This is a genomic window from Roseovarius sp. 217 (genome assembly GCF_000152845.1).
GTDB lineage: Bacteria > Pseudomonadota > Alphaproteobacteria > Rhodobacterales > Rhodobacteraceae > Roseovarius.
In genome coordinates this window covers 608,620-836,087 of record NZ_CH902584.1, presented here as the reverse complement: position 1 = coordinate 836,087, position 227,468 = coordinate 608,620, and the positions used below count along the sequence as shown (strand labels likewise).

211 protein-coding genes, 1 tRNA gene, 1 rRNA gene, 9 pseudogenes and 2 other annotated features (1 of these 224 running past the window's edge) are annotated in these 227,468 nt (G+C 59.9%); of the genes and pseudogenes, 109 read left to right on the top strand and 113 right to left on the bottom strand.

The window, feature by feature from the left end:
- Together clpX and ROS217_RS03920 are read right to left on the bottom strand one after the other, a co-directional pair.
- Window positions 1–794, bottom strand: partial view of an ATP-dependent Clp protease ATP-binding subunit ClpX gene (clpX, locus tag ROS217_RS03925; RefSeq protein WP_009816369.1) — the 5' portion only. Its footprint begins 475 nt before the window's first position; 794 of the gene's 1,269 nt are visible here — the first part of the coding sequence; its start codon is at window positions 792–794; its stop codon lies off the left edge, out of view.
- 146 nt (window positions 795–940) lie between these two features.
- Window positions 941–1,573: an ATP-dependent Clp protease proteolytic subunit gene (locus tag ROS217_RS03920; protein WP_009816368.1), complete on the bottom strand. Its 633-nt coding sequence runs from the start codon at window positions 1,571–1,573 to the stop codon at window positions 941–943.
- A 263-nt stretch (window positions 1,574–1,836) separates the two neighbouring features.
- Here ROS217_RS03920 and ROS217_RS03915 point away from each other — a divergent pair, with 263 nt between their 5' ends.
- Entirely contained in the window at window positions 1,837–2,175 is a 339-nt protein-coding gene (locus tag ROS217_RS03915) for an ArsR/SmtB family transcription factor (RefSeq protein WP_009816367.1), read from the top strand.
- Between the two features lie 19 nt (window positions 2,176–2,194).
- Here the strand turns inward: ROS217_RS03915 and ROS217_RS03910 are convergent, their stop codons facing one another.
- The 8 genes from ROS217_RS03910 to ROS217_RS03875 all read right to left on the bottom strand — a co-directional run bounded on the left by ROS217_RS03910 (window position 2,195) and on the right by ROS217_RS03875 (window position 10,002).
- On the bottom strand, window positions 2,195–2,779 hold the full coding sequence (locus ROS217_RS03910) for a carboxymuconolactone decarboxylase family protein (RefSeq protein WP_040650337.1): 585 nt from the start codon (window positions 2,777–2,779) through the stop codon (window positions 2,195–2,197).
- Window positions 2,780–2,907: 128 nt separating this feature from the next.
- Window positions 2,908–4,143: an acyl-CoA dehydrogenase family protein gene (locus ROS217_RS03905; RefSeq protein ID WP_009816365.1), complete on the bottom strand. Its 1,236-nt coding sequence runs from the start codon at window positions 4,141–4,143 to the stop codon at window positions 2,908–2,910.
- Between the two features lie 71 nt (window positions 4,144–4,214).
- A complete protein-coding gene (locus ROS217_RS03900; protein ID WP_009816364.1) occupies window positions 4,215–5,243 on the bottom strand; it encodes a GlxA family transcriptional regulator in 1,029 nt (342 codons plus the stop codon).
- Window positions 5,224–6,330: an ABC transporter ATP-binding protein gene (locus tag ROS217_RS03895; protein ID WP_009816363.1), complete on the bottom strand. Its 1,107-nt coding sequence runs from the start codon at window positions 6,328–6,330 to the stop codon at window positions 5,224–5,226. The genes ROS217_RS03900 and ROS217_RS03895 overlap by 20 nt, the downstream gene beginning before the upstream one ends.
- Complete coding sequence (locus ROS217_RS03890) at window positions 6,327–7,127, bottom strand: ABC transporter permease (RefSeq protein ID WP_009816362.1); 801 nt, start codon at window positions 7,125–7,127, stop codon at window positions 6,327–6,329. Before ROS217_RS03890 ends, ROS217_RS03895 begins: the two co-directional genes overlap by 4 nt.
- A complete protein-coding gene (locus tag ROS217_RS03885) occupies window positions 7,124–7,966 on the bottom strand; it encodes an ABC transporter permease (protein WP_009816361.1) in 843 nt (280 codons plus the stop codon). Before ROS217_RS03885 ends, ROS217_RS03890 begins: the two co-directional genes overlap by 4 nt.
- 76 nt (window positions 7,967–8,042) lie before the next feature.
- The gene (locus ROS217_RS03880) at window positions 8,043–9,155 is read right to left on the bottom strand and encodes an extracellular solute-binding protein (RefSeq protein ID WP_441295876.1); all 1,113 of its coding nucleotides are present in this window, start codon (window positions 9,153–9,155) and stop codon (window positions 8,043–8,045) included.
- Between the two features lie 46 nt (window positions 9,156–9,201).
- On the bottom strand, window positions 9,202–10,002 hold the full coding sequence (locus ROS217_RS03875) for a creatininase (protein ID WP_040651071.1): 801 nt from the start codon (window positions 10,000–10,002) through the stop codon (window positions 9,202–9,204).
- A 94-nt stretch (window positions 10,003–10,096) separates the two neighbouring features.
- Here ROS217_RS03875 and ROS217_RS03870 point away from each other — a divergent pair, with 94 nt between their 5' ends.
- Both ROS217_RS03870 and ROS217_RS03865 read left to right on the top strand, forming a co-directional pair.
- Window positions 10,097–10,987: a LysR substrate-binding domain-containing protein gene (locus tag ROS217_RS03870; RefSeq protein WP_009816358.1), complete on the top strand. Its 891-nt coding sequence runs from the start codon at window positions 10,097–10,099 to the stop codon at window positions 10,985–10,987.
- Between the two features lie 102 nt (window positions 10,988–11,089).
- Window positions 11,090–12,307, top strand: a complete 1,218-nt coding sequence (locus tag ROS217_RS03865; RefSeq protein ID WP_009816357.1) for a M24 family metallopeptidase — start codon at window positions 11,090–11,092, stop codon at window positions 12,305–12,307.
- A gap of 228 nt (window positions 12,308–12,535) precedes the next feature.
- Here the strand turns inward: ROS217_RS03865 and ROS217_RS03860 are convergent, their stop codons facing one another.
- Window positions 12,536–13,444, bottom strand: a complete 909-nt coding sequence (locus tag ROS217_RS03860; RefSeq protein WP_009816355.1) for a serine/threonine dehydratase — start codon at window positions 13,442–13,444, stop codon at window positions 12,536–12,538.
- 80 nt (window positions 13,445–13,524) lie between these two features.
- Between ROS217_RS03860 and ROS217_RS03855 the strand changes: the two genes are divergently transcribed.
- On the top strand, window positions 13,525–14,340 hold the full coding sequence (locus tag ROS217_RS03855; protein ID WP_009816354.1) for a TIGR00730 family Rossman fold protein: 816 nt from the start codon (window positions 13,525–13,527) through the stop codon (window positions 14,338–14,340).
- A gap of 79 nt (window positions 14,341–14,419) precedes the next feature.
- On the opposite strand, the gene ROS217_RS03850 is transcribed toward ROS217_RS03855, so the two are convergent.
- On the bottom strand, window positions 14,420–15,454 hold the full coding sequence (locus tag ROS217_RS03850; RefSeq protein ID WP_009816353.1) for a succinylglutamate desuccinylase/aspartoacylase family protein: 1,035 nt from the start codon (window positions 15,452–15,454) through the stop codon (window positions 14,420–14,422).
- A 142-nt stretch (window positions 15,455–15,596) separates the two neighbouring features.
- Between ROS217_RS03850 and ROS217_RS03845 the strand changes: the two genes are divergently transcribed.
- A complete protein-coding gene (locus tag ROS217_RS03845) occupies window positions 15,597–16,199 on the top strand; it encodes a methyltransferase domain-containing protein (protein ID WP_009816352.1) in 603 nt (200 codons plus the stop codon).
- A 283-nt stretch (window positions 16,200–16,482) separates the two neighbouring features.
- On the opposite strand, the gene ROS217_RS03840 is transcribed toward ROS217_RS03845, so the two are convergent.
- Window positions 16,483–17,136 (bottom strand): peroxiredoxin, encoded by a 654-nt coding sequence (locus tag ROS217_RS03840; protein ID WP_009816351.1) that lies wholly within the window; start codon window positions 17,134–17,136, stop codon window positions 16,483–16,485.
- A 132-nt stretch (window positions 17,137–17,268) separates the two neighbouring features.
- Here ROS217_RS03840 and ROS217_RS03835 point away from each other — a divergent pair, with 132 nt between their 5' ends.
- Together ROS217_RS03835 and ROS217_RS03830 are read left to right on the top strand one after the other, a co-directional pair.
- Entirely contained in the window at window positions 17,269–18,711 is a 1,443-nt protein-coding gene (locus tag ROS217_RS03835) for an aldehyde dehydrogenase family protein (protein WP_009816350.1), read from the top strand.
- Between the two features lie 4 nt (window positions 18,712–18,715).
- Window positions 18,716–19,441: a glycosyltransferase family 25 protein gene (locus tag ROS217_RS03830; RefSeq protein ID WP_009816349.1), complete on the top strand. Its 726-nt coding sequence runs from the start codon at window positions 18,716–18,718 to the stop codon at window positions 19,439–19,441.
- A gap of 9 nt (window positions 19,442–19,450) precedes the next feature.
- Here ROS217_RS03830 and preA read toward each other — a convergent pair whose 3' ends face one another.
- The 3 genes from preA to ROS217_RS03815 all read right to left on the bottom strand — a co-directional run bounded on the left by preA (window position 19,451) and on the right by ROS217_RS03815 (window position 23,294).
- Window positions 19,451–20,755 carry an NAD-dependent dihydropyrimidine dehydrogenase subunit PreA gene (gene preA, locus ROS217_RS03825; protein ID WP_009816348.1) on the bottom strand — a complete coding sequence of 435 codons (1,305 nt, stop codon included), beginning with the start codon at window positions 20,753–20,755 and terminating at the stop codon, window positions 19,451–19,453.
- A gap of 3 nt (window positions 20,756–20,758) precedes the next feature.
- Complete coding sequence (locus tag ROS217_RS03820; protein WP_009816347.1) at window positions 20,759–22,087, bottom strand: NAD(P)-dependent oxidoreductase; 1,329 nt, start codon at window positions 22,085–22,087, stop codon at window positions 20,759–20,761.
- Between the two features lie 175 nt (window positions 22,088–22,262).
- Window positions 22,263–23,294 (bottom strand): quinoprotein relay system zinc metallohydrolase 2, encoded by a 1,032-nt coding sequence (locus ROS217_RS03815; RefSeq protein WP_009816346.1) that lies wholly within the window; start codon window positions 23,292–23,294, stop codon window positions 22,263–22,265.
- A 78-nt stretch (window positions 23,295–23,372) separates the two neighbouring features.
- Here ROS217_RS03815 and ROS217_RS03810 point away from each other — a divergent pair, with 78 nt between their 5' ends.
- Complete coding sequence (locus tag ROS217_RS03810) at window positions 23,373–24,206, top strand: quinoprotein dehydrogenase-associated SoxYZ-like carrier (protein ID WP_009816345.1); 834 nt, start codon at window positions 23,373–23,375, stop codon at window positions 24,204–24,206.
- Window positions 24,207–24,212: 6 nt separating this feature from the next.
- Here ROS217_RS03810 and ROS217_RS03805 read toward each other — a convergent pair whose 3' ends face one another.
- Complete coding sequence (locus tag ROS217_RS03805) at window positions 24,213–24,560, bottom strand: hypothetical protein (RefSeq protein ID WP_009816344.1); 348 nt, start codon at window positions 24,558–24,560, stop codon at window positions 24,213–24,215.
- Entirely contained in the window at window positions 24,557–25,285 is a 729-nt protein-coding gene (locus ROS217_RS03800; RefSeq protein ID WP_009816343.1) for a hypothetical protein, read from the bottom strand. Before ROS217_RS03800 ends, ROS217_RS03805 begins: the two co-directional genes overlap by 4 nt.
- Before the next feature lie 329 nt (window positions 25,286–25,614).
- Between ROS217_RS03800 and pqqA the strand changes: the two genes are divergently transcribed.
- The 5 genes from pqqA to pqqE are packed head-to-tail and all read left to right on the top strand — an operon-like array spanning window position 25,615 to window position 28,742.
- Window positions 25,615–25,710: a pyrroloquinoline quinone precursor peptide PqqA gene (gene pqqA, locus ROS217_RS03795; RefSeq protein ID WP_037246620.1), complete on the top strand. Its 96-nt coding sequence runs from the start codon at window positions 25,615–25,617 to the stop codon at window positions 25,708–25,710.
- A 30-nt stretch (window positions 25,711–25,740) separates the two neighbouring features.
- The gene (gene pqqB / locus ROS217_RS03790) at window positions 25,741–26,634 is read left to right on the top strand and encodes a pyrroloquinoline quinone biosynthesis protein PqqB (RefSeq protein WP_040650336.1); all 894 of its coding nucleotides are present in this window, start codon (window positions 25,741–25,743) and stop codon (window positions 26,632–26,634) included.
- Window positions 26,631–27,380 (top strand): pyrroloquinoline-quinone synthase PqqC, encoded by a 750-nt coding sequence (gene pqqC, locus ROS217_RS03785; RefSeq protein ID WP_009816340.1) that lies wholly within the window; start codon window positions 26,631–26,633, stop codon window positions 27,378–27,380. The genes pqqB and pqqC overlap by 4 nt, the downstream gene beginning before the upstream one ends.
- Entirely contained in the window at window positions 27,377–27,649 is a 273-nt protein-coding gene (gene pqqD, locus ROS217_RS03780; RefSeq protein ID WP_009816339.1) for a pyrroloquinoline quinone biosynthesis peptide chaperone PqqD, read from the top strand. The genes pqqC and pqqD overlap by 4 nt, the downstream gene beginning before the upstream one ends.
- Before the next feature lies 1 nt (window position 27,650).
- Window positions 27,651–28,742, top strand: coding sequence for a pyrroloquinoline quinone biosynthesis protein PqqE (gene pqqE, locus ROS217_RS03775; RefSeq protein WP_009816338.1), 1,092 nt, complete (start codon window positions 27,651–27,653; stop codon window positions 28,740–28,742).
- A gap of 250 nt (window positions 28,743–28,992) precedes the next feature.
- Here pqqE and ROS217_RS03770 read toward each other — a convergent pair whose 3' ends face one another.
- Together ROS217_RS03770 and mnmD are read right to left on the bottom strand one after the other, a co-directional pair.
- Entirely contained in the window at window positions 28,993–29,859 is an 867-nt protein-coding gene (locus tag ROS217_RS03770) for a DMT family transporter (protein ID WP_009816337.1), read from the bottom strand.
- A 24-nt stretch (window positions 29,860–29,883) separates the two neighbouring features.
- Window positions 29,884–30,561 (bottom strand): tRNA (5-methylaminomethyl-2-thiouridine)(34)-methyltransferase MnmD, encoded by a 678-nt coding sequence (mnmD, locus tag ROS217_RS03765; RefSeq protein WP_040651066.1) that lies wholly within the window; start codon window positions 30,559–30,561, stop codon window positions 29,884–29,886.
- A 64-nt stretch (window positions 30,562–30,625) separates the two neighbouring features.
- Here mnmD and ROS217_RS03760 point away from each other — a divergent pair, with 64 nt between their 5' ends.
- A complete protein-coding gene (locus ROS217_RS03760; RefSeq protein WP_009816335.1) occupies window positions 30,626–31,654 on the top strand; it encodes an NAD(P)/FAD-dependent oxidoreductase in 1,029 nt (342 codons plus the stop codon).
- The gene (locus ROS217_RS03755) at window positions 31,651–32,082 is read left to right on the top strand and encodes a VOC family protein (RefSeq protein ID WP_009816334.1); all 432 of its coding nucleotides are present in this window, start codon (window positions 31,651–31,653) and stop codon (window positions 32,080–32,082) included. The genes ROS217_RS03760 and ROS217_RS03755 overlap by 4 nt, the downstream gene beginning before the upstream one ends.
- On the opposite strand, the gene ROS217_RS24865 is transcribed toward ROS217_RS03755, so the two are convergent.
- From ROS217_RS24865 to lgt, 4 genes are all read right to left on the bottom strand, one after another.
- Window positions 32,069–32,200, bottom strand: a complete 132-nt coding sequence (locus ROS217_RS24865) for a hypothetical protein (protein WP_009816333.1) — start codon at window positions 32,198–32,200, stop codon at window positions 32,069–32,071. The two genes, ROS217_RS03755 and ROS217_RS24865, sit on opposite strands and share 14 nt — an antisense overlap.
- A gap of 243 nt (window positions 32,201–32,443) precedes the next feature.
- Window positions 32,444–33,199: a peptidoglycan editing factor PgeF gene (gene pgeF, locus ROS217_RS03750; protein WP_009816332.1), complete on the bottom strand. Its 756-nt coding sequence runs from the start codon at window positions 33,197–33,199 to the stop codon at window positions 32,444–32,446.
- Window positions 33,196–34,257, bottom strand: a complete 1,062-nt coding sequence (locus tag ROS217_RS03745) for a class I SAM-dependent methyltransferase (protein WP_009816331.1) — start codon at window positions 34,255–34,257, stop codon at window positions 33,196–33,198. Before ROS217_RS03745 ends, pgeF begins: the two co-directional genes overlap by 4 nt.
- Window positions 34,244–35,143: a prolipoprotein diacylglyceryl transferase gene (gene lgt, locus ROS217_RS03740; RefSeq protein WP_009816330.1), complete on the bottom strand. Its 900-nt coding sequence runs from the start codon at window positions 35,141–35,143 to the stop codon at window positions 34,244–34,246. The genes ROS217_RS03745 and lgt overlap by 14 nt, the downstream gene beginning before the upstream one ends.
- 95 nt (window positions 35,144–35,238) lie before the next feature.
- Here lgt and ROS217_RS03735 point away from each other — a divergent pair, with 95 nt between their 5' ends.
- From ROS217_RS03735 to ROS217_RS03705, 6 genes and pseudogenes are all read left to right on the top strand, one after another.
- Window positions 35,239–35,475 (top strand): accessory factor UbiK family protein, encoded by a 237-nt coding sequence (locus ROS217_RS03735; protein ID WP_009816329.1) that lies wholly within the window; start codon window positions 35,239–35,241, stop codon window positions 35,473–35,475.
- Between the two features lie 433 nt (window positions 35,476–35,908).
- Window positions 35,909–36,683 (top strand): annotated as a pseudogene (locus ROS217_RS23375) (IS5 family transposase).
- 255 nt (window positions 36,684–36,938) lie between these two features.
- Window positions 36,939–37,439, top strand: coding sequence for a YbjN domain-containing protein (locus ROS217_RS03720; RefSeq protein ID WP_009816328.1), 501 nt, complete (start codon window positions 36,939–36,941; stop codon window positions 37,437–37,439).
- Window positions 37,440–37,481: 42 nt separating this feature from the next.
- Window positions 37,482–38,297, top strand: coding sequence for a pyrroline-5-carboxylate reductase (gene proC, locus ROS217_RS03715; RefSeq protein ID WP_009816327.1), 816 nt, complete (start codon window positions 37,482–37,484; stop codon window positions 38,295–38,297).
- The gene (locus ROS217_RS03710) at window positions 38,290–38,628 is read left to right on the top strand and encodes a tRNA-binding protein (protein WP_009816326.1); all 339 of its coding nucleotides are present in this window, start codon (window positions 38,290–38,292) and stop codon (window positions 38,626–38,628) included. Before proC ends, ROS217_RS03710 begins: the two co-directional genes overlap by 8 nt.
- A complete protein-coding gene (locus ROS217_RS03705) occupies window positions 38,625–39,581 on the top strand; it encodes a 2-hydroxyacid dehydrogenase (RefSeq protein WP_009816325.1) in 957 nt (318 codons plus the stop codon). Before ROS217_RS03710 ends, ROS217_RS03705 begins: the two co-directional genes overlap by 4 nt.
- Before the next feature lie 42 nt (window positions 39,582–39,623).
- Here the strand turns inward: ROS217_RS03705 and ROS217_RS03700 are convergent, their stop codons facing one another.
- Window positions 39,624–40,004 (bottom strand): hypothetical protein, encoded by a 381-nt coding sequence (locus ROS217_RS03700; protein WP_009816324.1) that lies wholly within the window; start codon window positions 40,002–40,004, stop codon window positions 39,624–39,626.
- Window positions 40,005–40,199: 195 nt separating this feature from the next.
- Here ROS217_RS03700 and trhA point away from each other — a divergent pair, with 195 nt between their 5' ends.
- Window positions 40,200–40,841 (top strand): PAQR family membrane homeostasis protein TrhA, encoded by a 642-nt coding sequence (gene trhA / locus ROS217_RS03695; protein ID WP_254656370.1) that lies wholly within the window; start codon window positions 40,200–40,202, stop codon window positions 40,839–40,841.
- Between the two features lie 66 nt (window positions 40,842–40,907).
- On the opposite strand, the gene ROS217_RS03690 is transcribed toward trhA, so the two are convergent.
- From ROS217_RS03690 to ROS217_RS03680, 3 genes are all read right to left on the bottom strand, one after another.
- Window positions 40,908–41,171, bottom strand: coding sequence for a DUF6455 family protein (locus ROS217_RS03690; RefSeq protein WP_009816322.1), 264 nt, complete (start codon window positions 41,169–41,171; stop codon window positions 40,908–40,910).
- Between the two features lie 63 nt (window positions 41,172–41,234).
- Complete coding sequence (locus ROS217_RS03685; RefSeq protein WP_009816321.1) at window positions 41,235–41,591, bottom strand: YigZ family protein; 357 nt, start codon at window positions 41,589–41,591, stop codon at window positions 41,235–41,237.
- A complete protein-coding gene (locus ROS217_RS03680) occupies window positions 41,591–42,301 on the bottom strand; it encodes a M48 family metallopeptidase (RefSeq protein ID WP_009816320.1) in 711 nt (236 codons plus the stop codon). Before ROS217_RS03680 ends, ROS217_RS03685 begins: the two co-directional genes overlap by 1 nt.
- 123 nt (window positions 42,302–42,424) lie before the next feature.
- On the opposite strand from ROS217_RS03680, the gene ROS217_RS03675 reads away from it, so the two are divergent.
- A complete protein-coding gene (locus ROS217_RS03675) occupies window positions 42,425–42,664 on the top strand; it encodes a hypothetical protein (protein WP_040651064.1) in 240 nt (79 codons plus the stop codon).
- Between the two features lie 4 nt (window positions 42,665–42,668).
- On the opposite strand, the gene meaB is transcribed toward ROS217_RS03675, so the two are convergent.
- A complete protein-coding gene (gene meaB, locus ROS217_RS03670) occupies window positions 42,669–43,643 on the bottom strand; it encodes a methylmalonyl Co-A mutase-associated GTPase MeaB (protein WP_009816318.1) in 975 nt (324 codons plus the stop codon).
- A 96-nt stretch (window positions 43,644–43,739) separates the two neighbouring features.
- On the opposite strand from meaB, the gene hrpB reads away from it, so the two are divergent.
- Both hrpB and ROS217_RS03660 read left to right on the top strand, forming a co-directional pair.
- The gene (gene hrpB / locus ROS217_RS03665; protein ID WP_009816317.1) at window positions 43,740–46,214 is read left to right on the top strand and encodes an ATP-dependent helicase HrpB; all 2,475 of its coding nucleotides are present in this window, start codon (window positions 43,740–43,742) and stop codon (window positions 46,212–46,214) included.
- A gap of 69 nt (window positions 46,215–46,283) precedes the next feature.
- Window positions 46,284–46,745: an NUDIX hydrolase gene (locus ROS217_RS03660; protein ID WP_009816316.1), complete on the top strand. Its 462-nt coding sequence runs from the start codon at window positions 46,284–46,286 to the stop codon at window positions 46,743–46,745.
- A 7-nt stretch (window positions 46,746–46,752) separates the two neighbouring features.
- Here ROS217_RS03660 and ROS217_RS03655 read toward each other — a convergent pair whose 3' ends face one another.
- Genes ROS217_RS03655 through ROS217_RS03640 form a run of 4 tightly spaced genes read right to left on the bottom strand, consistent with a single transcriptional unit; the run spans window position 46,753 to window position 49,405 of the window.
- The gene (locus ROS217_RS03655; protein WP_009816315.1) at window positions 46,753–47,784 is read right to left on the bottom strand and encodes a MaoC family dehydratase; all 1,032 of its coding nucleotides are present in this window, start codon (window positions 47,782–47,784) and stop codon (window positions 46,753–46,755) included.
- A 2-nt stretch (window positions 47,785–47,786) separates the two neighbouring features.
- Complete coding sequence (locus ROS217_RS03650) at window positions 47,787–47,990, bottom strand: DUF1737 domain-containing protein (RefSeq protein WP_009816314.1); 204 nt, start codon at window positions 47,988–47,990, stop codon at window positions 47,787–47,789.
- A gap of 3 nt (window positions 47,991–47,993) precedes the next feature.
- Window positions 47,994–48,539, bottom strand: a complete 546-nt coding sequence (locus tag ROS217_RS03645; RefSeq protein WP_009816313.1) for an NnrU family protein — start codon at window positions 48,537–48,539, stop codon at window positions 47,994–47,996.
- A gap of 5 nt (window positions 48,540–48,544) precedes the next feature.
- Entirely contained in the window at window positions 48,545–49,405 is an 861-nt protein-coding gene (locus ROS217_RS03640; protein ID WP_009816312.1) for an HpcH/HpaI aldolase/citrate lyase family protein, read from the bottom strand.
- 210 nt (window positions 49,406–49,615) lie between these two features.
- On the opposite strand from ROS217_RS03640, the gene ROS217_RS03635 reads away from it, so the two are divergent.
- Window positions 49,616–49,921, top strand: a complete 306-nt coding sequence (locus ROS217_RS03635) for a hypothetical protein (RefSeq protein ID WP_009816311.1) — start codon at window positions 49,616–49,618, stop codon at window positions 49,919–49,921.
- Here the strand turns inward: ROS217_RS03635 and ROS217_RS03630 are convergent.
- Window positions 49,918–50,664 (bottom strand): sulfite exporter TauE/SafE family protein, encoded by a 747-nt coding sequence (locus ROS217_RS03630; protein WP_009816310.1) that lies wholly within the window; start codon window positions 50,662–50,664, stop codon window positions 49,918–49,920. The genes ROS217_RS03635 and ROS217_RS03630 overlap by 4 nt on opposite strands.
- Before the next feature lie 158 nt (window positions 50,665–50,822).
- On the opposite strand from ROS217_RS03630, the gene mdh reads away from it, so the two are divergent.
- The 9 genes from mdh to ROS217_RS03585 all read left to right on the top strand — a co-directional run bounded on the left by mdh (window position 50,823) and on the right by ROS217_RS03585 (window position 61,810).
- Window positions 50,823–51,785, top strand: coding sequence for a malate dehydrogenase (gene mdh / locus ROS217_RS03625; protein ID WP_009816309.1), 963 nt, complete (start codon window positions 50,823–50,825; stop codon window positions 51,783–51,785).
- 224 nt (window positions 51,786–52,009) lie between these two features.
- Window positions 52,010–53,203: an ADP-forming succinate--CoA ligase subunit beta gene (gene sucC, locus ROS217_RS03620; RefSeq protein ID WP_009816308.1), complete on the top strand. Its 1,194-nt coding sequence runs from the start codon at window positions 52,010–52,012 to the stop codon at window positions 53,201–53,203.
- 128 nt (window positions 53,204–53,331) lie between these two features.
- Window positions 53,332–54,213: a succinate--CoA ligase subunit alpha gene (sucD, locus tag ROS217_RS03615; protein ID WP_009816307.1), complete on the top strand. Its 882-nt coding sequence runs from the start codon at window positions 53,332–53,334 to the stop codon at window positions 54,211–54,213.
- Between the two features lie 3 nt (window positions 54,214–54,216).
- On the top strand, window positions 54,217–54,741 hold the full coding sequence (locus tag ROS217_RS03610) for a DUF805 domain-containing protein (protein WP_009816306.1): 525 nt from the start codon (window positions 54,217–54,219) through the stop codon (window positions 54,739–54,741).
- Complete coding sequence (locus ROS217_RS03605) at window positions 54,738–57,698, top strand: 2-oxoglutarate dehydrogenase E1 component (protein WP_009816305.1); 2,961 nt, start codon at window positions 54,738–54,740, stop codon at window positions 57,696–57,698. The genes ROS217_RS03610 and ROS217_RS03605 overlap by 4 nt, the downstream gene beginning before the upstream one ends.
- Window positions 57,699–57,701: 3 nt before the next feature.
- Complete coding sequence (gene odhB, locus ROS217_RS03600) at window positions 57,702–59,225, top strand: 2-oxoglutarate dehydrogenase complex dihydrolipoyllysine-residue succinyltransferase (protein ID WP_009816304.1); 1,524 nt, start codon at window positions 57,702–57,704, stop codon at window positions 59,223–59,225.
- A 77-nt stretch (window positions 59,226–59,302) separates the two neighbouring features.
- Window positions 59,303–59,698: an MAPEG family protein gene (locus ROS217_RS03595; protein WP_009816303.1), complete on the top strand. Its 396-nt coding sequence runs from the start codon at window positions 59,303–59,305 to the stop codon at window positions 59,696–59,698.
- A gap of 143 nt (window positions 59,699–59,841) precedes the next feature.
- Entirely contained in the window at window positions 59,842–61,230 is a 1,389-nt protein-coding gene (lpdA, locus tag ROS217_RS03590; RefSeq protein WP_009816302.1) for a dihydrolipoyl dehydrogenase, read from the top strand.
- Window positions 61,231–61,285: 55 nt separating this feature from the next.
- On the top strand, window positions 61,286–61,810 hold the full coding sequence (locus tag ROS217_RS03585; protein WP_009816301.1) for a hypothetical protein: 525 nt from the start codon (window positions 61,286–61,288) through the stop codon (window positions 61,808–61,810).
- Between the two features lie 175 nt (window positions 61,811–61,985).
- On the opposite strand, the gene ROS217_RS23115 is transcribed toward ROS217_RS03585, so the two are convergent.
- The 4 genes from ROS217_RS23115 to ROS217_RS03565 form a co-directional block, all read right to left on the bottom strand.
- Window positions 61,986–63,014, bottom strand: a complete 1,029-nt coding sequence (locus tag ROS217_RS23115; protein WP_009816300.1) for a sterol desaturase family protein — start codon at window positions 63,012–63,014, stop codon at window positions 61,986–61,988.
- A 97-nt stretch (window positions 63,015–63,111) separates the two neighbouring features.
- The gene (locus ROS217_RS03575; RefSeq protein WP_009816299.1) at window positions 63,112–63,849 is read right to left on the bottom strand and encodes a lysophospholipid acyltransferase family protein; all 738 of its coding nucleotides are present in this window, start codon (window positions 63,847–63,849) and stop codon (window positions 63,112–63,114) included.
- On the bottom strand, window positions 63,846–64,751 hold the full coding sequence (locus tag ROS217_RS03570) for a cell division protein FtsX (protein ID WP_009816298.1): 906 nt from the start codon (window positions 64,749–64,751) through the stop codon (window positions 63,846–63,848). Before ROS217_RS03570 ends, ROS217_RS03575 begins: the two co-directional genes overlap by 4 nt.
- Window positions 64,748–65,425, bottom strand: coding sequence for a cell division ATP-binding protein FtsE (locus tag ROS217_RS03565; RefSeq protein WP_040651058.1), 678 nt, complete (start codon window positions 65,423–65,425; stop codon window positions 64,748–64,750). The genes ROS217_RS03570 and ROS217_RS03565 overlap by 4 nt, the downstream gene beginning before the upstream one ends.
- A 162-nt stretch (window positions 65,426–65,587) precedes the next feature.
- On the opposite strand from ROS217_RS03565, the gene ROS217_RS03560 reads away from it, so the two are divergent.
- The 5 genes from ROS217_RS03560 (at window position 65,588) to ROS217_RS03540 (ending at window position 70,195) form a co-directional block, all read left to right on the top strand.
- A complete protein-coding gene (locus tag ROS217_RS03560; protein ID WP_040651056.1) occupies window positions 65,588–66,472 on the top strand; it encodes a zinc-ribbon domain-containing protein in 885 nt (294 codons plus the stop codon).
- 98 nt (window positions 66,473–66,570) lie between these two features.
- Window positions 66,571–67,272 carry a ribulose-phosphate 3-epimerase gene (gene rpe, locus ROS217_RS03555; RefSeq protein ID WP_009816295.1) on the top strand — a complete coding sequence of 234 codons (702 nt, stop codon included), beginning with the start codon at window positions 66,571–66,573 and terminating at the stop codon, window positions 67,270–67,272.
- Complete coding sequence (gene gph, locus ROS217_RS03550) at window positions 67,269–67,925, top strand: phosphoglycolate phosphatase (RefSeq protein WP_009816294.1); 657 nt, start codon at window positions 67,269–67,271, stop codon at window positions 67,923–67,925. The genes rpe and gph overlap by 4 nt, the downstream gene beginning before the upstream one ends.
- A 27-nt stretch (window positions 67,926–67,952) precedes the next feature.
- On the top strand, window positions 67,953–68,915 hold the full coding sequence (locus tag ROS217_RS03545; protein ID WP_009816293.1) for an NAD(P)H-dependent flavin oxidoreductase: 963 nt from the start codon (window positions 67,953–67,955) through the stop codon (window positions 68,913–68,915).
- Complete coding sequence (locus ROS217_RS03540; protein WP_009816292.1) at window positions 68,915–70,195, top strand: acetylornithine deacetylase/succinyl-diaminopimelate desuccinylase family protein; 1,281 nt, start codon at window positions 68,915–68,917, stop codon at window positions 70,193–70,195. Before ROS217_RS03545 ends, ROS217_RS03540 begins: the two co-directional genes overlap by 1 nt.
- Window positions 70,196–70,275: 80 nt before the next feature.
- Here ROS217_RS03540 and panC read toward each other — a convergent pair whose 3' ends face one another.
- Both panC and panB read right to left on the bottom strand, forming a co-directional pair.
- On the bottom strand, window positions 70,276–71,124 hold the full coding sequence (panC, locus tag ROS217_RS03535) for a pantoate--beta-alanine ligase (RefSeq protein WP_009816291.1): 849 nt from the start codon (window positions 71,122–71,124) through the stop codon (window positions 70,276–70,278).
- Entirely contained in the window at window positions 71,121–71,948 is an 828-nt protein-coding gene (gene panB, locus ROS217_RS03530) for a 3-methyl-2-oxobutanoate hydroxymethyltransferase (RefSeq protein WP_009816290.1), read from the bottom strand. Before panB ends, panC begins: the two co-directional genes overlap by 4 nt.
- A gap of 194 nt (window positions 71,949–72,142) precedes the next feature.
- Here panB and ROS217_RS03525 point away from each other — a divergent pair, with 194 nt between their 5' ends.
- Window positions 72,143–74,650 carry a GcvT family protein gene (locus ROS217_RS03525; RefSeq protein ID WP_009816288.1) on the top strand — a complete coding sequence of 836 codons (2,508 nt, stop codon included), beginning with the start codon at window positions 72,143–72,145 and terminating at the stop codon, window positions 74,648–74,650.
- Between the two features lie 30 nt (window positions 74,651–74,680).
- On the opposite strand, the gene ROS217_RS03520 is transcribed toward ROS217_RS03525, so the two are convergent.
- The 5 genes from ROS217_RS03520 to ROS217_RS03500 all read right to left on the bottom strand — a co-directional run bounded on the left by ROS217_RS03520 (window position 74,681) and on the right by ROS217_RS03500 (window position 78,224).
- Window positions 74,681–75,442, bottom strand: a complete 762-nt coding sequence (locus ROS217_RS03520; RefSeq protein ID WP_009816287.1) for a GH25 family lysozyme — start codon at window positions 75,440–75,442, stop codon at window positions 74,681–74,683.
- A 61-nt stretch (window positions 75,443–75,503) separates the two neighbouring features.
- Complete coding sequence (locus tag ROS217_RS03515) at window positions 75,504–76,121, bottom strand: DUF937 domain-containing protein (RefSeq protein ID WP_157046538.1); 618 nt, start codon at window positions 76,119–76,121, stop codon at window positions 75,504–75,506.
- Window positions 76,122–76,218: 97 nt separating this feature from the next.
- Window positions 76,219–76,557 carry a carboxymuconolactone decarboxylase family protein gene (locus tag ROS217_RS03510; RefSeq protein WP_040651054.1) on the bottom strand — a complete coding sequence of 113 codons (339 nt, stop codon included), beginning with the start codon at window positions 76,555–76,557 and terminating at the stop codon, window positions 76,219–76,221.
- A gap of 70 nt (window positions 76,558–76,627) precedes the next feature.
- Entirely contained in the window at window positions 76,628–77,284 is a 657-nt protein-coding gene (locus ROS217_RS03505) for a DUF938 domain-containing protein (protein ID WP_009816284.1), read from the bottom strand.
- A gap of 4 nt (window positions 77,285–77,288) precedes the next feature.
- Window positions 77,289–78,224, bottom strand: a complete 936-nt coding sequence (locus ROS217_RS03500; RefSeq protein WP_040651052.1) for an aldo/keto reductase — start codon at window positions 78,222–78,224, stop codon at window positions 77,289–77,291.
- Window positions 78,225–78,337: 113 nt separating this feature from the next.
- Here ROS217_RS03500 and ROS217_RS03495 point away from each other — a divergent pair, with 113 nt between their 5' ends.
- The 3 genes from ROS217_RS03495 to ROS217_RS03485 are packed head-to-tail and all read left to right on the top strand — an operon-like array spanning window position 78,338 to window position 80,393.
- Window positions 78,338–79,000, top strand: coding sequence for a phosphatidylserine decarboxylase (locus ROS217_RS03495; RefSeq protein ID WP_009816282.1), 663 nt, complete (start codon window positions 78,338–78,340; stop codon window positions 78,998–79,000).
- A complete protein-coding gene (locus ROS217_RS03490) occupies window positions 78,997–79,752 on the top strand; it encodes a CDP-alcohol phosphatidyltransferase family protein (protein WP_009816281.1) in 756 nt (251 codons plus the stop codon). The genes ROS217_RS03495 and ROS217_RS03490 overlap by 4 nt, the downstream gene beginning before the upstream one ends.
- A gap of 20 nt (window positions 79,753–79,772) precedes the next feature.
- Entirely contained in the window at window positions 79,773–80,393 is a 621-nt protein-coding gene (locus tag ROS217_RS03485; protein ID WP_040650332.1) for a class I SAM-dependent methyltransferase, read from the top strand.
- 67 nt (window positions 80,394–80,460) lie between these two features.
- Here ROS217_RS03485 and ROS217_RS03480 read toward each other — a convergent pair whose 3' ends face one another.
- The 6 genes and pseudogenes from ROS217_RS03480 to ROS217_RS24295 form a co-directional block, all read right to left on the bottom strand.
- A complete protein-coding gene (locus ROS217_RS03480) occupies window positions 80,461–81,534 on the bottom strand; it encodes a BMP family ABC transporter substrate-binding protein (protein WP_009816279.1) in 1,074 nt (357 codons plus the stop codon).
- A 48-nt stretch (window positions 81,535–81,582) separates the two neighbouring features.
- Window positions 81,583–82,503, bottom strand: a complete 921-nt coding sequence (locus ROS217_RS03475; RefSeq protein ID WP_040651049.1) for an ABC transporter permease — start codon at window positions 82,501–82,503, stop codon at window positions 81,583–81,585.
- Window positions 82,503–83,585, bottom strand: a complete 1,083-nt coding sequence (locus ROS217_RS03470) for an ABC transporter permease (RefSeq protein ID WP_009816277.1) — start codon at window positions 83,583–83,585, stop codon at window positions 82,503–82,505. The genes ROS217_RS03475 and ROS217_RS03470 overlap by 1 nt, the downstream gene beginning before the upstream one ends.
- Window positions 83,586–83,678: 93 nt before the next feature.
- Window positions 83,679–85,196: an ABC transporter ATP-binding protein gene (locus ROS217_RS03465; RefSeq protein WP_009816276.1), complete on the bottom strand. Its 1,518-nt coding sequence runs from the start codon at window positions 85,194–85,196 to the stop codon at window positions 83,679–83,681.
- Window positions 85,193–85,597: pseudogene (locus tag ROS217_RS24300) on the bottom strand (XdhC family protein); the annotation flags it as partial. The gene ROS217_RS03465 and the pseudogene ROS217_RS24300, both read right to left, overlap by 4 nt.
- A gap of 87 nt (window positions 85,598–85,684) precedes the next feature.
- Window positions 85,685–87,351: pseudogene (locus tag ROS217_RS24295) on the bottom strand (molybdopterin cofactor-binding domain-containing protein); the annotation flags it as partial.
- Between the two features lie 160 nt (window positions 87,352–87,511).
- Between ROS217_RS24295 and dnaE the strand changes: the two are divergent.
- On the top strand, window positions 87,512–91,012 hold the full coding sequence (gene dnaE / locus ROS217_RS03455) for a DNA polymerase III subunit alpha (protein ID WP_009816273.1): 3,501 nt from the start codon (window positions 87,512–87,514) through the stop codon (window positions 91,010–91,012).
- Here dnaE and ROS217_RS03450 read toward each other — a convergent pair.
- Window positions 91,009–91,203 (bottom strand): SlyX family protein, encoded by a 195-nt coding sequence (locus ROS217_RS03450; RefSeq protein ID WP_009816272.1) that lies wholly within the window; start codon window positions 91,201–91,203, stop codon window positions 91,009–91,011. The genes dnaE and ROS217_RS03450 overlap by 4 nt on opposite strands.
- 109 nt (window positions 91,204–91,312) lie before the next feature.
- On the opposite strand from ROS217_RS03450, the gene hisS reads away from it, so the two are divergent.
- From hisS to hisG, 3 genes are read left to right on the top strand one after another with little or no spacing between them, the layout of a single operon-like run.
- Entirely contained in the window at window positions 91,313–92,785 is a 1,473-nt protein-coding gene (gene hisS, locus ROS217_RS03445; protein WP_040651046.1) for a histidine--tRNA ligase, read from the top strand.
- Window positions 92,785–93,870, top strand: coding sequence for an ATP phosphoribosyltransferase regulatory subunit (locus ROS217_RS03440; protein ID WP_009816270.1), 1,086 nt, complete (start codon window positions 92,785–92,787; stop codon window positions 93,868–93,870). The genes hisS and ROS217_RS03440 overlap by 1 nt, the downstream gene beginning before the upstream one ends.
- Window positions 93,867–94,562 carry an ATP phosphoribosyltransferase gene (gene hisG / locus ROS217_RS03435; protein ID WP_009816269.1) on the top strand — a complete coding sequence of 232 codons (696 nt, stop codon included), beginning with the start codon at window positions 93,867–93,869 and terminating at the stop codon, window positions 94,560–94,562. Before ROS217_RS03440 ends, hisG begins: the two co-directional genes overlap by 4 nt.
- Before the next feature lie 103 nt (window positions 94,563–94,665).
- Here the strand turns inward: hisG and ROS217_RS03430 are convergent, their stop codons facing one another.
- From ROS217_RS03430 to ROS217_RS03410, 5 genes are all read right to left on the bottom strand, one after another.
- Window positions 94,666–95,259 carry an outer membrane protein gene (locus ROS217_RS03430; RefSeq protein ID WP_009816268.1) on the bottom strand — a complete coding sequence of 198 codons (594 nt, stop codon included), beginning with the start codon at window positions 95,257–95,259 and terminating at the stop codon, window positions 94,666–94,668.
- 313 nt (window positions 95,260–95,572) lie between these two features.
- Complete coding sequence (locus ROS217_RS03425) at window positions 95,573–96,202, bottom strand: outer membrane protein (RefSeq protein ID WP_009816267.1); 630 nt, start codon at window positions 96,200–96,202, stop codon at window positions 95,573–95,575.
- 228 nt (window positions 96,203–96,430) lie between these two features.
- Window positions 96,431–97,813, bottom strand: a complete 1,383-nt coding sequence (locus ROS217_RS03420; RefSeq protein ID WP_368072255.1) for an inorganic phosphate transporter — start codon at window positions 97,811–97,813, stop codon at window positions 96,431–96,433.
- A gap of 192 nt (window positions 97,814–98,005) precedes the next feature.
- Window positions 98,006–98,464 (bottom strand): NUDIX hydrolase, encoded by a 459-nt coding sequence (locus ROS217_RS03415; RefSeq protein WP_009816265.1) that lies wholly within the window; start codon window positions 98,462–98,464, stop codon window positions 98,006–98,008.
- A 142-nt stretch (window positions 98,465–98,606) separates the two neighbouring features.
- Window positions 98,607–102,002: an LAGLIDADG family homing endonuclease gene (locus ROS217_RS03410; protein WP_009816264.1), complete on the bottom strand. Its 3,396-nt coding sequence runs from the start codon at window positions 102,000–102,002 to the stop codon at window positions 98,607–98,609.
- A 91-nt stretch (window positions 102,003–102,093) separates the two neighbouring features.
- Between ROS217_RS03410 and ROS217_RS03405 the strand changes: the two genes are divergently transcribed.
- On the top strand, window positions 102,094–102,519 hold the full coding sequence (locus ROS217_RS03405) for a DUF1489 family protein (protein WP_009816263.1): 426 nt from the start codon (window positions 102,094–102,096) through the stop codon (window positions 102,517–102,519).
- A 40-nt stretch (window positions 102,520–102,559) separates the two neighbouring features.
- Here the strand turns inward: ROS217_RS03405 and ROS217_RS24965 are convergent.
- Window positions 102,560–102,709 (bottom strand): annotated as a pseudogene (locus tag ROS217_RS24965) (MFS transporter); the annotation flags it as partial.
- Here ROS217_RS24965 and ROS217_RS24290 point away from each other — a divergent pair.
- A complete protein-coding gene (locus tag ROS217_RS24290) occupies window positions 102,696–102,851 on the top strand; it encodes a hypothetical protein (protein ID WP_198134928.1) in 156 nt (51 codons plus the stop codon). The pseudogene ROS217_RS24965 and the gene ROS217_RS24290 sit on opposite strands and share 14 nt — an antisense overlap.
- A gap of 27 nt (window positions 102,852–102,878) precedes the next feature.
- Window positions 102,879–103,163, top strand: a complete 285-nt coding sequence (locus ROS217_RS03400; protein ID WP_009816262.1) for a hypothetical protein — start codon at window positions 102,879–102,881, stop codon at window positions 103,161–103,163.
- Window positions 103,164–103,204: 41 nt separating this feature from the next.
- On the opposite strand, the gene ROS217_RS03395 is transcribed toward ROS217_RS03400, so the two are convergent.
- From ROS217_RS03395 to ROS217_RS03370, 6 genes are all read right to left on the bottom strand, one after another.
- Complete coding sequence (locus ROS217_RS03395; RefSeq protein WP_009816261.1) at window positions 103,205–104,164, bottom strand: DUF808 domain-containing protein; 960 nt, start codon at window positions 104,162–104,164, stop codon at window positions 103,205–103,207.
- Window positions 104,165–104,307: 143 nt separating this feature from the next.
- On the bottom strand, window positions 104,308–105,825 hold the full coding sequence (locus ROS217_RS03390) for an AMP-binding protein (RefSeq protein WP_009816259.1): 1,518 nt from the start codon (window positions 105,823–105,825) through the stop codon (window positions 104,308–104,310).
- The gene (sauS, locus tag ROS217_RS03385; RefSeq protein WP_040651038.1) at window positions 105,822–107,231 is read right to left on the bottom strand and encodes an acylating sulfoacetaldehyde dehydrogenase; all 1,410 of its coding nucleotides are present in this window, start codon (window positions 107,229–107,231) and stop codon (window positions 105,822–105,824) included. Before sauS ends, ROS217_RS03390 begins: the two co-directional genes overlap by 4 nt.
- A gap of 67 nt (window positions 107,232–107,298) precedes the next feature.
- Window positions 107,299–108,258 (bottom strand): tripartite tricarboxylate transporter substrate binding protein, encoded by a 960-nt coding sequence (locus tag ROS217_RS03380; protein ID WP_040650331.1) that lies wholly within the window; start codon window positions 108,256–108,258, stop codon window positions 107,299–107,301.
- Window positions 108,259–108,306: 48 nt separating this feature from the next.
- A complete protein-coding gene (locus tag ROS217_RS03375; RefSeq protein ID WP_009816256.1) occupies window positions 108,307–108,762 on the bottom strand; it encodes a tripartite tricarboxylate transporter TctB family protein in 456 nt (151 codons plus the stop codon).
- A complete protein-coding gene (locus tag ROS217_RS03370) occupies window positions 108,759–110,279 on the bottom strand; it encodes a tripartite tricarboxylate transporter permease (protein WP_040650330.1) in 1,521 nt (506 codons plus the stop codon). The genes ROS217_RS03375 and ROS217_RS03370 overlap by 4 nt, the downstream gene beginning before the upstream one ends.
- A 111-nt stretch (window positions 110,280–110,390) precedes the next feature.
- On the opposite strand from ROS217_RS03370, the gene ROS217_RS03365 reads away from it, so the two are divergent.
- Window positions 110,391–111,413 carry a LacI family DNA-binding transcriptional regulator gene (locus tag ROS217_RS03365; RefSeq protein WP_040651036.1) on the top strand — a complete coding sequence of 341 codons (1,023 nt, stop codon included), beginning with the start codon at window positions 110,391–110,393 and terminating at the stop codon, window positions 111,411–111,413.
- Between the two features lie 187 nt (window positions 111,414–111,600).
- Complete coding sequence (locus ROS217_RS03360) at window positions 111,601–112,131, top strand: peroxiredoxin (protein WP_050766368.1); 531 nt, start codon at window positions 111,601–111,603, stop codon at window positions 112,129–112,131.
- Window positions 112,132–112,138: 7 nt separating this feature from the next.
- Here the strand turns inward: ROS217_RS03360 and ROS217_RS03355 are convergent, their stop codons facing one another.
- The gene (locus ROS217_RS03355) at window positions 112,139–113,428 is read right to left on the bottom strand and encodes an NAD(P)H-dependent oxidoreductase (protein ID WP_040651033.1); all 1,290 of its coding nucleotides are present in this window, start codon (window positions 113,426–113,428) and stop codon (window positions 112,139–112,141) included.
- Window positions 113,429–113,574: 146 nt separating this feature from the next.
- Window positions 113,575–115,530, bottom strand: coding sequence for a transketolase (gene tkt, locus ROS217_RS03350; RefSeq protein ID WP_009816250.1), 1,956 nt, complete (start codon window positions 115,528–115,530; stop codon window positions 113,575–113,577).
- Between the two features lie 153 nt (window positions 115,531–115,683).
- Here tkt and ROS217_RS03345 point away from each other — a divergent pair, with 153 nt between their 5' ends.
- The 6 genes from ROS217_RS03345 to ROS217_RS03320 are packed head-to-tail and all read left to right on the top strand — an operon-like array spanning window position 115,684 to window position 121,217.
- Window positions 115,684–116,538: a transketolase gene (locus tag ROS217_RS03345; RefSeq protein WP_040650329.1), complete on the top strand. Its 855-nt coding sequence runs from the start codon at window positions 115,684–115,686 to the stop codon at window positions 116,536–116,538.
- The gene (locus ROS217_RS03340) at window positions 116,535–117,566 is read left to right on the top strand and encodes a transketolase family protein (protein WP_009816248.1); all 1,032 of its coding nucleotides are present in this window, start codon (window positions 116,535–116,537) and stop codon (window positions 117,564–117,566) included. The genes ROS217_RS03345 and ROS217_RS03340 overlap by 4 nt, the downstream gene beginning before the upstream one ends.
- Window positions 117,567–117,600: 34 nt before the next feature.
- Entirely contained in the window at window positions 117,601–118,356 is a 756-nt protein-coding gene (locus ROS217_RS03335; protein WP_009816247.1) for an SDR family NAD(P)-dependent oxidoreductase, read from the top strand.
- A gap of 60 nt (window positions 118,357–118,416) precedes the next feature.
- On the top strand, window positions 118,417–119,376 hold the full coding sequence (locus ROS217_RS03330; RefSeq protein ID WP_009816246.1) for a TRAP transporter substrate-binding protein: 960 nt from the start codon (window positions 118,417–118,419) through the stop codon (window positions 119,374–119,376).
- Window positions 119,376–119,948 carry a TRAP transporter small permease gene (locus ROS217_RS03325; RefSeq protein WP_009816245.1) on the top strand — a complete coding sequence of 191 codons (573 nt, stop codon included), beginning with the start codon at window positions 119,376–119,378 and terminating at the stop codon, window positions 119,946–119,948. Before ROS217_RS03330 ends, ROS217_RS03325 begins: the two co-directional genes overlap by 1 nt.
- 12 nt (window positions 119,949–119,960) lie before the next feature.
- Window positions 119,961–121,217 (top strand): TRAP transporter large permease, encoded by a 1,257-nt coding sequence (locus ROS217_RS03320; RefSeq protein WP_040650328.1) that lies wholly within the window; start codon window positions 119,961–119,963, stop codon window positions 121,215–121,217.
- 5 nt (window positions 121,218–121,222) lie between these two features.
- Here ROS217_RS03320 and ROS217_RS03315 read toward each other — a convergent pair whose 3' ends face one another.
- The 9 genes from ROS217_RS03315 to ROS217_RS03275 form a co-directional block, all read right to left on the bottom strand.
- Complete coding sequence (locus tag ROS217_RS03315) at window positions 121,223–122,209, bottom strand: LysR substrate-binding domain-containing protein (RefSeq protein ID WP_009816243.1); 987 nt, start codon at window positions 122,207–122,209, stop codon at window positions 121,223–121,225.
- A gap of 109 nt (window positions 122,210–122,318) precedes the next feature.
- On the bottom strand, window positions 122,319–123,392 hold the full coding sequence (locus ROS217_RS03310; RefSeq protein ID WP_009816242.1) for a quaternary amine ABC transporter ATP-binding protein: 1,074 nt from the start codon (window positions 123,390–123,392) through the stop codon (window positions 122,319–122,321).
- Window positions 123,393–123,403: 11 nt separating this feature from the next.
- On the bottom strand, window positions 123,404–124,456 hold the full coding sequence (locus ROS217_RS03305) for an ABC transporter permease (protein ID WP_009816241.1): 1,053 nt from the start codon (window positions 124,454–124,456) through the stop codon (window positions 123,404–123,406).
- A 100-nt stretch (window positions 124,457–124,556) separates the two neighbouring features.
- Window positions 124,557–125,525 (bottom strand): ABC transporter substrate-binding protein, encoded by a 969-nt coding sequence (locus ROS217_RS03300; protein WP_009816240.1) that lies wholly within the window; start codon window positions 125,523–125,525, stop codon window positions 124,557–124,559.
- Window positions 125,526–125,576: 51 nt separating this feature from the next.
- A complete protein-coding gene (locus ROS217_RS23105; protein WP_009816239.1) occupies window positions 125,577–126,224 on the bottom strand; it encodes a DUF3726 domain-containing protein in 648 nt (215 codons plus the stop codon).
- Window positions 126,217–127,899 (bottom strand): hypothetical protein, encoded by a 1,683-nt coding sequence (locus ROS217_RS03290; RefSeq protein WP_050766367.1) that lies wholly within the window; start codon window positions 127,897–127,899, stop codon window positions 126,217–126,219. Before ROS217_RS03290 ends, ROS217_RS23105 begins: the two co-directional genes overlap by 8 nt.
- A complete protein-coding gene (locus tag ROS217_RS03285; RefSeq protein WP_009816237.1) occupies window positions 127,896–128,900 on the bottom strand; it encodes a membrane dipeptidase in 1,005 nt (334 codons plus the stop codon). The genes ROS217_RS03290 and ROS217_RS03285 overlap by 4 nt, the downstream gene beginning before the upstream one ends.
- Window positions 128,897–130,348 carry an aldehyde dehydrogenase family protein gene (locus ROS217_RS03280; RefSeq protein ID WP_009816236.1) on the bottom strand — a complete coding sequence of 484 codons (1,452 nt, stop codon included), beginning with the start codon at window positions 130,346–130,348 and terminating at the stop codon, window positions 128,897–128,899. The genes ROS217_RS03285 and ROS217_RS03280 overlap by 4 nt, the downstream gene beginning before the upstream one ends.
- Before the next feature lie 16 nt (window positions 130,349–130,364).
- Window positions 130,365–131,366, bottom strand: coding sequence for an Ldh family oxidoreductase (locus tag ROS217_RS03275; protein WP_009816235.1), 1,002 nt, complete (start codon window positions 131,364–131,366; stop codon window positions 130,365–130,367).
- Window positions 131,367–131,460: 94 nt separating this feature from the next.
- Here ROS217_RS03275 and ROS217_RS03270 point away from each other — a divergent pair, with 94 nt between their 5' ends.
- The 10 genes from ROS217_RS03270 (at window position 131,461) to ROS217_RS03225 (ending at window position 142,118) form a co-directional block, all read left to right on the top strand.
- Window positions 131,461–132,387, top strand: a complete 927-nt coding sequence (locus ROS217_RS03270) for a LysR family transcriptional regulator (RefSeq protein WP_009816234.1) — start codon at window positions 131,461–131,463, stop codon at window positions 132,385–132,387.
- 277 nt (window positions 132,388–132,664) lie between these two features.
- The gene (locus ROS217_RS03265; protein ID WP_009816233.1) at window positions 132,665–133,765 is read left to right on the top strand and encodes a mandelate racemase/muconate lactonizing enzyme family protein; all 1,101 of its coding nucleotides are present in this window, start codon (window positions 132,665–132,667) and stop codon (window positions 133,763–133,765) included.
- A 117-nt stretch (window positions 133,766–133,882) separates the two neighbouring features.
- Window positions 133,883–135,361 carry a MocR-like pyridoxine biosynthesis transcription factor PdxR gene (pdxR, locus tag ROS217_RS03260; RefSeq protein WP_009816232.1) on the top strand — a complete coding sequence of 493 codons (1,479 nt, stop codon included), beginning with the start codon at window positions 133,883–133,885 and terminating at the stop codon, window positions 135,359–135,361.
- Between the two features lie 179 nt (window positions 135,362–135,540).
- The gene (locus tag ROS217_RS03255) at window positions 135,541–136,806 is read left to right on the top strand and encodes an NAD(P)/FAD-dependent oxidoreductase (RefSeq protein WP_009816231.1); all 1,266 of its coding nucleotides are present in this window, start codon (window positions 135,541–135,543) and stop codon (window positions 136,804–136,806) included.
- 89 nt (window positions 136,807–136,895) lie between these two features.
- Window positions 136,896–137,936, top strand: coding sequence for a polyamine ABC transporter substrate-binding protein (locus ROS217_RS03250; RefSeq protein WP_040651027.1), 1,041 nt, complete (start codon window positions 136,896–136,898; stop codon window positions 137,934–137,936).
- 74 nt (window positions 137,937–138,010) lie between these two features.
- The gene (locus ROS217_RS03245; protein ID WP_040651026.1) at window positions 138,011–139,099 is read left to right on the top strand and encodes an ABC transporter ATP-binding protein; all 1,089 of its coding nucleotides are present in this window, start codon (window positions 138,011–138,013) and stop codon (window positions 139,097–139,099) included.
- Complete coding sequence (locus ROS217_RS03240) at window positions 139,096–139,986, top strand: ABC transporter permease (protein ID WP_009816228.1); 891 nt, start codon at window positions 139,096–139,098, stop codon at window positions 139,984–139,986. The genes ROS217_RS03245 and ROS217_RS03240 overlap by 4 nt, the downstream gene beginning before the upstream one ends.
- Window positions 139,986–140,813: an ABC transporter permease gene (locus ROS217_RS03235; protein WP_009816227.1), complete on the top strand. Its 828-nt coding sequence runs from the start codon at window positions 139,986–139,988 to the stop codon at window positions 140,811–140,813. The genes ROS217_RS03240 and ROS217_RS03235 overlap by 1 nt, the downstream gene beginning before the upstream one ends.
- A 59-nt stretch (window positions 140,814–140,872) precedes the next feature.
- A complete protein-coding gene (locus tag ROS217_RS03230) occupies window positions 140,873–141,238 on the top strand; it encodes a cupin domain-containing protein (RefSeq protein WP_009816226.1) in 366 nt (121 codons plus the stop codon).
- 514 nt (window positions 141,239–141,752) lie between these two features.
- The gene (locus ROS217_RS03225) at window positions 141,753–142,118 is read left to right on the top strand and encodes a hypothetical protein (protein ID WP_009816225.1); all 366 of its coding nucleotides are present in this window, start codon (window positions 141,753–141,755) and stop codon (window positions 142,116–142,118) included.
- 231 nt (window positions 142,119–142,349) lie between these two features.
- Here ROS217_RS03225 and ROS217_RS03220 read toward each other — a convergent pair whose 3' ends face one another.
- Entirely contained in the window at window positions 142,350–143,465 is a 1,116-nt protein-coding gene (locus ROS217_RS03220; protein WP_040651024.1) for a Do family serine endopeptidase, read from the bottom strand.
- Window positions 143,466–143,640: 175 nt separating this feature from the next.
- On the opposite strand from ROS217_RS03220, the gene ROS217_RS03215 reads away from it, so the two are divergent.
- The gene (locus ROS217_RS03215; RefSeq protein ID WP_009816223.1) at window positions 143,641–144,312 is read left to right on the top strand and encodes a response regulator; all 672 of its coding nucleotides are present in this window, start codon (window positions 143,641–143,643) and stop codon (window positions 144,310–144,312) included.
- Entirely contained in the window at window positions 144,309–145,661 is a 1,353-nt protein-coding gene (locus tag ROS217_RS03210; protein ID WP_009816222.1) for a sensor histidine kinase, read from the top strand. Before ROS217_RS03215 ends, ROS217_RS03210 begins: the two co-directional genes overlap by 4 nt.
- 14 nt (window positions 145,662–145,675) lie before the next feature.
- Here the strand turns inward: ROS217_RS03210 and ROS217_RS03205 are convergent, their stop codons facing one another.
- Together ROS217_RS03205 and ROS217_RS03200 are read right to left on the bottom strand one after the other, a co-directional pair.
- On the bottom strand, window positions 145,676–147,352 hold the full coding sequence (locus tag ROS217_RS03205) for an alpha/beta hydrolase (RefSeq protein ID WP_009816221.1): 1,677 nt from the start codon (window positions 147,350–147,352) through the stop codon (window positions 145,676–145,678).
- 266 nt (window positions 147,353–147,618) lie between these two features.
- Window positions 147,619–148,512, bottom strand: a complete 894-nt coding sequence (locus ROS217_RS03200; RefSeq protein ID WP_009816220.1) for a LysR family transcriptional regulator — start codon at window positions 148,510–148,512, stop codon at window positions 147,619–147,621.
- Window positions 148,513–148,620: 108 nt separating this feature from the next.
- Between ROS217_RS03200 and ROS217_RS03195 the strand changes: the two genes are divergently transcribed.
- Genes ROS217_RS03195 through ROS217_RS03175 form a run of 5 tightly spaced genes read left to right on the top strand, consistent with a single transcriptional unit; the run spans window position 148,621 to window position 152,790 of the window.
- Complete coding sequence (locus ROS217_RS03195; RefSeq protein WP_083781508.1) at window positions 148,621–149,721, top strand: D-cysteine desulfhydrase; 1,101 nt, start codon at window positions 148,621–148,623, stop codon at window positions 149,719–149,721.
- Between the two features lie 29 nt (window positions 149,722–149,750).
- On the top strand, window positions 149,751–150,626 hold the full coding sequence (locus tag ROS217_RS03190; RefSeq protein ID WP_009816218.1) for an amino acid ABC transporter substrate-binding protein: 876 nt from the start codon (window positions 149,751–149,753) through the stop codon (window positions 150,624–150,626).
- Window positions 150,627–150,684: 58 nt separating this feature from the next.
- Window positions 150,685–151,404 (top strand): amino acid ABC transporter permease, encoded by a 720-nt coding sequence (locus ROS217_RS03185; protein ID WP_009816217.1) that lies wholly within the window; start codon window positions 150,685–150,687, stop codon window positions 151,402–151,404.
- Between the two features lies 1 nt (window position 151,405).
- Window positions 151,406–152,062 (top strand): amino acid ABC transporter permease, encoded by a 657-nt coding sequence (locus ROS217_RS03180; RefSeq protein ID WP_009816216.1) that lies wholly within the window; start codon window positions 151,406–151,408, stop codon window positions 152,060–152,062.
- Window positions 152,059–152,790 (top strand): amino acid ABC transporter ATP-binding protein, encoded by a 732-nt coding sequence (locus ROS217_RS03175; protein ID WP_009816215.1) that lies wholly within the window; start codon window positions 152,059–152,061, stop codon window positions 152,788–152,790. The genes ROS217_RS03180 and ROS217_RS03175 overlap by 4 nt, the downstream gene beginning before the upstream one ends.
- 405 nt (window positions 152,791–153,195) lie before the next feature.
- Here the strand turns inward: ROS217_RS03175 and ROS217_RS03170 are convergent, their stop codons facing one another.
- From ROS217_RS03170 to ROS217_RS03160, 3 genes are all read right to left on the bottom strand, one after another.
- Window positions 153,196–155,166 carry a PHA/PHB synthase family protein gene (locus tag ROS217_RS03170; protein WP_009816214.1) on the bottom strand — a complete coding sequence of 657 codons (1,971 nt, stop codon included), beginning with the start codon at window positions 155,164–155,166 and terminating at the stop codon, window positions 153,196–153,198.
- Window positions 155,167–155,378: 212 nt separating this feature from the next.
- On the bottom strand, window positions 155,379–156,074 hold the full coding sequence (locus ROS217_RS03165) for an anti-sigma factor (protein ID WP_009816213.1): 696 nt from the start codon (window positions 156,072–156,074) through the stop codon (window positions 155,379–155,381).
- Complete coding sequence (locus tag ROS217_RS03160) at window positions 156,071–156,772, bottom strand: sigma-70 family RNA polymerase sigma factor (protein WP_157046534.1); 702 nt, start codon at window positions 156,770–156,772, stop codon at window positions 156,071–156,073. The genes ROS217_RS03165 and ROS217_RS03160 overlap by 4 nt, the downstream gene beginning before the upstream one ends.
- A gap of 232 nt (window positions 156,773–157,004) precedes the next feature.
- Here ROS217_RS03160 and ROS217_RS03155 point away from each other — a divergent pair, with 232 nt between their 5' ends.
- The 6 genes from ROS217_RS03155 (at window position 157,005) to ROS217_RS03130 (ending at window position 165,051) form a co-directional block, all read left to right on the top strand.
- Window positions 157,005–159,554 carry a calcium-binding protein gene (locus ROS217_RS03155; protein WP_254656369.1) on the top strand — a complete coding sequence of 850 codons (2,550 nt, stop codon included), beginning with the start codon at window positions 157,005–157,007 and terminating at the stop codon, window positions 159,552–159,554.
- A gap of 530 nt (window positions 159,555–160,084) precedes the next feature.
- Window positions 160,085–161,737 carry an ATP-binding protein gene (locus ROS217_RS03150; RefSeq protein WP_198134862.1) on the top strand — a complete coding sequence of 551 codons (1,653 nt, stop codon included), beginning with the start codon at window positions 160,085–160,087 and terminating at the stop codon, window positions 161,735–161,737.
- Window positions 161,685–162,326: a response regulator transcription factor gene (locus ROS217_RS03145; RefSeq protein WP_198134861.1), complete on the top strand. Its 642-nt coding sequence runs from the start codon at window positions 161,685–161,687 to the stop codon at window positions 162,324–162,326. The genes ROS217_RS03150 and ROS217_RS03145 overlap by 53 nt, the downstream gene beginning before the upstream one ends.
- Before the next feature lie 146 nt (window positions 162,327–162,472).
- On the top strand, window positions 162,473–162,859 hold the full coding sequence (locus ROS217_RS03140) for a response regulator transcription factor (RefSeq protein ID WP_009816208.1): 387 nt from the start codon (window positions 162,473–162,475) through the stop codon (window positions 162,857–162,859).
- An 89-nt stretch (window positions 162,860–162,948) separates the two neighbouring features.
- Window positions 162,949–164,001 carry an efflux RND transporter periplasmic adaptor subunit gene (locus ROS217_RS03135; RefSeq protein WP_254656368.1) on the top strand — a complete coding sequence of 351 codons (1,053 nt, stop codon included), beginning with the start codon at window positions 162,949–162,951 and terminating at the stop codon, window positions 163,999–164,001.
- Between the two features lie 108 nt (window positions 164,002–164,109).
- Window positions 164,110–165,051 (top strand): AraC family transcriptional regulator, encoded by a 942-nt coding sequence (locus ROS217_RS03130; RefSeq protein ID WP_009816206.1) that lies wholly within the window; start codon window positions 164,110–164,112, stop codon window positions 165,049–165,051.
- On the opposite strand, the pseudogene ROS217_RS24000 reads toward ROS217_RS03130, so the two are convergent.
- Window positions 165,038–165,328, bottom strand: a pseudogene (locus ROS217_RS24000) (IS3 family transposase); the annotation flags it as partial. The gene ROS217_RS03130 and the pseudogene ROS217_RS24000 overlap by 14 nt on opposite strands.
- Here ROS217_RS24000 and ROS217_RS25100 point away from each other — a divergent pair.
- On the top strand, window positions 165,275–165,415 hold the full coding sequence (locus ROS217_RS25100) for a hypothetical protein (protein WP_009816204.1): 141 nt from the start codon (window positions 165,275–165,277) through the stop codon (window positions 165,413–165,415). The pseudogene ROS217_RS24000 and the gene ROS217_RS25100 sit on opposite strands and share 54 nt — an antisense overlap.
- 55 nt (window positions 165,416–165,470) lie before the next feature.
- Here ROS217_RS25100 and ROS217_RS03120 read toward each other — a convergent pair whose 3' ends face one another.
- Entirely contained in the window at window positions 165,471–167,789 is a 2,319-nt protein-coding gene (locus tag ROS217_RS03120) for a right-handed parallel beta-helix repeat-containing protein (RefSeq protein ID WP_009816203.1), read from the bottom strand.
- 710 nt (window positions 167,790–168,499) lie between these two features.
- Between ROS217_RS03120 and ROS217_RS03110 the strand changes: the two genes are divergently transcribed.
- Window positions 168,500–168,760, top strand: a complete 261-nt coding sequence (locus ROS217_RS03110) for a hypothetical protein (RefSeq protein WP_009816201.1) — start codon at window positions 168,500–168,502, stop codon at window positions 168,758–168,760.
- A gap of 595 nt (window positions 168,761–169,355) precedes the next feature.
- On the opposite strand, the gene ROS217_RS03105 is transcribed toward ROS217_RS03110, so the two are convergent.
- Together ROS217_RS03105 and ROS217_RS24285 are read right to left on the bottom strand one after the other, a co-directional pair.
- Entirely contained in the window at window positions 169,356–169,991 is a 636-nt protein-coding gene (locus ROS217_RS03105) for a hypothetical protein (protein WP_009816200.1), read from the bottom strand.
- A 52-nt stretch (window positions 169,992–170,043) separates the two neighbouring features.
- Window positions 170,044–170,214: pseudogene (locus ROS217_RS24285) on the bottom strand (integrase core domain-containing protein); the annotation flags it as partial.
- Between ROS217_RS24285 and ROS217_RS23100 the strand changes: the two are divergent.
- Both ROS217_RS23100 and ROS217_RS23990 read left to right on the top strand, forming a co-directional pair.
- Window positions 170,194–170,721: a transposase gene (locus ROS217_RS23100; RefSeq protein WP_254656367.1), complete on the top strand. Its 528-nt coding sequence runs from the start codon at window positions 170,194–170,196 to the stop codon at window positions 170,719–170,721. The pseudogene ROS217_RS24285 and the gene ROS217_RS23100 overlap by 21 nt on opposite strands.
- Before the next feature lie 192 nt (window positions 170,722–170,913).
- Window positions 170,914–171,054 (top strand): hypothetical protein, encoded by a 141-nt coding sequence (locus ROS217_RS23990; RefSeq protein WP_009816197.1) that lies wholly within the window; start codon window positions 170,914–170,916, stop codon window positions 171,052–171,054.
- On the opposite strand, the gene ROS217_RS03090 is transcribed toward ROS217_RS23990, so the two are convergent.
- Both ROS217_RS03090 and ROS217_RS03085 read right to left on the bottom strand, forming a co-directional pair.
- Window positions 171,051–171,698, bottom strand: coding sequence for a VPLPA-CTERM sorting domain-containing protein (locus ROS217_RS03090; protein ID WP_009816196.1), 648 nt, complete (start codon window positions 171,696–171,698; stop codon window positions 171,051–171,053). The genes ROS217_RS23990 and ROS217_RS03090 overlap by 4 nt on opposite strands.
- Before the next feature lie 298 nt (window positions 171,699–171,996).
- Window positions 171,997–172,215: a hypothetical protein gene (locus ROS217_RS03085; RefSeq protein WP_009816195.1), complete on the bottom strand. Its 219-nt coding sequence runs from the start codon at window positions 172,213–172,215 to the stop codon at window positions 171,997–171,999.
- Between the two features lie 414 nt (window positions 172,216–172,629).
- Between ROS217_RS03085 and ROS217_RS03080 the strand changes: the two genes are divergently transcribed.
- The 5 genes and pseudogenes from ROS217_RS03080 to ROS217_RS03060 all read left to right on the top strand — a co-directional run bounded on the left by ROS217_RS03080 (window position 172,630) and on the right by ROS217_RS03060 (window position 176,922).
- Window positions 172,630–173,052, top strand: coding sequence for a recombinase family protein (locus tag ROS217_RS03080; RefSeq protein ID WP_009816194.1), 423 nt, complete (start codon window positions 172,630–172,632; stop codon window positions 173,050–173,052).
- Window positions 173,053–173,071: 19 nt separating this feature from the next.
- A pseudogene (locus ROS217_RS23360) lies at window positions 173,072–173,248 on the top strand (IS3 family transposase); the annotation flags it as partial.
- Window positions 173,249–173,273: 25 nt separating this feature from the next.
- Window positions 173,274–174,968, top strand: coding sequence for a hypothetical protein (locus ROS217_RS03070; RefSeq protein WP_198134860.1), 1,695 nt, complete (start codon window positions 173,274–173,276; stop codon window positions 174,966–174,968).
- Between the two features lie 333 nt (window positions 174,969–175,301).
- On the top strand, window positions 175,302–175,940 hold the full coding sequence (locus tag ROS217_RS03065) for a VPLPA-CTERM sorting domain-containing protein (RefSeq protein ID WP_009816191.1): 639 nt from the start codon (window positions 175,302–175,304) through the stop codon (window positions 175,938–175,940).
- Window positions 175,941–176,244: 304 nt separating this feature from the next.
- Complete coding sequence (locus ROS217_RS03060; RefSeq protein ID WP_040650325.1) at window positions 176,245–176,922, top strand: VPLPA-CTERM sorting domain-containing protein; 678 nt, start codon at window positions 176,245–176,247, stop codon at window positions 176,920–176,922.
- Window positions 176,923–176,980: 58 nt separating this feature from the next.
- Here ROS217_RS03060 and ROS217_RS03055 read toward each other — a convergent pair whose 3' ends face one another.
- The 5 genes from ROS217_RS03055 to ROS217_RS03035 are packed head-to-tail and all read right to left on the bottom strand — an operon-like array spanning window position 176,981 to window position 181,114.
- Window positions 176,981–177,868 carry a glycosyltransferase family 2 protein gene (locus tag ROS217_RS03055; RefSeq protein WP_009816189.1) on the bottom strand — a complete coding sequence of 296 codons (888 nt, stop codon included), beginning with the start codon at window positions 177,866–177,868 and terminating at the stop codon, window positions 176,981–176,983.
- On the bottom strand, window positions 177,868–178,680 hold the full coding sequence (locus ROS217_RS03050) for a CpsD/CapB family tyrosine-protein kinase (protein ID WP_009816188.1): 813 nt from the start codon (window positions 178,678–178,680) through the stop codon (window positions 177,868–177,870). Before ROS217_RS03050 ends, ROS217_RS03055 begins: the two co-directional genes overlap by 1 nt.
- A 30-nt stretch (window positions 178,681–178,710) precedes the next feature.
- Window positions 178,711–179,184 carry a hypothetical protein gene (locus ROS217_RS03045; protein WP_009816187.1) on the bottom strand — a complete coding sequence of 158 codons (474 nt, stop codon included), beginning with the start codon at window positions 179,182–179,184 and terminating at the stop codon, window positions 178,711–178,713.
- Between the two features lie 56 nt (window positions 179,185–179,240).
- Window positions 179,241–180,260, bottom strand: a complete 1,020-nt coding sequence (locus ROS217_RS03040; protein WP_009816186.1) for a GumC family protein — start codon at window positions 180,258–180,260, stop codon at window positions 179,241–179,243.
- Window positions 180,257–181,114, bottom strand: coding sequence for an ExeA family protein (locus ROS217_RS03035; RefSeq protein ID WP_157046530.1), 858 nt, complete (start codon window positions 181,112–181,114; stop codon window positions 180,257–180,259). The genes ROS217_RS03040 and ROS217_RS03035 overlap by 4 nt, the downstream gene beginning before the upstream one ends.
- 548 nt (window positions 181,115–181,662) lie before the next feature.
- On the opposite strand from ROS217_RS03035, the gene ROS217_RS03030 reads away from it, so the two are divergent.
- The 7 genes from ROS217_RS03030 (at window position 181,663) to ROS217_RS03000 (ending at window position 190,653) form a co-directional block, all read left to right on the top strand.
- A complete protein-coding gene (locus ROS217_RS03030; protein ID WP_040650324.1) occupies window positions 181,663–182,343 on the top strand; it encodes a sugar transferase in 681 nt (226 codons plus the stop codon).
- A gap of 128 nt (window positions 182,344–182,471) precedes the next feature.
- A complete protein-coding gene (locus ROS217_RS03025; RefSeq protein WP_009816183.1) occupies window positions 182,472–184,898 on the top strand; it encodes a tetratricopeptide repeat protein in 2,427 nt (808 codons plus the stop codon).
- A gap of 143 nt (window positions 184,899–185,041) precedes the next feature.
- Entirely contained in the window at window positions 185,042–185,650 is a 609-nt protein-coding gene (locus tag ROS217_RS03020) for a polysaccharide biosynthesis/export family protein (RefSeq protein WP_009816182.1), read from the top strand.
- 9 nt (window positions 185,651–185,659) lie between these two features.
- A complete protein-coding gene (locus tag ROS217_RS03015) occupies window positions 185,660–187,069 on the top strand; it encodes a hypothetical protein (RefSeq protein ID WP_009816181.1) in 1,410 nt (469 codons plus the stop codon).
- A 171-nt stretch (window positions 187,070–187,240) separates the two neighbouring features.
- On the top strand, window positions 187,241–188,836 hold the full coding sequence (gene xrtD, locus ROS217_RS03010) for a VPLPA-CTERM-specific exosortase XrtD (RefSeq protein WP_040650322.1): 1,596 nt from the start codon (window positions 187,241–187,243) through the stop codon (window positions 188,834–188,836).
- A gap of 42 nt (window positions 188,837–188,878) precedes the next feature.
- Window positions 188,879–189,943: an acyltransferase family protein gene (locus ROS217_RS03005; protein WP_009816179.1), complete on the top strand. Its 1,065-nt coding sequence runs from the start codon at window positions 188,879–188,881 to the stop codon at window positions 189,941–189,943.
- Window positions 189,944–189,993: 50 nt separating this feature from the next.
- Window positions 189,994–190,653: a rhomboid family intramembrane serine protease gene (locus tag ROS217_RS03000; RefSeq protein ID WP_009816178.1), complete on the top strand. Its 660-nt coding sequence runs from the start codon at window positions 189,994–189,996 to the stop codon at window positions 190,651–190,653.
- A 7-nt stretch (window positions 190,654–190,660) separates the two neighbouring features.
- On the opposite strand, the gene ROS217_RS02995 is transcribed toward ROS217_RS03000, so the two are convergent.
- Together ROS217_RS02995 and ROS217_RS02990 are read right to left on the bottom strand one after the other, a co-directional pair.
- The gene (locus ROS217_RS02995) at window positions 190,661–191,167 is read right to left on the bottom strand and encodes a glycosyltransferase (protein ID WP_009816177.1); all 507 of its coding nucleotides are present in this window, start codon (window positions 191,165–191,167) and stop codon (window positions 190,661–190,663) included.
- Window positions 191,164–191,646, bottom strand: a complete 483-nt coding sequence (locus tag ROS217_RS02990; RefSeq protein ID WP_040650321.1) for a glycosyl transferase — start codon at window positions 191,644–191,646, stop codon at window positions 191,164–191,166. Before ROS217_RS02990 ends, ROS217_RS02995 begins: the two co-directional genes overlap by 4 nt.
- Window positions 191,647–192,406: 760 nt before the next feature.
- On the opposite strand from ROS217_RS02990, the gene ROS217_RS02985 reads away from it, so the two are divergent.
- Window positions 192,407–193,456, top strand: coding sequence for a glycosyltransferase family 2 protein (locus ROS217_RS02985; RefSeq protein ID WP_009816175.1), 1,050 nt, complete (start codon window positions 192,407–192,409; stop codon window positions 193,454–193,456).
- A 268-nt stretch (window positions 193,457–193,724) separates the two neighbouring features.
- Here ROS217_RS02985 and ROS217_RS02980 read toward each other — a convergent pair whose 3' ends face one another.
- The 5 genes from ROS217_RS02980 to ROS217_RS02960 form a co-directional block, all read right to left on the bottom strand.
- Entirely contained in the window at window positions 193,725–194,759 is a 1,035-nt protein-coding gene (locus ROS217_RS02980) for a glycosyltransferase (protein WP_157046529.1), read from the bottom strand.
- A gap of 45 nt (window positions 194,760–194,804) precedes the next feature.
- Window positions 194,805–196,253, bottom strand: a complete 1,449-nt coding sequence (locus ROS217_RS23095; protein WP_009816173.1) for a lipopolysaccharide biosynthesis protein — start codon at window positions 196,251–196,253, stop codon at window positions 194,805–194,807.
- Window positions 196,254–196,286: 33 nt separating this feature from the next.
- The gene (locus ROS217_RS02970) at window positions 196,287–198,230 is read right to left on the bottom strand and encodes an FG-GAP repeat domain-containing protein (RefSeq protein WP_040650319.1); all 1,944 of its coding nucleotides are present in this window, start codon (window positions 198,228–198,230) and stop codon (window positions 196,287–196,289) included.
- Window positions 198,227–199,180 carry a sulfotransferase gene (locus ROS217_RS23355; RefSeq protein WP_083781504.1) on the bottom strand — a complete coding sequence of 318 codons (954 nt, stop codon included), beginning with the start codon at window positions 199,178–199,180 and terminating at the stop codon, window positions 198,227–198,229. The genes ROS217_RS02970 and ROS217_RS23355 overlap by 4 nt, the downstream gene beginning before the upstream one ends.
- 110 nt (window positions 199,181–199,290) lie before the next feature.
- Window positions 199,291–205,323 (bottom strand): Ig-like domain-containing protein, encoded by a 6,033-nt coding sequence (locus ROS217_RS02960; RefSeq protein ID WP_157046528.1) that lies wholly within the window; start codon window positions 205,321–205,323, stop codon window positions 199,291–199,293.
- Window positions 205,324–205,545: 222 nt separating this feature from the next.
- On the opposite strand from ROS217_RS02960, the gene ROS217_RS23985 reads away from it, so the two are divergent.
- The 4 genes from ROS217_RS23985 to ROS217_RS02945 all read left to right on the top strand — a co-directional run bounded on the left by ROS217_RS23985 (window position 205,546) and on the right by ROS217_RS02945 (window position 210,236).
- Window positions 205,546–205,872 (top strand): hypothetical protein, encoded by a 327-nt coding sequence (locus ROS217_RS23985; protein WP_157046527.1) that lies wholly within the window; start codon window positions 205,546–205,548, stop codon window positions 205,870–205,872.
- A gap of 281 nt (window positions 205,873–206,153) precedes the next feature.
- Window positions 206,154–207,515 carry an O-antigen ligase family protein gene (locus ROS217_RS02955; protein ID WP_157046526.1) on the top strand — a complete coding sequence of 454 codons (1,362 nt, stop codon included), beginning with the start codon at window positions 206,154–206,156 and terminating at the stop codon, window positions 207,513–207,515.
- Complete coding sequence (locus tag ROS217_RS02950; RefSeq protein ID WP_009816168.1) at window positions 207,512–208,414, top strand: glycosyltransferase family 2 protein; 903 nt, start codon at window positions 207,512–207,514, stop codon at window positions 208,412–208,414. The genes ROS217_RS02955 and ROS217_RS02950 overlap by 4 nt, the downstream gene beginning before the upstream one ends.
- A gap of 652 nt (window positions 208,415–209,066) precedes the next feature.
- Window positions 209,067–210,236: a glycosyltransferase family 4 protein gene (locus ROS217_RS02945; RefSeq protein ID WP_083781503.1), complete on the top strand. Its 1,170-nt coding sequence runs from the start codon at window positions 209,067–209,069 to the stop codon at window positions 210,234–210,236.
- 146 nt (window positions 210,237–210,382) lie between these two features.
- On the opposite strand, the gene ROS217_RS24280 is transcribed toward ROS217_RS02945, so the two are convergent.
- Window positions 210,383–210,616, bottom strand: coding sequence for a hypothetical protein (locus ROS217_RS24280; RefSeq protein WP_198134927.1), 234 nt, complete (start codon window positions 210,614–210,616; stop codon window positions 210,383–210,385).
- Window positions 210,617–210,684: 68 nt separating this feature from the next.
- A complete protein-coding gene (locus ROS217_RS02940) occupies window positions 210,685–211,635 on the bottom strand; it encodes a LysR family transcriptional regulator (RefSeq protein ID WP_040650318.1) in 951 nt (316 codons plus the stop codon).
- A gap of 199 nt (window positions 211,636–211,834) precedes the next feature.
- On the opposite strand from ROS217_RS02940, the gene ROS217_RS02935 reads away from it, so the two are divergent.
- From ROS217_RS02935 to ROS217_RS02915, 5 genes and pseudogenes are all read left to right on the top strand, one after another.
- The gene (locus ROS217_RS02935) at window positions 211,835–212,158 is read left to right on the top strand and encodes an EthD family reductase (protein ID WP_009816164.1); all 324 of its coding nucleotides are present in this window, start codon (window positions 211,835–211,837) and stop codon (window positions 212,156–212,158) included.
- A 286-nt stretch (window positions 212,159–212,444) separates the two neighbouring features.
- Window positions 212,445–213,575 (top strand): CaiB/BaiF CoA transferase family protein, encoded by a 1,131-nt coding sequence (locus ROS217_RS02930; RefSeq protein ID WP_009816163.1) that lies wholly within the window; start codon window positions 212,445–212,447, stop codon window positions 213,573–213,575.
- A 17-nt stretch (window positions 213,576–213,592) separates the two neighbouring features.
- Window positions 213,593–215,086 carry a citrate lyase subunit alpha gene (gene citF / locus ROS217_RS02925; RefSeq protein ID WP_009816162.1) on the top strand — a complete coding sequence of 498 codons (1,494 nt, stop codon included), beginning with the start codon at window positions 213,593–213,595 and terminating at the stop codon, window positions 215,084–215,086.
- A 53-nt stretch (window positions 215,087–215,139) separates the two neighbouring features.
- Window positions 215,140–216,000, top strand: a pseudogene (locus ROS217_RS02920) (PhzF family phenazine biosynthesis protein).
- A 12-nt stretch (window positions 216,001–216,012) separates the two neighbouring features.
- On the top strand, window positions 216,013–216,687 hold the full coding sequence (locus tag ROS217_RS02915; protein WP_009816159.1) for a tripartite tricarboxylate transporter permease: 675 nt from the start codon (window positions 216,013–216,015) through the stop codon (window positions 216,685–216,687).
- 31 nt (window positions 216,688–216,718) lie between these two features.
- On the opposite strand, the gene ROS217_RS02910 is transcribed toward ROS217_RS02915, so the two are convergent.
- The 9 genes from ROS217_RS02910 to ROS217_RS02875 form a co-directional block, all read right to left on the bottom strand.
- Window positions 216,719–217,918, bottom strand: coding sequence for an aminotransferase-like domain-containing protein (locus ROS217_RS02910; RefSeq protein ID WP_009816158.1), 1,200 nt, complete (start codon window positions 217,916–217,918; stop codon window positions 216,719–216,721).
- A 104-nt stretch (window positions 217,919–218,022) separates the two neighbouring features.
- The gene (locus tag ROS217_RS02905) at window positions 218,023–218,571 is read right to left on the bottom strand and encodes an aldolase/citrate lyase family protein (RefSeq protein ID WP_009816156.1); all 549 of its coding nucleotides are present in this window, start codon (window positions 218,569–218,571) and stop codon (window positions 218,023–218,025) included.
- Complete coding sequence (locus ROS217_RS02900) at window positions 218,568–219,032, bottom strand: RidA family protein (RefSeq protein WP_009816155.1); 465 nt, start codon at window positions 219,030–219,032, stop codon at window positions 218,568–218,570. The genes ROS217_RS02905 and ROS217_RS02900 overlap by 4 nt, the downstream gene beginning before the upstream one ends.
- 3 nt (window positions 219,033–219,035) lie before the next feature.
- Window positions 219,036–219,890 (bottom strand): PhzF family phenazine biosynthesis protein, encoded by an 855-nt coding sequence (locus ROS217_RS02895; RefSeq protein ID WP_009816154.1) that lies wholly within the window; start codon window positions 219,888–219,890, stop codon window positions 219,036–219,038.
- A 1-nt stretch (window position 219,891) separates the two neighbouring features.
- The gene (locus ROS217_RS02890) at window positions 219,892–220,812 is read right to left on the bottom strand and encodes a ketopantoate reductase family protein (RefSeq protein ID WP_040650317.1); all 921 of its coding nucleotides are present in this window, start codon (window positions 220,810–220,812) and stop codon (window positions 219,892–219,894) included.
- 43 nt (window positions 220,813–220,855) lie between these two features.
- Window positions 220,856–222,310 (bottom strand): aldehyde dehydrogenase family protein, encoded by a 1,455-nt coding sequence (locus ROS217_RS02885; protein WP_083781572.1) that lies wholly within the window; start codon window positions 222,308–222,310, stop codon window positions 220,856–220,858.
- An 88-nt stretch (window positions 222,311–222,398) separates the two neighbouring features.
- Complete coding sequence (locus tag ROS217_RS02880; RefSeq protein ID WP_009816151.1) at window positions 222,399–223,181, bottom strand: enoyl-CoA hydratase/isomerase family protein; 783 nt, start codon at window positions 223,179–223,181, stop codon at window positions 222,399–222,401.
- A gap of 179 nt (window positions 223,182–223,360) precedes the next feature.
- The gene (locus ROS217_RS24960) at window positions 223,361–223,534 is read right to left on the bottom strand and encodes a hypothetical protein (protein ID WP_367118655.1); all 174 of its coding nucleotides are present in this window, start codon (window positions 223,532–223,534) and stop codon (window positions 223,361–223,363) included.
- A gap of 94 nt (window positions 223,535–223,628) precedes the next feature.
- Window positions 223,629–224,507 (bottom strand): NAD(P)-dependent oxidoreductase, encoded by an 879-nt coding sequence (locus tag ROS217_RS02875; RefSeq protein WP_009816149.1) that lies wholly within the window; start codon window positions 224,505–224,507, stop codon window positions 223,629–223,631.
- Between the two features lie 684 nt (window positions 224,508–225,191).
- Between ROS217_RS02875 and ROS217_RS02865 the strand changes: the two are divergent.
- A pseudogene (locus ROS217_RS02865) lies at window positions 225,192–226,056 on the top strand (transposase).
- Window positions 226,057–226,089: 33 nt separating this feature from the next.
- Here ROS217_RS02865 and ROS217_RS23350 read toward each other — a convergent pair.
- The 3 genes from ROS217_RS23350 to rrf all read right to left on the bottom strand — a co-directional run bounded on the left by ROS217_RS23350 (window position 226,090) and on the right by rrf (window position 226,814).
- Window positions 226,090–226,419, bottom strand: a complete 330-nt coding sequence (locus ROS217_RS23350; protein ID WP_157046525.1) for a hypothetical protein — start codon at window positions 226,417–226,419, stop codon at window positions 226,090–226,092.
- A 43-nt stretch (window positions 226,420–226,462) separates the two neighbouring features.
- Window positions 226,463–226,539: transfer RNA gene (locus ROS217_RS02855), tRNA-Met, on the bottom strand.
- A 160-nt stretch (window positions 226,540–226,699) separates the two neighbouring features.
- A 5S ribosomal RNA gene (rrf, locus tag ROS217_RS02850) occupies window positions 226,700–226,814 on the bottom strand.
- A gap of 215 nt (window positions 226,815–227,029) precedes the next feature.
- Window positions 227,030–227,276: a sequence feature (23S ribosomal RNA rRNA prediction is too short), on the bottom strand.
- 20 nt (window positions 227,277–227,296) lie between these two features.
- Window positions 227,297–227,456: a sequence feature (23S ribosomal RNA rRNA prediction is too short), on the bottom strand.
- Window positions 227,457–227,468: the final 12 nt, after the last annotated feature.

The window sequence follows — 227,468 nt, the reverse complement described above, 5'->3', positions numbered from 1 at the left end:
ATGGCGCTCCCCTTGCCGCGCTGCGCGATGATCTTGTCGAGACCGGCAAAGGCCCCGCCGCAGATGAAGAGGATATTCGTGGTGTCCACTTGCAGGAATTCCTGCTGCGGATGCTTGCGCCCGCCCTGTGGCGGCACGGCGGCAACCGTGCCTTCCATCAGCTTGAGCAGCGCCTGCTGCACGCCCTCACCCGACACGTCGCGGGTGATCGAAGGATTCTCGGACTTGCGCGTGATCTTGTCGACCTCGTCGATATAGACGATGCCACGCTGCGCGCGCTCGACATTATATTCAGACGATTGCAGCAGCTTGAGGATGATATTCTCCACATCCTCGCCCACATAGCCCGCCTCGGTCAGCGTTGTGGCATCGGCCATGGTAAAGGGCACGTCGAGAATCCGCGCCAGCGTCTGCGCCAGCAATGTCTTGCCGCAGCCCGTTGGCCCGATCAGCAGAATATTCGATTTGCTGAGTTCAATGTCGCTCTTGCCGGAATTGTTCAGACGCTTGTAGTGGTTGTGCACCGCCACCGACAAAACCTTTTTGGCGCGCGCCTGACCGATGACATAATCGTCAAGAACCTTGCAGATGTCGCGCGGCGCAGGGATACCTTCGCTCGATTTGATACCGGCGGTCTTGGTCTCTTCGCGAATGATATCCATGCAGAGTTCGACGCATTCATCGCAGATGAACACGGTCGGACCGGCGATCAGTTTGCGCACCTCATGCTGGCTCTTGCCGCAAAAGCTGCAATAGAGCGTGTTCTTGCTGTCGCCGCTTGAGTTATTCGCCATTCCGTACCTTTCGGGCCCTGCGCCGTCTGCCGTCCGCGCGCCCCGCGCGGGGCCTCGTCTGTGATCTGTGCTACCCGTCAGCTTAAGTCAGGCCGTATGGCACCACAATCCGAAAATATCCGGCCCGCCCTCGGGCCGGATCACGTTTATTTCTTCGCCTCGTCGACTTTGTCACGGTTGGCCACGATCTCGTCGATCAATCCCCAGGCCTTGGCCTCGTCCGGCGACATGAAATTGTCCCGCTCAAGCGCCTCTTCGACCTTTTTCAGCGTCTGTCCGGTGTGCCGGACATAGATTTCGTTCAACCGATCCTTGAGCTTTTGCGTCTCACGCGCGTGGATCATGATATCGGTCGCCTGACCCTGATAGCCACCCGAAGGCTGGTGAACCATGACCCGGCTATTGGGCAGCGAGAACCGCATCCCCGGCTCGCCCGCCGTGAGCAAGAGACTGCCCATGCTCGCGGCCTGACCCACGACCAGCGTGCTGACCTTGGGCTTGATGTATTGCATCGTATCATAGATCGACAGACCCGAGGTCACGACCCCGCCGGGGCTGTTGATATACATACTGATTTCCTTGGACGGATTCTCCGCCTCAAGATGCAAGAGCTGTGCCACAATGAGGCTCGACATGCCGTCATGCACCGGACCGCTCAGAAAAATGATCCGCTCCTTGAGCAGACGCGAGAAAATATCATAGGCCCGCTCGCCCCGGCTGGTCTGTTCAACCACCATCGGAACGAGGGTGTTCATATAGATGTCCATAGGGTCTTTCATCACAGCCCGCCTGTCCTGCGCCCAACCGATGCTGTCGGGCTTATTAAATCATTCCAACCGTAACCGGCCAGTTCCTAAAGGAGTCTTAGTGTTGCGCCCAAGGGGCTGCAAGGGCATCGCTCGAATTTGTGGCAGCGCCTCGGGCGGGATGGCGCTTTGCGCGCCACATCTGGTCACTTTTTCACAGGATTGCCCCGCCAGCTTTTGCAAATCCGACAAAAACGCCCTAAGTAAACGAGGACCACGCTCAGGAATCTCGGAAAATGCCCCTTCCCATTCTCGATGACACACTTGATCCGGCAGAAATGGATCGCATGGTCGATAATGCGACCAATGCCGCAAACTTCCTCAAGGCCATCAGCCATGAGGGAAGGTTGATGATTCTCTGCCATCTGGTGTCGGGCGAGCGATCGGTGACAGAACTTGAAACCTTGCTCTCGGCGCGTCAGGCGGCGGTGTCGCAGCAATTGTCCCGCCTGCGGCTCGAAGGGCTGGTGACGGCGCGGCGCGACGGCAAGACGATATACTACAGCCTTGCGGATGATCGGCCCCGCAAGGTGCTCGAAGTGGTGTACGAGTTGTTCTGCGCCCCCAACACCTGAGGGCGCAGACATCCGGAACTCAGGCCGGTTCGACCGTCTTGTCGACGGTAAAGGGCGCAAAGACCTCATCCACATCCGTGTGATTGACGTGATTGGCATAGTTGCTGATCGTCTTGACCGCCAAGGCCAAAATGATCTCCAGCACATGCACATCGCCGTATCCTGCGGCCTTGAACGCCTCGGCGTCGGCCTTGGTCGGCAGACCGCGTGTCTCCCACATTTGATGGGTGAACTTGCGCAGCGCCTCCAGCTTGGCATCGCTCAGCGGCTTGCCGTCGCGCAGCGCCTGCGTATGCGCCTCGCCCAGCTTGGACATCTTGATCGCCAGCATCGAATGCGCGGCGGTGCAATAGTCACAGCCATTGGCCAGCGAGATGGTCAGAAACACAACCTCTTGCTCGGGCGGGGTGAAATTGCCCGACTCGCGATAGAGCGCGTAGCCATGCAGATAGGTGGACAAGAGGCCGGGATTGACGGCCATGCCGCGATACATATTGGGCACGAACCCCAGCTTGGCGCGCGCGCGCTCTAACAAGTCCTTGGCCTTACCAGCGGCCTGATCGTCACTCACGGGGGGTGTCTCCACTCGAAACTCAGCAGTCATGGACCTCTCCTTTGCGTGTGATGTGGTCACCGTGCAGCTAATCAGAGGCGCAAGTTTTTGAAACCGCTTGACCGTTCACCAAAGCGTGAGATGCGTTCCCTGCCGCAGAACCCCTTGTGCGAAAACGCTCAGACCTTTGCTTGTGTATATTGACGCAACTCGGCGCGCGCCACTTGCCTGCGATGCACCGCGTCCGGGCCATCTGCCAGACGCAGCGTGCGCACATGCGTCCACATCGCCGCCAGCGGCACATCCTGCGAAATGCCCTGCGCGCCGAACATCTGCACCGCCTCGTCGATCACCTTGAGCGCCACACGGGGCGCCACCACCTTGATCTGACTGATCCACGGGGCCGCCGCGCGCGCATCGCCCTGATCCATCATCCACGCGGCCTTGAGACACAGCAAACGCGCCTGTTCAATCTCCATGCGGCATTCCGCGATGATGTCGTAATTCGCCCCCAACTGCGCCAGCGGCTTGCCGAACGCCTCCCGCGCCAGCGCACGTTTGCACATCATCTCAAGCGCCGCCTCGGCCTGCCCTATGGCGCGCATACAATGGTGAATACGCCCCGGCCCAAGCCGCCCTTGGGCAATCTCGAACCCCCGCCCCTCACCCAAGAGCAGGTTCTCCGCTGGCACGCGCACAGTCTCGAACTTGAAATGCATATGCCCATGCGGCGCATCGTCATGGCCGTAGACCTGCATCGGGCGCAGTTTCTCGATACCGGGCGTATCAGCAGGCACAACAATCATCGAATGACGCTGATGCTTGGGCAGGTCATCGCCGCCGGTTTTCACCATCACGATATAGACCTTGCAGCGTGGATCACCCGCGCCCGTCGCCCACCATTTCTGGCCGTTCAGCACATAATGATCGCCATCCCGCACACAGGACATCGCGATATTGGTGGCGTCGGAACTGGCAACATCCGGTTCTGTCATCAGATAGGCGCTGCGAATATCCCCCTCCAAGAGCGGTGCCAGCCACTGCGCCTTCATCGCCTCGGTGCCATAGCGCTCGAACACCTCCATATTGCCGGTGTCGGGCGCGTTGCAGTTGAACACCTCGGCCCCCATCGGGGTCTTGCCCATGGCCTCGGCGAAATAGGCGTATTCCACCGTGCTCAGGCCAAAGCCCCGCGCGCTGTCGGTCAGCCAGAAATTCCACAGCCCCTCCGCCTTGGCACGCGCCTTGAGCCCCTCCAGAATCTCGGCCTGTCGCGGCGTGTATCCCCACCGCTCCCCCTTGCCGATTTCCGCGTAATACTCAGCCTCCAGCGGCATGATCTCGTCGCGCACCATTGCTGCCACCCGCGCCAAAAGCGCACGCATCTCGGGGCGCATTCCCAAATTCATGTCCATATCACCGGCCCTTTGCTGTCAGTTGCCCCCAATTGACAACATCACCTGCGCGGCGACAAGCGCTGTCGCACTCAGCCCGCCCGCCGATATTGCCCCGGCGAATGACCAAAGCGGCTGCGGAAGGTCTTGATGAACACCATGGGCGAGGCAAAGCCAGAGGCCATGGCAATCTCGGTCACACTCAAATCCGTTTCCCGCAAGAGGCTCCGGCCATGATCCAGCCGCAGATCGCGGAAAAAACGATAGGGCGTCTTGCGCAGGTATTTCACAAAGAGCCGCTCCATCTGACGACGCGAACAGCCTGCCGCATCGGCCAGATCATCCATGCTGATCGGCGTCTCGATATTGGTCTGCATCACCTTAATCGCCCGCACCAACAGCGGATTGCGGCTATCCAGTGCATTGCTGATCGAGGCGCGCTGCGGGCCGCGCTCGGCCCGTCGCTGGCTATAGAGGCACATATCGGCCACCACATCCGCGAAAGAGCGACCATAATCGGACTCGATCATTTCCAACATCATATCGGTGGCCCCGACCCCGCCGCCGCAGGTGAAAATCCCGCCATCCACCTCATAGGTGTTGCCCGTCACCTCGACCTCGGGGAATTTCTCACGAAAGGCGGGTTGGTTTTCCCAATGCAGCGTTGCACGCCGCCCCTCCAGCAGCCCCGCCTGCGCCAGTGAAATCGCCCCGGTGCAGATACCGCCCACGCGCCCACCAAAGCGCGCATGCTGGCGCAGCAGCGACAGCAAATTCTTGCTGCCCGCGCCGGTGCGCACTGTGCCGCCGCACACCACAAGATCGGTCTCACGCGGAAAGCTCCCGAGCCCTTGATCGACATTTACGGACATGGCGCAAGAGCTGACCGCCGGCTCCCCATCCTGAGAGGTGACCGTCCAGCGATAGAGCGGGCGCTGCGCCAGTTGATTGGCGATGCGCAGTGGATCAAGCGCCGCGCTGAATGCCAGCAGCGTGAAATCCGGCAAGAGGTGAAAGGCGAAATGCCGGGCGGGTTTGGTGGTCTCGATCGCAAAGAATGCCGCCCCCTGCGGCACAATCGCCTTGCGCGTCACATGAGCGTCATTCTCCGGGTAGGACATGACAGGCTTCTGGCTCCCAATGCAGATTCAGGGGGCTTCCTGAATGCAGATCAATAGAGGCCAGTTCACCATGACTTTTCTGCACCTTCAACTCCTCACCTGCGTCCGTCTCAAGAAAGACGATGGCCGAGGCACCGACAAACTCCTCGCCCACCACCCGCGCGCGAAGACCCGGAACGCCCGTATCTGCGGCGCTGATCTGCATCTTTTCGGCGCTGACGACAAAGGACACCGTATCGCCGACCGATTTCACCGGCGTCGGACCAGCCTTGACCGCAAAGCGGCCATGCGCCGTCTCGACCTGCCACAGATCGCCGGATTTCTCGACCAGCTTGCCGGTAAAGATATTGGCCGAGCCAAGGAACTCCGCCACGAACCGATTGCGCGGCGCATGATAGATTTCCTGCGGCGTGCCGATCTGTTCAATCTTGCCCCGGCTCATGATCACCACCCGGTCGGCCATCGAAAACGCCTCGGACATGGAATGGGTGACATAAACGAACGTGATGCCCAGATCCTTTTGCAGATTGGATAGAACCGCCTGCATCCGCACCTTGAGATGCGCATCGAGCGCCGAAAGCGGCTCATCCAGCAACAGGATTTTCGGCTCTGTCACCAGCGCGCGGGCCAGTGCCACACGCTGCCGCTGACCACCCGACAATTGCGAGACATTGCGATCCGCGAATTCGAGGATCTGCATTTTATCCAGCCATTTGCGCGCCCGCTCTATGCGTTCAGCCGTGCTGACGCCGCGCATCTTGAGGCTGAATTCAACGTTTTCCTGCACCGTGAGAAACGGAAACAGCGCCAAACTCTGCCAGACCATCGGCGTGTCACGGTCCCATGTCGCCTTGCCGTTCACCCGCGCCCCGTCGAGATAGATATTGCCTTCGCTCGGGTCCTCCAACCCCGCCAGCATGCGCAACGTCGTGGTCTTGCCACAGCCCGACGAGCCCATGATCGCCAGAAACTCGCCGCGCCCGATCTCGAAATCCGCGCGTTCCACGGCGGTGAACTCACCAAACCTCTTGACCACACCTTCCAGCCTGACAATGGCCTCGGATTTTACGGGGGTTTGCATGTTCATGACTTTTCCTTTGTCGAATTGCGCAAGAGCATCTGCGCAAGGATGATCAGCGTGATGGAACTCAGAAAGGCGAGCGAGCCGATGGCGTTGATCCGCGGGCTGACCTGCCCCTGAAGAAACCCGAGGATTTTCACCGGCAGCGTTTCATTCAGGCCCGAAACGAACCACGCCACTGCAAATTCGTCGAACGACACCGCCATGGTGATGAACAGCGCGGCGAATATCGCGGGCTTGGTAAAGGGGATGATGACATGGCGCAGCGTCGCCCATTCATTGCCCCCCAGATTCCACGATGCCGCCTCCAGGTCCGGGTCCATCTGCGACAGGCGCAGGCGGATGATCGCCATGGCAAAGGGGCTGCACATCACGCCATGCGCGATGATGATGGAAATCGCACTCCCCGACAGGTTCACCCGCGACAGAAACGCCAGCATCGCCAACCCCATGATCACCACCGGAATGGTGGGCGGCAAGAGCGCCAGCGCGAGATAGACGTTCTTGCCAAAAAAGTTGTAGCGAAAATCGGTATAGGCCCCGCCAAAGCCCAGCACCGTCGCAATCACCGCCACAATCAGCCCCACGAGCACGGTATTCAGGAACCCGGCCCAGACGAACGGGTCTTCCCAGATCAGCCGATACCACTCGGTCGAGAAATGCCCCAAGGGCAGCGACGGGAACCGGTCTGAATTGAGCGAAAAGACAAAACTTCCAAGGATCGGCGCAAAGATAAAGACTACGCAGACCGCGATATGCAGTTTCAGGGCGCCATTGATCAGGCGATTGTCATTGCCGGTCATTTGCCGCGCTCCTTATAGGCATAGGTGATGGCGGCAAAGGCCACGGTCAGCAGCGTGCCGATCATCATCAATGCGACCACAGCGGCGCGGGGCCATTGCTGGCCAGATTTGGTGATATCGGTGATCAGGATCGAGAGCGTCGGCGGATTGCCCCCGCCCAGATAAAGCGGGCTGACGAAATCACCGAACGACAGGATAAAGGCAAAGAGCGCCGCAATCACCAGACCCACCCGCGCCGAAGGCACGATCACCGAAAACACCGTGCGCAGCCGCCCGCAGCGCAGATTATGCGCCGCCTCGACCAGATCGCGATTGACGAAATTGAGACTGAACACCTGCAACAGTATCACCAGCGGCAGGCAGAGCGTGACCATGCCCACCAGTGTCCCAAACGTGGTGTTGAGCATCCCGAACGGCCCAATCCCCAGCATCCCCAGCGCTGCGTTGATGATCCCCCCATCCGACAGAAACACTTGCAGCGCATAGATACGCACAAGGTAGCTGGTGAAAAACGGGATAATCAGCACGAAAATCACCCATTGCTTGACCCGCTCCGACAGTTTGAACGAAATCGCATAGGCCGCCGGAAAGGCGATGACGCTGGTCAGAACAGTGCTCGCCGTGGCCAGGATGGCGCTGCGTGCATAGGCATCCCAAAAGGTGCCGCGCGTCAGAATACGTTCCCAGTTTCCGAAATTCAGGTCCGGCATCATCTGGAAATTGCGCACGGTCCAGAAACTGATGGCAATCAGGAAAAGCAGCGGTACGGCAAAAAACGCCAACTGCCAGATCAAGAGCGGCAGCGCCAAAGTGAGCGAGAATAGGCTGGGTCGGGTCATGGAATGCGGCTTTCTCAGAGGCAAGAGGACAGTGCCGGGGTCTGGGGAGAAAGAGACCCCGGCCAAGCGCCTTGCGTCAGGCGCCCTTGTAGTCGGACCAGAAGTCGTTCCAGTCCTCTAGGCTCTGTTGTACGGGCAATTGGCGATACTGGATACGCCCCTCGCGGATCATGTCCATCGCGTTATGCTGGCCCAGCAGCATATTCTGCCGCTTGGCCTCGGCGGGATTGGTGGCGTTGAGCACCTCCCATCCCTTCTTGTTGGGGATGAGCGCGGGATAGGCTGCCATATCAGCGGATTTTGCCTGACCTTCGGCCGAGGTGATCCACTGGATCCACTTGCGCGCCATGTCGTAGTTTTGCGTGCCCTTGCCAATCGAAAAGGACTCGGTCCACTGCAACCCGCCCTCGTCGGGGATGGTGGTGCGGACCTTGGCACCGTTCTTTTCCAGAACACCGGTGATCCAGTCGCCGATCCCGGCAAAGACCAGCATCTGCCCGTCATTGAGAGATGAGAACGTGCCGCCATAGTCAAAGAATCCGCCGACCTGACCGCGCAGCGCCATCGTGGCCTCTTGCACCTTGTCCCAGCCCGCCGCGTCGATGTCATAAGCAGACCCATTGCCCGCCGAGAGGCTCATTTGCCCAAGGTTCGGCAGATGCCAGTCGAAATGTCCCAGTTTGCCGGTGACACGGGCATCCGAGAACACCGAATAGCTGGCCGCGTCCTTCTCGCTCAGCACGTCGGTGTTATGCGCCACACCGAGGAAGCCAAAGCGCGTGATCACCGAATAGAGCGTATCGCCCTGCCAATGACCGGGGAATTTCTGGAACTCCGGGTAGAAATCGTCAAAGGCGTAATCGGCGGCATCGAGCGCCTCGATATAACCCGCCGCATTCAACTGCTGCACATATTCGGCATCCGACAGGATCACGTCATAGGTGCCCGCCGGAGATTGCGCGATCAGGCCAAGCATATTGTCACCGCCGGTATAGTATTTCGGCGTGAACTTGACGTTGTTCTCTTCTTCAAAGGCCCCAACGATATCGGGCTCCGCATGGCCGTACCAGGCCAGCATCGACAGATTGACGGTCTGTGCCGACGCCCGGATCGACAGAAACGGCGTGGCGAGTGCGGCCCCTGCGGTCATTTTCAAGAGATGTCGGCGGGTCGGGGTTCTCAGGGTCATTGTGTTCTCCTTGTTGGCATGCATTTATTCTTTGTTTTCAATCTCGTCACTCAGCCGCCACGCGGTCGCGCGTCGCAAACTCGGTGCGCAGCGCGGCCACGATGCCGCGCGTGCAGACATCAATCAGGATGTCGCCCTTTTCAGCGCTGGCATTTTTGGGTGAGGACAGCGTGCCGCTGGCGGGCGTCCATTCGGGATGCGGCGGATAGACATCATAGGGCGGAAAGCTGGCAGGCGCATGATCGACCGCCCGCTCCAGCGACACAAGGTCCGGATAGAGCCGCAGCATCAGCGAGGTTTCCAGCACACCGCCATGCTCGATATCCCAGCCCAGAAATCCCTCGGGATAGAGCTTTGCAATCGCCGCCTGATCGACAAAATCCCAGTAGGACAGCACCACGACCTTGGTGTCATGGATGCCCGACCAGCCCAATTCGCGCAGCGCAAGGTCGATCCCCTCGGCAATGAACCATGAATTCTCGAAATGGCCATTCACGATGCAGATCTGACGATTGCCGTGGCGCGCAAACTCGCGGATCACATCCTTGAGCGCATTCACAAGGCTGGCACCATCAAGGCTGGTCGTGCCCGGAAAGAAATTGCCACCACCGGATTTCTGCTGCGACTTGTACCCATAGGTAAAGGGCGGTGCGACAAGCCCGCCCACCTCAACCGCAGCGCGGCGCGCAAATTCGGTGGGCAAGAGCACATCGACATGCATCGGCATATGGTGACCATGCTGCTCCATAGAGCCCAGCGGGATGAGAATCGGCACAGCCCCCCGCGCCACCCGTCGCTGATACTCAGGCCAAGCTAATTCTGCTGCAAAAACGGTATCTTGGGCCATTTCGTTGCCTTTCTTTTCGGATTGGCTGATCCTAGAACAGCTTGCCTCATGCGCAAAATTCATAGTAGCAATGAGTGAATAAGGATTCTTAATCATGCGCCATTTCGTAAACCTGCAAACCGACCTGATCCGCACCTTTGTCACCGTGGTGGACCTTGGCAACTACACTGAAACCGGTCACGTTCTGGGTCGCACGCAACCTGCAATTTCCCTCCAGATCAAGCGGTTGGAGGATCTGGTCGGCGCCAAGCTCCTGCATCACAAGGGCAAGGTTCTGGATCTGACACCGCAGGGTCACGCCCTCATCGGCTATGCCCGCGAGATGCTGCGCCTGAATGATCGCGCCGTTGCCAACCTGCACGAGGCTCAATTCATGGGCACGCTGCGGGTGGGTTTGCCCACCGATTACGCGATTGGATATTTTCAGCGCATCATCGCCGATTTCGCCCGCACCAATCCTGACGTTACTTTTGACATCCGCTGCGACTGGAGCCGCAATATCCTGAGCCAATTGCATGTCGATGACTTGGACCTTGCCATCGCCATCACCGATACGATGCCCGCGCCCTATGTCTCGCTCTACTGGTCCGAACGCCCCTTTTGGGTCTGCGGGCGTGACTATCAATTCTCGCTCGACAAGCCGGTCCAAATCATCGCCCACCCCAAGGGCTGCTTTTACCGCAAGCGGATGATTGACGCCCTGAACACCGAGGGGCGCGAGTGGCGCATCTGCTTCGAGAGCCCCGGCATCACGGCGGTGCAAAATGCCGTTCTGGATGGGATGGGCGTGACGGCCCTCACCAAAAAGACGTTGCTGCCCGGCATGCGCGTCCTCTCGCCCAAAGAGGGATTTCCACCCCTCGCCAATCTGCACGTCGGGCTCTTTTACAAACATATCAAAGCCTCTGACGCGGCGCTGAAACTGATCGAACAGATCACCGAAGGGGTCAGCGCGTTCCGCAAACCAACGCATGCGCGCAGCTAGTCGGCATTTCGTTTTCTTATTCTCAGATCAAACCTATTAATTTTGTGTAGAGCATCTTTGCTGGTAGCGGAGAGATATCCAAGCCAGTGAGGAGTGACCCAAATGCTTGACGACATGCTGCACGTGACCGAATGGCACAACGGAGAAAAGGAATTTTCGCCCTTTTCCGACAATGAAATGGCCCGCCGCCAGAACGAATTGCGCGTCTGGATGGCCGACAACAATGTCGATGCGGCGCTCTTCACGTCCTATCACTGCATTAACTATTACTCGGGCTGGCTCTACTGCTATTTCGGTCGCAAATATGGCATGGTCATTGACCAAAAGAACGCCACGACGATTTCCGCAGGCATCGACGGCGGTCAGCCGTGGCGCCGGACCTTTGGCAGCAACGTCACCTATACCGACTGGCGGCGCGACAATTTCTATCGCGCGGTGCAGGGCCTGACCAAGGGCGCCCGCCGTGTGGGCATCGAGTTTGACCATGTCTCGCTCGACTACCGCCAACTCTTGCAGGATGCGCTACCGGGCGTCGAACTGGTGGACGTGAGCCAGCCCTCGATGTGGATGCGCACCATCAAATCCGCCGAGGAAATCAAGCTCATCACCGAAGGCGCGCGCATCTGCGACGTCGGCGGCTATGCCGTGGCCGGTGCCGTCAAGGCAGGCGTGCCCGAGCATGAGGTGGCCATCGCGGGCACCAACGCGATGATCCGCGAGATCGCCAAATCCTTCCCCTTTGTCGAACTGATGGATACCTGGACATGGTTCCAGTCGGGCATCAACACCGACGGCGCGCATAACCCCGTGACCAACCGCGTGGTGCAATCGGGCGACATCCTCAGCCTCAACACCTTTCCGATGATCTTTGGCTATTACACCGCGCTCGAACGCACGCTTTTTTGCGATCACGTCGATGACGCCAGCCTCGACATCTGGGAGAAAAACGTCGCCGTGCATCGCCGCGGGCTGGAACTGATGAAGCCCGGCGCGCGCTGCATGGATATCGCGATCGAACTCAATGAGATGTATCGCGACTGGGATCTGCTGAAATACCGCTCCTTTGGCTACGGCCACAGCTTTGGCGTGCTCAGCCACTACTATGGCCGCGAGGCAGGGGTGGAACTGCGCGAGGATATCGACACCGTGCTGAAACCCGGCATGGTCGTGTCGATGGAACCGATGGTGATGATCCCCGAGGGCCAGCCCGGTGCCGGTGGCTACCGCGAGCATGACATTCTGGTCATCGGTGAAGATGGGGCCGAGAATATCACCGGCTTTCCGTTCGGCCCCGAACATAACATCGTCGGCAAAGGCTAAACGCCCTTGCGCGGCATCTGCGAAATCGTGATTGCAGCGGCCAGCGTCCTGATGACGCTGGCCGCCGTGGCACTTGCTGACCGGCCCGCCATGGCGCTCCTGTCCGGCGCGCGTGGTGCTCGTGCCCCAAAGTGTTTCGGTTTTTCCCTGAAACACCGAAACACTTTAAATCGCTGATTGGGCGCAATTTCGAACCGAAAAAGTCTATCAACTTTTTCTGAAATTGCTTTATGCCAGCGGATCAGGCGCGATATTGCCACCACAGATCAGAACCGCCACCCGCTCCCCCGGCGCAGGCCGATAAGCCCCCGACAAGAGCGCCGCCAGCGCCGTCGCCCCCGCCGGTTCCACCAATTGCCGCAATTCCCGCCACAAGAGCGCCTGCGCCGCGAGAATGGCGGCATCAGAGACCACCACGCTCTGCACCCCCTGCGCCAAATCAAAGCAGATATCCCCGATCCGCCGCGCGCCCAGCGCATTGGCAGCCACCCCCGACACCTCGACATCGACGGGCTGACCCGCCGCCAATGCCGCATTGAGCGCGCAAGAGGTCTCGGGCTCGACCGCCACCACCTGCCGCCGCGCGCCCAGCCAACCCAACGCTCCGGCAATCAGCCCGCCGCCGCCCACGGCAATCAGCACCGTATCGGCCTCCAATCCCTGATCCTCCCATTCCGCCATCACCGTGCCCTGCCCCGCCACGGTCGTCTCGGCATCATAGGGATGCACCACCATCGCCCCCGTCGCCGCCTGCCATTCGGCGGCGCGCGCCGCAGCCTCGGCATAGGCCCCCGGCACCACCTGCAAATCGGCCCCTTGCGCGCGGATGAGCGCGATTTTGGCGGGGCCTGCAATCTCGGGCACGTAAATCCGCGCGCGGTGGCCAAGCCGCGCGGCCGCATAGGCCACCGCCGCGCCATGATTGCCCCCCGAGGCGGCAACGATCCCCGCCTCCGGCACCGCCGCCTGCAACAGCGTGTTGAACGCGCCGCGCGCCTTGAAACTGCCGGTGTGCTGCATCTGCTCCAGTTTGAGCGCGATAGAGAATCCCCCCAGCTCGACCTGCATCACCGGCGTGCGCCGCACATGCGCGGCAATGCGCCCCCCCGCCTCGGAAATCCACCTCTGCCATCCCATCGCTCACACCTCTTTGGCTTTTCTTGATCGGCCAAACCCTATACTCCTGAAATCCAAGACCCAAGCAAGGATCGCCCGCAATGAAAGACGACCGCCTCAGCCAGTTCCGCGATGCCGGTTCCGACCGGTCCACCGCCGAACAGGTGCCCGATACGCCCCAGACCCGCGCCCCGGCCTATCGTCTGGCCTTTGCCGATCCCGATTTCATGTGCCGCGACGAATTGCGCCCCGTGCGGCTGCAACTCGAACTCCTAAAGCCCGAAATGGCCCTGAACGAGCACGGCATCCAGAGCACAGTCGTGCTCTTTGGTGGCGCGCGCATTCCCGAACCGTCGCAAAAGCACACGGCGCGCACCAAGACGCTCGCTGATCTCTCGTCCTATTACGACGAGGCCCGCAAATTCGCGCGGCTGATGACGGAAAAATCCATGGCCACCGACGGGCGCGACTATGTCATTGCCACCGGCGGCGGACCGGGTGTGATGGAGGCGGGCAATCGCGGCGCGGCGGATGCGGGCGGCGCCTCGATCGGCCTCAATATCGTGCTGCCGCATGAACAGGCCCCGAATGAATATGTCACCCCCGGCCTTTGTTTCAACTTTCACTATTTCGCCATCCGCAAGATGCATTTCCTGATGCGTGCCCGCGCCATCTGCGTCTTTCCCGGCGGGTTCGGCACGCTCGATGAGATGTTCGAGGCGCTGACCCTCATTCAGACCGACCGGATGAAGCGCGTGCCCTTCCTGCTCTTCGGTGCCGCCTTCTGGCAAACCATCATCAATTGGGCGGCGCTCTCCGAGGCCGGCACGATCAGCGCCGAGGATCTCGAGCTCTTCCAATTCGTCGAAACGGCGGATGAGGCCATGCAGATCATCAACGATTGGCCCCAAGGCTGAGAGGCCAAACCCGCATGTGTGCTTTTTCTTGGCGCAAATACTCAAGTCGCGCCGCCGCCCCGCAGAGCGGCGGTGCCCCTCAGATGATCTCATCCTCGTCAAACAGCGCCGCCGCCTCAAGATGGGCGCTGATCCCCTCAGCCGCGGCCTCGGCGCGCGGCGTCTCCGCCACATGGCAGAGCGCATCGCCCTCATAGACCACCGGCAGGTTGGTGCGCCCGATGATGATGCCGGTCACATCGGCCACCACCTCGGTCTCGACATCGCCAAAGGCATTGGCCACCGCCCCCAGCACCGTGCCCGGCTGCACCGCCTCCCCCACCGCCAGATAGCCCCGGAACAGCCCGCCACGCGGCGCGCGATACCAGCGCGATCGCGCGGCGCGGATCGGCACACCGCGCGCACGCGGCACGCCCTTGGCGCCAATCATGCCCAGATGCTGCATCACCCGCAGGATACCGCTCACCCCCGCCCGCGCCGCGAATTCGTCAAACCGGAGCCCCTCGCCCCCCTCATAGAGCAGCACGTCAACACCCGCCTGCTCGGCAGCCATCCGAAGCGAGCCCTCGCGCAGCTTCGACTCCATCATCACCGGCGCACCAAAGGCACGACCCAACTCCTCCAGCCGCGCATTGCCCGGCGTCAGCCGGATTTGCGGCAGGTTGGTGCGGTGAATCGCCGCCGAATGCAGGTCGATCCCCACATCGGCCCGCCGCACCACCTGATCCATGAAAATATGCGCCAGTTGCGACGCCATCGAGCCTTCGCTGACCCCCGGAAACACCCGGTTGAGATCGCGCCGGTCGGGCAAATAACGCTTGTGATTGAGAAACCCAAAGGTGTTGACGATGGGCACAGCCAAGAGCGTGCCCGCCATCGAGCTGAGCGGTGCTGCCTTGAGCAGGCGGCGCATGATCTCGACCCCGATCACCTCATCGCCGTGAATCGCCGCCGACACAAACAGCACCGGCCCGCCGCGCCGCCCATGGATCACCTCAACCGAGAGATTGACCGGCGTATGATTGGAGAGCGTGCTCACAGGGATATCGACCCGCGCCCGTGTGCCCGACTCAACGGACACTCCACCGATCTCAAAGGGTTTTCGCCGCGCCATGGCATCCTCGTTTTCTCTGATGCCAAGGCTTAGGCAAATCACGTCAGCCTGTCCATGGTGCTTGCAGACCTGCGCGGCTCTGGTCTTTGCGCGGGATGCATGGCACATCGCTCCGCAACGTCGCCAAGCCGAGAGGCCCCCAATGACCACCGCCCTGCATGACGCACGCCTCCGGGCCGTCTGCGCCGCCGTGCGTGACACGGGCGCGCGCACGCTCCTTGATCTGGGCTGCGGCGCAGGCGATCTCATCCTGCGTCTGGCGCGCTTGCCGGACCTCTCCCGCCTGACCGGGATCGACATTGATCTGGCCTCGCTGCGCGCGGCACAGGCGCGGCTGGCGGACCTGCCCCCCGAGGCCCGCGCCAAGGTGCAACTGGCGCAGGCCTCGATGACCGCCGCGCATCCCAATCTGCGTGGCTATGACTGCGCCTGCCTCGTTGAAACCATCGAACACCTGCCGCTTGGCGATCTCAACCGGCTGGAACACGCGCTCTTTGCCGATATGCGCCCCGGCCATGTGATCGTGACCACGCCCAATGCGGAGTTCAACCCGGTGCTGGGCGTGCCCGCGCACCGCTTTCGCCATCCGGGGCATCATTTCGAATGGGACCGCGCGCGGTTCGCAGGTTGGGCCGAAGGCGTGGCGGCACGCCACGGCTACACAGTCACCCGCCATGACATCGGCGAGACCCACCCCGCCTTGGGCGGGGCAAGCCAGATGGCGGTGTTTGCGCGGCTGGGGTGAGGTCGATAAGAGCAAACGTCAGCCCCAATCACCCCCGCGCGGAACAAGGCGCGGCACGCGCCGCCGCGCGATCGCTGGGCCGCCCGTCGCACCGAAGGTGCGCCGCTTTAAATCGGCACGCCTTTGGCGTGACGGCCTAGCGATTTGGAGAGCGAGCGCATCGCTGAGGGGTTACACGGATTTTGCTGGCATAAAGTGGCATCCACTGCCGTTGCTTCGCTAGTCCCCGGCCCAGCAACCGCGCGGCTACCCACGCGGTGCCAAAGCCTCCCTCAGACCCAAACTACCCCTTCAAACTGGTCTTTCTCAGATACGGCAAGACCTTCTCAAAGCTGCCGAACTTGGCCTCCGCATCGGCATCGCTCAGGCTGGCCGGGATGATCACATCCTGCCCCACGGTCCAATCCGCCGGTGTCGCCACGCCATTGCGCGACGTGGTCTGGAGCGCATCGAGCGCGCGCAGCACTTCCGCGAAATTGCGCCCCACGGTCATCGGATAGGTCATGCTCAGCTTCAACTGCTTGTCCGGCCCGATGATAAAGACCGAGCGCACCGTGGCACTGTCATTGGGCGTGCGCCCATCGGGCAGATAGGCCTCGGCGGGCAGCATGTCGAAGGCCTTGGACACCTCCAGCCCCGCATCGGCGATGATCGGGAACCGCGCGGCACTGCCGCCCACCTTCTCGATGTCGCCCTTCCACTTGCGATGGTCCTCGACCCCGTCCACCGAGACGCCGATCACCTTGCAGCCGCGTTTCTCCCATTCTTCGGCCAAGCGCGCCACAGCGCCGAATTCGGTGGTGCAGACAGGGGTGAAATCCTTGGGGTGAGAAAACAGAATCGCCCAACTGTCGCCAATCCAGTCATGCAGTGATATCGTGCCCAAATCGGTCTCTACGGTCAAATCCGGGATCACATCATTGATACGAAGGCCCATAGCAGCATCCTTTCTCGTGTTGTTTCAGTCGTCGGCGGCAATTTGATCAAATTACGGCCTCCGCTAGTTTCCAACCTTGCAGGTCGGCATCACCCCTGACAGAGTGCCGCCAAATCACTGGAGGTCAATACCATGATCGAGAAACGTCAGTTCTACATCAATGGCGCTTGGGTCAATCCCCTCGCGGCAAAAGATCACAAGGTCATCAATCCCTCGACCGAAGAGCCCTGCGCGGTGATCTCTTTGGGCGGTCAGGCCGACACCGACGCCGCCGTCGCCGCCGCCAAGGCGGCCTTTCCGGCGTGGATGGCCAGACCACCCGCAGACCGCATTGCCTATGCGGAGAAAATTCTCGAGGCCTACAAGGCTCGCGCCGAGGATATGGCACAGGCCATCAGCCTCGAAATGGGCGCGCCCATCGACATGGCCCGCGAACAGCAGGTCGGCGCCGGAAGCTGGCACATCGCCAATTTCATCACCGCCGCCCGCGATTTCGCCTTTGACGAACCGCTTGGCGATCACGCGCCGAATGACCGCATCATTCACGAGGCGGTGGGCGTTGTCGGCATGATCACCCCGTGGAACTGGCCGATGAATCAGGTCACGCTCAAGGTGATCGCGGGTCTCGTGGCCGGTTGCACCATGATCTTGAAACCGTCTGAGGAATCACCGCTCAATGCCGTGATCTTTGCCGAGATCGTCGATGCGGCCGGCCTGCCCAAGGGCGTGTTCAACCTCGTCAACGGCGATGGCGTGGGCGTGGGCAGCCAACTGACCGCGCATCCCGATGTCGACATGATCAGCTTTACCGGCTCGTCGCGCGCCGGGCGCATCATCTCCAAATCCGCCGCCGACACGCTCAAACGTGTGAGCCTTGAATTGGGCGGCAAGGGGGCCAACCTGATCTTTGCCGATGCCGATGACAAGGCAGTCAAGCGCGGCGTGATCCGCTGCATGAACAACACCGGCCAATCCTGCAACGCGCCCACCCGGATGCTGGTGCAGCGCGAGATTTACGACTCTGCGGTCGAGATTGCCGCCGAGGCCGCAAACGCGATCACCGTCGGTTCCGCCCAAGAGGCCGGTCGCCACATCGGCCCGGTGGTCAATGAGGTGCAGTTCAACAAGATTCAGGACCTCATCCAACAGGGCATCGACGAAGGCGCGCGGCTGGTTGCAGGCGGCACCGGGCGTCCGGACGGGCTCAACCGGGGCTTCTATGTGAAACCCACGGTCTTTGCCGATGTCACCAATGAGATGACCATCGCACGCGAGGAAATCTTTGGCCCAGTCCTGTCGATCATCCCCTTTGATACCGAAGAGGACGGCATCCGCATCGCCAATGACACGCCTTACGGCCTCACCAACTATGTGCAGACCGGTGATCCGGCGCGGGCCAACCGGCTGGCGCGCGCCCTGCGCTCGGGCATGGTGGAAATGAACGGCCAATCGCGCGGCGCCGGCTCGCCCTTTGGCGGCATGAAACAATCGGGCCACGGGCGCGAGGGCGGCAAATGGGGCATCGAGGATTTCCTCGAGGTCAAATCCGTCTCGGGCTGGACCCCCGGCGCCTGACCGCGTGACCGGGCGCGCGTTCGTCTTGCACCTGCCGCGCGCCAGTGCGCGGCGCGAGGCGGCGCGCGCCCTTCTCGCCTCCTGCGGGCTGGAGGGCGAAATCTGGTCCGCCGTCGATGGATCGAGCCTGTCGTCCAACGAGCTTTCCGCGACGGTCGGAGCGGGCATTTTCGCGCCCCCTTATCCCTTCGCGCTCAAAACCAGCCAGCTCGGCTGCTTTCTCAGCCATCGCCAGATCTGGGCCGAGATTGTCCGGCGTGATCTCGACTATGGGCTGATCTTCGAGGATGACGCGACGATTGATCCCGTGGTTTTCGCGCGCGCTCTCGCTCTGGCGCGGGCGCAGATCGACGATCTGGGTTACATCCAGTTCCAGACGCAAGCCCTGCGCGGACCTGCGCGACTGATCGACACCAATGGCGGCTGCGCGCTCAGCCTGTCCCTGGTCAGCGGGCTGCGCAGCACGGCGCAGATGGTAGGTCGTGACGCCGCTGCCCATCTGCTCAGCCTGACCGAGACCTTCGACCGCCCGGTTGATTGCCTGATCCAGAGCCATTGGCACACGCGCCTGCGCCCCGCCGGGATTTACCCCTCGGGCGTATCCCGCAACGCCGAGACGGTCGAGCGAAAGCCCCCGCTCACACAGATCTGGGCGCGCTACCTCTACCGCCGCGCCATCCGCCGCGCCGCACGCCACAGCCCAGCGCCTATTACGGGCGGCCTGGTGTGATCTGCCTGCCTATTCCGCCGCACATCGCCCGGGATTGTTGGGGTGGGTTGTCCAGTTGGCATATTCCTCCCGCACCACCTCGCCGGTGCGCGGATCGACCATACCCGCCGCCATCCGCTCCATCGTGATGCAGCCCTCGATCGGGCAAACATTGACGCAAAGGTTGCACGCGACGCACTCGTCATCCTTGACGGTAAACACCCGATCCTCGGACATCGCAATCGCCTGATGACTGGTATCCTCGCAGGCGGCATAGCAGCGCCCGCAGTTGATGCAGTCGTCCTGATTGATCTTGGCCTTGGTCACGTAATTAAGGTTGAGATCCTTCCAGTTGACCACATTCGGCACGGCGCGCCCGACCAGTTGGTCAACGGATGTGAATCCCTTGTCATCCATATACTGCGACAGGCCGGAGATCATCTCCTGCACGATCTTGAAGCCATAGGTCATGGCCGCCGTGCAGACCTGCACATTGCCCGCCCCAAGTGCCATGAATTCCGCCGCATCGCGCCATGTGGTGACCCCACCGATACCGCTGATCGGCAGGCCCGCCGTGGCCGGGTCCCGCGCAATCTCGGCCACCATGTTGAGCGCGATGGGTTTCACCGCCGGGCCGCAATAGCCACCATGCGCGCCCTGCCCGTCAATCGTCGGCTCCGGCGCAAAGAGATCGAGATCAACGCTGGTGATCGAATTGATCGTGTTGATCAGGCTCACGGCATCGGCGCCGCCTTCCTTGGCGGCCTGCGCGGGCTTGCGGATATCGGTGATATTGGGGGTCAATTTCACGATCACCGGCAGGTTCGAGTGCTTCTTGCACCAATAGGCCACCTGCCCCACATATTCCGGCACCTGCCCCACGGCGCTGCCCATGCCGCGCTCGCTCATGCCATGCGGACAGCCAAAATTCAGCTCGACCCCATCGCATCCCGTATCCTCGACCCGCTGCAATATCTCGCGCCAGGCGTCCTCGTTCACCGGCACCATCAGGCTCGCAATCAGCGCACGATCCGGCCAATCGCGCTTGACCCGGCGCATCTCTTTCAGGTTCACCTCCAACGGGCGATCCGTGATCAACTCGATATTGTTGAGGCCCAGCAGACGCCGGTCAGCGCCATAAATCGCCCCATAGCGCGGCCCGTTCACATTGACCACCGGCGGTCCCGCCTCACCCAGCGTCTTCCAGACCACGCCGCCCCAGCCCGCCTCGAACGCGCGGCGCACGTTGTATTCCTTGTCCGTGGGCGGGGCCGAGGCCAGCCAGAACGGATTGGGCGAGGTGATGCCGATGAAGTTGGTTGTCAGGTCCGCCATGGCTCAGCCCTCCGCCATCAAGGTTGCGTGGATGTCTTCAGCAGCGTCACGGCCTTCGGCCACCGCCGTGACCGTCAGGTCATCGCCCCCCGCCGCACAATCGCCCCCGGCCCAGACGCCGGGCAAAGAGGTGCGCCCGCGGTCTGAAACGGCGATCTTGCGCCCGTCCAGCGCGGGCAAATCGGCCCCCTCAAGCGTCTGACCAATCGCCTTGAACACCTGATCGGCGGCAAGGCGAAACCGCTCGCCCGTCGGCCTCAGATCATCATCGCTATATTCAAACTCGACCTCGCGCACGGCCCCATTGCCATGCACGGCAATGGGCGTGGCATTGGTCACGATCCGCACGCCCTTTGAGGCTGCCAAATCCTGTTCATAGCGGCTGGCATTCATCCGGTCGCGTCCACGCCGGTACACCAGCGTGACATTGAGCGCGCCCAAGAGTTTGGCCTGCACGGCGGCATCCACCGCCGTCATGCCGCCGCCGATCACCACCACATCACGTCCCACCGGCAGGCGGCTCAGATCATCGGCCTGCCGCAACTCCGAAATGAAATCCACCGCGTCACGCATCCCCTCGCGATCCTCGCCTGCGAGGCCCAGCGCATTGACCCCGCCCAGCCCAATGCCAAGAAAGACCGCATCGTGGTCCTGTCGCAACTGATCCAAGACAATCTCGCGCCCCAGACGCTGCCCCGTGGCCAGAGTGATCCCGCCGATCTGCATCAGCCAGTCGACCTCACGCGCCGCGAAACTGTCGGTGCTCTTGTACGCCGCGATGCCGAATTCATTAAGACCACCGGGCTTGGCGCGCCCATCATAGAGCGTCACGTCATGGCCCTTCATCGCCAGACGGTGCGCACAGGCCAGACCCGCAGGCCCCGCCCCCACTACCGCGACACGCCGCCCTGTCGGCGCGGCACGGCGAAAGGGATGCACGCCCTTGTCCATCAGCCTATCCGTGGCATAGCGCTGCAACCGCCCGATCAGCACCGGCTGCCCCTCGGCTGCCTCACGCACACAGGCCTCTTCGCACAGCGTTTCCGTGGGGCAAACGCGCGCGCACATGCCGCCAAGGATGTTCTGGCTGAGGATCGTCTTGGCCGCCGCCTCGGGCGTGCCGGTGGCGATCTGCCGGATAAAGAGCGGGATGTCGATCGAGGTGGGGCAGGCGGTGATGCAGGGCGCATCATGGCAGAAATAACAGCGATCCGCCGCCACCAACGCCTCGTGATCATCAAGCGGGGGATGCAGATCGGTGAAATTGCCCTGCAAGGCGGCGGCATCAATCCGGCCTGCGACGATACCCGGGGCGAGTTGGCGATCTCTCATGGCGTTCTCCGGTCAAGGATGGCTGAGGATCAGTATTCCACGATTCTAAATTTTATCAATTGGTAAAATTTATGACCGGCTGAAAAACCTGCGCCGCCGCAAGATACGGTGCGAGCCGATTAAAATTTCGGCAGACGCGCTGCAAGCCACGCAGAACCGTTACCCCAACGCGGGCCTATTCCCACTCCAATTCCGTAAAGGCCGCCGTCACGTTGCGTTTGTGAAAGAGGTCAAAGAGCGCCCAGCGTCCCGCCTCGCCTTGACCGACCGTCTCAATCGCCTCACCCAACCGCAACCCCTGCGACACCGCCGCGCGCGTCTCGTCGCGCAAAACCTCCAGATAGCGCCGCAGATCAGCCGCCCCCTCGGGCCACTCCAGAACCGGCCCGCCATGCCCCGGCACGATGCGCGCGGGTTCCGGCATCCCCATCGCCTCCAGCACGCGCAACCACCCCAGCACCGAGCCATCCAAGGCCGGGCTATGCGCGTCAAACACCAGATCCCCAGTGAAAAGCGTCGCCGTTTTCCGGTCGAACACCGTCACATCGCTCTCGCTATGCGCTGTTTCCCACGCCACCAGATCCAGCACGCGGCCCCCCAGATCGACCTCGGCACGCTCACCGATCCCCTCGCCCACCTCCGGCACCCGGCTACCGATGAACCCCGCTCCCATGAGCCGCGCAAAGGCGGTCTCATAGGTCTCGGCCCGCGCCGCAAGCGCCTGCCCCAGCTTGCGATGCCCGACGATCTGCGCGCCCGCCTCAACCATGACCGCAGCCCCCATCACATGATCGGGGTGCATATGCGTCAGGATCATATGCGTGATCGGTTTGTCCGTGACCTGCCGCACCGCCAGATAGACCGCCTCGCCAACCGCGCGACTGCCTCCGGCGTCAATCACCGCGACGCTGTCATCCCCGATAATGAATCCGATATTGGCGACATCGCCCAGATTGTCCGGCGTCACATCTTCCACCTGCCCGCGATGCACATAGACGCCCGGCGCGGCCTCCTCGAACACACGCCCGCTCTCGGGCCGCGCCACGCAGTCAAACGCACTCGCCCGCAGCGCAGCGCCCCAGTCCGGCGCGATCTCCTCGGCCCGCGCCATGGCCTGCGCACAATCCGCAGCGCCCACCGGCAAAAGCCGCGTCTCGCACGTCTCGGGGTTGGCCACCAGACAGAGGCTCAGCACGATCTCGAACATCTCGGAGCCCTCGCAAAACTGCTACCAAAGGTTGATACAATTTGCGCGGGATCTGTGCTATTGTCCAATGGTGCGAGTATGCCCGATCCGGAGGTGCCGATGACCCGATTTCCCCTGACCGCCCTTTGCCTGAGCCTCACGCTCGGGACCGCCGCGCTGGCCGAAGAGCCGCGCAATCCGCTACAGGATGGCGAGACATGGGACTATCTGCGCGCCGACATTCTCGACGCAGGCAAGGCGCTCAGCTCCGGTGCGATCTTTGCGGTCGATGCGCCCTACCGCGCCCATGACGCGGCCACCGTGCCCGTGGTCGTCACCCAAACCGATCAGAGCGTGGGGCCGATCACCACGCTCAAACTCGTGGTCGATGAAAACCCGGCCCCGCTTGCCGCCGAAATCACCTTTGGCCCCGCCATGGCCCCGCTCAGCTTTGAGACACGCGTGCGGGTCAATGCCTATTCCAACCTGCGCGTCGTCGCCGAAACTGCCAGCGCCAGCTATATCGACGGGCGTTTCGTCAAGGCCGCCGGTGGCTGTGCTGCCCCCGCCACCCGCGATCCCGAGGTGGCGCTTGCCCATATGGGTGAAATGCGCCTGCGCCATTTCGATACCGCCCCGGTCCAGATCGGCAGCCGCCGCGACGCGCAACTGATGATCCGCCATCCCAATTACTCGGGCCTGCAACGCGACCAGATCACCCAGCTCTTTGTGCCTGCGCATTTCATTCAGGATCTGACCGTCTGGCAAGGGGACGAGATGCTCTTTTCCCTGACAGGCGGCATTTCGATTTCCGAGGATCCGGTGTTCCGCTTCAGCTATACCGACAACGGCACGCCGGATCTGCGCATCCGGGCCGAGGATACCGAGGGCAATGTGTTTGAAGACCTGCTGCCCAAGGCCGGTGCGTCCTGATCCGCGTCACTTGAAACAGACGATCTCGGCCTCCGCCTGCGCCCGGCGCAGGTCGGCGACAATGCCCTCGCTCACTGGCCCCGCCTTGAACATCGACATCCGCTCGCCACTGCCCTGACGCAGAGCCAGAACCGTCTCAGCCGACACATAATCCTTATACGGCAGGATCGCCGCAATCTCGTCGATGGAACAGGCGCAGCGACGCAACATCTCGCGCGTATTGCCATTCGCCGCCATGCAGCCAAAGACATAATCCGCCCGCGCCTCAGTGGGATAATCGTTGAGTTGCTCCGCCACGCTCTGCGCCAGACCCATGCCGGGCAAGAGACACAGCAGGACCGCCAGAGACCTCATTCCACAGCCTCCCTCAACGTCAGCGTCGAGGTGAAATAGCGCCCGCCAGTGTCACGCTCTGGCGTCTCGGCGCGCATCGAATGATACCAGCCTGGCACGACTTCTGAGACATCGAACACCACGCGCAATTCGGAAAACGGCCCCAGCCGCGCGGCATTCTCATCGCCGACAAAGGGCGCCAGCACCACCTCCTGCGCGGCATGGCTCTTCCCGGCCCAACTCACCTCTACCGGAGCAATCCCCACCGGTGCCAAAAGCGACTCCTTGATCCGGTTGCGGATATAGAATGTGCTGCCCCCTGTCGCCTGCGCCAGATCGCGCACCAGCCGTTCGAGAAAGAACATCGCCATCGGATTGCCCACGCTCGCGTCAAACCCCGCCACCGGCTGTTGCCCCGCGTCCAGAACATGCATCAGCTGCGCGGTGCCGCCCTCTTCGATCCGCAGGTCATAGGCCTGCGCCCCCTGCGTCTCGGGTGGCGTGGCCTCATTCACCGTCTCGCTCTGATAGTGCAGCGCATCGCCCGGCGCAAAGGCCGCCAGCGTGCCGGTGCGAAAGATAAGGTCATACCCCTCATGCGCCGTGCCCGCCACGACCGGTGCCGCCGCCAGCATGAGGCTCAGAAAAATCCCTGTCACGCCCCGCATCAGGCCCGCAACCGTGCCCCGCCCAGCGGCTGGCAGGACCAGCGCGCAATGCGCCATCTTGGATGTGTCGACGCCCATCTGCTCAACTCCGGAATTGCCTCAGCCATGCATCTTTGCGCGCTTCGGTCAGTATATTGGAACGCCCGCTCCTCACAGACCTCTGGTTGACGCGCCAGACAGGCCACAAACAACAGCTCGATCATGGTCATTCTCCCGCATTCTGACGAGGGCCCCCGCCATATGCTCAGATATGATCTCAGTGTCACTCAGGTCCAGCCCCGGACACAACCCTTTCATCCTTGGATTGCACTAAAGTCGTAGGGCTCTACGACCATGCCAAAGTTGACATGTGCGGGATCGGAATATCTAATCACCCTATCTGCACTGATCTAAGAGGAGGATAGACTATGGCATGGAGCAAGCCGGTTCTGCGTGAACTGAACTGCGGAATGGAAATCAACATGTACGGCCCCGCCGAAGAAGGCGACGGCGTCCTGTTCTAAACGACCCGTTCGGCTGCAGCGAGGTAACAGGTGTTTAAGGCTCTGATACTGGGTGCTGCGGCCGGCGGCGGTCTGCCACAGTGGAACTGTGGCTGCGAGAACTGCAATCTCGCCCGTTCGGGGCATATCCCTGCCTCGACCCAATCCTCGCTGGCCGTCACCATGGACGGCGCATCTTGGGTGATTCTCAACGCCTCCCCCGACATTCTCGCCCAGATTGCCGCCAATCCGGCGCTGCATCCGCGCAGCCTGCGCGATACACCCATCGCGGGCGTGCTCTTGACCAATGGCGATATCGACCATGTCGCGGGGCTGCTCAGCCTGCGCGAGCAACAGCCGTTCACCCTCTACGCCACCGGCGAAATTCACAGCGTCCTCGCCGCCAACCCCTTGATGCAGGCGGTCGATTCGACCCGCGTGCCGCGAACCCCCATCGCGCTCGATCAGCCTGTGACCCTGTTGCCCGGCCTCACCGCCACGCTCTTTGCCGTCCCCGGCAAGGTGCCGCTCTATATGGAGGGCGAAACCGTGCAAACCGATCTTGAGGGCGAACAGACCACCGGCGTGCATCTTCAGGCCGAGGGGCGCAACATCTTCTACATTCCGGGCTGCGCCACTGTCACCGACCGGCTCGCCACCCGCCTGCGCGGTGCTGATATGGTATTCTTCGACGGCACGCTCTGGCGCGATGACGAGATGATCACCATGGGCCTCAGCCAGAAAACCGGGCGGCGCATGGGCCATATCTCGATGAGCGGTGCCGACGGCTCCATTGCCGCCTTGCGCGATCTCGGAATCGGGCGCAAAATCTACATCCATATGAACAACTCGAACCCTGTCCTGCGCCCCGACGCCCCCGAACGGGCCGAGGCCGAATCGGCCGGTTGGACGATTGGACAGGACGGCATGGAGATCACAGCATGACCGCCACCCGCGACGCCTTTGAGGCCCGCCTGCGCCAAATCGGGGCAGATCGCTATCATGACCGCCACCCGTTCCATCACCTGCTGCACGGCGGCCAATGCACCCCCGATCAGGTCCGCGCTTGGGTCATCAACCGCTATTACTACCAATCCCGCATCCCGATGAAGGATGCCGCCTTTCTCAGCCGGGTCGAGGATGCCGACCTGCGCCGCATCTGGCGCTCGCGGATCGAGGATCACGACGGCACCGCCGAGAATGAGGGCGGGATTCGCCGCTGGCTGCGGCTGGCGCAGGCGGTGGGGCTCGATCCCGATTACGTGGCCTCCGCCCAAGGCGTGCTGCCCGCCACCCGCTTTGCGGTCGATGCCTATGTCGCCTTTGTCCGCGAAAAACCGCTGCTCGAGGCGGTCGCGGCCTCGCTGACGGAACTCTTCGCGCCCAAGATCCACGCCGAACGGATCGAGGGGCTCTTGGCCAATTACGCCTTTGCCGATGACTCCAGCCTCGCCTATTTCCGCAACCGCCTGAAAGAGGCCCCCAAGGACGTGGCCTTTGGCCTCAAATGGGTGCTCGACCGTGCCGATACGGCGGAAAAACAGGAGGCCGCCGCCGCAGCCCTCATCTTCAAGACCGATGTGCTCTGGTCACAGCTTGACGCACTCTATTCCGCCTATGTTGATCCCGCCCGGATCCCGCCCGGCGCTTGGCACCCCGGCGAGGGGCTGCTCGCCAAAGGCGCGGCATGACCCCCGACGCCATCCCCCGCCTGCCGCGCGGCGTGCGCCTGCAGTATGACCGCGTGCGCGAGGATTGGGTCTTGCTCGCCCCCGAACGCGCGGTGCGTCTTGACCCGATAGGTCACGCCATTCTCAGCCGGGTGGACGGGGCGCAGAGCTTTGGCGCGCTCACGGCCGATCTCGCCGCCACCTTCAACGCGCCGCTTGACGACGTCACCCGTGACAGCGCCGAATTCCTCGACGGCCTCGCAGAGCGCCGGTTTCTGGAGGTGCGCTGACATGGCCAATCCCCCCATCGCGATGCTGGCCGAACTCACCCATCGCTGCCCGCTCTCCTGCCCCTATTGCTCCAACCCGGTGGAACTGACCGCGCGCGACACGGAACTGAGCACCGCTGACTGGACTTCCGTCTTTCAACAGGCCGCCGATCTGGGAGTGCTGCAACTCCACCTCTCGGGGGGCGAACCCGCCTCGCGCCGCGATCTCGAAGAGCTGGTGACAGCCGCCCGTGACGCGGGCCTTTATACCAATCTCATCACCTCCGGCATCGGCCTGACCGAAAGACGGCTGACAGCGCTCGACGCCGCCGGTCTCGACCATATCCAATTGTCGCTCCAAGGCACCGATGCCGAAATGGCCGACCGCATCGGCGGCTACAAGGGCGGCTTTGACCGCAAGATGCAGGTGGCCAAATGGATCGCCGCCATCGGCTTTCCGCTCACGCTCAATTTCGTCATGCATCGCGGCAACATGCACCAACTGCCCCGCGCGATTGAAATGGCGCAGGACATGGGCGCGCGCCGGATCGAAGTGGCGACCGTGCAATTCCACGGCTGGGCCATGCTCAACCGTGGCGCGCTCATGCCCGACCGCGCCCAGGCCCGCGAGGCCAGCCGCATCGTCGCCGAGGCGCGCGCCGCCCTCAAGGGGCGTCTGGTGATCGACTATGTGCCCGCCGATTATCACGCCGATTACCCCAAGACCTGCATGGGCGGCTGGGCCACCACCGGCCTCAACGTCGCCCCCGATGGGCTGGTCTTGCCCTGCCACGCGGCGCAGACCATCAAGACGCTGACATTCGACAATGTCCGCGACCGCCCCTTGGCCGAGATCTGGCACAACGGTGCGGCCTTCAATGCCTTTCGTGGCACCGACTGGATGCAGGAACCCTGCCGCTCCTGCGAGCGCAAGACGATTGATTTCGGCGGTTGCCGCTGTCAGGCCATGGCCATCGCAGGCGATCCGGCGGCGACCGATCCGGTCTGCATCAAATCCCCCCATCACGCCCGGATGCGCGCGCTGGCCGAGGATTTCTCGGGCCAGTCCGACGCGGCCCTGACATGGCGGGTGATGGAGAAAACACCGGGGTAAGGGGCGATTCAGAGGGCTTGAACCGACCTTAGCCCGAATCCCCAATGCGCGGAATCAAGGGGCCGCAGGCACCGCCGCGCAGCGCCCGTCCGCCCCTCCGGGCGGGCGCTTTTGCGACGTATCACCCTATTGATAACGCAGGAGTGTTTGGCAAGCATCAAGTGCCAGCCGGTGCCGTTCCAGCGCCCACCCGGCGGACGGGCACCGCGCGGCTCTTCAGAGCGCAGTCACAAAGGACCCAGACGCCCCCTCACCCCACCCTGCGCTGTCGCCAGAGCGTGAACAACCCCGCCCCCACGACCAGCGCTCCGCCCACGGCCACATTCATCCGGATCGTTTCGCCAAAGATGAAAATCCCGATCCCGGTGACAAAGAACAGTTGCAGATAGGCAAAGGGCTGCACCGCACTCGCCTCCGCCACCTCATAGCACTTGATCAACGTGTAATGCCCCGCCGCCCCGGTGATGCAGAGCGTGATCATCCAGACCCAGGCATCGCCTGTCATTGGCTCCCAGAACCAGATCCCGGCGAGGGTCATGGCAATCGACCCCACCGTCCCGGTCCAAAAGAAACTCGTCGCCGCCGTATCCCGGCGCGCCACATAGCGCGTCAGCAACCCGTAGAGCGCGAACATCAGCGCCGCGATAAAGGGCACGATCGCCTTGGGGTCGATCACGCCCACCCCCGGCTCCAGAATGATCAGCACGCCAACAAAGCCAACCCCGATGGCTGCCCAGCGCCGCCAACCCACCCGCTCGCCGAGCACCGGGCCGGACAGCGCCGCGATCAACAGCGGATAGCAGGCAAAAACCGCATGCACCTCGATGAGACCCAAAAGGGTAAAGCCGTAGATCATCACACAGATTTCCGCGACCAACAGCACGGCACGAAACCCCTGCATCAGCGGTTGCGATGTGGTGGCAGCGGCCCGCAGCCCCCCGGCCTTGCGCGCGGCGATCACCATCACAAAGGCGGCAAAGAACCAGAACCGGATCATCACCACCATCAGGACGTTGTATTCTTCGGCCAGATGCCGCGAAATACCGTCCTGCACGGCAAAGATGACCGTGGTCAACACCATCAACCAGATGCCCAAGCGGGTGTTTTGCAGCGTCACAAGAGGTCTTTCACGAGCGGTCTTTCACGAAATATCTTTCCGGGCCATGGTCATGTGCCGTTTGCGGCCATATCCTTGACCCCGCGTAACACAAAAGCCAGCGGCCTCAAGCCCCCGTCGCACGAACCCCGCCGCCGTATAGCTCGCGGCGGTGCCCCCCAGCGCGGTATGCCGCGCCACCTCCGCCATCAGATCCGGCTGCCACATCTCGGGGTTCTTGGCCGGCGAAAACCCATCCAGAAACCACGCATCTGCCGTTTCCTGCCAAGGGTTTAGCGTCTCACGCGCATCCCCTTCGATCAACGTAAACTCCAGATCCGGCAGGCTGATCCTTTGCGAACGCCCCTGCCAATACGGTGCCAATTCCGCCGCAACCCCCGCCAGTTCCGCAAAGCGGCCTTGTGCCCGGCGCATGTCTTGCGGTGCCATCGGATAGGCCTCAAAGCTGGTGAAACAGAGCCGCCCAGCCACGCCTGCGGCGCGCCACGCCGTAAGCGCGGTCAAGAGGTTCAGCCCCGTGCCAAAGCCCAGTTCCGCAACGTGAAACCCATCGCGAAACCGCGCTGGCAGGTCATTGCCGCCCAGAAACACATGCCGGGTTTCCGCCAGACCGTTGTCGAGGCTGAAATAGGGATCATCGAACCGCACCGACACCGGCACATCGCCCTCGCGCCAGATCAGGTCTGCGGTCTGGTCCTGCATGGCATGATCCTCTAAAGCATGGCCGAAACGCGCGCGACCATCGCGCGGCGGCAAAGGATTGGCAATGGTCGATATCACGGTGATGGGCGCGGGCATTTTTGGCCTTTCGGTGGCGTGGGCCTGCGCGCGGCGCGGCGCGCGCGTCCGCGTCATCGACCCGCATGGCCCCGGTGCGGGGGCTTCGGGCGGCATTGTCGGCGCTATGGCCCCGCATGTGCCCGAGCTTTGGAATAGCAAAAAGGCGTTTCAGCTTGAGAGCCTGCTCATGGCCGGTGATTTCTGGTCCGAAGTGGCCGAGGTCTCACATCTTTCACCCGGCTATGCCCGCCTTGGCCGCCTGCAACCCATCGCCGATGCCGCCGCTCTCAAACTGGCCGCAGAGCGCATCGAGAACGCCGCAACCCTCTGGCAGGGTCAGGCCGAGTGGCGCATCATCCCTGAATCCGGCCCTTGGTGCCCGCCCAGCGCCACCGGCCAGATCATCCACGACACGCTCACCGCCCGCCTGCACCCGCGTCAGGCCTGCGCCGCCCTTGTTGCCGCCCTGCGCGCGCGCGGCTCCGAGGTTGTGACCGACGGCAAGCCAACGGGCCGCATCCTCTGGGCTACCGGCATCGCGGGGCTCGACGCGCTCAGTGCCGCGCATACCCGGTCCGTCGGCAACGGGGTCAAGGGCCAGGGCGCGCTCTTGGCCTATGATGCCCGCAACCAGCCGCAGATTTTCGCCAATGAGGTGCATATCGTGCCGCATGAGGATGGCACCACCGCCATAGGCTCGACCTCCGAGCGTTATTATGACGACCCTACCAGCATCGATGCCCAGCTTGACGATGTCATCGCCCGCGCCGTAGCGGCAGTGCCCGCACTTTCCGGTGCGCCGGTGATCGCACGTTGGGCCGGGGTGCGCCCGCGCTCGCGCTCACGCGCACCCATGCTGGGCGCACATCCCTTTCGACCGGGCGAATTCCTCGCCAATGGCGGCTTTAAAATCGGATTTGGCATGGCCCCCAAGGTGGGCGCGGTGATGGCCGATCTGATGCTCGACGGCATCGACCGGATTCCCGACGATTTCAGACCCGAGGCGTCCTTATGACCCAGCCCACACTCGCAGCACTCGACCATCTCGTGCTGACCGTGACCGATATCCCCGCCACCTGCGCCTTTTACCGCGACGTTCTGGGGATGACACCCGAGGCATTTCACCCCGCCGATGGCAGCACCCGCTGGGCGCTGAAATTTGGCATTCAGAAAATCAACCTGCATCAATCCGGGGCGGAATTCGATCCCAAGGCGGCGCATGTCCAACCCGGCAGCGCCGATCTGTGCTTTCTCAGCGAGGCCCCGCTAGAGCACTGGCAGCGGCATTTCGCGGCCCTTGGCGTGACGGTCGAGCTTGGCCCCTTGCCCCGCTCCGGGGCCACCGGCCCGATCCGCTCGCTTTACCTGCGCGATCCCGACGGCAATCTGATCGAGGTCTCGAACCGGGCCGAGAGCGGCACCAAACCGCTCAGGCCGTCTTGACCACCTTGGGCAATTCCACGATCCGCACGGCAAGTTTGCGCTGTCCGCGCTGAAAGGGCAGCGCCGTGGCCGCCTCTTTGCTGTGTTTCACGACCGATTTCAACCAACGTGCTTTCATGGCTCCAACCTCTTGCCTCAGGCCCCAATTCGCAGGGCTCATTGTTTCGTTACCAGCAACTATGCCCCCGGTTTGGGGCCAAGATTTGGCGGAAATCGTGAATATTCAGACAAGATCAGGGCACAGGCACAGCCCGAACAAAAACTCAATCCCTTGAATTCTAATAAAAATTTTCAGACATTCTCGGCTCACTGCCGACAGCGCCAGACTGCGCCCACAATTTCGGCCCGAATCCCGCCCCAATCAGAGGCGGATCACCGAAATCAGCCGACCATAATCCGCCTCACCGGCATGGGTGGTGCGCCGATAGGAATAGAATCGCTCGGGATCGTCATAGGTGCAATGCCGCGTCCATTCCGCCTGCCCGATTCCGGACTGCCGCAACCGATGCAATCCGTATCCCGGCAGATCGAACTGATACCGTCCGCTCTCCCCATTGGCGAAAAACCGGGCATTGTCCGGATCATCCGTCAGAAATTCCTCGATGAACTCCGGTCCGACCTCATAGGCCGCCTGCGAAATCGACGGGCCGATCACGGCCTTGATCCGGCGACGCTCGGCGCCCAGATCCACCATTGCCGCAACCGTGGCCTCCAGCACACCATCAAGCGCCCCGCGCCATCCGGCATGCGCCGCCCCGATCACCCCGTTTGCCACATCGGCAAAGAGCACCGGCTGACAATCCGCCGTCAGCACCGCCAGCGCCACGCCCGGCACATCCGTCACCATCGCATCGGCGCGCGGGCGCGCGTCCAATGGCCCCGTGACCGTCACCACATCCGGCGAATGCACCTGATGCACGGTGATTAGATGATCCGGGGCGATCCCCATCGCCTCGGCCACCCGCGTCCGGTTGATCTGCACGATCTCGGATTGATCCGACGATCCCGGCCCGCAATTGAGCCCCGAGAACACGCCCGATGACGCGCCGCCCCGCCGGGTAAAAAAACCGTGGCGCAGCGGTGCCAAACTGTCAGCGGTCAGTATCTCTAGCGTCATGGGTCCAATCCCGGTGGTGGTGTGGTTCCCTCGGGATAGAGACCCAGCACTTTAAAGAGCGTCCCCATTTCCTCCGCCCCGGTCAAGCGCTGATATGCCGCGAGATGGTTTTCCAACGCCTGCCCGCTCAGATTGCGCGCCAAGACCTCGGACCGCGCCCCAATCCCCAACCGCTCCAGAAACACCCCCTGCGGTGTCAACCGGGTGTAGACCGCCGGGCTTGCCGCCCGCGCCAGCGCTTCGAAATCCACATGCGCGGTCAGGTCCGCCAGTCCCGGCGCTGCCAGCGGATCAACCGGCGCATGGCCCTTGACCGCCTGAAACGTATCACCCAGTGATCGCCAATCGCCATAATCCACGATCAGCGCGGCCCCGCCATGCCCCGCGATCCGCGCGCCGATCTCAGCCGCCACAGCTTCACCGGGTCCGCATATCTCGACGACATCGCCCTCGCGCGTCTCCGCCAGCCGCTCCACCAGCGCAGGCGGTGCCACCGGCCCACTCAGCCCCAGCGCCAGGCGGTCGTCGCTCAGCCCCACAACCCGCTCTCGCCAGCCATCCCCGAACCGCTGAAACTGCCGGATCGGCAGCGCATCGAAAAACTCGTTCGCCAGCAGGTAAAGCGGCCCCTCCGGCAGGCTCTCAACCCGCTCGTGCCAGATCACATCGCCCGCAATCGCCCGCCGCTGCGCCGCGCGCAACACCGCCGATCCCTCGACCAGATGCACCTCTGCCGCGTCGCGAAATCCCGGCACGCGCTGCGTCGCGCGCAGCACATCGGCCATCAGCGTCCCACGCCCCGGCCCCAGTTCCGCCAAAACAAACCGCGCGGGCCGCCCCTGATCCAGCCAGACCTGTGCAAGGCACAGCCCCAGCAATTCGCCAAACATCTGGCTGATCTCAGGCGCGGTGACAAAGTCGCCCCCCGCCCCGAACGGATCACGCGTCGCGTAATAGCCAAACTCGGGATGCATCAGGCACGCGGCCATGTAATCCGCCAGGCTGATCGGCCCCGCCTCGGCGATCCGCGCGCGCAACTGAGCCTCAAGCCCGCTCATGTCCCCCCGCACGCCGCGCCCAGAGCACCATGCCAATCCCAAAGGCCAGCATCGGCAGCGACAAAAGCTGCCCCATGGTCAGACCAATCTCGCCCATCTGCACCGCCCAGCCCAGCGGATTGCCCGCGCTCACGAATTGCGCATCCGGTTGGCGCACGAACTCCACCATGAACCGCGCCACGCCATAGCCTGCGAAAAACAGCCCCGTCAGCGTGCCGGGCACCCTCAGCGCCCCGCGCCGCCAGCCCAGCCACAACAGCACCGCGCCAAGGATCAACCCCTCCAGAGCCGCCTCGTATAGCTGCGAGGGATGCCGCGCACAAAGCCCCACAACCCCGGCACAATCCTGCGCCGCCGCCCCCGGAAAGACCACGCCCCAAGGCAGGTCCGTCGCCCGCCCCCAAAGCTCGCCATTGATGAAATTCGCGATCCGCCCCAGCAGCAATCCCACCGGCGTCACCATGCAGAGCGCATCCGCCACCGACAGCCACGCAATGCCCTGACGCCAGGAAAACACCACCACCGCCAGCACCACACCCATCAGCCCGCCGTGAAACGCCATCCCGCCTTGCCAGACCGCTAGAATCTCGCCCGGATTGGCCAGATAATAGCCCGGCTGATAAAACAGCACATAGCCCAGCCGCCCGCCCAGAATGACGCCCAGAATGACCCAAGTGAGCAGATCCTCGACCTGTTCGGGCCGCATCGGCGCGACACCTCCCGGCCAGAGGCCCGGTCGCTTCACGCTCGCCACCACCAACCGCCAGCCGATCACGATTCCCGCGATATAGGCCAGCGCATACCAACGCAGCGCAAAGTCGATGCCAAAGAGCGAAATCGAGAAGATCTCGGGCGCGATGTCGGGAAAGGGGATCATGGCTTGCATAGGCGCCTGTCTGCCTCTGCCATCAGGCCAAGTCAACCTTGTGATCTGGCCCGCCCGACACATATAAGAGAGCAGATGCAACGCCGGAGAAACCGATGCAAACCCGTAACAAAGTGCTCGACGACCTCAGCCAGTTGATGACCAATGCCATGGGCGTCGCCCAGGGCGCGCGGACCGAGGCCGAGACCGCCATGAAATCCCTGATCGACCGCTGGCTCGCCGACCGCGATTTCGTAACGCGCGAGGAATTCGACGCCGTGCGCGCCATGGCCCAAAAGGCCCGCGAGGAAAACGAAGCCCTGAAAGCGCGCATCGAGGCGCTGGAGAAGTAAGCAGAGCCCCCGCGCACCGAACAACCCCGTAAGGTGGGTGCCCACCCACCAAATCCTCACGCTTGGCAAACGCCGCGCCGACCACACCCCGCTCCCCTTGCCACGCGGTCGCAGGGCCGCGGTCTGGCGAGGTAACACCCGTGGTTGCCCCTTTATGCCGGCCAAGTCATTGTACCCCCTCGATCGCGCGCGACCCCTCATAATCGCCAGGCCGTCACGCCGAAGGCGTGCCACCAATACCGGCGCAGCTTTGGTGCGATGGGCGGCCCGGCGATCCGCGCGGCACCTCCGGTGCTATTCGCGCGGGGTGACAGTGACGAAGAACAGATCCATGTTTGCCATCGGCTTTCGAAACTCCTAGGCAGCACACTCATTAATTCTTGTTTAGAAGCATAAGTTTGTGATTCACTCTCGCACAAAACTGGGCGGGAGAATGCAAATGGCGCGATCAGATATGAGCGATCTGGAATGGGAGTTCATCAAAGCTGTCTTGCCCAACAAAACACGTGGCAAGAAGCGGGTTGATGACCGCCGCGTGATCAACGGCATTTTCTACGTCCTGCGCACCGGCATCCCTTGGGCTGATCTACCAGAGCAATACGGCCCACCGACCACGGTCTACAACCGCTTCAACCGGTGGAGCTATGCAGGCCACTGGGACCGGATCATGGAGGCCATCGCCGACGCGCATAACGTTGACATGGTGATGGTCGACGGGACCAGCGTGCGTGCGCATCATTCCGCCACCACGCTCAAAAAAAGACCCACGCCGCTGTTTAGGTCGTTCACGGGGCGGATTAGGGACGAAAATACATGCACTTACCAATCAGGATGGGCTGCCGATCCGATATGAATTGACACCCGGTCAAGCCCATGACGCGCCGCCGTGCAAGACGCTACTGGACAACTTGCAACCTGGACAACATGTGCTCGCGGATAAAGCATATGACGCAGACTGGATCAGGGATATGATCTGGGAACAGGGGGCTATCGACGTGATCCCTCCCAAGGCCAACCGTAAACTACCCGCCGAATTTGATGCTGAAATCTACCGGGAACGCAACAAAATCGAGCGCTTCTTTGGCAGGCTGAAAGCCTCGTTCCGCCGTATCGCAACCCGATACGAGAAGACCTCACGCAATTTCCTGTCGATGATCAAACTGGCATCGATCAGGCTGTGGATCGAGTTTTATGAGTCGGCTGCCTAGTCTCTCCGCTCTCCCGTACGCTCAAACCGCACACCCGTACGTCCCCCCAATCTCCTCCCCTGTCGCCTTCTCTTGCGGCAGCCATCATTCCATCCACAAGATATTGCCTCTCCCCCCAACAAATAGCTTTACAGGCTGCGCGAAACCCCGCACCATATCTGGTATGGGCGAGGGGAATGGCCCCCGTCCGTAGAGCAGGCACCTAGCGCTAGGGGTGCAACGCCACCCCCGCGCTACAGCAAATGAGGCGGCGCCATGGCACTTTCAGAGCAGTTCTTGCAGGACGATATCCATCCCATTGATATCGTTGAACATATTGCCGAGCATCACGAGTGGGAGTTCGACCGCATCGGCGATGACCAGATCGCCATGGCCGTCGAGGCGCAATGGCGCACCTATTCCCTGACCCTCGCCTGGTCCGGATATGACGAAACCCTGCGTCTGGTGTGCACCTTCGACATGGACCCGCCCGCCGACAAGCTCCCCGTTCTCTTTGAAATCCTCAATGAAATCAATGATGAATGCTGGACCGGCGCCTTTACTTGGTGGGCCGAGCAGAAACTGATGGTCTATCGTTACGGCCTCGTCCTCGCCGGTGCTCAGGTCGCCAGCCCCGAGCAGATCGACACCATGCTGCATGCCGCCGTTGCCAATGCCGAGCGGTATTACCCCGCTCTGCAACTCGCGATCTGGGGTGACCAATCCCCCCGCGACGCCATGCAAGTCGCCATTGCAGAGGCCTACGGGCGCGCGTAACACTGTCCCCGCGATTGCACTCACAGACGCGGGGATACCACCATGAACATGGACAATCTGGCCCAAAAAGGCCTTGTTTTATTGGGCTGCGGCAAGATGGGCAGCGCCATGTTGCAAGGTTGGCTGGCGGGTGGGCTGCCGCCCGCATCGGTCTGGGTGATGGATCCCAACCCCTCCGACTGGCTGCGCGGCACCGGCGTGCATGTCAACACCGACCTGCCCGCCAGCCCCGCCATCACCCTTGTCGCGGTCAAGCCGCAGATGATGGGCGCGGCCCTCCCCAGCCTCGCCGCCATGGGCAATGGCACCACGCTGTTCATCTCTGTCGCCGCCGGCACGCCGATTGCCGCCTTCGAGTCCGTCTTGGGCGCGCAGACCCCGATCATCCGCGCCATGCCCAACACCCCCGCTGCCGTGGCGCGCGGCATCACCGCTATCATCGGCAATGCCAATGCCAATGCCGCCCATCTCGATCTGGCCGAGGCCCTCTTGCGCGCGGTGGGTCAGGTGGTGCGGCTCGACCATGAGGACCAGATGGACGCTGTGACCGGCCTTTCTGGCTCTGGCCCCGCCTATGTGTTCCACATGATCGAATGCATGGCTCAGGCGGGCGAGGCGCAGGGCCTCTCGCCCACCCTCGCCATGCAACTGGCTCAGGCCACCGTCGCCGGTGCGGGCGCCTTGGCCGAGGCCGCAGACGAAACCCCGGCGCAGTTGCGCCAGAACGTCACCAGCCCCAATGGGACCACGCAGGCGGGGCTGGAGGTGCTGATGCACCCTGAGACCGGCCTGCCGCCCCTGATGCTGAAAACCGTGGCGGCCGCCACCGACCGCTCCAAGGTACTGCGCAATGGCTGAGATCAGTTTTGACGACTTTCTCAACGTAGACATCCGCGTCGGCCGCGTGACCCGCGCCGAACCCTATCCCGAGGCCCGCAAACCCGCGATCAAGCTCTGGGTCGATTTCGGCCCCGAACTTGGCGAAAAGAAATCGAGCGCCCAGATCACCACCCATTACACGCCAGAGACGCTGATTGGCCGTCAGGTGCTGGCCGTGGTCAATTTTCCGCCCCGCCAGATTGGCAAGTTCCTGTCAGAAATCCTCGTGCTGGGGCTGAGCGATAGCAATGGCGATATCGTTCTGATAGGCCCCGACCAAGACATTCCCATCGGAGAAAAACTGCATTGAAACGGATCCTTCTGACCCGCCCCATGCCGGACCGCGTGCTCGACGCCGCCCGCAGCCATTTTGAAGTCGAGACCCGCGACGACAACACCCCGCTCAAGCCGGGGCAGATGCGCGGCGCACTGGCGCTCTACGATGGCATCCTGCCGACGCTGGGCGACATGTTTCAGGCCGATGTCTTTACCGAGGCCGAGAATTCGCGTTGTCGCATCCTCGCCAATTTCGGTGTGGGCTATAACCATATCGACGTGGCCGCCGCCCGCGCTGTGGGTATCGCCGTGACCAACACACCCGGTGCCGTGACGGATGCCACCGCCGATATCGCGATGACCCTGCTCCTCATGACCGCACGCCGAGCAGGCGAAGGCGACCGTTTGGTGCGCACGGGCAAATGGCCGGGCTGGAATCCCACACAGATGCTGGGGCTGCATGTCACCGGCAAGACGGTGGGCATCATCGGCATGGGCCGCATTGGTCAGGCAATTGCCCGGCGCTGCCACTTCGGCTTTGGCATGCAGGTCGTCTATCACAACCGCTCGCCCAAACCGCTCGATTTCGACGCCCGCCAGCTTGGCTCGATCGAGGCCGTGGCGGCTGAGGCGGATTTCCTGGTCGTCGCCGTGCCCGGCGGGGCCGAGACCCGGCACCTGCTCAATACCGCCGTGTTCGAGGCCATGCGACCGACCGCGCATTTCATCAATATCGCCCGCGGCGATGTGGTGGATGAGGCGGCGCTGGTCGCCGCTCTGCAACAGGGCCGCATCGCCGGGGCCGGGCTCGATGTCTACGAGCGTGAACCGATTGTGCCGGATGCGCTCAAGGCACTGGAAAACGTCGCGCTCCTGCCGCATTTGGGCACCGCAGCCCTCGAAGTGCGCGAGGCGATGGGGTTGATGGCGGTCGAGAACCTGCGCGCCTTCTTTGCCGGGGAAACGCCAGCCAATCTGGTGAACTGACTTTGGGAAAGGTGGCTCGTGCTCCTGTCAGAGCGCGGGCGCTTACTCGATCTGCCGCCCGCTCAGCACCTCGAAGGGCTCGAGCCGGTCGCCATTGATCCACGCATAGCCGCCTGCATCGGTGCGCACCATGGCATAGGGCGTCCAGCCGGTGCTGCGCCACCAGCTTTCATAGTCGTTCGTTTCGGCACTCACGCGCCATTGGCCATCGTCACGGCGGCCATCGCCGAGCATATAGACCGTGCGGCCATCGGCCTCAAAGAACTGCCGATAGTCGGTGCCGGACCAATTCCCGACAATGGTGTTGCCAGACAACAACGCGGTGATTTCGGCGGCGCTCATCTGCGCGGTTTGCGCGGTGACCGGCCAGCCAAGGGTGAGCATTCCGGCGCTCACAAAACCCAGAACAAGACGGCGATTCATGATCACACTCCTTTGTTGCAGCGCATACTATCGCAAATCCTGCGGTGGGGTGCGACTCGATTCTTTTTTTCGCTGCGCCGGGATTGCCGCAACGTCACCCTCAAAACGCCACGAAATTCTGCGGACTCCAACCATATCGTGAGACAGCTCATAGAAAAATTAATACACTTCTGCCAAACAGACCGGATGATTGACATGTCCTATCCCGCCTATTCCCGCGCCGAACGTCTTGCTGACGGGGCGGTGCATATTGTCGGCCTGCTGGCGGCGCTCACCGGTGTGGGCGTGCTCTTTGCCATGTGGGCGCTGCGCATGGATGGGGTCACGCTGGCTTCGACCATCGTCTATTCCGGCGCGCTCTTGTTAATGCTGGGCGCCTCTGCGGCCTATCATCTCTATGCCCATACCGCCGCCCGGCCCATCCTGCGTCGCCTTGATCACGCCGCGATCTATGTGAAAATCGCGGGCACCTTCACGCCGCTCAGCGTGCTTTTGGGCACCGCCTTTGGCTATGTCGTTCTTGCGTTGGTGTGGCTGCTCGCGATCTTTGGTGCCGTGACCAAGATCAGGGCCAAACCGGGCCAGATGCCGACCGGCTGGATGCCCTATGTGGCGCTTGGATGGATCGGGGTGGCGCTCTTTATCCCGCTCACTCCGATTCTGCCGGGTCACAGCCTCGGGCTTCTTCTGGCGGGCGGTCTGCTCTACACCTTCGGTGTCGTGTTCTACGCGTGGGAGAGCTTGCGCTTTTCGAATGCCATCTGGCATCTCTTCGTGGCTCTGGCCACGGCGTGTTTCTTCTTCGGGATTGCCTCTGCGCTCGGCGCACGCCTCTGAGTCATCGGCACGCGCACCGCGTGCGTACAAAAGCCGCGTACGTTTGGTACATCCTGTACCTTCCGGTCAGGCGTGTTTGCCCGCGATCAGCAAATCAAAAACGTTGCTGTTCCGACAGTAATCCGGGGTCGCCGTCGCAACCTTGTTCTCTTCCAACCAATGGCCACAAGCCTCGGGATTTGAACAGCCGGTGCAGGCCAGAACCACATCGCTCAAGGCCTCCATCGTCAGATGGCCTTCCATGATTTTCTGTTCTAAATCAACGCCCAAGCTGCTGGCCATCTGATCCACCAACTGCGCGTGACGTTTCAAGGTCGTCGTGCTTTGCATGCCAATTCCCCTTTGCTGCCACGCCAGTTTGCCTTCGAAAGCCACGCCGCACCTTGACCTAGATCAATCCGGGCTCTCCTCCAAATAGGCACGCACGCAGTCCTGCACATGGCGAAACCGGTCACCACCCAGCTTTTTCCCGCCATACCAACGGGTTACGACAACAAGATGATCGCGCAAATCGGCGCGTTCCAGCATGCGCAGGATCACCTGCCCTGCGCCAGCCTCGCCATCATCGCCCTTCAGCGGGGTACCGTCTCTGAGCAAAACAGCCCAGGTGTTATGCGTGGCGCGGGCAAATTTCTTGTCTTTTTTCAACAACTTGAGGAATTCATCCACGGCGTCCCGGTCGCAGGCCACCCCGCCCGAGACCGCATAGCTCGATCCCCGGTCACTGACGACACCCTTCAACTGCCGCATTACAGCCCGGCCGCCACCCGCCGCACGGTTTCAATCCGCTGCGCATTCGGCGGATGCGTCCCAAGAAAGCGGTTCCCTGGATCAGGAATTTGTGTAAAGTATTCAGCACCTTTGACCGGATTGTAACCGGCTCGATGGGTGATGATCGTGCCCAATCCATCCGCCTCCAATTCAAAATTCTTGGAGTAACTCCGCGCACCAACCCCGGCCCCAATGTCGACCGCCTGATCCACCATGGTCTGACTGGCGCCCGTGATCGCCGCCAATCCCCCCAACAGGATTGCTCCCGCCGCAGCATTCTGTTGCTGACGCGGAATATGCCCCGAGATGTGGTGTGCCGCCTCATGCCCCATGACAAAGGCCAGTTCGTCACGATTGCGCACCTGCGCAATCAGCGGTAGCGTAAAGGCCAGAATGGGCTGACCGCTCTTATCCAAAGTCTGATAGGCATTCGGTGGTTGCCCCGGTCGGTCATCCACAACGATCCGGAAGTCGCAGTTCTGACCGGGTGCCCGGGCGCGGCACTCCCGCTCTGCAACAGGCTCAACCCGTTGAACAACCGAAATAAATTGATCCACCTGCGCCCGCGTCGGGGTTGTCGCCACTGGCCGCGATGTGCCTTGCGGTGCCGGGCGGCTGACAGGCCCCTGTTCCACAACCTCGACGCAACCGACGAGCGCCAGAAGACCAAAAACAGACATCCACCGCATCACAACACCCCTGCCAGTTCCAAGATCAGGGCCCAACCTATCAGGGTTTTGCGACACTTACAGCCCTTTTGCATCCAGACTCCTCCCCCTTGCAAAGACCCGCCAACGCAGTACTCTATGGATATGTTTTCCATCGAACACGAGTTTGACTCCACCGTGATAACCCTCGTCGATGAGGGTACTGCGCCCTTGGGCGAAGATGTGATAATAAATGCGTTTGAAGAATGTGTGACCATCGAGCAATATGATCCGCGCTCGGACGGCATGCAAAAGATCACCCTGTCCATGGCCCAATTGAGAGACCTCAGAGCGGCGCTTGATCTGCCTGAAGGGGTTTACATTCAACCCCCTGAAAGCAAATGAAAATCTAACCTTTGACTTGGCTCAGAACCGCGGCCGCAGCCACCGTTGGCGTGATATCTCCCGCCGCGACGCGCGCGGCGTACTCCTGCATCGCAGCTTTGGCAGCCGGTGTTTCCAGTTGCGCCAAGAGACCCTGACGCACCTCCTGTGCGAACCAATAGCGCGCCTGCTCCGCCCGGCGCCCGTCGAAATGCCCGGTCTCGCGCCGCCACTCCACCAGCGCGGTCATCTCGTCCCATGCCCTTTGCAGACCTTCATCCTGTAGGGCCGAAACCGTCATCGCCTTGGGATAGCCGTCGGGATCTTGAGGCCGCTTGCGCAGAAGGCGTAAAGCGCCTGCATAATCCGAACAGGTCCGCAGCGCCGCCGGTTTGAGATCGCCATCAGCCTTGTTCACCAGAATGAGATCGGCCATTTCCATGATGCCGCGCTTGACGCCCTGCAACTCGTCCCCGCCCGCTGGGGCCAACAAAAGCACAAAGATATCAGACATTTCCGCGACCACAGTCTCGGATTGACCCACCCCAACCGTCTCGATCAACACCACGTCAAACCCAGCCGCCTCGCAGAGCGCCACCGCCTCGCGCGTGCGGCGTGCCACGCCGCCCAGATGGCTCTGGCTGGGGGAGGGGCGGATAAAGGCCGCCGGATCGCGGCTCAGCCGCTCCATCCGCGTCTTGTCGCCGAGGATCGAGCCGCCAGAGCGCGCCGAGGATGGATCAACCGCCAGCACCGCCACCCGCAGACCCCGTCCGGTCAGCATCATACCGAAACTCTCGATGAAGGTGGATTTTCCCACCCCCGGCGTGCCCGAGAGGCCGATGCGCACAGCTTGCTTGCCGACACGCTTCAACACTTCCATCAGATCCGCAGCCTGAGCGCGGTGATCGGGTCTCGCACTCTCGATCAAGGTGATCGCCCGCGCCAACGCCCGCCGGTCGCCCGCGATGATCTTGTCTGCGATGTCCGCAATATCCATGCGCTGCCCTTCTTGTCCTCGCGTGCCTTCATGCCTTGGCCCGACGGGCCTTGTCTAGAGCCGAGAGACCTCAACCCTCTGGCCAAGCCTGCGCCGATGCCCGATAACGCGGGCATGACGCCCGCATTACCCATCCATGATGCCATTCCGGCCCTGCTTGACGCGTTGCGTTCCCGTCGCCGCGCGGTCCTTCAGGCCCCGCCCGGTGCGGGCAAGACCACGGTCGTGCCGCTCGAGATGTTGCAGGCCGGACTGACTGACCAACGTATCCTGATGCTCGAGCCGCGTCGCCTTGCGGCCCGCGCCGCAGCCGAGCGGATGGCGCAGAGCCTTGGGCAAAACCCCGGTGAAACCGTCGGTTACAGGGTACGCGGCGAGGCGCGTGTGGGGGAGCAAACCCGCATTGAGGTGGTGACAGAGGGGATATTGACCCGCATGATCCAATCCGATCCCGAGTTGCGCGGCGTGGGTGCGGTGATCTTTGATGAATTTCACGAACGCTCGCTCAATGCCGATCTGGGGCTGGCTCTCTGTCTCGAGGTCGCGGGCGCGCTCCGCGACGATCTGATCCTGCTGGTCATGTCCGCCACACTCGATGCCGCGCCGGTTGCGCATCTGATGGGCGACGCCCCCATGATCACCTCGCAGGGGCGCACCTATCCGGTTGAAATCCGCTGGCGCGACCGTCCCCGGTCCAAGACACACCGCTTTGAAGAGGCATTGGCCGATCTTGTGGCAGAGGCCACAGCAGAGACGACGGGCGGCATCCTGGTCTTTCTTCCCGGCGAGGGAGAGATTCGCCGAGTTGAAGCCCTGTTGCGTCCAGGTCTGCCCGGGGACTGCCACCTGCGCCCGCTCTTCGGCGCGATGGAGTTTGCCGCTCAGCGCGCCGCCATCGCCCCGATGGAGCAAGGTCGCAAGGTTGTCTTGGCCACGGCCATCGCCGAGACGTCTCTCACGATCGAAGACATTCGTGTCGTGGTTGACGGGGGCCGGTCCCGTCGGGCACGGTTTGATCCGGGCTCTGGCATGTCACGGTTGGTGACAGAGCCGGTGACCCGTGCCGAGGCGACGCAGCGCGCCGGTCGTGCAGGCCGTGTGGCCGAGGGACGCTGCTATCGGCTCTGGACCAAGGGCGAAGAGGGTGCTTTGCAAGCCTTTCCCCCAGCCGAGATTGAGGCGGCGGATCTGGCCGGTCTGGCGCTGGAACTGGCGCTCTGGGGGGCCGCGCCAGAGGATGTGCCGCTCCTCACACCGCCCAATCCCGGTGCCTATGTCGAGGCTCAGACGCTCTTGCGACACCTGGGCGCTCTGGATGTCGCTGGCCGGATCACCGCGCACGGCAAGACGCTTGCGGCCCTGCCGTTGCACCCGCGTCTGGCGCATATGCTGGCATGGGCTGGTCCAAAGGCGGCGTTGATGGCTGCCCTCTTGGCCGAACGCGACCCGCTGGGGCGTGGTGCGCCTGTCGACTTGGCGCTCCGGCTGGCTGCCCTGCGCGATCTTCGCGGGTATGAGGCCCGGCACTCGCACGCGGTCCACCGTGGCACGTTGGAGCGGATCAAGGTTGAAGCCCGGCGACTTGCATCTCAATCCAGGACTTCACCTGATGCCGACATGAGTGACGCCGAATGTGCAGCACTTGCCTATCCCGACCGAATTGGCCTGCGCCGCAAGGGCGATGAGCCGCGCTATGTGCTGTCAGGGGGCAAAGGCGCGATCCTGCCGGATGCGGACCCCATGGGACAAGCGCGCCTGATCGTGGCAACCGATCTGGATGGCAACCCGCGCGAGGCACGCGTCCGGCAAGCCATCACAATTTCCGAAGCCGAGGTTCGCGGGCTATTTGCGGATCGCATCACGTGGCAAGATGTCTGCTTTTGGGACAAACGCGAGCGGCGCGTTGTGGCGCGCGCTCAAGAAAGACTGGGCGCGCTGGTTCTGGACGACCGCCATTGGAAAGACGCACCCGAGGATACCATCGCACGCGCCATGCTGGATGGGGTGCGTGATCTGGGGCTGTCGTGGTCCGACCCGGCGCGGAGGTTTGTTGCGCGCGTTCTATTGCTGCGCGATGGCGGAGAGACACTCCCGGACATGTCAGAGACAGCGCTGATGGACAGTCTGGAGGACTGGCTCCTGCCCTATCTGACTGGGGTTCGGGCCGCCCAAGACTGGAAACGGTTTGACATGCTCAACGCTCTGCGGGCGCGTCTGAGCTGGGACGAGATGCAGATGCTTGACCACGCAGCCCCGGCACAGTTCACCACACCCCTCGGGCGCAATATCCCGATAGATTACAGCGGCGAGCATCCCGAGATCACCCTGCGTTTGCAGGAAATGTTTGGCCAGACAACCCATCCCATGGTGGGGCGGACACCCTTGCGCGTGACGCTGCTATCGCCGGGAAATCGCCCGGTGCAAACGACTCTGGACATTCCCGGCTTCTGGGCCAGTTCCTATGCGGATGTGCGCAAGGACATGCGCGGCCGCTATCCCCGGCATCCCTGGCCCGAAGATCCAACCCAAGCGGACCCCACATTACGTGCCAAGCCTCGCAACAACGCGTGATTTGAATTTTGCGACATTCAGTCCTATGTATAGTGCTAGAACAATTTTGCCCGAGCAGAGCAAATCATAATGAGCCAAGTCTTTCCTCAGACCGCGCCCGGCGCGGTCATCTTTCCTCCGATTCCACCCAATATGCAGGTGGCGGCCCTATGCTGGCGCAAGCACAAGGGGCGCAAGGAAGTCTTGCTGATCACGAGCCGTGACACAGGACGTTGGGTCGTGCCCAAGGGCTGGCCGATCACGGGACTCACAGCAGCGCAATCCGCCTTGCAAGAGGCTTGGGAAGAGGCAGGCGTGCTTGCCGATGCGGACAAGGCGCGCTACGTCGGACGGTTCGCGTATGACAAGGGATTGACCAGCGGCACGGCACTGCCGGTCGAGGCGGACCTATTCAAGATCCGCCTGCGCAAAGGCGAAATGAAGGACACCTTTCCCGAGGTGCGAGAGCGGCGGCGCATCTGGGTGACTCCGCGCAAAGCGGCCAAGTTGGTGGATGAACCTGACTTGCAGGAAATCTTGCGCAAGTTCTGATGCCCGCCTATGTCGGCATCAGAACCCAGTAATCCAGATCCAAGAGGACATGCGGCAAGTATTTGCTGTCCGGCCCCCGCAGCGTAAACGGCGCGCCGCCCTTCGTGGCGACCAAGCGTAACCTCAGCGCACCGACCCCCGGCGCGGATGTTTCAGCACGATCCAAAACCTCGGACCACGCCCGCACGGTGTCGCCCGCAAAGCAGGGGTTGGCGTGGCTGCCAGCATTTATTCCCACAATCATCTGCGCATTGGCCAGACCGTTGAACGACAGCGCCCGCGCCATCGAGATCACATGCCCACCATAAATGAGCCGCTTGCCATCGGCACGCGGCGTGGCGTCGAAATGTGTCTTGGAGGTGTTCTGCCAGAGGCGCGTGGCCATCATATGCTCGGCCTCCTCAATCGTCACGCCGTCCACATGGTCAATCTGCTCGCCAATCTCGTAATCGCCACAACGATGTGGCTCTCCGGCGAGGGTGAAATCGTAATGTGTGAAATCGAGCCCCGCAGGAATGATGAGGTCGCCCGCCGCCACGCAGGCGGCAGTATCCGGGACGTGATCTGCGGCGGCGGGCGCCGCTTCATCCCGCTTGCGCACCATGACCCAGCGGACGAATTCCATCACCGGCAGGTCGTGTTGGTTAAACCCGGTGGTGCGGACATAGACCACCCCGGTCTTGCCCGAGGAGTTTTGCTTGAGCCCGATCACCTCGGACTGCGCGCGCAGCGTGTCGCCAGCATAGACCGGACGCAGCCACCGTGCCTCGGCATAGCCCAGATTGGCCACGGCATTGAGCGAGATGTCGGGCACAGATTTGCCGAACACGATATGAAACGCCGCCAGATCGTCAATCGGGCTCGCAGGCAGGCCGCAGACATGGGCGAATTCATCCGACGAATAGATTGCGTGCCGCGCCGGATAGAGCGCGTGATAAAGCGCGCGCTCACCCCCCGACACGGTGCGCGGCACCGCATGGGGGATCACCTGCCCGATGCTGTAATCCTCGAAAAACCGGCCCGGATTGGTCTTGGCCATGCTCACTGCTCTCCGAGTTTCATGTCGGCCGAGTAGCTGCCGTCTTTTTCTTTCACCACCGCCTGACCGCACCGCATCACGCCATTGGCCGCGTCAAAGGCATAGGTGGGGTCGCCGTAGAGCTCCCATCCCTTGTTGAGCGCAGCCGTGACCTTGTGGCAAAACTCCGACGTGTCGTCGGCGCTGAGAAATCGGTAGAGTTTCATGGTTCACCCCGGAAACGGCCAGACACCCAGCCAGTTGTGAATAAAGGTTATCGTCAGGAACATCACCACGGTGATCACCACCAGCACGATATCCCGTTTCGCCTCGCCCGGCGCGGGTCGGACCCAATCCTCGGCCCGGTTGATCATCACCACCTCAACCACGGCCCACACCAGCAGCCCGCCGAACAGCACGAGCGAGGCCAGATCGCCATTGACCAACAAATGCGCCACCGCCCAGACCTTGACCGCCGTCAATTGCGGATGACGCATCGCACCACGCAACCGCCCCTTGGTCGCGCTCATGCCATAGAGAAACACCGCGCCCAGCATCATCAGGTTGTTGATATGCACTGTCCAGCTTGGCGGATACCAGACATTGATGACCTCTGCCTGCCGATAGCCGATGACCATCAGCACCAGACCCGCCAGAATGCCAAGCGCTGCAAGCCCTTTGCCCGCGTTCCCCATCCTTGCGCGCAGATCGGGAACTGCCCGTTTGAACAGATGCGCCGCGATCCAGAGGATCAGTCCGAGGATGAGGTAAACCATGGGTGCTACTCCGCTGCCATTTCCCGTATCGCCTGTGCCTTGGCGAGGATGCGCTGTGCCGACACCGCGTGCAAATTCTCGACGATCTGCCCGTCCACCACGGCAATCCCCTGACCCGAGGCACGGCTTTCTTCATAGGCTGCGATCTGCCGTTGAGCCAGTTCAATTTCGGAATTGGTCGGGGCAAAGGCGGTGTTGGCGATTTCAAGCTGTGCGGGATGGATCAGAGTCTTGCCGTCAAACCCAAGATCACGCCCCTGTTCACATTCGAACTTGAGCCCGTCGCCATCACGAAAGCGATTGTAAACCCCATCCACCGCCACGATCCGTGCCGCACGCGCCGCCATCACGATCATCTGCAACCCGGTCCAGAGCGGCATCCGGTCGGCGCGCACCCGGCAGCCCAGATCCTTGATCAGGTCGTTGGTGCCCGCCACCAGCCCCGTCACTTGCCGGTGCGCCGCGATTTCTCGGGCGTTGAAAACGCTGACAGGCGTTTCCATCATCGTCCAGACAGGCAGATCCGACCCGATCACGTCTGACAGATTGTCAATATCCGAGGGCGTATTGACCTTGGGCAAGAGGATCGCATCAGCCCCCGCATCGCGCAAGGCGCGGGCATCCTCCAGCCCCCATTCGGTGGTCAGCGCGTTGATCCGAACAATCTTGAACCGATAGCCATAGCCCCCCTGCCGCAGGGCATCCACCAGCGTGGCGCGAGCCTCAGCCTTGGCATCCGGCGCCACCGCATCTTCAAGATCAAAGATGATTGCATCGGTGGGCAGGTCGCGTGCCTTCTCCAACGCGCGCTCCTTGGAGCCGGGGATGTAAAGCACCGAACGGTAGGGATGCATGCTGCTGTCCATGGGTCTGCCCTCTTTGGATTCTATCTGCGGTAATAATCTTGCGCAGGCATGGCACTTTTCGGTGGAAATGTTCAAGAGATTTCTCGCCGCGACGCAGCGATGGACCAGAGTCCGCGGTCCGGGCGCGTTCATTAACCACCTGTTCATCTCTCTTTCGGCATGATCGGTCGCGCGACGGCCGGGGAGCCAACCCAAGAGAAAGGGTGACTGATGATCAAAGCAGTGATGGCCGTTCTGAGCGCAATAGCGCTGACGAGTGCCCCGGCGCAGGCGCAATCGGGGGCCTGCGCCCCGCGCGACATGGTGGTGCAGCGGTTGGCCGATGCCTATGGCGAGACGCGGCAATCCATGGGGCTTGGGGCCAACAACATGGTGGTCGAGGTCTTTGCCTCGGACACGTCCGGCAGTTGGACCATCACCGTGACAGGCAGCGACGGCATCAGCTGTCTGATGGCCAGCGGACAGGCCTATGAGGCCACCACCGAAACCGACCCCAAGCCAGGCAAGGGTGCTTAAAACAGCCCGTCCCAGATGAGTTTGATCCCCGTCAGGGTCAGCAACACATAGGTCACCGCAAAGAACGCGCGTTCCGGCATGATCCGGTGCGCGCGCACGCCAATCCACGCCCCCAAGAGGGCAAAAGGGGCGAGGACCAGGTCGATCATCAGCGTCTGCTGCGTGAAGAGGCCCAGCATCCCATAGGGCACTGCCTTGACGATGTTGAAGACGAAAAACATCAGCACGGTGGTCGCCTGATAGCGCGTCTTGTCCAGCCCCCGCGATAGGAGGTAAACCGCCGCAGGCGGCCCGCCTGCATGGCTGACAAAGCTGGTGAACCCCGCAACGAGACCCGCAAACAGGCCAACCCATCCCGGGAGCGGAGACTTCCCCCGACGCATCACGCGCGCTCTCAGCACAGCCTGCCACAGCACGAAGGCCAACGCGATGCCCCCGATCAACAGCCGCAACAGATCCGCATCGGCCATCCGGTAGAACGCCATGCCAAGACCAATCCCAGGCAGTCCGCCGAGGATCAACATCGTCACTTCGACCCTGCCCCATTGCCGCCAATAGGGACGCAAAGTGGCGATATCAATCAGCATCAGGATCGGTAGCATGATCCCAAGAGCCACACCGGGCGGAACGAAAAGCGCCAGAATCGCCGCCCCTGCAAATGACGCGCCCGAGCCGAAACCGCCCTTGGACACTCCGGCCAAGAGGGCCGCGAACACGCCGACTGCAATCACGTCGCCTGTCATCCCTTTGATCCCTAACCCCTGACTCTGCTTGCACTTTCACGGTATACGACCGCATCCCGCTGTCACGCCTAAAATCCGCCGCAGCGCAGCACCCTTGCAAGAGCGCAGAATTCGGACTACGCCCAAGCGCAACTTTTCAACCGACGGAGAATGATCCAATGGCCAGACCCAAGATTGCGCTGATCGGCGCCGGACAGATTGGCGGCACCCTCGCCCATCTCGCCGCGCTGAAGGAACTGGGCGATATCGTCCTGTTCGACATCGCCGAAGGCACCCCCGAGGGCAAGGCTCTCGATATCGCGGAATCCGGCCCGTCCGAAGGGTTCGACGCCGCGCTCCGGGGCACGCAATCCTATGCCGATATCGCGGGGGCCGATGTCTGCATCGTCACCGCAGGCGTCCCGCGCAAACCCGGCATGAGCCGCGATGATCTCTTGGGGATCAACCTCAAGGTCATGAAATCGGTGGGCGAAGGCATCGCCGCCCATGCCCCCGACGCGTTCGTCATCTGCATCACCAACCCGCTCGATGCGATGGTCTGGGCGTTGCAAAAATTCTCTGGGCTGCCTGCACACAAGGTCTGCGGCATGGCCGGCGTGCTGGACTCTGCACGGTTCCGTCACTTCCTCAGTGTTGAATTCAACGTCTCGATGAAGGATGTCACCGCCTTCGTTCTGGGCGGGCATGGCGACACGATGGTGCCTTCGGTGCGCTATTCGACCGTCGCGGGTATCCCCTTGCCCGACCTGATCGAGATGGGCTGGACCACGCAAGAGAAACTTGACGCCATCGTGCAGCGCACCCGTGATGGCGGCGCCGAGATCGTCGGTCTCTTGAAGACCGGCTCCGCCTTCTACGCACCCGCCACCTCTGCCATCGAAATGGCCGAGGCCTATCTCAAGGATCAAAAGCGGGTTCTGCCCTGTGCGGCCTATTGCGACGGCGAATTCGGACTCAAGGACATGTATGTCGGCGTGCCCACGGTGATTGGCGCGGGCGGGATCGAGCGGATCGTCAACATCAAGCTCAACAAGGACGAGCAGGACATGTTCGACAAATCGGTCGATGCGGTCAAAGGTCTGGTCAAGGCCTGCAAGGACATCGACCCTTCGCTGGTCTGATCACCTGAGATCAACGTGTTTGGGTCAGGGCTGGCATGCGTCAGCCCTGATTCTTTTTGACCCCGGCACATCCCGAATTTCCGATTTGTGATCACACGATTTATCCGTGTGATCACAAAATGACGATTTTCACCCCAAAAGCTGCCAAACAACAAAAAACGGTTTATTACGTCACTCAATCTATGCCTATACCTGTCCCAATCGCAGCAAAACGGGACAGTTTGATGAATATCCATGAGTATCAGGCGAAGGCCCTGCTTCGCTCTTACGGCGCCCCGGTGTCGGATGGCCGCGTGGTTCTGCGCGCTGAAGAGGCAAAAACAGCCGCAAGCGCACTTGATGGCCCGCTCTGGGTGGTCAAAGCGCAGATCCACGCTGGTGGGCGCGGCAAGGGCAAATTCAAAGAGGCGGGCGCCGGCGAGGCCGGTGGCGTTCGTCTGGCCCGTTCCGTGGAAGAGGCCGCCGAAGAGGCCAAGCGCATGCTGGGCCGCACGCTGGTGACCAAGCAGACCGGCGCGGCGGGCAAGCAAGTCAACCGTATCTATATCGAAGATGGTTCTGGCATTCAGACCGAGATGTATCTGGCGCTTCTGGTGGACCGTCAGACCAGCCGCGTGTCCTTTGTCTGCTCGACCGAGGGCGGCATGGATATCGAAGAGGTCGCCGAAAAGACCCCGGAAAAGATCCTGTCGTTCAGCGTCGATCCCGCGACCGGCTATCAACCATTCCATGGCCGCCGCATCGCCTTCAACCTCGGCCTCACCGGCGGTCAGATCAAGCAATGCGTCGCGTTGATGGGCACGCTCTACAAGCTCTTCGTTGAAAAAGACATGGAGATGCTGGAGATCAACCCGCTGATCGTGTCGGACAAGGGGGATCTGAAATGTCTCGATGCCAAAATGGGGTTCGACTCGAACGCCATTTACCGGCACGCGGATATTGCCGAACTCCGCGACACGACCGAAGAAGACCCCAAGGAGCTCGAAGCCTCGAAATACGACCTCAACTACATCGCCCTCGACGGCGAGATTGGCTGCATGGTCAATGGCGCGGGGTTGGCGATGGCCACCATGGACATCATCAAGCTCTACGGCGCCGAGCCTGCCAATTTCCTCGACGTGGGCGGCGGGGCGACCAAGGAAAAGGTCACCGAGGCCTTCAAGATCATCACCTCTGACCCGCAGGTCAAAGGCATCCTCGTCAACATCTTCGGCGGCATCATGCGCTGCGATGTGATCGCCGAGGGCGTGGTGGCGGCCGTCAAGGAAGTCGGCCTCAAGGTGCCGCTCGTCGTCCGTCTCGAAGGCACCAACGTCGAAAAGGGCAAGGAGATCATCAACACCTCCGGCCTCGACGTCATCGCCGCCGACGACCTCAAGGACGGTGCGCAAAAGATCGTCAAGGCCGTCAAAGGGTGAGCGCCGGTCCGGGGCCTTTGCCCCGGCAAACGCTCCGGTGGAGCGTTTGAGGCGCGAACGGGCGGAGCCCCGGATCATCCGACCATACCATAACGCGGCCCCGCCGCAGAACTCAGGAGCCAAACAAAATGGCAGTCCTCGTCGACAAACATACCCGCGTGATCTGTCAGGGCCTTACCGGCTCGCAGGGCACATTTCACTCCGAACAGGCCATCGCTTACGGCACCCAGATGGTCGGCGGCGTCACCCCCGGCAAGGGCGGCACGACGCATCTCGACCTGCCGGTCTTCAACTCGGTGCATGAGGCCAAACATGTGACAGAGGCCAATGCCTCTGTCATCTACGTCCCCCCCCCCTTCGCCGCCGATTCGATCCTCGAGGCGATTGATGCCGAGATGGAGCTGATCGTCTGCATCACCGAAGGCATCCCGGTCCTCGACATGATGCGCGTCAAGCGGGCGCTGGAAGGCAGCAAATCGCGCCTCATCGGCCCGAACTGCCCCGGCATCATCACGCCCGACGCCTGCAAGATCGGCATCATGCCCGGCCATATCCACCGGCGCGGCTCGGTCGGCGTGGTCAGCCGCTCCGGCACGCTGACCTATGAGGCGGTCAAGCAGACCTCCGACGTCGGTCTGGGTCAATCGACCTGCGTGGGCATCGGCGGCGACCCGATCAAGGGCACCGAACATATCGACGTGCTGGAATGGTTCCTCGCGGATGACGAGACGCAGTCGATCATCATGATCGGCGAAATCGGCGGAAGCGCGGAAGAAGAGGCAGCGCAGTTCCTCAAGGATGAGGCCAAACGCGGGCGCAAGAAACCCGTCGCAGGCTTCATCGCTGGCCGCACCGCCCCGCCGGGCCGCCGCATGGGCCACGCCGGCGCCATCGTCGCGGGCGGCAAAGGCGACGCCGAGAGCAAGATCGAAGCCATGAAATCCGCCGGCATCACCGTCGCCGAGAGCCCCGCTGGCCTCGGCGAGGCCGTGCTCACGGCGATTGGGTAAAACATGCCTGCGGCGCGCGCAATTCTGGCTGAAACGGCAAGAATGTTCGACCTTGGCGGTCGAACGGCGCGCGCGGCTTACCTTTGGTTTCTGTTTGCGGCAACCTGCGCCTTTGCAGTCGGCATCGCCCTATGTATCAGGTTGCTGCCTTCCGAAAGTATCGCGACAGGCATCTATGTCCTTACGGCGATTTTCTACCTTCCCGTCACGGCGGCGGGTGTGCGGCGGCTGCATGATGTCGGCGAAAGCGGGACACTGATGCTTGATCCGCTAAAGCCTGCCATCGGATTTTTCATCGTCATGACGTTGATTTGGCTCTGGATGTCCATGACATCATCAGGAACTCTTACTTTGCTAATGGCGGTAATGTTTTTCACCAAACCGTTGGTGGCAGTCCTTGTGGTCATCGCGCTCTTTGTAATTGTACTTACGCTGATGTTTTTCTCGCACACCATGGGCCTTCTCCTGCTTCCACCACAACCCGGTCCCAACAAGTACGGTCCCAACCCTAACGAGGTGCCACTATGACCGATCAATCCCCCAACGACCTCTTTCATGCCTCCTCCTTCATGCAGGGGCATAATGCCGAGTATCTCGAACAGCTCTATGCGCGCTATGCCAATGACCCGAACGCTGTCGATGCGGCGTGGAAGAACTTCTTCGACGCGCTCGGTGATGGCGACGACGATGTGAAGGCCGAGGCCGCTGGCCCCTCCTGGGCGCGGGCCGATTGGCCCCCCATGCCCGCCGATGACCTGACCGCCGCGCTGACCGGCGAATGGCCCGCAGAGCCCGAGTTGAAGGATGCAGGCAAGAAGATCACTGCCAAAGCGGCCGAGAAGGGCGTGAGCGTCAGCGACGAGGACGTCAAGCGTGCCGTGCTCGATTCCGTGCGCGCGCTGATGCTCATTCGCGCCTACCGCATCCGGGGGCATCTGGCCGCTGATCTAGATCCGCTGGGCCTGCGCGAGACGCCGCTGCGCCCGGAGTTGGACCCGAAATCCTACGGCTTCACCGAGATCGACATGGATCGCCCAATCTTTATCGACAATGTGCTGGGCCTGCAAATCGCGAGCCTGCGCGAGATTCTGGCGATTGTCCGGCGCACCTATTGCGGCACCTTCGCGCTACAATACATGCATATTTCCGATCCCGAGGAATCCGCCTGGCTCAAGGAGCGGATCGAGGGCTACGACAAGGAAATCACCTTTACCCGCACCGGGCGCAAGGCAATCCTGAACAAGCTGGTCGAGGCCGAGGGTTTTGAAAAATACCTGCATGTGAAATACATGGGCACCAAGCGCTTTGGTCTTGATGGGGGCGAGAGCCTTATCCCGGCGATGGAGCAGATCATCAAGCGTGGCGGTCAACTGGGCGTCGAGGATATCGTCATCGGCATGCCGCACCGGGGCCGTCTGTCGGTTCTGGCCAATGTGATGGGCAAGCCCTATCGCGCAATTTTCAACGAGTTCCAGGGCGGCAGCTTCAAACCCGAAGAGGTCGACGGCTCGGGCGATGTGAAATACCACCTCGGGGCGTCTTCGGACCGCGAATTTGACGGCAACAGGGTGCACCTGTCGCTGACCGCCAACCCCAGTCACCTCGAAGCCGTGAACCCTGTGGTGATCGGCAAGGTCCGCGCCAAGCAGGATCAGTTGAACGACACCGACCGCACCAAGGTACTGCCCATCCTGCTGCACGGCGATGCGGCCTTTGCAGGCCAGGGCGTCGTGGCGGAATGTTTCGGTCTGTCGGGCCTCAAGGGCCACCGGACCGGCGGCACCATCCATCTCGTCGTCAATAACCAGATCGGCTTTACCACCGCACCGCATTTCAGCCGCTCTTCGCCCTATCCAACCGATATCGCGCTAATGGTCGAGGCGCCGATTTTCCACGTCAACGGCGACGATCCCGAGGCCTGTGTGCATGCAGCCCGCGTCGCCACGGAGTTCCGTCAGAAATTCCACAAGGACGTGGTAATCGACATGATCTGCTATCGCCGGTTTGGTCACAACGAGGGCGACGAGCCCATGTTTACCAACCCGGTGATGTATAAGAAGATCAAGCAGCAGAAAACCACGCTCAGCCTCTATACCGAGCGGCTGGTCAAGGATGGTCTGATCCCCGAGGGCGAGATCGAGGACATGAAGACCGCTTTTCAGGCCTATCTCGCGGATGAATTCGACGCGGGCAAGGATTACCGACCGAACAAGGCCGACTGGCTGGATGGCAAATGGGCCGACCTGAACGCGCATCGCGGCAAATATGAGCGCGGCGAAACCGCGATCAAGCCCGAGACCATGGCCCAAGTAGGCCGCGCGCTCAGCACCGCGCCCGAAGGGTTCCCGCTGCACAAGACGGTCGAGCGGTTGCTCGAGTCCAAGGCGAACATGTTCGAGACCGGCACCGGCTTTGATTGGGCCACCGCCGAGGCGCTGGCCTTTGGCTCGCTCCTGACCGAAGGCTACCGCGTCCGCCTCTCGGGGCAGGACTGCACGCGCGGCACCTTCAGCCAGCGGCATTCCGGCCTGATCAATCAGGACAACGAAGACCGCTACTACCCGCTCAACCATATCCGCGACGGGCAGGCACATTATGAGGTCATCGACTCGATGCTCTCGGAATATGCGGTGCTGGGCTTTGAATATGGCTATTCCTTGGCCGAACCCAACGCGCTCACCCTCTGGGAGGCGCAGTTCGGCGATTTTGCCAATGGCGCACAGATCATGTTCGACCAGTTCATCTCATCGGGTGAATCGAAATGGCTGCGCATGTCCGGGCTCGTCTGCCTCTTGCCACATGGCTACGAGGGACAAGGGCCGGAACACTCCTCGGCCCGTCTGGAACGCTTCTTGACCATGTGCGGCGGCGACAACTGGATCGTGGCCAATTGTACCACCCCGGCCAATTACTTCCACATCCTGCGCCGCCAGATGTATCGCACCTTCCGCAAACCACTAATCCTGATGACGCCGAAATCGCTCCTGCGGCACAAGATGGCGGTCTCGAAAACCGAGGAATTCATCACCGGCTCGTCCTTCCACCGGGTGTTGTGGGATGATGCGCAATACGGCAACTCTGAAACCAAGCTGGTCGGAGACAAGAAGATCAAGCGCGTCGTGATGTGCTCGGGCAAGGTCTATTACGACCTGCTCGAAGAGCGCGACAACCGTGGCATCGACGATGTCTACCTGATGCGCATCGAACAGTTCTACCCGTTCCCGGCGATGTCGCTGGTCAAGGAACTGGAACGCTTCAAGGGGGCGGAAATGGTCTGGTGTCAGGAAGAGCCCAAGAACCAGGGCGCGTGGTCCTTTATCGAGCCTAATATCGAATGGGTTCTGACCCGGATCAAGGCCAAGCATCTACGGCCCGTCTATGCCGGTCGCCCCGCCTCGGCCTCGCCCGCAACGGGCCTTGCCAAGCAGCACAAAGCACAACAAGAAGCGCTGGTCGATGCCGCGCTGACCATCGAAGGGAAATAACCCATGACTACCGAAGTCCGCGTCCCCACCCTTGGCGAATCCGTGACCGAGGCGACCGTCGCCACCTGGTTCAAGAAACCCGGCGACCCCGTCGCCGCCGACGAGATGCTGTGCGAGTTGGAAACCGACAAGGTGACCGTGGAGGTGCCCAGCCCTGCCGCAGGCACGATGGGTGAAATCGTAGCGCAAGAGGGTGAGACCGTCGGCGTCGATGCCCTCTTGGCCACCATCTCCGAAGGCGAAGGCAAAGCAGCCCCGACCCAAGCGGACAAGGCCGAAAAGGCCGAAAAGCCTGCCAAGAGTGACAGCGCCAATGCCGGTGCCAATGTCGATGTGATGGTCCCCACCCTGGGAGAGTCGGTGTCAGAGGCGACCGTGTCGACATGGTTCAAGAAAGTGGGCGACCCCGTCGCCGCCGACGAGATGCTGTGCGAGTTGGAAACCGACAAGGTCTCGGTCGAGGTGCCAGCCCCCGCTGCTGGCACGCTGACCGAAATCCTTGCGGCTGAGGGGTCTACCGTGCAGGCAGGTGGCAAGCTCGCGATCCTCTCCTCCGGCGCCGGGGCATCCGCTCCCGCCGCAGCGCCCAAGGCCGAACAAGCCGCAGCACCTGCACCGAGCTCCGGCAAGGATGTCGAGGATGCGCCGTCGGCCAAAAAGGCCATGGCCGAGGCTGGTCTCAGCCGCGATCAGGTCACGGGCTCTGGCCGCGATGGCCGTGTGATGAAAGAGGATGTGGCCCGTGCCGCCGCTGCAGCCACGCAAGCGCCCGCCGCTGCCGCCGCCCCGGCCCAAGCGCCGCGTGCCCCCGCCCCAGCCGAAGATGTGGCCCGCGAAGAGCGCGTCAAGATGACCCGCCTGCGCCAGACCATCGCCCGCCGCCTCAAGGACAGCCAGAACACCGCCGCCATGCTCACCACCTATAATGAGGTGGACATGACCGAGGTGATGGCGCTGCGCAACCAGTACAAGGACGAGTTCTACAAGAAGCACGGCGTCCGCCTTGGCTTCATGTCCTTCTTTACCAAGGCCTGCGTGCATGCCCTGAAAGAAGTGCCCGAGGTCAATGCCGAGATTGACGGCACCGACATCATCTACAAGAACTTCGTGCATATGGGTGTCGCGGCTGGCACTCCCACCGGCCTTGTCGTGCCGGTGATCCGTGACGTGGATGCCATGGGCTTTGCCGCCATCGAAAAGGCCATCGCCGAAAAAGGCGCGCGCGCGCGTGACGGCAAACTCAGCATGGCGGAAATGCAGGGCGGCACCTTCACGATCTCGAATGGCGGTGTCTATGGCTCGCTGATGTCCTCGCCCATCCTCAACCCGCCGCAATCGGGTATTCTGGGCATGCACAAAATCCAGGATCGTCCCATGGCGATCAACGGTCAGGTGGTGATCCGCCCGATGATGTATCTGGCGCTCAGCTACGATCACCGGATTGTGGATGGCAAGGGTGCTGTCACATTCCTCGTGCGCGTCAAAGAGGCGCTCGAAGACCCGCGCCGCTTGCTGATGGATCTCTGAACCGGTGCGCCTTGAAGGCGCACCCTACCCCCCGTAGGGTGCGCATTCATCGCGCACCTCATGGCAAGAGGCTCCGAATGACACCCGAACTCACAGCCCTCACTCTCGCCGCGCTCCTGCAAGCGGTGCAATTCGTACTCTATGCCATCCCGGCCAATCTCGAGCTTGGGCCGGGCTATACCATGTCCGCGCGGGACCGCGAACCTTCCCGCCAACTCTCGCCGAAAACCGCCCGGCTTGGCCGTGCGCTTTCCAATCATTTCGAGGGGTTGATCCTCTTTACCATCGCGGTCGTGGTCGTCACGCTCGGTGCGCAATCGAGCCCGCTCACCGCTGCCTGCGCCTGTACCTATCTCGCCGCGCGCGTTCTCTACATCCCCGCCTATTATTTCGGCCTGCGCCCTTGGCGCTCGCTCATTTGGGCGGTGGGGTTTGGGGCAACGGTTCTCATGCTGCTGGCGGCGGTCGTATGATGCTTCATCTGGCTCAAAATACCTCGGGGGAGGCGCGGACAGCGCGACGGGGGCAGCGCCCCCTCTCTGCCCGGCCCGCACCGACGCAAGACCGATAGAATACCGACGCGGCCCCCGCCGCGAAAAACGAAAGGATATGACCCATGGCCTCTTACGACGTAATCATCATCGGCGCCGGCCCCGGCGGCTATGTCTGCGCCATTCGCTGCGCGCAACTGGGGCTAAAAACCGCCGTCGTCGAGGGGCGCGCCACCTTGGGCGGCACCTGTCTCAACGTGGGCTGTATCCCCTCCAAGGCGCTCTTGCATGCGAGCCACATGCTGCACGAGGCAGAGCATAATTTTGCCGCCATGGGCCTCAAGGGCAAAAGCCCTTCGGTCGATTGGAAACAGATGCTGGCCTATAAGGATGACGTGATCGGCCAGAACACCAAGGGCATCGAATTTCTGTTCAAAAAGAACAAGGTAGAGTGGCTCAAGGGCTGGGGTTCAATCCCCGAGGTGGGCCGCGTCAAGGTCGGCGACGACACCCACGAGGCCAAGCAGATCGTGATCGCTTCCGGCTCTGTCCCAGCGTCGTTGCCCGGTGTCGAGGTGGATGAAAAGATCGTCGTCACCTCCACCGGCGCGCTGGAACTGGGCAAGATCCCCAAATCGCTGGTGGTGATCGGGGCCGGAGTCATTGGCCTTGAGATGGGCTCGGTCTATGGCCGTCTGGGGGCCGAGGTGACGGTGGTCGAGTATCTCGACGCCATCACCCCCGGCATGGATGGCGAGGTACAAAAAACCTTCCAGAGGATACTGAAGAAACAAGGGCTTAACTTCATCATGGGTGCCGCCGTGCAATCCGTCGAGACGCTCAAAACCAAGGCCAAAGTCAACTACAAACTGCGCAAGGACGACAGTGAGCATCAGCTTGATGCCGATACCGTGCTGCTCGCCACCGGGCGCAAACCGTATACCGAGGGCCTAGGTCTGGCTGATTTGGGCGTTGAGATAACCAAGCGCGGGCAGATCGCCACGGACGCCCATTGGCAGACCTCGGTCAAGGGCATTTACGCCATAGGCGACGCCATCGAAGGCCCGATGTTGGCCCACAAGGCCGAGGACGAGGGCATGGCCGTGGCCGAGGTGTTGGCGGGCAAGCATGGGCATGTGAATTACGGCGTCATCCCCGGCGTGATCTACACTCACCCCGAGGTCGCCAATGTCGGCGAAACCGAAGAAAGCCTGAAAGAGCAAGGGCGTGCCTATAAGGTTGGCAAATTCTCCTTTATGGGCAATGGCCGCGCCAAGGCGGTTTTTGCCGGTGATGGTTTTGTGAAGATCCTCGCCGACAAGGAAACAGACCGCATCCTTGGGGCGCATATCATCGGGCCGGCGGCGGGCGATCTCATCCACGAGATTTGCGTGGCGATGGAGTTTGGTGCCTCGGCGCAGGATCTGGCCATGACCTGCCACGCGCATCCCACCTATTCCGAGGCGGTGCGCGAGGCGGCGCTTGCTTGTGGTGACGGGGCAATCCACGCGTAAAGGGCCGAGATACGTTGCGCCGCATGCGCCTCCATTGGCAAGCTGTGGTTCTCCGATGAAGGCGGGCCGTCTCGCGTTTATCGTTATCGCTGGGTTTCTCGCGGGGTTGGGCGGCCATATAGCCGTTGATCGTCTGACCTTTGACCGGGCGGACCGCATCGCCGATGTCTTTCAGGCGCTTTGTCTCGGTGCCGATGACTCTGATCCCGGCGCTCTCGGACTGCATCCACGCCTAGGCTATGCTGGGGAGTGGGTGGATACACGGTCGCGTACCTTGATAGTTCACAATGGGAGCGGGTGCTCGGTTAATGCCTTTGACGCGCATAACCTGTCGTCGTCCGAGGTCGGTGCCCTTGTTACGCGCATTGAGCGGGTCGTCGCACGGGACTTTCCCGCGCTGACGCTTGAACCCGACACAAACCCGGATGATGCAACTTTGGAACGGTTTTGGATGAGCGGCGACTTCAGAGCGCCGGATAGATGGGGTATCATACTCTACGCGTTTCTACCGACCTCACCCGACGGATCAACCATGTTGAGATATGCGCCCCCGCTACGCGATGCCAAGGTAGTGGAATGAAAATGCCATACTGACCCCTCGTATCGGTGATCATCCCGGCCTTTCGGGCGGGCAGCACAATGCCCGCCTCCGTCACGGGTGAGGGACAGGGATATGACGGCCTGCCCGATCCAGGGCTCACCTCAAAGCATGACATGGCCCCAATCCGTCACGACGCGCCACCCGGCCCAAAGTCTCATTCCGCGGGCGATATCGTTCTTTTCGGCTTTTTCGGCTTGCATAGACGCCGGATTACGTTCCGAAACGGTACCAGATAAAGCTTTGCGCAGCTGTTCAATTCCTCTGGATTCATGCCGGCCACCCCGAAGCGCACATCCCGGTTATCCTCAGGCAGTTCATAGGTATTGAAGATCACGTCCCAAACCGGGAACATGAAAGCGAAGTTCTTGTCGATGTGATCCGGATGACAACTGTGATGCACATGGTGGTGCGCCGGAGAGGGAAATACCTTCGACCAGATGCCGGGCCAGCGCAGCCAGATATGCGAGTGCCGCAGGTTGTAACCCATGACGTTGAACAGAAACATCAGAAACGGTACGCCAAGCACCGACGGCATGCTCGGCAGATATCCCAGAAGCTGAGCAGCGGCCCCCATGAAAATGCCGTTCCAGGCCCCTAGACTGACTAGATAGACAAGGTTGTCGATGGGATGCTCACGAAAATTCGACATCGGATGCATCACTTCGGAGCTGTGATGGACCTTGTGAAACTCCCACAGGATCGGACTCTTGTGCTGAAGATAGTGGATCGTATAGGCGATGAGATCGGACAGGACGAAAAACCCGACCATATAGCCAAAAGCAATGATGTAGGCCCCCGGCCCGGATCGGAGATCACCAATGCGCGCCGTCTCGGCAAGGTTCTCCCCGCCGGTCACCAACGCATAGGCCCATGCGGAACTTCCCGCCATGACGCCGAACAGCAGGAAATGACCAATGAGCTTGTGAAAGAAGAAGTACCGCACGTCCAGCCAAGCTGACGGGTGCGACCAGACGCGCTTGGGCACGAGAAAGCTCACGAAAGACGAGACATCCTCCGCGTCATCATGCCTGCGCCAAGCGTGGGCCTTGTAGACGACATAGGCAAAGCCGATCGCAGTCAGGAGATAGAGCGCGAAGAGCCGTTCACCCGGCGACCAGAAGAAAGCCAGAAAATGAAGCAGATAGTTTACGTATAGCGCCAAAAGATCCGTCAGATATCCCATATACCTCAACCCTGCATTCCGATGTCATGAGGGACAGTCGCAGCAGGATGCGCGTTTTATGTGAACAAATTGTGGAAATCTGCGGGCTGCGCTCTGCTCAGACGGCATCCAGATCAAACCCTGCCTCACGCATCAGCGCGTTTGAAGCGCCTTCAATCTCATGCTCGAGCTGTTCCATGAAAACATTTCGGTCCAGCCCCGTTTCGATTGGTGCCAAAAACTCCACGACCGCCAGCCCCGGTTTGCGATAGATCCCCCGCTTGGGCCAGAACACGCCGACATTGGTGGCGGCAGGCACGCAGGGCACCCCCATTTGTTCATAAAGGACACCGGTTCCTATCTTGTAGGGCACCTTGGTTCCGGGGGCGACACGGGTGCCTTGGGCATAGATGATCAACTGCCCGGGGGTTTGCGCGCCGCGCGCCACGTCCTCGACCATTTTCTTGATAGCCGCCCCACGCTTGCCGCGATCAACTGGAACACACCCGATCCGCATTCCATAGAGACCGATCACCGGGGTCCACAAAATTTCGCGCTTCATGATGAAACGCCCGGTCGGCAATTCGCTGAAAATCAGCAGAATATCGAGAAAGGATTGGTGCTTGGCAGCGATCAGAACCTGCCCGTCGGGTGGCGTGCCGCGCACCTCGGTCCGCAGCCCCACCATCCAGCAGGCCGTCCAGCGCACCCAATGGCAATAGGCCTTGCACCCGGCCAGAGCCCCTTTTCGGCTGAAAATCGCGGCGGGCATGTAGAGTAACCCAAAGACAGGCAGCATCAGATACATCTGCGCGATAAAGACAAGAGAGCGCAGCCATTGAACGGCATATCTCATGGTAGTTCCTTCAAGCTGCGGTGTGCTGCAAGGCGCGTTGCCGCGAACGCGACTCCCGCCGCCAGTGGCGGAATGATCAGCGGCCAGATCCAGTGCCATCCTTGGAACCCAAGACCGGTAAGAAAACCGCCTTCAATCTGTGCCCGAGGCAAAAGCAAAATTGCACCGCATCCCAGAACCACTCCGACGCAGGCGCCTCCAAGTGCTCGCAACGTAAATCGTCGCACGAAAGCCCGCGCGATATAGACATCCTGTGCGCCCACCAGCCGCAGCACACTGATCACTTGCGAATTGGCCGCTAATGCGGCGTTTGCGGCTAGGGTGATCATCGCTCCAACGGCCCCGCCAATAAGGATCATCGAGATCCAGCCCAAAAGCCTGAGCCGGCTGGCGGCGCGCACCAGAGGTTGCCGCCAACGCGTATGATCATCCAACATTGCGCCAGGCACTTCTGCGCTGAGGCGTAGACGCAGGCCGTCAGCATCAAATCCGTCCCCAGTCTCGATCACCTCGATCAACCTCGGAATCGGCAAATCCTCAATCGGCAAATCAGGACCAAACCACGGCGCCAACAGAGCCGCTTGTTCTTCGTCAGTCAGGGCGCGAGCCCGCTCCACACCAACGGTCGTCTCGAGCACACGTAGAGCGGCTGCCGTCTGCGCGTCCATCTGACCTTCAGGAGCAGAGATGCGCACCGTAGCCGTGCGCGCCAATTCATTTCCCCAGCGATCCGCCAAACGGCCTGTCGCCAATGACAACGCCAATGCGAAGACCGCGAGAAATGCCATCACCGCCGCGCTAAAGAGCGTAAGCCAAGCCGTGAACCCGGTGGGCGGCACCACTCTGTCAGATTGACGATCTGTTAGCAGGAATGCGGTCACTTGCGAAAAATCAAGCTTCACAGATCCGCTCCTGCGAGTTGCAACTTGCGCGATGCGATCCGCAGGACCCGTGCCTGCACATGTGTCTTGGCAGCACGGATGAGGGCCAGATCATGGGTCGCAATGAGGATTGTCTTTCCCATCCGGTTCAGTTCGATCAACAGGCGCAAGAGGCGCTGCGACATTTCCCAGTCAACATTGCCCGTAGGCTCGTCTGCCAGTACCACATCCGGTGACATGATCACCGCACGAGCCAAGGCTGCGCGCTGTCGCTCGCCGCCCGAGAGCTCAGGTGGCAGAGCATTCGCCCGCTCCTTGAGGCCGACCCAGCCGGTCAACTCGCGCAGATTGGCATCCTCAGCCAAAAGATCGCGCCCCGACACAGCCAAGGGCAAAGCGATGTTTTCTGACACGGTGAGATGATCGAGAAACTGGCAATCCTGATGCACCACGCCGATCCGCCGCCGCACCATGGCGATATCGTCGCGCTCCATCTCGCGACGTTCCTGACCAAACAAACGTACCTGCCCTGCTGTTGGAACCAAGGCCCCATAACATAATTTGAGCAGTGTCGTCTTGCCCGATCCCGACGGCCCCGTCAGGAAATGAAATGATCCGGGGCTGAGCGACAGCGACACGTCCGCCAGCAACTCGCCACCCCCATAGCTATAGGCCACGTTCTCCAGCTCGATCACCGCTGCCCCCTTGTCACTCTCAGCCCCTAAATGCCCCAGAGGCCACACATGTGCAATGATCCTGCACGTGATTCGCTTTGTCCTTTTCCGAAAGCCCAGAACGGCCTATGGTGACGCGCAATGATAGGGGCCGGACAACGGCAGCAAGAAGCAGGTGGCAGAATGAGGCTGATTTGCCCAAATTGCGGAGCACAGTATGAGGTGCCCGACGAGGTGATCCCGACGAGCGGTCGAGATGTGCAATGTTCCAATTGCGGCGACACCTGGTTTCAGCATCATCGGTCGCACACGCCAGTTGCATCCAGTGCTGACGACTTGGGCCCCTCGCCCTTAGAAGAGGATGTGGCTCCGACTGCCCCGCTGTCCGAGAAACTAGATGAAGACGAGCATCCAGACGACTATTATGACGAAGACGAAGACGATATTGCGCGGGATGAACCAGACTCAGGTGGCGCGCATCCCGTGCGGCGCGGCGTGGATCCTGCGGTCGCCGATATCCTGCGACAGGAGGCCGAGCGCGAGCGACAGGTCAGATCATCGGCAGGTGGGATCGAGACACAGCCTGACCTAGGCTTGTCAGATCCCGAAATTTCCGAAGACGAGCGTACACGACAAGCACGCGCCCGGATGGAACGTTTGCGCGGCGCTTCCGGTGCCTCGCCCTCACCCGAGATCGAGAAACAGGATGCACATGCGAGCATTGACCCGTCCTCACGCCGCAATCTGCTGCCAGATATCGAAGAGATAAATTCGTCACTCACCTCCTCGGGGGACAGATCTGATGCGCCTATGATGCCGATCCCCGACGAGATTAAAATGCCAGTCCGAAGCGGTGGGTTTCGCAGCGGCTTTCGCCTTGCGATCATAACATTCGCTCTTGCGGCTTTGGTGTATGTGTTTGCTCCGCGTCTTGCCACCACACTCCCCGCCATGGAGGCCCCTCTTGCGCAATATGTGGATGCGGTGAACATGGCGCGACTGTGGGTGGCCTCGGCGGTCAACGCAACGTCCGGTTGGCTCTCCGACATGTCAGCGCCGTCCGGCTAGGACAATCACTTCTCCAGTCGCGACACGCTGGTTCAGGGTCTTGACCTCGACCCTCAGTCGGCGCATGTCCCCTGCATGCACCCTAGAGGAGTTCTGCCATGAGCCTCAATCGTTCGATCAAGATCGCCCCCTCCATCCTCTCGGCGGATTTCGCCAACTTCGGGGCCGAGATCCGCGCCATCGAAGCCGAGGGCTGCGATTGGGTTCATGTCGATGTGATGGACGGGCATTTTGTGCCCAACCTAACCTTTGGCCCGCCGCTCTGCGCCGCCATCCGCCCGCATATCAAGACGGTGATGGACGTGCATCTGATGATTTCGCCGGTCGATCCCTATATCGACGCCTTCGCGCAGGCCGGGGCCGATATCCTGACCGCGCATCTTGAGGCGGGGCCGCATATCCACCGCACCTTGCAGGCCATTCGTGGTGCGGGGTGCAAGGCGGGGCTGGCGCTCAATCCCGGCACAGGGATCGACGCGGTCGACCATCTGCTCGACATGGTGGATCTCATCTGCGTGATGACGGTGAACCCCGGCTTTGGCGGGCAGAAGTTCATTCACAGCCAGATCGACAAGGTCAAGCGGCTGCGCGCTATGATCGGCGACCGGCCCATCCATATTGAAATCGACGGCGGCATCACCACGGAAACCGCCCCGCTGATGGCGGCGGCCGGGGCGGATGTGCTGGTGGCGGGATCTGCGGTCTTCAAGGGCGGCAGTGTCGACAATCCCGCCGTCTACGGCGAGAATATCCGCGCGATCCGTCGCGCAGCAGAGGCGGCAACCGGTGCCATGGCATGAGCCGTGCGGTCGTTTTCGACCTTGATGGCACATTGATCGACAGCGCGCCGGACATCCACGCCGCCGCCAACCGATTGATGGTGCAGAATGGGTTTGATCCCTTCGCACCCGAAGAAACACGAAGCTTCATAGGCAGCGGCGTACCGCATTTCATCAGCTGCTGCCTAACGGCGCGTGGGCGGGCGGGGGATGGCGCGTTGCGCGCCCGCCTGATCGAGGACTTCATCGCCGATTATGAAACCGCCGTGACCTTGACGACGGTCTATCCGGGTGTGATGGGCGCGCTCGACGGGCTGGCCGGGGCCGATCTGGCGCTTGGTCTCTGCACCAACAAGCCCGAGGGTCCGGCCCATTCGATCCTCGCACATCTGGGGCTGGCCGGGTATTTCCCGGTGATCATCGGCGGCGACAGCCTGACCTTGCGGAAACCTGACCCGGCGCCGCTTCAGGCCACGGCCGCAGCGCTTGGTGCGCGGGATGTGGTTTTTGTCGGCGACAGCGAGGTCGATGCCGAAACGGCGGCGCGGGCGGGCGTGCCCTTTGTTCTCTACACGGAGGGCTATCGCAAGGGACCGATCGAGCAGATCGCCCATGACCGGGCCTTTTCCGATTTCGCCGACCTGCAGGAGCTGATCACTGACCTCTTGTCCTGAGGGGACTTGCACGGGCATACTAGTCCCATGCGAACCCGTTTGACCACGGCCCTAGGCCTGACCCATCCCATTCTCTGCGCGCCGATGGCCTTTGCTGCCGGGGGGCGGCTGGCGGCGGCTGTGACCCATGCGGGGGGGCTGGGCCTGATTGGCGGGGGCTACGGAAATGCCGACTGGCTGGAGGGGGCCTTTGCCGAGGCCGGGAATGCGCGGGTGGGCTGCGGTTTCATCACCTGGAAAATGGCTGAAAACCCTGCGGTTCTGGATCAGGTTCTGGCGCGCGAACCGGCGGCGCTCTGCCTTTCATTTGGCGATCCGACCCCGTTTGCGCCAAGGATTGCCGACGCCGGCGTGCCGCTCATCTGTCAGGTTCAGACCCTGCGTGATGCGCAGCGCGCTACGGAGTGCGGCGCGCAGATCATCGTGGCGCAGGGGTCCGAGGCGGGTGGCCATGGCGAGCGGCGCGGCACGATCACGCTGGTGCCCGAGGTGGCAGATTGGCTTGCTGGTCGCGCGCCCGAGGTGCTCTTGGTCGCGGCAGGGGGCATTGCTGATGGGCGGGGATTGGCCGCCGCTCTCATGCTGGGGGCTGATGGCGTGCTCATCGGCTCGCGCCTCTGGGCTTCGGCTGAGGCGCAGGTATCCGAGGCCATGACCGAGGCGGCGATTTCGGCGACGGGGGATCAGACGATCCGCTCGACGGTGATGGATGCGGCGCGCAATCTACGTTGGCCCGCGCGGTATACGGCGCGCGTGCTGCGCAATCCGGTGACGGATCGTTGGCATGACGATCCCGATGGTTTGCGCGAGAATATTGCTGCCCGGGCCGATTGGGCAGAGGGCTGGACCACAGGTGACCCCGAGAGCGCCAATACGTTTGTTGGCGAAGCGACGGGGTTGATCCATGACCGCCCGCCGGTCGCCGACATCATCACGCGCATGGTCGAAGAGGCAGAGGCGTTGCTCCGGCGCGCGCCGGGCTGGGCCTGATGGCGTTGGTTGACCGCCTGCACGCTGAAATATTGGCGCGGCGCGACGATCTGATCGCGCTCACGCAGGACCTGATCCGCATTCCCACGCTAAATCCCCCCGGCGAGAATTACCGCGAGATTTGCGACTATCTCGACCGCCGCCTGCGTGCGGCAGGGTTCGCGACAGAGCTGATCCGCGCCCAAGGCGCGCCGGGCGACAGCGGCCGGCATCCGCGCTGGAATATTCTGGCGCGGCGCGAAGGTGCGCGCCCCGGCCCTTGCGTGCATTTCAACAGCCATATCGACGTGGTCGAGGTGGGTCACGGGTGGAGCGTCGACCCCTTTGGCGGGATCGTGATCGACGGCAAAATCTATGGGCGTGGTTCCTGCGACATGAAGGGGGGGCTCGCGGCGAGTATCATCGCGGCAGAGGCGTTCATCGCCACCTGTCCCGATTACGCCGGAGCGATCGAGATCAGCGGCACGGCGGACGAGGAATCAGGCGGCTTTGGCGGCGTGGCCTATCTGGCAGAGCGCGGCTATTTCAGCCCCGGACGGGTGGATCACGTCATCATCCCCGAACCTTTGGGCAAGGATCGCATTTGCCTCGGGCATCGCGGCGTCTGGTGGGCCGAGATCGAGACCCACGGCGAGATTGCGCATGGTTCCATGCCCTTTCTGGGCGATTGCGCGGTGCGTCATATGGGGGCGGTGATCGCGCGGATGGAAGAGCATCTTTTCCCGGCATTAGCCGCGCGGCGCACCGAGATGCCTGTGGTTCCGGAAGGCGCGCGGCACTCCACGCTCAACATCAATTCCATTCATGGCGGCGAGCGAGAACAGGCGGCCGATTATACCGGCCTGCCCTCGCCCTGCGTGCCGGATCGCTGCCGGATGGTGATTGACCGGCGGTTTCTGATCGAAGAAAACATTGATGCGGTCGAGACAGAAATCCGCAACCTGCTGGAAACCCTGCGCACCGGCAGACAGGGGTTCGACTACACGATCCGCGAATTGCACCGCGTCCTGCCCACCATGACCGACCGCGATGCGCCGGTGGTGGGGGCGGTGGCGCGGGCAGTGGCTCAGGTGTTTGGCCATGCCGCGGATTACGTGGTCAGCCCCGGCACCTATGACCAGAAACATATCGACCGGATCGGACGGCTGAAGAATTGCATCGCGTATGGTCCCGGCATCCTCGATCTGGCGCATAAGCCGGATGAATATGTGGGGATCGAGGATATGGAACAGTCCGCGCTGGTGATGGCGCTTGCGCTTGTGGAGCTGCTGGGGCCGTGAATTCAATGTTCTGCAAATACTCAACACCTGCGCAGGCCGCAGGCGCAGGAATTTGAGTATTTATGGAATGATGAAGCCGCTCAGCTGCCGATTGCAATATTGTCGATCAGGCGCACCCCCGCGAGCCAAGCGGCGGCGAAGAGCCTGGCGGGGCGTGTGGGGGCCGCTAAGGCCGACAGATCGTCTTGGGCCCGCAGGTCCAGATAATCGACCCCGGTAAAACCCGCTCGGTCCAGCCGCGCTATTGCCTCGGCCTGTAACCCGTCAAACTCCGACCCCGCGCGTAGCCCTGCGGCGATCTGCTCCATCACCTCATGCAGCACGGGCGCCGTGGTGCGGGCGCGGTCCGACAAAAGCAGGTTGCGCGAGGCCATGGCCAGACCGTCAATCTCGCGGATCGTCGGGCAGCCATGTACGGTGATTGGAATATCCAGATCCGCCGCCATCCGGCGCACGACCATCAGTTGCTGATAGTCCTTTTCGCCAAAAAAGGCGTCGGTGGCCGCTGTCTGGGTAAAGAGCTTGGTCACGACCGTGGCCATTCCGTCAAAATGTCCGGGGCGATAGACGCCCTCCATCACATCGGTGAGACCGGCCACCGAAACCGTGGTGGCGAAATGCGCCGGATACATCTGATCGCCCGCCGGTACCCAGAGGGCATCCACCGCGAAGCGCTCCAGCTTGCGTGCGTCCTCGGTCTCAGTCCTTGGGTAGTTCTTGAGGTCTTCGGGATTGTTGAACTGCTTGGGATTGACAAAGATGGTCACCAGCACCCGGTCGCAGCGCGCCTTGGCCGCCGCCACCAACGACAGATGCCCGTCATGCAGCGCGCCCATGGTGGGCACCACGCCAATCGTCTCGCCCGCAAGAATCCAAGGCCGGGTGGCCGCACGCAATGCGCCAACGTCGCGCAGAATGGGCGCGCTCATCCGCGAGGAGCCTTGTCGGCAAAGGTATGTTCGGGCGCGGGGAATGTCCGTGCGCGCACCTCGGCGGCATAGGCCGCGATGGCGGCCTCGCCCTCTGCGCCCAAACTTGCATAGCGCTTGACGAATTTCGGTTTGAACTCGGTGAAAAGCCCCAGCATGTCATCGACCACGAGGATTTGTCCGTCACAGCCCACTGAGGCGCCGATGCCGATGGTGGGAATGGGGATTTCGGCGGTGATGCGGTCGGCGAGCGTGGCTGTGACCTTTTCCAGCACCACCGAAAAAGCCCCCGCCGCGCTGACGGCGCGGGCATCGGCCAAGAGCGTCTCGGCGGCATCGCCGCGCCCCTGAACCTTATACCCGCCAAGCGTGTTGATGGATTGCGGCGTGAGGCCAATATGCGCCATCACCGGCACGCCGCGCGCCACGAGAAAGGCGATGGTGTCGGCCATGTGCCGCCCACCCTCAAGCTTGACCGCCGCAGCACCCGTCTCTCGCAGGATACGAGCCGCGTTGCGAAAGGCCTGCTCCGGGCTTTCCTCGTAAGAGCCGAAGGGCATGTCGATCACCAGCATGGAGTGGCTGAGGCCGCGCGCGACCGCCTGACCGTGCAGGATCATTATCTCCATCGTCACACCGAGGGTCGAGGGCAGGCCATGCACCACCATTCCCACGCTGTCGCCCACCAGCACGAAATCGCAATGGTGGTCCATCATGCGCGCCATTGGCGTCGTATAGGCCGTCAGGCTGACGATGGGCGTGCCGCCTTTCATAGCACGGATGTCATCCGGCAGAGGGGCAGTCTTGTTGGCAGTGGCGCTCATAGGCTTAATTCCGGTCATTTCTGCATTGCGGCGCACGCTACCAATCCTTGTCAGAGAAATCCACACCTCTGTTTTCGTATGCGATCCGGCGCGACGTCGCTTTCGTGCGGCGTTGCGTCGGATGGGCAGCGCGCGGATTGGCAGGATTGATAAACATCCGCGCAACTCAAGTCACCCGAAGGGAGTCGCACGTCATGAAAACCCAGGTCAAAGCCCTCGTCGTCGGCGGTGGGGCCGTTGGCACCTCGATTGCCTATCATCTGGCCAAGGCCGGGTGGGAGGATGTCATGCTGCTGGAGCGCGACGAGCTGACCTCTGGTTCGACGTGGCATGCGGCCGGACTGCTGCCTCTCTTCAACATGTCGTTTGCGACCACGCATATTCACAAGTATTCGGTCGATTTCTACAAGACGCTGGAGGCCGAGACCGGGCTCAATGCTGGCTTTGCCGTCGTGGGCAACCTGCGCATGGCGCAGACAGACGAGCGGATGGATGAGTATAGGCTATATGCTTCAACTGCCGAGACCTGCGGCGTTCCATACGAATGGCTGACACCTGATGAGATCAAGGCGCGCTGGCCGCTGATCAATACCTCTGACCTCAAGGGCGCGCTCTATCACAACACCGACGGCTATATTAACCCCGCCGATGTGACGCAGGCGATGGCCAAAGGCGCGCGCCAGCGGGGCGTGATGATCGAGCGCAAGTGGCAGGCGGATGCGTTTCATTGGACGGGCAGCGCGTGGGAAGTGACCTGCACCAAGATGGTGGAAAAGGGTGGCAATCTGGTGCCGTCGGACGAGCAGATCGTCATCACGGCCGAGCATGTCGTGACCGCAAGCGGCAACCATGCGCAGACCACCGCCAAGAAGCTGGGCATCAAGATCCCGGCAATCCCCGTTGAGCATCAGTTTGTCGTGATGGATCAGGACCCGGCATTGGTCGAATTCCGCAAGAATGGCGGCAAGGAGCATCCTGTGGTGCGCGATGCCGATGCGCAGAGCTATGTGCGCGAAGAGCGCGGCGGCTGGATTCTTGGTGTTTATGAGAAAAACGCCCCCGCCTGTTTTGAGTATGGCGTGCCGGACAGTTTCCGCGCCGACCTGTTCCCGCTAGCACTGGAGCGGATCGAAGAGCAGTATATGGCGATGATCCACCGCATCCCGTCCTGTGAGGAATCGGGGCTCAAGGATGATTTCAACGGCCCGATCTGCTATACGCCCGATGGTAACCCGCTGGTCGGTCCCGCACCGGGGCTGCGCAACATGTGGCTGGCCGAGGGCTTCAGCTTTGGCATCACCGCCGCAGGCGGCACCGGCTATTACCTCGCGCAGTTGATGGTCAATGGCGAGGCCGAGATCGACATGGCGAGCCTTGATCCCAAGCGCTATTCGTCGAACTGGATGACGACCGAGTTTGCCGCGCGCAAGAACGAAGAGTGCTACGATCACGTCTATATCCTGCACCACCCGGATGAAGAGCGCCCGGCCTGTCGCCCGCTGCGCACCGCGCCCGCTTATGACCGGCAAAAGAAGCGCGGCGCGCAATTCGGTTTCGTAAATGGCTGGGAACGTCCCAACTATTACGGGCCTCTCGATGCGCCCGAAAACTTTGACCACGATGCCCGCAGTTTTCGGCGCGGCGGCTGGTGGCAATATGCCGTGGAAGAGGCGCGCGCGATCCGTGAGGGCGTGGGCCTGATCGACGCCACCGCGTTTTCCAAACATATGGTCAAGGGGCCGGGGGCGACCGCCTTCCTTGATTGGTTCACCTGCAACAAACTGCCCAAGGTGGGCCGCATCAACCTGACCTATGCGCTGACTGAGCATGGCACGACGCGTACGGAATACACCATCGTGCGCCTCAAGGAGCATGAATATTACCTCGTCTCTGCTGGAGCTTGGACGGAATACGATGCCGATTACCTGCGTAAATCGGCCGAGGATATGACGCCTCAGTTCGGCTATGTCGAAATTCAGGACGTCACGACGCAATGGGGGGTCTTTGCCATCGCCGGGCCGAAATCGCGCGCGGTGCTCACTGAGGTGATCAAAGATGCCGATCCGGCAACTGCGCTCAGCAACAAGCGTTTCCCGTGGCTCTCGGCGCAGCGAATCGAATTGGGCATGTGCCCGGTCAATGCCATCCGCGTCGCCTATACCGGCGAGTTGGGTTGGGAATTGCATCACCCGATCGAGATGCAGGCCTACCTCTTCGACCTGCTGGAAAAGGCAGGTGAGACGCACGGAATGAAGCTGGTGGGGGCCCGCGCGCAGAACTGGCTGCGGCAGGAAAAGAGCTATCGCGCCTTTGGCAACGAACTGGGCCGCGACGCCACCCCGCTCGAGGCCGATCTGCCGCGCTTTGTCGATCTGGACAAGGAGTTCCGTGGCAAGGCCCGGATGGTCGAAACCGGCGTGCGGGCGAAATGCTGCACGCTCTTGATCGACGGGCCGCAGGATGCCGATCCCTGGGGCCGTGAGGTGCTCTACACGCCCGAGGGCGAGCGCGTGGGTCGCCTGACCTCGGGCGGGTATTCTGTGGCCTTCGGGAAATCCATCGGCATGGGCTATGTCAAACCTGAACAGGCGGTTGAGGGCACCAAACTCAAGGTCAAGATGCTCGATCAGCTCTGGGATGCGGTCGTGACCTGCGACAGCCCCTATGACTCGAAGAACGAGACGATCCGCAAGGACAGCTAAGAAAACAAAGGGGGTGCCATCCGGTGCCCCCTATTTCCAATGAGCGCCAAGCCATCTTTGCCAATCTGCGGCCGTTCCGGCAAAGACGTTGATGTCCACACCACCCTCGACCCCCGGCACAACTCCGCTTCCCGTATATTGCCAAAAGGTCCAGCGCTGTTCAGGATAGACCTTATCCGGTGTTTGCGCGACGGAGCGCAGCCAGAATTCGACACCCTCGAGCTGTCCGATACCCGTCTCACGGTAGAATTCCGGCGTGGTGTAGATGATCGGGCGCTGTCCGAAATGACGCTCCACGATATCCAGGAATATCCGCGCCTGACGCCGCACCTCTGCCCCCGGTGGGCGCACCACGCAGGTCGGCGAAAATGGGTTCCATTCCATGTCAAGCACGGGGGGCAAAGCGCGGCCCCGGCGCGGCACATTCTGGATGAACCATTGCGCCTGCACCTCGGGCGGGGTGCAGAAATAGTAGAAATGATAGGCCCCGCGCGGAATGCCCTCACGCGCGGCCAACTGCCAGTTACGGTCGAATTGCGCATCCTTGAGATCGCCGCCCTCGGTAGCCTTGATAAAGGCAAAGGCCACCCCGGCCAGAAATACACGCGGCCAATCAATCTCGTTCTGAAAGCGCGCCACGTCGATGCCATGCACAGGAAACGCGGAGGGGCCGCGCGGGCCGAAATCGACCGGCGCATAATCGCCGAACCGCTCGGTTGCAAACGCTGGCAAGGATAGCAGCATCAACACGACTAACGCACGGAACATCGCAATACCTGTTTCTGGCAGCATTCCGATCAGCCTACCGCAAACGGGCCGCCAAGGGCAGCCCGTTCAATCCCAGATGCCCGGTTTAGCGCATAAATTTCCCAAGGATATCGTCCAAGGGCGAACCATCCCCATCTTCATCAAACATTTTCAACAGGTTGGACATATCCGGGCCACCCGCCTCGCCCTTGGAGGAACCGCCCAACAAGCCGCCGATCATGCCCATGAGGCCCCCACCGGAGGCTTGCCCGCCGCCCGAAAAGGCCTGCATCAACCCGTCAATCTGACTGTCGGGCATCTGCTTTTGCAAGCCGCCCTGTGCCATCGCAGCGAGTGCCGGAAGAAATTGGCTGACCTTTGTCATGTCCACTCCGGCACGTTGCGCCGCCTCTTGCGCCAAGCCTTCGGCCTCTTGCCGCCCGCCCATCAGCTGTTCGAGAAAGGCCATGCCCTGTGCCTGACCTTGCGGGCTTGCTGCGGCCTCAGCGTCCTCGAACATCGGCGCCTGATCCTCGCCGCGCAGGGCACCAAGGACATTCTCAATGCCGCCTTGCTGCGCGCGCTGCTTGGCGGCTGATCCGATGGCTGGGGCCAACATCTGCGTCAACTGGTTCGCCGTGCTTTGATCAAGACCAAGTTGCGCCGCGAGTTGCCCAAGGCCCTGACCGCCCTGCGCCTGCTGTAGTAGTTTCATGATAGACATCGCTCAAACTCCCTGCACTGACTAAACCTGACATTCAGCCAAACATGATTCCTCATCATGACAAAGGGGAAGATTTGGCCGTCTCACTCTCTCATGGTCAGTTTTCCGCCAGTTCATCGAAACAGGCGAGCGCCTTGGCGGCATACATCATCGCAGGACCACCACCCATCTGGATCGACATGGACAGGACGTCGCCCACCTCTTCGCGGGTGGCACCCGTGCGAATGAGCGCCTCCATATGCAGGGCAATACAGGGTTCGCATTTGGTGGCAACTGCGATGCCGAGGGCCACGAATTCCTTGACCTTGAAGTCAAGCGTGCCGCCTTCCTTGACGGCCTTGCCCAACCCGCCAAAGGCGCGGGCCGTGTCGGGAATGAGCGCATTGAGCGCGCGCAATTCTTGCCGGGTGGTGTCGATCTTGTCTGGCCAACTCATTGGCGTGCCTTCCATGCTGGTTTCTGTCCCGGCAGAGACCATGCCGCATCGCCCGTGGCCTTGATTCAGATCAGGCGGGGCGTTCGGAGATCAAGAGGACATTGTTGGCAGGCATCGCGCGGGTGTCGATCAGGATCAATCCCGCCGTGCGCAGCCAGGTCTGGACATCCTCCAGATCCTTGTAGCCGATGGCGAGGTCCTGCGCGATGAGGCTCGCGTGAAATCGGGCGTCGCCCTCGGATGTGGCCTGTCCAGACCGCAGGAACGGTCCGTAGAGGGCAAACCGCCCGCCAGGCGCAAGGGCAAAAGCCACCTCTTGCACCAGTGTTTGCGCCTCTGGTGTCGTGATGAGATGCAACAAGTTTATGAGCACGATCAGGGCGCGGCCACCCTGCCCCGCGCCCCAACCCGGTTTGATCGCATTGAGCGCGATGGAGGCGCGCAGATTGGGTAAGCCAGCGTCCGTCACCCATGCGTCTATGCTTGCACGCCGCTCTGGATCAACCTCGGTCGGTTGCCAGTCGAGACCGGGCATTGCCTGAGCAAAGCCCACGGCATGCTGCCCCGTTCCGCTGGCAATCTCAAGCGCGCGACCTGTCAGAGGAGCTATCTCGGCCAGTGCTTGGGTGATTGCTGCTGCGTTACGTTCTGCCGATGGCGCGTGCAACTTGGCCCCGTCGCCGGGATGCGCAACCGAGGCCGTGGGAGGCAAGGTTCGGCGCTCCATCCGCTTAGGCCTCTTCAGTCCGGTCGGTGGCGGGGGGCGGTGCGGGGCTGAGGGCGGCAATACGCGCATAGAGTGCCGCGTCCATCTCGAAATCGAGGGCGGCCAGCGACGGCGCAATCTGGGCGGCAGAACGGCCGGAAATGATCGGCACTGGGTGAGCCGGGTGCTGCGCCGCCCAAGCCACCGCGAGGGTCGCGGAGTTCGTGCCCAACTCTTGCGCAATCTGGCCAAGGGCAAGGGCCGCCTCTTGCATCCAGCCCTGCCCATAGCGGATGGCGTAGCGTTCATTGCCCGTAAGCCGCCCGGTTTCGCCCCGCGCGTATTTACCGGTCAGCAACCCGCCGGCGAGTGGCGAATAGCCCGCCACCACCATCCCCTCGGAGGCGGCCATCGGCAGGATTTCAACCTCGGCCTGCCGTTTCACGAGACTATACATCGGTTGCAGGATCGAGATCGTGAGGTCGAAGCGCGCGGCGATGCAGGCAGCCTTCATCACCTGCCACGCGGCGAAATTCGACAGGCCGACATGGTCTATCTGACCACGCGCGCGCAACTCGGCAAAGGTTTCCAGCGTTTCCTCCAGCGGTGTATCGGGATCAAAGCGGTGCAGGTAGAGGATCTCGACCTTGTCCATAGCAAGACGTTGGCGGGAGATATCGAACTGCGCGAGAATGTTTTCGCGCCCCGCCCCGCCGGAATAGCCGACCTTGGTGGCAATGGTCAGCCGCTCGCGACAGGACGCGGCGAACCGACCCAAGAGGGTTTCCGCGGCCCCGTCTGTATAAAGATGTGCCGTGTCGAAATGCGTGATGCCTGCGTCAAGGCACACGTCAAACATGGCCCGCGATGCGGCCTCGTCCGCGGCATCGCCGAATTGCATCGTACCAAAGGCAAAGCGGCTGGCCGGGGTTCCATCGGGGGAGGTGATGTGTGTTTTCATACGGCAGAGATTGCCACGCAGATGCGGCAAAGAAAAGCTGTCACCTTGCATGTTGAAGACTGGGGCCTTAGGCGGTTAAGGATGACTGATATCGCCGCAAGGAGCGCCACCGCATGAAAATGCATGAAACCTTCATCAAGCCGATGCACCCTGAGGGGCGCAAGTTCGTGGCGATCTTTGCGCTCGTCACTCTCGGGCTTTTCATGATCTGGGATGTTCTGGGCTGGATCGGCGCGGGCCTCACTGTCTGGTGCTACTATTTCTTTCGCGACCCCGAGCGCGTGACCCCAGAACGCCCCGGCCTGATCATCAGCCCAGCCGATGGGATTGTGTCCCTGATTGAACCGGCAGTGCCACCCACCGAGTTGGGACTACCTGCCACTCCTCTGACCCGTGTCAGCGTGTTCATGAGCGTCTTTAACTGCCACATCAACCGCGCGCCCGTCGCTGGCAGGGTCAGCGCTGTTGCGTATCGTCCCGGCAAGTTCTTCAACGCCTCGCTCGACAAGGCGAGCGCGGATAACGAACGCAACGGCGTGGTAATCGAGATGGCGGACGGGCGGCTCTTGCCTGTGGTGCAAATCGCAGGTCTCGTGGCCCGGCGGATTGTCTGTTTCGTAAAGCCCGGCACCCATCTTGGACGCGGGGAACGCTTCGGTCTGATCCGCTTTGGCTCACGTCTTGATGTCTATCTGCCCGAAGGCGTGTCTCCAAGTGTGCGCGTAGGTCAGACCATGGTCGCCGGCGAAACCGTGATCGCGGAGTTGGACAAATGACCCCAGAGCCGGAGCCGAAGGCACGCAAAGAGGTCACTCTGGCGCAACTCCTGCCGAACATGTTGACCGTTGCTGCGATCTGTGCGGGCGTCACGGCTATCCGGTTAGGTGTGCAGGGCGATTATGTGCGCGCGGTGCAGCTTTTGCTTATCGCTGGTGTGCTTGACGGTCTTGATGGTCGTCTCGCACGGCTCTTGCGGAGTTCGAGCGCCATGGGCGCAGAACTCGATTCGTTGGCGGATTTCGTCAATTTCGGCGTCGCCGCGCCGCTGGTGATTTATTATTGGGGTCTACAGGACACTCGCCAAGCGGGCTGGATTGCAGTGCTCTTCTTTGCAGTCTGCTGCGTGATGCGATTGGCGCGGTTTAACGTAAGCTCTAGGGAAGAGGGCGCCAAAGGCGGGTCCGGAGCCTATTTTCAAGGCTTGCCTTCCCCAGCAGGCGCGCTCCTGGCGATGCTGCCGATGTTTGTGACCTTTGCGGTTCCGGGACTACCACACCCTCCGGCTTTAATCGTTGGAATTTACATGGCCGGGGTCGGCCTCTTGATGATCTCGCCAGTACCGGTGTGGTCCTTCAAACGGACCAAGATTTCGCGGGAGAATGTTAAATTCTTCCTTCTCGCCTTTGCCTGCGTGGCTGCCGCTCTCGTAATCTTCACTTGGGCTGCGTTGATCGTAATGTGTCTGGCCTATGTCGCAGTCGTAATCTGGGCGGCATTGGTCTGGTATCCCGGTGAAGGCTCTGACTGAAGAATTCGGAAAGGTTAGCAATGGATCTTGACGCGGTACGAAATTCCTATGCCCGATGGGCACCGGTTTATGACGCGACTTTCGGTCGGATAACCCATGCGGGACGTCGTGCCGCAGTGCGCCATATCAACGACCGTGGCGGTCATGTGCTTGAAGTCGGTGTTGGCACTGGTCTTTCCTTAGAGGCTTATGACCGTGCGCTGCGGGTGACTGGCATAGATTACAGCGAGGAAATGTTGCGCAAGGCGCGTGCGCGGGTGGCACGGCATGACCTTAACCATGTGGGCTCTCTGCATCAAATGGATGCGCGACGTCTGGATTTTGAGGACAACACCTTTGACATGGTGGCGGCGATGCATGTGCTTTCGGTCGTGCCGGAGCCTGAGGCAGTCATGTCAGAGATCGCGCGCGTGTTGCGCCCCGGTGGTCAGGTGATCATAACCAACCATTTCAAGCATGAACGCGGCGTGTGGGCAGGTTTGGCACGGGCGGCAGCGCCGCTCGAAAATCTGCTTGGGTGGCATTCGGATTTCGAAATCGAGAGCGTGTTGCAAGATCCGCGCCTCCGCGTGATCGAGCGCCGAGAGTTGCCACCAATGAGCATGATGACGCTCTTGGTCCTAGAGAAACGTTTAAACTGACGCCATACACAGGAAATAGAAGCCCCGCCTAGGCTGGCGGGGCCATGATGCTTTGGGTTTCAGCTACTCAGTTGGGGATCTCGCCGGTCAGCCCTTCGACGTAGAAATCCATGCCTAGCAGTGTGCCGTCATCTGCCACAGCACCCTCTGCCAGCCAGACACTGCCATCTTGCTTGTTGAGCGGGCCGCTGAAGGGGTGATAGCTGCCGTCGGCCATGGCAGCCTTGAGCGCCAGCGCCTCTTCCTTCACCTCAGCGGGCACCGCATCGGAAATCTCACCAATGCCGACCATACCCGGCCCGATGCCGTCCCATGTCTGCGTGCTCTCCCAGGTGCCATCCATCACCGCCTGCGTGCGGGCGATGTAATAGGGCGCCCAGTTGTCGATGATCGACGACACGCGCGGGAACGGGGCGTATTCGCTCATGTCCGAGGCCTGCCCGAAGGTCACGACATTGCCCGCCTTCTCGGCGGCGGCCTGTGGGGCGGTGGAATCGGTGTGTTGCAGGATCACATCGGCACCCTGCTCGATCAGCGCGGTGGCGGCGTCGGCCTCTTTGGCGGGATCAAACCATGTGTAGGCCCAGATGATCTTGAACTCGACATCCGGGTTGACCTTTTTCGCATGGATATAGGCCGAGTTGATACCGCGAATGACCTCGGGGATGGGGTAAGAGGCGATATAGCCCACGATGTTCGACTTGGTCATCTTGCCCGCGATATGGCCCTGCACCGCGCGCCCCTCGTAGAAACGGGCGGAATAGGTCGAGACATTGGGCAGCGTCTTGTAGCCGGTGGCATGCTCGAATTTCACATCCGGGAATTTCTCGGCCACCGCCAGCGTCGGCTCCATAAAGCCAAAGGAGGTGGTGAAGATCAGGTCCGCGCCCTGCAACGCCATCTGCGTGATGGCGCGCTCGGCATCGGCACCCTCGGGCACGCTCTCTTGATAGACGGTTTCGACGGCATCGCCGAAATGCGCCTCAACCGCCAGACGCCCCTTGTCATGCTCATAGGTCCAGCCGCCATCACCGATGGGGCCCACGTAGATAAAGCCGACTTTGGTCTTGTCCTGCGCCACGGCGGCGCTTGCCAGACCAAGCGCCAAGGCGGCTGAGGTCAGTAGATGCGTGAGTTTCATTCGGGGTCTCCCTGTTGTGATTTTTTGGTGTGATCTTTTGGTGTGATCTTATTGCGAGGCGTGAAAGATGCGGCCCAGTGAGGCGGGCGCGCGGGATTTGTCTGCCGACATGATGACCAGCACGAGGATGGTGATCAAGTAGGGCGACATGGAAAGATATTCGACCGGAATGGCAAGGCCCGCAGCCTGCAGATTGAGTTGCAGCACTGAAACCCCGCCAAAGAGCCAGGCCCCCAGTAGAACCCGTCCGGCCTTCCAAGAGGCAAAGACCACGAGCGCCAGTGCGATCCAGCCCGCACCAGAGGTCATGCCTTCAGTCCATTGCGGCACACGAACAAGGCTCAGGTAGGCGCCCCCAAGCCCGGCGCAAGCCCCGCCAAACAGGATCGCCAGAATACGGATGCGCACCACCTTGTAGCCAAGCGCGTGGGCGGCCTCATGGTTCTCGCCCACCGCGCGCAGGATCAGCCCGGCGCGCGTGTATTTCAAGAGCGCCCAGACCAGAGCCACAAGGGCTAGGGCGAAATAGACCATCAGGTCATGGGAAAAGAGCACCCTGCCGACCAAGGGCAGATCGCTCAGGATGGGCAGGTCGAGCCGCGCGGTAGGTGGTGGCTTTATCCCGACATAGCCTTGCCCAAGCAGGGACGAGAGGCCAAGGCCAAAGAGTGTCAGCGCAAGGCCACTTGCCACCTGATTGGCCAAAGCAAATTGCGTCAAAAGCGCGAAGAGAAGCGCCAGCACGGCCCCCCCTGCGGCGGCTGCGATAAATCCGACAAGCGGCGAGCCTGTATTCACCGCCATTGCAAAACCGCAGATGGCGCCCGTGATCATCATCCCCTCAACCCCAAGGTTGAGCACGCCTGCCCGCTCGACCACCAACTCACCCAAGGCCGCGAGCAGGATCGGGGTAGAAGCGACCATGAGCGAAGCCAGAAGCAGCACCGGATCAATAGAAGACAAGATCATCATGCCACCTCCGGTCGTGAGAGCCGGACGCGAAAATTGGTCAGCACGTCCACCGCCAACAGGAAAAACAGCAGCATCCCTTGAAAGAGTTGGATGGCGGCGGCGGGCAGGCCCATGTTGGATTGCGCCAACTCGCCGCCGATATAGGTCAAGGCCAACAGGGTGCCGGCCAAGAGAATACCTAAAGGGTGCAACCGACCCAGAAAGGCCACGATGATCGCAGTGAACCCATACCCAACGTTGAAATCAATGCTCACTTGACCAGCAGGTCCAGATACCTCGAACATTCCCGCCAATCCTGCCAAAGCGCCCGACGTGCCCAAACAGAACAGGATCAGCCGTGCAGAGCGCACACCCGCGAAACGGGCCGCCTTGGGAGCCTGACCCGCAAGCCGAATATGATAGCCCAAGATGTGACGACTGAGCAGGACATAGGCCAGTATCACCGCGATCATCGCAGCAACAACCCCCCAATGCATGCCTGTGCCGGTGATCAGTTCTGCATTATGGGCGCTCTCATACTGCCGAAAATTGCGTGACCCGGGGAACCCGCGTCCCTCAGGGTTCTTCATCAACCCGAGCGCCATCGCGGCCAGCAATTGCTCTGCTACATAGACCAGCATCAACGAGACAAGGATTTCATTGGTGCCAAATTTCAGCTTGAGAAGGGCCGGAATTGTCCCCCAAACCCAGCCCCCGATCGCGCCCGCGAGCACCATCAGTGGAAAGATTACCCAACTCTCTGTCGGATAGAACGCCAGCCCAACGCCCGCACCTGCGAGTGCGCCTACGATATATTGCCCCTCGGCTCCGATATTCCAAATGCCCGCGCGAAATCCGAGACTGAGGCCAATGGCGATGAGCACCAACGGAGCGCCTTTGATCAGAAGCTGTGGGCGGTAATAGAATGCAAACTCGCCAAAGAGCGGCTGCCAGAAAATTGTTGAGATTGCTTCAACCGGATCTTGCCCCAAAGCTGCAAAGAGTGCGCCACCGGCAAGCATGGTGATCACCACCGCCAATATCGGCGTGACCCAGGTCCAGAGCCGCGAGGGCTGCGGGCGCTTTTCGAGCTTCAGCATGTGACCCCTGCTGTGCGTTCGGGCTCACGCAGGTTAAAGAAAGAGGACAAGTCTTGCCCTTTCATCGTTCTGTATACACTCAAATTTGACGGATCACACATGCGCCACCTCCATGCCATGTGCGCCACCCATCATCAATCCGACCGCCTCGACACTGAGGCCATGCGTGGACTGTATCTCGGACAGTCGTCCTTCATTCAATGCGCCGAACCGGTCAGAGATTTCCATCAGTTCATCAAGGTCCTGACTGATGCAAATCACGGCTGCGCCACCCGCCGCGAGATCCAGCAGCGCCTGACGGATCGCCGCTGCCGCTGCCGCATCAACCCCCCATGTCGGCTGGTTGACGACCAGAACCTCAGGTCGCTGCAAGACTTCTCTGCCGATAACGAACTTTTGCAAGTTTCCCCCGGACAAAGCCCGCGCAGCAGTGCTTGGTCCCGGTGTGCGGACGTCAAACGCCGAAATGATCCGCCGGGTAAAGGCCTCTGCCGCGCCCCATCTGAGAAAGCCGCGATGCATCAGATGCTCACGGGCAGCTGCCGTTAGGATCGCGTTTTCCGTCAGGCTCATATCAGGGGCCGCCGCGTGGCCCAGTCGTTCCTCTGGCGCGGTCAAAAGGCCAAGGACACGGCGCGCCGCCGGCCCCATTTGCCCGATGGGTTCCCCCCACAATCGGACTGCCCCCGCCGCGACCGGCATTTCACCCGAGAGCGCGGCAAGTAATTCATCCTGTCCATTGCCCGCGACACCACCAATTCCAAGTACCTCCCCGGCGCGGACTGCAAAGGTAACAGCTCTAAGGGACGTGCCAAACTGTCCCGTCGCTGCAACCGACAGGTCAGCCACTTCCAACGCGACGGCCCCCATCTCGCGATCGGTTCGAGCCGGAGCGGCAAAGGCTGAACCCACCATCATTTCCGCCATCGCGCGCGCGGGGGTGTCGCGCGGCACACAGGTCCCCACATTGCGCCCCTGACGCAGGATCGTGGCATGATCGCACAGGGCGCGGATCTCTTCCAGTTTATGCGAGATGTAAAGGATGGCCACACCTTCAGCCGTCAGCTTGCGCAGAGTTTGAAACAAGATACCGACCTCTTGCGGAGTGAGCACCGACGTGGGTTCATCCATGATCAACAGGCGCGGACTCTGCAAAAGACAGCGAATAATCTCCACGCGTTGCCGTTCCCCCGCCGAGAGATCCCCCACGATCCGATGTGGATCAAGTGGCAGGCCATAGGTCTCGGATACGTCCCGAATCCTAGCCGCCAGATCGCGAAGGGGCGGAGGGTTTTCCATCCCAAGTGCAACATTCTCGGCAACGTTCATGGCCTCGAAGAGCGAGAAATGCTGGAACACCATCGCCACGCCCGATGTTCGCGCGCGGTGAGGATCAGGCGGCGCATAGGGCGCGCCACGCAAGGTCATCACTCCGCTGTCGGGCTTTACAAGGCCATAGATCATCTTGACCAAGGTCGATTTACCCGCGCCATTTTCGCCCAAGAGCGCATGCACCTCGCCCTCGCGGATGACAAAGGACACGGCGTCATTCGCGACAACCCCCGGATAGGCCTTGGTCAAGCCCGAGACGGTCAGCAAATCGCCTGTCACGCGGTTCTCCTTCGGTCTTGGGCCTTGGTATCCGGCTCTTTCAGTAGCGCAGCCGCAACGCCAAGCGCAATGGCCTGTGGATGTTTGCCTAAACGGGGATCACCAATCGGACAGGAAAAGCGAGAAATCTGGGCATCCGAGTGCCCGAGCGCTGCCAATCTCTGCTGAAACCGCGCCCATTTGCTCGCCGAGCCGATCAATCCCACGCTCCCAAATGACCGCAACAAAAGACGATGGCAAAGTTCCAGATCAAGCGCATGATCATGGGTTACAACGACATGAGCTGCATCATCGGGGGCAATGGTGATGGCCGCAAACGGATCGGCGCAGGGCGTGATCTGCGCCGACAGGTCACAGAGCAGGGCAGGTCGTGAATCAGCCAGCATAATCGCCACGCTGGGCACGGGGGCCAGAATCCCAGCCAAGGCGCGTCCGATATGCCCTGCGCCATGGATCACCACCGGGCGCATCGGCAACAGGCGCTCGATCAGCCAGCCTGCCCCCTGCACATAACCGCCCTCGGTCTGCCCGATGTCGAGCGCAGGATTGAGCGAGGCGCCGCAATCATGCAGGATGTCGGCGCGCAGGATGCGGTTCTCACCACTCAGCCCGTCCACCACCAACTCGGTCACGGCGGCACCAAAGGCGAAATAGTAGAATGGCCGCCCTTCGCCCTTGATCCGATCCCATGCGAGATCGGGCGTCTTGTAGGACCCGGCCGCGGACAGGCTGATGCGCTGCTCGTAGCAGAACTTGGCGGCTGCGGCGAAACTCAGGCGTTGCGTGCCAATCTGCACCATGCCCCCGGCGAACTGCACCGCGTCTGGCGGAACGCCGTGATGCCGTGCCAGAAACTCAGCCATCCGCTGCCGGATCGTTTCGCACGCCGCCTTGACGGCCATGCCGTTGAGATCGCTGCCGGAACTTGCCGCCGTGGCCGAGGTGTTGGGCACTTGGGCGGTATCCGTCGCGGTCATCTTGATCGCATCCAACGACAGGCCAAAGCCTGCGGTTGCCACCTGTGCCACCTTTTGAAACAACCCCTGCCCCATCTCGGTCCCACCATGGTTGAGATGGACCGAGCCGTCCTGATAGACATGCACCAAAGCCCCTGCCTGATTGAGATGGCTGAGCGTAAAGGAACTTCCGAACTTGACCGGCGTGAGCGCCAGCCCCTTCTTCAACACCGGGTTGTGGGCGTTCCACGCGGCCACCGCTACCCGCCGCGCGCAATAGTCAGAGGTGTCCACGAGCCGCTCGGTCATCTCGTGCAGGATGAAATCCGCAACCTCCTGCCCGTAGGGCGTGACTTGCGGGTTCATCTGACCCGAAATGCCTTCGGGGGCGCGCGCAGCGCGGGGGGCAGACAGCCCCCCTCCCGCGCTTGCGGCATAGGAGTTGCGTTGGTGCACCGCCAGCGGGTCAAGCCCGAGCGCATGGGCCACATGATCCATCACCCGCTCGATGCCCAGCATGCCCTGTGGCCCGCCAAAGCCGCGAAACGCGGTGGCAGAGGCCGTGTTGGTGCGCAACCGATGGCTTTCGATCCGCACGGCAGGCAGTGATAGGCGTTGTCGGCATGCAGCATGGCCCGGTCGGCCACCGGCAGCGACAGATCCTGCGACCAGCCGCAGCGGGCGTAGTGGACGAATTCCACCCCGGTCAGCCGCCCGGTGGCCTCTGCCACCTTGTGTTGCACCTCGATCACGCCGTCGATCCCGTGAGGGGCCTCCACGATGGCCGCAGTGGCATCCCCTCTTTGCCAGATGCGCGGACCGTCTTCGAAGCGGCTATTGGCGGCCAGTGCGGCGTCGATGGTCAGGATCGGCGTCGCCTCTGCATAGCGGATATTGCCCCGGCGCGCGGCCAATTGGCTGGTGGCGACGACGAGAAAGAGCGGCTGGCCGTGATAGTGCACGTCACCAGTGCACAAGAGTGGTTCGTCATGGGCCGAGGGCGAGCAATCGGCCCCCTGCGGCAGGTCTGTGGCGGTCAACACGACGTTCACCGTGCAGGCGCCGCAATCGCCCTCGTTGCAGCCTCCCTTGGTGCCGGTGAGGCCCCGCGTCTCGCGCAGCAAGTCGAGCAGGGTTGTCGTCGCGGCCACATCCCGCAGCGCCACGGTCTCTCCGTTGAGAAGAAACGTGAGGTTCATGAGCCGGTGCCTGCCGCGTTACCGATCCCTGCCCCATGCTGCCTGACCTTCGATGCGGCGTAGAAGGCGGCGGGCTTGCTATGTCTTTTCTCGATGAAAGCGGGGGGCGGATGGTTTGGCAAGTCTTTTGTTCAACCGCACCCGGCGCTAGGGTGACGACATGAGCACCAGTCCCCGATTCATTCACCTCCGCGTGCATACCGAATACTCCTTGCTCGAAGGGGCGATACGGCTGAAAAAGCTGCCAAGCCTCTGTGCAGCGGCAGGCATGCCCGCCGTTGCCGTCACCGACACCAACAACATGTTTGCCGCACTGGAGTTTTCAGTCAGCGCGCAAGGGGCAGGCGTGCAGCCGATCATGGGGTGTCAGATCGATCTGGACTACATAGCGCTCGCGCCTGGTGAACGCACAAAGCCACCAGCGCCTCTGGTCCTGCTTGGGCAGAACGAGCGCGGCTATGAGAACCTGATGAAGCTCAACTCGTGCCTCTACCTGCGCGGCGACGGCAGTCTGCCGCATGTGACGCTGAGCGAATTGAAGCGCCATGCCGAAGGTGTGATCTGCCTGAGCGGCGGACCAGATGGTCCGGTGGGGCGTCTCTTGCAGGCTGGCCAGCGTCCAGGGGCGGAGGCGCTGATGCAGCGTTTGATGCGGGCGTTCGGCGACCGGCTCTATGTCGAGTTGCAGCGTCACCCCAGCGACGGCGGTGCGCCGGAGGCTGAGCGTTTGACAGAGCGTGGGCACATAGAGATGGCCTATGCGATGGGTCTGCCGCTTGTCGCCACCAACGATGTCTATTTCCCAAAATCGGACATGTATGAGGCGCATGATGCGATGCTTTGCGTGGCTGATGGCGCCTATGTCGATCAAAGCGCGCCGCGCCGTCGCTTGACCCCACAGCACTACTTCAAAAGCCAGGACGAAATGGCCGCCCTCTTTGCCGACCTGCCAGAAGCGTTGGAGAATTCTGTAGAGATTGCCACGCGCTGCGCCTTTGGTTGCTATAAGCGTGATCCAATTCTGCCAAAGTTCGCCGATGACGAGGTCGAGGAATTGCGTCGGCAGGCGCGCGCCGGACTCCAGTCACGCTTGGCCGTAATCCCCCATGCCGCCCCAGTTGAGGAATATGAGGAACGGCTCGAATTCGAGCTTGGCATCATCGAGGGCATGGGCTTTCCCGGCTATTTCCTGATCGTGGCCGATTTCATCAAATGGGCCAAGGATCAAGATATTCCAGTCGGTCCGGGTCGTGGCTCGGGCGCGGGCAGTCTGGTGGCCTATGCGCTGACCATCACCGACCTTGATCCGCTGCGTTACAGCCTGCTCTTTGAGCGGTTCCTGAATCCGGAGCGGGTTAGCATGCCCGACTTTGACATCGACTTTTGCATGGATCGCCGCGAGGAGGTGATCCAATACGTGCAGGAAAAATATGGTCGTGACCGGGTGGGCCAGATCATCACCTTTGGGGCCCTCTTGTCCAAGGCTGCCGTGCGCGACATCGGCCGCGTGTTGCAAATGCCCTATGGGCAGGTGGACCGCCTGTCCAAGATGATCCCGGTCGAAGGCGTCAAACCGGTGAGCATCGAAAAGGCCTTGGCCGACGAGCCGCGTCTGCGCGAAGAGGCCAAGAACGAAGAGGTTGTTGACCGCCTCCTGACCTATGCCCAGCAAGTGGAAGGGCTGTTGCGCAATGCCTCGACCCATGCCGCCGGCGTGGTCATCGGCGACCGGCCGCTCGATGAGCTGGTGCCGGTCTACCAGGACCCGCGCTCGGACATGCCTGCCACGCAGTTCAACATGAAATGGGTGGAACAGGCAGGTCTGGTCAAGTTCGACTTTTTGGGCCTCAAGACACTGACGGTGATCCAGAACGCGGTGGATATGATCCGCAAGACCGGCCGTCCGCTGAACGTGGCGGCGGATGGGACCGAGCTATACCAGCCGCCCGAGGGGTTCGAATACGATATCGGCGCGATCCCTCTGGATGATGAGAAATCCTACCGGCTTTATGCCAGTGCCAAGACGGTAGCGGTGTTCCAGGTGGAATCCAGCGGCATGATGGATGCGCTCAAGCGCATGAAGCCGACCTGCATCGAGGATATCGTGGCCCTTGTGGCGCTCTACCGCCCCGGTCCGATGGAGAATATCCCAACCTATTGCGAGGTAAAGAATGGCCTCAAAGAGCTCGAATCGATCCACCCGTCGATTGACTATATCCTAGAGGAAACCCAAGGCATCATCGTCTATCAGGAACAGGTGATGCAGATCGCGCAGGTGATGGCGGGCTATTCCCTTGGCGGTGCTGACCTTTTGCGCCGCGCCATGGGCAAGAAGATCGCCGAAGAGATGGCCAAGGAGCGCCCGAAATTCGAAAAGGGCGCGATGGAGAACGGGGTCAACAAGAGAAAAGCCAGTGAAGTCTTTGACTTGCTTGAGAAGTTTGCCAACTACGGCTTCAACAAATCCCACGCGGCGGCCTATGCGGTGGTCAGCTATCAGACCGCCTGGCTCAAGGCAAATCACCCGGTCGAGTTCATGGCCGGTGTGATGAATTGCGATATCCACCTGACCGACAAGCTGGCGGTATATTTTCAAGAGGTGAAAAAGGGGCTGGGTCTGGATTGGGCCGGGCCCTGCGTCAACCACTCCGAGGCCACGTTCGACGTGCGGGATGGCGTGCTGCACTACGCGCTTGGCGCGCTCAAGAATGTGGGTGTTGAGGCGATGAAGCTGATCACGGCAGGACGGAGCGACCGGTCCTTTGCTACGCTCTACGATGTGGCGCAGCGGGTCGATCTCAAGCGGGTGGGCAAGCGCCCGCTCGAAATGCTGGCGCGCGCCGGGGCGTTTGATGCGCTCGACCGCAACCGCCGCCGCGTGTTCGAGAGTATCGAGGCGCTGATGAGCTATTCAGCGGCGATCCACGAGCAGAAGAATTCCAATCAGGTCTCGCTCTTTGGCGAGGCGGGAGATGATCTACCCGAGCCGCGCCTTGCGCCCGTTGACGATTGGCTGCCCGCCGAACGACTGACCGAGGAATTCAAGGCCGTGGGCTTTTACCTCTCGGGGCATCCGCTTGACGACTACATGACTGTGCTGCGGCGGCAGGACGTCAAGACACTGGACGAGGTGACAGCGCAGGCCGAACGCGGTCCGGCACTGGTCAAGATGGCCGGGGTCGTCGCCGGGCGACAAGAGCGGAAATCGGCGCGCGGCAACCGATTTGCCTTTGCGCAGCTCAGCGATACCACCGGCAGCTTCGAGGTGACGATATTCTCGGATACGCTTGAGAAGTGCCGCGAGTTTCTCGAGACGGGCGCACAGGTGGTAATCACCGCAGAAGCCACGATGGAAGCCGATCAGTTGAAACTTCTCTGTCGTGCCGTACAACCGATTGATGGGATGGTGGCAGGGGCTGGCGCGGTGGGCCTGCGGATTTTCGTGGATCAGCCGGGGGCGATTGGTTCGGTCGCTGCGGTGTTGCAGGGGGCTAGCCAATCCGCGCGCGGGGCGCGCCCCGGCCCGATCCATTTCTGCCTGATGGGGGCAGGCCTGCCCGGCGAGGTCGAGATCGACAGCGGCGCGGAATATCCGGTGACGCCGCAGATCAAGGGGGCAATCAAGACCCTGACCGGCGTGGTGATGGTGGAAGAAATCTAATAATGCGGCGGGCGCTCGTCGCCTAGGATCACGCCGCCGTCGCTCTCGCCCTGCCTCGCCGCTTCGCGTGCGAGCAGCATTTCGACCCGCAGGCGCAGGCGGTCAATCTCGCGGTCTTGGCGTGCGATGACATCCGACAGGTCATCGACCGTGCGGATCAGGTGGGCCAGTTTTTCTTCGATATCGGTCATGGCATGGCATTACGCGCGGATGCGCTCACGGTCAATCGCGCAGCCGCCTTGCCCCGGCGCGGCCCTTGGGCTAGACCGCGCCACGACAGATGCCGCAAGGACGCATGCCATGGCCAAGCCCAAAAAAGAGCCCCGCCCCAAGGCCGAAACGCCCAAGGGTTTCCGCGATTATTTCGGCGCAGAGGTCACGACGCGCGCCGCGATGCTGAATGCGATTGCCGGGGTCTATCATCGGTATGGGTTTGATGCCCTGGAATCGAGTGCTGTGGAGACAGTCGAAGCCTTGGGCAAGTTCCTGCCCGATGTGGATCGACCCAATGAGGGGGTCTTTGCCTGGCAGGACGAGGACGAGAAATGGCTGGCGCTGCGCTATGACCTGACTGCGCCCTTGGCGCGCGTTTATGCTCAGCACCGCAACGATCTACCGACGCCTTATCGGCGCTATGCGATGGGGCCGGTCTGGCGCAATGAAAAGCCGGGACTGGGCCGGTTTCGTCAGTTTTATCAATGCGATGCGGATACCGTGGGGACAGCGTCGATGGCGGCGGATGCCGAGATCTGCGCGATGCTGGCCGATGCGCTGGAAGAGGTGGGGATCGAGCGCGGCGACTATGTGGTGCGGGTGAATAACCGCAAAGTGCTGAATGGGGTTCTGGAGGCGACGGGCGTCACTGAACCTGACCAACAGGCCGCCGTCCTGCGCACCATCGACAAGTTCGACAAGGTGGGCGAAAGCGGCGTGCGCGAGTTGTTGGGCAAGGGGCGGCTGGATGCGTCTGGGGCCTATATTGATGGTGTGGGCTTGTCGGATGACCACGCGGCACCCGTGCTGGCTTTTCTGACATCGAAGGGCCGCGATGCCCCTGAAACCTTGTCTAACCTGCGCGCAGCGGTGGGCGGCTCGGAGATTGGCACTCGGGGCGTCGACGAGCTCGAAGAAATCGCCACGCTGCTGGAGGCCCAAGGCTATAGCCCCGACCGCATCGTGATCGACCCCTCGGTCGTGCGCGGGCTTGGCTATTATACCGGCCCGGTGTTCGAGGCGGAGTTAACCTTTGAAATCGTTGATGAAAAAGGTCGTCCCCGCCAGTTTGGCTCAGTCGCCGGCGGCGGGCGGTATGACGATCTCGTCGCGCGCTTTACCGGGCAGCAGGTGCCTGCCGTCGGTGTTTCCATCGGCGTTGACCGCCTGCTTGCCGCGCTGCATGCCAAGGGCAAGATCGGTGGCGCGGAGCGTGGCCCGGTGGTTGTGACCGTGATGGACCGTGACCGGATGGCGGATTATCAGGCGATGGTCGGCGCGTTGCGTCAGGCGGGCATTCGCGCCGAGGTGTATCTCGGCAACCCCAAGAGTTTCGGAAATCAGATGAAATATGCTGACCGGCGCGGCGCTCCGGTGGCCGTTATTGCCGGGGGTGATGAATTCGAGAAAGGCGTGGTGCAGATCAAGGACCTGATCCTTGGGGCGCAGATTGCCGAAAATGCGACGGTTGAGGAATGGAAAGAACGGCCCAGCCAATATGAAGTGCCTCGCGCGCAACTCGTTGAAAAGGTGCGTGAAATTCTGGCGGAGCGCGGGTGATGCCGGAGCGTGCCGCGATCCGGGCCGAGGCCGCGCGTCTGCGTGCTCTGTTTGAGGCGGCAGGTGCATTGCCTGTCGAAACCTCTGTCCTGCAACCCGCAGAGGTGCTGTTGGACCTCTACGGCGAGGATATCCGCGCGCGGGCCTATGTGACCTCGGACGCGCTGCGGGGGGAGCAGATGCTGCGCCCCGATTTCACCGTGCCGGTGGTGCAGATGCATATGGAGCATGGGGCGGAACCTGCGCGCTATACCTATTCCGGCGAGGTTTTTCGGCGTCAGGAAGAGGACGCTCAACGGGCCAATGAGTATATCCAAGTCGGCTATGAAATCTTTGAGCGCAATGCGCCAGAAGCGGCGGACACAGAGGTTTTCTCTATGTTTTTCAACATCCTGCGTCCACTTGGTTTGCGTGCGGCGACGGGGGATATCGGGATATTGATGGCTGCTGTAGAAGGGCTGCGCACCACGGATCGGCGCAAGGCGGCCCTGAGGCGGCACATCTGGCGACCACGACGGTTTCGAGCCTTGATGGATCGGTTCTCGGGGCGGGCTGTGGTGCCCGAACCACGCTCCGCGCTCTTGGCGGCGGCAGAGCCAATGGCCGGGATCGAACCCCTGATCGGGCTGCGAGGGCCGGATGAAATAGCAAACCGAATCAATGCGTTACGAGAGGATGTGACGGCTGGGCCGATCTCTGCCTCTGAAGTGCAGTTGTTGGATGCCATTCTTGCGGTGCGCGAAACCAGTGACAACGCGCTAGAGCGGCTGCGCGACATTGCGGTGGACATGCCCGCGATCCAAGGGGCTGTAGACCGTCTGGGGCGACGTCTGGAGGCGATGACAGAGCGCGGAATCGACATCACGAAACTGGATTTCGAGGCCAGTTATGGACGCACGCAGATGGAATACTATGACGGCTTTGTCTTTGGTTTCTATGCAGAAAATCGGCCTGACCTGCCCCCTATCGCCACTGGCGGACGCTATGATGCGCTAACCCGGCAGTTGGGTCGGGGCCGCGAGATTCCGGCAGTGGGTGGGGTGATCCGTCCGGGGTTGATTCTGAACCTTGGGGGTGCGGCATGACCCTGAAACTCGGAGTGCCGTCCAAGGGGCGGTTGATGGAAAAAACCTTTGACTGGTTCGCCAGACACGGCATCACGCTGGGGCGGTCCGGATCGGATCGTGAATATGCGGGGTTTGTTCAAGGCATTGATAATGTTGAACTAATCCTTTTGTCCGCAGGGGAGATTCCAGGCGAACTGGCCGCCGGACGCATTCATTTGGGCGTTACGGGAACGGACCTGATCCGGGAAAAGCTGGGACAATGGCAAAATCAAGTGGCGGAACTGGCGGAACTGGGGTTTGGGCAGGCCGATCTGGTGCTTGCTGTGCCGCGGTGTTGGGTGGATGTGAGCCACTTGGACGACCTTGATGCAGCTGCCGCCGCGTTCCGGCTAAAGCACGGATTTCGTTTGAGAATTGCCACGAAATATCATCGTTTGGTGCGGGATTTCCTGCGTGAAAACGGGGTGGCGGATTATCAGCTGGTGGACAGTCAAGGGGCCACTGAGGGCACGGTCAAGAATGAGACCGCCGAGGCGATTGCGGATATCACATCGACCGGGGACACGCTGCGGGCTAACCATTTGAAAATATTGGAAGATGGCCTGATCTTGAAGTCACAGGCGACACTCTTCAAGTCTCGGGTGGCCCCGATGGAGGCCACCGACCGGCACACGCTGAAGGCGTTGAAACAGCGGCTCGATCTGGACTGAAGTTTAATGGCAACGTACGTTTGTGCGGTCTCACCGTACGGTCGTGCGGGACGAGAAAGGGCGACCCAATGGGTCGCCCTCTACCTTTGGTGTCGGACCGGACTCAGAAGCGGAAAGACGCCCGCGCCTGAACAGTGGTCGCATCAACATCTGCACCCGAGGTGCCGAAATCGTCGAACTGGTGATAGAGCACCTCACCACCGAGCGAGACGTTTTCGGTGACCATGTGCTCGTAGCCTGCGCCGACGAAATAGCCGTCATCATCACCGAACGTATCGGTGTCCGCCCAAGCGTAGCCGCCGGTCCCGTAGAGCAGACCGTTGCCGATCTTGTAACCGGCGCGCGCCTTGGCACGGAAGACTTCTTCGAGCGACGCTGCGCCGCCGAGGTCGATGTCGGCGAAGTCATAGTCGAGGCCTGCGCCGACCACCCAGTTGTTACCGAAGTCATAATCGTAACCGGCGATCACACCACCAATCAGACCGTCGCCTTCGACGCCGGCTGCGCTGGTGTCAACATCACCGTAGCCAATCTGGCCACCACCGTAGAAACCGGTCCAGTTTGGGCTGGTCGGGGCCGGGGGCGCAACGGGGGTCGCGATTACGGGCTCGGCGACGGGCTCTTGCACGTTGCCAGCGAAGGCCGGGGCAGTCAGCAGGGTGGTTGCGGTCATGAGCGCTGTGGTTGTTTTCAGCATCTTGGTTTCCTTTCGATCAGTTTATGTCGGCCGAGCCGAGGGAGGAGAGGCGGCCCGGAGACAAACGGTTGCGTCCGTCTCGAAACATATCGGTTCTCTTGCCTTGCCGGACAAGGATACCACCGCGTCAACCGGCTCAGACGCCTGCAAGTGGCAAGGAAATGCTGATAATAAAGAGTTTTCGGCGGATTTTTGCAGGGCAATGTGTTGAAAACGCAACCCTCTGTTGAATACCTCTACAGCGCCCCTTGAAGGGATGTAGGCGGACGCGCTGGAGGACGCGCCCGCCCGATTGACCGCGCGACCCTGCCGATCAGAAGCGGAAAGTGGCGCGGACCTGTATCGTGGTGGCCTCGACATCGATGCCGGTCGAGTTGAAGTTGTCGAACTCGTGATAGAGCACTTCGCCGCCCACGGAAAACTGACTGGAGACGAGGTATTCGTAGCCCGCACCGATGAACCAGCCATCATCGCGTCCGGCGGTGTCTGTATCGGCGTTGGCCCAACCGGCCGCGCCATAGAGCAGGCCGTTGCCGATCTTGGGACCACCGCGCAGTTTGACGCGAAAGATTTCCTCGATCGAGGTGCCGGGACCCGCGTTGATGTCGGCGAAGTCGTAATCCAGCGCCCCTCCGAGCACCCAACGACCGAAATCATGGTCATAGCCAAAGGTGACACCGCCGATGAAATCCTCGTCGTTGCTGGAGATGTCGCTATCGACAACACCCACGCCAAGCTGACCGCCGATGTAAAAGCCGGTCCAATTGGCGGAACTGCTGAGCGTCGGGCGGCTCTGGGTCGAGAGGCTGGCGGTGGGCGTATCATTTGGGGCGTCAAAGGTGATGAGAACGGGCTGTTGAAACGCCGTTGGCGGGGTTTCGGCCGTGGCGGGCGCAGCAACGGCAAGGGTAGTTGTGGCGAGAAGCGGCAGGAGAGGACGCATCAAACTGATCCTTTCAGACGAGATTCTCTGATGGGTTCAGGATCAACGGTCCGGGGTGCGTCTGCAATGAACGATGCCGTCGCGGGGGATCAAGAGCGGGTGAAAGCGACGTGTGCGGCGATGGCGCGTCGGCTGGGGGCTATCGTCCAACGTCCTGCGCAGCGCGGTTGCGGATTGTTTGGCGCACTCACGCAGCGAAGACGTCTGACGCCGTGTTCTGAAATTGCCTTAGACGGGCAGGCTGTTCAACGCGAGAAACACCAGCGCCGACACCAATGCCGCCGCAGGAACCGTGATCACCCAAGCCGCGATAATGGTCATGAAATGCGATCTGCGCACCAGTTTGCGCCGCCGCCGCTCTTCCGGCGCGATGCGCAACTCGGGTTGAGTCGTGATCTTGTTATTGCGCAAGCGGCGTTCCGCATCCCATTCACGAAAGAAGCCGACGCCGAACACCCCACCGACCGCGATATGGGTCGAAGAGACCGGCAGGCCGAGCCAACTTGCGACAATGACAGTGACTGCGGCCGACAGGGCCACACAATAGGCGCGCATCGGGTTCAGTTTGGTGATCTGCGACCCGACCATGCGAATGAGTTTGGGGCCGAAGAGGAAGAGACCAAAGGAGATTCCGAACGCGCCAACAATCATCACCCAAAGCGGGATCGACACCTTTGCCGAGATGGTGCCAAACTCGGCGGCATGGACAATGGCCGCCAGCGGGCCCACGGCATTCGCGACGTCATTGGCTCCATGCGCAAAGCTCAGAAGAGCCGCTGAAATGACCAATGGCACGCCGAAGAGCCGCTTGAGGGATTTGTTGCGATTTTCCAGCCCCTGTGACTGCCGTTTGATCAACGGGATGGTCACGATCCATGCGATCACACCCAGCACCAGACCGACCGTAGCCGCGGTGCCAAGGTCGATCTTGACGACCCGGCTCAGCCCTTTCAGCGCCAGATAGGTTGAGAATGCCCCGACCATGATCCCGATCAGGATCGGCACCCAGAAACGCGCGGCGGCAATCTTGTCGTCTCGGTAAATGACCCGCGATTTGATCAGCGCAAGGAAAAGCGCCGCAATCACACCGCCAAGCACCGGCGAAATCACCCAAGACGCCGCAATCGCGCTCATCGTGGTCCAGTTCACGGCGGACAATCCGGCGGCGGCAATCCCGGAGCCCATCACCCCACCGACCACGGAATGCGTGGTCGAGACAGGCGCGCCGATCCATGTGGCAAGGTTGATCCAAAGAGCTGCTGAAATCAGCGCCGCCATCATCGCCCAGATAAAGACCTGTGCATCGGCGACGGTCATAGGGTAGATGATGCCACTGGAAATGGTCGAGACCACATCGCCGCCCGCGAGCAGTGCGCCGAGAGTTTCGAAAATCGCCGCAATCGTAATCGCCCCACCAAGGGTCAGCGCGTTGGCACCCACTGCGGGGCCCATATTGTTGGCCACGTCATTGGCCCCGATGTTCAGCGCCATATAGGCCCCGAAGACCGCCGCCGCGATCACCACAAAGTTGATCGGAAACGCGCCAAAGAAGACCGCTGCCGCGAGGCCTGTTACAACGATGAAGGCCAGCGCGATGCCGGGTGCCACCATCGGACGGGCGACATATTGCGTTGCTGTTTCCAGATGCGAGAACCGCTGGAGATCCCGGTCGAGGGTTTCAAGGTGGTTGGCGTCGTTTTGCGTCTCGCTCACAGCTTGTCCCTTGGTGCATTGCTCGCAGCGGGCATAGGGAACCTCGCCCTCGGCATCAACCGATTCCGTCACAAAATTGAAACAAAATCGTTACAAATTACGCAGGATTTGCTGCAATTGCGGCTCTTGCACCATCTGTGCGGCTGCGCTGAGGCTGACCCATTTGCGGCGGCGTTCAGCGACTTCGGGGTAGTCCTCTTGCATCTGGGTCACCTCGATCGCGAAAACCAGAGTTTCCACAGGCACGGGCAATCCTGTGGAGAGTTCCTTTTCATAGCAATAGATCCCGACGGCCTCGCTCGTCACGCGGCCGGACCGAACGCCCGCCTCTTCCCACGCCTCTTGCAAGGCCGCACCGGGCGCATCCTTGCCGTCGATTGGCCATCCTTTGGGGATGATCCAGCGGCCCGTGCCGCGCGATGTGATCAGCAACACCTCTTTGTGCCCATCGTGCTCACGATAGCAGAGTGCCGCGACCTGAAGCCGACGCGGCCGCCTGAACAAGGGGCGAACGAAGTCGATCAATGCCCTATGCATCGGTTTTGTCATGGAGACACTCTCTGATCCTGCCCGGATATTCTTGTTTATTCAGTTAGTTATACAGAGTTTTTGTGTGAATTGCAAATGACACGTGTCAGCGCCGCCTGCGTTGAGGCCGGTTGAGACGGGGGGTGGTGAAACGGTGCGCTGATCATCCGGAGCATTTGCTGTGGCCACAGCTGCCACAGGTCATGCAGCCTTCGATCATGCGCATGTCGTATTGGCCGCAGGCGGGGCAAGCGGGACCTTTGCGGGCTCCGTCGATGCCGACGATCTGCGCCTGAGGGTCTTGTTTCAGGCCCATGCCTTCGCCCTCGAGAAATCCGATCTGCACCAAATGTTGCTCCAGCACACCACCGATGGCGGCCAGAATGCTGGGCACGTATTTGCCCTGCATCCATGCGCCGCCACGGGGATCGAACACCGCCTTCAGCTCCTCCACCACAAAGGACACATCGCCGCCGCGCCGGAACACCGCTGAGATCATCCGTGTCAGCGCGACGGTCCAGGCGTAATGCTCCATGTTCTTCGAGTTGATGAAGACCTCGAAGGGTCGCCGATGACCATTCAGCACGATGTCATTGACGGTGACGTAGATCGCATGGTTGCTGTCGGGCCATTTCAATTTGTAGGTGGCCCCTTCCAACTCCTTGGGCCGGTCGAGCGGTTCGGACATATAGACCACCTCGCCGCCGGTGACGGGGATATCGCCGCGCGTCTCGCCGGGCACCTTGTCGGACGTCTCTGATACGCTCAGCACCGATCCTGTCACATCGTTGGGCCGGTAGGTGGTACAGCCCTTGCAGCCCAGATCCCAAGCCTGAAGATACACATTCTTGAACGCCTCAAAGGAAATATCCTCGGGGCAGTTGATGGTTTTGGAGATGCTGCTGTCCACCCATTTCTGCGCCGCCGCCTGCATCTTGACGTGATCCTCGGGCGGCAGGGTCTGGGCGTTGACAAAATAGCTGGGCAAAGGGGCATCGCCCATCCGGTCGCGCCACATCTGCACGGCGTAATCGACCACCTCTTCTTCGGTGCGGCTGCCATCCTTTTGCAGCACCTTGCGGGTGTAGCTATAGGCAAAGACCGGCTCGATCCCGGAACTGACATTGCCGGCATAGAGGCTGATGGTCCCGGTGGGCGCGATGCTGGTCAGCAAAGCGTTGCGAATGCCGTGCGCGGCCACGGCGGCGCGCACATCCTCGTCCATTGCCTGCATTGTGCCGGAGGCCAGATAGGCGTCGCGGTCAAAAAGCGGAAACGCGCCTTTTTCGCGGGCCAGATCGACGGAGGCCAGATAGGCCGCCCGCGCGATGGCATGGAGCCACGCCTCGGTCTGCTGCACAGCCTCGTCCGATCCATAGCGCAGCCCGACCATCAGGAGCGCATCGGCAAGGCCAGTCACGCCCAGCCCGATCCGCCGCTTGGCCTGCGCCTCGGCGGCCTGCGCGGGCAAGGGAAAGCCGCTGACATCCACGACATTATCCATCATGCGCACGGCCACGCGCACGAGATCGTCCAATGCCGCCGCATCCACCCGCGCGCCAGTTGCAAACGGTTCGGTCACCAGCCGCGCAAGATTGATCGAGCCCAAGAGGCACGCGCCATAGGGCGGCAGCGGCTGTTCGCCGCAATTGTGAACATAAAACCCATTGGCGTCGAAGGCATTGACGCCCGGCACCTGCACATCAAACACTTCGGCCATGCCGTCATCCACGACATCCGCGACCACGGCGCTGAACCTCTCGCGATTCAGCGCCCGTTTGTAGCCGCTCAGGGCCACGGCCAGCCGCCGCGCCTTGGCCACATCCGTAAAGCCGATGCGCTCCTGATAGGTGGCCAGGTTTTCGCCGCTGATCACCAGCTCATGCTGCGCCTTCGTCTCAAAATGCGCTTGCCCGCCCTTGCCATCCGGCAAAAACGCCCGACCCGCTTCGCGACGGTTTTCATAGATCACCGCGTTCATGCCCAGCCGGGCCAGCATCCGTTGCGCGGCCTGCAGCAAGGCCAGATCGCTTTGCGCCAGACGGACCGACACGCCCTTTTCCTGCGCCCCCTGAACCGAGCCATCGGCATCGAACAAACCGCGCAGCACGGCAGCCCCAAAACCGGCAGTCTCCGCGCCTTCAATCTCGGGGGTGATTGTCTTGCGCCCGCGCGTCAGCCCGTATTCCGCCGCCAGTGCGGTCAGCGCCGCCGTACCGATCCGGTACTCGCCGCGCCCTTCAACCTTTTGCCAACCGGCAAAGTCGGCGCGGTGCGGTAAATCCCGAAGCAGCGCCTCGACCTTGTGCATCACCGGATGGCCAAGCGGTTGAGCGCCGATGCACTCCTCCTGCGGCCAGACCGAGATCAGCGTTTTATCATCGCGGATCACCCCGTCTCCGATCAGCAGGCCCAGCAGATAGCCGCGTTCATCCTCGGGGCGGGTCTGTATCATGGCGGTGCGGTGATCGTGTAACTTCACCTCGTCGCCCGGGCGCAGATCACCGGCAGGCACCCATTCCACCTCCTGCCGCCAGCGGGTTTTCCCAACCACTTTGCGCACAAGATGGTCAGCCGTGAGCCGCAGGTGACGCCCGCAAGCCGTGCTCAGCCGCTTGACCGGCTTTAGTCCAGTGCAGAAGAACCCATGTTCGCCGCTGTCATAGGCTATGCCATTCACCACAGCCCGGAACGGTCGGTCAAGCAATGCACTGACTTGCCGCGCGCCTTCATCGGTCATGACCCAAGTCTCGGCGGTCACGCACGGATTGGTCGCCGCGATGGTCTCGCAATAGCTCAGGTTGTTGGCGGCGTTGATGCGGTCGATGAAGATCACGCCCGGTTCGGCATAATCATAGGTGGCCTGCATGATCCGGTTCCAAAGATCACGCGCCTGCACGGTGTGATAGACTCGGCCCCCGAAGACCAGATCCCATGGGCCATCCGCCTTGACCGCCTCCATGAAGGCATCGGTGATCAAGACCGACAGGTTGAACATCCGCAGGCGCGCCGGATCGGATTTCGCGGCGATAAAGGCCTCGATGTCGGGATGGTCACAGCGCATCGTGGCCATCATCGCGCCCCGGCGGCTGCCTGCCGACATGATCGTGCGGCACATTGCGTCCCACACATCCATAAAGCTGAGCGGCCCGCTTGCGTCCGCCGACACGCCCTTGACCTCGGCCCCTTTGGGCCGGATCGTGCTGAAATCATAGCCGATGCCGCCGCCCTGCTGCATGGTGAGTGCCGCTTCGCGCAGGTTGTCGAAAATGCCGCCCATGTCGTCGGGGACCGTGCCCATGACGAAACAGTTGAACAACGTCACTTTGCGCGCGGTTCCGGCACCGGCGGTGATCCGACCTGCGGGCAGGAATTTGAAATCTTCGAGAGCGTGGAAGAACCGATCTTCCCAGACCTCCGGCTCTGCCTCGAGCACGGCCAGCGCGCGGGCAATCCGGCGCCAGCTATCCTCGACACTGGCATCGCCACCGTCTTCGGTCTTGAAACGATATTTCATGTTCCAGATCTGTTCGGCAATCGGGGCGGCAAATCGGCTCACGGGTCTCTCCAAATTCAGGCAGAGAACCACAATAGCTTGAAGCTGCCTGCATTTCCACTACCCTATCTGCTCGAAGTGGAGATTCTTTGCCATGGTCCTGCATCTGATCAAACTGAGCGTTGGCACCACCTCGGTCGAGGATCTGGAGGACTGGCACAAAGACCCCCGCGCCAAGGGGCCGGATGGCCTGCCACGCCATATCACCCGCATGTGGCCGAAGCGCGAGGCTGAGTTGCTGAGCGGCGGCTCGATCTACTGGGTCATTCAGGGGATGGTGCAATGCCGCCAGACGATCCTGCGGCTCGATGAGGTGACGGGCAGTGACGGTATCCGCCGCTGCGCCATCGTGCTCGAACCGGGGCTCATCCGCACCGCCACCGCGCAGAAACGCCCCTTTCAGGGCTGGCGCTATCTGCCGGGACCGGATGCGCCGCCTGATCTTGGAACCGCGCGGGCCACGGATGACAAACTGCCCCCTGCCCTCTCTGCCGCGCTGGCGGATATCGGTGTGTTGTGACGGCCGCGAGTCCGCGGCCAACCATTGCCGCAAGGCGCGCGGTCGGGAAGGATGTTGACGCTGCAATCTGTCCCCAGAAGAGTGATCCGCGCAACATTCCGCCAAAGAAGACCATAAGAGAAATCGCACGTCCACACGCCCGAGTCCCGTTCGGCAACGCCGTCTGAGCCGAGACATTGAAGGGTGTCATTGCATCAAGCCAGATCAGGACCGCCAAGCGGCACCTCGACGATCTGGCGTCGCCCTTGCTGTTTGACGAGATTGAGCGTCCCGAGTGCCCCGACGATCTTGATCCGGCGTTCTGCTGCTCTTGCGTGGCCGGGCGCACATGAGAGACATGGGTGTTTTGTCGAGGGGGCGTGAAGCGCAGCCTGCGCGCGGGCATAGAGACCGTATCGAACACTGGCGAAACCCTCTACGGGTTCGCCGCCTCTGGCAGCGCTCTCGTCAACCTGCGGCGATTTCTGGTCGAAGACGGGCTTGGGTCCGGGCAAGTTGAACACGTCCCGCCGGATTGGACCCTGCCGCCACTCGAACCTATGCGCAACGATCCCCCCTGTGAGATGGTGCCGCCTTCACCGATTTTCGACGGCTATGGTCGCGAGTGGAAGGGCTTTGATTTTCATATCAAACGCAAGAGTTGACCTCTGAGACAGACGATCCCTGTTGGGTCGGGATTGGAGGGTCATGTCTTTTCAGGAAAGAGCCATCCCGTGACCGGCACCACGGCGCGGTTCACGATTGGGATCAGCACCAATCCGGTTGCCAGACCGACAACACCGTCGAGCCCAGCGGTCACAGCCCAGGTCACGAATCCCTGGGCTGAGCCAATAGCCTCTGAAGCGGCCATTGCGATGTGCTTGATCTGCTCATAGGGCAGGTGCCAGCCCAGGTCATGCACCCCGTGGACGATGATACTGCCACCGACCCAGAGCATCGCAACCGTGCCGATTGTCGCGATCACCACCATCACCGTCGGCATTGATTTGACAATTCCGCGCCCCAAGGACCGGGTCAGGGCAAACCGGCCTTTGGCCGTGAGCAGAATGCCGAGATCATCGGCCTTGACCAGCAAGGCCACCGCCCCATAGACCAGTGCCGTGATCCCGATGGCCACCGCCGCCAATGCGGCGGCCTGTATCCACAATGTGTCGATCTCGATCTGAGACAACGAGATTGTCATAATTTCGGCTGACAGGATGAAATCGGTCTTGATGGCCCCTTTGACCCGCTGCTCTTCCAAATGTGCGGCCTCAAGTGTCGTTGCTTCTTGGGGACCGTGATCCTTGTGCGGGACGATCAGATGCCAAACCTTTTCCGCCCCCTCAAAACAGAGATAGGCACCGCCGATCATCAAGAGCGGTGTCAAAAGCCACGGCAGGAAGGCGTCCAAGAGCAAGGCCACGGGCAGCAGGATCACCAATTTGTTGAAAAAGGACGCCCGCGCGATCTTCCACACGATGGGCAGTTCGCGCGCGGCAGGCAGCCCTGTCACATATTTCGGCGTTACGGCCGCGTCATCAATCACGACGCCTGCGGCCTTTGTTCCGGCTTTGCTGGCTTGCGCGGCGACATCATCAAGCTGCGACGCCGCAAGCTTTGCGATGGCCGCAACGTCGTCGAACAGGGCCAGTAATCCGCTCATGCCAGTTCCTGCCCTTTTCCGCCGCAAAGATAGCCAATATTTTCCGAGGAAAATGACTGCAATTCAAGGGTGTCAAAGTTTTCCGACCAGATCAAGCCGTTTGGAAGATCAAAGCTGGTCGCGCTGTGCGGCGGCGGCCAAGCTCATGGGTTTCGTTCAAGTTCCGGGTTGAGCAGATCCTTGAGTTTGACCCGCTGGATCTTGCCGGAGGGCCCTTTGGGCAACTCGTCGAGAAAATAGATGCGGTCCGGGCATTTGAACGCACCAAGTCTGTCCTTGCACAGTTGCATCAGATCATCCGATGTCAGGGCAGATCCGGGAGTGACCGCAACCGCCGCCTCGACCCGTTCACCGTACTGCGGACAGGGGCGGGAGAAGGCTGCGGCCTCGACCACGTCAGGGTGGGCGTAGAGCACCTCGTCAATCTCGCGGGGGGCGATGTTTTCGCCGCCCTTGATGATCAGCTCCTTGAGCCGGCCTGTGACATAGAAATACCCCTCGGCGTCCTTGCACCCGAGATCACCGGTGCGCAGCCAGCCATCAGGGGTGAAGCTGTCGCGCGTGGCCTCGGGATTGCGCAGGTATTCCAGCATCACATTCGGGCCTTTGACGATAATCTCACCCTCTTGGCCCGGAGGCAATGGGCGCATGTCTGGCCCCGCCACTTGGGCCTGATTGCCATAGGCGATCCCCGGCGAGCCGATCTTGCGGGCGGCGGGCGGCAAGGGGTTTGAGAGGATTTGCGCCGATGTCTCGGTCAGGCCCATGGTTTCGATGATGGGCACATCGAACCGCGCCTCAAAGGCCGTGTGCACCTCGACCGGCAAAGGCGATGAGGCGGAGCGGCCAAACCGCAGGCGCGCGCGGGTTTCGGGATCGGGCGCGGTGTCGCCATGCAAGAGGTGCGAGATGATGGTGGGCACGACCGAGAACCACGTTGCGCGCGTCTCGGCGGCCTGAGCCCAGAACCGGCTGGCAGAAAACCGCCCACACATCGCCAGTTGCCCCCCTGATACGAGCGATCCCATGACGGACACACAAAGCCCGTTGATATGATAGACCGGCAGAACGCAGAGCCCGGTATCCTTGGCCGAGAGGTCATGGGCAATGGTCGTGGTCCATCCCCCGGCCAAGAGGCTTGATTGCGTATGCACAACCCCCTTGGGTCGCCCCGTCGTGCCCGAGGTATACATCAGGAGCGCATGGTCACCGGGCGCGACCGGATGCAGGCCGCCGATGTGCGCCTGTTCGGTCATGTCGAGAGCGGTGATGGTGTCGCCGGACGTGACCCGTTGGAACATCGCGTGCTGCGCCGGATGCACCAAAGCCACCCGCGCGCCGGAATGCGCGAGCGCATAGCCAATCGCCTCGGCTCCGGCGACAAGGTTGATCATGGTGGCGCGAAATCCGCCGTAGAGGGCACCGTAGAGCGCCTCGATCGCCGCCTGCCCGTTGGGTTGCAGGATCGCCACGCTCTCGCCATGTAGGGCGCCTTTGGCGGTCAACAGCGCCGCAATCGACCGGGCGCGGGCGCGCAATTCGGGCCAGTCGATTGCCGTGCCCTCATCGGGAAAGGACATGGCCGGGCCACCGGCCTCGGCGCGGGCGTCGATCCAGTCGCGCAGCGTGCCCTCGGGCGGCGTGTCGCGCCGCAGCCTCATTGTCCGGCCACCTGCCAGTAGTCACCGAAAATCTCGTCGAGCGTCGGCTCTCTGGGCGGGATTTCCCGCACGATCCTGGTGGTTTGCAGGAAGTGCCGCCAATTGAGGTTGTCGTCGATGGAATTGCCGCCCCAGCTGCCGCACCCCATCGACAGCGAAAAGGGCAAGCCGTTGTTGAACGCGCCCCCCGTGGCAAAGCAATGCGCCTGATTGACGATCACCCGGCAGGTTGGCAAGGCGGCACCCAGATGGCGGGCGCGGGCATCTTGGGTGCTGTGCAGACCAACGGAATGACCGGCCCCTTGGTGGGTGAGGATGCGTGCGACAATCCCGGTCGCGTCCGCGAAATCCGCGGCCCGATAGAGGGCCAGCACGAGGCTCAGTTTTTCGCCTGAGAGCGGATGCTCTGGACCGATGCCACGCGTTTCCACCGCGACAAAGCGCGTGCCTTGCGGCACGCGTCCCGTGAGGCCAAGCGCCTCGATCATGCGGTCCGCGTCCTGGGCGATCACCGCGCGGCTGAGATGGCCGTCGGGCCAAAGCCGCGCCACGATGTCCGCCGAGTCCGCCTCGGGAACCAGTGCGCCGCCCTCGCGGGCTAGTGCCGCGACAAAGGCGTCATAGACCGCATCCACCACCACGACGGCATTCTCAGATGAGCAAGAGGTCGCGTTGTCGAAGGTCTTGGACGCCGCGATCCTCGCGGCGGCTGCGGCCAGATCGGCGGTCTCATCGACGATCACGGTGACATTGCCTGCGCCCACGCCAATCGCGGGGGTGCCGCAGGTATAGGCGCGGCGCACATTGTCCTGACTGCCAGTGACGACGACCAGATCGGACAATTCCAGCATGCGTTGAGTCTTGGCCTTGGACCCCGGCGCGGGCACCATCTGGACCAGATCGGGATCAGCGCCGATTTTGGCGAATTCGGAATGGATATGTTCGAGCAAGCGCGCGCAGGTCGGCACCCCTTTGGGTGAGGGTGAGAGCACGATGGCATTGCCGCATTTGAGGGCGTTGATGATGTTGTTCGCAGGTGTCGCGCCGGGGTTGGTCGAGGGCACCACAGCGCCAATCACCCCGATGGGGCGCGCGATTTCGGTGATGCCGGTGGCAGGATCATCGCGGATCACGCCAAAGGTTCTGGCCCCTGCAATATCGCGCATGAGGCCAAGGGTCTTGCGGTGGTTTTTGGTGATCTTGTCGGGCACATTGCCAATGCCGGTCGTCGCCACCGACAGTTCTGCCAAGGCGCGGTTGCGTGCAGGTTCCATGATCGCCCAAGCCACGGCCTGCGCCGCCCGGTCATAGCGCTCTTGCGACCCGCCTTTCTCATAGGCGCGTTGAGCAGCCTTCGCGCGGGCCATGATCTGTTCGACAGCGGCGAGTTCGTCGGATGCAGTCATCATCTGTTCCTCTGGAGTTTATGCAGGGCGGGCGGGCCGCCCTGCATGGTGGATCCGCGTATTGGGATCAAAGGCCAGACAAGAGTTTATCGAGGGTTTCTTGGCGGGCGGCCCACATCTCGATCACCTCATCTCGGGTCATGATCTTCATCGGCGACCCGCCTGCCTCCATCTGCTTGGCTACGCCGGGATCGGCGAACATGGTCGGCACAACCTGGGCCAGCTTGTCGATGACCTCTTGCGGCGTGCCTTTGGGCACCATGATGCCGCGATAGTTCACGCTTGAATTGTCGATGTCATAGCCCGCCTCTTGCAAGGTGGGAACATCGGGCAGGAAGGTGCTGCGCTCGGTGTCGAAGACGCCAAGGATCTTGACGTTGCCTGCGTTGGCCGCGCGATACGCGTCCGAGAGATTGTTGACACCGCCCATCACCTCGCCGGCTATCACAGCCTTCATGGCACCCGCACCACCGGAATTATTGGGGATATAGGCCAGTTTGACCTCGGCGGCTGCTTCGAGTTGCAGGGCTGCGATATGGTGGCCTACGAAGAGGCCAGCCCCGGAGAAGGTCAGCTTGCCGGGGTTCTCCTTGGCCCAAGCCACCACATCCTGCATCGAGTTGAAGTCGCTGTCTGCGCCCACGATGAAGACGGCCGGGTCCGCCCCCCAATTGGCAATCGGTTCAAAACTGTCCGCGCCATAGTCGACGCCGCCCTCAATCGACTGGGCGATGAAATGCGGGATGTTATAGACACCAAGGGCATAACCATCCGCCTCGGCCTGCGTTGCCAGCCAGTTCCAGCCGACACGCCCGCCTGCGCCGGGCTTGTTGATGATGGCAATCGGCTGGCCAAGCATATCCTCATTGCCTGCAGTCATGGTGACGATCCGCGCCTGAAAATCAGTGGCGCCGCCTGCGCCATAGCTGACCATCATCATCACGGGGCGGTCCGGGTAATCTTGTGCCACAGCGGGGGCTGCCGCGAGCATAAGGGCCGTTGCCAGCCCTCTGAGTATTTTGGTCATGGTCTTCTCCTCCCTTGGTTCTTGATTATCCGGATCGCTCCGGCGGACTTAGAAAAACAGGCCGCGTGGCGTGAACACGCTGAGCAGCTTGGCAAAGAGCAGATACATCACGAGGATGAATCCGACCGTGATCACGATCCGGCGAAGCCAGCTTTTGGCCGCGTCATGGGGGGCCGGGTCATAGAGGCTGAGCAGCGCGAAAAAGGCGAGTGCGCTGCCGCTATAGAACCCGAGCACCTCTGCCGCCCAAAAGATGTAGATCACCGCCACGATCAGCCCCGGCAGGATGTTGAGAAACATCGTGCGGCCAATTCCGGTTCCGGCCCGCGACAGGCCCAGGAGCGCCCGCCCAAAGGTCCAGAGCGCCAGCACGACAAAGACGCTGGAAATCAGCCTTGGAAACAGGAAGGCCTGTGCCGGTTGCTGCGTAAAGCTGACATAGCAGACCCAGAGGCCAAGTGCGGCGATGGCCCCGGACGGGATGACATGCTGCCATTGTCTCATGCCTGTGCCTCCTCGGCCTGATCGGCGCGGTCCTGACGCCGCTGGCGGATTTCCATCCAGGCCGAATAGGCGACTGAGGCGATCACGATCCCGATCAGCGCGATGTTCAGCGTGCCGCCAAAGAAATAGCCGAACCGGCCATCGGTGGCGTCGGCGATCATTGAGCCTTGGGTAAAATTCGCCTCGGCAATCGGTCCGAGAATGAGACCGAGCACGAGCGGTGCGGCGGTAAAACCGAAGCGTTCCAGAAAGAACATGCCGATGCCCAAGGTGGCCATCACATAGACATCCCCCATCGAGTTCTGAACCGAGTAAGAGCCGAAGACCGCCAGCCCCAGCACCACCGCCGCCATGACAGATTGCGGCACCTGCGCCACCCGCGCGGCCAGACCCGCCACATAGAGGCCAAAGATGCACATCAAAATCTGTCCGATCAGCATCGAGTTGATGAAGGTCCAGGCCACGTCCGGGTGATTGTCAAAAAGATCGGTGCCCGGAAATATTCCGTGGATCAGCAAGCCGCCCAAGAGCACTGCGGCGGTCGGGCTGCCTGGCACAGAGAGGGTCAGGAGTGGCACCAGCGAGGGGCCGACCATAGCGTTGTTGGCGCTTTCGGCGGCGATCACGCCCTCGGAATGGCCGGTGCCGAATTTCTGGCGCTCGGGGCTGAATTTCTTGGCCTGATCATAGGCGACAAGCCCGGCAATCTGTCCCCCGATGCCCGGAATGAGCCCGATGATGGAGCCGATGGCCGTGCCTATACTGAGCGCGCGCCAGCGGCGGATCATCTCGCGCATGGCCCGGCCGATGGGGTGTTTTTGCACTGCGATCACATCGCTGCCCACCGGTTGACGCCCACGCGCGAACATCGCCAGCACTTGCGGGATGGCAAAAAGGCCGATCAGCGCGGGCACGATGCTGATCCCGCCGGTCAGTGAGGGATGCACGATAAAGCGCTGCGCGCCCATGATATCGTCAAAGCCGATGGTCGCCAGCCACATGCCCATGCAGCCGGACAAGAGACCCTTGACCACGGAATTGGTATCCAGTGTGCCGATCACCGTCACGCCCAGAATGGCCAGCCAGAAGAGATGCGACGGACCAAAGGCGAGCGCCCATTTGGCGAGCATCGGCGTGAGGAAGATCAGCAGAAGAACGCCAAAAATACCCCCCGCAGCCGAGGACAGGAACGACAGTTGCAACGCCTCAGCGCCACGCCCCTGCATCGCCATTGTGTGGCCATCCAGCGTGGTTGCAATATTGGCGGGCGCGCCGGGGATCTTGAGCAGGATGGCGCTAACCGCACCGCCAGCGACCGTCGAGGTATAGGCCGCCCCGAGGAGGATCAGGCCATGCGCCGGTTCAAGCCGAAAGGTGAACGGAATGAGCAGGGCCACCGCCATGGTTGGCGAGAGGCCGGGGGTTGCGCCAAGGATCAGCCCGCCGATCGTGCCGCCCACAAGCAGCATGAAGGCCATCGGCGTGAAAACTTCTCCGAAGTAGTAGATGAATTCCAACGCGCACCTCCCGTTGCGGCCCCCGATGCAGAACGTCGGTTGATCTTTTACGGTAAGTGATGAAAATAGTAATGCAAATGTTTTCATAAAATCTCTAAAATGGCGCATTATATGTCTGATAAGGTTAACGAAAAAGTGGATATCGTTGCTGTGGCAAAGGCCGCGCGCGTCTCAGCTTCGACCGTGTCGCGCAGTTTCAATCATCCCGGACTGGTTAGTCCCGCCACCCGCAAACGCATCACCCGTGCGGTTGAGAAACTCGGGTATATTCGCAATCGCGCGGCCCAGTCGATGCATGGGAGGCGCAACGCCACCATCGGTTTGATCGTGCCGACCATCGACCATGCGATCTTTGCCGAAGTGATCCAGTCCTTTTCCGATTCCATCGACCGGGCCGGTTTTACCCTGCTCATCGCGTCGCATTCCTATGACCTCGACCGCGAATATGCGATGATGCGCAAGCTGATGGAGCATCGGGTGGACGGTATTGCGCTGGTTGGGCTGGAACACTCTGACGCCAGTCTGCGGCTGTTGCAGCAGCAGGGGACACCGGCGATGGCGCTGTGGAATTACGCGCCCGATTCCGTGCTGCCCTGTGTCGGGGCGGACAATCACGAAGCGGGGCGCATCGCCGCCGACCATCTGCTTGGCCTTGGGCATCGCGACATCGGGCTGGTCTTTCCGCGTCCCGATGGCAATGACCGGGCCAGTGCCCGCCTCTCGGGCGCGCGCGCGCGGTTGCTGGCCGAAGGTGTGCCGCTGGTCGACGACTGGCAATGGGAGGCGCCCTATAGCATTGCGCAGGCCAAGCAGGTGGCGCAGGAGCTCTTGCAACGCAGGCACCGCCCGACCGCGCTCTTGTGTGGCAATGATGTGATTGCCCAAGGGGTGATCTATGGCGCGCAAAGCTGCGGGCTGCGTGTTCCTGAGGATATTTCGGTGATCGGTATCGGCGATTTCAAAGGGTCGAATGAGATGGAGCCGGGTCTGACCACGATCCGCATCCCTGCCCGGAGCATCGGCGAGATTGCAGGCGCACGGTTCACCGATCTGATCACCGGGGTCAACACGGAGCATTTCCGGATCAACTGTCCGCTGGAGTGCATTCTGCGCGGCACGGCCCGCGCCCTATGACCAAGGATGCCTTGCATCGCGCCGGGGCGGCATCGTCTTTGACCCTGTTCGACGAGGACGCCAGAGATTATGAAAGACGTTACCTGCACCGCATGACACGCACCACAAGCTGATGCCGAACACAGGCGCGTTGGGCCGACCCGAGTTTAAACGGCAACCTGTCGCCTCTAAGGACATGAAGACCATTATGAGACTCCAGACCATCATCCCGGACGCCACCTTTCACACGCGCATTCGCAACGACGCGCTTGAGGGGCCAAACCCATTCGAATGGAAGGTGCTGACCAGCGCCGATATTTTTCCGGGGCAGCGCATCGTGTTGTTCGCTCTGCCCGGAGCCTTTACGCCCGCATGTTCGGACAGGCATCTGCCCGGCTACGAGCAGCACTATGAAGCCTTTCGCAGGGCGGGCATTGACCGTGTGATCTGCCTGTCTGTGAACGACGCTTTTGTCATGCATCAGTGGGCCACGTCGCGCGACATCAACAATGTTTTCATGCTGCCTGATGGCAATGGCGAATTCACCCGCAAGATGGGAATGCTGGTCGACCGGAGCAGCAACGGTATGGGCCTGCGCAGTTGGCGATACTCGATGCTCGTCGAAGATGGCGTGATCAAAAACCTCTTTGCCGAGCCAGGTTTTCGCGACAATCCAGACGGCGTGCCGGTCAAGGTCTCAGGGGCTGATACGATGCTCGCGTATCTCAGCCAGAGCTGAGCCGCGATCACCCCGCTATGGCGGCGCGGTAGAGGGTGGCCGCGTCGATGCCTGACAGATCGACATCGTCGAGCATCACCACCGCCCCCGCCGCGATGTCGCGCGTCAAGCGCACCCCATGGGCAAGACCGATGGGCAGGGCCGCGCCGGCCCGGCTGAGCGGCAGCGCTTTGCCCCAGACGGTATAGCCGCCCTCGCCATCCAGAACCTCGCCCGCCTTGAGCGCGCGCTTGGCGACTGAGGCGACGGTGCCCCGCATCTCGCGCGATTGGCCGGTGGGCTCATGGCGCAGCGCGGCGCTCAGGACAGAGATCGACAATTCCAGCCCGATCAGATGAAAGGGTTTATACATCGACGCAAAGCGCCCAGTGGAATCCGTGGGCAGGCCGTATTGTTTGAAGCAAGCTGCGGCATAGTCATTGGGGGCCTCGAGCACGACATAGACGCCCCAGCGCAGATCACGGAACACAGGCCGCCCGTCGCGTTCGAGCGAGGACACGGTTTCGACCATGCCGCGCCGGTCCAACTGCCCGCCCACCGCACGCGGGCGCAGCACATGCGCCAGATCGTCCACCCCACATGGGGGGAAGCTGAGGCCGTTGTCGGGGATATCGAGACCGCAGGCATTGGCAATCGCCACCATTTCGATGGCGCTCTTGGTGCCGTCGAGAAACGAGTTGAACATTTGCGGATTCATCCCCGCTGCTGCCGCCTCTTGCGCGGTCAGGCCATAATGCGACCAGACGTCATCGGGGGTCACGGCGTGATAGGCGGGCAGGTATTTGGTGCCCTTGCCCGCCGCCGTGACATGAAAGCCGGCGGCACGCGCCCAATCGACCATTTCCGACACGAGCGCGGGTTGATCGCCGTAAGCCAGGGAATAGACCATGCCCGCGGCGCGCGCCTTGGCGGCGAGGCTGGGACCGGCCAGCACGTCCGCCTCGACATTCACCATCACCACATGCTTGCCGTTTGCAATGGCGGCGCGCGCATGGGTGATACCGGCGCGGGGATTGCCGGTGGCCTCGATGACCACATCGACATCGTCACGGGCGGCAAGGGCCGCGCCATCGTCGATATAGGCGGTGCTGGCGATGCGGCTGTCGTCCCAACCGACGGCGGCGCAGGCGGCCCGGGCGCGGGCGGGATCGAGATCGGCAATCGCCGTCACTTTGAGCCCGGCGATGGTCGGCACCTGGCTGAGAAACATCGAGCCGAACTTGCCCGCCCCAATCAGCCCGGCCCGGACTGGTCGTCCGCGATCAGCAGCCTCTGACGCCAGTCTTGCAAGGTTCATTTCAGTCTCCATTTCCAAGCGCAACGCACACGGCTCAAGTCCGTAGTCAGGGCGTCAGTTGATCATATCTGTCTGACCCTCGACAAGCTGATTCCAGACGGACGTCGCCCCTTGGAGCCGAGGCAAAGGCAGAGCGTTGGGGGGTGTCAGATCGTCTCTGCTTCCAGCAAGATACGCTCTACGGTGATTCCGAAATGCTGATAGAGCGTTTCGGATTTGTCGGACGCGCCAAACCCTGACATGCCGATGAACCGATCGTCTGGTCGCAGCCATCGTTCCCAACCAAAGTCCATGGCCGCCTCAATCCCGATGCGAGGTGCGGTGCCCAGCACGGCATCGCGATAGGCCTTGTCCTGCGCATTGAACAATTCCCAGCACGGCATAGACACCACGGCCGCGTTGATGCCGCGCGCGCGGAGCGCCGTGCAGGCCTCGACCGCAAGCCCGACCTCGGTTCCAGTTGCCAGAAGGGTGAGATCACGGGGGCCTTGCGGCTCAATCAGAACATAGGCACCGCGTACGGTCAGGTTTTCATCTCTATGGCTGCGCACCTGTCGGGCGGGTTGTTTCGAGAGCGCGAAGAGGCTTGGACCATCGGTGGCGCGCATCGCGATATCCCAGGCCTCGGTGGTTTCCACCGCATCGGCGGGGCGAAAGACCCGCATATTCGGCATAGCACGGAAGCTGGCCAGCACCTCGACCGGCTGATGCGTCGGGCCGTTGCTGCCCACGCCGATGCTGTCATGGCTGAACACAAAGAGCGCGGGCAAGCCCATCAGCGCGGCCATGCGCATCGCGGGGCGTTCGTAATCGGCAAAGGCCAGATAGGTCACGTTGACCGGGCGCAAACCGCCATGGGCGGCGATGCCGTCGCACATCGCCCCCATGAGATGTTCGCGCACGCCGCAATGCACATAGCTGCCGGTCGGGTCACTGGCGCTGAAGGCCGCGCGCCCGCGTTTGTGATTGGTCGGCGCCTCCAGATCGGCGCAGAGCACGGTGAGGTCTGGCAAGGGGCCGCTCAGCGCGGCGCAGACTTCGCCAGAGGTGGTGATGGTCGGGCGCGGTGCGGTATCGGCGGCCTGATCCTGTTTGATCCGGTTCAGGGTCTGGTCCCAATCCGGCGGCAAGGCACCGGAGGTCCAGCGATGAAACGCGATAACGTCTGGATGCTGCGCGAGGCGGGTGGTCCAGTCCGCGTGGGCCACAGCGCCGCGCCTCATGGCCGTGGCCCAATCAGCGCGGATGGTGTCGGGGATCTCAAAGGGCGCATGCGGCCAGCCCATTGCCGCGCGGGCCTCGGCGGAGTCGGTCGGGGTCAAGGGCGCGCTATGCCCGCCGCGCTGCCCCTGAAGGCGCGGAATACCGCGCGCGATGATGGTGCGGCAGGCAATCAGCGACGGGCGCGGATCGGATTTGGCCGCGTCCATCGCCTCCGAGATCGCCTCGATGTCATGCCCGTCCACCTCTGTCACATGCCAGTTCGCGGCGCGAAAGCGGGCGGGCACGTCCTCGGAAATCGACAGCGCGGTATCGCCATCATCGGTGATGTGGTTGTCATCCCAGAGAAAGGTGAGTTTTCCCAAGCGCAGGTGGCCGGCCAGCGAGATCGCCTCTTGGCCGACACCCTCTTGCAGGCAGCCATCCCCGACAAAGGCCCATGTGCGGTGATCCACCAGACCGCTGCCAAAGCGCCCCGCCAGACGCGCCTCGGCCACGGCCATGCCAACGGCGCAGGCGATGCCCTGCCCCAAGAGGCCGGTGGTGATCTCGATCCCCGCTTCCTGTTCGATTTCGGGATGACCGGCGCAAACCGAGCCCAAACGGCGAAAGGATTTGAGCGCATCGGTGGTGACATGCGCATAACCCGCAAGGTGCAGCAGCGCATAGAGCAGCATGGAACCATGACCATTGGACAGGATCACGCGGTCGCGGTCGGGCCAGAGCGGGGTCTTGGGGTCAACCTTGAGGTGACACGCGTAGAGTGTGGCTGCGATTTCCGCCATGCCAAGCGGCACGCCCTGATGCCCCTCACCGGCGTTCAGAATCGCGTCAAGAGCGGTAAAGCGGATGGCGTTGGCCATGGATTGAATATCGGTCATGCGGTCGGCCCGTTGTCAGAGTCAAATCTGTCCTACCCGATGTCGGGCTTGAAAGTTGTTTAGTTTTCCTAACAAGGTTTTGCATTTTTCGCACAATCTATCGACCTGCATCGGTGTTAGCGTTTGGCGAGGTCAGCAGACCGGGAGGACCGAATGACTATTCAGAACCGAGTTGGCGCACTCTCCAACATCTCGTTGGAGATGCGGGCCTGGAACATCCGCCGCAAAGCGCTGCGTATGGGGGAAGTGCAGGGACAGGGCTATATCGGACAGGCGTTTGGCGTCGCCGATGTGCTGGCCACCTCGTATTTCCATGCGCTCGAATATCGCCCGGAAGATCCCGAATGGGAAGGGCGTGACCGGTTTCTCTTGTCCATCGGTCACTATGCCATCGCGCTCTATGCCGCGCTGATGGAGGCAGGCATTCTACCCGAGGATGAGATTGACACCTATGGCATGGATGACAGCCGCATGCCGATGTCGGGCATGGCGTCCTATACGCCGGGGATGGAGATCACGGGCGGCTCGCTGGGTCAGGGGCTTGGGATTGCCGTGGGTATGGCGCTGGGCCTCAAGCGCAAGAAGAACCCGGCCTATGTCTATAACCTGATGTCGGATGGGGAATTGGGCGAAGGCTCGACCTGGGAGGCGGTGATGTCCGCCACGCAATGGAAGCTCGACAATCTGATCTGCATCGTCGATTTCAACAATCAACAGGCCGACGGGCCGTCGCGCGATGCCTTGGCCGTGGGGGCTGAGGCGCCGAAATGGCAGGCCTTCGGCTGGCATGCGCAAGAGGTGGACGGCAATGATCTGAGTGCGCTGACCGCAGCGTTCGACGTTGCCCGCAGCCTCAACGACGCCAAGCCGCGCGTCATCATCTGTCACACAAAGATGTGCAAGGGCGTCGATTTTCTCGAGGCGCGGGAAAGCAATCACTTTATCCGCGTCGAGGCGGATGAATGGGCCAAGGCGCTGGCCGTGCTGGAAGAAGGAAAGCCGCTATGACCCTCGCCTCCATGGCCCGCAAACATGAGCCGCGCCAGGTGCCGGAAACCAAGGTCGCAACCACGGCGATGATCGCCTCCTTGGCCGCCGAAGGCTATGACACAGTCAGCGCTCCGTTCGGTCACGCGCTGGTCGATCAGGCCAAGAAAAATCCCCGCATTGTCGGGCTGTCGGCGGATCTGTCGAAATACACCGATCTGCATATCTTTGCCGGTGCGATGCCCGAGCGGTTCTATCAGATGGGCATGGCGGAGCAGTTGCTGTTTTCTGCTGCCGCCGGTCTGGCGCGCGAGGGGTTCATTCCCTTTGCCACCACTTACGCCGTCTTTGCCAGCCGCCGCGCCTATGATTTCATCGCCATGGCGATTGCCGAGGAAAACCTGCCGGTCAAGATCGTCTGCGCGCTGCCGGGGCTGACCACGGGCTATGGCCCCAGCCATCAGGCGACCGAGGATCTGGCGATTTTTCGCGGGTTGCCCAATATGGTGATCATCGACCCCTGCGATGCGGATGATGTGGCGGGCATGGTGCCCGCGATGCTGGCGCATGACGGGCCGGTTTATGCACGTCTTTTGCGGGGCAAGGTGCCGACGGTCCTGACGCGGCACAAGCCGGATTACAAATTTGAGCTGGGCCGCGCGCAGATGATCCGTGAGGGGCGCGATGTGCTGGTGATCTCTTCGGGCATCATGACGATGCGTGCGCTCGATGCCGCCGAAAAGCTGGCAGCGGACAAGGTTGATGTGGCGGTGCTGCATGTGCCGACGATCAAGCCACTGGATGTGGCAACGATCCGCACCGAGGCCGCAAAGTCTGGCCGCCTTGTCGTGACGGCCGAGAACCACACCGTGAACGGTGGGCTGGGCGAGGCGGTTGCGGGCTGTTTGATGACCGCAGGGATTGCGCCAAAATTCCGCATGATCTGCCTGCCTGATGACTTCCTTGAAGCGGGGGCGCTGCCCACGCTGCATGACATGTACGGCCTGTCGGTGGACAAGGTCGCGGAGCAGATCAAAGCCTGGCTCTGAGCCGGATCACCAGATAATCGGAGGAGGATGGGCAATGGGCCTGTTGGACGGAAAAACTGCAATCGTGACCGGGGCTGCCAGCCCACGCGGTCTGGGCAAGGCGACGGCGCGGCTCTTTGCCGAACAGGGCGCGACGGTGGTGATCACCGATCTCGATCTGGCGCAGGCCGAGGCGGCGGCGGCGGACCTGCCGGGCACGGGGCATCTCGGGCTGGTGGGCAATGTCGTGGACCGCGAGGCCTGTCTGGCGGTGGCAAAGCGGGTGATCGACACCTATGGGCGGATTGATATCCTGGTCAATAATGCCGGGATTACCCAGCCGCTCAAGCTGATGGATATCGGACCTGACAATTACGATGCCGTTCTGGACGTGAACCTGCGCGGCACGCTCTACATGTCTCAGGCCGTTATCCCGGCGATGCGGGCGCAGAAATCTGGGAGCATTGTCAATATGTCCTCGGTGTCGGCGCAACGCGGCGGCGGTATCTTTGGCGGGCCGCATTATTCAGCGGCCAAGGCCGGAGTTCTGGGCCTCACCAAGGCGATGGCGCGAGAGTTGGCACCCGACAATGTGCGCTCCAACGCGATCTGCCCCGGCTTTATCGCCACGGACATCACCGCCGGGAAACTCAGCGATGAGATGCGTGCGCAGGTGCTGGCAGGCATTCCGATGGGACGCGCCGGCACAGCCGAGGATGTGGCGGGCTGCGCGCTCTTTCTGGCCTCTGATCTTGCGGCCTATTGCACCGGAACCGAGGTCGATGTGAACGGCGGATCGCTCATTCACTGACCCTGACCCGTTGAGGAGCGGGACCAAATACATCAGTCTTCGAACAGGGAGGAAACCACCATGAAGACCTATCTGCTGGCCATTCTGGCCACAACCACAGCCTTTGCGGGCACCACGGCCAGCGCCGAGGTCATCTTTGCCCATGGCTCAAACCCCGGCAATCCGCGCTATGACGCCGCCGAGAAATGGGCGGAACTCTATGCCGCCTGCACCGGCGACACCGTCAATCATGCGCCCTCGGCCACGATGGGCAATGATGTGGAAATGCTCACCTCTGCCAGTGCGGGGATCATTCAGGTCAGCGCCAACAGCCAAGGGGCCATGAGCCAGATCGTGCCGGAAATCGGTCTCTTGGGTCTGCCGTTCCTGTTCAAGGACCTGCCGACCGCTTGGGCCGTGATGGATGGTGACGTGGGCAACATGCTCGACACCCGCGCGCAGGACGCCGGGCTGAAAATCCTCGGGTTCTGGGACAATGGCATCCGCAACGTGACGCATCTGACCAAGCACGTCTCCGAGCCTGCCGATCTCAAGGGTATGAAAATCCGCACGCCCCCCGATCAGATGACGGTGGATATTTTCGAGGCGCTGGGTGCCGCCCCGGCCCCGCTGGCGTGGTCGGAATTGCCCACCGCGCTGCAATCGGGGGTGTTTGACGGGCAGGAAAACCCGCTGACCAATATCTACAGCGCCAAGCTGCATGAAATCACACCTTTCGTGACAATGACCGGCCATAAATACGAATCCACCCCGGTGGTTGCGGGTCTGGCGTGGTGGTCGGGCCTAGATGAGGCGACGCAAACCTGCGCGCTGAGCGCCACCGCAGAGGCGGGCAAGCTGCAACGGCAACTGTCGCTTGAGGGTGACGAGACCCTGAAGCCCAAGATGGAGGCCGAAGGCGCTACCTTTGCCGACGCCAACCGCGACGCCTATATCGCCGCGACCGCATCGGTCTATGACAAATACGCGGCCGATTTCCCGGACCTGGTGGCCGCGCTCAAATCGGCAGTCGGTCAGTAATGTCGGGCGCGGGCGATCCCACCCCGCGCTTGGCGGACAGAGGGCGCACGCGCCTTCTGTCCCGATCCCTGCGGACCCCGGTCACGGTGCTGGAATGGAGCGGCAAAATCATTGCCGCCACCACGCTGGTGTTCATGTTCGTCGCTCTCTTTGTGAATGTCGTGCTGCGCTATACGACGGGCTCGGGCATCCCTTGGGCCTATGAAATTCACGCCGTTCTGCTGCCTTGGATGGTGGCTGGGGGCATCGTGATCGCGGCTGCGCGGGGGCAAAACATCTCGATCAGCCTTCTGCCCGACATGACCGGGCCACAGGTGCGACGTGCGATCCTTGTGATGGTCAATCTGATCATTCTGGTGATCGCCGTCAGCGTGCTCTGGTCGAGCCAACCGATCCTCAAGGCGTCACAGTTTCAACGTCTCTCGACGCTGGGGATAAAGCAGATCTGGGGCTATGCCAGTCTGGTCTATGCCTTTGCCGCGATGGCGGTGATTGCCGCGCTCGACGTGGCGCAGGGGCTGATTGGTCCCGCGCCAGAGGCCCAAGACCCCGCGAAAACAAGCCTGAGCTGAGGAGCGTCCGAAATGTCCGCGACGATGATCTGGATTTTCTTTGCCTGTCTCGCCCTCTCGGTGCCGGTGGCGCATGCGATGCTGGGCGGGGTTGCGGCCGCGCTCTGGCTCGATGGCAAGCCGATGGCGGTGATTGCACAACGGCTCTATTCGCCGACGCAGAGCTTTCCGATGCTGGCCATTCCGTTCTTTATCCTCGCGGGTAATCTGATGATGTCGGGGCGTTTTGGCGTCTATCTCGTGAATATCGCGCGTCTGGCAGTGGGGCATATGAAGGGCGGGCTGGGGCAGGTGTCGATCATCGGCTCGGTGATGTTCGGCGGTGTGTCCGGCTCTGCCGTGGCGGATGCTTCGGCGCTGGGCAATGCGCTCATTCCGGTGCAGCAGCAAGAGGGGTATCCCGGCGGCTTTGCGGCGGCGATCAATTCGGCCTCGTCCACCGTGTCGGTGCTGATCCCGCCCTCCATTCCGCTCATCCTCTATGGGCTCGTGTCCAACACCTCGATTGTCGATCTTTTCGTGGCGGGCATCCTGCCCGGTGTGCTGCTGGCGCTGGGCATGTTCATCGCCGTCTGGTGGGTGGCGCGGCGTCGCGATCTGCCGCGCTCGCCGCTGGCGGGGGGCTTTGCCGCCTTCAAGGGACAGATCATCGCCGCTATTCCCGCGCTCTTGATGCCCCTCTTTGTCATCGGCACGCTGCGGTTTGGCGTGGCCACACCGACCGAGGTCAGCGTGATGGCGGTGGCCTATGCGCTGATTGTCAGTGGCGGCATTTACCGTGATATGACGATCCCGTCGCTCTGGACCGCGCTGGTCGATACGGCGATGATGACCGGGGCGGTGATGTTCATCATCATGGCGTCTTCGACGATCCAATGGGTGCTGACCGCCGAGCGGGTGCCACAAGAGCTGGCGCTCTGGGTGGCCGAGACCATCCGCGAGCCGTGGATGATCATTCTGGCGCTCAATGTCGTGATGCTGGTGGTCGGGGCGTTTCTCGACTTGCCTGCGGCGGTTCTCTTGCTGGGGCCGCTCTTTGTGACCATCGGACAGGCGATTGGCCTTGATCCGGTGCAACTGGGGCTGATGATGGTGGTGAACCTGTCGATCGGGCTCTATACGCCGCCCGTTGGCACCACGCTCTTTATCTCGGCGGCGATCGCGCGGGTGGGTTTGTTCGAGGTCGTGCGCGCGCTGGTGCCGTTCTATCTGGTGGCCTTGGCGGTTCTGATGGCGATTTCCTATATCCCGGCGCTGACGATTTACTGACGGGCCTACAACGACCAGGGGGTTACTTCCTTCATCTCCGACACTTCGCCGGGGCGAAACTGACACCCCGCCGCCTCGAGCACGCTGCGGGTGCGCGCCTCGGTCTGGCGGGCCTCTTGCATCACCCAATCGGAAAACCGCTTGACGATCCGCCGGTTGAGATGCCGGGGCGGGCAGACGATCCAATAGGCATCGAAAGCGATCACCGGAAAGGCGGGGGCGAGCGGCACCAACTCGCCCCGCTCCAACTCGCCCAGACAGAGCACGGCGCTGTCGAGCGAGACACCGCCGCCCTGTTTGGCCATTTCGACCGACATGGACGAGCGGTCAAAGCGGAAGGGATAGGACAGATCCGGAAGGTCGATCCGGTTCGCGGCCAGCCAGATATCCCAGCGATAGATCGTCTTGACGCTGTCGATCAGCCGCGCGTGGCGCAATTGCTCTGCCGGATCGGGGCTTATGGCGGCGAGTTTGCTCAGGTAATCCGGGCTGCACATCGGCAGGGCCATGTCATTGAGGATCGGCTCAACCGTGAGCCCAGCCCAGCCCCCCAGCCCATAGCGCAGGTCGAGATCGACCGCCTCGGTCTCGAAGGCGGTGAAATCCGGTGTCGCATCGACGCGGATGTTCCAGTCGGGATTATCCGCCGCAAAGGTGGCAATGCGCGGCCCCAGCCACCGCACGCCGAAGCTGGGGCTGACGCGGATCGTCAGGCTGCGCATGTCGCGCTGACGGCCAATCGCGCTTCGGGCGTTGCGCAGCGCGCCAAAGGCCTGCGTCGTGGTCTGAAACAGGCGGTCGCCGTCGAGCGTGAGGATGAGACGCCGCTTCTCGCGCCGAAAGAGTTTGACACCGAATTGCGTTTCAAGCGCGCTGAGTTGCTGGCTCACGGCAGAGGGCGAAACACCAAGCTCATGCGCTGCCTTGGTGACCGTTCCCAAACGGGCCACGGCCTCGAAGTATTCAGTCGCCTTGAGATTTATGTCACGCATGGATCAAGAGTAGTGGGATTTTCGGCATGGCGCCACGGTATTCACCGCGTGATGCAGAGCAGTCACGAGTGGGTTCGGGGCGTACAGCAAAGAAACACCGGGATGCCTTTCAGCTCTGGTGTGCACGCTCAGGATGGCGCGCGCCCCGGCGTGCGGCCTGCGTCGGCACCAGCGCACGAACCAGTTTTTGCATGTTGAGAAAGCCGACATGTCTGCCGTCTAGCTGCACGTCATATGTGAGCGCGGTATCACCGCCGGACAGGGCTATGACCGACTCGAGCGTGGCGTCGGCATCGACCGTCCCCGCCGTCTGAGATGCGGTGGCGGTCCGGGGATCCATGACGGATCGCACCCGCAGGACGCGCGCGCGGTTGATATCGCTGATGAAGTCCACGATATAGGGATCGTTGGGATGAAGCAGAATTTCCTGCGGCTCGCCTTGTTGAACGATGACCCCGTCTTTCAGGATCACTAGATGATCCGCAAGTTTCAGGGCCTCATCCAGATCGTGGCTGATGAAGACGATGGTCTTGTGCAACTCTTGCTGCAATTCCAGCAGCAGATCCTGCATGTCGGTGCGGATCAGCGGATCGAGTGCTGAGAATGCCTCGTCCATCAGCATGATCGGTGCGTTCGAGGTCAGCGCGCGGGCAATCCCCACACGTTGCTGCATCCCCCCTGAGAGCTGATGCGGATACTGCCCCTCTTGGCCGCCAAGCCCCACGCGCCCCAGCCAGCCCCGCGCATCCTGATCATAGGCCTCTTTCGGTTCCCCGCGAATTGCGCGGGCCATGCCGGCATTGTCGAGAACGGTCTTGTGAGGCAGCAGCGCAAAATGCTGAAACACCATCGACATTTGCTTGCGGCGCATGTCGCGCAGGCGGGTTTCGCCGAAGGTCATGATATTCTCGCCGTTGACCAGAATTTCGCCAGCGGTCGGCTCGATAAGGCGGTTGATGTGGCGGATCAACGTGGACTTTCCGGATCCTGACAGACCCATGATGACGGTGATCTCACCTGCGCGCATTTCAACATTGATGTCACTCAGCCCCAGAACATGGTGTTGCGTGTCCATGAGATCCGTCTTGCTCATACCCGCCTGGACCTGCTCCAACGCTTTTCGGGGCTGGCGGCCAAAGATCTTGTAAAGATTGCGGATGGAGATGTTTGCGCTCTGATCCATGCTGCCCCCGATCAATGACGCGGCACGCTGGCGGCGGCGTTTACCCGCGCCAGTGCCGCTTTGGTGACCCGGTCCAGAATGATGGCCAGCAGGACGATCCCAAGCCCTGCCATCAGCCCCACACCCAATTCCAGATTTCGAATGCCGCGCAGAACCAACACGCCCAACCCCGGCGCAGAGACCAGTGAGGCGATGACCACCATTGCCAAGCTCATCATGATGGTCTGATTGACCCCCGCCATGATATTGGGCAGGGCAAGCGGAATTTGAACGCGCAGCAGTTTCTGATGGCGCGTCATGCCGAACGCCTCGGCGGCCTCGATGACATCCTTGTCCACGAGCCGGATGCCCAGGTCCGTGAGGCGGATGACAGGGACGATTGCATAGAGGATAATGGCAATTCCATAGAGCTTTGGCTCTGTCACCGAGAAGAGAAAGATCAGGGGGATCAGATAGACAAAGGTCGGCAGCGTTTGCAGCATATCCAGAACCGGGATCGAAAGTCGCTGCATGGTGTCGCTGCGCGACATGGCAATCCCGATTGGAACGCCAAACAAGACGCAAAGAAAGGCGCAGACAAAGATGATGGACATGGTCTGCATCGCGACTGTGTAGTGGTCGATGAACAGCAGAAACAACAGCGCGCCCACGACGAAAGACATGAGCGCCCAAGACCGTGATGCCACCCAGACCAGTGCCATCAAAAGCGGAAGTACGATCCACCAAGGTGTGACCGTAAAGACATGAAGCGCCCATTCCAATATCCAGCTCAACGGCTGCGTCATGGGATCAAGCACGATCTTGAGGGAGTCCTTTACGTTGAGAAAGCTCTGCTCGACGCCTCTGGTCAAATCTCGTGTGCGGGCAATCGCCGGACAAGCCTGGTTGAGTTCGTCAAGTGATGGAAATGGCAGGTCCCACAGGGATTGCAACCATGTTTTCTCGGCCTGACCACCCGCACCCTGCGCGAGCAAATCCGCCATGCTCATTGGACCGGGGACGGACTCTCTCTCACACCAGTCGCGCAGACCAAGCCCGTCAAATACGAAATCATAGGTCGCCATAGTCCATCACTCTTTGCACAGGCGGTCATTCGGGAAAGACCGGGGTGGCGTTAGAAGACAGGTGCCGCGCGGACACGGCACCCACCCGGTTGTTTTGCAATTACTGGAGGATTGCGCTCAACTTCTCGGCTGCGGCCTCGTTGATCCAACCGCGCCAGGTTTCCTGACTGGTGGTCAGGAAGTGGACGGCAGCCTCTTCCGCAGATGCGCTGTTGTCGGCCTGCCACGCCAAGAGATTGCTCAGCTCCTGCGTGCCAAAGGAGATATTACTGACCAAGGCGAAGATGTCCGGATTTCGGTCAGCGAAATCGGCCGTCACCACCGTCAGCACGGGGGCAGCAGGATAAGAGGAGATGCCCGGTGTTGCGCAATCCTGGGTCTGGTTGCAAGCGTGGATTTCGGGATCATGTGGTCCCATATCCACCGCGACCATGTTGTAACGGCCCAGAACAGCCGTCGGCCCCCAGTAATACCCAAACCACGGCTCGCGGTTGTCATAGGCTGCGGCCATGGATGCAGGCAGGGTATCGCCGGAGCCGTGGTTGAACACCTCGAGTCCATGTCCGGCAAAGTCGAACGCCTTGATCAGGTTATCATTGGCGATCCGGCATCCCCACCCATCTGGGCAGTTATGAAAGCGGCCCCCCACAAGGTCCGGATTGGCCAGCACGCCGTCGATCGTCGCCAACTCTGGATGCGCCTCGACCAGATAATCGGGCACCCACCAGTTTTCGCTGCCGCCCTCGGCAAAGACATCCGCAGCCTTGACCACGCGACCTTCGGACTCGAGACGGAAATAGGCCGGGGCCGAATTGACCCAGAGTTCCGGGACGATGTCGGGCTCGTTGTTCTCGGCCAGCGAGGTGATGGCGGTTGTGGTTGCAGATGGCACGACCGTCACGTCGCATCCGTAGCCCTGTGTCATGAGGAATTCGGATATCCGAGTGATGATCTGCCCCGAGGCCCAATTCATTTCCGCGATCGAGACGCGCCCGCAATCGGCAAGTGCTGCGGTTGGCAAGGCAAGCCCTAGCCCTGCAAAGGCGGTTGCGATGAGTGTTGTTTTCATTGGTCAGTCTCCCTGTTGAGTTGATTGGTCGAAGTGTCCTGCGAGCGAATGTCAGTCATTGTCGTCCCCCTGTGCGCCCGCCCCGGCCAGCGAGGCGGCCGAGGACGGCACCGTGACGTGCAGCATCAAGGTCGTCAGACGGGCGTAGGGCCCGGCACCCGGCGCACCGAAATGATACTTTGGCCATGCGCCGGACGCGGAGGCGGTTGGGGATACGAAGGCTGGGGCGATGGACACATGCAGCGGGCCGGCGGCATGGATGTTCCCGGTCAGAACCGGGGCGGCATCCGGCGCAAGGCGTGCGGATGCCCCGTTCCAATCCAGTTGCATAACCTGTCGTGATCGCGCCGCGACCTGTGCGGTGAATGGCAACAGAAACAGCGGGTGATAGATATCCGACAGCAATTGCGCGGACTGTGCCGCGCCATTGGGCAGGTCGGCAAAATCAGATAGCGCCATGCCTGCGCGCAAGGGACATCCTGCGCTTGCGGCGGGTAGGGACAGAATGCCTGTCAGCGCATGCGCCCAATCCAAGCCGGCCCGCGCCAACCACTTGGCGGCTTCGGCTCCGTCTTCGGCCTCGCCCCATGTTCGGCCTGCGCCCCGGATGGCGCGCCATGAGAGGGCAGCAATCTCGGATAACGACAAGTACAGGTCTTGCTCTGCATCTGCGTGATCTCGGGCGTGACAGTCAGGCATGCGCCATGCCCTCCTCGATCTCGTCGGGATAGGGCGCGCCCTGAAACAGACTGATCCGCACCCAACGATCCGAGCGGGGATCAAACCGCGTGGCACCGAAGAACGCGAGTTTGCAGCGTAAAAGGTCAATTGGCAGCATGTCCGCGGCAATCAGATTGTCGCGAATTTCAGCGAAGGGATGCCGCGCGGTGATCTGGGCGCGGCGCAAGGCGGGGCGGTGTTCAGGATGAGCGCGCAATACCTGCGCGACGGGCGTATGATCTGGAAAGTCAGTCAGCGTCTGCCATAGCCCTGCAGCCTGACGCCCAATGTCCAGCGGCAGTTCGCGCTCTGCCCCCGGATCCTCATTGCGGTCGCCCAAACGGGGCTCCAGCTTGTCTTGGGAGACGTACCAGAACCGGCCAGCATGGTCCCGCGCGGTGTAATCCACCCCAAGCGCCCAAGCATAGTCCCGTTGCAGAACGGCGCGCAAATCGGTGACAGGCATGCTGCCGTCGATTGCAAAATACGCATCCTCATCGGCATCCATGCAATCGCCCAAGCCATCAACGAGGTTTCCATGCGGCTCCAACATCACGGCGAGCAGTGCCTCTTGGCCTTCAAGCGGCAACGTGGCCTCGCCCCAGCGCCAGAGCGCATCCCAGGGATAAGGCACGCTGCGATCCCAGACCCGCGCCACATGCGTTTCGATCTGGTCGAGGCTGTGCCGCAAATCGGCCAGTTTCGCCTGTTGGATCGGATGCCCACTCTCCCATAGCGCCGCATTCGTTGCGGCATCGTGCAGCGCCATTTGCAATCCGCGCAGATCCTTCTGGCCAACACTGTGTTGGGCGCGCACACGCGCGAGAGCCTCCTCGCGCGCAAGCATCCAATTGTTTAGAAGCACCGGATGACGGATCAGGAACGGTGCCATACCAAGGCCTGTGGAATTGCCAACGCCGAGACTGCGCCTTAGGTCGCGGGCAAGACGCACAGCCCGATCACCGCCACGCGCCTGAGCCAGATGGTCGACCAGATCGACGGTAAAGGCGCGCGTCAACCAGACAGAGAGCATCTCGGCCTGGAATGGCGCGCTGAGTTCGGGGCGCGTCGCAATCGTCTCGCGATCCGCCGCGCCAAACTTGCCAGATCCGTAAACGGCCGTCGTGCGCATCAAATAGCCAGTTTCCAAGAGCATGGAAGGCTCGGGCTGCTGCCCTTTGGACAGCCGCGCAACGACATGATCAAACAGTCTGACGGACCGGTTGGCGCGGCTCAGGCTGAGTTCGCGCGGACTGATCCGGCCTGCTTCCTGGACCGGTACATTTGCGGCAAGCCGGTCAAGATCATCGGGTGCCGGCGTTCCATCGAACAGGGCGAATGTCGCGTCCCAGGCTGTGGCAATCACGCGGTCCGATCTTGCTTCGGGTGGTAGGTCATGCGCAAAGACAACCAGACTGTAAGTCCGCAAAGGGCCAATGGCGCGATAGAGCGCGCGGCCAACACCCTGAGCATCAATATCCCAGACGGGCCTGTCAAACCGCCATGCTTCGGTTTCAAACCGGCGTAACAACTGACGCAGGAACGACAGGCGTGTGGGATGTGTGCAGCCCATACGGGCGAGGCGCATGACCTCTTGAGGACTGCGGCGAAAGCCTGCCGCCTCGGGTATGGGGCTCAGCCCTGCGCAACTCATTGTGCGGCCTCTTGTCGACGCGTTTGCGCAGGACCAAAGCTCTCTGCGAAAAAGCGATGCCAATTGCCACCCATAACCGCCGCGACATCGCCCGGTGACATACCAAGATCGCGCAAGCCCTCGGCAATCCGTTCAAAATCGCAATTGTTCTGAAACCACTCGGGCATAGGGGGAAAGCCCGGGTTTTCTTTGCTGCCTTCCCCATAGTCACGCGCCTTGGTCCAACGACCTGACCGCATCCAGTCCACCACGCTATCGGGTTGATCCTGACACAGATCGGTGCCGATGCCGATATGCTCCACCCCCATCAGATCCGCGGTTCGTGCGACCATTTCGCAGAAATCGCGCAAGCTGCACTCACTTCCGCCGCGCAGATGGTGTGGATAGACCGAAAAGCCCAGCATTCCGCCGCTCTCTGCCAAGAGACGCAGCACCTGATCGGATTTGTTGCGCCGCGCGGGATGCCATGCCGCCGGATTGGCATGGGTTATGGCAATGGGGCGCGAGGACTGTGTGATGGCGTCCAAGGTTGAACGCTCTCCGGAATGGCTCATGTCAATCACCAGCCCGACACGGTTCATTTCCGCCACAACCTCGCGGCCCATCCGGGTCAGGCCGGTGTCTTCGGCCTCGTAGCAGCCCGTCGCCAGAAGCGACTGATTGTTATAGGTCAGTTGCATGAAGCGCAGACCCAAACGGTGCAGCACTTCAACGAGGCCTATGTCATCCTCCATGCAGAACGGATTTTGCGAGCCGAAGAAGATCGCGGTGCGCCCAGTCTGGCGCGCCAGTTCAATGTCAGCCGCAGTGAACCCCTGAAAAATCAGGTCAGGAAAGCGTCCAAACCAACGGTTCCAAGCCTCAATATTCAGCACCGTTTCGCGAAAGTTCTCATGGTAGGCAATCGTGACATGCACCGCATCGACACCCCCGGCGCGCATCTGGCGGAAGATCTTTTCGGACCACTTGGCATATTGCAAGGCGTCAATGCGTGGCGTCATGCCGGAACCCCAGAGTGTATGTAAGATGTCTTGACCGTGGTGTAGAATTCTTCGGCGAAGCGACCTTGCTCGCGCGGGCCATAGCTCGATGCGCCGCGCCCGCCGAAAGGCACGTGATAGTCGGTGCCAGCCGTGGGCAAGTTGACCATGACACAGCCTGCGCGCGCATTGCGTCGAAAATGGGTGGCGCGGGCGAGATCGCGGGTCATGATGCCAGCGGTCAGGCCAAAGTCTGTATCATTGGCAATGTGCAGAGCTTGGTCATAGTCACCAACTTTTATCACGCAGGTGATTGGAGCAAACATTTCCTCGCGATTGATCCGCATGGTATTTTGTGTGGCACCAAACACAGCCGGCGCCATGAAATATCCCTCGGTCGCGCGGTCGAGCGCTGTGCCGCCACAGAGCAGTTCGGCCCCCTCTTGTTTGCCGCATTCGATGTAATCGAGATTTGCGGAAAGCTGTTCGGCGCTAACGACGGGTCCGATCTGGGTGTCCTTGTCCAGCGCATGACCGACCTGCAAAGCCTGTGCCGCCACCATCAGCTTGTCGACAAAGGCATCATGAATGCGCTCATGCACGATCAAGCGGCTGGCTGCGGTGCATTTCTGGCCAGTGCCGCCGAATGCTGCGTTCGTGGCATGCACGACCGCCAGATCAAGATCGCAATCCTCGAGGATCACCATCGGATTCTTGGACCCCATCTCCAGCTGCAGCTTGGTCATGTTGGGGATCGCGCTCGCCGCAATTCCGCGCCCCACAGGCACCGATCCGGTAAAGCTGATCGCGTCTACATCGGCACTTTGCGCAAGTGCCTGCCCTACGGTTCGGCCCGCGCCCATAACCAGATTGAACAGGCCTTTGGGCAGGTCTTGATTGGCGATGATCTGGGCCAGCGCCACGGCACTGGCAGGCGTCTGATTGGCGGGTTTCCAGATCACGGCATTGCCAAAGGCCAAGGCCGGAGCAATCTTCCATGCGGGTGTCGCGACGGGGAAGTTCCATGGGCTGATAATCGCAACCACGCCTACAGGTTCGCGGCGCACGTCGATTTCGATACCGGGGCGCACGCTATCGGCGGTTTGGCCCAACTGGCGCAGGGCTTCGGCGGCGAAATAGGTAAAGAACTGCCCAGCGCGATAGACTTCTCCCTTGCCTTCGGCGGCGGGTTTGCCTTCTTCTCTGGCGATTAGCCTGCCAATCTCTTCGGCCCGTGTCATCATCTCTGTGCCAATGGCCATCAAGACATCATGACGCTTTTGCGGGCCGGTTGCCCCCCAGTCGGCCTGAGCGTGGCGCGCGGCTTGTACTGCTACTTCAAGCTGGGCGGCATCCGCCTGCGCAAAATGACCGATCCTGTCGGAAAGATCTGATGGATTGCGATTCACGACCGTGGTCGCGCCCTCTTGCCAGAGACCTGCAATGAAGTTTCGGGTTTCCAGTGTCATGTCATTCCTTTCCGCCTCAGGCGGAGTCAATCCTGTTCATCAGTGCCGCATCGACCGACACACCGTCTTGTTCTGTCCGGGCGCGATTTGCGGCGCGACGTGAGCCGGGCAAACGCGCGTCTGCCTGTTGGGTAATTGCCTCGGTGAGCCGTGTCATGGAGGCATCAAACCTATCGCCCGAGAAGGCATAGGGATCGAAGCCGATAAAGAACTGCCCCGTTCCAGGCGGGCCACCTTTGGGGCCGGAAAAGGGGCTCGCCTCCAAGCCAAGATTACCCCCCGCCAGAGAGGCTGCGAAGATCTCGACCATCAAACCGATACCAAAACCCTTTTGCCCACCGGCTGGAAGCATGGACCCCATCAACGCCGTTTCGGCATCCTGGGTCGGGTTGCCCTCCGCATCCAACGCCCAGCCCGGCTCTATCGCTTCTCCCTTGCGGGCCCGCAGGATGATTTCAGATTTGGCTATGGCACTGGCCGACTGATCAATGACAAGCCGGGCACCGCCCTCGCCGTCTGGGACAGCAAGTGCAAATGGGTTTGTCCCGATCACCGGCTGGGTGCCCCCGATGGGTGCCATGGATGCCGGTGCATTGGTAAAGCACAGTCCCACCAAACCGGTTGCGGCCAACCGCTCGGCATGATGTCCCAAAACGCCGCAATTGTAGGACCTGTTCACTGCCATCGCGGCGATACCGTGGCTGCGCACAGCGGCATCAAACTCGGTCCAGCCAGCGTCTATGGCGGTGTGGGCGAAGCCATGCGCGGCATCAACACGAATTACCCCGGCGCGCGGGCAATCGACCTTTGGCACAGCCGTCCCGATAACCTTGGCGCAGCGCAGATGTTCGGCATAGATTGGAATATACATCAGCCCGTGGCTACGGATGCCGTCGCGTTCGGCCAAACGGGTCGAACGGGCGACGGAGGCGGCCTGTTGCGGTGATGCACCCGCGCGGACGAGCGTCTGAAGAGCAAGATCCTGAACCTGATCCAGCGTTAGTATCACATCACTCATTTGGCACCCCCGGCCTAAACTTTAAGCGGGATAGTATTTTCAGATCAATCGAATTAATATTGATATTAATTCAGAAAAATTGAAGTGAGGCACCATGATCCGGACCCAAGCCCTGCGTGTCTTTGTTGCAGTCGCTGACTGCGGCAACATCAGTGACGCAGCCGAAATCCTTGGGCGGACGGCCTCGGCCGTTTCGATGACGCTCAAACAGCTCGAGCTTCATCTGGGCGCTCCTTTGTTCGAGACCGATCGCAAACATACGTTGACGGTGCTCGGGCATGAGGTTCGGACCCTTGCCCGAGAGCTGTTGCGAGACCATGATCATGCGATTGAACGCATGACAGCGATGGCTGCTGGACGCGAAGGCGCATTGCGCATTGCAGCGGTGCCCTCTGTCGCGGCGCAACTTCTCCCTCCAATCCTGACAGCGATGCTCGCTGATCACTCTGGCATTCGGATCGAGCTTCTCGATACAGACAGCGCCAGCGTGCATATGCTGATCGCAACCGGCGAAGTGGAGCTAGGCATAGGCGGAGCCCCGGAACCGGGCGCGGGCCTGCAGTTTGTCCCTCTGTTCAATGACCCGTTTCGATTGGTCTGCCGCAAGGATCACCCGCTTGCTCAGGCAAGGTCCCCTCTCAGACGACAGGATTTGCGCGGGCACAGGTTGATCAGCAACAAATCAACAGCTGGATTTTCCGGTCTTGAAGATGGCGGGCTCGATGTTGGGTCCACGCTCAGCGCGCGAAATGTCATCTCGTTGTTGGCATTGGTGCGCGCCGGAGCAGGGGCAACGATCCTGCCGGCCCTCGCAACGCTTTCGATTGACGACACTTTATGCTCGCTTGCATTGGATGATGCCACAGCGCTGCGCACCGTTGGTTTCATCCTGCGGCAGACCGGCAGCCCAAGCCCGATCTGTGTGGCCTTTCAAACTCGTTTCCTTGCCATGATCAGAGCCGACGGTGTCAGCTCCTCAACAGAGGCCGGAGCGCCGGGGTATCTGTCGCCGCAGCTTTGACGGATGGAATTTGAACGCCGAGCAAAGCGACCTGCAAATGAACCTGCATCGGGCAAGACATATGTCTCGCTTTCTGGTCCATTGCCTCTGATGCTTGGGGGCGCTCCAGACCGCGTCCAGCCCACTGACCAAGGGCGTTGACTCTCTGCGCATTCGAAGCGTGCGCGGGCGTGCGCCTGTCGATCCGTGAAAATGGACTGGCATTTGATGCTAGAGTGGAGCTTGTTCCGAACCGCTTTATCAGCAACCTGAACCCCGATGACATCTGGAGGCTGACATGCGGATTGCGCGGCTAGAGACTTTTTGCAACGAATTTGTGGGTTTCGTCCGCGTGACGACAGACAGCGGGGAACAGGGTTGGGGGCAGGTTTCGACATATAACGCCGATATCACCTGCACCATCTTTCACCGTCAGATCGCGCCGCATGCGCTTGGCACTGATGCGCTCGATTTTGCCGATACCCTCAATCTGATCTATGAACGCGAGTTGAAATATCCCGGAAGCTACCTGCGCCGCGCCATGACCGGGCTTGATACCGCGCTGTGGGACATGCGCGGCAAGCGCGAGGGCAAGCCGGTCGCAACCCTGCTTGGCGGGTCTCCGGGGCGGGTGCGCGCCTATGCCAGTTCGATGCGCCGCGACATCACCCCCGACGACGAGGCCGCCCGCTTTTGCCGCCTGCGCGACGACAAGGGCTTTACGGCCTTCAAATGGCGCGTTGGGGCCGAGGCGGGGCGTGATCACGACGAATGGCCGGGCCGCACCGAGGCGGTGGTGCCGACCGTGTCGCGTGCCCTTGGCGACGGCATCGACAAACTGGTAGATGGCAATTCCTGCTATTCCCCCGCCCGCGCCATCGAGGTCGGCAAACTGCTTCAGGACAACGGCATCGGCCATTTCGAGGAGCCCTGCCCCTATTGGGACTATGACCAGACCGCCGCCGTGCGCGCCGCGCTCTTGCTCGATGTTGCGGGCGGCGAACAGGATTGCGAATATTCCAGTTGGCAGTTGATGCTTGATCGGGGCGCGGTGGATATCGTGCAGCCCGATGTGATGTATATGGGTGGCATGCACCGCACCTTGCATGTCTGCCAGATGGCTGCGCGCGCAGGCCTGCCTGTCACGCCCCATGCCGCCAACCTGTCCTTGGTGACGATGTGTACCATGCACCTCTTGCGCGCCATTCCCAATGCGGGAAAATACCTCGAATTCTCGATCGAGGGACCGGAGTATTATCCTTGGCAGGAGGGGCTATTCCTAGGGGATCCCTACCGGATCGACGACGGCCACGCCATCGTCACCGACGCCCCCGGCTGGGGTGTCGAAATATCTCCCGCATGGCTCGAGGCCGCGACATATCAGGTCTCTGAGAGGTAGCCACGCCCTGAGAGCGCCGGGATTATCGGGCCTGTGCCACCCTCTGCGCATGGCAATTGGCTTGCCTGACTCAGTAATTCATGTACTCTTCTCAGACCAATTGCGTCGGAGTTCCGCATGAAACAGGCTGCCGGGGCGCTTTTGTCCTCTATCCATCTCGACCGATCGTCGCGCAAAGGCATGAGCGTGCAACTCTATATGGCCCTGCGCGACATCATCCTGTCGGGGAGTTTACGGGCGGGAGAACGGCTTCCTGCGACGCGCACTCTGGCACGCGAAACCGGCGTGTCGCGCACCACTGTGATTGATGCGGTGGATCGGTTGGTGGCAGAGGGCATGCTGGTGTCGCAAGTCGGCTCTGGAACCTTTGTGAGCGACACCTTGGACCATCAGCGCCCCGCCCCGGTTCTGGCCGCGTCCTCGGATGCCATGGGTCAGCAACCACGCGTGTCTTATACAATCAGCCATGCCGAAAAGGATTATGCCCAGCGCAACTGGCTGCCCCATGAGGCGCGCGCCTTTGTGACGGCGCTGCCTGCGCTGGATGCTTTTCCGCTGGCGCACTGGTCGCGGCTCTCGGCGCGGCACCTGCGGGGTGCGCGCGGGGCGGTGATGGGGTACGGCCAGCCCAAGGGATATGAACCCCTGCGGCGCGCAATCACCACACATCTGAGTGTCCTCAAGGGAATCCAGTGTCATCACGATCAGATCTTCATTACCTCGGGCGCACAACACGCCTTTGCCCTGATCGGTCGGTTGCTGCTCAATCCCGGTGATCGGGTCTGGATGGAGAACCCAGGTGCCTCAGGCGCGCGCAATGCGCTCTTGTCGGAAGGGGCGGAACTGGTCCCGGTGGACGTGGATCAGGACGGGTTGATCGTGGCCGATGGCTTGGCCAAGGCTCCGCATTTCCGCATGGCCTTTGTCACCCCGTCGCACCAGCAGCCCTTGGGTCATGTCATGTCGCTGGGGCGTCGGTTCGAGCTCTTGCAGGCCGCCGACGAGGCGCAGGCGGTGATCGTCGAGGATGATTACGACGGAGAATTCTACTATGGGAACGCCCCCCAACCGGCGCTGCGCAGCACGGATAAATCGGGGCGCGTGATCTATGTCGGCACCTTCTCGAAATCGCTCTTTCCGTCGCTTCGGCTGGGTTTTGTGCTCGTACCCGAGCGCATGACCGACGCCTTTGATCGCATGTTTCGGTTCTGGGCCAGCGGTCCGCCCACGGCAACGCAAGCGATCGTTGCCGATTTCATGGATGAGGGCCACTTTGCCACGCATATCCGGCTGATGCGGCGGCTCTACAAGGCGCGGTATGAGGCGCTGATGGAGGAAAGCCGCATCCTGCCCGACTGTATCGCCATTCAGGAAACCGCCAGCGGGTTTCATACCCCGGCCGATCTTGCGCCGGGGATCGATGCGCAAGCCGTCGTGAAGCAGGCGGCGGAGCGCGGCGTGGTTCTGGCCCCGCTCTCGAAATACTGCCTCAGTCCGATTGACCGATCTGGATTGGTCTTTGGATTTGGCAGTGCGGCCCCTGAGGACATCCGGCGCGGCATGGAAATCCTCCGAACGCTACCGGCCTTGCGCTGAAATTGGTCTGATTTTTTTGTCAAATTGGATATGAAAGAAAGTCCAATGTTGCCCTAGCGTTAGGGCTTGTATCTGCAGGATGCCAATTTGGTTTGCCCTGCGAACGGAGTAACGCGATGGACTGCACAGCCCCCGGACCCACTCTGCACCATCCTTATTGGCACGATCAGGTTGGGCCGATGCCCGTGCTGCCTGTCGATCCGCCACAGGAGGCGGATGTGGTGATCGTGGGGTCAGGCTACACCGGATTGAGTGCGGCCATCGCCACGGCACGCGGTGGGCGAAAGACGGTTGTGATCGACGCCGAAGCGGCAGGCTTTGGATGCAGCACGCGCAATGGCGGCCAGATCAGCACCAGCGTGAAACCGTCGCTTGAAAAGCTGACGGCCAAGTATGGACCACAACAGGCGCGCGCGCTCCGGGGTGAGGGCGCACAGGCGCTAGAGTGGATTGGAGAGTTCATCGCTGCCGAGGGAATCGAGTGCGATTTCAGGCGCGTGGGCCGCTTTCATGCGGCCCATACCCCCGCCCATTACGAAACGCTGGTGCGCGACGCCGAACACATGCACAGGGGCGAAGGCATCGACAGCTTTGCCGTGCCCCGCGCAGAGCAGCATCGCGAGTTGGGCACGGATTTCTATCATGGCGGGGTGGTGTTTACCAAACACTGCTCCCTGCATCCCGCCAAGTATCATCGCGGGTTGTTGATGACCGCATTGAGGGCCGGTGTCGAGGTCGTGGCGCATTGCCCCGTGGGCAAGATCGAGAACACGGGCACCGGTTTTCGCGTGCAGACGGCCAATGGCGAGGTGCGCGCGCGGGACGTGATCGTTGCCACCAATGGCTATACCGGGGCGTTGACCCCTTGGCTGCAACGCCGGGTGATCCCGATTGGCAGCTATATCATTGCCACCGAAGAATTGCCCGAGACGCTGATCGACGAGTTGTTCCCGACCGACCGGATCGCCAGCGACACCTGCAAAGTGCTCTATTACTACCGCGCCTCGCCAGACCGGCGGCGCGTCCTGTTTGGCGGGCGCGTCTCTGCTGCCGAGACCGACACATCGGTCAGCGCGCCGCTGCTCTTCGAGAGCATGACCCGCATTTTTCCGCAGTTGAAGGCCTACGCAATCTCGCATTCCTGGCATGGCACGGTTGCCTATAGTTTCGACGAAATGGCGCATACCGGCATTCATGACGGGGTGCATTACGCCATGGGCTATTGCGGCTCTGGTGTCTCGATGGCGGGGTATCTGGGCATGCGCACCGGCCAAAAGGTACTGGGACTCGCCGAAGGCAAGACCGCCTTTGACGATCTGCCACATCCGACCCGACCGCTCTACACGGGCAAGCCGTGGTTTCTACCTGCGACGGTCGCTTGGTATCGCTGGATGGACAAGAGACAGACCCGGCGGGCCATGGTCGCGGACCCGTCCCGACCTTGAATTTTCGCTGAATTACGCCGAGCCAGCGAAACATGACAACAATCGGCACGCACCGCCATTTTGCGGCATTCCAACAGGAGAAAGACAAGATGAGAAAGACATTTTCACTCACCGTCGCCGCCACGCTGCTCGCCAGCGCTGCTATTGCCCAAGGCACGGAAATCACCATCGCATCCTGGGGTGGCTCTTATCAGGATGCACAGAGCAAAGCCTTGTTCGAGCCCGCGTCTGCGGCGACAGGGGTTGTGGTCAAACAGGAAACCTATGGCGGCATGGCCGATGTGCGCCTGCAAGTTTCGACCGGGCAGGTGACATTCGACATCGTGGCCAGCGGGTCCGGCTCTGCGGCACGGGCCGGGGCCGAGGGGCTATTGGAGGCGCTGGATTACAACGTGATCGACGTGTCCAACTTTTACCCGAACCTCTATTCCGAATTCTGCGTCGGAGGTGATGTGTTCTCGACGGTCTATGCCTGGAACACGGATACCTATGGCGAGAACGGGCCGCAGAGCTGGGCGGATTTCTTTGACGCCGAAAAATTCCCCGGCTCGCGGGCCTATCGCGGCTCTGTTGCGGGCGCACTTGAGCCGGCGCTGATGGCGGATGGCGTGCCGATGGATCAGGTTTACGAGGTGCTGAGTTCGGAAGAGGGGATCGAGCGCGCGCTCAACAAGATCCGTGAGTTGCGCCCCAATATCTCGGTCTTCTGGTCCTCTGGCGCGCAGCACGCCCAATTGATGAAGGATGGCGAGGTCGACATGACCACGGGCTGGAATGGCCGCTTTGATACCGCCGCCGCGGATGGGGCCAAGGTGGATTACAGCTTCAATCAGGCCCTGCTCGACTACGACTGTTTCGCGGTCCCGAAAGGTGCGCCGAACAGGGATGCCGCGATGCAGTTCCTGGCCGAAATCTCTAAACCCGAGTATCAGGACGATCTGCCCAAATACATCACCTATGGCCCAACCAACAAATCCGCTTATGACACCGGTGAGATCAGCGCAGAGGTGGCTGCCAGCCTGCCCTCGTCGCCCGAGAATGCAGCCATGCAACTGCCCATCTCGCTTGAATGGTATGCGGAATGGGAAACAATTGCGGCCGAGATGTATCAGGAGATGATGACAGAGTAACATAGTCCAAACGCAAGACCAGACGGGCGCTGCGGCGCCCGTCTGCGCCAAGGGACCATTTGGAGGGCAGCAAGTTGACAATTAAAGCCGCGGAGGCGCTGCCGATTTCGGTTCGGAACGTCACCAAGACCTACGGGGCGGTTCATGCGCTCGACGATGTGTCGCTCGAGGTCAAGAGCGGTGAGTTTCTCACGCTTCTGGGGCCCTCGGGGTCTGGCAAAACCACGCTGCTGATGGTGCTTGCGGGCTTTACCCGGCCTGACTGCGGCAGTCTCACGTTTGGCGATCGCGAGGTCATTCGCACCCCGCCGCATCTGCGCGAGGTCGGCATGACCTTTCAGAGCTATGCGCTCTTTCCGCATATGACCGTGGCGGGCAATGTGGGCTATCCCTTGCGTCTGCGCAAACGCCCCAAGGCAGAGATCGCGGAACGGGTCGAGCGGGCGTTGGAAACGGTGCAGCTTGGCGGCTATGGTGATCGGCGTGTCGACCAGCTTTCGGGCGGGCAAAAGCAGCGCGTCGCGGTGGCGCGCGCCATCGTATTCGAGCCGCGCATCCTCTTGATGGATGAACCGCTATCGGCGCTCGACAAGAAACTGCGCGACCAGATGCAGATCGAGTTGCGGCATCTGCACGAGCAACTGGGCATGACCACGGTCTATGTCACCCATGACCAGCGCGAGGCGCTGACCATGTCCGACCGGATCGCCGTGGTGAACCATGGGCGCATCATGCAGCTGTCAACGCCCCGCGATCTCTATGAGCATCCGGCCAATCGGTTTGTGGCGGATTTCATCGGCGATTCCACATTTCTGACGGTCAGCCGCGTGGGCCGTGATGTGACCTTTGGGGGCGTGCCGCTGATCCATGCGGGCCCCTTACCCGACACACCCGACCTTCAACTGATGATCCGCCCCGAACGCATCGTGCTCTCACCCGATGGGCCGCGGGACGGGGCCAACAACTTTGCCGCCACCGCGACCGATGTGGTCTATCAAGGCGACAGCTATTTGCTGCACGCGCGGCTGGACACGGGCGAAATGGTGGCTTTGCGCGGTGCGGTGCGGGGTAGCAATGCCACATCCCTGCCCCGTTTGGGCGACCGCGTGACCCTAACGCTTGCCCCCGAAGACACAGTGCTGATTGACGGAAGCCAAACATGAGCATGCAGACGGCACCGAGCAATGCCGCCGGGCTACGCCGCGACGAGCGGTTAGAGCGGCTGACGCTCTTTGGTCTGAGTTCACCGGCAATCCTGCTCATTCTCGTGGTTCTGGTCATTCCCGTGGGCTGGTTGTTCTATGTCTCGTTCATCGGGGCAAACGGGCAATTCTCGCTTGAGAATTACGAGCGCATGATCAGCCGCCGCTCTTATCTGCGCATTTTTGTCACGACCTTTCAGGTCAGCCTTTTGACCACCGGGCTGTGCATCCTGATCGGCTATCCCTTTGCCTATTTCATGTCGCAACTGCCAAGCCGCCTTGCAAATCTGTGCCTGATTACCGTGCTCTTGCCGTTCTGGACCTCGCTCTTGGTGCGGACCTATGCGTGGCTGGTGCTGTTGCAGAAACAGGGGTTGATCAACAACTGGGCGATTTCGCTCGGGCTGTGGGATGAGCCGCTCAAGATCGTCCACAACATGACCGGCACCTTGATTGGCATGGTGCATATCATGCTGCCGTTTCTCATCCTGCCGGTGTATGGCGCGATGAAGGCGATTGACCGCGATTACCTCAAGGCGGCGGCCAACCTTGGGGCTAGTCCACGGGTCGCCTTTTGGACGGTGTTCTTTCCGCTTACGGCACCGGGGCTCTTTGCCGGGGCGCTGATGGTGTTCATCCTCTGCCTTGGCTTCTTTGTCACCCCGGCGGTGCTGGGCGGGGGCAAGGTGATCATGGTATCGATGCAGATCGTGTCAAACATCGAGCTTTTCGTGAATTGGGGCGCGGCCAGCGCCCTGGGCGTGGTGCTGCTTGTCCTGACCGTGGCGATCCTCTGGGTCGCGTCCCGGTTTCTCAATCTCGACCGGATGACCGGAGGTGGGCACTGATGCTGAACTGGCTCAAATCTCCGGCCACGGACACGCAAGTCACCCATGGCCAACGCCTATGGCTCTATGTCTTTGCCGTGATCGTGATGATCCTGCTGGTCACGCCCACATTGATCGTGATCCCGATGTCCTTCTCCGACAGCCAGTATTTGGAGTTTCCACCAGAGGTCTGGTCGACCCGGTGGTATGATAATTTCTTTGGCTCCAGCGAATGGATGCAGGCGGCGCGGACCTCTTTTCAGACGGCATTTCTGACCATGCTGGTGGCCACACCGATTGGTGTGCTGGCGGCTTATGGGCTGCACAGTTCACGGTTTGCCTTTGTCAGACTCGCCTTTGTCCTGATGATCACGCCGATGATGGTGCCGCTGGTGCTGGTGGCGATTGGTGCGTTCTACGCCTATGTGAAACTCAGCCTTCTCTATACCATAACCGGATTGGTTCTGGCCCATACCGTGCTGGCGCTGCCGCTGGTGGTGATCGTGACCGGCTCTGCCCTCAAGGGTTATGACATGAGCCAGGAACAGGCCGCCCGCAGCCTTGGCGCGCCACGATGGAAAGCGTTTCTGACCGTGACCCTGCCGCAGATCCGCTTTGCGGTCGTGACAAGTGCCCTTTTGGCCTTTCTCACCTCGTTTGACGAGGTGGTGGTGGCGATGTTCATCTCGGGCGGCGACAACCCGACATTGACGCGCAACATGTTCAACGCGCTGCGCGATCAGATCGACCCGACCATTGCGGCCATTTCGACGATCATGATCCTAGTGACCACTGTTATGATGGTGCTGGCGCAAATTTTTGGCCAAGACAAGAAACCAGAAGCGTGATGCGCCTTGTTACCTAATCCGTTCAATGCGCTTTACAGATACAAAATTCGGAGCCCCAGATGATCGACCTCAAGACTTATCAGAGCCTCGCAACGCAGCCGCTTGGCGACTTTGCCGCCAAACCGACAAGCCTGACACCGGGGCAGGAAGAGGCCGCGGTGCAACTCTGGGCCTCTGCCGATGGCCGCACCAAGATTGGCGTCTGGGAATGCACGCCGGGGCATTTTACCGCTGACCGCACCGCGATGGGCGAATATTGCCACATCATCTCGGGTCGCGCCTCGGTTACGAATGCCGACGGACAGGGGACGCGCGACATCGGTCCGGGAGATCTATTGGTGCTGCCCCAAGGCTGGACCGGAGAATGGGTGATCCACGAACACATGCGCAAACTCTACATCTTGAGCGCCGAGCCAACCTCCTGAGGTGGGTCCATCGGGATGAGGCGTTCGGGTGCGGGCGGGCGTGATGCCCCGGATGGGGCGGTGGTTGCTGTACGTCGAGAGCCATTGCGGAGCTTGGTCCTGAGCTACGTCGATGCTTTGACTGATGTAAGCGGGGTCGTAGCACGTCGGGAAGCAGGGGTGCCGGTAGGATATCGCCTCCTGCGCAGACGATCGGCGGCGGCGACGTGACTTAATTTCACTGGGCGGTTCTTTCTCTACTATGCGTATCGAGAGCGGATCGCCGCGTGAGTGTGCCGTCGGATGATGCGTTTTTTGGCACGGTTCCACACCGTGAACCGGTCGAAGGCTGCGCATCATCTGGTCTGGCAACAGAGAGCACCAAACGCGCTTATAGCGGAGTCATTTGGATCTCGCGTGGAAAAATTCCCAATATTTTCAATGGCCTCATTGTGGCATTGAGCGGATTTCCGCTTGAAACCCAGTCCTGCCACCCCCACGTCATAAGGAGAATAAATCAAAACGGAGGTAAAAAATGCAATCGCCGGAGTGGACAAAACCAGCAATCTGGAGCGCCATCGGGGGGGCGCTGGCAATTACGATCATTGGACTCAACTTCAATTGGGTCATGCTGACAGGCTCGGCGCACAAACTGGCGGACGAGCAGTCAGAGGCGGCTGTCCTGTCCGCGCTGACCCCGATCTGTGTGGCGCAGTTTCAAGCAGAGCCGGCAGAGATGCGGAGCACGCAGATTGCAGCCATGGAAAAGCTAAGCTCTTGGGAACAGGGCGATATTGTCGCAAAGCAAGGATGGGCCACGTTGCCCGGTTCCGAGGCCCCCAATGTGAACCTCGCAGAAAAATGTTCCGAGCGGCTCCTGACACTGGCCGAGACGGCATGAGCCGCGAGGCTCGCGGAGGGTCAGGCGCATAGCACGCTGTCGCCTCGCGATGTGGTCATCTCAACAGAACTCTCGTCACGATCTGCTGGAAAATGGCTGTCGCGATGGTGTCCGGCAGGGTCGCGGAGTGTTTGCCACTCTTCTAAACACGGCAAAGGGGAAAGCCTGATGATTGGCTTTCCCCTAACGTGCCGCGTCGGCGCCGCTTGGATGCGCCGACGCGGTTCACTTTCAGGCGTTCGGATTGGCGAGCGTGCCAATCGTCACGGTGATGGTTTTTTCCGCCCCCTTGTGCAGCACCGTCACTGGCACGGTGGCCTCGGGATCGGTCGCGGCCACGGCGCGGGTCAGATCGCGCAACTCGGTAATCGCGGTCTCGTTGAAGCTGAGGATGATGTCGCCTTGCTTGAGCCCGGCCTTGGCGGCGGGGCTGTCGGGCGTCACATTCTCGATCACAGCGCCTCTGGGGGTATCATAGCCCAGCACCTGCGCGATATCCTCGGGCATCGGCTTGATCTGCACGCCGAGCCAGCCACGGGTGATCGTGCCATCGTCCGACAGGTCGGCTACGATGTGCTGCACCAGTTCCGACGGCACCGCGAAACCGATGCCGACAGACCCACCATCGGGCGAAAAGATCGCGGTGTTCATGCCGATCACCTCACCGTCGTTGTTGAACAGCGGACCCCCGGAATTGCCCCGGTTGATGGCGGCATCGGTCTGGATGTAGTCATCATAGGGACCGGAATTGATGTTGCGCGACAGGGCCGAGACGATGCCGGAGGTCACCGTGCCGCCCAGACCGTAGGGATTGCCAACAGCGACAACCTCATCCCCGGCCCGCATCACATCCGAGTCGCCGAAGTGGACGAAGGGCAGCTTTTCCTCTGTGTCGAGCTGGAGCACGGCGACATCGGTCAGCGGGTCGCTGCCGATCACGGCGGCATCAAATTCGCGACCATCCGCGAGTTTGACGGTCACGGTCTCGGCGCCTTCGACAACGTGGTTATTGGTGACGATCTTGCCGTCTTCGGAAATGATGAAACCCGATCCGAGGCCTTGGCGCGCTGGCATTTCGGCCGTGGGCGGCATCATCCGCTCGAACTGACGGCGCAGCTCTTCGGGCAGGTCTTCGGGCAATTGGCCGGACATGTTGGTTGGCTGCGCTTTGGTGGTGACTTCGATATAGACCACGGCGGGCGAGACCGCCGCGACGAGATCGCCATATCCGCCCGCAGGGACCGCCAGCGCCGGGCTTGCGGTGCTCAGTGAAACGCCTGTTGCGCCCAAGACGGCGACGAGGGCTGCGGACCCTGCAAGGCGACGGGAGAGAAGAATGGATGACATCGTTGAAAGCTCCGTTGTGTTGCGTCCGATGCTGCCCATATGATGCGCAGGTCTCACAGCCGGATGTGCCCGACTATACAAATAGTTTAACAAGGGCAGGCATGGCCAAAGGCAGGTGCAAAGCTGTTCTAACGGGGATGGCTGGTTCACGGGCCAAGGACATCATGAGGATGACATGAAGCTGCTTGTGGTCGAAGACGATGCAACGACGGGGGCCTATATCGCGCGGGGTCTGCGCGAGGAAGGGCAGAGCGTCGATCTGGTCAGCAACGGGCGGGATGCGTTGATCCAAGCGACGAGCGGTCCCTACGACGTTCTGATCATCGACCGGATGCTGCCGGAAATCGACGGGCTGACGCTGGTCAAGACCCTGCGCGGCGCGGGCAACCACACGCCGGTTCTCTTCCTGACCTCGCTCGGCAGTGTCGACGAGCGGGTCAGCGGCTTGAACGCGGGGGCGGATGATTACCTGGTCAAGCCCTTTGCCTTTGGTGAGTTGTCGGCACGGGTTGCGGCGCTGGCCCGGCGTCCACATGCGCTGGACCAAGAGACGATGTTGCGCGCCGGACCTCTGGAAATGGATTTGATCGCCCGCAAAGTAACGCGGGAGAGGCACGAGATCGACCTTTTGCCGCGTGAATTCGCGATCCTCGAACACCTGATGCGCCGCAAGGGGCGCGTGCAGACGCGCACGATGCTGCTCGAGGCGATCTGGGACATCTCGTTCGATCCGATGACCAATGTGGTTGAAACCCATATCAGCCGGTTGCGCGCCAAGGTAGACAGACCCTTTGCGACGGACCTCATCAAGACGGTGCGCGGTGCCGGCTACCGGATCGACGCATGACCTTGAGCCGCGCCTTTCTGTTGCGCTCGATGCCGATACGGCTGGCGGCGGGGCTTGTGCTCTTGTTTTCGTTGATGTCGCTGCTGGGGCTTCTGGCGAGTTACATCTACACGCAGGCCTCATTCGAGCAGACCCTTCGCGCTGACCTCACGCAGGATATGGCCGGATTTCGCGCGGCCCCTTCTGCAGCTGCACTCGCCTCGTTGGTCGAGGCCGAAGCGCGCAGCACCGATCCGGAGCGTGTCGTTCTGAGCTATTTCGCCCCGAATGGCCGGCACTATGGCAATGCGCTGGTGGCGCGGGATGCGGATGGCTACCGGATTCTGTCCTATCTTCCGGGAAATCCAGAAATCGAGGGTCGGTTTCTGGCGCTGACCACATCGCTGCGCGGGGGGCAACTCACGGTGGCACGCAGCCTTGCGCATATCGACGCGCTGCGGGATGCATTCCTGAATATTCTGGGCATATCGCTGCTGCCGACAGTTCTTGTGGCGCTGTCGGGCGGGCTGATTCTGGCGCGGCGGGGCGCGCGGCATGTGGCCGTGATCAGCGAAACCCTCGATCAGGTGACATCGGGAAACCTGCAGGCGCGGGTGGGGGATGTTGCAGGCTGGTCAGACGATCTGGCCCGGATCGGTGCCAAGGTCGATCAGATGGCCCGCTCGCAAGAGGATGCGGTCGAGAGCCTGCGGCAGGTGTCGTCCGACATTGCCCATGACCTCAAGACCCCGATCCAGCGCGCTGCGGTGCATCTGGACGATCTGAGCCAGAACCCTGACCTGAGCCAAGACGCCCGCGCGCAGTTGGAAAAGGCGCAGGTGGAGCTCGACGGGATCGTGTCGATCTTTCACGCCCTGTTGCAACTGGCGCAGATCGAAAGCGGCTCGCCTCGGGCGCGGTTTGCAGCGGTGGACCTGTCGGAGCTGTGTCAGACGCTCTGTGATGTTTACGAGCCTGCGATCGCCGAGAATGGGCAAACGCTCATCTGCGCCCTGCCGGATGCACCCATGCGCCCGGTCATGGGGGATCGCACGCTCTTGGGGCAGGTTCTGGCCAATCTCATCGAGAATGCCATGCATCACACCCCGCAAGGCACCACGATCTCCATTGCCCTGTCTCAGTCAGAGACCCATGTGGATCTGTCAGTGACGGATAACGGCCCCGGTATTCCTGAGGCGGAACGGGATCTGGTGCTGCGCCGTCTCTACCGGCTGGATCGCAGCCGTTTGACACCGGGCAACGGTCTTGGGCTGAGCCTTGTGGCGGGGATTGCTCTGGTCCATGACGCAACGCTGACGCTCGAAGACGCAGCGCCGGGGCTGCGGGTCAGACTCCGTTTTTCGGCCTAAAGTGTCTGCGGCACTCAGCGCGGTGTGAGGTCTCTCAGGTGGGCGACCAGCCGCGCTTCGATCTCGGGGGTCCAGCCCACAGGGTCCAGCGTTTCGGCCCAGGCCGGGATGTAGTGGCGCGCGGCGTAGTCATGGCCATAGCCCAGCGTTCCGACCGCGACAGCCATGTCAAAACCGACCTGCAACATCGTGACGAGCGGAAGCCAACGCATGTCCGGCCCCAGATCCGGCGCGCGGTTCGACCTCAGCCAGTCGGGACGCCGCCAAGCAAGGGAATAGTCGAAAAAGACGATAGGATCACTGCCATATTGTAGGAAAACAAGGCGGATCGGCCCCCATGAGGCATCGAACCGCTCAAGCCCGCCAAATTGGTTGGCCGTGCGGATAAGAGAGCCGTTGCCGAATTTCGGACGCCATGCCGGGCTATCGGGATCACGGCGGTCCTGCACCATGCGCCACATGTCGCTGAGGAATGGAGAGCCCGTCCACAGAGCGCCCTGAAACGGGTCGCCAAACACATTCAAAAGCGGGACAGTTTCCTGAGACAGGAACGCGCCAAGGCTGAGGCCATGCAGATAGAGGCGCGGCCGCTCTGCTGGGGGGAGTGCGGTCCAGTGTCGATAGATCAGATCAAAGAGGGCGCGGGATTCGGCAATCCCGTTCTCAGGGTCGACGATCACCGACACCGGGCTGGACAGGTAGGAATACTGGATCGCTACTGTGGCCACGTCACCCCGCGTCATGTACTCCAGCGTATCCATCGCACCGGGGTCAAGCCAGCCGGAACCGGTTGGCGTGGCGATGACGAGGTATTTCCGCTCGAATCCGCCCACCCGCGTCAGTTCATCAAAGGCCAGCTTTGCGCGGTCTTCGGCGCTGCCCGAGGCGGTCAGGCCGACATAGACCCGGATCGGCTGGCGCGCCGCTGCGTTCCAGAAGGCCGCAATATCGGCGCGGTCGGGTCCGGAGATTACATAGCCGCGCCCCCATCGGCCCAGATCCTCCCATGCGATCAGCGATGCCGCACTTCCCGGCGTTGCCGCATCGGTTGGCGGTGCCAGATCAGGCGGGATCACCAGATCGGCGATCCGCGACATGGTGTCGATCGTCCTGAGCGCAAGGCGAAAGGCGATGCCGTCGATCACAGCCCAGAAGATCACCAGCGCCAGCAATAGACCGACCCCGCGAGCGACCCGAGGCGGCAGAAAACGCGCTGAGCGCAGATGCCATTTGGCCGCGAGCAGTTCAAAGAGCCGCCCCGCGAAAAGCAGAAGTGCCGCAACGGCCAGGGCGAGGACGACGACCGAGGACGTGGCAAATCCGTCAAGTTCGGGCAGATCCCATGCCTTGCGGATCGAATTCTGCCAGTCTGCCCCCATCCAGAGACCAAACCCACAGATCACGAGCGCGAGCGCATAAGTCGCATGCAAGAGCGCCGGGGATGGCCGAAAGATCGGCCTGAGCCCCAACCAGCGCAAGCCCGAGCGCGCAAAATACGAGGTCATATAGCCAATCGCAAAGACAAGGCCGCCGAGTGCCCCCTGTATCTCGGGGCCGCGCGGCACCATCGAGGGAGTCAGCGACATGGCAAAGAGCACCGCTCCAAGCAGGACGCCCGTAGGAGAGAGCGCCCCGAAAAGTCTCGGCAACACTTGGATCATGCCATCGGGGAGACTTTCCTTGTCGAGCATCTTCGGACCTCAGACTGACGGTTTTCGCTATTAGATGGCACCAACGTCGTCTGACAATCCAGACCTAATGATCCGCTTGCGCCGCGCAAACTGGATCGGCTGGCCTCATCGACAGCGTGCCTCAATCCGGCGCGGTCATTCCTTGTGATGATCACCGGCGCGGGTGCCATCCGTGCAACGGAAGCTCTAGATGCTGGCTTGCAGGATTCAACAGGGAAGGCTGAGGCCGTCGCCCAATGCGGCGACCATGATGGGCTTGTCCAGTTTTAAGATGTCGTTATCGGGCTCCGCCGCAGGTCACACAGGCGCATTGCGACCGGGTCCGTTGGTCGCGCAAAGAGCGATATTCGGAGAGGGAGCGTTTCGGTATCTCCGTTGCATACGATCAACGCCCCGCTTTGAACTTCGCTATAAACGAGGCTCATCGGTAGCCAGGCCTGCGCAAATCCCATTAGGGCCATTTCCTTGAGTCCAACGGTGAATGCACTCTCGGCGAAGGTGGTGCCCGTGTGATTTGAGTATGAGGTGCTTGCGCCAGCGAGCATCTCCGCAAAAAAGCTTCCCTTGGGATACCGGATCATCGGCGTGTCTGAGGGTGGGATGCCCTTGGGACTCAGTGTGAAGCGCAGGGGGCCGCCGACCACGGGGACAAGCCGGTCCCGCCCCCAAGTCGCACGGATAATACTGTCATCGAAAGGCATTGGGTCTCCTCCTTCGCGCTCGTAACACATCAGCAGAGAGGCTTCACCGCTCAGGAAAAGCGAGATGCAGTCATTGTGATTTGCGGCTCTGAGACGAAAATCGACACCTTGGTGCTCCTCGCGCGCACCGGCCGCGAAATCGGGAAAGATCGAAACGATCAGCGAGTGCTGTGCCGCGACTGTTACGGTCGATCTGCCGGGTTCGTATCTGGCAATCCGCTGACGAAAAGCCTGAATATGGCCTGCCAGCGCCTGAAGCTCGGCCGTGTTTTCTAACAACGCCGGTTCGATTTCCACGCGGTTGGCGGTACGTTTGACGATGGGGCAGCCAAGCCAGATCTCGAAACTCTGGATGCGTCGGGAAAAGGCCGGTTGCGTGATGTTCCGGCGAAGCGCTGCGCGGCTCATGTTGCCTTCCTCCAGAAGCACGAGAACGTCGTCGAAGATATTCAGGTCCATTGATCCTCCATTACTCATACTTTTGGTATGGGCAGCCTAAGAAAATAGCATTTTCCTTGCGCGTTAAACAGGGGTTAGCCTGCTTCTAATATTGGGTGAGGGCCATTGATGCACGAGGCGGATGTTTCGGCGACGAGTCAGCAAACCCGGCAGAGCGCTTGGCCTTCTGCCGCGCGCAGGAAGGATTTGGCGAGCGCGCTCGCGGCCTTTCCCAGAGTGCGACTTGGACATTTTCCAACGCCGCTGGAGCCCATGAACCGGCTGACCGAGCATCTGGGAGGTCCACGTTTGTGGGTGAAGCGTGACGATTGCACAGGCCTGTCGTCGGGCGGAAACAAGACACGCAAGCTCGAATTCCTGATGGCCGATGCTTTGGCGCAGGGCGTGGATACGATCATCACCCAAGGTGCCACCCAATCCAACCACGCGCGCCAGACTGCGGCGGCGGCTGCGCGGTTCGGAATGGCCTGCCATATCCTCCTTGAGGATCGGACGGGGTCTGACGATCCGCAGTATACGCTGAACGGAAACGTTCTTCTTGACCGGCTGCATGGTGCGACCGTGGCCAAGCGTCGGGGCGGCTCGGATATGGCGTCCGAGATGGAGACATTGGCAGACAAGCTGCGCGCAGACGGGCGGAGGCCTTACATCATTCCCGGCGGTGGCTCGAACAGCACGGGCGCGCTTGGTTATGTGAATTGCGCCTTGGAGATTGCTGAGCAGTCGGCAACCATGGGGCTAAAGATTGATGCGCTGGTGCATGCGACGGGCAGTTCGGGCACTCAGGCGGGGTTGGTAGCAGGTCTCGCGGCGCTTGAAAGTGATATCTATCTTCTCGGCATTGGCGTGCGCGCGCCTCAGGAAAAGCAGGAAAGCATGGTCTTTGACCTCGCACAGCGCACGGGTGCGCGCATGGGATTTGAAGAGGCGATTCGTCGAGAGGGTGTCCGGGCGAACTGCGATTACGTGGGCGCGGGATACGGCATTCCGACGCAAGGCATGATCGAGAGCGTCCGGCTTTTGGCAGAGATCGAGGGGCTGCTGTTCGACCCGGTCTATTCCGGCAAAGGGCTAGACGGTCTGATTGATCTGACACGCAAGGGGGCCTTTGATGGCATGGAGAATGTCGTCTTTCTGCATACTGGCGGTTCAGCCGCGCTTTTCGCATATCCCGACGTGTTTGATCTGCCGGGCTACCAGATAAACTGACCATTAACAAAAACAGGGAGAACTTGACCATGGACTTCAAACTTGCGCGCCGCATGCTCGCCATTGCGGCTTTGACAACAGGGCTGGCGCCTGCCGCACTCTGGGGCCAGGACCTAACTGGCACACTCGCCAAGATCAATGACAGCGGAGAAATCGTGCTCGGTCACCGCGAAAGCTCGGTGCCATTTTCCTATCTGAATGATCAACAGCAGCCCGAGGGCTATTCCATTGACCTCTGCATGAAGGTGGTCGAAGAGGTTGAGAAAACGCTCGGCAAGGATATCGAAGTCCGCTACGTGCCCGTCAATCCCAAGACCCGCATCGCGCTCATGGCGAATGGCACCATAGATCTGGAATGTGGGTCCACCACCAACAACCTGACGCGCCAGCAGCAGGTTGAATATCTGCCGGTGACCTTTGTGACAGGCACCAAGATCCTGACCCGAAAGGAGTCCGGGATCACGTCGGTTGCCGACCTTGACGGCAAATCCATCGCATTGGCACAGGGCACCACCAATGAACGCGCCATCAAGGCGGTGGTCGAAGCTCAGGGACTCGACGTGAAAATCCTGCCGGTGCGCGATCATGCCGAAGGCATGCTTTCACTGGAGACGGACCGGGTTGACGCCTATTCCACCGATCACATCCTGCTGCACGGTCTGATTGCCAAGTCGAAGACACCGGATGAATTTGCCGTGGTTGGTGATTTCCTGTCCTTCGATCCCTACGCGCTGATGGTCCGTCGCGACGACAGCGCGTTTGAGCTTGTGGGTAAAACCGCGTTGGCCAACGTGTTCCGCTCGGGCGAAATCAACGAGATCTATTCAAAGTGGTTCGACCCGATGGGTGTCCCCGCCGACCCGCTCCTGCAGGCGGCGTTCCAGCTTGGTGCCCTGCCTGAATAACAGACCTGCGGCCCGCGCGTAACAGGGCGGGCCGCGCAAGATCGGGGGACCGGGCAAGATGAACTACAACTGGAACTGGAGCGTTCTGTGGGAGCCGGAATACTTTGGCTGGCTTCTGAGCGGCCTGGGTTGGACCGTGTCCGTAGCGCTCTGCGCCTGGGTGATCGCGATGGTCGTGGGATCGTTGGTGGGCGTAGGCCGAACCCTGCCCAACAAAGTGGTGAGCACAGTCTGCACCGCCTATGTCGAGCTGTTTCGGAACGTGCCGCTGCTGGTGCAGATGTTCATCTGGTATTTCGCCGTCCCCGAAATGCTGCCCGAGGACGCGGGGCGCTGGATGAAGCGCGAGATGCCTCAGCCGGAATTCGTCACCGCCGTTGTTGCCTTGGGCCTCTATACAGCCAGCCGCGTGGCAGAACAGGTGCGTGCCGGGATCGAGGCGGTGCCGACAGGCCTTAAGTCAGCGGCCACCGCACAGGGCATGCGCGTGTCGCAGGTCTATCGCTATGTCCTCCTGCCGATTTCTTTCCGGCTGATCGTGCCGCCGATGACCTCGGAATTCCTGACCGTCTTCAAGAATTCATCGCTTGCACTCACCATCGGGCTTCTGGAACTGACGGCGCAAAGCCAGCAGATCGCGGAATACACCTTTCAGAGCTTTGAGGCCTATACCGCCGCCACCATCATCTACGTTTTGATTGCGCTCTGCGCCACGATCGTCATGACCGTCCTGGAACGCTACACGCGCATACCCGGCTACGTTGGCAAGGGGAGCTGAGATGGGCGATTTTGACTTTGGCGTCATCCTGAACAACTTGCCGTTCCTCTGGCAGGGTTTGCAGCTCAGTCTGTGGCTCACCTTTCTTGCCGTCTTGGGCGGGGTCGTTTTGGGCACATTGCTCGCGTTGGCGCGGCTCTCCGGGATCAAGCCCCTGGCGCTTTTCGCTGCGGCCTATGTCAACCTGATCCGCTCGGTGCCCCTGATCCTCGTGATCTTCTGGTTCTACTTTCTTGTGCCGCTGGCCGTCGGTCGACCCATCGGCGGTTTCTATTCGGCCCTCATCGCCTTTGTGATGTTCGAGGCCGCCTATTACTCCGAGATCATGCGGGCCGGTATCCAGAGCGTAAGAACGGGTCAGGTTCACGCGGGGCAGGCCACGGGCCTTGGCTACTGGCAGGTCCAGCGATACATCGTCTTGCCGCAGGCGTTCCGCAACATGATCCCTATTCTGGTGACGCAGGGCATCATCCTGTTTCAGGATACCTCCTTGGTCTTTGTCGTATCGCTGCGCGACCTGATGACCGCCTCTTCCATCGTGGCCCGGACCGAGGGCCGCCTCGTTGAAATGTATCTCTTTGCCGCGCTCGTTTACTTCGTGATCTGCTTTGCGGGTTCGCTGTTCGTGCGTCGGCTTCAAGCGCGGATGACGACATGATCGAAATGAAAAATGTGAGCAAGTGGTACGGGGACTTCAAGGTTCTCACCGATTGCACGACCAAGGTTGCCAAGGGTGAGGTTGTGGTGGTCTGCGGGCCGTCGGGCTCGGGCAAGTCCACGCTCATCAAATGCGTGAACGGGCTGGAACCGGTGCAGGAGGGGCGGATCGTCGTGGATGGCGCTGAGGTGACAGGCGGTGGCGCAAAGCTGACCAAGCTGCGCGCAAAGATCGGCATGGTGTTTCAGCATTTCGAACTTTATCCTCACATGAGCGTGCGCGACAATCTGTGTCTCGCACAGGAAAAAGTGCTGGGCCGAAGCCGCAAGGAAGCCGAGGCCAGAACCGAGACGCTGTTGACGCGCGTGGGAATGATTGACCACATCGCCAAGTATCCCGGTCAGCTGTCCGGCGGTCAGCAACAGCGCGTGGCCATTGCACGTGCCCTTGCGATGGACCCGATCGCGATGCTGTTCGATGAACCGACCTCGGCGCTTGATCCCGAGATGATCAAGGAGGTACTCGACGTCATGGTGGGACTGGCCCGTGACGACGGCATGACCATGATGGTGGTGACGCATGAGATGGGCTTTGCTCGAAAGGTCGCGGACCGTGTCGTCTTCATGGATGCCGGTGCCATCGTCGAGGACCGTCCAACGCAAGAGTTCTTTGATGCGCCGGAAAGTGAACGCGCGAAGGATTTCCTGTCCAAGATCCTGCAACACTAAGACCTCAACCCCCGACGGTGCCCCAGCCGTCCCAAGCAAAACTTGATCTCTCACCACTGGCTCATGCGGCGGCTTGGGCATAGTTCGAGGTGCAACTGGGTCATCAAGAGAGCTTGGCGGCTACAGTCACGACGGTCTTGCAAGTCCATAAGCAGATCAAGATCACCGGCATCCTCGCCGGACACTACGCCCCAAAGCGGTGATCATGACAGTCCGATCCCTGGAAGGTTCTCCTCTCGAAGCAGTCCCCGCATGCACGAAATACAAGGTCAACGATCTCTGAATTGCCACGCCCGCATCCAAGGCACAGTCATCAAGGCTGACAAATTTCATGATCCGGGTCTCAAGCATTGACTGCTTTTGTTCCAAGACTGAGACGCAACAGCGTGGTTTGGCGCTCCTTCGTCAAGTCTGATGGATATATGTCCCCGGTGCTGTTTCCAGACCGGGATAGTCTGGGTGTTTGCCGGGCCGGCGCGCGGGCACCGCGCCGTTGCCTTGGCTGTCCAGCCATCTGGTCCATTCCGGCCACCAAGATCCCGACTGCGGATCATGTGCCGCCAGCCATGTGTCGGGATCTCGGTAGAGCGCCCCGGCGGGCCGGTGGCCGATCCGGTAATGCCGCCCTCTATGCGCCGGCTCGGATAGGATACCGCTATTATGGCCACCTTTGGTCAACAGAAAATGCAGATCGCAATCGGTGAAGAGGGCTGTCTTGTAGACGGAACGCCAAGGCGCGATGTGGTCGGTCTCGGTGCCAATGACAAAGAGCGGCACCGAGATATCCTTGAGCGCAATGACATCGCCGTCTACTGCAAACCGACCTGCGGAGACGCGGTTCTCCAGAAAGATCCCACGCAGATACTCCGAATGCATCCGGGCCGGCATTCGCGTCGTGTCATTCACCCAGACGGTGACATCGGTGGGCAGGTCCGGTTCTCCCAGAAAATAGCGCCGCACCGCACGCGACCAGATCAGATCCTCGGACCGGATCGCGGCAAAGGCTCCTGACATCTGCGGCCGGTCCAGATAGCCCTGCGACCACATCAGATCCTCCAGAAAGGCGACCTGACTTTCGTCGAGAAAGAGCAGCAATTCGCCAGCTTCGGCAAAATCCACCTGTGCCGCCATCAGCGTGACCGAGGCGAGCCTGTCGTCACCGTCGCGCGCCATCGCCGCCGCCGCGATGGCCAGAAGCGTGCCCCCGAGGCAATAGCCATTCGCATGCACCTTTTGCCCCGGCACGATGGTGTTGATCACCCTCAGAGCCTGCATGATGCCCTGATTGCGATAATCCTCAAGGGACAGGTCTGCATGCTCTGCCCCCGGATTGCGCCACGAGATGCAAAACACCGTGTAACCCTGCGCCACCAGCCAGCGAATAAAGGAATTCTCGGGCGACAGATCGAGGATGTAGTATTTCATGATCCATGCGGGCACGATGAGCACCGGTTCGGCCTGCACCTCTGACGTGGTGGGCGAATACTGGATCAGTTCCATCAAGTCATTGCGATAGACAACCACGCCCGGCGTGCAGGCCAGAACCTTGCCGAGTGCAAACTCCGTCGGCACGGGCCGATGTTCCTGTGCCAGAATGTGACGGGAGTCGTCGGCGTAATGTGCGACCCCGTCGATCAGGTTGCGCCCACCTGTCGCCTGAGTCTTTTCCAGAATCTCCGGATTGACGTGCGGGAAATTTGACGGCGATACTGTATCGAGAAGCTGCCGCATCATGAACCCGGTCCGATCCGCGTTCTGACGGCGCAATCCGCGCAGCTCCGATGTCGCGGCATGCCACCAGTCCTGCGTCGCCAGAAACCCCTGCTGCCAAAGGGAAAAGGGCGCCCTGCCCCACCCCACATGCGACCAGCGGGTGTCATTGGGCCCCGGCTTGAAAGGTTTTTCAGAAGGCTGGCCGAATATCTGAGCGGATGTGTAATGCGCAAGCCTCAACGCATTCGCCTGTGCCCGCTCCATCAGTTCCAATTGCCGCCCCGGCGCGCGACCCAGATGCATCGCCCAGTCGCTCCAGGCATCGATCATCGCGTGGGGCGACAGCCCGCCGGTAAACCGGGCGAGACTGGCCATGGCACTTCGGTCGAGCGCGGCGTGGGGATGCGGTTCGCGCTTGTCGGGAGATTGCTTTGGGGCAGGTGTTTGAACCAGCGGAACCACAACAGAATGCGGCTTTGGACCCTCCTTCTTGGGCAAAGTGGATCTGGCTGCGAGTGGGTTTTCGGACCATGCTGCGATGCCCTCCTTGGATCTGAGGTGTGCAAAAATTTCGGCGAGCGTGATCGTCATATCCTCGCCAGTCACAATCCAGCGCGAAGCTGCTCGCACGGCTCGCAAGGCACCGGTGGCACGCGAGCGCATGCCGCCCAACGGTCAGGGCGAAGAACGCTCTTGGTCAAAGTATTCTCCAGATCCTCGGAAAAGCACCTGACATGGATCAAATATGCATTCGAATTCGTGAATTACGGTGGAAGATGTTGTCCCAAGCCCAATCGTTCGACATCCTCAAACAGTGTAAACAGCGCCGCCTGTGACTGAGACAAAAGGCGAGGCAATCCGCGATGACCGATGGTTCACGTCCTCGGGTCCGTGACGCCCGGTACGTCGACGGTGCCAAAGACCCGTCCCGATGGTTGGCCTGTCGGCGACCCTCCCGGCGGCTCTTCGGAAATGCCGAGGGTCAGGGTGCCCCGCACCGCCGCAATCTCGATCGGCAGCGGCAGCGTCACGCTCTCTCCATCAGGCCAGATCCCCACGGATTGCGCAGGCTCGCCCGGCCCATGCGCCCAGACCTGCAAGATGCGCCCCGCTGGCGCCGCCCCGGCAGTGCGGGTCAGCAGGATCTCATTCGTGGTCTTGTCAACCAGCGCGATGACACGAAAATCTCTCGCGTCTGACGTGATCTCGGCCGCGTAGAGCGGGCCAAGCGACGGCGGCACCGCCGGACCCAGATCGACCACCGCAAGCGCGACGGCGACGGTCAGCGCGCCCCCCGTAAGGGCCTGCCAGAGCCCAAGACGTTTCCAGAGCGGCACGGGAGCTGTTTCCGGAAACAGGCGCTGTAAGAGCGCATCTCGTGCCCCCGAAGGCGGTGCCACGGGGTCGAGATCGGCCATTTGCGAAAGTTGAACCTCCCACCCCACGACACGCGCGGCAAAGGCGGGGTCCGTTGCCACGCGGGAGCGCGCGGCGACGTGCGCCTCGCCCGACAGCAACCCCATCGCATATTCCGCCGCCAGCATGTCATCTTCATCAAAGATGTCGGTCATCGGGTCATGCACTCCCGCAAGGCTGTGAGCCCTCGTCTAAGCCAGGTTCGCATCGTGTTGAGGGGTATGCCCGCGCGCGCGGCCAACTCCGCATAGCTGAGCCCGTCGAGATAGGCCCCCGTGATGGCGGCGCGCCGGTCCTGCTCCAGTTCTTCGAGACAGCGCTGGATGCGCCCCGCCTCAGAGCGCGCCAGAGCGATGTGTTCCGGGTTGCCCCCCGGCGCGGCAAGACCCTCGTGATAGTCCTCAATCTCGCGATGCATCCGCCGCGCCCGGAGCCGGTCAATCGCCGTGTTGCGCGCAATCGTGATGAGCCAGGTCATCGGCGAATGGCCGGTGACGCGGTAGCGCCCTGCATGGGCCCATATCTTGACGTAGGCGTCCTGCATGGCGTCCTCGGCGGCATGATCCTGATCCAAAACACGAGCGCAGACCGCATATAGTTTCGCGCTTGTGGCATCATAAAGTGCAGCAAAGGCGGCACGATCCCCGAGCGCACAGCGAGAAATGAGGTGCTCGAGATCCTCGGCAGAGCGCGCCCCTCCGGTGATCGAGTGGGCATCAGCATCGCCTGTCGCTGACCTGAGGGGTCTGGTCTCGGGATCGGTTTTGATCGTTCTTACCCAGTCAAATAAAATGTCCCACGCCCGGACATCTACGGTTCTGTCGAGTCGCGGCGCTCGCGAATTGGCTCGCATTGGACGCTTCAATGCAAGCAAAAAGGACTCCTCCATCCCGTTCAAGACAAATTTTACCCTGACCGCGCGCGATGGCCGATGGGGCGCTGCATCCCGGCATGAGTCCAAATCGAGATGCGAAATAGGGTTCGTGCATCTGAAGGTTTTTCAAAGTTCTTGCACCCGATTTTGAAACTTTGCGTCGCCTTCTTCCGTGACTGTCAGGCGACGTTTGCAAATGCGAGGAGAAATCATGGCACATCTAGCGAATAACTATGCATCTTTTGAAACCTTTCTAAGGAGCGCTGAGTCGACCTATACGGTTGATTTCATTGCGCTCAATGGCTCAGGCGTCAGTGGGTCGGCGATCCTCGCAATCGGCGCACCGGAAGCGACTGGCGAACAGTATCTGAATGTATCGATCACTGTTGAGGGGATGGAGCCGAACCAGCCGGTGCCGCAGCACATCCATGGTCTTTTTGATGCTGACGGCGATCCTGTGAACTCTCAGACGCCCGACATCAACAGTGACGCAGACCGCGACGGGTTGGTAGAAGTGCTGGAAGGTGTGGGGCAATACGGTGACGTGCTTTTGACATTGAGCGGAGAAGGCGCCACGCCAACGACCAATGCGGATGGCTCGTTCACATATATTCGGGCTTTCGACCTTAATGATGCGTCCAACTTCTTTAGTCCCGTAACGATGAACGACTACGTCGGCGCCGATATTCTGCCGTTGACCTTGCGTGAAATCGTTCTGCACGGCGTTTCTGTGCCAACGGGTATTGGTGCTGGAACTACGGGTGAGGTTGATGGCACTCAAGACGGGTTCGTACCTATTCTGCCCGCCGCTGCGGGCGAAATTGAACAGATCAGCCTTGCCGAGGCTTTGTCCTTGCTGGACGATCAACGCGCCATGGGCGGCGTCAGCGTCATGCTGGCCGACACCGGTGAAACGGCCACTGGCACTGAAGGCGACGACAGTATCGATGGCGGTGCAGGTGATGATGTCATCATCGGTCTTGGCGGCATGGACACTCTGACGGGCAATGACGGCAGTGACGATATTGACGGTGGGCTTGGTGACGACGTGATCATGGCGGGGAGCGATACCAATATCGTCAACGCCTCTGATGCGGGTGCCTCGGGGGCATTGTCCCGCGCTGAATATGACAACGGTTATGCCGGTGGTGCCGGGGATGACTTGATCATCGGCGGCGCAGGTGACGATATCATCACTGGTGACGATGAGAGCCGGGTCTCGACCGTAACCGGAGAGACGTTCAATCCTGATGCTGACGGGTCGGACACGATCTTTGGTGGTGCCGGAAACGACGAGATTCATACCGGGTCCTGGGCCGATAGCGATGATGGATTTGACAATAGTCAAACCGGCACGGCGTCTGATGAGGCGCATGGCGGGGACGGCGACGACATCCTGCGCGGCGCAGGGGGTGATGACATCCTGAATGGCGATGCAGGCAACGATAATGTTGGCGGCGGTGGCGGCGCGGACAGCATGACGGGCGGCGCAGGCGATGATGTGCTCTTTGGCAATGCCGGTGCGGACGTGATCGACGGCGGCACCGGGAATGACACGCTTCAGGCTGGTGCGGGCGATGATGACGACGCCTTCAATGCCGCCAGCTTTGGCGCTTCGGGCGCTTTGCCGCTGTCGGAATATGACAACGGCTATGCGGGCGGGGCCGGCGATGATCTGATCGAAGGCGGTGCTGGAGATGACATCATCACAGGCGATGACGACAGCCGTGTCTCGACGGCCACGGGTGGCCTATTCGATGCAGATGCCGATGGATCGGATACGATTTTTGGCGGTGCAGGCAATGACGAGATTCACACTGGAAGCTGGTCTGATGGCGATGATGGGTTGAGCAACATCTCAACGGGTCTGATGGGCGACATGGCCTTTGGCGGTGATGGCGACGACATTCTGCGCGGCGCAGGCGGCAACGACTTTCTTGCCGGAGAGGCTGGTGACGATGACATTGGCGGCGGCGGCGGCGTGGACAGCATCGTCGGCGGCGCCGGCAATGACGTTCTCGCAGGCAATGGCGGCGATGACATTATATCGTCCGGCGATGGTGACGATGTGGCCATGGGCGGCGATGGCGATGACATGATCGGCGGGGGCCTCGGCAATGACATGGTTTCAGGCGGCGCTGGCAACGATGTGATCGGTGCTGGTCCTGGCGACGATACTGTAGACGGGGGCGATGGTGACGATATCGCCAACGGCGGCGCTGGCGACGACGTTCTGATAGGTGGAGCCGGGGACGACAGGCTCGGTGGCAGCGACGGCGCAGACGCGTTGAGTGGCGGCGACGGTGACGACCTGATGGGCGGCGGCGCCGGGATGGACGTGATGAGCGGCGGCACGGGCAACGATCAAATGGGCGGTGGCCTTGGCGACGATCTTGTGAACGGCGAAGACGGCGACGACTTTGTCGCTGGTGGAAATGGTCGCGACACGCTGTCCGGAGGTCTTGGCGACGACACCTTGAACGGTGGTGATGGCGACGACGAAATGCACGGGGGAGAGGGGCTAGATGTCTTTGTCTTCAACAGCTTCAATGCCGGAGAGGTCGATGTGATCTCAGATTTCGACAGTGAAGGTGATCTGCTCGACCTGCGCGGCGTCACCGAGGGCTTTGATGGTCTGAGCATTTCATCGACATCCTTTGACGGATCCACCGCCACGCAGATCAGCTACGAGGATCACATGATCGTTCTTCTTGATGTAGATGCCACAACGCTGGATGGGAGCGATTTCCTCTTTAGCTAGAAAATCTATGACCAGGGGCCTTCACAGCCTGTGATGGCCCCTCGTCCCAATGCGTAAAGTCGAGATAACAGGTCCTGTGAAGAGCTCGCAGGCGACGTTCCGGAAAGTTTGGGCATCGCATCATTGGGCACGGGAGGTCCATTGGCTGTTTGATCGCCCATAGAAGTCCCTTTCAGTGCCAGAATTGCAAGATAACGCCGCACGACAGTGTCTTTTTGACCATGCGCCACGGCGATGTCGGCAAGCGAAGTGAATTGATGCGGTGGATGCCCCACCGCATCAATTCAACAAGGGGTCATTCCACAGCTTTATATCCCTGCTCCTTCAACCGCTGGAGGACATCCATCACATGCTTGGCCTGGAAGTCGGACGGTTCCCGACCTTAAAGACTGGAAGCTCTGCCGATACCCAAAAAGTCGTTTTATCGCGACGTAATCACTCTCGATGCGGTGCGCTGGTGAAAAAGTTTCTTTCCAGCCGTTTGGAACATTCGCGTATAGTGGTTGCAGTTAATCCATCAAGGCACGCGCGTGAGATTGAAAAAAAACTTGGGTGAAGTTCCTCTTTTAATGCTTACCACGTCTCCAGCTAGCCGGGGTCAATGGCGACTTGCCGTTGTCGTTCTGGTCATACTCTTTGCTGCGATGCTCATAACGGCGCCGTTCGCTCAGCTCCGCCTTGAGAACACAGAGGCGTTGCTTCTGGTCTACGCAACCGCAGTTTTCATCATCGATTTGATGACCGCCGCCTTGCTGCTCACGCTTGTTTCGGTTCAGCGTTCGCTTGCCGTGCTTGCCTTGTCGATCTGCTATCTCTTCTCCGGCGTGATGGTCCTGCCTTGGGCCGTTTCGTTTCCCGGCGTTCCAGCGTTGCTGAACTTGCCCGATGTCGGGCTTCAAACCACTGCCGCGATTGCCGCGCTGCGTCGCCTCGGTTTTCCACTCTTCGTACTCGCCTACGCGCTGATGAAAGAGGCCGGCCCGAACGCGCGAAGCCCGAAGGGTTGGGAAAAGAACATCATCTTTGTAAGCGTCAGTGGCGTGGTCGTGATTGCCTGCAGCCTGACCTGGCTCATCCTCACCAACAATCACGCCCTGCCAAATTTCATGCGAGACACACAGAACGTCTCCGCGCTTTGGGAGTACGTTCCAGCCACGGCAGCGGGTCTGTGCGTGGCTGGTCTCGTCACATTGTGGATCAGACAGCGCTCGGTGCTCGATCTGTGGTTGATGGTCGTCCTTTGCACTTTTCTCATCGAGATCATTCTAATCGCCTATCTAAGTTCCGGTCGCCTCAGCGTCGGCTGGTGGGCCGGGCGCGTTTACGGCCTGATTTCTGCGAGCATTGTGCTTTTGGCTTTCCTTTCGGAGACAATGACACTTTACAGCCGCCTCGCGCACTCGGTTTCGGCCGAACGTCGCGCGCGTGAGGCTCGGCTCACGGCCATGGCGGCCTTGTCGGCATCCATCGCGCACGAGATAAACCAGCCATTGGCCAGCATGGTGACCAACGCCGATGCCGGGTTGCGTTGGCTCGGCAGGTCCGATCCCGATCTTTATGAGGCACGCGCCGCACTGGAACGCATCGTCAATGATGGTCATCGCGGCGCCGAGGTGATCAAAGGCATCAGGGCGATGTTCAAAAATGGCACCCCGGAGAGGGTCGTCGTGGACGCCAACCGGCTCATCAACGACGTCCTGAAGCGCAGCCTCGGCGAGTTGAAACTTGTGCGTGTCTCCATTTACACCGAGTTCGACAAGACATTGCCACCGGTCACGGGATGTCCCATCCAGCTTGAGCAGGTGATTACCAATCTGGTTGCGAACGCAATGGATGCCATGAGGACCGTCACCGATCGGGAACGTGTGCTGCGCATCAGGTCCGCGCTTGATGGTCCCGACGGAATCCTGGTTTCGGTGGAAGATTCAGGGATCGGAATGGATCCGAACTCCAAGGAGCGGATCTTTGAGCCGTTCTATTCCACGAAACCAGATGGTATGGGCATGGGCCTCATGTTCTGCCGATCGGTCATCGAGGCCCATGGCGGACGGCTGTGGGTGATGGACAACAAACCGTATGGCACCGTCTTTCAGTTTACGATACCGAGCACCAAAGCGCCCACCACAATTCATGGAAAGCGAGACCATGAGTACGGACCAGTCCCTCGTTTTCATCGTAGATGACGACCCTTCAATGCGCGAATCCATTGAAAGCCTGCTGCGCTCCGTGGGCCATTCTGTGCGGTCGTTCGCGTCGGCACAGGATTTCATGCGCGCCGACCGGCGCGATGCGCCCGGCTGCCTGATTCTCGACATCCGGTTGCCCGGGCGAAGCGGACTCGAGTTTCAGCGCGAACTGGCCAATTCGGATGTCCACCTACCCATCGTCTTCATTACGGGTCATGGCGATGTTCCCATGTCCGTGGCCGCCATGAAGGCGGGAGCGATAGAGTTTCTCAACAAGCCATTCCGCGATCAGGATCTGCTCGACGCGGTCCATCGGGGGCTCGAGCTGGATCGCGACCGCAGGTCGGAGGCGGCGATGCTGGCCGAGCTTTCGCAACGTTTTGAGTCTCTTACGCCACGCGAACGCGAAGTCATGGCGCTTGTCAGCGCGGGTCGGTTGAACAAGCAAATCGCCTCGGACCTCGCTCTCAGTGAGGTCACCATCAAGGTTCATCGTGCGCAAGTCATGCGCAAGATGGAGGCGAAATCCCTGCCGGACCTGGTGCGTTTCGCAGACAGGTTGGCGCGCGATACCACAAAGTCGTAGACGGCCCACACTTCCGCACAATTGTTTCGACCACCTATTTCGTCCACCCTTTCGTGGAGCGAGTGATTGCGGCTTCGAGTGACAAGGTGCCGACAAGATTTCAGGGCCTCAACACTTCGCTTTCTGAGCTAACGGAAACCACGACGATGTCGAAAAAGTTCATGATCTCTATTGTCGACGATGATGAACCGGCTCGTGAGGCGGTCTCTGGCCTAGTCAGGTCGCTTGGGTTTGTAACGACCGTGTTCGGAAGTGCTGCCGATTTCCTGAAAGCCGCACAGCTGTCGCGTACTGCCTGCCTGATTGCAGACATCCAGATGCCAAGGATGACCGGGCTCGAGTTGTACGAATATCTGGTGGCATCAGGCACTCCGATTCCAACGATTCTCATTACCTCCTGTGCCAACGAGACGGCGCAGGCGCGCGCGCTGAAGTTGGGAATTCAATGCTACCTCACAAAGCCCCTGAACCCCGAAGATCTTCTCGTTTGCATTCATGCTTCGATCGGCGATGGGCCCTCGAGGTTCGATTGATCAATATCTGTGCGCTGACCCGAGGGGGCCCCAAGGATGAACATCGCAAGCCTAGCTTACCGTGTTGCAAATAGCTGATGGAGACTACCATGCCGACCGCCCCCATCTCCAACCCGCCGTTCAGTCGCTGCAAATCGGTGCTCTCCGGCTCGACCTTTGAAGCGAGCTATGGCTATGCGCTCCTCCAATTGCTCAGAATGCTGCTGCGAGTGATCGCGGTCGCTTGGCTGGAGATCCGAACGCCGACCGCAGCGGCAGTTAACGAAGGCCCGCGCGCCAATCAGTTCCCATTGAGCCACGCGCGCGGCAACGCTGTTATGAGATATTTTTGCACAATGGTCTTTGCCATCTTGAGTACAGGCCCTGCAGCCGCCGACCCAATGATCTTCAAGGGGAGGGTGGAGGCGTCGGAGCATGCCGTGCTGTCAAGCCGTTTAAATGGCGTTGTTACCGAGATCCTATTCGAAGGTGGCGATTTGGTCACTGCGGGGCAACCGCTAATCCGTCTTGACCCGACCGATGCAGAGATTGCGCTCGAGATCGCCGCGGCACGGCTTGCCGAGGCAAGGGCCCTGCTCGAAGGTGCCACCCGCCGGACGGCCCGCCAAGAGGCGCTGCACGTCCGCGGAATCGCCGCAGATGCTTCGCTCGGTCCTGCGCGCACTGAAAAGGCAATGGCCAAGGCAGCTGTTGCTCTTGCGATGGCTGAGCGGCGAAGGGCCGCCCTTGATCTTGAGCGCGCGATCATCAGGGCTCCGATCTCTGGCCTTATTTCTCCGCCTGCAGTCGCAGTTGGAGCGTTCCTCGAGGCTGAAGCCGGACCGTCGCTTGGCAGGATCGTAGCGTTCGACCCGGCGGTTGTTGCCTACCGCACCCCATATTCCGAGCGGCTTGCGGCGCTGGAGGCAACAAGCGCTGCAACGGCTGCACAGTTGTTGCAACACGTCAAAGTGCGCCTGCAACTGCCCGGAGGTAGGGTCTATCCCGGAGAGGCGATTCCACATGCGGAGAGCGCCGAAGTTGATGCGGAGACCGACACCGTCACCGTATGGGCACGTTTCCCGAACCCCGACGCACTGCTGAGACCGGGCATGTCGGTCACGGTCCTTTCGACCGTGGGCTCCACGGAGGCGGACGAATGAGCCTGGACACCCGAAGCGGGACGGGAATTTTCGAGGGAGCCCACAGCACAAAGTTTCAGTCGACCCCTCACAATCCGCTGCTGAAAACTTCGCAATGAGAGATATCACATGACGATGCCCGCCTATTCATCTTTTGCCCAATGGTACAAGCAAGGCCCTCGCGCGCCCGATGTGCAAGTGATGAAATCCTCTGGCGGAATCCTCAACATGATTGAGGCAACGCAACCGGCCAAGAAAATGTATGACCCGGCTGTCCCCGATCTCGTCCTGCATCAGGATTTGTTCGGCGGTAGCCATATCAGTGCCAACCTCGGAGGTGGGCATTTCGACGTCACGACCAAAAGGGGCGGCTTTGTTCTCGCTGCACCGAACTTTGCCAATTATTCCAGGGTCGATACCAGTCATCACATTCGCAGCTTCGCATTCCCCTTGGCGCAATGGCAAAGCGTGCTCGATGAAGTCGCTGATGGCAAGTTCTCGTTCGGCGGCCTGGATATATACAGCAAAGCGTACACCACGCCGGCCATCCAGTCAGCGCTACGGAACCTTTGGTCAATTTGTGAAGAAGAAGGCCCTCCGTCGCGTCTGTTGGCGCGCGCTGCGGGTTGCGAGATCCTCGCCGGGCTGTGCCGATTGGGCGGTGCATCAATTGCGCCGACAAAGGGCGGTCTCGCGCCTTGGGCGAAGCGGCGTTGTATCGAGCTTATGCATATGCGGCTCTCGGAAGACATCAGTCTGGATGAGTTGGCTGCCGAGGTGCACCTCTCACCCTTTCATTTTGCCCGAATGTTCAAGCAGAGCCTCGGTGTGCCGCCACGGGTCTACCTGACGCAACTGAGAATGGAAAAAACTTGCGAACTCCTCGAACAAACAGACCTGTCCGTCACGGAGATCGCTCTGGAGGTCGGATATTCGTCCAACCAAGTGCTAGCTCGGGTATTTCTCAAAAAGCGGCATATGAGCCCGTCCGAGTATCGACGGTCCGTTCGCGCTCCGGTGCGGTCCTTCGGGCTAGGTTCTGACGTCAGCACGTTTGGAACAGATCAATGACAACGGACAGGCAGAGCCAGCCCTCGTGAGTCTTGACGCAGGTGATATCTGTCACCCAAACCATGCCGGGCGCAGCGACTTCGAACTGTCGGTTCAGCGCGTTGTCAGCGAGCACAGCAGGCTTGCCTCCGTATCGCCCCGGTCGGCGCTTGTCGCCAATCTGCGCGGCAGTTCCAGCCAGGCAGACCAAACGCGCAACACGGTTCTCTGAACAGGTCTCGCCGTGATCGCGCAGATCGTCGGCGAGCTTGCGATAGCCATAGAGTTTGCCGCTGTCGGCCTAGGCCTGTCGGATCAAATCGGCGGTATTATGGAGCAAACTCACCAAGCAAAGCATCTACAAATCCAGGGGCATTTCACTTAGACCGCCAACGGTGTGCCCGCGGCGGTCTATCCTTTTTGGAACGACTTGACCGGTATCAGACGATCAGATCGCCATGGTCGATCGATACGGCCTGATCAATTATCACTAGGTCTGAAATCGTGCCAGCAAACGCATTGCTGATCGTGTCGCCGCCGTTCGAACTGGTCCACCCGAGCCCGCCAACTTGCAAGTTCTGATGATTGAGGCTTAGATCGACCTCAAACGCCTTGGTTCCGATCAGTTCGCCATTCACAGCCAGGCCGACTTCACCGTCTCCAAACCATGTTTGAACGTCGTAGTCTTGGCCTGCCGTGATGCCGGGGGCTCGAAAGGCCATGTCGCTGTCTTCATCCTGAAAGACAAGATACAGCGAATCTCCCTTAAGCATAACCGATAAATGGTTTCCGCCGCCAGCGTAGTGGAAGGCATCTTTGGAAAACAATCCCTGCGTGCCGCGCAGGTCGTCGGCATTGAAGGTGAAAGAGATCGTGCCTTCCTGCACCTCATAGGCGGCATCGTGCTCGAGATTCACGATACTGCCTGTTTTGCCAGTGAACGTCTGTTCTGCAGCCTGTTCATAAACGACATTGGCAATGATGTCGGTGGGTGGCGATTCCGGTGTCGGGGTGCCCCCCACAGTTCCTGAGTCAGCCAATGCGTCGGACAGTAGGTTCTGGAACTGCGCAGGGGTCAGGTTGCCCTCTGCTACGATGATATCAGAAATCGTTCCGTCGAAAACATTCGAGAACCCAGCCTCACCGGATTCACTGGACCAGCCGCGGGCGCCGAACTGTAGATATTCCACATTGTTGGTCCAGCTCGTCGAGAAATCGGCGGAGTGCACTTGCGCTCCATTTAGCCAGACTGACGTATTGCCATCGCCAAAGGAGACCTGCAGATCATAGTCGGTATCGGCCTTGATACCACCGATCCGGGCGAAGTCGTCATTTGCGCCATCTTGAAAGCGTACGATCAAATTACCGTTTTCGATGTAACTGACCAGATGATTGCCGCCGCCAGTGTAATAGCTGGCGTCCTTGGAGAACAACCCATGCGTGCCTGACACGGTGTCAGCGTTGAAACTGAACGAGACCGTCGCCGCGTCCAACGCCAGATTGCTGTTATGTGCGACCTCAATCACGTCCGAAGCGCTAGTGAATTCGTGCGCGCCCATCGCCGCATATGCTACGCCGTTCAGAGAGGAGTCGATTTGCCCCTGATCCGTGCCGCCCGTATTGTCCTCGGGAGTTGGTGCCGGTTGTTCAGGCGTCGGCTCGGGGGTTGGTGCCGGTTGTTCAGGCGTCGGAGGGGTGCTGCCGCTACTTGATGTGCCATTCAGCAGGTCGGTAAGCCTGTCGCTGGCACCCAGACCTGTGGACAGATCAATTGGACTACCGCCGACTGGCACGAAATCCTGCCATTGGTTTCCATCGCCGCTGAAAAGTTTGCTCATATCGGCATCGTTACCATAGAAATAGTTACCACTCACATTAGGCACATTCGTTTGGTTCAGGATGGATTTTGCTATGTTGTCTTGGACAGTAGTTCCTTCATTAGTCCACCCTCTTGCATCGGTAAGCCGAATGATCGCGCCGCCGCCACCGGGCCAAGGGATAAGGGTGTTGTTTTGGATCACAACATTCTCTTGCCCGCCATGAATTGCGATAGAGTTTGGAGAACCAACATTTATCAGGTTATTCTCGATCAGAATGTTTTTGTAGCCGCCGTTATTCGGGTCCCCAAAAAAGAAGCCTTGGGCATAGACGCTGCCTGTCGTCGGATCGTCGTAGAGGTGATTGCCGCGGAAGGTGATATCGGTAGGAATGCCAGTGGATGTACCGAACATCTGCACTAGATCTGGATGAACGAGCGGTGCTGCGGCTACATCATACACGGTGTTGTTCTCGAACAAACCGTACTTCGATGCACCGGTAATACGCACGACATCGGCTGTGGCGTGATGGATATAGTTCTCAGTGATCGTAAAGTTCGTAACGTCATTCAATATGAGCGTGTTTTGCCCGCCACTGATATCATTGTTATCAATCACAATATTATCGGCGTCACGGATGTAGAGAGCATTCTTGAGGATGCTGTTCGAGATGGTTACATGGTGAGCATTCTGATCAATGCGGGGTTGAGATTCGATGATCAGCCCATCCAGATGGATGTTCGATCCGCCCGGGACATCAATGTCGCTGAAAGTCACTTTGTGAGGGTTGATGGCCTCAATCGTAACTTTTGAAGTGAAGTCCTTGGAAAGTGTGATGGATCCGTAGTAACCGTCTAACAGTTTTATTATTTCTCCGCCCTTGGCAGCTGCCAGAGCACTTTCCAGGCTGGAAAGACTTGACACGGTGATTTCAATCGCCATGGTAATACTCCTGTTCGAGCGTAACAAAGCGAATTGCTACGCGTGTCCATTCGGTTGTGATTGGCCGGGACAAACACTGTCCTAACTGTTGAAGATCTGCCTCTGAGGTGGCCTGTGGGCCTTGAGTGACTATTACGGTGCAAGGTTCGTGCCATCAAGTTGTCGGATTTGCGTCGGCAAGTTTCCCGCATTTTTCGTCCTTAAACCGTCCAAACTTCGAGAATGATGATGGTTTCTAAATCTCAACGTGGGCGTTTCTGAGGCCGAAAGCTGTCATAAAAACAAACAAATAGGACCAAAATGAGGATCTTGTCCGGGCGACATCCCGGTTACGGCAAGAATCCGCCTTTTATGGTTTTCAACCGACGTCTTGAGGCAAGGGACAGGCGCAACCCAGATCGCAAGCCAGACCTTTGCGTTGGACTCAGACGCGTACTGCTTGCGTTTCGAGATCTCAGTGCCGCGCGACACCCAGCTGGCGGCGGTCTCAAAGGCATCGTCCCGATAGACCAAAGGCCGACCATGCACGAACATTCATATCGGACCACTCGATGGGGGCAGGCCAGGGGCGGCCCTTGGTGGCACCACACACGATAAGGCGCAAAAATAAGAAGTTTCACGCCGATGAAGGCGCAATCGTGCAAAGTATCTGGACTTAGCACCGCCAGCATAGGAAGCAGACTAGGGAGTTTTAATTTTCTGGGAAGACAATGGATGACTTAGAAACCAAACTTCGGCAGGCTGGCGATGAACTGCGTTCGATCCGGTGCCTTCTGGACACATTGAAATCAATCCCAGTGCCGCAGAGAGAGGAAGAAGCCGGGGCTTTAACCTTTCGATCGGTACGTGAAAAAGGAACCTTTCATTCGGTACGTGAAGAAGCCCAGAGCACCAAGCATCCGAAACTGGACACGCTCAACACTCAATTTACCAAACTTGCGGACCTGGATCATTTCGTATTTTTCCACTAGGTCTACGCCTCTTCTTTAGAGGCCAGGTAATCAACCTTGTTCTGCCCCCAGCCCTGGGTGTTTGGTCCCGGGATGTGCTGGTGCGATTTTTTCCCAAGCATGGAAAGAAGCGCTATGGGACAGATACGTCACGAAGGCTCCAAGACGACGCACGCAGTCAGAACAGCAAGACAGTGACTGCAAGACCGGGCCGACAATTCCCTGTTCAACAGTCTCAAGCAATGATGAGGAAGCAATCACTGGCGCCATTTTTTTGACAAGTTCCTAGGTATAAATAAGAGCAGACCTAAAGTGGGCGACCAGGATGTACGACAAAAACTCAATATTACCAGAGTTGAATTGTGCTTTGGCGACACGTGTGCCTGACCATCTTATGGGTACGCGCGCGGCACTTTTTCATATGTTAATCAAACGATCCGATGACAACATCTCGATGGCCAATACAGTAGTGCCGCGTAGCACTCCGGCTTATCCCAAGCCGACCGAGAAGAGATTTGATTGGCGTAATATGTTGCCCGAGGATAATTTCGTGTTTCGTTCAGCCTAACGCAAGCAGTGCTTCACTTGCCAAAATTCCACGGCAGTAGCTCCGCCATTAACGCCAAGGCCACTTGGAAAGCTTAGCTGTATCGACCCACGGTTCCTGCCAGCGCGAAAGTTCAGGATTTGCCAAGTCTTTCGCAGGGCAGTGTTCTATTGCAAGAGCGGCTTTTGTATTTGTCAGACAGTCGCATTGCTCGCAGATTTTCGCATCTTTTCCAACCACCACTTTTGCCCCGCGATAGATCAATGTGTCGGGGGCCTCTGTCTGGAACTCGCAGCGGCTGCAGGCCGCAAGACGGCGCTCTATGACCCAAGGTTCGGCATGTTTTAAACCTTCTGCCCCCCATTTGAGAGTTGCCGCCGCCGCCTTGGCCATGATCTGGAGGTTGGAGGCTGGTGGCGGCTTTCGTTCTATCCCGGCCAGTGGCGCAATATTTACCGTTTCTGGTGCGACCAATAGTTGCCAGAGGACGGCAGGCATTTTCCGCGCTGTCAGCAATGCTCGCGCGTAAAGAGGGTTGTCTAGCGCACGTTGAGTGGCATCTAACGGTGCGGGTTTCTGAAGGCCGAGGATTTGCCCAAGGCGGTCCGCAGCAATCTCAAGCGATGGGGCTTGGGAAACGTCTTCGGGGAGTTTTATCATAATAGAGCCTATTCTTGTTTGAGTCTGATCCAGCCCCTGTTTCATCGGACATCTAAGCGGTTTCGGTTTCGGTCTTGATCAACTCGCGGGGCGAGCGTCATTTAAGGCCGCTGTGTGGGTGGCTTTCGTTATAATCCTCGATCCAGTCTCCTATCAATCTCAGAACGGTTTTGGCATCGGGCAGCGGGTTGACGCGGACGCGGTCGCGCGAGAGCGTTTCCACGAATGCATCCAACATGCCGTTGGATTGCGGGCTGGTCATGCGCGTGTCGACCGGCATCTGTATTTGCTGAAAGCCTGGGCCGGGGATGAGACGCGCCGGGCAAAGACCCATGTTTCCGAGGCGATCTGCTTCGCCACCAAGCCCACGATGGCGCGAGGGATGTTTGCCGGCCGTCTCGATGAGGGCACTCCTTGCCGCTGTGTTCTGGCTGACGCCGTGTATGGATCGGACCGCTGGATGCTGGCGCGCAGGAGCCGCCACGATCCGGGGGGCATTGCCTACTACTCCGCCTTCGCGCCAGCAGAGACCTCGCTTGATGAACTCGCGGCAGCTGTCGGTTTGCGTTGGACAATCGATAAATGCTTCCTGCGGGCAAAGGACAAGTCCGGCCTCAATCATTGCGAGGCCCGCTCCGGGCATGGCCGGCACCGGCAAACGGGTCTGGCGATGGCCGTCGTCGCTTTCCTTTCCGGCTCAACCGCCGCTCAAAGCGACAGCGCCTTCGGGAAACCGAACAAAACGAGTCGGGTGCTTCACGAAAATGCCGCATGACTTTGTCCGAGCCGCGCTCTACGTGACGTCTGTATGCCTCACGACAGCTGAAGCCCTGCGACTGGTCGCACGCCTCGTCCTTGCCCGTGCGACGCCAACCGAATGCGTTATCACCTGATGAACTGGCCCCCAATTCGACCGGACACCTTGACCTGACCGAGAAGGCTTAAGGACAGCCTTAAGCATGTGCTTATGTCTGAGATTGAGATCATCGCCGATGGCGGTCTCCGTCGGCGCTGGTCTGCGGCGCAAACGCTGATGGAACGCTTCAAAACAGAAACAGCCCCCGAAGGGGCTGTTGTGTACACACTCATGGATTTGCCGTCGTTTTAGGATTTACGACGGCGCCGCGCGGTGAACCCAAGGCCTCCGAGCGCTGTGATCAAAAGGATACCACCAGCGGGAAGCGGTACCGCAGCTAGCTCTTTTCCAAAGAACGTGACGTGAGAGATATCATCTACGTCATTCCCCTGCGGAGCGAACCACCCCGAAACCATTTGCTGTAGACCGCCAGCGGTAGGAGCTATGTCAAGTTCCCAAAGATTATACTTGTTTCCACCTTTTACAGAGAACGCGAACACGGCTGCCAAGGACCCATTCGGATTATAAGTCCATTTCAGGTTCCCACCATCCACCTCGAAGGTGAATACGCCAGCCCCCAGAATAGATCCTGCTGACACAGTAGGGGTTGTCGCAAACGGGCTATCAACCTTTGCAATCTGGTTAAGCGTCCCGTAATTATTGGTTGTGTAGCTTGTGGCCACGCCAGCGTCATCCGCACCGGGTCCGTCGAAATAGTAGTTATCCTCGCTTACGTATACGCAGTTTGGAGACGTTCCAAAATCCCCGCTACAGTCGTTCACGCCCGGCGGACTCGGGCCATCACTCTGAAATTTCACCGTCGCTGCCATAGCTTCGCTGGCTAATAGAAGCGAAGCCACAGCAACCAAGGTTGTTATGATTTTTGATCCAGACATTCACATTACCTCGCTTAAAATGACAAGCAATATTGCCTCCCAACTGCATTGGTCTGGTAGGGCACTCGAAAGCCCTAGAAAACAATTCAGTTCCGCCACACTATCGCCCTAATTCCCTCTTGAGTCAAAGCAATCGAGCGTCGCACAACCCTGAGGTGAAATTCGGGCAGACTCTCTGCACAGGACACACGCCTGCGCTGAATCTGTTGCGTTAGGGGAAACAATCGTTCCCGTTTCAAGAATGAATGCTGGAACGAAGCCGTGTAGATGATTCGATCTTACAGGCTAGGGAGGCTTGTCATCCGCGCTGCGGTGGAGCAAGGGCATGAGATGAGGTGTTTGTCTGGTCGTCAGACGCTGCACGCAAGGCCACGACCGCAGCCCCTACCAGCACGCTCAGCGCACCCACGGCGGAATACATCAGGAGCGCCATCCAGACCGAGTGCCCTAGGATCAAAGTTGTCAGACCAAACATGGCCCCGACAATGCTTCCGGCAAATATCAGTCCGATGATCATGCGATGCCCTTCCTGAGTTTACAACCTATAGTTGATCCTATTTTCTTAACTCGCCTCTGTAAAGATAATACAGCTTTGAGGCCAAAGCTAAGCACGATTGAGTCAAATTTGTGTTACCAAATCGTTACTATTTCGCTGATCCTGCGCAATTTTCATCATTTTGAGTCCAATGCGCAACACAACCACCAAGAGGTGGATCTGACTCTGCGCCTCTCCTCTCAAGTCTGTTCGCGTACCCAGCCCCAAAAACCCTTGTCCGGGCAGCGCAGGCGCGGGCATCCCGTAGCCGCCCCCTAGGTGCGCCGGTCGGCCTCAAGCGCGTAGGCACCCATGCCGGGGGGTCAGACCATCATATCTCATGTAGATGGCAGGATTTGCTTCGCACATGCCGCCCCTTAATCCTACGCTCAAGCCATGACGGCGACCGAAATTGGCTATGCCCGCTGCTCGACCGACAAACAGGACCTGACCGCACAACGGCAGGCCCTATGCACTTTGGGCGTATCAGACGATCTCATCTATACAGACCACGGGCTGACGGGCACCAACCGCGCCCGCCCCGGTCTCGACCAGGCACTGGCTGCCGTGCGGGAAGGTGTCGTGCTGGTCGTGCCAACATTGCATCGCCTTGCCCGGTCCGTCCCCGATGCGCGCGCTATCGCAGATCAGTTGGAGAAAAAAGACGTCAAGCTCGCGTTGGGGATGTCCATCTACCACCCGACGGACCCAGTGGGTAAAATGGTCTTCAACATTCTGGCCATCTTTTCTGAGTGTCTGACGTCAGCACGTTTGGAGCGGATTAGAGGATTTGAGCAACGGAGGATTTCTCGTTCATGATATCGATTAGGAGATCGAGATGATGAAGAAAGCTGAAATCTCGAAGGGCGCCGCAGACAAGCTGGTCAAGAACATCCGCCGCAAGACCCACCAGACCTATTCAGCGGAAGAGAAGATCCGCATTGTTTTGGCGGGATCGCACGGAGAGGAAAGCATCTCTGTACTTTGTCGACGCGCGGGCATTGCCGAGAGCTTGCGTGATGACAGGATTTCCGGTCAGGATGTTTACAGCAGCCTTCGGGTCGCAATTTCTGCTGCTGGATATTGCTACTGTCATGCCCTTTAACTTCTCTCGCCGCAAACTGCTTCGATGTCTGGCTGGGCTGGGGCTTATGCCCGGGGCCGCGTTGTCTCAGATCAAAGGACTGCCCGGCGTCGATCCGGTACTGGCAAAAGATGGCAGGGTGCTCGTGCGGTTGTCGGAGCTCTTGCGCTTTGGACCCGGAGGGCGGCTTCTGGCGCGGGTAAGCTTGCCTGAGACCAGCGCCCCGGTGCTCGGGGCCGCCGGACGTGACGCGGGCCATCGTCTACTCTGGCAGTTGGACTTTGAGGGAAGGGCAGCTGGCAATCACGGTGATCTTTATGAAAACCGTGATCGTGGCCATTCGCGATTGCCGGCTGAGGCGCATCCACAGTTGACGCATGTGGCCTATGATGATGAGGCACGCAAACTAGGGTTCGATTACGGGCTGGCTGGGCCAGTAACGTTTGCGGTTCCGCTCATTGGGAATTCCTCCACTGCGCTCAAGCATGGGCCGCTCTGGCGGTCCTTGCCGCGGATGGCGCTCACCCACGACAACGGCCCGTTGTTCCTATACCAGAATTATCTGGCGGGGCAGATGCATGTCTACCCAGAGCACCGAGATCATGACCCGGACCATGGCGACCTGATCCCGGCCAATACGCCTTATTTCCTGATTTCGCAGGGCTCATCCGGCTCTGACCAGCCGCATCTTGAGGCGCTTGCCATGATCTTCGCGGCGTTTCAACCCGAGACCAAGGCGTTTCTGCACCAAAATCAGCTTCTGGCCCCGACGGTGCAGATGGTCTTTCGTCGTAGTCTCACGTCGGTGCGCAGCCGGGCGGCTTATCTGACGGGGCTGGCGCATCCCTCGGTGATCCCCAAAGATCAGATCAATCTGATGCGCATGGTGCAACTGGCCAATGCCTTGACGCCCGAGACGGTGCCGCCAATGGTGCGGCTTGCCGTTCTGTCCGAAGATGATGCTGTCGAGGGCGTCAATTACTTCGGTGAAGGGTTGAGTGAGCGGCTGTTTGATACGCCAACGGCCATTGCCCGCCTCTGGCGCAGCCATGCCTATCGGCGCAGCATGGTCGTCTCGGTTGAGGCAACGCGCGATTCGAACGGGCGCGCACTGGACTTTGTCTGGCGGGTGCTGCGCGGCAACCCGGCCCGAACCCGGATTGAGCCGCTGGATACGCGCGGCTTGCGTGCGCGTATCACTGTGGATTGGCAATTGCCGCGCCCGGTGCCGGGGCGCCCTGATATCCTCTCAAACCGGGTGGATGTTGGTGTCTTTGCACGAATCGGCGCGCAGGACAGCGCGCCCGGCCTGATTTCGATCCTGTTGCCACAGCATGAGACGCGCCGTTATGATCTTGGCCCGGATGGGGATATGCGAATCGAGAGTCTTGATCGCCGCGTGCCGCAAGGCGGCTATGCCGACCCTGTTCTCTTTCCACAAGCGGACTGGCGCGACGAGTACCGCTATGATGCTGCCGGGGCGCTGCAGGGCTGGGACCGGGCGGCGTCAGGGGAAACCATGCGTTTTGATGCCGTGGGGCAGAAGATCACAGAGGCTGGTGCCATGTCGATACGCCATATGATTGAGCGCCCGTCGGATGCAGCCCCCCACATTGTCATGCGGACTGGGCCGGGGGATGCGGGGGAATAGACGGATTGGGCAGGTCCGTTTGAGGCGGGTCCTTCCGGATAAGGAGGAATCAGGGCTGTATTCAACGATGTTCGCAGTGGGGCGGTGATGGGGTGCAGAAATGTCTGAGGCTGGTTGACAGTTCGCGATTTGGCGACAATGCCAAGCGTTTGTGGGAACTGAGGGCTAAATGGAAACTTTTCGCGAGAAATTCAATCTCAGGTTGTTTCCTTGGCGTTCAAAGAAATCAAAATACGTCAGAAATATGGCTGAAAACCAGACACGCCTATATGCAGAGCCGTCTGCCTCAGGTATATGTGGAGACTAAGACCAAGTTAGTGTGGGAGATTGGCTATGGGGTTGGTGATTAACATTCTGAGCAAGACTGGCGTTGGCGTGCTCGCCATCACGGCGGCTTTGACTTTGACGCCGATAAAGGCGGATGCCGCAACGATACATGCAACATCTGCGGACATCATTGTGGACGGACCGCGTGGCACCGCAAATAATCGCGATGAAATCTCGAATGCATTTGGTGCAGCGGATGGAGCGTTCTTCGAACTGGGCTACAATGCTGTGGTGGAATTCCAGTTTGGCACCCCAACGGGTCAGCGTTTCTTTGGGCCGGGCTCCTTGATCGAGATCACGCTCAACAATGACCCGAGCTGGAAAGAAGCGGTTCGGATTGAGGTGGGCATAAAGGGTGATGAGAGCAGTTTTGTCACCGCACAGCCAAATCCCTTTAAAAACACGGAAACTTTCGCCAACCCGGTCTTCACGTTTGACGGGATTTTTGACACCGTGCGGCTGACGGACCTGACTTTGGCATTGTTCGGTGGCAATCCCAGCAACCTGTCAACGCAGGGTGCTACGGGCGGGTTTGATGTCGATGCGATCAGCGTGAGTGCCGTGCCGCTCCCGGCAGCAGGGTTTCTGCTGGTTGGTGCGCTTGGCGGGCTTGCTGCGCTGCGTAGACGGAAACGGGCTTCATGATCTGATCGGATCAATTGGTGCAGAAGAGCGGTCGCAATCATGCGGCCGTTTTTTTGCGTGCATGCAAGAGAGATGATTCGCCCGAGAGGTCTGCTAATCTGTTCTCAAATTGGCGACAATTGCGGCAAAAATCGCGCATTGGAGAATGGTTTGAGCGGTCTCTCTTTTTGGGTTGTGATCCCCAGTCGGATACGCCCAGGAATATGGCGGAAATGTGGTGAAAATTGGAATTTCTGATTTTCGGATGTCCCTCAGTATAGTATAGTTAATTTGATAGCTGCGTAGCAAATTTAGGAGCGAAAGAATGTTGAGTTTTTCGAAGACGGTTGCTGCTGCGGTAGTTGCAGGATGTCTTATGATGCCGGCCGCGACTGCTTCTGCACTAACGGTAAACTTTGTTGGTGGGGACGGCGGCAACACCGGCACAGCCATTACTGGCACTGGTTTTGTGAGCCAGAACAATCTGGCCAATGGTACTGCCAATATCGACTTTGGATGGCTTGATACTTCTCCCGCCTATCTGGCGTATTCGGAGTTCACGGCAAGCACATCTTTTAAACTCACCTTCCAAGATTATGCTCCGGAATCTGATCTCGTTGGAGGGACTGGCGCCCGTAGCGGTTTCCAACTGTTCCGCGGCTCCTTCGCTGATGGTCCTGCTGGTCTGACCGCAATGATTCCGCAAACACCGGTTGGAGAGACGCCGTGCGGTGCTGACGTGCTTGCGAACTTTGGGTCGACTGATTGCGTTCTGGTGACCGGAGCAGGCAACGTAGGTACAACTTTTGTTGTGCCCGCATCAGTGTTTGGGCCATTTTCTGGTTCGACATCATTTGTTCTGATGTTCTCGGAAGGGAACAATCCAAACAATGGGAGCGCAGAGTTCCTGATTTCGGCCGTACCGTTGCCAGCAGGTGGTTTGCTTCTGCTGACTGCACTCGGTGGTGTGACTGCTCTGCGCCGTCGTCGCAAGGCTGCGTAAAAGAACCGCATATCCTATTGGAAAGGGTCGCATAATGCGGCCCTTTTCTTTTTGCGGCTCAGATCTCGAGCCCTATGGCCTGACGCAGCATCCAGATCATGCGCAGGAGTCGTAGGCGAACAAGAGTGCCCGCTGCGCGCAGCCGATCACCCGATCCTGAAAGCTTTGGGCTGGTCAGTACCTTGGGCAAATGCACCAGAATGCTGAGCGGCATGGCCAATCCCTTGAACGCCCATTTTATACGGGCGTTCAAGCTGCCTCCGGTTTGTCCGAACATCTCCTGCATGATGCGCCGCCATTTGCCGCGCAGTGCGGGCCAGTCCTGTCGTGAGGGGTGTCCCACGCGCAACGCGTCCTCGTAGATTAGCCGATATCCCTTGGCTGTGGCGCGGAAGGACCAGTCGCGGTCCTCAGATACCCCACCACGAAAAGGGCCCACATCCTCGAACACGTCCCGCCGGGTAATCAGGTTGCCGGTCCCGGAAAATCCCTGCACCTCGATGTAATGGCGAAAATCGAAGGCGAAGACGGCTTCGAAGGCTTCGGCCCCACTGCGCGGTGGTGGGGTTTCGTCAAACACCTCGACCCGCCCGCCGATCAGATCGGCTCGGTCCGAGACCTTGCGCCCAACCGTCACCCAGTTGGAGGCCGGCAGACAGTCAGCGTCAATAAACATCAGGCGCGGCGCGCGGGTCTCTTGCACGCCTCTGTTACGGGCCGCAGCAGCGCCTTTCTCAGTTTCGATGACAAAGCGGATGCTGGGGAATTTCGCCTGTGTTTCCGTCAATGGCTGGGGAGAGCCATTATCCACCACCAGGACCTCGCAATCTGAGAGGTCATTTTCTATCAAGGCAAACAGGCAACGCTCCAGACGCACCACATCATTGTAATGTGGGATAATGATCGCGATCTCGGGGATCGCTTCTTGTATCCCGGAGTCTCCCATCAATAGTAATCATATCCTTCAGTGTCGCTGATATAGCGGCATTTGTTCAGAACGATCCCCATCACATTGGTCAATTCTGCCACTTGCCGTTCGGCCTGATCAATCCGCTTGATTGAGGTGGACTCCGCAGCGGCTATGATGATTGCGCAATCGACATTCTGGAGAAAGGCGATGTTGTCATCGCTGGCATTGAGTGGCGAAATGTCGAAAAGCGTCAGACTGGGGGCATAGTCCTGTTCTATCCCTTCCAGAGCATCGCGCGCTGCCTGGCTCAGCAGAAGTTCAGAAGGATTGGCTGCCGGGCCATTATTGAAGCCAAATGCCACCCGTTCCCCCAGGCGCAGCCCATGTTCGGCAAATCGTACATGACCATTCAGCACATCGCTCATGGAATGATCGCTCTTTTGTCCCAGAGCTTTGTGAAGCGACGGGCGGCGCAAATCGAGATCGATGCAGAGTACACGCATATCGCGCTGGCGCTCGAAGCTGAAAGCCAGATTGGACACAGTGGTCGTTTTTCCAGCTCCCATATCGGGTGAAACGATCGCTATCCGGCGCCAACCATTGCTCTGGGCCTGATGGATGATCTTGGTCCGCAAGAGATCATAGGGGGCTGCATCGCGCCCCGCTTCAGCGGCAACCACCCGACGACTCTTGAGCAGGGCACGATTGAGCTTGAAGGGTGCGAGGGCCGCCCAAGCTTCTTCGACCGATTGGTTGGCTTTGGGTGGGGAAGCATGTTCCGTGCGTGTGGCGCTGCCCTGCTGGCGCTGTGCGCGGGCCTTGGCCAGGGCTTCCTGAATGCGTTCCATCTCAAGCGCTCCTGATATCGTTATGACCGGTCACCAGCGGACGCCGATCTTGTTCATGACGCGGTCGGCCAAAAGGTCGAGCGGCAGGTAATAAAGGTGCACGGCATAGACCGCTACGGGAATACCCACGAGGATCACCAGATAGAGGGTGATCTTGATCAGACGCTTCCAAACGATCTCGGAGCGGCTGCGCATGTAGGGGATGGTGGCCAGAGGGCTTATCCCGATGCGGTTGACTATATCCTCTGGTCGCCGGGCCGTACGGTTGAGCACCTCAATCAGTACGATAAGGCCTATCCCTGCCAGAATGCCAAAGCCAGTGCCGCCCCCCGCAATGAGTACCCGGTTCGGTTTAGTCGGCCGGTTGGACACTGCGGGCGGTTCTATGATCGAAATCCGTTGACCGCGTGACAACGACTCGATCCGCTCGCCGGTGCTGGCTTGGGCCAGGCGATCGACGGCCGTGTTATATTGTGCTTCAATATTGGCATAGGCCCGATCCAACTCTTCGAGCGTGACAGTGTTGGCTGGTGTCTTGGCCAGCGTCTCATTCAGATCTTCTAGCCTTGCGATGCTGTCTTCGCGTTGCTCTGCAGTATGGAGATACGCGTTTCTAGTTCACTTAACTGCAAATCCAGCGTGATGGATCCACGACTTGGAGCGGACGTGCTGGACTCCGGCTCCTCTGTTACAGTTCGGGAGGCGATCCGCTCTTCAAGTTGTTCGATCCGGGCCTCCAGCATTTTCACCCGAGGGTTTTCCGGTGCATATACGGATAGCGTTTCGTCAAGTTGGGTACGCATTTCTTGCAATCGCTGCTCATCGGGTGACAGGCCTGCGCCATTATTACCCTCTAACTGTCCGGTCGCCTCGAATATCTGCACCAGCCGCTCGCCTTGATTTGCGAGCGACTTGATATCCCGGTCGATCTGGCGAACCTGCTCTTGCAGCGTGGCTTGTTGATTCAAGCGGTATTCGACGCTTTCGGGCAAAGCGCTGGAATTTCTGGTCTTGAATTCGAGAATACGCGCGCTCTGCGCGTCGAGATCCTGACCCAGTCGTTGGACCTCTTGTTGGAAGAATTCCAGCGTGTTCCCTGCCCGCGAGGTGCGGAATTCGGCATTCTGCCGTTCGATCAGGGTCAGATATTCGTTGAGGACACCGGCGGCAATTTGTGGGCTGCGGGCCTCAAAGCTGATATTCATGATTGGCGTTGGATTGCGACCCCTGGCCGCCTGAATGGTCGTGCGCGCCCGCATCGCTTCAACGATGGCATCCGCAGACATCTGCTGCGCATCTTCAAAAACAGTCTGACTGCGGGCGACATCGAGCATGTTGGCCCGGGTCATCAACCGCTGCTCGATTATTTCGAGTTGTTCGGACAGGCCCACCATAACCGTAGAAGCGGCCAGCTCCGAGGGAATTTGAGGCCCTTCCAGCAGCAGGCGAGTTTGTGATTCATAGGCTGGCGGCAAAGTGAAAGCCGCAATGACAGACACGGCCGAAATGATCACTGAGACGATCAGGAAATAATGCAGACGCCGGAGGAAAATCGAAGAGTAGTACTTCAGTTCGTTCATGTTTTTTCACTCTCTTCTGATGCAAGGGAGGCTGCAAAGAACAAGCCGTCATCAAGCACGCTCCGAAGGATGTCTTCGGTCACTGTTCTCTGCTCCTTACTCCATGCATAAACCATTGCGATGTCACACAGCTGATTGACAAGCCGTGGTACTCCGTCGGTCTGATCATGGACCATCTTACAGGCAGCAATGGTAAATTCATCACCTTGTCCGCCTACGATTCGCAACCGGTGCTGGATGTACTGCGCCACCGTGTCTTGATCCATCGCCGGGATATGAAAACTGGCCGCCACTCGTTGTGCCAGCTGTTTCATCTTGGGGCTGCGGATCACATCGCGCAACTCTGGCTGCCCAATCAGAATGAGTTGAATGAGTTCATCCTTATTGGCGTTGATATTCGTGAGCATACGCAGCTCTTCCAAGCCTTCCATCGACAGGTTCTGGGCCTCGTCGAATATGAGGATTACGCGTCGTTCCGCTGCATACTCTGAGATCAGAAAATCCTGCAGTTTCTGGAACTTCTGAACATAGCTGGCGTCATTCGGAACCTCGACAGACAGCGCGTTGAGAACCCATTGCAAGAGCTCTCCGCGCCCGCCTTGGGCGTTGGAAATGAGGCCGATGGTGATGGAGGCGTCAGTCTGCTTGAGCAGATGCTGAACCAATGTCGTCTTGCCAGAGCCAATTTCACCGGTCACCACAGTGATCGGCGCCCGCGAGAAAATTCCGTAATCCAGGACCGTATAAGCGTTACGATGCGCCTTGGACCAATAGAGAAAGGCCGGATCGGGCAGCAGCGTAAACGGACGCTCCGACAGGCCGAAAAAATCTGCGTAAAGGGGCTCCGGTCTCATATGCATCTTTCAAAACAGACTCTGCATCTTGGCACCCACAGTTCGACCCTCAGGTCTATGTTCGGCACCCCACCATATTAGAGCATGAGGCTCTGACATCTGCCCTGTCTATGTCAATCATTCAACAAACAAATCCCACGCTTTGATGGCAGGAGTAAGAAAATTGAGGGATGATCTGGGCAGACCGAACTTTTCAGCACCATTTTGAGTGCGAATCGGGTAAGCTTATTTGAGAACGATTTTTACTCTTTGCCATGTTTGTTTCGAATGTGGAGACAGTCTTTAAAAGCACGTTTTATTTTGCTTGTCGGGCACCACGAGGAAAGGGCTGAAATTCAAGAGCTTCATATACTTGCACGTCTATTTTTGGATTTTGTCCAAATTATGTCTTGTTTTAGGCGATCCGTGATTGTTCACTTGTTATAGGCGATCTGTGATTGTTGATTAAACAGGGGGTGTGTTGCTCTTCAGTCGAATTGATCGAAGTGGATTTTACCACATCGGGTGTTTTGTATTTGCTCGTGTCAAAAGTGAGTGGAGAATATTAAATGACCTTCCAAGATTTTTCCGAGACGCAGCTTCAAAGTAATGCTTCCAAGCGGAAACGCGGTCAGCGCCGTCGCGCCATTTATCGCAACAGTGCAAAGCGGTGTCTTGATATAGCTATGGTGCTGCTGACCTTGCCGGTTTCCCTGCCGCTTATTCTGGGCATGATGTGTCTTGTGGCATTCGACCGGCGCAGTCCGCTTTATTTCCAGAAACGCCTCGGGCGCGGTGGTCGCATCTTTTACATGGTCAAGATCCGTACGATGGTGCCGGGGGCTGATGCGCTGCTGGAATACCACCTCCGCAAGAACCCCGAAGCCCGGCGTGAATGGGATGAAACCCAAAAGCTCAAGCGCGACCCGCGCATCACGCGAATGGGTTGTTTTCTGCGCAAATCTTCGCTCGACGAGCTGCCCCAGCTATGGAATGTGCTCAAGGGTGACATGTCGCTGGTTGGGCCACGGCCCATGATGGTGGATCAAGAGGCACTTTATCCCGGCAAAGCCTATTTCGAACTGCGCCCCGGCATCACCGGGACTTGGCAGATTTCGGATCGCAACGAGTCAAGTTTTGCCGAGCGGGCGGGCTTCGATACCCGTTATCTGGCCTCTTTGTCGCTCTCACAGGATCTTTTGATCCTGTTGCGGACGGTGACCGTGGTGATCCGCGGCACTGGATACTGATACGCCAGCCTCGAAAGAAGTTTGGCAACTTATGTCGCGAAATCTGATATATCAAAAAAGGACCGGCACGACCTATCTGGTGCCTAGTGCGGATTGTTGTCCCGGCCCAAAGATGCAAGAGTAGTGACATGATTAAAACGACATTTCTGGCGCTCGCCACAGCGGGCCTGCTGTCTTTCTGCGACAATGCAGAAGAGAGAGTGGATAGACATTACAAATCTGGACTCGAGTTGCTGGAAGAGGGGGACGTGGATCGTGCCCTGGTCGAATTCCGGAATGTGTTCAAGCTGGATGGTCAGCATCGCGAAGCCCGGTTGAAATACGCAGAGGCCGAGCGCGCGCGTGGCAATATCCGCGAGGCTTATGGCCAGTATCTGCGGTTGGTGGAACAATATCCCGACAGCTTGCCCGGTCAGCGCGCTCTGGCGGAACTGGCACTGCAGACCAACAACTGGGAGGCGGCACGCAAGCATGGGGCCGCTGCGGCGGAGTTGGCTCCCGAAGATCGTCTGGTACAAGCTGTGAACACGGCTGTGACCTATCGCGATGGGCTTGCCGCTAACGATACCTCAGCCCTGCGCGAGGCGGTGACGAAAGCCCAGGCGCTAGTGTCCGAGAATCCTGATCTTTTGGTGGTCCAGAAGGTGATCATCGACGATCTTGTGCGTGCGCAGGACTGGGCTGCTGCCCTCTCGGCGATTGATGCCGCCCTTGGTCAGGCGCCTGACAACCAAGAACTCTACACGATCCGTCTCGGCGTTCTCAACCAGCTAGGGGAAACGCGTGAAATCCGGGCGCAGCTCGAAGAGATGATAACGCGCTTTCCCGACGATGCGAGCGTGCCTGCCACCTTGGTGCGGTGGTACATGTCGCAGGGCGATACTGAGGCCGCCGAGGGCTTCCTGAAACAACGGGCAGAGCAGGAGCCGCGCAATGTCGATGATATCGTCATCTATATCGGGTTTCTCGCCGAGGTACATGGTCGCGAGGTCGCCAGCGCCGAGTTGGACCGGATCGTTGCAAGCGATCCGCCTGAACGGGAACGGCTGATCGCCTTGGGCGCAGGTTTCCGCTTTGATCTGGGTGACCGCGATGCGGCCATTGCCGAGATGGAAGCGTTGATCAAGGGTTCTGAGCCGTCTGATGCGCGACGCAGCATCATGGTCATGCTGGCCCGCATGCTGGAGGCCACGGACAACAGGGTCGGTGCGCGGGCTCTGGTCGAGCAAGTGCTGGAGGAAGACAACAGCCAGACCGAAGCGATGAAGATGCGGGCTGCATGGCTGATTGAAAGCGATCTGGCTGATGAGGCAATCGTTACTCTGCGGTCGGTTCTGGGGCAGGCGCCTAATGACGCGCAGGCAATGACCCTGATGGCTCAGGCTCATGAGCGTGCCGGCAATCGGGATCTCATGGCGGAGATGCTGAGCCGTGCTGTTGAGGCCTCCAGAAATGCGCCGGATGAATCGCTGCGCTACGCGCGTCATCTGATCTCGGAGGAGAGCCTGCGGACAGCAGAGACCGTGCTGATCAATGCACTGCGTTTGGCCCCTGACAATACCGCCCTCTTGAGCGGCTTGGGCGAAATTTATATGCGCGAGCAGGACTGGCCGCGTGTGACACAGGTCATCGAGACCCTGAGGCGCCAGGACAATGCTCCGGCAGAGGGGATCGCCAATGAGCTGACCGCGCGTCAGCTTGCGGCGCAGGATCGCGAAGGCGAGCTTCTGAGCTTTCTCGACTCGCTTGCCAGCGAAGGCGCGCAAGGCATGGGAGCAGCAGCGACGATCGTGCGCACCCGTCTAGCGCAGGGCGATACAGAGGGGGCGCTGCACTATGCACGTGAAACCCTTGAGGCCAATCCCGGCGATCTCAACGCGCGGTTCCTGATGGCGTCCGTGCAAGCGGTGGCGGGTGAGACCCTGGCTGCTGAGGCGGCGTTTCGCGACTTGGCCAAAGAATCTCCGCAGGATCAACGCTTCTGGCTGGCGCTCTACAATATCCACGCGGTGCAAGAAAATGCACAGGCGGCCCGGCAGGCAATTCTGGACGGGCTCGCCGCTTCCCCCGAGAATCTTCGGCTCAACTGGGCTCTGGCGGGTATTCTGGAAAGCGAAGGTGATCTTCAAGGGGCCATCGACATCTATGAGCGGCTCTATGCGGACAACAGCAACAACCTGATCATTTCCAATAACCTAGCTAGCCTGCTGGCAACCGGGAAGGAGGATGCGGAGAGCCTCGAACGTGCACATGACATCGCGCGGCGCCTGCGTGACCGTGGCGTTCCGGCCTTTCAGGACACGTATGGCTGGATCGCCTTTCGCCGCGGTGACTTTGGCGCGGCCCTTGCAGCGCTTGAGCCAGCGGCGGCTGGATTGCCGGAGGATCCGACAGTGCAGTATCATCTGGCTCGCACCTATGCCGCGCTCGAGCGCGATACAGAGGCTCTGGCCCAGTTCCGCAAGGTGGTCGAGGTTGCAGAGAACGGCCCTGCCCCTGCATTCATGGAAGAGGTCAAAGGCGAAATTGACCGGCTGTCCGCCCGGATTGAGTAGAACAGCATAGAGAGCGGTCGCGAAAACTCCCTGAAAGCGCTACAAATCTGCCGCAGCTTTGAGTTTTCTTGAATTTGCGTATTTTGCCGATCCATCAAATAGCGTAAATTTCATACAACTGAGAAACGGGACAGAGGCACGAGATGATCAGATTTCTTACAGCGGTCCTTTTCCTGATTGGATCAGCCACCATTTCCATGGCGCAGGACATCTACCGCATCAAGCCGGGAGATACGTTGCAGGTTGAGGTTCTCGAAGATCCAAGCCTCAATCGGAATGTTCTTGTTCTGCCAGATGGGTCAATCAGTTTCCCGATGGCTGGTACGGTCAGAGCGGGAGGCCGCAGCGTCGATGTTGTCGCCAGCACCCTGTCGGAGGAAATGACCGGGAATTTTGCAGTCGCACCGACTGTTTTGGTCTCGGTCGCCGCCTTGGCTCCAAGGGATGCGCCGCGTGCTGCGGCTGGGCCAGAATTGATGAATATCTATATCGTAGGTGAGGCCAACACCCCCGGCCGCAAGGAGGTCTTGCCCGGAACCACGCTGCTCCAGTTTCTGGCAGAGGCGGGCGGGCTGTCCCGATTTGCGGCCGAGAAACGCATTCAGCTGCGCCGCGTCGACCCAAGGAGCAATCAAGAAACCGTCTATCGCTTCAACTATCGCACGATGGGGGGGAGCGATAGCATCAGCGGCACGACGGTATTGGCCCCGGGCGACGTGATCGTTGTGCCTGAGCGGCGCCTGTTCGAATAAGGGCGGGCTGTGACGCGCGCTCATATCCTGATCGGTGCCGGATGTCTGTCTGTGTTCTCTCTGGATGCAGGGCTGACACTCGCGCAGCAAGGCGGCAGACCAGAAGACGGTGGTCCGATTCTGACTTTTGGGCTCAGCTCGACGCTCAGCGCGACGGACAATTATAATCTTGACCCGAATAACAGCGAGAGTGCCGAACTCTTCGACAACAGATTATCTTTCGGATACCTGAACCAGCGCGCCAATGACGTCTTTCGCTTTGATGTGAGCGGGCTCTTGCGCGCCAATGAGCCGCCAGGTGATAGCCGCACATTCGACGATCAGCGCGCGCGGCTCGGCTATGATCGCCAAGGGGTGAACAGCGCTCTCAGCTTTGGGGCCGACTATAGTCTCGCCTCGATCAATTCACTCGATCCGTTCGACCAAAATCGCTTCTTCGATGATCCGCTTGAAGAAAACGATCTCGCCGAAGATCAAGGCGACCGCCAGCAGATATCGAGCCGCTTCCGGTTTGAGGCCGGACTCGATAATCCGGTGGGCTTCATCCTCGAGGGGCGTTACCGCGAGCAAACCTACAACGACACCACGGATCCTGATCTTTTTGATAGCGAGCTTTTCAATCTTACGGGGACAACGCGATTCACTCTCAGCCCTGTCACCAAGGTGCGGACGATTCTGCGTTATGATGACTACACAGCGGATGATACCGAGCAGACGAACCGTCAGACCAGTAGTTTCAACTTGGGGCTCACACAGGCGCTCTCGCCGATAGATACGCTTGATGTCGTGGTCGGATTTCAGAGTATTGAAACCGAAGAAACTATTCTGGGAATACGCGACGCGGACACACAGACGGGTGTGATCGGCAGCATTGATCTCACGCGCGAACTTACACGCGGCACCATTGGCACGTCATTCGACCTGCGCGAAAGCGTGAATGGCCAGACCGCCACTTGGCTTGTCAACCGGGACTTGCCGCTGCCACGCGGTTCGATTGAACTCAGCCTCGGCGCCACCAGTGATGTGGATGACACGGTCCGCCCAGTGGGTAGCTTGGACTTCACTCATGAGATGAAGCGCAGCACCCTGACCGCATCGCTTTCGCGACAGGTTACCACCAGTTCACGGTCGAACGAATTGCGCACCACTGAAGCCTCTTTGGGTTACAACTATGAGATCAACTCGTTGTCCGAGATATCATTCTCGGCGAATTACGCTGAACTCAAACAGGCTGGCGGTCCGGCAGTGAATGACACCACGCGCACTGACCTGCGCGCCACCTATTCCCGCAACCTAACACCCGACTGGCGGCTCTCTTCTGGCTATGAATATCGGCTGCGGGATGAAACCGGGGTGGGCGACGCCTCATCGAACCGGGTGTTCCTTACACTTGAGCGGGAGTTTACTGTGCGTCCCTGATCTTGGGCCACTGTACGTCCTTGGAAAACAGACTGTTCAGGCTCTGCTTTGAGCACGTATCCTTCCCGTTTTGAATCGCTTTGGCGCGGATTTTCCGATAGAAATCCCAATAGCATAAATGCTTCTGGCATAGGTCAGGGTGGTGAGCCGTTTTAAGGGGAGTGTGACAGCATGTCCATGACAGATCAGTCTGGCCCAAGGCTTTTCGCCCACCCGCTCAACCTAGGCGGGCTCTTGTGGTTTACGTTGCTTCTAGCCGGATCGATTCCGATCTTTTGGATCGGTTTTGTCTCCCTGGCACAGGCTTGGTCCACGGCTGAATACAGCCACGGGCCACTCATCCCACTCATCTCGCTCTATCTCTTCTTGCGGGAACTGCGCCGTCTGCCGCTGCCCAAACCCGTTGTGCAGGATCGCGCGCCTGGGCTTATTGTCATTGTGCTGGCGCTCTTGCTGGCGATTGCAGGCAACCTGACTCGCATTCCCGATATCGTGACCTATGCCTTCATCATCTGGGTGGGCGGCGTTGTGCTGACGATCTTTGGTTGGGAGCGCGGCAAGCTGCATCAACTGGGCGTGGTGCATCTTATTTTCATGTTGCCCCTGCCGCAGTTTGTCTATCTCAAGCTGACCATCGTGCTGCAGACAATCTCTTCGGAAATCGGCGTGTGGTTCGTGGCATTGATGGGCGTGCCAGTCTATCTCGAAGGCAATGTGATTGATCTCGGGGTCTACAAACTGCAGGTGGCCGAGGCCTGTTCGGGGCTGCGCTATCTCTTTCCGATTCTCAGCTTCTCCTATCTCTTTGCCATTCTCTATCGTGGACCAGTCTGGCACAAGGTGGTGCTGCTTCTGGCGGCTGCTCCCCTGACGGTGTTGATGAATTCCTTCCGCATCGGGATGATCGGGGTGATGGTCAACAGCTATGGGATTGAACAGGCTGAGGGCTTTCTGCATTTCTTTGAAGGCTGGATCATCTTTGGTGCCTGTATTGCGATCCTGTTCTTCATGGCCGTGGTCCTGCAGCGGCTGACACCGGATCCCAAACCTCTGTCGGAGGCAATTGATCTCGATACCAGCGGATTCGGAGCGATCGCCGGACGCCTCATGGGCATCCGCGCCTCGCGCGGGTTAATGGCGGGTGCGATCCTGACGCTTGCGGTCTCAGCCGGATGGGCGCTGCAGCAGGGCAATGACCCCACGGCGGTAGATCGTGATCCTTTCGTACTCTTTCCGCGGCAATTTGGGGAGTGGTCGGGGACCTTCTCGATGCTCGACCCGGATATCGAGCGGATACTGGGGGCCACTGACTACCTCGCGGGCTTCTATCGCAATCCAGAAGAACCCGCTCCGGTCGAACTCTTCATAGCTTTCTACGACAAGCAGACCGAGGGTGCCGGCATCCATTCCCCTGAGGTTTGTCTGCCTGTTGGCGGATGGGAAATCTACAGTTTCGAGACCGTGGCGCTGGATATGGCGGGCACCGGCTATGGCTCCTTTGAAGCGAACCGCGCGATAATTCAGAAAGGCCTGTCGGAACAGCTCGTCTATTACTGGTTCGAGCAGCGCGGCAAGCGTATGACCAATGACTTCAAGGCCAAGATGAGCGTGGTCTATGACAGCCTGACGATCGACCGTACCGACGGGGCTATCGTGCGCTACATCACTCCGATACTGAAGGATGAGCCTGAAGGTGCTGCCGATGCACGGCTGCAACGCTTGATGCGTGAGAGCCTGCCCAAGCTACCAAGGTTTGTACCGGGGTGAGGGGTAATGGATGGATATGGCTGAGCGATTTGGGGTAGGTAGATGAAAGAGCGCCGACTGCTCGGAAACTATGCTACCCTGCGGGACAATAATTTTAATCTTTTGCGCATCTTGGCTGCTATCTGCGTATTAATCTCTCATGCCTATCCACTCTCGCTCGGCGCGGGAGCGGAAGAACCGCTTGAGAGATTTCTCGGGGGCATGTCGCTAGGCAGCGTGAGCGTGCTTGTTTTCTTCTCAATCTCAGGTTTTTTTATCACCAAGAGCTTCGTCTCCGGTGTTTCTTGGCAACAGTTTCTCATTGCACGCGCCTTGAGGCTCTTTCCTGCACTCGTTGTTGTGCTGGTGGTGACGATTGTTTTGGGTGGTTTGCTCCTGACAACCGCAGATCCTGTTACGTTTTGGGGCTCGGCACCTAGTTACTTCCTGCGCAATCTAACTCTTGTCAAACTCGACTACTCACTGCCGGGCATTTTTGAAGGAAATCCCTATGGGACAGCAATCAACGGCTCACTGTGGACGCTGTTCTATGAGGTGGTCTGTTATACAGGTATCTTCATTGCGGGGGTTCTAGGTATTCTGAACCGGCCTCGTCTCTCGGCGCTTTGTCTTGGACTAGCGATTATGCTTTGTCTCCTAATGCCCTATCTACCGGTAAATTTGCGGCTTCAACTGCTGTCTCAGCTCGCCCTACCTTTTGCCATCGGCATGGGTTTCTTCCTCTGGCGCAACCTGATCCCGCTCAGCCCATTTTTAGCTGCCATGTTAGGCTTTCTAGCTTGGTCAGCGTACGGCACCGAGATCTTCCGTCCCGTGTTCGTACTGGCACTTTCTTATACTGTCTTCGTGCTTGGGTATTGGCCAAACGCATTTTTGCAGAGCTATAACCGACTGGGAGACTATTCATACGGCACCTACATCTATGCCTTCCCGGCTCAACAACTTGTTGCAAGTTTGGGTGTGACCGATCCGCTCGTTAACATTGCTATTGCGCTTCCCGTCACTCTCATCTGTGCGATACTATCTTGGCATTTCATTGAACGGGCAGCTTTAAACCTCAAGCCAAAGTTCTTTTTGGACCCAGTGCGGACGCATGGTCCTTCATGAGGTTCTAATTTAACCCTAGGAATAGTCCAATTTGACTCAGAATATATAGAATGGACAACCAACACTCAGCATCAGAACGCTCGCGCCTTTGGGTGTGGGTCGTCGCTCATGGCGCATTGCTGCTGATTTTGTTAGTTTGTGTTGCGGTCGAAGGCGTCCTGCAGGGGGCTGACTATGGGCTCTGGGGGTCACCGCGCTGGCGTGGATTGACCTATCAGTATGGCGGGTTTTGGCGGGGGCTCTTGGATAACTGGCAGCCCAACTATGCGGCGCAGCCCGTGGTGATGTTTGCCAGCTATGGGTTCCTGCATGGGGGGGCCGCGCATCTTCTCGTCAACATGATCACGCTCGTCTCGCTTGGGCGCTTGGTGATCGAGCGTGTCGGCCAGCTTCGGTTTGCCGTGATCTATGTGCTGTCGCTCTTGGGCGGGGCCGTGGGGTTTGCTTTTCTGTCTACGGCCGTGCAGCCCATGGTTGGCGCGTCTGGGGCGCTATTCGGGCTGGCGGGGGTTCTGATGGGCTGGGAGTATACCGCCCGTCGTCTGGCACATGAGGGGATCGGGGCGGTGCTGCGGGTGGTCGTACTGCTCATCCTTCTCAACCTCGTGATGTATTGGGGGATGGGCGGTAATCTCGCTTGGGAGACCCACTTTGGGGGTTTTCTGGCGGGTTGGCTTGCGGGATGGTGGGTGCGAGAGAGTGAGGACTAGCCGAGTTCTACTTCCCAGTGTTCAGGACGAACTTTCGTAATTTATCGGTGAAATCCGTGGCCGCAAACGGGTCTATGGCCGCAGTTTGTGACGTCCCGACCGCCTGCATGGCCGCGTCAAGGCAGCGGGGCAGGTCATGTTCGTCGCGCGCCTTGAAAAGCCTGGGATGCTCTTTCAGCCTTTCGACCGTGGCGAGCTGATGGTTGTTCCTGTGTTCGCCATATTTGATCTGCCGGGGCATGATGCAGATCTGCTTGTCTTGGGTCAATGCCGTCAGGATCGTACCCATGCCGGCATGTGAAATGATGAGGCTGGCTTTGCTGAACACTTCGGCATAGTCCGCCGGTGAAAGCCGTGCCTTGGTTTCGAAATTTCGCGGCGTATACGGGTCATGAGTCGCCGGCAGGACTTGACCAAATATGCCACAAGACGGCTTGGTTTCATCCGCCCACTCATCCACGGCCCGTACGAGCCTGTCGAAGGAAAGTTGCGTCCCGGTGGTCAGAAAGATCACAGAACCGCCCCCATGAAATGCGGCCCTTCAGGGCGCGCCAGATGCTCCCATTGCGTGAGCCACAGGTCGGCATACTTCCTGACTTCCTGACCAGATCTTGACAGTTTCTCGGCATTGGCCATGCTGTCGATCCAAATGGTACGCGCGCCGAAGAGCTTTCCAAAACGCAGGGCAAAATAGCCGGGCGCAGCACCTGTGGTGATGATCACGTCCGGCCGGTGGCGCAGCACCAGGAAAAACACCTCGAAAAGCTGACGCATGAGGCGTAGCTTCTCGGAGAGATTGGCATCCGTGACCGATGAAAATTTTGGCGGCGGGTTACCCTCATTCCGGGCCATGGTCTTCACGATGTCCGCAAGGCCAGGTTCGGTACTCAGATAGGTGACGTGCAATCCGTCCCAAACCTTGCGCATCCTCATTAACTGAACCCAGTGCCCTCCGGCCGAGGCTACGACCATGAGCATTGGGCGAGAGGGCATGCTAATATTCCTTCGTGCAATAGGGCTTTAAAAACTCGTATGCTCGTCTGGAAAGACTATTTGAAACTCACTACCGCTGCAATAATTCTGCCGAAGACCATTTTAGTCAAGACGTTCTGGCCAGCCGTTCCATCAGATCACCAAGGCCGCCTCATAAAGCGCCAGTTGCTTCAAGCGGGTTTCGAGCGCAGTCGTCTGAATCGCAACAGTTTGACCCGGTGTTCATAGGCTTCAACGATCCGTGTCAGGATGTCCGCAGCGCTCTGGGTGGCGCGTCGAATAAGTAAACGATGGTGCCCTAAATGTCACGCTGACAGATCGGCATCCGCAAACCGGTTGGGAAAAACCGTTCTCTGTAGTCCAGCGGAAGCCAATATGCCCATGAGAGGTGATGAGACGGCCACCAAGACCCCTTGGATAAGATATTTTAGGGAGGGGCTATCTCTTGCGATGGCATTCGCTAGGCTTCCTGTCACCTTTGATGCTTTTGCCGACAAAAGGGAATCCACTTGTGGATTCGTGTGCAACGTTATCTTAGATTATGCCGTTTTATCCTCTAAATGTATCCGATATGTATCCTCCCCCGACGCCTCCAGAGCCGTACCGTGAGTCGATCTGTCTAGACCGAGAGGTCAAGCCCGTTTCAACTCCGGTCCGGTTGGCACAAGAGAACAGCCTTGATCTTGCTGGGTGAAGCCGCCATCTTCCGGGCAGTTTAGCGGCGAGGGCAGCGTCACTCACTCGTTAGGATCAAAGAAAAATGCAAGAGCAGCGGGAAATGGAGGGGGCGGCGAAGGCACCCATCTCGGTCATTATCGTGGCCTATTGCTCGGCAGATGTGATTGAGGCGTGTCTTGACAGCCTAATCGCCACTACCGGTGCGACGCTTCGCGTGGTTGTTTGTGATAACGCCTCGCCGGACGATAGCGCCGCGCTGGTCGCCGACTGGGCAGGCCGCTGCGGGGTGAGCTTTGCCGAAGCCGAAGCGGGCGCCCAAGCGCCGACCGAAGGGGATCTGTCTTGGCTCACGCTACTGCGGGTCCCGCAAAACATGGGCTTTGCGGGCGGCGTCAATACCGGGCTTACCTGGTTTTTGTCGCGAGCGGAGATCGAGCTCTTCTGGATACTGAACCCCGATAGCGTCGTTGAGCCCGGTACTGCCGCCGCCTACGTTCGCCGTGCTGAGGTCGCGGGCCCCTTCGCACTTATGGGCGGGCGAACCCGCTATCTCGAACCACCCGGCTATCTCCAGTCGGACGGTGGGCGCATCAGGCGCTGGACAGGGGGGGTCTGCTACAACGTCAACCAAGGTCTCCTGCCCGCAGCAGCCGAACCTCCTCTGGCCGGCAGCCTCGATTTTATCTCAGGTGCCAATATGGTTGCGTCGCGGGCTTTCGTCGAAATGGTCGGACCGCTTCGGGAGGACTATTTCCTCTATTACGAGGAGGTAGACTGGGCCTATCGCCGGGGTGTGCTGCCGCTTCTCACCTGTCCGGAGGCGGTAGTCCATCATCATGGTGGCACGGCGATCGGCTCTGGCTCTATTAACCGGCGGGGCTCGGCATTCGCAAATTATTTCAACTTCCGCAACCGGTTGCGCTTTGTGGCACGGTTTGCGTGGCCGATGCTGCCGGTGACCTACGCCTTCTCGATAATGCAGATTGCCAAAATAGCACTGATGGGCGGCGGGCGGCAAGCGGTCGGGGCGCTGCGCGGGCTGCACCAGCTCGCCCCGCCGCGCGAGGTTTCTGATCGAATCGCCTCAGAGGCTGCGGAGCTTGCCTTCGGACGCTGGGGGCGGCGGAAATGATCCCACCGGGAAGGGAGATCGTCCTTAACTTCCGCAGGGGCTGTCGCAAACTTTGCCACGCGACGGAGTAACTCGTGTCGTTCGGCGCGGCGATCCAGAAAGTCTTGCGAATTTCTGGAATGGGATTGACCAGAGGGGTCGAATTGCCGTTTGCGGATAATGTGCGCGACTTCAATGCTGTCCAGTGTTGCCAAGGCTGAGTTGACTCGGCCAGAGAAGGTCAGATTCTATGTCGCGAGATCTCTTTCGTCCTAATTTAAGACTTTGGCTAAAGACTTTGAAAGAAGGCTACGATCTGTTCACCAACCCGTTTGGGGTCGAACTCCGAAAGGTCCGCGTTGTCAGATTCATTGCGGCCCTGCTCGGCTTCTTGAAGAGCATCCACACTTAGCGGTCCATCATAAAGCGCAACCCAATCGCGTCCCACCTGTTTTGCAAGCGCGTTGGAAAACGGTGTTCTGGGAGTCAAGACCTGTCGCCCGACGCTCATTGCATGAACAAGTGACCCAGAATGCAGATACTTCCTGAATGGAGCAACTATTGTATCACAACACAGGATAGCCATCTCGTATTCGACTTCTGACATATCTCCGAATTCCAGTCGGATGCGGGGGTCCGCCACCGCTTTGTCTTCTAAAATATCCTCGAACTCAGACGATGAGGCCCGCCCGGCGATCAAAAGCCGCCAACTCGGATTTTCACTGCGCAAGAATACGTTAATCAGATCGTCGACCCCCTTGTAGGGCCGAATCTGTCCGCAGTAACCAAATACGTAATGCTCCGTTTCCCAACCGCGGGCACTTCGCGCAGCACCCGCGTTGTGCGTTCCTTGGCACAGCCGTGGATATGCCGGATGCCAAGCCCATGCGACAGGTTTGTGTTTGAGTGCCCCTAAATGCTCCCGAACAACCGGAACCGTCCCAGGCGACAATGTCAGAGCAGCATCAATGTTTCGGGCTAAAGTACGAATGTAGAATGGCCAGATCAGGTTCTTGAACTTCCGAGGTTCATGAGGTTGCAGATTATGCACCAGCCAGACGACCTTGGTTTTTGGCCGAATCTGCTTGAGGCGATTGATTAGCGTCAGGATTCTGGCCAAAATATCCCAACGATCGCGGGCCTCCCAAAACAGTTTTTCAGCCCAGTGCAAGATCAAAACATCCAGTCCACTGGTGGGTATGTCATTGACGGTTTCAATGCTTATTATCTCGCAATCCGCATCTCGCAACCCGCCTAGAAAAAGCTCCATAAATTTGTTGTTGTGGTCTCCGAACCCGGGCCAGCTTCCGATACGCAATCCCAAATCTCAAGCTCCTGTATCAAGCGCACTCGTACCGCTCTGTGGTACTCAGACTTGTCGTTTAAAAATCCGCATAACCTGCAATATAGTGTTTCGATCAAGCATCCAGATCGCTGTGAGATAAGATGCTGCCCCCAATAAAATCAGGAACAATAGGTAAACTCCACCCGGCCAGTCAGAAAATTCCGGCACAAGAATGAGGACAGCAGACATAAGAGCCACCCCGAGAGTTGGCGCCATGAGAGCCGCTATAAGGTCTTTTGGCTGCAGTTCGATCTCCCTTTTCAGAACCCAGTACCAAACTCCACTCATTATGACTTGCCTGGCGAGAAGCCCCAACCCCACACCCACAAGCCCGAAAGAGGCCCCAACCGCAACGCAAAGGATCTGCACAATGGAGCCGATAGTTGCAATCTGTAGCGCCGTTTTCGCCCGACCAACCGCAATAAGCAAAGGTTGATTGAAATAGAGCGGTGCACTGACGGCGGCAGCAACCGCCAAAATTGATAAAAGGTTGGATAGATCAATCCATTGTGGGCCCAAAATCACATCGGCTATCTGTTTTGAAAGCAACGCGAGGCCTACAAAAAGCGGGGTCGTCACGATCAAACAGACACGAAGAGCTATCAGATATGCGTTGCGAACACGGGGCAAATCATCCTGGATTTCTGAGAATGCTGGCAAGGCCACAGAGTTGATGCTTTGCGTCAGGATGGTCTGCAGCGCCTTGACGATGCGTTGGCTGACATACAGTAACCCCAGATCAGCAATGCTGATAAAAAATCCGACGATAACCCTATCCGCGCTGTCACCGATATAACGGACAACCCCGATTCCAGTTATCTGGAGCCCTGTAGGCAGCAGTTCTCTTAGTTCTTGTAAAGGCAACGCAAATGCCGGACGCCATGGCAAAGAGCGCCACAAAAGAATGGTGGAGATACTAGCGGTCACCAGATTCAAAATTACCAGGCTCCAGACCCCAGCCCCAAATATTGCGGCTATGATTGCGGCAAACCCGCCACACACGCCTGCAATCAGTGATCTCAGTGCTAAAGCCCGAAAATCAAAACTGCGCTGTAACAGAGCCGCGTGGACCGACCCCATGAATGTCAGGACCAATCCCAGCGACAATAATCGCAAAACAGGTGCCACACGCGGCTCATCTGACCATTCAGCAAAGAAGCCGGCCAACGCTATCAGAAGCCCCGCAAGTAAAGTCGCAAAGCCCAACATCGCCCAGAAACATGCAGTCTTGTGCCGGTCTGTGATATCGCGCTCGCGGATCAATGCGGTTCCCAGACCAAACTGCCCGATAACTTGCGCAAACATCACAAATGAATTCGCCAGTGCGACGATCCCAAAATCCCTTTCATCGAGAAAGAGGCGGGCTAGCACCAAGAATACCAGAAATCCGATCCCTTCACGAGCGACATTATGCAACGAGGCCCAAAGACCTGCCCTTACCACGCGTTTGCCACGTGACGATTGTTGCGTCATTGTTGGGCCTCGCGTGCCGAGCTCGGGCAGCCTTCAGTGTCTAACATCGACGCTATCAGATTGAAGTGGTTCAACTGAAACCAATGCGGCGCCCTCGGGCAGACTCAGAAAGATATCGGGGAAGGTTTGTGAAAATCGGGACGGATCGTCCATTCCAGTGAATAAGTATCGATTCTGCAGATTGATAGCGTCCGTCGGCATTCGAACTTTCGACAGAAACGACTTTCCAAAACCGTTGGCATGTCCCGGCATGCCTTTGGGACGCAGAATGTGTAACTGCCCTTTGTCATGCAGGTTTTCATAGAGCACCGAACGCCAGTACCTCGGCAAAAGCCGGTCACGCCCGTAGTGTTTTTCGATCCAACTCCTCAAAAAAGCTGGGCTTCGGTTGTAAACGGCGCGAATGATCCGCGAAACCTCATTCGCACCTTGCACCAGCACCCAAAGATCCAGATCACTATCGTTGTCATAGTCGAGGGGTACAATCCGCACCTCCAGAAGATTGTCCGCCCAAGACAAATCAATAAGATCCGTGGCCTCAAAATGATCACCGTCATGCAGAAAAATCCCCTGTGGTACAGCCAGAACATCCCGAAATCCGTCCCCATCGAAATCCGCGATTGCGCCATCAGCACTTGCCAAGGGTAACCCCAGGGCCTGAATATCGCGCAGTAAGGGTGCCTCTCTTGAAATCGGAAATAGCAGATTGCCCCGCGGCGAAAAGATAAACGCGTCCCAAACACCTTTGGTGGCCAAGTCGTTCAGGATTACTTTCTCCGTCCCAGTCACGGGCGCCTCCAAGCGCCAGAGCGGCTCGAAGCCTGCATCGCCTTGCTCAAACAGGGCGACCTCCCCCTCGGTAACCCAAAGTAGCGCTGACGGAGTTTTTTCTTGGACCCGCGGTACGAACCGAAAGACCCCGACACCCGGGAAATCCAATCCAAATGAGGCTGCGTCCTCGACAAAACTACCGTCTGGTTGCTGAACATAGAGCCGGTTTCTTGCCGTAGTATTGTCGGCTTCGAATGCATTACGCCCGCAAACCTGATAGAGATCAAGCCGCCCATCTCCGCTTACGTCATACCAACCAGCCTGACGCCCTGGACATCCGCCTTTCTCAATTCCGTATGACCCGATAGTATCTTGAAAACCGCTTTCGGTCCATTCGAACAGCTCATCTCGAGCGTCCGGATGGACGTCTGGCAACCGACCGCGTGCCCCCCCTCGGCTGACAAAGAGCACTTGCCTAGTTTTGCCGGGCAGTTCGGCCATAGCTAGGCTGTGCCGATCACGCGAGTGATATGTGAATTCATGCGACGTTGGTTCAATCGCTCCTGCACCTAGCTGCACGTTCGACAGCTCCGTCTCTGGATCTAATGTGATAATTACTGGAAACCCGTCGCTGGGTGATGGAACCGGCAGCATCTCTACCCGCCCGCCTTCTGGCACCTCAAAAACCAGTCGATGGCAATTGGGTATTGTATCACACTGCGTTTCTGACACCGACGCCCCGTCAAAGACCTCGTATTCGGTCCTCCATGGGATATCGAAGTACCCTTTGACACTGTCTCCGTGCATCAGCCGGTCTGCTTCGACAACGAAATGTGCTTCTCGCATATAAATTCGGATTGGTCGCAGTGTCGAAATTGGACCAAGACCAGCCTCAAAACCGGGTAGATTGGGATCCTGATAGAGACCGGACACATCAATATCATTCCCAGTATCGGAGTCTATCTGCCTGTCGCTTCCGAACTTCACCCACTGTGCGGAGCTGTGATTCACGGTCCAACGGTCAATTCGACCATCACCGTTCAAATCGGCAATACCCGCATCGAAAACATTGTATATTCCAAAATCTTCTGTAACTGCGAAAGCTTCTGAACCTGGTAAACTCCGTCTGGGATCGTACAGCACAGCCGCCACCAGAGCGATCAGACAGGTGAGCAGCAGCAATATTACGGAACGTCTGCGTATCATGGGAATTTCCCCTTCTGATCTGTCACCGCACTCTTTCGGTTTTCATACGCTGTGCCAACACGCAGAAGAGCCTTGTCGATCCAGGCAAGGTCCTTACCCGCTAGTATCGTGGCCTCATTTCGTCCCTGCACCCGATTGTTCAAAATGCTGGGGTCAATGTCTACACCGCAATACTGCGCGATTGCGCTCAGGTCTGTAGCCCCTTGTGTCAGTGCCTCATAGGAAACGATCAGGCCGCCAGTCTGTCTGGCGATTTCAGGAAACTGATTCAGAACGCGCTGCCGGTGTTGCGCGAACGCAAATGGTGTAAATGTCGGGTGATGCGGCCACGAAGCATACCAACTCATGGCAGGCGAAAAGTGCTGATAAGATCTAAACGCATCTTGAACATCACGGTAGATCATTAAAAACTTTGCATTGGGGAACAGCCAATGCAGAAAGATTGCTTCTTCAAGACCAAATCGGACTTCTTTCAATCCCCACCGATCTGCCCCAATTTCATTGGTAGGGTCCGAAAACATTCGGCATAGCATCGTTCTCATAGCATCTCTGAAATCCGGCAGGGAGGGGTAGAGATTTGCAATCCAGCTGGCCGTGAGATTGTCGCGATCATGCCCGGAAACAAAATACTCCTCTGGTGGCCAGTCTCGCGTCACGGGTCGTGGCAGACGCGCTAAGGTTTGGATAATTCCGCACAAATCATAGGGCTCGCCCCAAATCAGCGTCGATCGGTCCGAGCAGATCAAGCGTTGCAGCAGAGTCGAACCTGACCGCCACCCAGCAGAAAAAATGAAGATCGGATTGTCGTCTGACGCAACCGGAGGTGCCCGCTCGACGAGCGCTGCAAGACCGCAAAGTGGCGTCTTGATCTGAGCACGTGTTCGAATCCTCGTCTGTCTGGCGGCACGGGTCCCAATGAGACTTTTCATAATAGTCTTCACATACGGCATTTAGGAGGGATCCGAATAATTTAACGCCAAGTGTGCCTGACTTTGCGCACCCCGCGTTGAAAAGCACTGCGCAATGCTATCCAATAAATGTCTGCGTGAAAATCCTATGTTCATCCAAATATAAAGGTATCATCAACATAGGTTAGCTGAAGATAGTTTTCGACCTGCTCGCGCTCTAACTCATCAAGCGCTCGATCATAGATCAGGACAGCAGCGATTTCGATTTGGGTTTCACCCTTGCCCCTGATCTCCTCACCCAACACAAGACGTTGCAGGTCGGTGTTGAACGTATGGCTGCCACTGTCGATCAGCCCACCATTCAGATAGTGGTTGAACACGTCATCATCCAGCACCACCGACTGCACAAGCCAGCCAGGGTTTACCGCATTAATGCCTGAATCGAAGTCGTTTGATCCGCCATATCCCTGCACCGAAAGGGTTTCGTTATTCCAGCTGGAAACCAGACCAAAGGTTTCGTTCTGCGCCCCGTCACCATAGGCAACACCTGCGGAAAGCCCTTCGTGATCCAGATAATCAACCACAAAGAATATCGTCCGGTCCGCGTTGCCGGAAGACAGGCCGCTCAGCGTGTTGGTAGCGTTGACCCTTTCCAGCAGATCACCAGCCCCGTCAAAGGCAATCGCCGACTGACCTGTCGGCGTTGCATTGGCAACCAGCGTCGGATCGCCCTGTGCTAGAAGATCGTTGCCCCGACCTGACCCGTCCAGCCAACCGCTTACCGTATTGCCGGCCCCAAGACTGACATTCTCGCCCGATTCATAGGCCGCAACCAACCCAGCTGTCACCGGCACGCCCTGCGGGCCTCCCACCGTTACCGTGACCGTGGCACTGTCGCCGCCGGTTACCTGATAGGTGAACCTGTCCAAGCCGCTAAACCCAGAATTCGGGGTGTAGCTGAAGCTGCCATCGGTGTTGAACGCCAGCGTTCCATCAGACACATCGCTCAGCAAGCTGGCCGTGAACGGATCGCCTTCGGCATCCGTATCGTTGGACAACACACCGGTCGCAGCAGTCACGACAAGCGCCGTATCGACTGCCGTCCCATAGGCGTCATCCACCGCATCCGCCAGATCGTCGACAGGTGTTCCAGTCAGGTTGACAGTCGCTTGATCAACGCCGCCCTTCCCGTCGCTCAACTGGTAGATAAAGCTGTCCACATCGTTGTAATTCGCATCTGCTGTGTAGCTGAACGTCCCGTCCGCGTTCAGCACAAGCGTACCATTACTGACATCGCTGAGCAGCGACACGCTCAAAGTGTCGCCATTGGCATCGTTGTCCACTCCGTTGCCATTGTCGGCCAAAACATTCCCGACAATAGCCGTGTCTTCGACAAAGGTCACCGCATCATCGGCAGCAACCGGCGCAATATTGTTAGGATCGGTGATATATTTCGTCTGCAGGAAGTCTTCAACCTGCACGCGTTCACTCTCGTTCAGCGCCCGATCATAGATCAGTACGGCAGCAATGTTCATTTCGCCTTCGGCAGCCCCCTTGATATGGGCCCCCAGAACCAGCTTGGTCAGCGTGGTGTTGAATGTGTGCGCGTCGGTATCGATCAGGTTCCCGTCGAGATACTGCGACAGAACATCGTCATTAAGCACCACCGATTGCACCGCCCAACCCGGTGAGATGCCATCCGCTCCACTGTCAAAATCGTTTTGACCACCCCAGCCCTGAACCCCGTAATTGCCCGTAGAACCGTCAGCCACCAGACCAAAGGTCTGATTGGTCGTGCTCGTGCCATAGGTCACACCAGATGACCGCCCGTTCGTGTCCAGATAATCAACCACAAAGAATATCGTCCGGTCCGCGTTGCCGGAAGACAGGCCGCTCAGCGTGTTGGTAGCGTTGACCCTTTCCAGCAGATCACCAGCCCCGTCAAAGGCAATCGCCGACTGACCTGTCGGCGTTGCATTGGCAACCAGCGTCGGATCGCCCTGTGCTAGAAGATCGTTGCCCCGACCTGACCCGTCCAGCCAACCGCTTACCGTATTGCCGGCCCCAAGACTGACATTCTCGCCCGATTCATAGGCCGCAACCAACCCAGCTGTCACCGGCACGCCCTGCGGGCCTCCCACCGTTACCGTGACCGTGGCACTGTCGCCGCCGGTTACCTGATAGGTGAACCTGTCCAAGCCGCTAAACCCAGAATTCGGGGTGTAGCTGAAGCTGCCATCGGTGTTGAACGCCAGCGTTCCATCAGACACATCGCTCAGCAAGCTGGCCGTGAACGGATCGCCTTCGGCATCCGTATCGTTGGACAACACACCGGTCGCAGCAGTCACGACAAGCGCCGTATCGACTGCCGTCCCATAGGCGTCATCCACCGCATCCGCCAGATCGTCGACAGGTGTTCCAGTCAGGTTGACAGTCGCTTGATCAACGCCGCCCTTCCCGTCGCTCAACTGGTAGATAAAGCTGTCCACATCGTTGTAATTCGCATCTGCTGTGTAGCTGAACGTCCCGTCCGCGTTCAGCACAAGCGTACCATTACTGACATCGCTGAGCAGCGACACGCTCAAAGTGTCGCCATTGGCATCGTTGTCCACTCCGTTGCCATTGTCGGCCAAAACATTCCCGACAATAGCCGTGTCTTCGACAAAGGTCACCGCATCATCGGCAGCAACCGGCGCAATATTGTTAGGATCGGTGATATATTTCGTCTGCAGGAAGTCTTCAACCTGCACGCGTTCACTCTCGTTCAGCGCCCGATCATAGATCAGTACGGCAGCAATGTTCATTTCGCCTTCGGCAGCCCCCTTGATATGGGCCCCCAGAACCAGCTTGGTCAGCGTGGTGTTGAATGTGTGCGCGTCGGTATCGATCAGGTTCCCGTCGAGATACTGCGACAGAACATCGTCATTAAGCACCACCGATTGCACCGCCCAACCCGGTGAGATGCCATCCGCTCCACTGTCAAAATCGTTTTGACCACCCCAGCCCTGAACCCCGTAATTGCCCGTAGAACCGTCAGCCACCAGACCAAAGGTCTGATTGGTCGTGCTCGTGCCATAGGTCACACCAGATGACCGCCCGTTCGTGCCCAGATAATCAACCACAAAGAACATCGTCCGGTCCGCGTTGCCGGTGGGGAGGTTGAAAATCGTGTCGGTAGAATTGACCCGCTCCAGAAGGTCGTCTGCGCCATCAAAAGCAAGCGCGGCCTGACCCGTTGGCGTTGCATTGGCCACAAGCTGCGGATCACCCTGAGCAAACAGGTTGTTGCCGCTACCCGAGCCGTCCAGCCAAGCCGAAACCGTATTGCCCGCTGCTAAGCCAATCTTGATATCCGACTGCAACAGCAGCACCAAACCGCCCGTTACAGGAACCTGATCTGAAATTCCAACCTGTATCTCTATATTTGACGAAAAGGTGGTATCAGTCCCGTCCGTCACCTCGAGAAAGGCTTCAAACGAGCCTTCGGTGGCATAAGTATGGCTGGCCGTGACTTCTCCGGTCGGCCCAACCACCCCGGTGGCGCTATTTCCGTCGCCGAAGTGCCAGACGTAGTTCATCGCATCATTGTCGGGGTCAATTGCGGTAGCTGTAAAAGTGATCTCAGTTGTACCGGCACCTCCGATGGCCAGATCCGATTGTTCGTCGGTGATAACAGGAGCGAAGTTGACATCCCCTGCCTCGATCTGGAAAGCCGATGAAAGCACCGTATGGCCCGGGTCAGATACCGACAGCGACACGTTATAGCGGCCATCAATCGTATAGGTGTGCTGGACCGAAATTATACCATCGACGGCAACCACGTCATTGACGATTGTCCCATCCCCAAAGTTCAGCCTATAGGTCATCGCATCACCTTCGGCGTCAGTGATAGATGCCGTAAAGGTGACTACCAGCGGCAGGTCACCTGTGAGCGGTGTGAGGCTGGTCGCGACAATCGCCGGCGCAGCGTTGCTGTCAAAAGTAATTCGGCGCACCTCACCAGAAGCTATCATCACATAATACAGTGCGCCGTCTTCTCCTACAGTCAGCGAGACAATCTCATTCGTGGTGCCCGGAAGCTGAGCTGATGGTTTAAAATCAAAGTTCCCTAGAACCTGCGTGCCGGTATCATCCAAGACCAAGTACTTGATGAAATCATTGGTGTAATCGCCGTAGAAGTAAACTCCGTCCCACTCCTCCGGAAACATGTCGCCGCGATAGACTTCACCGCCTGTAATCGAGGTCGACTGCCCCTGATGGTCGATTGAGAAGATCGGCGCAGAATAAAAATCACCGGCGGCCGCATCAGCAAGGTCGTTATCCGGCAGTGGATAGTCGTTTGGATCTTCCGGGCTCGCCCCACCATTCACATAGGTGTTGGGCGTGCCTTCGTAGAAGGGCCAGCCATAAAACGCACCAGCCTGATTCAGCGAGCTGGTATGAATATCGTCATGAGCGATCAGCTGCTGATTGCCACCGACCTCACCGATGTAGAATTGGCCATATTCCGCATCCCACCGCGCGCGAAAGGGATTTCGCAGGCCGTAGGCCCAAGCATAATCGTTAAAGCCGTCGTTGGGATCTACCCAAGGGTTAGCCGCCCAGCCATCCGACCCATCCGGCACCGTGCCGTCCGAATTGACCCGAATGATCTTGCCCGAGGACGACGCCGGATCAAGCATGATATCATTCCCGCCCGCGGCACCTTCGCCCGGGGTTGTAGACTGGAACTTGTCAGAGGTGGTCAGCCAAAGCTTGTCATCGGGGCCAAAATCCAAACCCCCGCCATAATGGCAACAGGCCAAATATCCATCGGTGTCTTCCCAAACGGTAAATTCGCTGTTCAAAGCCCCCGTCGAGGTAAGCCCCCCTGAATTTTCCTGATGTTCGAACCGCGCTATGCGGGCATTTTCCGGATTGTTCGGTGTATAGTAGAGATAGAAATAGCCGTTATTCTCGAAATCGGGGTCAAGCGTGATGTCCAGCAGGCCCCGCTCCTGGCCAGAATCGATATTGTTGATGGTCATATAGATGCTGTTTGACCCGGTTTCCGGGTCAACAATCCGAATCTCCCCGTCCTTGGACAGCAAAAGCATCCGGTTGTCGGGCAGGAAGGTCATCGAGATTGGCAGGAAAAAAGGCGACCCCCCTGTCATATCTCCACGGGAAACAACGGCTTCGTCACGGAACCCATCCAGTGACAAAGGCAGCGTTCCGATATCCAAGCTGGCCGTCGCCACGTCGGACACCGCTCCGTTCGCATCAGTTAACTGGTAGGTGAAGCTGTCCGAACTACCGCTGCTTCCGTTATGGGTGTATGTGACGCGCCCGGTCACCGGATCAATGCTGTCGATCGTCCCATGATCCGGACCATCTAAGATGGTGATCGCCGAACCGTCCAAGACAGCATCATCATAGTCATTGCCGAGAATATCCAGCTCGGTCGTGACTCCTATCCCCGCATCCAGGATCTCGCCAACTGCGATCGGTGTGTCGTTTATGCCGTCGTCTGTCAGGTATTTGTTAGTCAGATAGGTTTCGACATCTGCCCGCTCCACTGCGTTCAGCGCCCGGTCATAGATCAATACGGCAGCAATGTTCATTTCGCCTTCGGCAAGCCCCCCGATATGGGCTCCCAGCACCAGTTGGGTCAACGTGGTGTTAAACGTATGCGTATCAGTATCGATCAGGACCCCGTCGAGATACTGCGACAGAACATCGTCACTAAGCACCACCGACTGCACCGCCCAACCCGGTGAGATGCCATTCGTTCCACTGTCAAAATCGTTTTGGCCGCCCCAGCCCTGAACCCCGTAGTTGCCCGTAGTACCGCCCGCCACCAGACCAAACGTCTGATTGGTCGTGCTGGTGCCATAGGTCACACCAGATGACCGCCCGTTTGTGCCCAGATAATCGACCACAAAGAACACCGTCCGGTCTGCACTACCAGTGGGCAGAGCACTCAGTCCGAGAACTGCCCTAAGCGTGTCTTCCTCCCCGTCAAAAGCTATAGCTGGAAGGCCAGCTGGCGTTAGCCCTGATACGAGGGTAGGATCTCCCGATGCATTTAGGACGATATTGGACGCGGAAGCATCCTCCCATCGCGTAACTGTCCCACTCTGCGTGGTTAATCCCGACGCTGTTTCCAGATGCAGAACAAGTCCATTCAATACCGACAAAGGCATGGAAACCTCCTAGAATTATTACGGCCCCAAGAGGTCTTAGGGCAAAACGGTTAGATCTTTTCACCAAACAACTACTGACCTGCGGCGCTTGGCCTTTTCAGTTCAGAACCGCGCCTGCTGACAGGCGTTTCTGAAAAGTAACCAAAGGTCGTAACTAATTGCCTCTACACACATTCATAAGCGAGTAGGCATTCGACATCCAATGCAGGACAATCCATTCCAATGAAAACACCGAATGAGCGGCACATACTTGCATCTACGTCCCAGTTAACAGTGAACTCCCCTGGACTGCCTAAAACAAGACATAATTTGGCCAGAATCGAAAAATACGCGGCGCATTTTATGAAGACATTGAAATTCAGCCTTTTTCGGCAAATTGGCTTCGGACCAGCAAAACCTCCTCACCGGCGATTGTCGTCAGGTCGTGAACAAAGTCGCTTGAACGGGGAAATAGTTCCTGAACAATCTTGGTTGATTCGTGATAGGCAATCGCTGGAAAGAGCGCCCGCCTTTAAAATTTCCCACTCCCGCGGTGAAAACAAAAAATGAGTATTTGACACATAAAGGGCAAGCGTCATGAAAAGAGTCGGCATTTCTCGTTCTGCTGTGGTGGCTCCTTGAACCGTGCGTCATTGAGCAACTCCCCATCCGGAGGACAGGATCAGGCAAGCCCACAAATGCTAGAGCCAAGGCTATAAATTAATTCTGCCCCCAAAAAATTTGGAACCCGCTTGATGTCATGTATGCTAGGAAACCGGCAATACGAATTGCCATTCCCTGCGATGAAGGCGCACGGCTCTCTTTTTGACCCTCTTTTGCGGAGAATTCGCGTGACCACGGCTGGCTCGCAGGAACAGACAGGACCTCGTCGTGTACTAGCGACACGGGCGGCCGCGTCTCCACTTTTGACAATTTTCCTGATAACGATCCTACTGCCTATCTCTATGGAGGTTGCGGGGCTGAGGCTGTCGCCAAATCGGTTATATCTCCTTGTCTTTTCGGTGCCGTTCGCAATCAAAGTTATACAAGGTGCAGCCGGACGTTTCACGTTTGTCGATCTCACGTTCATCCTGTTCGGCCTCTGGATCATGCTAGCCCTTGTGGTCTCGCATGGAACTGAGCGTATTCCTTTTGCCGGGATTAACGTGGTCGAAATGGTCGGAGGGTATTTTGTCGGGAGGATTTTGGTGCGAAATTTACAGGATTACAATGCCATGATCCGGTTCATCCTGATCGCCATGGCTTGCCTACTTCCCTTTGCCTTGATTGAGGCCACGACCGGCAAAATGATCCTTCCTGATCTGTTTCGCATCGTCTTCGACGCCCCCTACAGAGGTGACAGCGCCTATGGCAGGATGGGACTGGAACGGGTCTATTCCGTCTTTGATCACCCAATCCTGTTCGGGCTGTTTTGCTCTACTGCGCTGGCGAATGTTTTTTATCTGTTTGCAGCCCGACCAACACTGGCCTTGTTCGCCGCTACATTCACTTTGGGTATGTCGTTCCTGTCGCTCTCGTCCGCCCCGTTGCTGGCGTGCGCCATGCAAATCGGATTGCTGGTCTGGAACCGTATCATGGGAGGGCGTTGGACCCTTTTCCTGATATTGAGCGTCATTCTGTATGTTGCACTCGACCTAGCTTCGAACCGAACGCCAATCACCATCATTATCGAAACGATGACTTTCAATTCCGGAACAGGATGGACGCGCATTGCGACCAATCAGTTCGGCTGGGCCTCTGTCTGGACCTACCCTATATTTGGCCTTGGTTTCAATGACTGGGCCCGGCCGGATTGGTTGACATCTTCAGTTGATAATTTCTGGTTAGTTACAGCCATGCGCTACGGTTTTGTCGGGTTCATTTTGATCGTTACCTCATTCTTCTTTCACATGCTGATGCTGTGTCGAGCACAAATATCCGGCAACGACGTGACGCGCTGCCGAACGGCTTACGGTATAACTCTGGCTGCTATATGCTTCACGTTGATCACCGTGCACGTCTGGGACACGATGGCGACCTTTGTGATGTTCTTTGTCGGCGCCGGGGCTTGGATGTACACCTCGGACAGCAACAAGACCGAGATGCAAACTGAACCCCCTCCAGAGTCCGGGAACAGACCTCGCTATACACGATTCGACCGGAACACACCCCGTAGTTCAATACGGGTTAAGCAAGAAAGTTCATTAAAATGACGGCTGCGAGTCCACTCGTGTCAGTGATAATACCCTGCTTCAACCGTGAAACAACAGTCCATGAGGCTGTCCTAAGCGTCCTGACTCAGGATTATGATCCAATTGAACTGATCGCTGTCGATGACAATTCGACCGACGGCACGATTGCCGTTCTCGAAAGTATTGACGACCCGCGATTGCGGATTCTACACAATTCCGGAGACCGGGGCCCCAGCCAGGCACGGAACCACGGCATAAGATCCTCGACAGCACCTTGGATCGCATTTCAGGACAGCGACGATATCTGGCTACCCGGTAAGCTGAAACGCCAGATGGACTACCTACAGGACAGTGATTTCGTCGCGGCCTATTGTGGCATGCTTATAAAGAAAGACACCCATCCTGAAACCCCGGTAAAATACCGGCGCCCGGCCCCCGAAACGTCTCCGCTAGAAGGTGACATACTACCCAGCCTGGCGCTCGAGAACTATATTTCGACCCAAATGCTGGTCGTGCGGCACGACATTCTTGACCAGATCGGCGGTTTCGACGAAGCACTCCCCGCCTTGGTCGATTGGGAATTGATGCTACGCGTTGCGTCCCTAGGGCCGGTGGCTTTCATCGACGACGATCTCGTCGTGCAGCGGATGTCTGAGAACTCACTCACGCATTCCTCGAAGAAGCGCCTCGCCGCCCAGGAACATATTTTGAAGAAACATTATGATCTTCTAGGGCGCTACCCCGGAGTGCTGGCACATCATCATCATCGTATCGCCGGAGGCCACCGAGCCCTCGGGCAATATACAACGGCCGCCTCTCACGGCTGGGCAGCCTGGCAGGCGCAGCCGGGAAATTTGCGCTATCTGTTTCATGCCACCTATCTGATGCTCAGAACGCTTGGCCGTCTCAGGACCACTTGATAATGCACTGTCGGTCTTCGTATAGAATGGAACATCCGAGCGGTCCGAGTATTGGGGGCTCTGGCTTGTTTGTATGATTGATTATGCGGCGTGAACTTGGCCGGAGCCATGCCCGAAAGTTGGTGACGGCGTGATCAGACGGGGTTTGAAGGTGCTTGATCCCGTCCTTGAATGCAATACTCTGACGCTCTCCGGCAGGCGATTTGCGCCGTCGAATTTTCACCATTTCGTTTGCGCTGACATCACCAGCCTGTCACCCTGATCGAAACACGAAAACTCTTGCCACGGGCGGTGCAAGGGTCGGGGTCGAACCAAGGGCCACCACCAATTTTCAGCGATAACTCCACTTGCAGATCCGGCGATGACTGGTCGTGGCTACATTGATATGTTTATATCGGGCGTGAAGCAGGTTAGAATTCCAAGGTACCTGTCTGTCTGATACCCTATGTCACTCTCATTGTTCCTATCAGGAAAGGCAGTGGATTGTCTTGAGTTGGTTCTCCCATTTATGATTGGAACCACCTCTACGTGTGGAGGGTTACGTTCCGTTGCGCTTGTCTGTCCGTGTGGCACCGGTTGTGTTGGCATCTGATAGAAAAGCCCGCGTTATCATGGGTGCGCTGGCTATTGGGGCTAGGAAAGGTGTAGGCGCATGACTGTTACCACGCCCGAGGGGCATGACCTCGGCAAACCAATATATGTCGTCAATCCTATGGGCTTCGATGGCAAAGGACCTGCACATACCTGCCTGAGCATTTGCAAAGCCGCAGGGCAGTTGGGATATGAATCGTACATCTTCGGAACACGGCGGCGTGTGGATGTACCCGCAGGCTGCACGCTCCGGATCCCTTTTAGCAATGTGGGAAGTTTTTTGCCTTACAGTTATTTCGGCCCAATGTTGCGTCGTGCAACAGAACGGATGATTCCGCGCATAGTTCCTGAAGGTGCCTTGGTCTATGTGTGGCCATCCCTTGCGCCCAAAGCGTTGTCAATCCTTAGGGATCGCGGCTGTCGTATCGCCGTCGAGGTTATAAACTTTCATACGCAGGCTGAAAAACGGATAATCGAGGAGGAGATGGACCGCGAGGGATTGACCTATTCCCACTATGTGACACCCGAGAAGATCGCTTCTCAGGAGATTTTTCTGAACGATGCGGATATTGTGTTCAGCTCTAACGCCCTGGCACGGCAATCCCTTGTCGATTATGGGTGCGACGCGGAAAAAATTGTTCTGACTCGATATGCATCTCAATGCACTATCCCACCAATACCAAAACCGCTTAGAGGCAATCAAGATGGGCCGTTGGAGTTCCTGTTTGTTGGGCGCGTAAATCTAGAAAAAGGTGTGCATCATTTGCTTCGTGGCTGGAAGCAGGCGGGGGAGCCCGGGACATTGCATCTCTATGGAATACTTGACTCGGCCTTTGCCAACGCCTTCGCCGATTTTCTGAACCTCCCATCAGTCAAGCTGCACGGATATTCGGATGCCATTGATGAAGCCTACAAGAAGGCCGACGCCTTCCTATTCTTGTCGTTGGCGGAAGGTGGGCCACAAGTTACAGTGGAAGCTGCAGAACATGGATTGCCCATGGTCACATCGGTAAACGGGGGTGGCCGGATCGCGGTGGATGGCAAGACGGCCCTCGTCGTTGATCCTACCGACGTTGACAGCACGGCACATGCAATCCGCCGCATAAGCGATGACGCTGACTTGCGGGCTCGGTTGGGAAACGCAGCGCGGGACTTTAGCCGAGAATTCACTTGGGAACAGGCCGCCCGAGAGCGGTTCGGTGCGATGACACGCCAGCGAGGTAGCGTGTGACGACCCAGATTCGGCGGGTTGGCGACAGCCATCTACGCCAATCTCAACCGTTCCGCCCGTCCTGCTTCACTCGAGCGGGAGCGTCCGAGGCGTGGTATGATTTTCTCGGCGCAGCCAGTGTAATCTCAGGTTAAAGCCGGTGTGCCTTAAATGTTTGATCCCAGATTTTGATGGTGCATTATTTTCCTTGGAATGGAAGGAAGCACTATGGGCCAGGTTCTCCACGGCAGCGCCACGACGACGGAGGCAATCCGTCGAGCGATACAAAATAGTAAAGAGGCCTGAGAGCGCTTGCGAAACACCACCGCTCCTCCTGCGTCCAGCCCGGCAAGACTGCAAAAGGTCTTGCCCAGATCAATGCCCAAAACCTTGATGCCCATCAGATGCTCTTTTCTCCACCTAGGTCCGCCACAGTAGCAGCGGGTTGGTGAGACGGCAGTTCGTCCCATTAGCTTATAATCTGGGACACTGACAAATTGGACAATCCGCCACTCAACTGAGACTTGAACATTCCAGCCAAGGCAAGCGCTGGTTTGCTTAATACCTCGCCCTTGAGTGTCGCAATTCCTATGTCCCGAACGACCTCCGGTTCGGACAGTGACAAGACCCGAACGTGCTCCGGCATCTGAGCCGGAACCGCCAACTTCGGAACTAGGCCTATCCCCAACCCGGATGTCGCCAAGTCCACCAAAGTAGCCGCTTGGCGCACACTGCAAGCAATGTTCAGCGATCGTCCGGACCGTTCGAGATATTCCGTCAGCATCGCAGGCGTCTCCCGCTCATCTTGCAGCACAATGACCGGCATTCCTTGCATAACGAGCAGTGGCAAACGAGACAGTAAATCACGGGAAAGCGTTTCCGGAAGGTCCTCGAAATGATCACGAGAGGCCAGAGCCACGAGTGGTTCGCGCAGCAGGCGCTTGAACACCAGGTCCGATTTGGCTTGCACAAAGGGGGTTATGCCAAAATCGATTTCCCGTTGCCGAACGGCGCTCAGCAGATCGTTCGATGTGACCTCTCGAACCTGAAGTGCCACTTTCGGAAAACGGGACCGAAACTGTGTCAATACGGGTGCGAGAGTCCCCGCAGCCAATGTAGGAGCGCATCCGAAAACGACGCGCCCCATTCTGCGTTCGGCTGCATCGCGCGCCTCGGAGATTCCGTCCTCGAGGCTCCGAATCGAGTTCTGGACCCGTTCAAGCAGGAGTGCCCCATCCGGCGTCGGGGTTACACTGCGCGTTGTGCGCTCCAGCAATTTTAGGCCGATCTGATCTTCAAGCTCGGCAATCTGCATGCTGATCGCCGATGGCGTGCGGCCAAGTTCTTCGGCGGCCCGGGTGAAACTGCGCAACTGGGCCACCTGAGCGAAGGTGTGCAAGAGTTTGAGATTGACGGACAACAGCGTTCTCCATGGGCAAGTTGACGGGTGGCAACGCACCGCTAGGCAAGCGCGTCATGTTAATTTAGATAATCTGCAAAATAGGTCAGTTTTACAAGATTGAATGAATAAGCTCGGTTCGTCTACCGTTCAAGATACGGAGTCTGCGACGCTCAAGATGCGCTCCTGAACAGAACTCTAATCAAGTGAGGAGGACACAATGTCGTATGCGAAGCGTATCGGCTATCTGATCAAGCGCGATGATCTGACCCTGGAGCAATTTCATGAGCACTGGCTTGGAACGCACGCGGAACTTTGCAAGAAGCTTCCCGGACTCCGCCGCTATACCACCAATCTGATTGATCGCGACTCTTTCCCGGAAGCTGGTTGGGACGGTTTTTCTGAACTGTGGTTTGACTCCGTCGAAGACCATGATGCCGCATTTGCGAGCAAGGAGGGTCAGGAGCTACTCGCGGACACACCCAACTTCGCCAAATCCCTGTATGGCGTTATCGTTACCGAAACCCGGCACATCTGGCCCTGATCTGCTGAATGTGAATAGCTCGTGGCGGGTTTGATCGACGTAGAACGAGCCAGCGGATGCCCGAGCAGGCGGCCTGACGTCCCGCAGAGTCATGTCACAAAAACTGATTAATCTTTTAGTTTAATAAGATGGATTGAACAACGATCTCTGATCTATCTTGTCTGCAAGACAACGAATCCCATCCACGAAGATAGGAATCCCTTGGCGATCGTCAGGGGACAGCGGCCTGCGGCCTTGCGCCTGAATGCCGGTCAATCACAGCAGGAATATGAAAAGGAGAGCCGGAATGAAACCGTTGGAAGGCCTGAAAATTGTAACCGTCGAGCACTTTGCCGCGGGCCCCTATGGTTCGATGTATCTGGCCGATATGGGCGCGACTGTGTTCAAGGTGGAAAACACCGCCTCGGGTGGCGATCCAGCACGCAAAATGGGCCCGTACTTTCTGGGTGACAACGACAGCCTGGTGTTTCAGGGCTGGAACACCAACAAGAACAGCATCGCGCTCGATCTGAAAAGCGAAGAAGGGCGCGAAGCCTTTCTGGCGATCGCGCGCTCGGTCGATGCGGTGATGAACAACTTGCGTGGCGATCAGCCAGAAAAACTTGGCATCGACTATGCGACTCTGAAAGCTGCCAAGAAGGACATCGTCTGCCTGCATATCTCGGCCTATGGGCGGAATAATTCCCGTGCCAACTGGCCGGGATATGATTTCCTGATGCAGGCCGAAGCGGGGCTGATGCACCTGACCGGCGACCCGTCCGCAGACCCCACTCGCTTTGGCGTGTCTATCATCGACTTCATGACCGGAACGGTTGGAGTTCTGGGGCTCCTGGCGGCGCTGCGGAAGGCCGGGCAAACCGGAGAGGGATGCGATGTCGATGTCAGTCTGTTCGACGTGGCGCTGCATCAGCTGGGCTATGCCGGGACCTGGTATCTCAACGAGGGATTGGAAAGCAGCCGCGTGGCGCGCGGATCGCATATGTCGGTTTCGCCGGTGCAGACGTTCACGGCGCAGGATGGCTGGATCTATGTGATGTGCATGACCGAACGGTTCTGGGAGCTGATGGTGGACAAATTGGGCCGCAATGACCTGAAGACGGACCCGCGCTTTGTCAATCAGCACACGCGCTCAACGAACCGCGATGCGCTGACCGAGGTTCTGGACGCCGAGTTCGCCAAAGCCCCGGCGGAACATTGGCTTGAAACATTCCGCGGCCTGCTACCCGTCGCACCGGTTCTCAGTGTGCGCGATGCATTGGAAAATCCGTTTATTGAAGAGGTTGGCATGATCTCGGACGTCCCCCACGAGATGCGTCCTGATATGCGCCTCTTGTCGAACCCGATCAAATTCAACGGCGAGCGTCTGTCGCAACGCCCTGGCAGCGCCTTTGGGGCTGGCCGCGCAGAAAGGGCCTGAAGAGTGTGAGCGAACCCATGAACCGAGAAAACTTCCCCGCCGTGCTTGAGGGTTATGGCACGATCCGCCTCTATCGCGCCAGTATGTCAGAGCGGGTGGGCAGCAAGCTGTTGGCCGATCTGGAGGCCGCTTTTGATGCATGCGACCGGCGTGACGGCGCGACGCTGTCCTTTCACCATCACGTGCGCAACGGCGATGCGGTGCTGAATATGGTGCTGGCGGTGGCCGAGCGGCGGGGGCTCAAGGATCTGCACGTTGCGGCCTCGTCGATCTTTCCGGTGCACGAACCGTTGGTGGGCCATATCGAACGCGGCACTGTCACCGGGGTTTCTGCGGGCTTCATTTCAGGCCCGGTCGCCGAAGCGATCTCGGTTGGGGCTCTGCCAAGACCGGCGATCCTGCGGACCCATGGCGGACGCGCCCGGGCCATTGCGGCGGGCGAATTGCCTATTGATGTGGCGTTTGTCGCGGCCCCCGCCGCCGATCCGCTTGGCAATATCTCTGGTTCAATCGGACCGCGGGCCTGTGGCGCCCTAGGCTATCCCAAGGCTGATATCGTCAAGGCCCGCCTCGTGGTCGCCGTGACCGATACGTTGGTGCCCTTCCCGGTCCCGCAGATCGAGATCGATCAGCAATCCGTCGATTGGGTGGTCCCGGTGAAAAGCATCGGCGATGCAGCAGGTATCCTGTCGGGCATCACGCGCCCCACCACCGAACCTATCGGGCTGGAAATCGCGCGGCGCACGGCCGCCGTCATTGAGGCGAGCAGGCTACTGATCCCTGGCTTTTCGTTGCAAAACGGTGCCGGTGGTATCTCCATCGCCACAGCGGATGAACTCGCGCGCTACATGACCAACGCCGGGATAAAGGGCAGTTTCGCAGCAGGCGGTATCACCGGATTTCACGTCAAGATGCTCGAGGCTGAGTTGTTCGAAGCGCTGCTCGATGTGCAGTGCTTCGATCTTGCCGCCGTGCAATCCTATGCCAGCAATCCGCGCCATCTGGGGATGTCGGCGTCGGTCTATGCCTGCCCCGGCCCACGCGGCGCGGTGGTTGATCTGCTGGATACCGTCGTACTGGGCGCGACTGAGATCGACTTGGATTTCAATGTCAATGTCACCACCCGGTCAGACGGGATGATCAATGGTGGCTCGGGCGGGCACGCTGATACCGCTGCGGGCGCCAAACTGACCATCATCACCACACGGCTGACGGCGGCAGGCTTTGCCAAGGTCGTTGACCGCGTCGGCACGGTGACCACGCCCGGAGAAACCGTCGACGTTCTGGTGACCGAGGCCGGGATCGCTGTGAACCCGCGGCGCGGTGATCTGGTGGAACGGTTGGGCCACGCGGGGTTGCCCCTGCGCAACATCGCTGACTTGCAGCGCGACGCGGCGGCGGTGGCGACCCGCGCGGCGATCCATCCGGCAGACGGGCGGATCGTGGCGGTGTCGGAGTATCGCGACGGGTCGGTTACGGATGTCATCAAAGAGGTGCCGCGACGGGATTGAGCGTATTCTGCGTTCGCCTTCAACGGGTCAGGCAATATCGGGTGCAATAATCCATGAACAGAAACTACAAGGTCGTCGATGTCTTTTCGAAGGAACATTTCCTTGGAAACCCGGTCGCGGTTGTCCTGGACGGTGAGGGGCTGAAGGATGATGAGATGCAGGCCATCGCCCGCTGGATCAATCTGTCCGAGACCACCTTTGTCATGCGTTCAACCGACGCCTGAGCGGATTACAAGCTCCGCATTTTCGCCCCGACAACCGAACTTCCCTTTGCAGGCCATCCGACCCTCGTGACGGCACATGCGGTCCTGGAGGCCGGATTGTTCTCCCCCACGGAAGGGAAGCTGGTCCAGGAATGTGCCAAGGGCCTCGTTCCGATCTCGGTCGAGGCTGCCGGAGACGAACGGCGTCTGACCTTTGAACTGCCACCGGCGGAACACCGTCTGCTGACTGGCGAAGAGATCGACGAACTGAACGCCATCCTTGGCCACAAGGTGCTGGCCGACCCGGCACCTGCAGTGGTGGACGTGGGGGCCGTCTGGATCGCCGCTGAAATCTCCGACGTCGATTCCCTGCTCGGGATCGCGCCGGACCTGGCCAGTTGCGCCGATTTCGAGCGCCGCCTCGGGGCCATCGGCGTATGCTTATACGCGGTCAGCGATACGGGGATCGAAACACGGTCCTTCCCGACATCGACCGGCGTAAACGAGGATCCCGTCTGCGGCAGCGGCAATGGGTGCGTGGCGAGTTTCCGGCTGAAGGCTTCCCAGATCGGGCAGGGCGATTCTTACATCGCGCGGCAGGGGCGAATGACCGGGCGCGACGGCTTCGTCTCAATCCGGATCGATTCCGATCACGGAGTCTTTGTGGGCGGTGCGTGCATCACGACGATGGACGGCACTCTGAAGTCGTGACCGCACCGCCGCTTGCCTGGGCCAACGGGCAAGGAAAGGGAATGTGGCGATGAACAAGACACGGAGGCCCATCTGGCCGACAGCATCGCCGCGCCCGAGGCAGGCAACAACGCGGCATCGGCCGGGACACTGATTCCGATGCTGACACTTGGCGTGCCCGGAAGCGGTACCACGGCGGTCATGCAAGTTCTGCTTGTATCGCTCAGCATCCAACCCAGACCGCTTCCTTTCGAAAGGCTACCGGATCTTGTCTGGGGGCTGATCGCGGCACTTTATCTCGCCAATGTCATGCTGCTTATGCTGAACGTGCCGATGGTCGGGCTTTTTACCCGCATGCTGAGTCTGCCACATTGGCTGCTCATGCCTCTCGTCGTCATGGTCAGCTTTATCGGCATCTACTCGATCAGCCACTCGGCATTTGATCTGTTCGTGATGATCGGTTTCGGTGCTTGTGGCTATGCTCTGCGCAAGCTGGACATCTCACTGGTTCCGGTCGTGCCAGGCCTGCTTCTGGGGGCGGACATGGAAAACAATCTCAGGCGGGCATTGTCGATCTCAGGAGGAAACTTCGACATCCTCGTGCGAAGTCTGATCGCGCTGGTGATCTACTTGGTCACGGCCCTATTGCTGGTCCGGTCCTTTACGATTTCCTTGCGCCGGAGCAGGCAGGCGGCAGCGCGGCTCTAATCCGGTGTGCTCCGGGCCGGTGCCACGAGTGTTAACCCGTCTTAGACAGTACCGATTTTGCCGCTACGGCAAGACGCCGGACGCCTTCGATCATCGTTTCAAGGTTGTTCAGTGTGAAATTCACCCGGATGGAACGGCGGTTCATCCCCTCAGGATCGAAGACGCTCGACGGCGAAACGCAGACGCCATGCGCCATCGCCACACGCAGCAAATCATCGGTATTCAGGCGCGGATCGCGCGCCGTGGCCCAGACGAACATGCCACCTGACGGCACCTCCCAGTCGAAGAGGTCAGCAAGGTGCGTTTCCATCGCGGTACACAGCGCGTCGCGGCGGGCACGGTAGAGATCGAGGATTCCCGGCAAGACCCGATCCGTCAGACCGGTGGAGATGGCGTCATAGGTGATCCGCTGGCAGAGGCCGGAGGTACTCATATCCGATCCCTGCTTTGCCGATACAAGCGCCGCGATCATTTCGGGTACCGCGATAACCCAGCCGATCCGGAAACCGGGCGCAAGCTCTTTTGACAGCGTGCCCAGGTAGATGACCGGGCCGTCATAGGGGCCGCTGCCGTGCTGCGCTGAGAGCGTCAGCATCCGTGGCAGGGGTGCTCCATCGTAATAAAGCGTTCCGTAGGGATCATCTTCGACCAGCCAGGTACCGGTCTGGTGCGCCGCCTCGACCAACACCTGCCGTTGGGTCAAATCGACAAGCCGACCGGAGGGGTTTGAAAAATTCGGCACCGTATAGGCGAATTGCGCACCCGCAAAAGCCGCGGCAGGGTCAAAATCTCCCGCTTCCAACACCATCGGACGATACCGGGGCAAGCGCGGCCGCCACGCGTCAAACGCACCCAGATAGGCCGGGCTTTGCACTGCAACGAGGCTGCCCTCTTCCAGCAGGACCTTTCCGATCAGGTCAAGCGCCTGCATGCCGCCTGTGGTGATAAGCACATTGTCGCGGGTCAACGTCAATCCCGGTGCGGAAAACCGCGTTGCGATCAGGTCGCGCAAAATTGGCAATCCGCTGATCGGGGCATAGGCCAGCGCCTCGCTCGGGTGGTTAGCTACGGCCCTTTCTGCCAGTTTTGACAAATCATTGACAGGCCATGTGGCCGGATCTGGCAGGCCGCCCGCCAAGTTGATCAGCCCCGGAATTTGTCCGGCCGCGAGAAATGTCTGGGTTACATCGTTGGTGTCGGAGAGCCATGCGGCGAAAGTGGGGCGTGTCATGAAATATCTCGATTTGCTATACTCTTCGCCACTACGGCGCGGGATGATCCACCCGGCTTAGGATCGCGCGGGCATGCGAGGCGTCGCCAGATGTGGCCGACAGATCATAAGGCAGCACAGTCACCCCGTCGAGCGGTGCGGCAATGCCCGTTAGACGCGACGCGAAAACGAGTTCGAAACGCGCAGGAGCCAATACCACGCGGGTATGGGCGCAGCGCAGATCGGCGCAAATCGATCGATCCAAAGGCTAGCAGCGCCACGCCCTTTGCCGCGGCGATCGCGCGCGCATTGGCGAGGACCCGTGCGGACTCGATCAGCGCGATGACCGGATACGGCAGCACATCGGTCAGTGACCCAATCTGATCGGCACCCTCGGCCTTGGGCAGCATAATTGCGTCGGGGCGCAAGGTCGCTACCGCAGCCAGATCGGATTCAAACGCGGTGCTCCCGATTGCGTTGATGCGCACGATCACTGGCAGTTCGATGAAATCGCGACGCAATGCGGCGCGGGCAGCATCCTTGGGACCGTCGGCTACCGCGTCCTCAAGATCGAGGATAATCGCATCGGTCCCCGACGCGGCGGCCTTTGCGAAACGCTCGGATCGATCTGCAGGCACGAACAGCGGCGCCCTGATCGCTTCCAGCGCACTCATTCCTTGACGATGAAGATAGCTTCGATCTCGACCATGACCCCAAGCGGAAGTGAACCCATGCCGACGGCCGCACGCGCGTGATATCCTGCTTCGCCCAGAACCTCGATGAAAAGTTCGGAACAGCCGTTGACGACCTTGGCGTGATCGATGAAATCCGGTGTCGCGTTGACCATACCGGTAACCTTGGCCACCGCCTCGACAGCCGACGGATCCCCGGCGACCGACTTGACCACCGACAAGAGTTGCAGCCCGACATTGCGCGCCGCCGCGTAGCCTTGTTCGACCGTTGCATCGTCCCCGAGACGACCGGTGATAAATGTCCCATCGGGATTGCGCGGAATCTGGCCAGACAGGTAAAGCGTGTTTCCGATCTTTCGCACTGGTCGGTAAACGGCCAGCGGGTCGGGCGCTTGCGGCAAGGTCAGGCCGAGTGCTTCCAGTTTCTGTTCAGGTGTCGTCATGTCTCAAATCTCGATCTCTTGCGATTCACGGACGGTACGGGCCTCTCCCGTAACGCGTATGCTGGCACCCCGTTCCGGCGTGATCTCGGTGATCAGCCGCGAAGGCACGCCCATATCCTCGCCTTGGCGGATGGTTACGCGGCCCTGATGCGGCCAGTCGATGTCGCGCAGGTATCCTGCCAGAGCCGCAGCGGCGGCCCCCGTCGCAGGATCCTCAACGACACCGCCAAAGGGGAACGGATTGCGCGCATCGAACAGTTGCGCCGTCTCGGCAAAAACCAGATTGAAGGTAATATAGCCCTCGCGTGCGGCCAGCGCCTGCGCCCGGGCAAAGTCATACTTCATCTCGCGCAGGGCCTCGCGGTCTTTCAGCGCAAGGATCAGGTGATCGCCGCCGCCATGGGCCACGGCGGGGGGAATGCGCGGGTCGAGACTGTCGCGCGACAGGCCAAAGATATCCAGGGTTTCCGCCAGGACCGCAGCGGCCACAGGTCCGCTGCGCGTCGGCGGCGATTGGAAGGCTGCCCCCCAGCTGGCGTCGGACGAATGGCCCTCGACGGTTATGCGCGCGCGATTGATGTCGAGCGTGAACAGCCCCGGCCCAACATGGCGTGCCAGGGCCGCGCCAAGTGCAATCGTTGCATGGCCGCAGAAATCCACTTCGACCTCGGGAGCAAAATATCGGACCCGCCACGCATCGCCCTCGGGCGCAGCAAAGACGGTTTCCGAATAGCCGACTTCCGCCGCAACTTTCTGCATTACGGCAGGTTCAGGCAGGGTGTCACAGATCACGACACCCGCCGGGTTCCCGCCATCCTGTCCGCTCGAAAACGCGGAAATATGTTGTATGTTCAGCATATTATTGTCCAATACTGTTCGTTTTACCATCAACGGTGCTCCCGCGCTCGGCGCTTTTCACTAGCAAGGTCAGGGTGCGATTGATCGGTACGTCGATGCCCAGTTTAGCGGCTCGACTCACGATTTCCCCATTGAGGTAGTCGATTTCGGTCGGTTTGCCGCGTCCTAGGTCCTGCGCCGTCGAGGAGTGCTGACCGGCCATTGTGACGGGTATGGTTCGGATTGTTTCGAAAACTGCGTCTGGCACGGAAACGCCCTCCGCCTGCGCGACGGAAAGGGCTTCGCGGGCAATATCCCGCATCAGTTCCGGCATACCCTCCTGCGCCGCGATCTTGCCATAGGGCAACCCGGTGATGGCCGACAGCGGATTGATGGCGCAATTCACCACCAGCTTCGCCCAGAGCGAAGCCATGACATCGTCAAACACGCGCGTCTCGACACCGGCCACGTTGAAGATGTCGGCGACTACCTCCGCACCTTGCCCCGACAGTTCCAGATCGCCGCGCCCTTCGTGACGCACAACCCCTGGGCCAATCATGTGGCTGGCGACATAGACTACGACGGGCAGTACCGGACGCCCGGTAATCTGCCCGAGGGTTTCGGCATTCGACACACCGTTCTGCAGGCTGAGCACGATGCAACCTAGCGCCAGATGAGGTGCGATTTGCTGCCCGGCCTCTCTGGTATCGCCGGACTTTACACAGACCATCACGATGTCAGCGCCGCGGATCATCGAAGGATCAGTGCTGGCCCTCACCTTGGCGACAAGACGTTCACCGCCCTTCTCGAGGGTCAGTCCACTTTGCGACACGGCATCGACGAAGGGTGCCCGCCCGATCAGCACGACCTCATGTCCGGCGAGCGCGAACATGGCACCATAGTAGCAGCCAACCGCACCTGCCCCCATTACAGCAATTTTCATGTGACGCTCCCTTCACTGAACGGTGTTGCCTGCGGCGCGTGCGTCAGCCGAAATAGTTCACGACAGTCTTGATACGCGAGAACTCATGCAAGGCTATCACACCCTTTTCCCGCCCGTGACCCGATTTGCGAACACCGCCGAACGGCAGTTCGACGCCGCCCGCCGCACCATAATTGTTCACAAAGACCTGCCCGCAAAGCAACGCCTTTGCCACCCTCTTCTGGCGGGCGCCGTCGCGTGTCCAGACCGAAGCGACAAGCCCATAATCTGTCCCGTTTGCGATGGCGATAGCTTCCGCCTCGTCTTTGAACGGAATCACACACAGGACCGGGCCGAAGACCTCTTCCTGAGCGATACGCGAGTTGGGGTTGCAGGGGCCGAACAGAACCGGCGCGACGTAAAAGCCGTCACTTGGTGTGTTGGACCCGATCCGGCCCTTGGCGATAATGGGCTGATCCGACTCCGCGATATAGCGCTCGACACGCTGCTTCTGTTTGGCGGAAATCAGGGGGCCCATCACATCGTCTTCGCCCGACGGTCCGACTTCAATCGCCTCGAACCGCAATTTCAGTTCCGCGACGACCTGATCGAAGATGGGGCGATGGATCAAAACACGACTGCCTGCCGAACAGGTTTGGCCAGCGTTCTGGATCAGGGCGTTCACCAACACCGGGATTGCGGCGTCAAGATCGGCATCTTCGAATACGATCTGCGGAGATTTGCCGCCAAGCTCCAGCGTACAACCGACATAGTTCTTTGCCGCAGCGATCTGAATCAGTGTTCCAACTTCGGGCGAACCGGTGAAGGAGATAAAGTCCACGCCGCGATGTTCGGTCAGGGCCTTGCCGGCGGTTTCTCCGCGCCCGGTTACAACGTTGAAGACCCCCGCGGGGAATCCGACTTCGACGGCAAGCTCTGCAATCCGCAAGGCGCTCAGGCAGGCATCCTCGGAAGGTTTCAGCACAACCGTGTTGCCCATCGCAAGCGCGGGGGCGATTGACCGGCCGACCTGCTGCGCCGGATAGTTCCAAGGCAAGATCACCGCGACGACGCCATGCGGCTCGCGGTACATCGCGACGTCATAATTGTTCATGAACGGAATGACTTCGCCATGCAGCTTGTCAGCAGCGCTGCCATAGAATTCGAAATAGCGGGCCGCCATGATCATGTCGGTGCGCGACTGCTTGATTGGCTTGCCGTTGTCTTTCGTCTCAATCTGCGCCAAGGCTTCCTTTTCTTCGAGAATACGCAGGGAGAGCTTCAACATCAGCCGTCCGCGTTCAACAGCCGTCAGCTTCGACCATGGACCGGTCTCGAACGCTTCCCGAGCTGCGGCGATGGCAAGATCGACATCCGCAGCGTCACTATCCGGGATCTCCGCGAATGTCGCCCCATCGATCGGAGATACGACCGGAAGAACCCTGCCGGATTGAGCCGGAACCCAGCTATTGCCGATCAGGTTCTGTGGTTTGGATGTGCTGTTGTTGATCTCGTTCATCATGAGTTCCTTTCTGGCGGCGATCACTCGGTCGCACGCTGCCTGCGCTGCGCAAACATGGTGAGTATGCCTGCCGATTTCGGCGGCTTCAGTTCATTCCGAAGTTGGGCTCTTGCTTGGCAAAGAAGGCGCGCACGCCCTCCTCGCAGTCGGCGGAGGCAAAGACCTGGTCGCTGGCGTCGAGCGAGCGGGAGATCAACTCGGCGGTAGACAACCGCGTAGCCTCTCCGATCAGGGCTTTGCACAGGCTAAGCGCCTGGGGCGGGCGCTTCGACATCTCCGCCGCAAGGGCCTGTGCCGAATTGACAACATCGTCTTTCGGCACAACACGATCAATCAGACCCCAGGCGAATGCAGTTTGGGCATCCACTGGCTCGGTCAGGAAGATCAGTTGTTTCGTCCTGGCAGGACCGATGCGGCGCACGGTCCGATAGGGGCCACCGCTGCTGGGGAATACCCCAAGGCGCATTTCCGGCATGGCAAAGCGGCAGTCCTCTTCGGCGACGATCAGGTCGCAGCACATGGCTATTTCCAGCCCCCCGCCATAGGCGAGACCGTGGATCGCTGCCACGACGGGTTTGGGGAAAGTGGCCAGTTTCTCAAAAACCGCGTTCTGTCGCAGCAATTTCAATTCAACGACCTTGCCCGGTTCGTGAAAGGCGTCGAACTCGGAAATATCAGACCCGGCGCAGAAGGCGCGGCCAGCGCCCTTCAGAACGATGGCACGCACCTCGTCATTCCGGCGCAGACCTTCAAGAATGCGATCAAGCTGTCCGGTCATCTCGATCTTGAACACGTTCAGTGGCGGGTTGTTCAGCGTGATGGTGGCGATACTGTCGTGCACTGCCAATTCTACATAAGGTTCGATCATTGTTGTGCTTTCTCGAATGTCGTCAGTATCTCAGCGGATGTTTTGGTGAGTTCACTGTAGTCTATGGCGGGCTCTTGCTTCAAACAATCTGCATAATCTTAACTATTATGCAGATTGCCTGAGTAATAATGTCGACGCAAAGAGTTTGAACTGAATTCAGTGATTGTGGCAGCGGCAGGTCAGTTCAAAATGTCCCGCAGAAACAATGACACTTGCGGAACGTCAGTTATGACCAAGAGCGCCGCGATCACTGTCGATACCGGAATGATCAGGGATTTGAACAACCTTTGTAAGGGAATCTCGGCGACCTGTGCCGCAGCGAACAAGTTGACGCCCAAGGGAGGGGTGAACAATGCGGTAGTGGCGCTCCGAAACAAATCGGGCAAATCAACACCGCGTTCAAGAGTTGCTAAATGTTTGATTGGCGTCAGGGCACCCGGACAGGCTTCAAGCTTGGGGTGATTGGAGCAGCTTTACCTGTTCAGGCACAAAGGCATCGCCTGCGCCTTTTTCGATCAGATTGCCCAGTGTTTTGTGAACGGCGTCAGCCACTTGTCGGGTAGCGCCCAGTTCGTTTGCCATCTCGGTGTAGTAGCTGGCGTCCTTGTAGGCGTTCGCGATGGTGAACCGCAGCAGATCGGAATTGCGTTCAAGAATGTAGGGGGCGACCCGTTCAAGAGCCGCACCACCGGCGCCGCCCTTGCGCAGGCAGTCCACCATTGCTTCGACGTCCATCCCGTCCGAAATCGCACAGGCGGCAACTTCGGCGATCAGGGTGACAGTGCCGAGCGAGATGATGTTGTGGATCAGCTTCAACTGGTGGCCGCTGCCGGGGCCGCCAGCGACAAAAATGTTCTCCGCAAACGTCTCCAGCACTGGCCGTACCTTGGCAATTGGGTCGCTCTCGCCTCCGACCAGCAGGTTGAGGCGACCTTCTTCGGCTTCCTTTGGCGTCCGAGTCATTGCTGCATCCACCAGTTCGGAACCGACCTTGCGGACCTTTGCGGCAAGGGCGCGGGTGGAACTGGGGATCGCGGTGGAACAGTCGACGACGATCGTGCCGGGCCGCAGGGCTTCAAGCACGGCACCAGAGCCGATCAGCACGTCCTCGACCTGCGGGCTGCCGGTCACACACAGAATCAGGATGTCGCACGCCTTCGCAAGATCCGCCGCCATGTCATGACGGGTTGCACCCAGGTCGATCAGGTCTTCCGTTGGCTGGTTGCCGTCATGGTGCAGGAAATGGAGTTCCCAGCCTTTGGCTGCAATATTCTTCCCGATGCCATGCCCCATCAGACCAACACCAATCAATCCGATCTTTTGCACTTTGGCAGTCCTCCTAGTGTGTCTAGCTATGCGGGATGGAGCTGCACCCCGTTGTCAGTGCTCCATTTACCTCCCCGCAACGATGTGCAGGCAACCAGATTGGTAGTCCTGTCCTAACTGGAAGCTGGCGAGTATGAATTCTGACTAAAGATACGCAGTACCTATAATTCAGGCAATATTTTAAAACTTATGAATTAGTCAGTTAAATTGAAAGGTCACAGAGAGGCATTTGTTTCTACTACACTCGTCGAAGGAATTGCCAATCTTGCTCTAGGTATGGCATTTCAACCGGGCTCTGTTGCACAAATCGTGACCTACCCCTCGGTCGCCCCTCACTCATAATGAGAGTCCTTTGGTTGATAGTCTTCGGTTTCTGTCCGTACTGCTATCAAGTACAACAGAATCCGATGTGTTAAAAAGGCGAATGCGCCCGGGCAGTCGAGAACGAGCCTCATAACGTTCCCGCAGCTGTGGATCTCACCACCCCGGTCAGATCAGTCATGCCGCCACCGTTCAGTTTGGGTCACTGCTCCTCAAAGCAAACAAGCTTCTCACTCGCACGATATCTGGTATACCTCTGAAACCACAAGAAAATCAGTATATAGATGGAACTCGTCGCCCACCCAATCCTTACCTTCCTGACAGACCCATGTCGAAGGCGCCCACGCCCACTCAGCTTGAGAGATGGATGTATCGCTGCGCAAGGAGGTGCAGATCATTGCGATCCTGCGTCAGGCGGAAGGTGGTGTGCCGGTGGCCGAGTTGTGCCGCGAGCACGGGATGAGCAATGCGTCGTTCTACAAGTGACGGGTGAAGTATGGCGGCATGGATGCATCGCTGATCAGCCAGATGAAAGCGATGGAAGACGAGAACCGTCGCCTGAAGCGGATGTATGCGGATCTGAGCATGCAGGCGAATTTACTCGAAGCCCTTGCAAAAAGTGACTGGGCCATCTCAACGCCGCGAGATGGCCGAGAATGCCGTGTCACGACGTGGGGCAAGCATCGCCCTCGCTTGCCGGGCCTTCGGGGTCAGCGAGACCTGCTTTTGCTATGGCCCGAAGCTGCGGGCCGAGAACGAAGAGATCGCCGATCTGCTGGTCGGGCTGACGGATGCCCGCAAGACCTGGGGTTTTGGGCTGTGTTTCCTGCACCTTCGCAACCTGAAGGGCTGGGTATCGAGATCGACTTCTCCTTGCCCGCAGAACGGGTGATCCGCAGCCTGGACAGGATCATCGAATGGCGCGGCAAACCCGGCACCATTAGGGTCGACAACGGCACGGAATATATCAGTGGCAAGCTGCTGATATGGGCCGAAAAACGGGGCATCACCATCCAACCCGGTCAGCCGCAGCAAACCGCCTACATCGAGCGCTACAACCGCACCGTCCGGCATGAATGGCTGGACCGATACATCATCGAAACCATCGACTAGGCCCAAGATCACGCCACGCAATGGCTCTGGACTTGCAACAACGAAAGCCCGATCATGGGCGTCGGCGGGGTAACCCTGGGCTTTGCCCGTTCAGAAGCTGAAAATGGCCGCGTGAATTCTACGACCGCACCCCGTTAAAAATGAGGGATTACCCGCCGAGCGCATCAAGGACCGCATGGCCCAGCTTGAAGCACGACAAAAGCAGCTGCAGGCCGACCTTGCCGCGACCCCCGCCAAGGACACCGCCCTGCGCATTCACCCCAAGATGGCCGAGACCTATCATGTCCGCATCAAGCAGCTGTTCGCGCCGGATGGCCCGGGCGAGGCCCGCGAGGCGATCCGTGGGCTGATCGAGAAGATCGTGGTCACGCCTGTGCCCACGGGCGGCAAGCGCATGGAGCCACAGCTGGACCTTCACGGCGCGCTCGCAGGCATTCTGGCGCTGAGCATTGGTGGGGAGGGGAAGCCCGGACAGCAAAAAACCTCCTGTGAACAAGAGGTTGTGCAAAGTATAGTATTTATGGTTGCGGGAGTAGGATTTGAACCTACGACCTTCAGGTTATGAGCCTGACGAGCTACCGGGCTGCTCCATCCCGCGACAGTGTTTTGCCTGTTTTCCGCGTGTGGAATTGGGCGATTGTTTTGGCTTTGGGCGATATTGATCGCCTTGGGCCTATAGTATGCCCCAGCATTGTTTTGTTGTGGGGCGTTTTATCGTGGTCGAGAGATACAGTTTGATGTCTTGAGGTTTTTACCAGGTTTGGCAGCGACCTACTCTCCCACGTCTTAAGACGCAGTACCATTGGCGCGACAGCGCTTAACGGCCGGGTTCGGGATGGGACCGGGTGTTTCGCTTGTGCTATGACCACCAAACCGGGAAAAAACCTCGAGACATATTAGGTGTCCTACCGCCTATCGGCGACTTGAGGACGTTTGTTTGTCCTGACGGCGCTCGGCGTCATGAGGACAGGTATTGCCCAACCGTCTTTCTCCGATTGGGCAGTGTTCCAAGTCAAGACATTGTGTTTTGTGTATGCTTTTGAGTTTGTCCGTAACAATCTTGCTATTACTGGATCAAATCAAGCCTATCGAGCCATTAGTACCAGTCAACTGAACGCATTGCTGCGCTTACATCTCTGGCCTATCGACGTGGTGGTCTACCACGGCTCTCAGGGATACCTTGTTTTGAGGGGGGCTTCCCGCTTAGATGCCTTCAGCGGTTATCCTGTCCGAACATAGCTACCCTGCACTGCGGCTGGCGCCACAACAGGTCCACCAGTGGTTCGTTCACCCCGGTCCTCTCGTACTAGGGGCAACTCCTCTCAAGTATCCTACACCCACGGCAGATAGGGACCGAACTGTCTCACGACGTTCTAAACCCAGCTCACGTACCTCTTTAAACGGCGAACAGCCGTACCCTTGGGACCTGCTCCAGCCCCAGGATGAGATGAGCCGACATCGAGGTGCCAAACACTGCCGTCGATATGGACTCTTGGGCAGTATCAGCCTGTTATCCCCGGCGTACCT

What these genes read in the sequence shown, in the direction of transcription:
- ROS217_RS03920 (WP_009816368.1), bottom strand. Translation starts at nt 1,573, where the DNA reads ATGAAAGACCCTATGGACATCTATATGAACACCCTCGTTCCGATGGTG.
- ROS217_RS03915 (WP_009816367.1), top strand. Translation starts at nt 1,837, where the DNA reads ATGCCCCTTCCCATTCTCGATGACACACTTGATCCGGCAGAAATGGAT.
- ROS217_RS03910 (WP_040650337.1), bottom strand. Translation starts at nt 2,779, where the DNA reads ATGACTGCTGAGTTTCGAGTGGAGACACCCCCCGTGAGTGACGATCAG.
- ROS217_RS03905 (WP_009816365.1), bottom strand. Translation starts at nt 4,143, where the DNA reads ATGGACATGAATTTGGGAATGCGCCCCGAGATGCGTGCGCTTTTGGCG.
- ROS217_RS03900 (WP_009816364.1), bottom strand. Translation starts at nt 5,243, where the DNA reads ATGTCCTACCCGGAGAATGACGCTCATGTGACGCGCAAGGCGATTGTG.
- ROS217_RS03895 (WP_009816363.1), bottom strand. Translation starts at nt 6,330, where the DNA reads ATGAACATGCAAACCCCCGTAAAATCCGAGGCCATTGTCAGGCTGGAA.
- ROS217_RS03890 (WP_009816362.1), bottom strand. Translation starts at nt 7,127, where the DNA reads ATGACCGGCAATGACAATCGCCTGATCAATGGCGCCCTGAAACTGCAT.
- ROS217_RS03885 (WP_009816361.1), bottom strand. Translation starts at nt 7,966, where the DNA reads ATGACCCGACCCAGCCTATTCTCGCTCACTTTGGCGCTGCCGCTCTTG.
- ROS217_RS03880 (WP_441295876.1), bottom strand. Translation starts at nt 9,155, where the DNA reads ATGACCCTGAGAACCCCGACCCGCCGACATCTCTTGAAAATGACCGCA.
- ROS217_RS03875 (WP_040651071.1), bottom strand. Translation starts at nt 10,002, where the DNA reads ATGGCCCAAGATACCGTTTTTGCAGCAGAATTAGCTTGGCCTGAGTAT.
- ROS217_RS03870 (WP_009816358.1), top strand. Translation starts at nt 10,097, where the DNA reads ATGCGCCATTTCGTAAACCTGCAAACCGACCTGATCCGCACCTTTGTC.
- ROS217_RS03865 (WP_009816357.1), top strand. Translation starts at nt 11,090, where the DNA reads ATGCTTGACGACATGCTGCACGTGACCGAATGGCACAACGGAGAAAAG.
- ROS217_RS03860 (WP_009816355.1), bottom strand. Translation starts at nt 13,444, where the DNA reads ATGGGATGGCAGAGGTGGATTTCCGAGGCGGGGGGGCGCATTGCCGCG.
- ROS217_RS03855 (WP_009816354.1), top strand. Translation starts at nt 13,525, where the DNA reads ATGAAAGACGACCGCCTCAGCCAGTTCCGCGATGCCGGTTCCGACCGG.
- ROS217_RS03850 (WP_009816353.1), bottom strand. Translation starts at nt 15,454, where the DNA reads ATGGCGCGGCGAAAACCCTTTGAGATCGGTGGAGTGTCCGTTGAGTCG.
- ROS217_RS03845 (WP_009816352.1), top strand. Translation starts at nt 15,597, where the DNA reads ATGACCACCGCCCTGCATGACGCACGCCTCCGGGCCGTCTGCGCCGCC.
- ROS217_RS03840 (WP_009816351.1), bottom strand. Translation starts at nt 17,136, where the DNA reads ATGGGCCTTCGTATCAATGATGTGATCCCGGATTTGACCGTAGAGACC.
- ROS217_RS03835 (WP_009816350.1), top strand. Translation starts at nt 17,269, where the DNA reads ATGATCGAGAAACGTCAGTTCTACATCAATGGCGCTTGGGTCAATCCC.
- preA (WP_009816348.1), bottom strand. Translation starts at nt 20,755, where the DNA reads ATGGCGGACCTGACAACCAACTTCATCGGCATCACCTCGCCCAATCCG.
- ROS217_RS03820 (WP_009816347.1), bottom strand. Translation starts at nt 22,087, where the DNA reads ATGAGAGATCGCCAACTCGCCCCGGGTATCGTCGCAGGCCGGATTGAT.
- ROS217_RS03815 (WP_009816346.1), bottom strand. Translation starts at nt 23,294, where the DNA reads ATGTTCGAGATCGTGCTGAGCCTCTGTCTGGTGGCCAACCCCGAGACG.
- ROS217_RS03810 (WP_009816345.1), top strand. Translation starts at nt 23,373, where the DNA reads ATGCCCGATCCGGAGGTGCCGATGACCCGATTTCCCCTGACCGCCCTT.
- ROS217_RS03805 (WP_009816344.1), bottom strand. Translation starts at nt 24,560, where the DNA reads ATGAGGTCTCTGGCGGTCCTGCTGTGTCTCTTGCCCGGCATGGGTCTG.
- ROS217_RS03800 (WP_009816343.1), bottom strand. Translation starts at nt 25,285, where the DNA reads ATGGGCGTCGACACATCCAAGATGGCGCATTGCGCGCTGGTCCTGCCA.
- pqqA (WP_037246620.1), top strand. Translation starts at nt 25,615, where the DNA reads ATGGCATGGAGCAAGCCGGTTCTGCGTGAACTGAACTGCGGAATGGAA.
- pqqC (WP_009816340.1), top strand. Translation starts at nt 26,631, where the DNA reads ATGACCGCCACCCGCGACGCCTTTGAGGCCCGCCTGCGCCAAATCGGG.
- pqqD (WP_009816339.1), top strand. Translation starts at nt 27,377, where the DNA reads ATGACCCCCGACGCCATCCCCCGCCTGCCGCGCGGCGTGCGCCTGCAG.
- pqqE (WP_009816338.1), top strand. Translation starts at nt 27,651, where the DNA reads ATGGCCAATCCCCCCATCGCGATGCTGGCCGAACTCACCCATCGCTGC.
- mnmD (WP_040651066.1), bottom strand. Translation starts at nt 30,561, where the DNA reads ATGCAGGACCAGACCGCAGACCTGATCTGGCGCGAGGGCGATGTGCCG.
- ROS217_RS03760 (WP_009816335.1), top strand. Translation starts at nt 30,626, where the DNA reads ATGGTCGATATCACGGTGATGGGCGCGGGCATTTTTGGCCTTTCGGTG.
- ROS217_RS03755 (WP_009816334.1), top strand. Translation starts at nt 31,651, where the DNA reads ATGACCCAGCCCACACTCGCAGCACTCGACCATCTCGTGCTGACCGTG.
- ROS217_RS24865 (WP_009816333.1), bottom strand. Translation starts at nt 32,200, where the DNA reads ATGAAAGCACGTTGGTTGAAATCGGTCGTGAAACACAGCAAAGAGGCG.
- pgeF (WP_009816332.1), bottom strand. Translation starts at nt 33,199, where the DNA reads ATGACGCTAGAGATACTGACCGCTGACAGTTTGGCACCGCTGCGCCAC.
- ROS217_RS03745 (WP_009816331.1), bottom strand. Translation starts at nt 34,257, where the DNA reads ATGAGCGGGCTTGAGGCTCAGTTGCGCGCGCGGATCGCCGAGGCGGGG.
- lgt (WP_009816330.1), bottom strand. Translation starts at nt 35,143, where the DNA reads ATGCAAGCCATGATCCCCTTTCCCGACATCGCGCCCGAGATCTTCTCG.
- ROS217_RS03735 (WP_009816329.1), top strand. Translation starts at nt 35,239, where the DNA reads ATGCAAACCCGTAACAAAGTGCTCGACGACCTCAGCCAGTTGATGACC.
- ROS217_RS03720 (WP_009816328.1), top strand. Translation starts at nt 36,939, where the DNA reads ATGGCACTTTCAGAGCAGTTCTTGCAGGACGATATCCATCCCATTGAT.
- proC (WP_009816327.1), top strand. Translation starts at nt 37,482, where the DNA reads ATGAACATGGACAATCTGGCCCAAAAAGGCCTTGTTTTATTGGGCTGC.
- ROS217_RS03710 (WP_009816326.1), top strand. Translation starts at nt 38,290, where the DNA reads ATGGCTGAGATCAGTTTTGACGACTTTCTCAACGTAGACATCCGCGTC.
- ROS217_RS03700 (WP_009816324.1), bottom strand. Translation starts at nt 40,004, where the DNA reads ATGAATCGCCGTCTTGTTCTGGGTTTTGTGAGCGCCGGAATGCTCACC.
- trhA (WP_254656370.1), top strand. Translation starts at nt 40,200, where the DNA reads ATGTCCTATCCCGCCTATTCCCGCGCCGAACGTCTTGCTGACGGGGCG.
- ROS217_RS03690 (WP_009816322.1), bottom strand. Translation starts at nt 41,171, where the DNA reads ATGCAAAGCACGACGACCTTGAAACGTCACGCGCAGTTGGTGGATCAG.
- ROS217_RS03685 (WP_009816321.1), bottom strand. Translation starts at nt 41,591, where the DNA reads ATGCGGCAGTTGAAGGGTGTCGTCAGTGACCGGGGATCGAGCTATGCG.
- ROS217_RS03680 (WP_009816320.1), bottom strand. Translation starts at nt 42,301, where the DNA reads ATGCGGTGGATGTCTGTTTTTGGTCTTCTGGCGCTCGTCGGTTGCGTC.
- ROS217_RS03675 (WP_040651064.1), top strand. Translation starts at nt 42,425, where the DNA reads ATGTTTTCCATCGAACACGAGTTTGACTCCACCGTGATAACCCTCGTC.
- meaB (WP_009816318.1), bottom strand. Translation starts at nt 43,643, where the DNA reads ATGGATATTGCGGACATCGCAGACAAGATCATCGCGGGCGACCGGCGG.
- hrpB (WP_009816317.1), top strand. Translation starts at nt 43,740, where the DNA reads ATGCCCGATAACGCGGGCATGACGCCCGCATTACCCATCCATGATGCC.
- ROS217_RS03660 (WP_009816316.1), top strand. Translation starts at nt 46,284, where the DNA reads ATGAGCCAAGTCTTTCCTCAGACCGCGCCCGGCGCGGTCATCTTTCCT.
- ROS217_RS03655 (WP_009816315.1), bottom strand. Translation starts at nt 47,784, where the DNA reads ATGGCCAAGACCAATCCGGGCCGGTTTTTCGAGGATTACAGCATCGGG.
- ROS217_RS03650 (WP_009816314.1), bottom strand. Translation starts at nt 47,990, where the DNA reads ATGAAACTCTACCGATTTCTCAGCGCCGACGACACGTCGGAGTTTTGC.
- ROS217_RS03645 (WP_009816313.1), bottom strand. Translation starts at nt 48,539, where the DNA reads ATGGTTTACCTCATCCTCGGACTGATCCTCTGGATCGCGGCGCATCTG.
- ROS217_RS03640 (WP_009816312.1), bottom strand. Translation starts at nt 49,405, where the DNA reads ATGGACAGCAGCATGCATCCCTACCGTTCGGTGCTTTACATCCCCGGC.
- ROS217_RS03635 (WP_009816311.1), top strand. Translation starts at nt 49,616, where the DNA reads ATGATCAAAGCAGTGATGGCCGTTCTGAGCGCAATAGCGCTGACGAGT.
- ROS217_RS03630 (WP_009816310.1), bottom strand. Translation starts at nt 50,664, where the DNA reads ATGACAGGCGACGTGATTGCAGTCGGCGTGTTCGCGGCCCTCTTGGCC.
- mdh (WP_009816309.1), top strand. Translation starts at nt 50,823, where the DNA reads ATGGCCAGACCCAAGATTGCGCTGATCGGCGCCGGACAGATTGGCGGC.
- sucC (WP_009816308.1), top strand. Translation starts at nt 52,010, where the DNA reads ATGAATATCCATGAGTATCAGGCGAAGGCCCTGCTTCGCTCTTACGGC.
- sucD (WP_009816307.1), top strand. Translation starts at nt 53,332, where the DNA reads ATGGCAGTCCTCGTCGACAAACATACCCGCGTGATCTGTCAGGGCCTT.
- ROS217_RS03610 (WP_009816306.1), top strand. Translation starts at nt 54,217, where the DNA reads ATGCCTGCGGCGCGCGCAATTCTGGCTGAAACGGCAAGAATGTTCGAC.
- ROS217_RS03605 (WP_009816305.1), top strand. Translation starts at nt 54,738, where the DNA reads ATGACCGATCAATCCCCCAACGACCTCTTTCATGCCTCCTCCTTCATG.
- odhB (WP_009816304.1), top strand. Translation starts at nt 57,702, where the DNA reads ATGACTACCGAAGTCCGCGTCCCCACCCTTGGCGAATCCGTGACCGAG.
- ROS217_RS03595 (WP_009816303.1), top strand. Translation starts at nt 59,303, where the DNA reads ATGACACCCGAACTCACAGCCCTCACTCTCGCCGCGCTCCTGCAAGCG.
- lpdA (WP_009816302.1), top strand. Translation starts at nt 59,842, where the DNA reads ATGGCCTCTTACGACGTAATCATCATCGGCGCCGGCCCCGGCGGCTAT.
- ROS217_RS03585 (WP_009816301.1), top strand. Translation starts at nt 61,286, where the DNA reads ATGAAGGCGGGCCGTCTCGCGTTTATCGTTATCGCTGGGTTTCTCGCG.
- ROS217_RS23115 (WP_009816300.1), bottom strand. Translation starts at nt 63,014, where the DNA reads ATGGGATATCTGACGGATCTTTTGGCGCTATACGTAAACTATCTGCTT.
- ROS217_RS03575 (WP_009816299.1), bottom strand. Translation starts at nt 63,849, where the DNA reads ATGAGATATGCCGTTCAATGGCTGCGCTCTCTTGTCTTTATCGCGCAG.
- ROS217_RS03560 (WP_040651056.1), top strand. Translation starts at nt 65,588, where the DNA reads ATGAGGCTGATTTGCCCAAATTGCGGAGCACAGTATGAGGTGCCCGAC.
- rpe (WP_009816295.1), top strand. Translation starts at nt 66,571, where the DNA reads ATGAGCCTCAATCGTTCGATCAAGATCGCCCCCTCCATCCTCTCGGCG.
- gph (WP_009816294.1), top strand. Translation starts at nt 67,269, where the DNA reads ATGAGCCGTGCGGTCGTTTTCGACCTTGATGGCACATTGATCGACAGC.
- ROS217_RS03545 (WP_009816293.1), top strand. Translation starts at nt 67,953, where the DNA reads ATGCGAACCCGTTTGACCACGGCCCTAGGCCTGACCCATCCCATTCTC.
- ROS217_RS03540 (WP_009816292.1), top strand. Translation starts at nt 68,915, where the DNA reads ATGGCGTTGGTTGACCGCCTGCACGCTGAAATATTGGCGCGGCGCGAC.
- panC (WP_009816291.1), bottom strand. Translation starts at nt 71,124, where the DNA reads ATGAGCGCGCCCATTCTGCGCGACGTTGGCGCATTGCGTGCGGCCACC.
- panB (WP_009816290.1), bottom strand. Translation starts at nt 71,948, where the DNA reads ATGAGCGCCACTGCCAACAAGACTGCCCCTCTGCCGGATGACATCCGT.
- ROS217_RS03525 (WP_009816288.1), top strand. Translation starts at nt 72,143, where the DNA reads ATGAAAACCCAGGTCAAAGCCCTCGTCGTCGGCGGTGGGGCCGTTGGC.
- ROS217_RS03520 (WP_009816287.1), bottom strand. Translation starts at nt 75,442, where the DNA reads ATGCTGCCAGAAACAGGTATTGCGATGTTCCGTGCGTTAGTCGTGTTG.
- ROS217_RS03515 (WP_157046538.1), bottom strand. Translation starts at nt 76,121, where the DNA reads ATGTCTATCATGAAACTACTACAGCAGGCGCAGGGCGGTCAGGGCCTT.
- ROS217_RS03510 (WP_040651054.1), bottom strand. Translation starts at nt 76,557, where the DNA reads ATGAGTTGGCCAGACAAGATCGACACCACCCGGCAAGAATTGCGCGCG.
- ROS217_RS03505 (WP_009816284.1), bottom strand. Translation starts at nt 77,284, where the DNA reads ATGGAGCGCCGAACCTTGCCTCCCACGGCCTCGGTTGCGCATCCCGGC.
- ROS217_RS03500 (WP_040651052.1), bottom strand. Translation starts at nt 78,224, where the DNA reads ATGAAAACACACATCACCTCCCCCGATGGAACCCCGGCCAGCCGCTTT.
- ROS217_RS03495 (WP_009816282.1), top strand. Translation starts at nt 78,338, where the DNA reads ATGAAAATGCATGAAACCTTCATCAAGCCGATGCACCCTGAGGGGCGC.
- ROS217_RS03490 (WP_009816281.1), top strand. Translation starts at nt 78,997, where the DNA reads ATGACCCCAGAGCCGGAGCCGAAGGCACGCAAAGAGGTCACTCTGGCG.
- ROS217_RS03485 (WP_040650332.1), top strand. Translation starts at nt 79,773, where the DNA reads ATGGATCTTGACGCGGTACGAAATTCCTATGCCCGATGGGCACCGGTT.
- ROS217_RS03480 (WP_009816279.1), bottom strand. Translation starts at nt 81,534, where the DNA reads ATGAAACTCACGCATCTACTGACCTCAGCCGCCTTGGCGCTTGGTCTG.
- ROS217_RS03475 (WP_040651049.1), bottom strand. Translation starts at nt 82,503, where the DNA reads ATGATCTTGTCTTCTATTGATCCGGTGCTGCTTCTGGCTTCGCTCATG.
- ROS217_RS03470 (WP_009816277.1), bottom strand. Translation starts at nt 83,585, where the DNA reads ATGCTGAAGCTCGAAAAGCGCCCGCAGCCCTCGCGGCTCTGGACCTGG.
- dnaE (WP_009816273.1), top strand. Translation starts at nt 87,512, where the DNA reads ATGAGCACCAGTCCCCGATTCATTCACCTCCGCGTGCATACCGAATAC.
- ROS217_RS03450 (WP_009816272.1), bottom strand. Translation starts at nt 91,203, where the DNA reads ATGACCGATATCGAAGAAAAACTGGCCCACCTGATCCGCACGGTCGAT.
- hisS (WP_040651046.1), top strand. Translation starts at nt 91,313, where the DNA reads ATGGCCAAGCCCAAAAAAGAGCCCCGCCCCAAGGCCGAAACGCCCAAG.
- ROS217_RS03440 (WP_009816270.1), top strand. Translation starts at nt 92,785, where the DNA reads ATGCCGGAGCGTGCCGCGATCCGGGCCGAGGCCGCGCGTCTGCGTGCT.
- hisG (WP_009816269.1), top strand. Translation starts at nt 93,867, where the DNA reads ATGACCCTGAAACTCGGAGTGCCGTCCAAGGGGCGGTTGATGGAAAAA.
- ROS217_RS03430 (WP_009816268.1), bottom strand. Translation starts at nt 95,259, where the DNA reads ATGCTGAAAACAACCACAGCGCTCATGACCGCAACCACCCTGCTGACT.
- ROS217_RS03425 (WP_009816267.1), bottom strand. Translation starts at nt 96,202, where the DNA reads ATGCGTCCTCTCCTGCCGCTTCTCGCCACAACTACCCTTGCCGTTGCT.
- ROS217_RS03420 (WP_368072255.1), bottom strand. Translation starts at nt 97,813, where the DNA reads ATGGTGGCACCCGGCATCGCGCTGGCCTTCATCGTTGTAACAGGCCTC.
- ROS217_RS03415 (WP_009816265.1), bottom strand. Translation starts at nt 98,464, where the DNA reads ATGACAAAACCGATGCATAGGGCATTGATCGACTTCGTTCGCCCCTTG.
- ROS217_RS03405 (WP_009816263.1), top strand. Translation starts at nt 102,094, where the DNA reads ATGGTCCTGCATCTGATCAAACTGAGCGTTGGCACCACCTCGGTCGAG.
- ROS217_RS03395 (WP_009816261.1), bottom strand. Translation starts at nt 104,164, where the DNA reads ATGAGCGGATTACTGGCCCTGTTCGACGACGTTGCGGCCATCGCAAAG.
- ROS217_RS03390 (WP_009816259.1), bottom strand. Translation starts at nt 105,825, where the DNA reads ATGAGGCTGCGGCGCGACACGCCGCCCGAGGGCACGCTGCGCGACTGG.
- sauS (WP_040651038.1), bottom strand. Translation starts at nt 107,231, where the DNA reads ATGACTGCATCCGACGAACTCGCCGCTGTCGAACAGATCATGGCCCGC.
- ROS217_RS03380 (WP_040650331.1), bottom strand. Translation starts at nt 108,258, where the DNA reads ATGACCAAAATACTCAGAGGGCTGGCAACGGCCCTTATGCTCGCGGCA.
- ROS217_RS03375 (WP_009816256.1), bottom strand. Translation starts at nt 108,762, where the DNA reads ATGAGACAATGGCAGCATGTCATCCCGTCCGGGGCCATCGCCGCACTT.
- ROS217_RS03365 (WP_040651036.1), top strand. Translation starts at nt 110,391, where the DNA reads ATGTCTGATAAGGTTAACGAAAAAGTGGATATCGTTGCTGTGGCAAAG.
- ROS217_RS03360 (WP_050766368.1), top strand. Translation starts at nt 111,601, where the DNA reads ATGAGACTCCAGACCATCATCCCGGACGCCACCTTTCACACGCGCATT.
- ROS217_RS03355 (WP_040651033.1), bottom strand. Translation starts at nt 113,428, where the DNA reads ATGAACCTTGCAAGACTGGCGTCAGAGGCTGCTGATCGCGGACGACCA.
- tkt (WP_009816250.1), bottom strand. Translation starts at nt 115,530, where the DNA reads ATGACCGATATTCAATCCATGGCCAACGCCATCCGCTTTACCGCTCTT.
- ROS217_RS03345 (WP_040650329.1), top strand. Translation starts at nt 115,684, where the DNA reads ATGACTATTCAGAACCGAGTTGGCGCACTCTCCAACATCTCGTTGGAG.
- ROS217_RS03340 (WP_009816248.1), top strand. Translation starts at nt 116,535, where the DNA reads ATGACCCTCGCCTCCATGGCCCGCAAACATGAGCCGCGCCAGGTGCCG.
- ROS217_RS03335 (WP_009816247.1), top strand. Translation starts at nt 117,601, where the DNA reads ATGGGCCTGTTGGACGGAAAAACTGCAATCGTGACCGGGGCTGCCAGC.
- ROS217_RS03330 (WP_009816246.1), top strand. Translation starts at nt 118,417, where the DNA reads ATGAAGACCTATCTGCTGGCCATTCTGGCCACAACCACAGCCTTTGCG.
- ROS217_RS03325 (WP_009816245.1), top strand. Translation starts at nt 119,376, where the DNA reads ATGTCGGGCGCGGGCGATCCCACCCCGCGCTTGGCGGACAGAGGGCGC.
- ROS217_RS03320 (WP_040650328.1), top strand. Translation starts at nt 119,961, where the DNA reads ATGTCCGCGACGATGATCTGGATTTTCTTTGCCTGTCTCGCCCTCTCG.
- ROS217_RS03315 (WP_009816243.1), bottom strand. Translation starts at nt 122,209, where the DNA reads ATGCGTGACATAAATCTCAAGGCGACTGAATACTTCGAGGCCGTGGCC.
- ROS217_RS03310 (WP_009816242.1), bottom strand. Translation starts at nt 123,392, where the DNA reads ATGGATCAGAGCGCAAACATCTCCATCCGCAATCTTTACAAGATCTTT.
- ROS217_RS03305 (WP_009816241.1), bottom strand. Translation starts at nt 124,456, where the DNA reads ATGGCGACCTATGATTTCGTATTTGACGGGCTTGGTCTGCGCGACTGG.
- ROS217_RS03300 (WP_009816240.1), bottom strand. Translation starts at nt 125,525, where the DNA reads ATGAAAACAACACTCATCGCAACCGCCTTTGCAGGGCTAGGGCTTGCC.
- ROS217_RS23105 (WP_009816239.1), bottom strand. Translation starts at nt 126,224, where the DNA reads ATGCCTGACTGTCACGCCCGAGATCACGCAGATGCAGAGCAAGACCTG.
- ROS217_RS03290 (WP_050766367.1), bottom strand. Translation starts at nt 127,899, where the DNA reads ATGAGTTGCGCAGGGCTGAGCCCCATACCCGAGGCGGCAGGCTTTCGC.
- ROS217_RS03285 (WP_009816237.1), bottom strand. Translation starts at nt 128,900, where the DNA reads ATGACGCCACGCATTGACGCCTTGCAATATGCCAAGTGGTCCGAAAAG.
- ROS217_RS03280 (WP_009816236.1), bottom strand. Translation starts at nt 130,348, where the DNA reads ATGACACTGGAAACCCGAAACTTCATTGCAGGTCTCTGGCAAGAGGGC.
- ROS217_RS03275 (WP_009816235.1), bottom strand. Translation starts at nt 131,366, where the DNA reads ATGAGTGATGTGATACTAACGCTGGATCAGGTTCAGGATCTTGCTCTT.
- ROS217_RS03270 (WP_009816234.1), top strand. Translation starts at nt 131,461, where the DNA reads ATGATCCGGACCCAAGCCCTGCGTGTCTTTGTTGCAGTCGCTGACTGC.
- ROS217_RS03265 (WP_009816233.1), top strand. Translation starts at nt 132,665, where the DNA reads ATGCGGATTGCGCGGCTAGAGACTTTTTGCAACGAATTTGTGGGTTTC.
- pdxR (WP_009816232.1), top strand. Translation starts at nt 133,883, where the DNA reads ATGAAACAGGCTGCCGGGGCGCTTTTGTCCTCTATCCATCTCGACCGA.
- ROS217_RS03255 (WP_009816231.1), top strand. Translation starts at nt 135,541, where the DNA reads ATGCCCGTGCTGCCTGTCGATCCGCCACAGGAGGCGGATGTGGTGATC.
- ROS217_RS03250 (WP_040651027.1), top strand. Translation starts at nt 136,896, where the DNA reads ATGAGAAAGACATTTTCACTCACCGTCGCCGCCACGCTGCTCGCCAGC.
- ROS217_RS03240 (WP_009816228.1), top strand. Translation starts at nt 139,096, where the DNA reads ATGAGCATGCAGACGGCACCGAGCAATGCCGCCGGGCTACGCCGCGAC.
- ROS217_RS03235 (WP_009816227.1), top strand. Translation starts at nt 139,986, where the DNA reads ATGCTGAACTGGCTCAAATCTCCGGCCACGGACACGCAAGTCACCCAT.
- ROS217_RS03230 (WP_009816226.1), top strand. Translation starts at nt 140,873, where the DNA reads ATGATCGACCTCAAGACTTATCAGAGCCTCGCAACGCAGCCGCTTGGC.
- ROS217_RS03225 (WP_009816225.1), top strand. Translation starts at nt 141,753, where the DNA reads ATGCAATCGCCGGAGTGGACAAAACCAGCAATCTGGAGCGCCATCGGG.
- ROS217_RS03220 (WP_040651024.1), bottom strand. Translation starts at nt 143,465, where the DNA reads ATGTCATCCATTCTTCTCTCCCGTCGCCTTGCAGGGTCCGCAGCCCTC.
- ROS217_RS03215 (WP_009816223.1), top strand. Translation starts at nt 143,641, where the DNA reads ATGAAGCTGCTTGTGGTCGAAGACGATGCAACGACGGGGGCCTATATC.
- ROS217_RS03210 (WP_009816222.1), top strand. Translation starts at nt 144,309, where the DNA reads ATGACCTTGAGCCGCGCCTTTCTGTTGCGCTCGATGCCGATACGGCTG.
- ROS217_RS03205 (WP_009816221.1), bottom strand. Translation starts at nt 147,352, where the DNA reads ATGCTCGACAAGGAAAGTCTCCCCGATGGCATGATCCAAGTGTTGCCG.
- ROS217_RS03200 (WP_009816220.1), bottom strand. Translation starts at nt 148,512, where the DNA reads ATGGACCTGAATATCTTCGACGACGTTCTCGTGCTTCTGGAGGAAGGC.
- ROS217_RS03195 (WP_083781508.1), top strand. Translation starts at nt 148,621, where the DNA reads ATGCACGAGGCGGATGTTTCGGCGACGAGTCAGCAAACCCGGCAGAGC.
- ROS217_RS03190 (WP_009816218.1), top strand. Translation starts at nt 149,751, where the DNA reads ATGGACTTCAAACTTGCGCGCCGCATGCTCGCCATTGCGGCTTTGACA.
- ROS217_RS03185 (WP_009816217.1), top strand. Translation starts at nt 150,685, where the DNA reads ATGAACTACAACTGGAACTGGAGCGTTCTGTGGGAGCCGGAATACTTT.
- ROS217_RS03180 (WP_009816216.1), top strand. Translation starts at nt 151,406, where the DNA reads ATGGGCGATTTTGACTTTGGCGTCATCCTGAACAACTTGCCGTTCCTC.
- ROS217_RS03175 (WP_009816215.1), top strand. Translation starts at nt 152,059, where the DNA reads ATGATCGAAATGAAAAATGTGAGCAAGTGGTACGGGGACTTCAAGGTT.
- ROS217_RS03170 (WP_009816214.1), bottom strand. Translation starts at nt 155,166, where the DNA reads ATGCGCTCGCGTGCCACCGGTGCCTTGCGAGCCGTGCGAGCAGCTTCG.
- ROS217_RS03165 (WP_009816213.1), bottom strand. Translation starts at nt 156,074, where the DNA reads ATGACCGACATCTTTGATGAAGATGACATGCTGGCGGCGGAATATGCG.
- ROS217_RS03160 (WP_157046534.1), bottom strand. Translation starts at nt 156,772, where the DNA reads ATGCGAGCCAATTCGCGAGCGCCGCGACTCGACAGAACCGTAGATGTC.
- ROS217_RS03155 (WP_254656369.1), top strand. Translation starts at nt 157,005, where the DNA reads ATGGCACATCTAGCGAATAACTATGCATCTTTTGAAACCTTTCTAAGG.
- ROS217_RS03145 (WP_198134861.1), top strand. Translation starts at nt 161,685, where the DNA reads ATGGAAAGCGAGACCATGAGTACGGACCAGTCCCTCGTTTTCATCGTA.
- ROS217_RS03140 (WP_009816208.1), top strand. Translation starts at nt 162,473, where the DNA reads ATGTCGAAAAAGTTCATGATCTCTATTGTCGACGATGATGAACCGGCT.
- ROS217_RS03135 (WP_254656368.1), top strand. Translation starts at nt 162,949, where the DNA reads ATGCCGACCGCCCCCATCTCCAACCCGCCGTTCAGTCGCTGCAAATCG.
- ROS217_RS03130 (WP_009816206.1), top strand. Translation starts at nt 164,110, where the DNA reads ATGACGATGCCCGCCTATTCATCTTTTGCCCAATGGTACAAGCAAGGC.
- ROS217_RS03120 (WP_009816203.1), bottom strand. Translation starts at nt 167,789, where the DNA reads ATGGCGATTGAAATCACCGTGTCAAGTCTTTCCAGCCTGGAAAGTGCT.
- ROS217_RS03110 (WP_009816201.1), top strand. Translation starts at nt 168,500, where the DNA reads ATGGATGACTTAGAAACCAAACTTCGGCAGGCTGGCGATGAACTGCGT.
- ROS217_RS03105 (WP_009816200.1), bottom strand. Translation starts at nt 169,991, where the DNA reads ATGAAACAGGGGCTGGATCAGACTCAAACAAGAATAGGCTCTATTATG.
- ROS217_RS23990 (WP_009816197.1), top strand. Translation starts at nt 170,914, where the DNA reads ATGTCTGAGATTGAGATCATCGCCGATGGCGGTCTCCGTCGGCGCTGG.
- ROS217_RS03090 (WP_009816196.1), bottom strand. Translation starts at nt 171,698, where the DNA reads ATGTCTGGATCAAAAATCATAACAACCTTGGTTGCTGTGGCTTCGCTT.
- ROS217_RS03085 (WP_009816195.1), bottom strand. Translation starts at nt 172,215, where the DNA reads ATGATCATCGGACTGATATTTGCCGGAAGCATTGTCGGGGCCATGTTT.
- ROS217_RS03080 (WP_009816194.1), top strand. Translation starts at nt 172,630, where the DNA reads ATGACGGCGACCGAAATTGGCTATGCCCGCTGCTCGACCGACAAACAG.
- ROS217_RS03070 (WP_198134860.1), top strand. Translation starts at nt 173,274, where the DNA reads ATGTTTACAGCAGCCTTCGGGTCGCAATTTCTGCTGCTGGATATTGCT.
- ROS217_RS03065 (WP_009816191.1), top strand. Translation starts at nt 175,302, where the DNA reads ATGGGGTTGGTGATTAACATTCTGAGCAAGACTGGCGTTGGCGTGCTC.
- ROS217_RS03060 (WP_040650325.1), top strand. Translation starts at nt 176,245, where the DNA reads ATGTTGAGTTTTTCGAAGACGGTTGCTGCTGCGGTAGTTGCAGGATGT.
- ROS217_RS03055 (WP_009816189.1), bottom strand. Translation starts at nt 177,868, where the DNA reads ATGGGAGACTCCGGGATACAAGAAGCGATCCCCGAGATCGCGATCATT.
- ROS217_RS03050 (WP_009816188.1), bottom strand. Translation starts at nt 178,680, where the DNA reads ATGGAACGCATTCAGGAAGCCCTGGCCAAGGCCCGCGCACAGCGCCAG.
- ROS217_RS03040 (WP_009816186.1), bottom strand. Translation starts at nt 180,260, where the DNA reads ATGAACGAACTGAAGTACTACTCTTCGATTTTCCTCCGGCGTCTGCAT.
- ROS217_RS03035 (WP_157046530.1), bottom strand. Translation starts at nt 181,114, where the DNA reads ATGAGACCGGAGCCCCTTTACGCAGATTTTTTCGGCCTGTCGGAGCGT.
- ROS217_RS03030 (WP_040650324.1), top strand. Translation starts at nt 181,663, where the DNA reads ATGACCTTCCAAGATTTTTCCGAGACGCAGCTTCAAAGTAATGCTTCC.
- ROS217_RS03025 (WP_009816183.1), top strand. Translation starts at nt 182,472, where the DNA reads ATGATTAAAACGACATTTCTGGCGCTCGCCACAGCGGGCCTGCTGTCT.
- ROS217_RS03020 (WP_009816182.1), top strand. Translation starts at nt 185,042, where the DNA reads ATGATCAGATTTCTTACAGCGGTCCTTTTCCTGATTGGATCAGCCACC.
- xrtD (WP_040650322.1), top strand. Translation starts at nt 187,241, where the DNA reads ATGTCCATGACAGATCAGTCTGGCCCAAGGCTTTTCGCCCACCCGCTC.
- ROS217_RS03005 (WP_009816179.1), top strand. Translation starts at nt 188,879, where the DNA reads ATGAAAGAGCGCCGACTGCTCGGAAACTATGCTACCCTGCGGGACAAT.
- ROS217_RS03000 (WP_009816178.1), top strand. Translation starts at nt 189,994, where the DNA reads ATGGACAACCAACACTCAGCATCAGAACGCTCGCGCCTTTGGGTGTGG.
- ROS217_RS02990 (WP_040650321.1), bottom strand. Translation starts at nt 191,646, where the DNA reads ATGCCCTCTCGCCCAATGCTCATGGTCGTAGCCTCGGCCGGAGGGCAC.
- ROS217_RS02985 (WP_009816175.1), top strand. Translation starts at nt 192,407, where the DNA reads ATGCAAGAGCAGCGGGAAATGGAGGGGGCGGCGAAGGCACCCATCTCG.
- ROS217_RS23095 (WP_009816173.1), bottom strand. Translation starts at nt 196,253, where the DNA reads ATGACGCAACAATCGTCACGTGGCAAACGCGTGGTAAGGGCAGGTCTT.
- ROS217_RS02970 (WP_040650319.1), bottom strand. Translation starts at nt 198,230, where the DNA reads ATGATACGCAGACGTTCCGTAATATTGCTGCTGCTCACCTGTCTGATC.
- ROS217_RS23355 (WP_083781504.1), bottom strand. Translation starts at nt 199,180, where the DNA reads ATGCCGTATGTGAAGACTATTATGAAAAGTCTCATTGGGACCCGTGCC.
- ROS217_RS02960 (WP_157046528.1), bottom strand. Translation starts at nt 205,323, where the DNA reads ATGCCTTTGTCGGTATTGAATGGACTTGTTCTGCATCTGGAAACAGCG.
- ROS217_RS23985 (WP_157046527.1), top strand. Translation starts at nt 205,546, where the DNA reads ATGAAAACACCGAATGAGCGGCACATACTTGCATCTACGTCCCAGTTA.
- ROS217_RS02950 (WP_009816168.1), top strand. Translation starts at nt 207,512, where the DNA reads ATGACGGCTGCGAGTCCACTCGTGTCAGTGATAATACCCTGCTTCAAC.
- ROS217_RS02945 (WP_083781503.1), top strand. Translation starts at nt 209,067, where the DNA reads ATGACTGTTACCACGCCCGAGGGGCATGACCTCGGCAAACCAATATAT.
- ROS217_RS24280 (WP_198134927.1), bottom strand. Translation starts at nt 210,616, where the DNA reads ATGGGCATCAAGGTTTTGGGCATTGATCTGGGCAAGACCTTTTGCAGT.
- ROS217_RS02935 (WP_009816164.1), top strand. Translation starts at nt 211,835, where the DNA reads ATGTCGTATGCGAAGCGTATCGGCTATCTGATCAAGCGCGATGATCTG.
- ROS217_RS02930 (WP_009816163.1), top strand. Translation starts at nt 212,445, where the DNA reads ATGAAACCGTTGGAAGGCCTGAAAATTGTAACCGTCGAGCACTTTGCC.
- citF (WP_009816162.1), top strand. Translation starts at nt 213,593, where the DNA reads ATGAACCGAGAAAACTTCCCCGCCGTGCTTGAGGGTTATGGCACGATC.
- ROS217_RS02910 (WP_009816158.1), bottom strand. Translation starts at nt 217,918, where the DNA reads ATGACACGCCCCACTTTCGCCGCATGGCTCTCCGACACCAACGATGTA.
- ROS217_RS02905 (WP_009816156.1), bottom strand. Translation starts at nt 218,571, where the DNA reads ATGAGTGCGCTGGAAGCGATCAGGGCGCCGCTGTTCGTGCCTGCAGAT.
- ROS217_RS02900 (WP_009816155.1), bottom strand. Translation starts at nt 219,032, where the DNA reads ATGACGACACCTGAACAGAAACTGGAAGCACTCGGCCTGACCTTGCCG.
- ROS217_RS02895 (WP_009816154.1), bottom strand. Translation starts at nt 219,890, where the DNA reads ATGCTGAACATACAACATATTTCCGCGTTTTCGAGCGGACAGGATGGC.
- ROS217_RS02890 (WP_040650317.1), bottom strand. Translation starts at nt 220,812, where the DNA reads ATGAAAATTGCTGTAATGGGGGCAGGTGCGGTTGGCTGCTACTATGGT.
- ROS217_RS02885 (WP_083781572.1), bottom strand. Translation starts at nt 222,310, where the DNA reads ATGAACGAGATCAACAACAGCACATCCAAACCACAGAACCTGATCGGC.
- ROS217_RS02880 (WP_009816151.1), bottom strand. Translation starts at nt 223,181, where the DNA reads ATGATCGAACCTTATGTAGAATTGGCAGTGCACGACAGTATCGCCACC.